Annotated in this window: 204 protein-coding genes, 13 pseudogenes, 1 riboswitch and 4 other annotated features (2 of these 222 running past the window's edge); of the genes and pseudogenes, 159 read left to right on the forward strand and 58 right to left on the reverse strand. The window is 38.6% G+C overall.

Annotated features, from left to right (window positions below):
* The 3 genes from AC1F25_RS00030 to AC1F25_RS00040 all read right to left on the reverse strand — a co-directional run.
* Positions 1 to 118 carry the 5' portion of an S-ribosylhomocysteine lyase gene (locus tag AC1F25_RS00030; protein WP_002289439.1) on the reverse strand. The gene continues 341 nt to the left of window position 1, outside the view, so only the first 118 of its 459 coding nucleotides appear in the window; its start codon is at positions 116 to 118; the stop codon falls past the left edge of the window.
* A gap of 171 nt (positions 119 to 289) precedes the next feature.
* A complete protein-coding gene (locus tag AC1F25_RS00035) occupies positions 290 to 1,435 on the reverse strand; it encodes a cystathionine gamma-synthase (protein ID WP_002312002.1) in 1,146 nt (381 codons plus the stop codon).
* Positions 1,436 to 1,447: 12 nt separating this feature from the next.
* Positions 1,448 to 2,365 carry a PLP-dependent cysteine synthase family protein gene (locus AC1F25_RS00040; protein ID WP_002313332.1) on the reverse strand — a complete coding sequence of 306 codons (918 nt, stop codon included), beginning with the start codon at positions 2,363 to 2,365 and terminating at the stop codon, positions 1,448 to 1,450.
* 426 nt (positions 2,366 to 2,791) lie between these two features.
* Between AC1F25_RS00040 and efp the strand changes: the two genes are divergently transcribed.
* From efp to AC1F25_RS00110, 14 genes are all read left to right on the forward strand, one after another.
* On the forward strand, positions 2,792 to 3,355 hold the full coding sequence (gene efp / locus AC1F25_RS00045; RefSeq protein WP_002289434.1) for an elongation factor P: 564 nt from the start codon (positions 2,792 to 2,794) through the stop codon (positions 3,353 to 3,355).
* Between the two features lie 197 nt (positions 3,356 to 3,552).
* Positions 3,553 to 4,320, forward strand: a complete 768-nt coding sequence (locus tag AC1F25_RS00050; protein ID WP_002344585.1) for a J domain-containing protein — start codon at positions 3,553 to 3,555, stop codon at positions 4,318 to 4,320.
* A 127-nt stretch (positions 4,321 to 4,447) separates the two neighbouring features.
* Complete coding sequence (locus AC1F25_RS00055; protein WP_325819883.1) at positions 4,448 to 6,343, forward strand: alkyl/aryl-sulfatase; 1,896 nt, start codon at positions 4,448 to 4,450, stop codon at positions 6,341 to 6,343.
* Positions 6,344 to 6,630: 287 nt separating this feature from the next.
* Positions 6,631 to 7,890, forward strand: a complete 1,260-nt coding sequence (gene lysA / locus AC1F25_RS00060; RefSeq protein WP_087063176.1) for a diaminopimelate decarboxylase — start codon at positions 6,631 to 6,633, stop codon at positions 7,888 to 7,890.
* Positions 7,877 to 8,677, forward strand: a complete 801-nt coding sequence (gene dapF / locus AC1F25_RS00065; RefSeq protein WP_002308107.1) for a diaminopimelate epimerase — start codon at positions 7,877 to 7,879, stop codon at positions 8,675 to 8,677. Before lysA ends, dapF begins: the two co-directional genes overlap by 14 nt.
* A 2-nt stretch (positions 8,678 to 8,679) precedes the next feature.
* A complete protein-coding gene (gene dapA / locus AC1F25_RS00070; protein WP_087063174.1) occupies positions 8,680 to 9,561 on the forward strand; it encodes a 4-hydroxy-tetrahydrodipicolinate synthase in 882 nt (293 codons plus the stop codon).
* Positions 9,558 to 10,274, forward strand: coding sequence for a 4-hydroxy-tetrahydrodipicolinate reductase (gene dapB / locus AC1F25_RS00075; RefSeq protein ID WP_087063172.1), 717 nt, complete (start codon positions 9,558 to 9,560; stop codon positions 10,272 to 10,274). The genes dapA and dapB overlap by 4 nt, the downstream gene beginning before the upstream one ends.
* Before the next feature lie 5 nt (positions 10,275 to 10,279).
* Entirely contained in the window at positions 10,280 to 10,975 is a 696-nt protein-coding gene (gene dapD / locus AC1F25_RS00080) for a 2,3,4,5-tetrahydropyridine-2,6-dicarboxylate N-acetyltransferase (RefSeq protein WP_002308112.1), read from the forward strand.
* A 15-nt stretch (positions 10,976 to 10,990) separates the two neighbouring features.
* Positions 10,991 to 11,992 carry an aspartate-semialdehyde dehydrogenase gene (locus AC1F25_RS00085; protein WP_002308113.1) on the forward strand — a complete coding sequence of 334 codons (1,002 nt, stop codon included), beginning with the start codon at positions 10,991 to 10,993 and terminating at the stop codon, positions 11,990 to 11,992.
* Positions 11,993 to 12,000: 8 nt separating this feature from the next.
* Positions 12,001 to 13,350 (forward strand): aspartate kinase, encoded by a 1,350-nt coding sequence (locus AC1F25_RS00090; RefSeq protein ID WP_050396362.1) that lies wholly within the window; start codon positions 12,001 to 12,003, stop codon positions 13,348 to 13,350.
* Entirely contained in the window at positions 13,310 to 14,461 is a 1,152-nt protein-coding gene (locus AC1F25_RS00095) for a M20 family metallopeptidase (protein WP_002308115.1), read from the forward strand. The genes AC1F25_RS00090 and AC1F25_RS00095 overlap by 41 nt, the downstream gene beginning before the upstream one ends.
* Positions 14,436 to 15,605 carry a pyridoxal phosphate-dependent aminotransferase gene (locus tag AC1F25_RS00100; RefSeq protein WP_002308116.1) on the forward strand — a complete coding sequence of 390 codons (1,170 nt, stop codon included), beginning with the start codon at positions 14,436 to 14,438 and terminating at the stop codon, positions 15,603 to 15,605. The genes AC1F25_RS00095 and AC1F25_RS00100 overlap by 26 nt, the downstream gene beginning before the upstream one ends.
* A gap of 173 nt (positions 15,606 to 15,778) precedes the next feature.
* Positions 15,779 to 17,158: an FAD-dependent oxidoreductase gene (locus AC1F25_RS00105; protein ID WP_002308118.1), complete on the forward strand. Its 1,380-nt coding sequence runs from the start codon at positions 15,779 to 15,781 to the stop codon at positions 17,156 to 17,158.
* 278 nt (positions 17,159 to 17,436) lie between these two features.
* Complete coding sequence (locus AC1F25_RS00110; RefSeq protein WP_479994152.1) at positions 17,437 to 18,105, forward strand: DUF421 domain-containing protein; 669 nt, start codon at positions 17,437 to 17,439, stop codon at positions 18,103 to 18,105.
* A gap of 121 nt (positions 18,106 to 18,226) precedes the next feature.
* Here AC1F25_RS00110 and AC1F25_RS00115 read toward each other — a convergent pair whose 3' ends face one another.
* The 5 genes from AC1F25_RS00115 to AC1F25_RS00135 form a co-directional block, all read right to left on the reverse strand.
* On the reverse strand, positions 18,227 to 18,613 hold the full coding sequence (locus AC1F25_RS00115) for a hypothetical protein (protein ID WP_002291408.1): 387 nt from the start codon (positions 18,611 to 18,613) through the stop codon (positions 18,227 to 18,229).
* Positions 18,585 to 19,967, reverse strand: a complete 1,383-nt coding sequence (locus AC1F25_RS00120) for a Y-family DNA polymerase (protein ID WP_002312015.1) — start codon at positions 19,965 to 19,967, stop codon at positions 18,585 to 18,587. The genes AC1F25_RS00115 and AC1F25_RS00120 overlap by 29 nt, the downstream gene beginning before the upstream one ends.
* 153 nt (positions 19,968 to 20,120) lie before the next feature.
* Positions 20,121 to 21,308 carry a galactokinase gene (locus AC1F25_RS00125; protein ID WP_002308124.1) on the reverse strand — a complete coding sequence of 396 codons (1,188 nt, stop codon included), beginning with the start codon at positions 21,306 to 21,308 and terminating at the stop codon, positions 20,121 to 20,123.
* A gap of 6 nt (positions 21,309 to 21,314) precedes the next feature.
* Positions 21,315 to 22,346, reverse strand: coding sequence for an aldose epimerase family protein (locus tag AC1F25_RS00130; RefSeq protein ID WP_002313341.1), 1,032 nt, complete (start codon positions 22,344 to 22,346; stop codon positions 21,315 to 21,317).
* Between the two features lie 15 nt (positions 22,347 to 22,361).
* A complete protein-coding gene (locus AC1F25_RS00135; RefSeq protein ID WP_002316516.1) occupies positions 22,362 to 23,816 on the reverse strand; it encodes a glycoside-pentoside-hexuronide (GPH):cation symporter in 1,455 nt (484 codons plus the stop codon).
* A 174-nt stretch (positions 23,817 to 23,990) separates the two neighbouring features.
* Here AC1F25_RS00135 and AC1F25_RS00140 point away from each other — a divergent pair, with 174 nt between their 5' ends.
* The 4 genes from AC1F25_RS00140 to AC1F25_RS00155 all read left to right on the forward strand — a co-directional run bounded on the left by AC1F25_RS00140 (position 23,991) and on the right by AC1F25_RS00155 (position 26,842).
* Complete coding sequence (locus AC1F25_RS00140) at positions 23,991 to 24,896, forward strand: AraC family transcriptional regulator (protein ID WP_002312019.1); 906 nt, start codon at positions 23,991 to 23,993, stop codon at positions 24,894 to 24,896.
* Positions 24,897 to 24,987: 91 nt separating this feature from the next.
* Positions 24,988 to 25,665 carry an NAD(P)H-dependent oxidoreductase gene (locus tag AC1F25_RS00145; protein WP_002308129.1) on the forward strand — a complete coding sequence of 226 codons (678 nt, stop codon included), beginning with the start codon at positions 24,988 to 24,990 and terminating at the stop codon, positions 25,663 to 25,665.
* Positions 25,662 to 25,832, forward strand: a complete 171-nt coding sequence (locus AC1F25_RS00150; RefSeq protein ID WP_002291423.1) for a hypothetical protein — start codon at positions 25,662 to 25,664, stop codon at positions 25,830 to 25,832. The genes AC1F25_RS00145 and AC1F25_RS00150 overlap by 4 nt, the downstream gene beginning before the upstream one ends.
* 113 nt (positions 25,833 to 25,945) lie before the next feature.
* Positions 25,946 to 26,842 (forward strand): LysM peptidoglycan-binding domain-containing protein, encoded by an 897-nt coding sequence (locus AC1F25_RS00155; RefSeq protein ID WP_002308132.1) that lies wholly within the window; start codon positions 25,946 to 25,948, stop codon positions 26,840 to 26,842.
* 50 nt (positions 26,843 to 26,892) lie between these two features.
* On the opposite strand, the gene AC1F25_RS00160 is transcribed toward AC1F25_RS00155, so the two are convergent.
* The gene (locus AC1F25_RS00160) at positions 26,893 to 28,263 is read right to left on the reverse strand and encodes an amino acid permease (protein ID WP_002308133.1); all 1,371 of its coding nucleotides are present in this window, start codon (positions 28,261 to 28,263) and stop codon (positions 26,893 to 26,895) included.
* Positions 28,264 to 28,501: 238 nt separating this feature from the next.
* Between AC1F25_RS00160 and AC1F25_RS00165 the strand changes: the two genes are divergently transcribed.
* The 7 genes from AC1F25_RS00165 to AC1F25_RS00195 all read left to right on the forward strand — a co-directional run bounded on the left by AC1F25_RS00165 (position 28,502) and on the right by AC1F25_RS00195 (position 35,894).
* Positions 28,502 to 29,248 carry a metal ABC transporter ATP-binding protein gene (locus AC1F25_RS00165; protein ID WP_002308135.1) on the forward strand — a complete coding sequence of 249 codons (747 nt, stop codon included), beginning with the start codon at positions 28,502 to 28,504 and terminating at the stop codon, positions 29,246 to 29,248.
* Positions 29,245 to 30,084 (forward strand): metal ABC transporter permease, encoded by an 840-nt coding sequence (locus tag AC1F25_RS00170; protein WP_002308137.1) that lies wholly within the window; start codon positions 29,245 to 29,247, stop codon positions 30,082 to 30,084. Before AC1F25_RS00165 ends, AC1F25_RS00170 begins: the two co-directional genes overlap by 4 nt.
* A complete protein-coding gene (gene efaA, locus AC1F25_RS00175; protein WP_025477071.1) occupies positions 30,085 to 31,035 on the forward strand; it encodes an Mn/Fe ABC transporter substrate-binding lipoprotein EfaA in 951 nt (316 codons plus the stop codon). It begins immediately after the preceding gene.
* 140 nt (positions 31,036 to 31,175) lie between these two features.
* Positions 31,176 to 31,928, forward strand: coding sequence for a hypothetical protein (locus AC1F25_RS00180; RefSeq protein WP_002308140.1), 753 nt, complete (start codon positions 31,176 to 31,178; stop codon positions 31,926 to 31,928).
* 18 nt (positions 31,929 to 31,946) lie between these two features.
* Positions 31,947 to 33,098 carry a tRNA epoxyqueuosine(34) reductase QueG gene (gene queG / locus AC1F25_RS00185; protein ID WP_479994153.1) on the forward strand — a complete coding sequence of 384 codons (1,152 nt, stop codon included), beginning with the start codon at positions 31,947 to 31,949 and terminating at the stop codon, positions 33,096 to 33,098.
* 383 nt (positions 33,099 to 33,481) lie between these two features.
* Complete coding sequence (apf, locus tag AC1F25_RS00190; RefSeq protein WP_002308148.1) at positions 33,482 to 34,090, forward strand: aggregation-promoting factor; 609 nt, start codon at positions 33,482 to 33,484, stop codon at positions 34,088 to 34,090.
* A gap of 166 nt (positions 34,091 to 34,256) precedes the next feature.
* Positions 34,257 to 35,894, forward strand: a complete 1,638-nt coding sequence (locus AC1F25_RS00195; RefSeq protein WP_002313344.1) for a phosphoenolpyruvate carboxykinase (ATP) — start codon at positions 34,257 to 34,259, stop codon at positions 35,892 to 35,894.
* Positions 35,895 to 35,965: 71 nt separating this feature from the next.
* Here the strand turns inward: AC1F25_RS00195 and AC1F25_RS00200 are convergent, their stop codons facing one another.
* Both AC1F25_RS00200 and AC1F25_RS00205 read right to left on the reverse strand, forming a co-directional pair.
* Positions 35,966 to 37,078 carry an NAD(P)/FAD-dependent oxidoreductase gene (locus AC1F25_RS00200; protein ID WP_002344577.1) on the reverse strand — a complete coding sequence of 371 codons (1,113 nt, stop codon included), beginning with the start codon at positions 37,076 to 37,078 and terminating at the stop codon, positions 35,966 to 35,968.
* Between the two features lie 74 nt (positions 37,079 to 37,152).
* Positions 37,153 to 38,526 (reverse strand): MFS transporter, encoded by a 1,374-nt coding sequence (locus AC1F25_RS00205; protein ID WP_002344576.1) that lies wholly within the window; start codon positions 38,524 to 38,526, stop codon positions 37,153 to 37,155.
* A 220-nt stretch (positions 38,527 to 38,746) separates the two neighbouring features.
* Here AC1F25_RS00205 and AC1F25_RS00210 point away from each other — a divergent pair, with 220 nt between their 5' ends.
* From AC1F25_RS00210 to AC1F25_RS00255, 10 genes are all read left to right on the forward strand, one after another.
* Positions 38,747 to 39,367: a GyrI-like domain-containing protein gene (locus AC1F25_RS00210; protein WP_002344575.1), complete on the forward strand. Its 621-nt coding sequence runs from the start codon at positions 38,747 to 38,749 to the stop codon at positions 39,365 to 39,367.
* 98 nt (positions 39,368 to 39,465) lie between these two features.
* Positions 39,466 to 39,921 carry an arginine repressor gene (locus AC1F25_RS00215; protein WP_002308154.1) on the forward strand — a complete coding sequence of 152 codons (456 nt, stop codon included), beginning with the start codon at positions 39,466 to 39,468 and terminating at the stop codon, positions 39,919 to 39,921.
* Between the two features lie 17 nt (positions 39,922 to 39,938).
* Positions 39,939 to 41,441 (forward strand): phosphohexomutase domain-containing protein, encoded by a 1,503-nt coding sequence (locus tag AC1F25_RS00220; RefSeq protein ID WP_002308155.1) that lies wholly within the window; start codon positions 39,939 to 39,941, stop codon positions 41,439 to 41,441.
* Positions 41,442 to 41,535: 94 nt separating this feature from the next.
* Positions 41,536 to 41,742: a hypothetical protein gene (locus AC1F25_RS00225; protein ID WP_002308156.1), complete on the forward strand. Its 207-nt coding sequence runs from the start codon at positions 41,536 to 41,538 to the stop codon at positions 41,740 to 41,742.
* A gap of 84 nt (positions 41,743 to 41,826) precedes the next feature.
* Positions 41,827 to 42,228 carry an organic hydroperoxide resistance protein gene (locus tag AC1F25_RS00230; RefSeq protein WP_002286825.1) on the forward strand — a complete coding sequence of 134 codons (402 nt, stop codon included), beginning with the start codon at positions 41,827 to 41,829 and terminating at the stop codon, positions 42,226 to 42,228.
* Between the two features lie 156 nt (positions 42,229 to 42,384).
* Positions 42,385 to 43,713 carry an FAD-containing oxidoreductase gene (locus AC1F25_RS00235; RefSeq protein ID WP_002308157.1) on the forward strand — a complete coding sequence of 443 codons (1,329 nt, stop codon included), beginning with the start codon at positions 42,385 to 42,387 and terminating at the stop codon, positions 43,711 to 43,713.
* 21 nt (positions 43,714 to 43,734) lie between these two features.
* Positions 43,735 to 44,361, forward strand: a complete 627-nt coding sequence (locus tag AC1F25_RS00240) for a cysteine hydrolase family protein (RefSeq protein WP_479994154.1) — start codon at positions 43,735 to 43,737, stop codon at positions 44,359 to 44,361.
* Positions 44,362 to 44,543: 182 nt separating this feature from the next.
* A complete protein-coding gene (locus AC1F25_RS00245; protein ID WP_002308158.1) occupies positions 44,544 to 45,125 on the forward strand; it encodes a TetR/AcrR family transcriptional regulator in 582 nt (193 codons plus the stop codon).
* A 602-nt stretch (positions 45,126 to 45,727) separates the two neighbouring features.
* A complete protein-coding gene (locus AC1F25_RS00250) occupies positions 45,728 to 46,303 on the forward strand; it encodes an SOS response-associated peptidase (protein ID WP_002345376.1) in 576 nt (191 codons plus the stop codon).
* A gap of 476 nt (positions 46,304 to 46,779) precedes the next feature.
* Entirely contained in the window at positions 46,780 to 47,193 is a 414-nt protein-coding gene (locus tag AC1F25_RS00255) for an ArsR/SmtB family transcription factor (protein WP_002334961.1), read from the forward strand.
* Positions 47,194 to 47,254: 61 nt separating this feature from the next.
* Here AC1F25_RS00255 and AC1F25_RS00260 read toward each other — a convergent pair whose 3' ends face one another.
* Both AC1F25_RS00260 and AC1F25_RS00265 read right to left on the reverse strand, forming a co-directional pair.
* Complete coding sequence (locus AC1F25_RS00260; RefSeq protein WP_002345374.1) at positions 47,255 to 47,899, reverse strand: HAD family hydrolase; 645 nt, start codon at positions 47,897 to 47,899, stop codon at positions 47,255 to 47,257.
* Positions 47,892 to 48,662, reverse strand: a complete 771-nt coding sequence (locus AC1F25_RS00265; protein WP_002308163.1) for a DeoR/GlpR family DNA-binding transcription regulator — start codon at positions 48,660 to 48,662, stop codon at positions 47,892 to 47,894. Before AC1F25_RS00265 ends, AC1F25_RS00260 begins: the two co-directional genes overlap by 8 nt.
* A gap of 271 nt (positions 48,663 to 48,933) precedes the next feature.
* On the opposite strand from AC1F25_RS00265, the gene AC1F25_RS00270 reads away from it, so the two are divergent.
* The 7 genes and pseudogenes from AC1F25_RS00270 to AC1F25_RS00300 all read left to right on the forward strand — a co-directional run bounded on the left by AC1F25_RS00270 (position 48,934) and on the right by AC1F25_RS00300 (position 53,657).
* Positions 48,934 to 49,578 carry a TetR/AcrR family transcriptional regulator gene (locus AC1F25_RS00270; RefSeq protein WP_002308166.1) on the forward strand — a complete coding sequence of 215 codons (645 nt, stop codon included), beginning with the start codon at positions 48,934 to 48,936 and terminating at the stop codon, positions 49,576 to 49,578.
* Between the two features lie 5 nt (positions 49,579 to 49,583).
* Positions 49,584 to 50,639: an ABC transporter permease gene (locus AC1F25_RS00275; RefSeq protein WP_002312036.1), complete on the forward strand. Its 1,056-nt coding sequence runs from the start codon at positions 49,584 to 49,586 to the stop codon at positions 50,637 to 50,639.
* A gap of 3 nt (positions 50,640 to 50,642) precedes the next feature.
* Positions 50,643 to 51,329 (forward strand): annotated as a pseudogene (locus tag AC1F25_RS00280) (ABC transporter ATP-binding protein).
* A 424-nt stretch (positions 51,330 to 51,753) separates the two neighbouring features.
* Positions 51,754 to 52,338 (forward strand): recombinase family protein, encoded by a 585-nt coding sequence (locus AC1F25_RS00285; RefSeq protein ID WP_479994155.1) that lies wholly within the window; start codon positions 51,754 to 51,756, stop codon positions 52,336 to 52,338.
* The gene (locus AC1F25_RS00290) at positions 52,316 to 52,702 is read left to right on the forward strand and encodes a helix-turn-helix domain containing protein (RefSeq protein WP_151668662.1); all 387 of its coding nucleotides are present in this window, start codon (positions 52,316 to 52,318) and stop codon (positions 52,700 to 52,702) included. The genes AC1F25_RS00285 and AC1F25_RS00290 overlap by 23 nt, the downstream gene beginning before the upstream one ends.
* A pseudogene (locus tag AC1F25_RS00295) lies at positions 52,642 to 53,289 on the forward strand (AAA family ATPase); the annotation flags it as partial. The gene AC1F25_RS00290 and the pseudogene AC1F25_RS00295, both read left to right, overlap by 61 nt.
* 92 nt (positions 53,290 to 53,381) lie before the next feature.
* Entirely contained in the window at positions 53,382 to 53,657 is a 276-nt protein-coding gene (locus tag AC1F25_RS00300; protein ID WP_002308178.1) for a hypothetical protein, read from the forward strand.
* A 60-nt stretch (positions 53,658 to 53,717) separates the two neighbouring features.
* Here the strand turns inward: AC1F25_RS00300 and AC1F25_RS00305 are convergent, their stop codons facing one another.
* Complete coding sequence (locus AC1F25_RS00305; protein WP_002286789.1) at positions 53,718 to 54,548, reverse strand: manganese catalase; 831 nt, start codon at positions 54,546 to 54,548, stop codon at positions 53,718 to 53,720.
* A 207-nt stretch (positions 54,549 to 54,755) separates the two neighbouring features.
* Here AC1F25_RS00305 and AC1F25_RS00310 point away from each other — a divergent pair, with 207 nt between their 5' ends.
* The 9 genes from AC1F25_RS00310 to AC1F25_RS00350 all read left to right on the forward strand — a co-directional run bounded on the left by AC1F25_RS00310 (position 54,756) and on the right by AC1F25_RS00350 (position 67,792).
* The gene (locus tag AC1F25_RS00310; protein ID WP_002345370.1) at positions 54,756 to 56,090 is read left to right on the forward strand and encodes an ABC transporter substrate-binding protein; all 1,335 of its coding nucleotides are present in this window, start codon (positions 54,756 to 54,758) and stop codon (positions 56,088 to 56,090) included.
* A gap of 40 nt (positions 56,091 to 56,130) precedes the next feature.
* The gene (locus AC1F25_RS00315) at positions 56,131 to 57,042 is read left to right on the forward strand and encodes a carbohydrate ABC transporter permease (protein WP_151668663.1); all 912 of its coding nucleotides are present in this window, start codon (positions 56,131 to 56,133) and stop codon (positions 57,040 to 57,042) included.
* Complete coding sequence (locus AC1F25_RS00320; protein WP_002308183.1) at positions 57,039 to 57,893, forward strand: carbohydrate ABC transporter permease; 855 nt, start codon at positions 57,039 to 57,041, stop codon at positions 57,891 to 57,893. The genes AC1F25_RS00315 and AC1F25_RS00320 overlap by 4 nt, the downstream gene beginning before the upstream one ends.
* Complete coding sequence (locus tag AC1F25_RS00325) at positions 57,890 to 58,510, forward strand: hypothetical protein (RefSeq protein ID WP_479994156.1); 621 nt, start codon at positions 57,890 to 57,892, stop codon at positions 58,508 to 58,510. The genes AC1F25_RS00320 and AC1F25_RS00325 overlap by 4 nt, the downstream gene beginning before the upstream one ends.
* A 1-nt stretch (position 58,511) precedes the next feature.
* The gene (locus AC1F25_RS00330; RefSeq protein WP_002312039.1) at positions 58,512 to 59,030 is read left to right on the forward strand and encodes a phosphatase PAP2 family protein; all 519 of its coding nucleotides are present in this window, start codon (positions 58,512 to 58,514) and stop codon (positions 59,028 to 59,030) included.
* A 300-nt stretch (positions 59,031 to 59,330) separates the two neighbouring features.
* Positions 59,331 to 63,827, forward strand: a complete 4,497-nt coding sequence (locus AC1F25_RS00335; RefSeq protein WP_479994157.1) for a SpaA isopeptide-forming pilin-related protein — start codon at positions 59,331 to 59,333, stop codon at positions 63,825 to 63,827.
* Positions 63,827 to 65,140 (forward strand): pilin N-terminal domain-containing protein, encoded by a 1,314-nt coding sequence (locus AC1F25_RS00340; RefSeq protein ID WP_151668666.1) that lies wholly within the window; start codon positions 63,827 to 63,829, stop codon positions 65,138 to 65,140. Before AC1F25_RS00335 ends, AC1F25_RS00340 begins: the two co-directional genes overlap by 1 nt.
* A complete protein-coding gene (locus AC1F25_RS00345) occupies positions 65,133 to 66,848 on the forward strand; it encodes a SpaH/EbpB family LPXTG-anchored major pilin (protein WP_172757286.1) in 1,716 nt (571 codons plus the stop codon). The genes AC1F25_RS00340 and AC1F25_RS00345 overlap by 8 nt, the downstream gene beginning before the upstream one ends.
* 74 nt (positions 66,849 to 66,922) lie before the next feature.
* Positions 66,923 to 67,792: a class C sortase gene (locus AC1F25_RS00350; RefSeq protein WP_479994158.1), complete on the forward strand. Its 870-nt coding sequence runs from the start codon at positions 66,923 to 66,925 to the stop codon at positions 67,790 to 67,792.
* Positions 67,793 to 67,795: 3 nt separating this feature from the next.
* On the opposite strand, the gene AC1F25_RS00355 is transcribed toward AC1F25_RS00350, so the two are convergent.
* Complete coding sequence (locus AC1F25_RS00355; protein ID WP_002336308.1) at positions 67,796 to 68,755, reverse strand: IS30 family transposase; 960 nt, start codon at positions 68,753 to 68,755, stop codon at positions 67,796 to 67,798.
* Between the two features lie 309 nt (positions 68,756 to 69,064).
* Between AC1F25_RS00355 and sapR the strand changes: the two genes are divergently transcribed.
* The 4 genes from sapR to AC1F25_RS00375 all read left to right on the forward strand — a co-directional run bounded on the left by sapR (position 69,065) and on the right by AC1F25_RS00375 (position 73,150).
* Positions 69,065 to 69,739, forward strand: a complete 675-nt coding sequence (sapR, locus tag AC1F25_RS00360; protein WP_002291233.1) for a two-component system response regulator SapR — start codon at positions 69,065 to 69,067, stop codon at positions 69,737 to 69,739.
* A 17-nt stretch (positions 69,740 to 69,756) separates the two neighbouring features.
* Positions 69,757 to 70,782 (forward strand): two-component system sensor histidine kinase SapS, encoded by a 1,026-nt coding sequence (gene sapS / locus AC1F25_RS00365; RefSeq protein ID WP_479994159.1) that lies wholly within the window; start codon positions 69,757 to 69,759, stop codon positions 70,780 to 70,782.
* Between the two features lie 88 nt (positions 70,783 to 70,870).
* Positions 70,871 to 71,737: a GRP family sugar transporter gene (locus tag AC1F25_RS00370; protein ID WP_002291228.1), complete on the forward strand. Its 867-nt coding sequence runs from the start codon at positions 70,871 to 70,873 to the stop codon at positions 71,735 to 71,737.
* A 36-nt stretch (positions 71,738 to 71,773) separates the two neighbouring features.
* Entirely contained in the window at positions 71,774 to 73,150 is a 1,377-nt protein-coding gene (locus AC1F25_RS00375) for an amino acid permease (protein WP_479994160.1), read from the forward strand.
* 99 nt (positions 73,151 to 73,249) lie between these two features.
* Here AC1F25_RS00375 and AC1F25_RS00380 read toward each other — a convergent pair whose 3' ends face one another.
* Positions 73,250 to 74,446 carry a toxic anion resistance protein gene (locus tag AC1F25_RS00380; RefSeq protein WP_002313359.1) on the reverse strand — a complete coding sequence of 399 codons (1,197 nt, stop codon included), beginning with the start codon at positions 74,444 to 74,446 and terminating at the stop codon, positions 73,250 to 73,252.
* 122 nt (positions 74,447 to 74,568) lie between these two features.
* Positions 74,569 to 75,231 (reverse strand): 5-bromo-4-chloroindolyl phosphate hydrolysis family protein, encoded by a 663-nt coding sequence (locus AC1F25_RS00385; protein WP_002308198.1) that lies wholly within the window; start codon positions 75,229 to 75,231, stop codon positions 74,569 to 74,571.
* A 227-nt stretch (positions 75,232 to 75,458) separates the two neighbouring features.
* Here AC1F25_RS00385 and AC1F25_RS00390 point away from each other — a divergent pair, with 227 nt between their 5' ends.
* The 5 genes from AC1F25_RS00390 to AC1F25_RS00410 all read left to right on the forward strand — a co-directional run bounded on the left by AC1F25_RS00390 (position 75,459) and on the right by AC1F25_RS00410 (position 81,121).
* On the forward strand, positions 75,459 to 76,022 hold the full coding sequence (locus AC1F25_RS00390; RefSeq protein ID WP_151668673.1) for an NUDIX hydrolase: 564 nt from the start codon (positions 75,459 to 75,461) through the stop codon (positions 76,020 to 76,022).
* Positions 76,023 to 76,034: 12 nt separating this feature from the next.
* Positions 76,035 to 76,319, forward strand: a complete 285-nt coding sequence (gene macP, locus AC1F25_RS00395) for a cell wall synthase accessory phosphoprotein MacP (protein ID WP_002286760.1) — start codon at positions 76,035 to 76,037, stop codon at positions 76,317 to 76,319.
* A gap of 18 nt (positions 76,320 to 76,337) precedes the next feature.
* On the forward strand, positions 76,338 to 77,030 hold the full coding sequence (locus tag AC1F25_RS00400; protein ID WP_002308200.1) for a 5'-methylthioadenosine/adenosylhomocysteine nucleosidase: 693 nt from the start codon (positions 76,338 to 76,340) through the stop codon (positions 77,028 to 77,030).
* A gap of 11 nt (positions 77,031 to 77,041) precedes the next feature.
* Entirely contained in the window at positions 77,042 to 77,587 is a 546-nt protein-coding gene (locus tag AC1F25_RS00405; protein WP_002308201.1) for a cysteine hydrolase family protein, read from the forward strand.
* A 270-nt stretch (positions 77,588 to 77,857) separates the two neighbouring features.
* Positions 77,858 to 81,121: a right-handed parallel beta-helix repeat-containing protein gene (locus AC1F25_RS00410; protein WP_413158921.1), complete on the forward strand. Its 3,264-nt coding sequence runs from the start codon at positions 77,858 to 77,860 to the stop codon at positions 81,119 to 81,121.
* 297 nt (positions 81,122 to 81,418) lie between these two features.
* On the opposite strand, the gene AC1F25_RS00415 is transcribed toward AC1F25_RS00410, so the two are convergent.
* Positions 81,419 to 83,326: a M13 family metallopeptidase gene (locus AC1F25_RS00415; protein ID WP_479994161.1), complete on the reverse strand. Its 1,908-nt coding sequence runs from the start codon at positions 83,324 to 83,326 to the stop codon at positions 81,419 to 81,421.
* A gap of 131 nt (positions 83,327 to 83,457) precedes the next feature.
* Here AC1F25_RS00415 and AC1F25_RS00420 point away from each other — a divergent pair, with 131 nt between their 5' ends.
* The 4 genes from AC1F25_RS00420 (at position 83,458) to AC1F25_RS00435 (ending at position 87,183) form a co-directional block, all read left to right on the forward strand.
* A complete protein-coding gene (locus tag AC1F25_RS00420; protein ID WP_002308207.1) occupies positions 83,458 to 84,333 on the forward strand; it encodes a hypothetical protein in 876 nt (291 codons plus the stop codon).
* Positions 84,334 to 84,412: 79 nt separating this feature from the next.
* Positions 84,413 to 85,387, forward strand: a complete 975-nt coding sequence (locus tag AC1F25_RS00425; RefSeq protein WP_002308208.1) for a ribose-phosphate diphosphokinase — start codon at positions 84,413 to 84,415, stop codon at positions 85,385 to 85,387.
* Between the two features lie 169 nt (positions 85,388 to 85,556).
* The gene (locus AC1F25_RS00430; protein WP_002308210.1) at positions 85,557 to 86,702 is read left to right on the forward strand and encodes a cysteine desulfurase family protein; all 1,146 of its coding nucleotides are present in this window, start codon (positions 85,557 to 85,559) and stop codon (positions 86,700 to 86,702) included.
* Positions 86,703 to 86,838: 136 nt separating this feature from the next.
* A complete protein-coding gene (locus AC1F25_RS00435) occupies positions 86,839 to 87,183 on the forward strand; it encodes a DUF1831 domain-containing protein (RefSeq protein WP_002286736.1) in 345 nt (114 codons plus the stop codon).
* A 108-nt stretch (positions 87,184 to 87,291) separates the two neighbouring features.
* Here AC1F25_RS00435 and AC1F25_RS00440 read toward each other — a convergent pair whose 3' ends face one another.
* Positions 87,292 to 88,074, reverse strand: coding sequence for a hypothetical protein (locus tag AC1F25_RS00440; RefSeq protein ID WP_479994162.1), 783 nt, complete (start codon positions 88,072 to 88,074; stop codon positions 87,292 to 87,294).
* A gap of 190 nt (positions 88,075 to 88,264) precedes the next feature.
* Here AC1F25_RS00440 and AC1F25_RS00445 point away from each other — a divergent pair, with 190 nt between their 5' ends.
* On the forward strand, positions 88,265 to 89,542 hold the full coding sequence (locus AC1F25_RS00445) for an MFS transporter (RefSeq protein WP_151668672.1): 1,278 nt from the start codon (positions 88,265 to 88,267) through the stop codon (positions 89,540 to 89,542).
* A 129-nt stretch (positions 89,543 to 89,671) separates the two neighbouring features.
* Entirely contained in the window at positions 89,672 to 90,259 is a 588-nt protein-coding gene (locus tag AC1F25_RS00450; protein ID WP_479994163.1) for a metallophosphatase, read from the forward strand.
* 269 nt (positions 90,260 to 90,528) lie between these two features.
* Here the strand turns inward: AC1F25_RS00450 and AC1F25_RS00455 are convergent, their stop codons facing one another.
* Positions 90,529 to 92,460: a YiiX/YebB-like N1pC/P60 family cysteine hydrolase gene (locus AC1F25_RS00455; RefSeq protein ID WP_087063608.1), complete on the reverse strand. Its 1,932-nt coding sequence runs from the start codon at positions 92,458 to 92,460 to the stop codon at positions 90,529 to 90,531.
* Between the two features lie 2,167 nt (positions 92,461 to 94,627).
* On the opposite strand from AC1F25_RS00455, the gene AC1F25_RS00460 reads away from it, so the two are divergent.
* The 4 genes from AC1F25_RS00460 to AC1F25_RS00475 all read left to right on the forward strand — a co-directional run bounded on the left by AC1F25_RS00460 (position 94,628) and on the right by AC1F25_RS00475 (position 99,358).
* Entirely contained in the window at positions 94,628 to 95,233 is a 606-nt protein-coding gene (locus tag AC1F25_RS00460) for a hypothetical protein (RefSeq protein ID WP_002308223.1), read from the forward strand.
* 206 nt (positions 95,234 to 95,439) lie between these two features.
* Positions 95,440 to 96,561 (forward strand): tRNA 2-thiouridine(34) synthase MnmA, encoded by a 1,122-nt coding sequence (gene mnmA, locus AC1F25_RS00465; protein WP_151669028.1) that lies wholly within the window; start codon positions 95,440 to 95,442, stop codon positions 96,559 to 96,561.
* A 243-nt stretch (positions 96,562 to 96,804) separates the two neighbouring features.
* Positions 96,805 to 98,226, forward strand: coding sequence for an arginine-ornithine antiporter (arcD, locus tag AC1F25_RS00470; RefSeq protein ID WP_479994164.1), 1,422 nt, complete (start codon positions 96,805 to 96,807; stop codon positions 98,224 to 98,226).
* Between the two features lie 13 nt (positions 98,227 to 98,239).
* Positions 98,240 to 99,358, forward strand: coding sequence for an aminotransferase (locus AC1F25_RS00475; RefSeq protein WP_002308226.1), 1,119 nt, complete (start codon positions 98,240 to 98,242; stop codon positions 99,356 to 99,358).
* Between the two features lie 59 nt (positions 99,359 to 99,417).
* Here the strand turns inward: AC1F25_RS00475 and AC1F25_RS00480 are convergent, their stop codons facing one another.
* Positions 99,418 to 100,710: a multidrug efflux MFS transporter gene (locus AC1F25_RS00480; protein ID WP_002308227.1), complete on the reverse strand. Its 1,293-nt coding sequence runs from the start codon at positions 100,708 to 100,710 to the stop codon at positions 99,418 to 99,420.
* Between the two features lie 149 nt (positions 100,711 to 100,859).
* On the opposite strand from AC1F25_RS00480, the gene AC1F25_RS00485 reads away from it, so the two are divergent.
* The 3 genes from AC1F25_RS00485 to AC1F25_RS00495 all read left to right on the forward strand — a co-directional run bounded on the left by AC1F25_RS00485 (position 100,860) and on the right by AC1F25_RS00495 (position 103,931).
* A complete protein-coding gene (locus AC1F25_RS00485) occupies positions 100,860 to 101,420 on the forward strand; it encodes a TetR/AcrR family transcriptional regulator (protein WP_002325115.1) in 561 nt (186 codons plus the stop codon).
* A 128-nt stretch (positions 101,421 to 101,548) separates the two neighbouring features.
* Complete coding sequence (locus tag AC1F25_RS00490) at positions 101,549 to 101,926, forward strand: DUF1033 family protein (RefSeq protein ID WP_002308231.1); 378 nt, start codon at positions 101,549 to 101,551, stop codon at positions 101,924 to 101,926.
* Complete coding sequence (locus AC1F25_RS00495; RefSeq protein ID WP_002308233.1) at positions 101,859 to 103,931, forward strand: DNA topoisomerase III; 2,073 nt, start codon at positions 101,859 to 101,861, stop codon at positions 103,929 to 103,931. The genes AC1F25_RS00490 and AC1F25_RS00495 overlap by 68 nt, the downstream gene beginning before the upstream one ends.
* Before the next feature lie 335 nt (positions 103,932 to 104,266).
* On the opposite strand, the gene AC1F25_RS00500 is transcribed toward AC1F25_RS00495, so the two are convergent.
* A complete protein-coding gene (locus tag AC1F25_RS00500; protein WP_002308234.1) occupies positions 104,267 to 105,214 on the reverse strand; it encodes a glycosyltransferase family 2 protein in 948 nt (315 codons plus the stop codon).
* 245 nt (positions 105,215 to 105,459) lie between these two features.
* On the opposite strand from AC1F25_RS00500, the gene AC1F25_RS00505 reads away from it, so the two are divergent.
* Positions 105,460 to 105,924, forward strand: coding sequence for a methylated-DNA--[protein]-cysteine S-methyltransferase (locus AC1F25_RS00505; RefSeq protein ID WP_002308236.1), 465 nt, complete (start codon positions 105,460 to 105,462; stop codon positions 105,922 to 105,924).
* A 62-nt stretch (positions 105,925 to 105,986) separates the two neighbouring features.
* Here AC1F25_RS00505 and AC1F25_RS00510 read toward each other — a convergent pair whose 3' ends face one another.
* Entirely contained in the window at positions 105,987 to 107,030 is a 1,044-nt protein-coding gene (locus AC1F25_RS00510; RefSeq protein WP_002316496.1) for a YeiH family protein, read from the reverse strand.
* A gap of 373 nt (positions 107,031 to 107,403) precedes the next feature.
* The gene (locus AC1F25_RS00515; RefSeq protein ID WP_002312068.1) at positions 107,404 to 108,372 is read right to left on the reverse strand and encodes a TDT family transporter; all 969 of its coding nucleotides are present in this window, start codon (positions 108,370 to 108,372) and stop codon (positions 107,404 to 107,406) included.
* A gap of 230 nt (positions 108,373 to 108,602) precedes the next feature.
* Between AC1F25_RS00515 and AC1F25_RS00520 the strand changes: the two genes are divergently transcribed.
* From AC1F25_RS00520 to sufB, 12 genes are all read left to right on the forward strand, one after another.
* Positions 108,603 to 109,445 carry a LysR family transcriptional regulator gene (locus AC1F25_RS00520; RefSeq protein WP_104760380.1) on the forward strand — a complete coding sequence of 281 codons (843 nt, stop codon included), beginning with the start codon at positions 108,603 to 108,605 and terminating at the stop codon, positions 109,443 to 109,445.
* 193 nt (positions 109,446 to 109,638) lie between these two features.
* On the forward strand, positions 109,639 to 110,826 hold the full coding sequence (locus AC1F25_RS00525; protein WP_002308242.1) for an FtsW/RodA/SpoVE family cell cycle protein: 1,188 nt from the start codon (positions 109,639 to 109,641) through the stop codon (positions 110,824 to 110,826).
* A 5-nt stretch (positions 110,827 to 110,831) separates the two neighbouring features.
* Positions 110,832 to 111,188 carry an arsenate reductase family protein gene (locus AC1F25_RS00530; RefSeq protein ID WP_002308244.1) on the forward strand — a complete coding sequence of 119 codons (357 nt, stop codon included), beginning with the start codon at positions 110,832 to 110,834 and terminating at the stop codon, positions 111,186 to 111,188.
* 1 nt (position 111,189) lies between these two features.
* Positions 111,190 to 111,528, forward strand: coding sequence for a glycine cleavage system H family protein (locus AC1F25_RS00535; protein WP_002291179.1), 339 nt, complete (start codon positions 111,190 to 111,192; stop codon positions 111,526 to 111,528).
* Positions 111,529 to 111,603: 75 nt separating this feature from the next.
* Positions 111,604 to 111,860: a binding site (T-box leader), on the forward strand.
* Between the two features lie 62 nt (positions 111,861 to 111,922).
* Positions 111,923 to 112,957, forward strand: coding sequence for a methionine ABC transporter ATP-binding protein (locus AC1F25_RS00540; protein WP_002304234.1), 1,035 nt, complete (start codon positions 111,923 to 111,925; stop codon positions 112,955 to 112,957).
* Positions 112,950 to 113,636, forward strand: coding sequence for a methionine ABC transporter permease (locus AC1F25_RS00545; RefSeq protein ID WP_002287674.1), 687 nt, complete (start codon positions 112,950 to 112,952; stop codon positions 113,634 to 113,636). Before AC1F25_RS00540 ends, AC1F25_RS00545 begins: the two co-directional genes overlap by 8 nt.
* Positions 113,637 to 113,659: 23 nt before the next feature.
* Positions 113,660 to 114,508: a MetQ/NlpA family ABC transporter substrate-binding protein gene (locus AC1F25_RS00550; protein ID WP_002345358.1), complete on the forward strand. Its 849-nt coding sequence runs from the start codon at positions 113,660 to 113,662 to the stop codon at positions 114,506 to 114,508.
* Between the two features lie 196 nt (positions 114,509 to 114,704).
* Positions 114,705 to 115,478: a Fe-S cluster assembly ATPase SufC gene (gene sufC, locus AC1F25_RS00555; protein ID WP_002287679.1), complete on the forward strand. Its 774-nt coding sequence runs from the start codon at positions 114,705 to 114,707 to the stop codon at positions 115,476 to 115,478.
* 12 nt (positions 115,479 to 115,490) lie between these two features.
* Entirely contained in the window at positions 115,491 to 116,777 is a 1,287-nt protein-coding gene (gene sufD, locus AC1F25_RS00560) for a Fe-S cluster assembly protein SufD (RefSeq protein ID WP_002312073.1), read from the forward strand.
* Entirely contained in the window at positions 116,774 to 118,009 is a 1,236-nt protein-coding gene (locus AC1F25_RS00565; RefSeq protein WP_002312075.1) for a cysteine desulfurase, read from the forward strand. Before sufD ends, AC1F25_RS00565 begins: the two co-directional genes overlap by 4 nt.
* Positions 117,996 to 118,466, forward strand: a complete 471-nt coding sequence (gene sufU / locus AC1F25_RS00570; protein WP_002308248.1) for a Fe-S cluster assembly sulfur transfer protein SufU — start codon at positions 117,996 to 117,998, stop codon at positions 118,464 to 118,466. The genes AC1F25_RS00565 and sufU overlap by 14 nt, the downstream gene beginning before the upstream one ends.
* Positions 118,467 to 118,470: 4 nt before the next feature.
* Entirely contained in the window at positions 118,471 to 119,862 is a 1,392-nt protein-coding gene (gene sufB, locus AC1F25_RS00575) for a Fe-S cluster assembly protein SufB (protein WP_002287686.1), read from the forward strand.
* A 97-nt stretch (positions 119,863 to 119,959) separates the two neighbouring features.
* On the opposite strand, the gene AC1F25_RS00580 is transcribed toward sufB, so the two are convergent.
* Both AC1F25_RS00580 and AC1F25_RS00585 read right to left on the reverse strand, forming a co-directional pair.
* Positions 119,960 to 121,102 carry a tyrosine-type recombinase/integrase gene (locus tag AC1F25_RS00580; protein WP_002295169.1) on the reverse strand — a complete coding sequence of 381 codons (1,143 nt, stop codon included), beginning with the start codon at positions 121,100 to 121,102 and terminating at the stop codon, positions 119,960 to 119,962.
* Between the two features lie 50 nt (positions 121,103 to 121,152).
* On the reverse strand, positions 121,153 to 121,950 hold the full coding sequence (locus AC1F25_RS00585) for a helix-turn-helix domain-containing protein (RefSeq protein ID WP_479994165.1): 798 nt from the start codon (positions 121,948 to 121,950) through the stop codon (positions 121,153 to 121,155).
* Between the two features lie 196 nt (positions 121,951 to 122,146).
* Here AC1F25_RS00585 and AC1F25_RS00590 point away from each other — a divergent pair, with 196 nt between their 5' ends.
* The 13 genes and pseudogenes from AC1F25_RS00590 (at position 122,147) to AC1F25_RS00650 (ending at position 134,000) form a co-directional block, all read left to right on the forward strand.
* Positions 122,147 to 122,449, forward strand: coding sequence for a helix-turn-helix domain-containing protein (locus AC1F25_RS00590; protein WP_002313373.1), 303 nt, complete (start codon positions 122,147 to 122,149; stop codon positions 122,447 to 122,449).
* 156 nt (positions 122,450 to 122,605) lie between these two features.
* Positions 122,606 to 123,079 (forward strand): annotated as a pseudogene (locus tag AC1F25_RS00595) (helix-turn-helix domain-containing protein); the annotation flags it as partial.
* 89 nt (positions 123,080 to 123,168) lie between these two features.
* Positions 123,169 to 123,504: pseudogene (locus AC1F25_RS00600) on the forward strand (transposase); the annotation flags it as partial.
* 73 nt (positions 123,505 to 123,577) lie between these two features.
* Positions 123,578 to 124,740, forward strand: a pseudogene (locus AC1F25_RS00605) (IS3 family transposase).
* A gap of 126 nt (positions 124,741 to 124,866) precedes the next feature.
* Positions 124,867 to 125,238: pseudogene (locus AC1F25_RS00610) on the forward strand (DUF1430 domain-containing protein); the annotation flags it as partial.
* 3 nt (positions 125,239 to 125,241) lie between these two features.
* Entirely contained in the window at positions 125,242 to 125,880 is a 639-nt protein-coding gene (locus tag AC1F25_RS00615; RefSeq protein ID WP_479994166.1) for an ABC transporter ATP-binding protein, read from the forward strand.
* A gap of 376 nt (positions 125,881 to 126,256) precedes the next feature.
* Positions 126,257 to 127,168: a peptidylprolyl isomerase gene (locus AC1F25_RS00620; protein ID WP_119364827.1), complete on the forward strand. Its 912-nt coding sequence runs from the start codon at positions 126,257 to 126,259 to the stop codon at positions 127,166 to 127,168.
* A gap of 220 nt (positions 127,169 to 127,388) precedes the next feature.
* Positions 127,389 to 127,826 (forward strand): hypothetical protein, encoded by a 438-nt coding sequence (locus AC1F25_RS00625; protein ID WP_086324516.1) that lies wholly within the window; start codon positions 127,389 to 127,391, stop codon positions 127,824 to 127,826.
* A gap of 94 nt (positions 127,827 to 127,920) precedes the next feature.
* Positions 127,921 to 128,805 carry a diacylglycerol/lipid kinase family protein gene (locus tag AC1F25_RS00630; RefSeq protein ID WP_119364828.1) on the forward strand — a complete coding sequence of 295 codons (885 nt, stop codon included), beginning with the start codon at positions 127,921 to 127,923 and terminating at the stop codon, positions 128,803 to 128,805.
* A 222-nt stretch (positions 128,806 to 129,027) separates the two neighbouring features.
* A pseudogene (locus AC1F25_RS00635) lies at positions 129,028 to 132,197 on the forward strand (Ig-like domain-containing protein).
* Between the two features lie 19 nt (positions 132,198 to 132,216).
* Positions 132,217 to 132,759 (forward strand): annotated as a pseudogene (locus tag AC1F25_RS00640) (DUF916 domain-containing protein); the annotation flags it as partial.
* Complete coding sequence (locus AC1F25_RS00645) at positions 132,742 to 133,245, forward strand: DUF3324 domain-containing protein (RefSeq protein WP_479994334.1); 504 nt, start codon at positions 132,742 to 132,744, stop codon at positions 133,243 to 133,245. The pseudogene AC1F25_RS00640 and the gene AC1F25_RS00645, both read left to right, overlap by 18 nt.
* The gene (locus AC1F25_RS00650; protein WP_002376226.1) at positions 133,242 to 134,000 is read left to right on the forward strand and encodes a WxL domain-containing protein; all 759 of its coding nucleotides are present in this window, start codon (positions 133,242 to 133,244) and stop codon (positions 133,998 to 134,000) included. Before AC1F25_RS00645 ends, AC1F25_RS00650 begins: the two co-directional genes overlap by 4 nt.
* Positions 134,001 to 134,085: 85 nt before the next feature.
* Here AC1F25_RS00650 and AC1F25_RS00655 read toward each other — a convergent pair whose 3' ends face one another.
* Positions 134,086 to 134,826, reverse strand: a complete 741-nt coding sequence (locus AC1F25_RS00655; RefSeq protein WP_119364830.1) for a LytR/AlgR family response regulator transcription factor — start codon at positions 134,824 to 134,826, stop codon at positions 134,086 to 134,088.
* A gap of 60 nt (positions 134,827 to 134,886) precedes the next feature.
* On the opposite strand from AC1F25_RS00655, the pseudogene AC1F25_RS00660 reads away from it, so the two are divergent.
* The 4 genes and pseudogenes from AC1F25_RS00660 to AC1F25_RS00675 all read left to right on the forward strand — a co-directional run bounded on the left by AC1F25_RS00660 (position 134,887) and on the right by AC1F25_RS00675 (position 137,917).
* Positions 134,887 to 136,079 (forward strand): annotated as a pseudogene (locus tag AC1F25_RS00660) (ATP-binding protein).
* A 354-nt stretch (positions 136,080 to 136,433) separates the two neighbouring features.
* Positions 136,434 to 136,688 (forward strand): annotated as a pseudogene (locus AC1F25_RS00665) (winged helix-turn-helix transcriptional regulator); the annotation flags it as partial.
* A 121-nt stretch (positions 136,689 to 136,809) separates the two neighbouring features.
* Complete coding sequence (locus AC1F25_RS00670; RefSeq protein ID WP_123830725.1) at positions 136,810 to 137,136, forward strand: nucleotide pyrophosphohydrolase; 327 nt, start codon at positions 136,810 to 136,812, stop codon at positions 137,134 to 137,136.
* A gap of 67 nt (positions 137,137 to 137,203) precedes the next feature.
* Positions 137,204 to 137,917 carry a class A sortase gene (locus AC1F25_RS00675; protein ID WP_002317959.1) on the forward strand — a complete coding sequence of 238 codons (714 nt, stop codon included), beginning with the start codon at positions 137,204 to 137,206 and terminating at the stop codon, positions 137,915 to 137,917.
* Between the two features lie 163 nt (positions 137,918 to 138,080).
* Here the strand turns inward: AC1F25_RS00675 and AC1F25_RS00680 are convergent, their stop codons facing one another.
* Both AC1F25_RS00680 and AC1F25_RS00685 read right to left on the reverse strand, forming a co-directional pair.
* Positions 138,081 to 139,040: an IS30-like element IS6770 family transposase gene (locus AC1F25_RS00680; protein WP_479994167.1), complete on the reverse strand. Its 960-nt coding sequence runs from the start codon at positions 139,038 to 139,040 to the stop codon at positions 138,081 to 138,083.
* A gap of 65 nt (positions 139,041 to 139,105) precedes the next feature.
* Positions 139,106 to 140,005 carry an IS30 family transposase gene (locus tag AC1F25_RS00685; RefSeq protein ID WP_479994168.1) on the reverse strand — a complete coding sequence of 300 codons (900 nt, stop codon included), beginning with the start codon at positions 140,003 to 140,005 and terminating at the stop codon, positions 139,106 to 139,108.
* A 126-nt stretch (positions 140,006 to 140,131) separates the two neighbouring features.
* Between AC1F25_RS00685 and AC1F25_RS00690 the strand changes: the two genes are divergently transcribed.
* The 4 genes and pseudogenes from AC1F25_RS00690 to AC1F25_RS00705 all read left to right on the forward strand — a co-directional run.
* Complete coding sequence (locus AC1F25_RS00690) at positions 140,132 to 141,997, forward strand: beta-glucoside-specific PTS transporter subunit IIABC (RefSeq protein ID WP_119364833.1); 1,866 nt, start codon at positions 140,132 to 140,134, stop codon at positions 141,995 to 141,997.
* A gap of 13 nt (positions 141,998 to 142,010) precedes the next feature.
* Positions 142,011 to 143,453 carry a glycoside hydrolase family 1 protein gene (locus AC1F25_RS00695; RefSeq protein WP_252707060.1) on the forward strand — a complete coding sequence of 481 codons (1,443 nt, stop codon included), beginning with the start codon at positions 142,011 to 142,013 and terminating at the stop codon, positions 143,451 to 143,453.
* Between the two features lie 107 nt (positions 143,454 to 143,560).
* A complete protein-coding gene (locus tag AC1F25_RS00700) occupies positions 143,561 to 144,262 on the forward strand; it encodes a GntR family transcriptional regulator (protein WP_002293839.1) in 702 nt (233 codons plus the stop codon).
* 161 nt (positions 144,263 to 144,423) lie between these two features.
* A pseudogene (locus AC1F25_RS00705) lies at positions 144,424 to 144,900 on the forward strand (PTS fructose transporter subunit IIC); the annotation flags it as partial.
* Between the two features lie 397 nt (positions 144,901 to 145,297).
* On the opposite strand, the gene AC1F25_RS00710 reads toward AC1F25_RS00705, so the two are convergent.
* Positions 145,298 to 145,507: a phenylalanyl-tRNA synthetase subunit beta gene (locus AC1F25_RS00710; protein ID WP_002296192.1), complete on the reverse strand. Its 210-nt coding sequence runs from the start codon at positions 145,505 to 145,507 to the stop codon at positions 145,298 to 145,300.
* Between the two features lie 240 nt (positions 145,508 to 145,747).
* Here AC1F25_RS00710 and AC1F25_RS00715 point away from each other — a divergent pair, with 240 nt between their 5' ends.
* Genes AC1F25_RS00715 through AC1F25_RS00725 form a run of 3 tightly spaced genes read left to right on the forward strand, consistent with a single transcriptional unit; the run spans position 145,748 to position 147,480 of the window.
* Positions 145,748 to 146,323, forward strand: coding sequence for an LOG family protein (locus AC1F25_RS00715; RefSeq protein ID WP_002293608.1), 576 nt, complete (start codon positions 145,748 to 145,750; stop codon positions 146,321 to 146,323).
* Positions 146,323 to 146,763, forward strand: a complete 441-nt coding sequence (locus AC1F25_RS00720) for a nucleoside 2-deoxyribosyltransferase (RefSeq protein WP_086306976.1) — start codon at positions 146,323 to 146,325, stop codon at positions 146,761 to 146,763. Before AC1F25_RS00715 ends, AC1F25_RS00720 begins: the two co-directional genes overlap by 1 nt.
* A gap of 15 nt (positions 146,764 to 146,778) precedes the next feature.
* Positions 146,779 to 147,480, forward strand: coding sequence for a deoxynucleoside kinase (locus AC1F25_RS00725; RefSeq protein ID WP_010724400.1), 702 nt, complete (start codon positions 146,779 to 146,781; stop codon positions 147,478 to 147,480).
* Positions 147,481 to 147,708: 228 nt separating this feature from the next.
* Here AC1F25_RS00725 and AC1F25_RS00730 read toward each other — a convergent pair whose 3' ends face one another.
* Both AC1F25_RS00730 and AC1F25_RS00735 read right to left on the reverse strand, forming a co-directional pair.
* Positions 147,709 to 147,882: a hypothetical protein gene (locus AC1F25_RS00730; RefSeq protein WP_002293603.1), complete on the reverse strand. Its 174-nt coding sequence runs from the start codon at positions 147,880 to 147,882 to the stop codon at positions 147,709 to 147,711.
* Positions 147,883 to 147,967: 85 nt separating this feature from the next.
* Positions 147,968 to 148,393, reverse strand: a complete 426-nt coding sequence (locus AC1F25_RS00735; protein WP_002299985.1) for a hypothetical protein — start codon at positions 148,391 to 148,393, stop codon at positions 147,968 to 147,970.
* Between the two features lie 373 nt (positions 148,394 to 148,766).
* Between AC1F25_RS00735 and AC1F25_RS00740 the strand changes: the two genes are divergently transcribed.
* From AC1F25_RS00740 to AC1F25_RS00760, 5 genes are all read left to right on the forward strand, one after another.
* On the forward strand, positions 148,767 to 149,738 hold the full coding sequence (locus AC1F25_RS00740) for a LacI family DNA-binding transcriptional regulator (protein ID WP_073490683.1): 972 nt from the start codon (positions 148,767 to 148,769) through the stop codon (positions 149,736 to 149,738).
* A gap of 18 nt (positions 149,739 to 149,756) precedes the next feature.
* A complete protein-coding gene (locus tag AC1F25_RS00745; protein WP_081186002.1) occupies positions 149,757 to 151,154 on the forward strand; it encodes a glycoside hydrolase family 1 protein in 1,398 nt (465 codons plus the stop codon).
* Between the two features lie 155 nt (positions 151,155 to 151,309).
* Positions 151,310 to 151,933, forward strand: a complete 624-nt coding sequence (locus AC1F25_RS00750; RefSeq protein WP_309416811.1) for a hypothetical protein — start codon at positions 151,310 to 151,312, stop codon at positions 151,931 to 151,933.
* 398 nt (positions 151,934 to 152,331) lie between these two features.
* On the forward strand, positions 152,332 to 154,425 hold the full coding sequence (locus AC1F25_RS00755) for an LTA synthase family protein (RefSeq protein WP_479994169.1): 2,094 nt from the start codon (positions 152,332 to 152,334) through the stop codon (positions 154,423 to 154,425).
* Positions 154,426 to 154,583: 158 nt separating this feature from the next.
* Entirely contained in the window at positions 154,584 to 155,450 is an 867-nt protein-coding gene (locus AC1F25_RS00760) for an Rgg/GadR/MutR family transcriptional regulator (protein ID WP_002293329.1), read from the forward strand.
* 21 nt (positions 155,451 to 155,471) lie between these two features.
* Here the strand turns inward: AC1F25_RS00760 and ndk are convergent, their stop codons facing one another.
* Positions 155,472 to 155,909 carry a nucleoside-diphosphate kinase gene (ndk, locus tag AC1F25_RS00765; RefSeq protein WP_002317955.1) on the reverse strand — a complete coding sequence of 146 codons (438 nt, stop codon included), beginning with the start codon at positions 155,907 to 155,909 and terminating at the stop codon, positions 155,472 to 155,474.
* Between the two features lie 171 nt (positions 155,910 to 156,080).
* Positions 156,081 to 156,255: riboswitch (M-box (ykoK) riboswitch) on the forward strand.
* A gap of 341 nt (positions 156,256 to 156,596) precedes the next feature.
* On the opposite strand from ndk, the gene mgtA reads away from it, so the two are divergent.
* The 7 genes from mgtA to nhaC all read left to right on the forward strand — a co-directional run bounded on the left by mgtA (position 156,597) and on the right by nhaC (position 166,340).
* Positions 156,597 to 159,245 (forward strand): magnesium-translocating P-type ATPase, encoded by a 2,649-nt coding sequence (gene mgtA, locus AC1F25_RS00770; protein ID WP_479994170.1) that lies wholly within the window; start codon positions 156,597 to 156,599, stop codon positions 159,243 to 159,245.
* Between the two features lie 86 nt (positions 159,246 to 159,331).
* Positions 159,332 to 160,003: an HAD family hydrolase gene (locus AC1F25_RS00775; protein ID WP_119364839.1), complete on the forward strand. Its 672-nt coding sequence runs from the start codon at positions 159,332 to 159,334 to the stop codon at positions 160,001 to 160,003.
* Between the two features lie 76 nt (positions 160,004 to 160,079).
* Positions 160,080 to 160,313 (forward strand) — a binding site (T-box leader).
* Positions 160,314 to 160,354: 41 nt separating this feature from the next.
* Positions 160,355 to 160,593 (forward strand) — a binding site (T-box leader).
* 58 nt (positions 160,594 to 160,651) lie between these two features.
* The gene (locus AC1F25_RS00780) at positions 160,652 to 161,725 is read left to right on the forward strand and encodes a methionine ABC transporter ATP-binding protein (RefSeq protein ID WP_479994171.1); all 1,074 of its coding nucleotides are present in this window, start codon (positions 160,652 to 160,654) and stop codon (positions 161,723 to 161,725) included.
* A gap of 1 nt (position 161,726) precedes the next feature.
* On the forward strand, positions 161,727 to 162,407 hold the full coding sequence (locus AC1F25_RS00785; RefSeq protein ID WP_002312131.1) for a methionine ABC transporter permease: 681 nt from the start codon (positions 161,727 to 161,729) through the stop codon (positions 162,405 to 162,407).
* Between the two features lie 16 nt (positions 162,408 to 162,423).
* Positions 162,424 to 163,263: a MetQ/NlpA family ABC transporter substrate-binding protein gene (locus tag AC1F25_RS00790; RefSeq protein ID WP_081186096.1), complete on the forward strand. Its 840-nt coding sequence runs from the start codon at positions 162,424 to 162,426 to the stop codon at positions 163,261 to 163,263.
* 31 nt (positions 163,264 to 163,294) lie between these two features.
* The gene (locus AC1F25_RS00795) at positions 163,295 to 164,518 is read left to right on the forward strand and encodes a M20 family metallopeptidase (protein ID WP_002320010.1); all 1,224 of its coding nucleotides are present in this window, start codon (positions 163,295 to 163,297) and stop codon (positions 164,516 to 164,518) included.
* Positions 164,519 to 164,921: 403 nt separating this feature from the next.
* Positions 164,922 to 166,340, forward strand: a complete 1,419-nt coding sequence (gene nhaC, locus AC1F25_RS00800; protein WP_002293789.1) for a Na+/H+ antiporter NhaC — start codon at positions 164,922 to 164,924, stop codon at positions 166,338 to 166,340.
* 194 nt (positions 166,341 to 166,534) lie between these two features.
* Here nhaC and AC1F25_RS00805 read toward each other — a convergent pair whose 3' ends face one another.
* Positions 166,535 to 166,978 carry a DUF305 domain-containing protein gene (locus AC1F25_RS00805; protein WP_024634958.1) on the reverse strand — a complete coding sequence of 148 codons (444 nt, stop codon included), beginning with the start codon at positions 166,976 to 166,978 and terminating at the stop codon, positions 166,535 to 166,537.
* Between the two features lie 315 nt (positions 166,979 to 167,293).
* Positions 167,294 to 168,634, reverse strand: coding sequence for an amino acid permease (locus AC1F25_RS00810; RefSeq protein ID WP_024636209.1), 1,341 nt, complete (start codon positions 168,632 to 168,634; stop codon positions 167,294 to 167,296).
* Positions 168,635 to 168,902: 268 nt separating this feature from the next.
* Between AC1F25_RS00810 and AC1F25_RS00815 the strand changes: the two genes are divergently transcribed.
* A complete protein-coding gene (locus AC1F25_RS00815; RefSeq protein ID WP_010732040.1) occupies positions 168,903 to 169,799 on the forward strand; it encodes a WaaS/CpsH family glycosyltransferase in 897 nt (298 codons plus the stop codon).
* A 142-nt stretch (positions 169,800 to 169,941) separates the two neighbouring features.
* Here AC1F25_RS00815 and AC1F25_RS00820 read toward each other — a convergent pair whose 3' ends face one another.
* Positions 169,942 to 170,883 carry a 2-dehydropantoate 2-reductase gene (locus AC1F25_RS00820; RefSeq protein WP_065763711.1) on the reverse strand — a complete coding sequence of 314 codons (942 nt, stop codon included), beginning with the start codon at positions 170,881 to 170,883 and terminating at the stop codon, positions 169,942 to 169,944.
* Positions 170,884 to 171,008: 125 nt separating this feature from the next.
* Here AC1F25_RS00820 and AC1F25_RS00825 point away from each other — a divergent pair, with 125 nt between their 5' ends.
* From AC1F25_RS00825 to AC1F25_RS00850, 6 genes are all read left to right on the forward strand, one after another.
* Complete coding sequence (locus AC1F25_RS00825) at positions 171,009 to 172,130, forward strand: glycerate kinase family protein (RefSeq protein ID WP_002308344.1); 1,122 nt, start codon at positions 171,009 to 171,011, stop codon at positions 172,128 to 172,130.
* A 257-nt stretch (positions 172,131 to 172,387) separates the two neighbouring features.
* Positions 172,388 to 173,890, forward strand: coding sequence for an ABC-F type ribosomal protection-like protein Eat(A) (eat(A), locus tag AC1F25_RS00830; RefSeq protein ID WP_479994172.1), 1,503 nt, complete (start codon positions 172,388 to 172,390; stop codon positions 173,888 to 173,890).
* A gap of 66 nt (positions 173,891 to 173,956) precedes the next feature.
* Complete coding sequence (locus AC1F25_RS00835; protein ID WP_002320007.1) at positions 173,957 to 174,484, forward strand: histidine phosphatase family protein; 528 nt, start codon at positions 173,957 to 173,959, stop codon at positions 174,482 to 174,484.
* A gap of 211 nt (positions 174,485 to 174,695) precedes the next feature.
* Positions 174,696 to 175,757 carry a DUF871 domain-containing protein gene (locus AC1F25_RS00840; RefSeq protein ID WP_123830719.1) on the forward strand — a complete coding sequence of 354 codons (1,062 nt, stop codon included), beginning with the start codon at positions 174,696 to 174,698 and terminating at the stop codon, positions 175,755 to 175,757.
* Positions 175,758 to 175,760: 3 nt separating this feature from the next.
* Positions 175,761 to 176,657 carry an N-acetylmuramic acid 6-phosphate etherase gene (gene murQ / locus AC1F25_RS00845; protein ID WP_479994173.1) on the forward strand — a complete coding sequence of 299 codons (897 nt, stop codon included), beginning with the start codon at positions 175,761 to 175,763 and terminating at the stop codon, positions 176,655 to 176,657.
* Positions 176,658 to 176,670: 13 nt separating this feature from the next.
* Positions 176,671 to 178,653, forward strand: a complete 1,983-nt coding sequence (locus AC1F25_RS00850; RefSeq protein ID WP_002308350.1) for a glucose PTS transporter subunit IIA — start codon at positions 176,671 to 176,673, stop codon at positions 178,651 to 178,653.
* A gap of 69 nt (positions 178,654 to 178,722) precedes the next feature.
* Here the strand turns inward: AC1F25_RS00850 and nrdI are convergent, their stop codons facing one another.
* Positions 178,723 to 179,169, reverse strand: coding sequence for a class Ib ribonucleoside-diphosphate reductase assembly flavoprotein NrdI (nrdI, locus tag AC1F25_RS00855; RefSeq protein WP_002308351.1), 447 nt, complete (start codon positions 179,167 to 179,169; stop codon positions 178,723 to 178,725).
* Between the two features lie 209 nt (positions 179,170 to 179,378).
* Between nrdI and AC1F25_RS00860 the strand changes: the two genes are divergently transcribed.
* On the forward strand, positions 179,379 to 180,803 hold the full coding sequence (locus AC1F25_RS00860) for a basic amino acid/polyamine antiporter (RefSeq protein WP_002306103.1): 1,425 nt from the start codon (positions 179,379 to 179,381) through the stop codon (positions 180,801 to 180,803).
* A gap of 176 nt (positions 180,804 to 180,979) precedes the next feature.
* Here AC1F25_RS00860 and AC1F25_RS00865 read toward each other — a convergent pair whose 3' ends face one another.
* From AC1F25_RS00865 to AC1F25_RS00875, 3 genes are all read right to left on the reverse strand, one after another.
* Positions 180,980 to 181,753: an ABC transporter permease gene (locus AC1F25_RS00865; protein WP_002312143.1), complete on the reverse strand. Its 774-nt coding sequence runs from the start codon at positions 181,751 to 181,753 to the stop codon at positions 180,980 to 180,982.
* A complete protein-coding gene (locus AC1F25_RS00870; RefSeq protein ID WP_002334911.1) occupies positions 181,750 to 182,655 on the reverse strand; it encodes an ABC transporter ATP-binding protein in 906 nt (301 codons plus the stop codon). The genes AC1F25_RS00865 and AC1F25_RS00870 overlap by 4 nt, the downstream gene beginning before the upstream one ends.
* A gap of 160 nt (positions 182,656 to 182,815) precedes the next feature.
* The gene (locus AC1F25_RS00875) at positions 182,816 to 183,136 is read right to left on the reverse strand and encodes a DMT family transporter (protein ID WP_002308356.1); all 321 of its coding nucleotides are present in this window, start codon (positions 183,134 to 183,136) and stop codon (positions 182,816 to 182,818) included.
* A gap of 472 nt (positions 183,137 to 183,608) precedes the next feature.
* Between AC1F25_RS00875 and AC1F25_RS00880 the strand changes: the two genes are divergently transcribed.
* Together AC1F25_RS00880 and AC1F25_RS00885 are read left to right on the forward strand one after the other, a co-directional pair.
* Positions 183,609 to 184,295 carry a DUF969 domain-containing protein gene (locus AC1F25_RS00880; RefSeq protein WP_002308360.1) on the forward strand — a complete coding sequence of 229 codons (687 nt, stop codon included), beginning with the start codon at positions 183,609 to 183,611 and terminating at the stop codon, positions 184,293 to 184,295.
* Position 184,296: 1 nt separating this feature from the next.
* Positions 184,297 to 185,241 (forward strand): DUF979 domain-containing protein, encoded by a 945-nt coding sequence (locus AC1F25_RS00885; RefSeq protein ID WP_002308361.1) that lies wholly within the window; start codon positions 184,297 to 184,299, stop codon positions 185,239 to 185,241.
* Between the two features lie 179 nt (positions 185,242 to 185,420).
* On the opposite strand, the gene AC1F25_RS00890 is transcribed toward AC1F25_RS00885, so the two are convergent.
* The 3 genes from AC1F25_RS00890 to AC1F25_RS00900 all read right to left on the reverse strand — a co-directional run bounded on the left by AC1F25_RS00890 (position 185,421) and on the right by AC1F25_RS00900 (position 188,647).
* A complete protein-coding gene (locus tag AC1F25_RS00890) occupies positions 185,421 to 186,107 on the reverse strand; it encodes an ATP-binding cassette domain-containing protein (protein ID WP_002312147.1) in 687 nt (228 codons plus the stop codon).
* Positions 186,108 to 186,114: 7 nt separating this feature from the next.
* Positions 186,115 to 188,160: a bacteriocin-associated protein gene (locus AC1F25_RS00895; RefSeq protein ID WP_479994174.1), complete on the reverse strand. Its 2,046-nt coding sequence runs from the start codon at positions 188,158 to 188,160 to the stop codon at positions 186,115 to 186,117.
* An 85-nt stretch (positions 188,161 to 188,245) separates the two neighbouring features.
* Positions 188,246 to 188,647, reverse strand: a complete 402-nt coding sequence (locus AC1F25_RS00900; protein ID WP_479994175.1) for a lactococcin 972 family bacteriocin — start codon at positions 188,645 to 188,647, stop codon at positions 188,246 to 188,248.
* A gap of 293 nt (positions 188,648 to 188,940) precedes the next feature.
* Here AC1F25_RS00900 and pcp point away from each other — a divergent pair, with 293 nt between their 5' ends.
* A complete protein-coding gene (gene pcp / locus AC1F25_RS00905; RefSeq protein WP_002287081.1) occupies positions 188,941 to 189,585 on the forward strand; it encodes a pyroglutamyl-peptidase I in 645 nt (214 codons plus the stop codon).
* 78 nt (positions 189,586 to 189,663) lie between these two features.
* Positions 189,664 to 190,941, forward strand: a complete 1,278-nt coding sequence (locus tag AC1F25_RS00910; protein WP_002313428.1) for a hypothetical protein — start codon at positions 189,664 to 189,666, stop codon at positions 190,939 to 190,941.
* 41 nt (positions 190,942 to 190,982) lie between these two features.
* Here AC1F25_RS00910 and pnuC read toward each other — a convergent pair whose 3' ends face one another.
* A complete protein-coding gene (gene pnuC, locus AC1F25_RS00915; RefSeq protein ID WP_002334906.1) occupies positions 190,983 to 191,732 on the reverse strand; it encodes a nicotinamide riboside transporter PnuC in 750 nt (249 codons plus the stop codon).
* Between the two features lie 331 nt (positions 191,733 to 192,063).
* Here pnuC and gloA2 point away from each other — a divergent pair, with 331 nt between their 5' ends.
* From gloA2 to AC1F25_RS00935, 4 genes are all read left to right on the forward strand, one after another.
* Complete coding sequence (gene gloA2 / locus AC1F25_RS00920) at positions 192,064 to 192,444, forward strand: SMU1112c/YaeR family gloxylase I-like metalloprotein (RefSeq protein WP_002308373.1); 381 nt, start codon at positions 192,064 to 192,066, stop codon at positions 192,442 to 192,444.
* Positions 192,445 to 192,539: 95 nt separating this feature from the next.
* Positions 192,540 to 193,049, forward strand: a complete 510-nt coding sequence (locus AC1F25_RS00925) for a hypothetical protein (protein WP_086306999.1) — start codon at positions 192,540 to 192,542, stop codon at positions 193,047 to 193,049.
* A 76-nt stretch (positions 193,050 to 193,125) separates the two neighbouring features.
* Entirely contained in the window at positions 193,126 to 193,305 is a 180-nt protein-coding gene (locus tag AC1F25_RS00930) for a hypothetical protein (protein WP_002308376.1), read from the forward strand.
* 54 nt (positions 193,306 to 193,359) lie between these two features.
* Positions 193,360 to 193,923 carry a GNAT family N-acetyltransferase gene (locus AC1F25_RS00935; protein WP_002320003.1) on the forward strand — a complete coding sequence of 188 codons (564 nt, stop codon included), beginning with the start codon at positions 193,360 to 193,362 and terminating at the stop codon, positions 193,921 to 193,923.
* A 46-nt stretch (positions 193,924 to 193,969) separates the two neighbouring features.
* Here the strand turns inward: AC1F25_RS00935 and AC1F25_RS00940 are convergent, their stop codons facing one another.
* Both AC1F25_RS00940 and AC1F25_RS00945 read right to left on the reverse strand, forming a co-directional pair.
* The gene (locus AC1F25_RS00940; RefSeq protein ID WP_002313432.1) at positions 193,970 to 194,485 is read right to left on the reverse strand and encodes an LURP-one-related/scramblase family protein; all 516 of its coding nucleotides are present in this window, start codon (positions 194,483 to 194,485) and stop codon (positions 193,970 to 193,972) included.
* A gap of 25 nt (positions 194,486 to 194,510) precedes the next feature.
* Positions 194,511 to 195,380 carry a Cof-type HAD-IIB family hydrolase gene (locus AC1F25_RS00945; RefSeq protein ID WP_002312156.1) on the reverse strand — a complete coding sequence of 290 codons (870 nt, stop codon included), beginning with the start codon at positions 195,378 to 195,380 and terminating at the stop codon, positions 194,511 to 194,513.
* A gap of 126 nt (positions 195,381 to 195,506) precedes the next feature.
* Between AC1F25_RS00945 and AC1F25_RS00950 the strand changes: the two genes are divergently transcribed.
* From AC1F25_RS00950 to AC1F25_RS00965, 4 genes are all read left to right on the forward strand, one after another.
* Positions 195,507 to 196,187, forward strand: a complete 681-nt coding sequence (locus tag AC1F25_RS00950; RefSeq protein ID WP_002308387.1) for a uracil-DNA glycosylase — start codon at positions 195,507 to 195,509, stop codon at positions 196,185 to 196,187.
* A 152-nt stretch (positions 196,188 to 196,339) separates the two neighbouring features.
* A complete protein-coding gene (pta, locus tag AC1F25_RS00955) occupies positions 196,340 to 197,320 on the forward strand; it encodes a phosphate acetyltransferase (protein ID WP_002312157.1) in 981 nt (326 codons plus the stop codon).
* 124 nt (positions 197,321 to 197,444) lie between these two features.
* The gene (tsaE, locus tag AC1F25_RS00960; RefSeq protein ID WP_002308391.1) at positions 197,445 to 197,918 is read left to right on the forward strand and encodes a tRNA (adenosine(37)-N6)-threonylcarbamoyltransferase complex ATPase subunit type 1 TsaE; all 474 of its coding nucleotides are present in this window, start codon (positions 197,445 to 197,447) and stop codon (positions 197,916 to 197,918) included.
* Positions 197,911 to 198,435, forward strand: a complete 525-nt coding sequence (locus tag AC1F25_RS00965) for a GNAT family N-acetyltransferase (RefSeq protein WP_123830715.1) — start codon at positions 197,911 to 197,913, stop codon at positions 198,433 to 198,435. The genes tsaE and AC1F25_RS00965 overlap by 8 nt, the downstream gene beginning before the upstream one ends.
* Before the next feature lie 248 nt (positions 198,436 to 198,683).
* On the opposite strand, the gene AC1F25_RS00970 is transcribed toward AC1F25_RS00965, so the two are convergent.
* Together AC1F25_RS00970 and AC1F25_RS00975 are read right to left on the reverse strand one after the other, a co-directional pair.
* Entirely contained in the window at positions 198,684 to 199,217 is a 534-nt protein-coding gene (locus AC1F25_RS00970) for a 3'-5' exonuclease (RefSeq protein WP_002313434.1), read from the reverse strand.
* A gap of 498 nt (positions 199,218 to 199,715) precedes the next feature.
* Entirely contained in the window at positions 199,716 to 200,468 is a 753-nt protein-coding gene (locus tag AC1F25_RS00975) for an exodeoxyribonuclease III (RefSeq protein ID WP_002308394.1), read from the reverse strand.
* 112 nt (positions 200,469 to 200,580) lie between these two features.
* Here AC1F25_RS00975 and AC1F25_RS00980 point away from each other — a divergent pair, with 112 nt between their 5' ends.
* The 6 genes and pseudogenes from AC1F25_RS00980 to AC1F25_RS01005 all read left to right on the forward strand — a co-directional run bounded on the left by AC1F25_RS00980 (position 200,581) and on the right by AC1F25_RS01005 (position 208,610).
* A complete protein-coding gene (locus AC1F25_RS00980; RefSeq protein ID WP_002313435.1) occupies positions 200,581 to 201,501 on the forward strand; it encodes a Gfo/Idh/MocA family protein in 921 nt (306 codons plus the stop codon).
* A gap of 72 nt (positions 201,502 to 201,573) precedes the next feature.
* A complete protein-coding gene (murB, locus tag AC1F25_RS00985) occupies positions 201,574 to 202,509 on the forward strand; it encodes a UDP-N-acetylmuramate dehydrogenase (RefSeq protein ID WP_002308397.1) in 936 nt (311 codons plus the stop codon).
* A 296-nt stretch (positions 202,510 to 202,805) separates the two neighbouring features.
* Positions 202,806 to 204,284 (forward strand): helix-turn-helix domain-containing protein, encoded by a 1,479-nt coding sequence (locus tag AC1F25_RS00990; RefSeq protein ID WP_065772901.1) that lies wholly within the window; start codon positions 202,806 to 202,808, stop codon positions 204,282 to 204,284.
* 119 nt (positions 204,285 to 204,403) lie between these two features.
* Positions 204,404 to 205,594, forward strand: a complete 1,191-nt coding sequence (locus AC1F25_RS00995) for an IS256 family transposase (protein ID WP_104841766.1) — start codon at positions 204,404 to 204,406, stop codon at positions 205,592 to 205,594.
* A gap of 298 nt (positions 205,595 to 205,892) precedes the next feature.
* Positions 205,893 to 207,958: pseudogene (locus AC1F25_RS01000) on the forward strand (bacterial Ig-like domain-containing protein).
* A gap of 82 nt (positions 207,959 to 208,040) precedes the next feature.
* On the forward strand, positions 208,041 to 208,610 hold the full coding sequence (locus AC1F25_RS01005) for a GNAT family N-acetyltransferase (RefSeq protein ID WP_142975965.1): 570 nt from the start codon (positions 208,041 to 208,043) through the stop codon (positions 208,608 to 208,610).
* Positions 208,611 to 208,784: 174 nt separating this feature from the next.
* Here the strand turns inward: AC1F25_RS01005 and AC1F25_RS01010 are convergent, their stop codons facing one another.
* Positions 208,785 to 209,591: a DUF2238 domain-containing protein gene (locus AC1F25_RS01010; protein ID WP_002340928.1), complete on the reverse strand. Its 807-nt coding sequence runs from the start codon at positions 209,589 to 209,591 to the stop codon at positions 208,785 to 208,787.
* A 138-nt stretch (positions 209,592 to 209,729) separates the two neighbouring features.
* Here AC1F25_RS01010 and AC1F25_RS01015 point away from each other — a divergent pair, with 138 nt between their 5' ends.
* A complete protein-coding gene (locus AC1F25_RS01015; protein WP_479994176.1) occupies positions 209,730 to 211,244 on the forward strand; it encodes a flavocytochrome c in 1,515 nt (504 codons plus the stop codon).
* Positions 211,245 to 211,772: 528 nt separating this feature from the next.
* Here the strand turns inward: AC1F25_RS01015 and AC1F25_RS01020 are convergent.
* The 6 genes from AC1F25_RS01020 to AC1F25_RS01045 all read right to left on the reverse strand — a co-directional run bounded on the left by AC1F25_RS01020 (position 211,773) and on the right by AC1F25_RS01045 (position 216,413).
* On the reverse strand, positions 211,773 to 212,756 hold the full coding sequence (locus AC1F25_RS01020; protein ID WP_070703589.1) for an NAD(P)H-quinone oxidoreductase: 984 nt from the start codon (positions 212,754 to 212,756) through the stop codon (positions 211,773 to 211,775).
* Between the two features lie 4 nt (positions 212,757 to 212,760).
* On the reverse strand, positions 212,761 to 213,408 hold the full coding sequence (locus tag AC1F25_RS01025; RefSeq protein ID WP_002334895.1) for an SDR family oxidoreductase: 648 nt from the start codon (positions 213,406 to 213,408) through the stop codon (positions 212,761 to 212,763).
* An 84-nt stretch (positions 213,409 to 213,492) separates the two neighbouring features.
* Positions 213,493 to 214,125 carry an ECF transporter S component gene (locus AC1F25_RS01030; RefSeq protein WP_081185985.1) on the reverse strand — a complete coding sequence of 211 codons (633 nt, stop codon included), beginning with the start codon at positions 214,123 to 214,125 and terminating at the stop codon, positions 213,493 to 213,495.
* A gap of 16 nt (positions 214,126 to 214,141) precedes the next feature.
* Positions 214,142 to 214,693, reverse strand: a complete 552-nt coding sequence (gene coaC, locus AC1F25_RS01035) for a phosphopantothenoylcysteine decarboxylase (protein WP_002334894.1) — start codon at positions 214,691 to 214,693, stop codon at positions 214,142 to 214,144.
* On the reverse strand, positions 214,690 to 215,427 hold the full coding sequence (locus AC1F25_RS01040; protein ID WP_002334893.1) for a phosphopantothenate--cysteine ligase: 738 nt from the start codon (positions 215,425 to 215,427) through the stop codon (positions 214,690 to 214,692). The genes coaC and AC1F25_RS01040 overlap by 4 nt, the downstream gene beginning before the upstream one ends.
* Complete coding sequence (locus AC1F25_RS01045) at positions 215,424 to 216,413, reverse strand: oxidoreductase (RefSeq protein WP_002334892.1); 990 nt, start codon at positions 216,411 to 216,413, stop codon at positions 215,424 to 215,426. The genes AC1F25_RS01040 and AC1F25_RS01045 overlap by 4 nt, the downstream gene beginning before the upstream one ends.
* 268 nt (positions 216,414 to 216,681) lie before the next feature.
* Here AC1F25_RS01045 and AC1F25_RS01050 point away from each other — a divergent pair, with 268 nt between their 5' ends.
* The 6 genes from AC1F25_RS01050 (at position 216,682) to AC1F25_RS01075 (ending at position 222,731) form a co-directional block, all read left to right on the forward strand.
* Positions 216,682 to 217,224 (forward strand): helix-turn-helix domain-containing protein, encoded by a 543-nt coding sequence (locus AC1F25_RS01050; protein ID WP_002287040.1) that lies wholly within the window; start codon positions 216,682 to 216,684, stop codon positions 217,222 to 217,224.
* Positions 217,225 to 217,240: 16 nt separating this feature from the next.
* Entirely contained in the window at positions 217,241 to 218,326 is a 1,086-nt protein-coding gene (locus AC1F25_RS01055) for an ABC transporter ATP-binding protein (RefSeq protein WP_002334891.1), read from the forward strand.
* A gap of 11 nt (positions 218,327 to 218,337) precedes the next feature.
* Positions 218,338 to 219,144 carry an ABC transporter permease gene (locus tag AC1F25_RS01060; protein ID WP_002287038.1) on the forward strand — a complete coding sequence of 269 codons (807 nt, stop codon included), beginning with the start codon at positions 218,338 to 218,340 and terminating at the stop codon, positions 219,142 to 219,144.
* Positions 219,145 to 219,972 carry an ABC transporter permease gene (locus tag AC1F25_RS01065; RefSeq protein ID WP_002287036.1) on the forward strand — a complete coding sequence of 276 codons (828 nt, stop codon included), beginning with the start codon at positions 219,145 to 219,147 and terminating at the stop codon, positions 219,970 to 219,972.
* Positions 219,969 to 221,042 carry an ABC transporter substrate-binding protein gene (locus AC1F25_RS01070; protein WP_002293464.1) on the forward strand — a complete coding sequence of 358 codons (1,074 nt, stop codon included), beginning with the start codon at positions 219,969 to 219,971 and terminating at the stop codon, positions 221,040 to 221,042. The genes AC1F25_RS01065 and AC1F25_RS01070 overlap by 4 nt, the downstream gene beginning before the upstream one ends.
* Before the next feature lie 271 nt (positions 221,043 to 221,313).
* Positions 221,314 to 221,541, forward strand: a binding site (T-box leader).
* A gap of 59 nt (positions 221,542 to 221,600) precedes the next feature.
* Entirely contained in the window at positions 221,601 to 222,731 is a 1,131-nt protein-coding gene (locus tag AC1F25_RS01075; protein ID WP_002293466.1) for a 5-methyltetrahydropteroyltriglutamate--homocysteine S-methyltransferase, read from the forward strand.
* A 650-nt stretch (positions 222,732 to 223,381) separates the two neighbouring features.
* On the opposite strand, the gene AC1F25_RS01080 is transcribed toward AC1F25_RS01075, so the two are convergent.
* Positions 223,382 to 224,995 (reverse strand): FAD-dependent oxidoreductase, encoded by a 1,614-nt coding sequence (locus AC1F25_RS01080; RefSeq protein WP_002290873.1) that lies wholly within the window; start codon positions 224,993 to 224,995, stop codon positions 223,382 to 223,384.
* 194 nt (positions 224,996 to 225,189) lie between these two features.
* Positions 225,190 to 227,124 (reverse strand): ABC-F family ATP-binding cassette domain-containing protein, encoded by a 1,935-nt coding sequence (locus AC1F25_RS01085; protein WP_119364859.1) that lies wholly within the window; start codon positions 227,122 to 227,124, stop codon positions 225,190 to 225,192.
* Positions 227,125 to 227,349: 225 nt separating this feature from the next.
* On the opposite strand from AC1F25_RS01085, the gene AC1F25_RS01090 reads away from it, so the two are divergent.
* The gene (locus AC1F25_RS01090; RefSeq protein WP_002290875.1) at positions 227,350 to 228,006 is read left to right on the forward strand and encodes a redox-sensing transcriptional repressor Rex; all 657 of its coding nucleotides are present in this window, start codon (positions 227,350 to 227,352) and stop codon (positions 228,004 to 228,006) included.
* Positions 228,007 to 228,079: 73 nt separating this feature from the next.
* Here AC1F25_RS01090 and AC1F25_RS01095 read toward each other — a convergent pair whose 3' ends face one another.
* The gene (locus tag AC1F25_RS01095) at positions 228,080 to 228,433 is read right to left on the reverse strand and encodes a thioredoxin family protein (protein WP_479994335.1); all 354 of its coding nucleotides are present in this window, start codon (positions 228,431 to 228,433) and stop codon (positions 228,080 to 228,082) included.
* A gap of 192 nt (positions 228,434 to 228,625) precedes the next feature.
* On the opposite strand from AC1F25_RS01095, the gene AC1F25_RS01100 reads away from it, so the two are divergent.
* The 3 genes and pseudogenes from AC1F25_RS01100 to AC1F25_RS01110 all read left to right on the forward strand — a co-directional run.
* The gene (locus AC1F25_RS01100) at positions 228,626 to 229,555 is read left to right on the forward strand and encodes a permease (RefSeq protein WP_479994177.1); all 930 of its coding nucleotides are present in this window, start codon (positions 228,626 to 228,628) and stop codon (positions 229,553 to 229,555) included.
* 10 nt (positions 229,556 to 229,565) lie between these two features.
* The gene (locus AC1F25_RS01105) at positions 229,566 to 230,408 is read left to right on the forward strand and encodes a TIGR03943 family putative permease subunit (protein WP_086307013.1); all 843 of its coding nucleotides are present in this window, start codon (positions 229,566 to 229,568) and stop codon (positions 230,406 to 230,408) included.
* Positions 230,409 to 230,672: 264 nt separating this feature from the next.
* Positions 230,673 to 230,686: pseudogene (locus tag AC1F25_RS01110) on the forward strand (LytR/AlgR family response regulator transcription factor); it runs 762 nt beyond the window's last position.

The following is a 230,686-nucleotide window of genomic DNA, read 5'->3' on the forward strand; positions in this document are numbered from 1 at the left end:
GGACGTCGTATTTAATGATGACATCGCCATGTGCACCTGTTTTTCGATCGGCTACACGTACATAAGGTGCTTTGACTTTTGTATGGTCAAGATTAAAACTTTCGACATTCATTCTCATTTGTAAGACTCCTATCTATTTGTTCATTTGTTTTGATGTTTTCCACTAAAGAATTATTTAGTGAAATTTACAAAAACGTCTTTCTACTTGATTCTAACACTTATCGTTTCCAAGGTGTAGCAATCTGAAATATTTTTTAGATTTTTCTGCTAAACCATTTATGTGGACTTTCTAGTTCTTGATTGTGTCAAATGCCTGAGCTAAATCGTTTATGAGATCCTGACCATACTCAATTCCTACAGAAAGACGAATTAATCCGTCCTTTATGCCAGCCTCTTCACGTTTTTCTTTTGGAATAGACGCATGAGTCATGACAGAGGGAACTTCTACTAAACTTTCTACGCCACCTAAACTTTCTGCTAGAGTAAATAGTTGGAGAGATTCAATAAAAGGAATAGCAGTTGCTTCATTTTTTAAAGTAAAAGAAACCATTCCGCTAAAGCCGCTCATTTGTTGCTTAGCAATTCCATAAAGTTCATGGTCGGGTAATCCTGGATAGTAGACCTTTTCTACTGCTGGATGAGAAAAGAGAAAATCAGCTACTGCAAAAGCATTTTTTTGATGTTCCTCCATACGAACACTTAGAGTCTTGATTCCACGCTGAAGTAACCAGCTATCTTGAGGACCAAGAACGGCACCGATAGCATTTTGATAAAATCCAATCTGCTCAGCCAGCTCTTTATGTCTAGTAGTCACTAAACCAGCTACTACATCGCTGTGTCCGCCTAGATATTTGGTGCCGCTGTGGACAACGATATCAGAACCAAGATCTAATGGTTTTTGAAAATAAGGAGTAGCAAATGTATTGTCAGCAATAACTATCAATCCATGTCGATGAGCCAGAGTGGCACTTTTTTCTAAATCAGTAATCTTTAGAAGCGGATTGCTAGGTGTTTCAAGATAAAGTGCTTTTGTATTGGGGTGGATGGATTGTTCTATTTTATCAAGATTGCTCGTATCTATGATCGTGTACTCGAGACCATTTTTAGTAAGAACCTTGTCAAATAGACGGAATGTTCCCCCATAGACATCATCTCCTAATAAGATATGATCGCCAGCTTCAAAAAGAGAAAAAACGGCATGAATCCCAGAAAGTCCAGAAGAAAAAGCGAATCCTCGAACACCCCCTTCCAAATCAGCAATCAGTTCTTCCAGTGCAAAACGAGTAGGATTACCAGATCTTGAATATTCATATTGCTTAGGATGTCCGACTCCATCTTGTCGATAAGTGGATGTTTGATAAATAGGTACACTGACAGCTCCTGTTGTGGGATCTTCACTGATGCCTCCGTGGATCAATTTTGTTTGAATATGCATGTTTCTTTCCTCCTATAAGTAAATGTTTTTTGATAAATAGCGGTCTGCTGCGTCTGGAAAAATCGTAACGACACGATGACCAGGTGGTAAACGACGAATTTCTCTTAATGCTGCTGCAAAAGCCGCACCACTCGAACTTCCAACTAATAGTCCTTGTTCTCGTGCTAATTGCCTAGTATAGTTAAACCCTTCTCCATCAGAGATTGTTTCGATCTGATTGATTGAAAGGGGAGAAAGAAACGGCGGAATGAATTCTACACCGATACCCTCAATTTCATGAGGGGCTGGATCTCCGCCATTTAACACAGAGCCCTCTGGTTCTACACCGATTATTCGAATATCGGGATATTTTTCTTTCAAAAAGGTAGAAGTTCCAGCAAAGGTTCCACCGCTACCGATCCCCGCCACAAAACTATGAATATCTTCTTTGATTTCATGAAAGATTTCCGGTCCTAACGTATAATAGTAAGCAGCGGGATTATCTTTATTTTCAAATTGAAGAGGCAGATAGCTATTCGATATCTCTTCTGCAAGTTTTTTACTTTTGCTGATGGCACCGACGATTCCTTTCTCACTAGGAGAATGGATGATCTTTGCTCCCAATGCTTTCATCAATTGTTGTTTTTCCAAGCTGAACTTCTCTGGAACAACAAAAATCGTTCTTAACTGATGCGTGAGTGCGGCCAGAGCAATCCCAATCCCTGTGTTTCCGGCAGTCGGTTCGATGATCGTCGTTTTTTCATTGATTTTTCCTTGGGCAAGTCCTTCTTTGATCAAATAACTACCCAATCGATCTTTGATACTTCCTCCTGGATTTAAATATTCCAGTTTTGCATAAATAGCAGAACCTTTAGGCATAGAATAGTGCTGATTGTCAAAGCGATAAAGCGGTGTGGAACCAATAGCTTCTGTAATTGTCGAGATAATCATATGGACCTCCTAAAAAAGATAATAAAAAAAGGAGCTGACTATTAAATCAGCTCCTTGAAAGACATAGAGAAAAATTGAGTAGACAAAAGGTAAATTACCTGGTACTCATTCTATGAAGGGCAATTAATAGACATGACAAATAGTATGCTGCTTTTACGCACCATACAACAGCAACGATTCAATTGTTTTTGGTTGCTGACTGTCATGTGTATCCCTCCAATTAAAATTTTTATTAACGATAGCATGAAAAAAAATAAAAGTCAAAGGCTTGAAAGAAAAAAATTTCGATAGTATCGTTTACCCGTGTTTATTTTTTTTTTGACAAATAGGCATGAAACCTTAAAAGATAGAGAATACTCTAGTTTTCTGTCCGGTTGTCTGATACAATAAAGTTGATTATGATAAAGAAAAGAAGGAGCAAAAATAATGATCTCAGCAAGTGATTTAAGAGCCGGTATGACGTTCGTTCAAGACGGTAAATTGATTAAAGTTCTGGATGCAAGCCACCATAAACCTGGTAAAGGAAATACAGTTATGCGTATGAAACTGAAAGATGTCCGTTCAGGCGCAACATACGACACAACTTTCAGACCAGAAGAAAAATTTGAAAAAGCACATATCGACACAAAACCTGTGCAATATTTGTACACGATGGACGATACAGCTTTCTTCATGGATTTGGAAACATATGAACAATATGAAATTCCTGTAGAAACAGTAGAAGAAGAAATGAAATATATCCTAGAAAACATGGAAGTAAAAATCCAATTCTTCGGTAGCGAAGTTATCGGTGTTCAATTACCGACAACTGTCGTGTTGCGTGTCGTGGAAACACAACCTTCAATCAAAGGTGCAACAGTTACTGGTTCAGGTAAACCAGCGACAATGGAAACTGGCTTAGTGGTCAATGTTCCTGACTTCATCGAAACAGATGAATTATTGGAAATCAATACAGCAGAAGGTTCTTATGTAAAACGTGCGTCAAAATAATAAGCTAACGAATTGATAAGAAGTTGAAAAACATAGTTTGACCTCTTGAAAAGTAGATCATCCGATCTGCCTTTCAAGAGGTTTTTTGTAGAATCAGCCGATTGAAAAATAAAAAAGTATTTGTTTTATTTACACTTTGAAATACAATTTAATTGAAAGACGTGATCTGTCGAATATTTTGAAAGAGAGGAATCTTTATGGGATTCATCCTATTACTGTTTTTTTATCTTTTGATTTTTTTGTTATGGGTAATAATTGTAACGCTTGCATTCCCAGAAGTAGCTTTGTACATAATTGTTGTTTTGTTTTCGATGTTCCTTCCGAATGAAATAGGTGGGCGATATATTGAATTATTAGAATTTTTTCAGCCTATCATCCATTATTTTCAACGATTTACAGAAGCGCATCTATCTGTAAAATTATTTATTCTTTTAAGCATTCCACTGAGTTACCTGCTGTTGTCTAGTCTATTACAATTTTATGGTATTTATCCATTGCAGATCATAGGATCATGTATGACGTTAGTTACTGTTTTTTATTTATTAAATGTTATTTTTCAATTAGCTTTGATTTGGAATATTTTGCTGACAGTTCCGATCTCTCTCGTAGCAATTGGTATCCGTTTAGTTGTTTATCATTCTTTGAATAAGTATTTTCGTAAGTGTACGTATTTATTCACTTTTTTACTCAAAGAAAAAAATGAAAAGAAAGATACTTCTGAGCATACGCAACAATCATCTAATCAAAATAAGAACAACAAAAAAACTTCTTTAGTAATCAACGAGCCTTTTGAACTGGAAGCTTATTTTAGGCTGATCTTAGGTGTAGATGAACAGGCAACAAAAGAAGAGATCAAACATGCCTATCGACAAAAAGTCATGAAGTATCATCCAGATAAATCCGTAGAAGAAAATGCGAAAGAAAAGTACGAAGAGATTATCGAAGCCTATAAATATTTGAAATAGTTTCAAATTGCCATGTTTCCTTTTATTTTCCTACTGCTTGTATAATCAAGATATCGTTTTCTTTCTCTTTATATTAAAATAATATTATAATTAAATTAGTTTAAAAAGAGAAAACGGAGGCTGAATAATGGAGAAGCATACGACGAAAGAGACACAGAAAGAAAATAACAACGTAAAAAAACAATTAAACTTTGCGGATAATCATGAATTTATGTTAGCTAGCCAGAATTGTGTTGCTCCCTTTAACCATTTAGAGATTATTGAAGAAGGAAAAGTTATATGGAGTCAGAAAGCTTATGCATTTTTAGAAGAGGAATGTCCAAACTGTGCGAATCCAAGTCTTTGGGAAAATGCGCGATGTAACCATCAAACGGGTCTCTTTCGTGTCACTGAGCAAATCTTTCAGTTACGGGGATTTGATATGGCCAACCTCACACTGGTTCTTACCCCAAACAATAAATGGATTGTCTTTGATACATTGATGAGTATCGAATGTTCAAGAGCAGCGATTGAGTTTGCGGATCGCTGGTTTAATGAAAACGGGTATCCAGAAGTGGAGGGGAATCTTGCAGGAATCATTATCAGTCATTCCCATGTCGATCATTTTGGTGGCATACGCGGTTTGTTTAAAGACTTCAAAGTAGATCCTTCTGTTCCGATTTATGTACCTGAAGGATTTACGGAAGCTGCTATTTCTGAGAACCTTATGGTAGGGAAGGCCATGGGAAGAAGAGCAGTCTTTCAATATGGCTCTTCCTTAGAAAAAAGTCCATTTGGTTCCTTATCTGTTGGAATTGGACAAGGACAATCTACAGGCACAATCAGTTTTGAGCTTCCTACTTGTGAGATCACTGAAAATAAAATAATCGCTATCGATGGATTAGATCTGGATTTCCAATTGACCCCTGGCACAGAAGCCCCTGCCGAAATGAATACGTATATTCCAGCATATCAAGCGCTTTGGATGGCAGAAAACTGCACTTGTACGATGCATAATCTTTATACTCTGCGAGGGGCACAGATACGAGATGGAAAAAGCTGGTCGAGATACCTTATCGAGGCACAACGGCGCTATGGACCAAAAGCAAAAGTATTGTTCCATGCGCATACTTGGCCGCGGTATGCCACTGAGGAGGAACCAGATGCTATTAACAGGTATTTACTAGACCAAGCACGGTTATATAAAGGAATTCATGATGAATCACTTAAAGCTGTCAATGCCGGGTATACCATAAACGAATTAGCAGAACAAGTCGCTTTGCCAGAAGAGCTGACAAACCAGTGGTATCTAAGACCATATTACGGAACGATTGCTCATAATAGCAAGGCGGTTTATCAAAAGTATATCGGTTGGTATGATTCAAATCCGGTGAATTTGAATCCGCTTCCTCCTGAACGGGAAGCGAAACAAACGGTAAAGTACATGGGTGGAGCAGAAGCTATCTTAGAAAAAGCGCATGAAGATTATGAAAAAGGAAATTATCAATGGGTGGCAAAAGTTACGAATTTGGTCATTTACGCAGATCCTGAAAATAAAGAAGCAAGAGCGCTTTGCCGGCGGTCGTTGACACAACTAGGGTATCAAACGGAATCTGGGGCTTGGCGAAATGAGTACTTGACTGGAGCACTGGAATTAAAGGAAGATGTGGACTTGTTTTCAATTGAATCGGCTGATTCGTCAGAGCTATCGGCACAGATGAATGGAGAAATGTTGCTGGATTATTTAAGCATCCATACTATTTCGACCAAAAAACAACAGACGGGCATGGTAAAGTTCACAGATGACTGGCAACTTTCAAATGGTCAAATCCATTCATTGCCAACGACTTATTTCATCGATTACTGGCAAGGAATTTTGACTTATTATCCTATTTCTTCAGACAAAGAGGAGGCCGCGCTTATTTATGAAGGAAAAAGAGTAGCATTCCTCCAGCAAATGCTTGATTCCTCAGGTGAACCAAGAAGCTGGTCCATGCTTTTTAAAGCAGATACAAACAACTATTTCAATATCATGGAACCGTGAAAATAGTTGAAATAACTCAAAAATTTAAGATGTCCGAACGATATGGAAGAAAGAAGGGTTTATCATCGCTAAACAGCGATAAACCTCTGCTTATATGCAGGAATATTCTTCTGATAGTTCGGATATTTTATTTTTTGTCCCCTTTTTTATTTTTGTTTTAAAAAAATGTTTCGAAATATACTAGACAATTCAGAAAATTTTGTATAATATTATTCCAATAAAATTCAAATCTTTATCAAATGAAATTCCAATAAAAACGGAAAAAATGTGAAAAGAGGAATAAAAAAATGACAGAATTGATAATTGGCGGAGTCACAGCAAGCACATTAGCAGAAAAGTATAAGACACCTCTGTATGTGTATGACGAAGAAAAGATGAGACAAACGATGCTGTCATTCAAGCGAGGCTTTGTATCGAAGCATTTTGATACAAAAGTTCTTTACGCCTCTAAAGCATTCCAAACGATTGAGATGCTACGTTTAGTCCATGAATATGGATTTGGGCTGGATGTTGTCAGCGGTGGGGAAATCTATACCGCTTTGCAAGCTGATTTTCCTAGAGATGCTATTTATTTCCATGGTAATAACAAGACCCCAGAAGAACTGAGCTATGCACTTGAAAATGAGTTGTTGCATGTTGTTGCCGATAACTTGATGGAAGTCGAGTTATTAGAAGAATTAAGCCAACGCTATTCTAAAAAAGTCGATGTCATGCTTCGGTTGAATGTCGGTGTAGAAGCCCATACTCATGAATATATAGTCACTGCACATATTGATTCAAAATTCGGCATGAGCTATGAAAGTAAAGAGTGTCAGCAAGCTCTCCAATTGATAAAAGAAAGCAGTTATCTAGAGTTAGAAGGTTTTCATGCCCATATTGGGTCACAAATTTTTGATGTTACTGCTTGGCTAGCTGAAATCGACAAATTGACGAGTTACTTAACCGATTTTGACCAACCACTTTCCTTGAATCTCGGGGGAGGATTCGGGATTCGTTATACACAAAATGATCAGCCAATCCCAATCGAAGAGGCACTAAAAAAGCTGATTGAATATACGGAAGAATCTTTGGACAAACGAAAACTGACGATTCGTCAACTACTGATCGAACCAGGAAGAAGTATTGTTGGGGAAGCTGGTACAACACTATACACGATTGGCTTCATCAAAAAGACACCACATAAAAAATATTACTTTGTAGATGGCGGGATGACAGATAATATCCGCCCAGCTCTGTATCAGGCAGCATACGATTGTGATTTAGCAGAAAAACTGTCGGAAGAAAAAACAGAAAAAGTGACGATTGCAGGGAAAATGTGTGAATCAGGTGATGTGGTAATCAAAGAAACTTATTTGCCGAAAGCAAAATCGGGTGATCTTTTAGCTGTTTATTCCACGGGGGCTTACGGATATTCGATGAGCAGCAACTACAACCGAGCGACACGACCAGCAGTTGTTTTTGTCAATAATGGTCAATCGAGACTGGTTGTTCGCAGACAAGTATTTTCTGATCTACTAAGGGGGGAAGTTTCTTATGATCCTTCATAAATATAATGGCTGTGGAAATGATTTTATCTTATTAGATTACACAGAGGATACGGATTATAGTCAATTAGCTGCTTCTTTATGTGCAAAAGAAAAATATGACACAGACGGATTGATCGCCGTAAAAACCGATCCGTTGGAAATGATCTATTACAACAAAGATGGTAGCCGTGCCCCTATGTGCGGAAATGGTATTCGCTGTTTTGCTCGATATGTGAATGATCAAAATAGGATGGATGAACAGGAATTCGACGTAGAGACGTTAGCAGGCACAAGAAAAATTACGGTGTTGGCTCCCTCACCTTTTTATTGCAGCGTAGATATGGGAGTGCCAGATGATTCTCCAGAAAAAATCAAAGCTGCGCAATCTTATCCAATAAAAAACCAGGAAATAGAGATTGGTGGCGAAAAAGTAACAATCACTAGTTTATTTTTAGGGACGATCCATACCGTTGTTTTTGTTGAAAATTCGCGTGAGGAAGTCTGGAAAAAAAGAGGCGAACTGATCTGTCATCATCCTTTGTTCAAAGAAAAAACCAATGTCAACTTTGTAGAAGTAGTCAATGAACAGGAATTGACCGTCCGTACCTATGAAAGAGGAGTAGGTTGGACACTTGCTTGCGGTACAGGTTGCTGTGCCTCTTATGCGGTTGCGAAGGAAACTGGGAAGATTTCAGCAGATCAGGTAGTCGTTCACTTGGAACAAGGAGACTTGATGATCTCTGGTGAGGATACGATACAAATGGCTGGTCCAGCAGTTCATGAATGGACAAGAATATTGGAGGAATGAAGATGATAAAAGGTTCAATCGTGGCGCTGATCACGCCGATGAATGAAGAGGGATCAGTAGATTACGCTGGTTTGGAAAAATTGATCCAATTCCATTTAGATGAACAAACAGACGGATTATTAGTTTTGGGTACAACAGGAGAATCTTCTACACTCACACAATCTGAGGAGGAGAAGATCCTTCAACTGACAGTAAAGAAAGTGGCTGGCCGTGTGCCGGTGATTGCAGGAGCTGGAACGAATAATACGAAAGAAACGATTGAAAAAGCGAAGCATTTTGCTTCTTTGGGCGCAGATGCACTTTTGGTCATCACTCCTTACTACAACAAAACAAGTGATGCAGGATTAGCTGCTCATTTTACAGCAATTGCAGAAGCTTCACCAATTCCGCTTATTTTATATAATGTCCCTTCTAGAACAGGCATGTCGATTCCAATCCATGTACTAGTAAATTTAGCAGAACATCCTAATATCATTGGTTTGAAAGAAGCCTCAGGAGATATGGCTTATGTGATGGAAGCCGCTCGATTGATTAGCGAAAAATTCAGCCTTTACAGCGGAAATGATGATTTGATCCTGCCAGTAATGAGTGTAGGAGGGAGCGGTGTAATCAGTGTATGGGCAAATATCCAGCCTAAAATAGTCCATGAGTTAGTAAAAGATACGATGGACGGAAGATGGCAGCAAGCAAAAGAAAAACAATTAAATGCACTTGAGCTGATCCATGCCTTGTTCAGTGAGACCAATCCTATTCCTGTCAAAGCAGCTATGTCATTATTAAATTTACCTTCAGGACCTCTACGCCTGCCTTTAGTGTCCCTTTCGGAAGAGAAAAAGAAACAATTAGCTCAGCTTTTGCTAAGGGAAAGGACGGTTGAAAAATGAAAATCGGACTGATCGGCAGTGGACAGATGGGGAATAGAGTCGAAGAAGTTGCACAAGAAAGAGGAGACACGGTCCTTCTTTTACGGACGGCATCTAAAGAAGCAACTACACTTGCTTTTACAGAACTGCCAGAACTGCTTATTGATTTTTCTCATCCAGATAATTTAGAAATGATCCTTTCGTATAGCTTGTCTTATCAACTTCCGTTAGTCATTGGCACGACAGGTTATACACAATCACAGTTCCAAGAAATGGAAGAACATGCCAAGCAGGTACCTGTGATGTATAGTGCTAATTTTTCGTTAGGCATCATGGTGATGAACCAACTGATCAAGCAAGCAGCTGCAATGTTGCAAGACTGGCAAATCGAACTGATTGAAAAACATCATAGTCGTAAAAAAGATGCACCATCTGGTACCGCGAATATGCTGCTTCAAACAATCCAAGAAGTACAAAAGCTTCAGCCTGTATATAACTGGCAAGGACAAAAAAGAGAAGAAAATCAAATTGGTGTACACAGTATTCGTGCAGGTTCTTTACCTGGTGAACATGAGGTAATGTTTGCAGCTCCCGATGAAGTATTTACGGTCAAACATGAATCTTTTTCTAATCGAATCTTTGCTGCAGGTGCAGTAGAAGCAGCGGACTGGTTGAAAAATCAGCCACCAGGTTATTACAAATTAGAAGATTTATTAATGGATAAAGGGGTGTAAGAAACGTGGAAGCTCAAGAAATCATCCGCTACATTCAAACGGCATCTAAAAAGACGCCTGTGAAAGTCTATCTGAATGTAACCGAGCCAATCAAATTTAAAGACAGCAAAGTTTTTGGTGAAGGAAACAGCTTCGTTGTTTTTGGTGACTACGAGTCGATTGCTCCGGTTTTAGAAGCTGAAGCGGAAAAAATCATTGAAATCGAAATCGAAACTGCTGCAAGATACAGTGCAGTTCCTTTGTTGGATATCAAAAAAATCAATGCCCGTATCGAACCAGGTGCTATTATCAGAGATCAAGTGTCCATCGGCAACAATGCCGTGATCATGATGGGAGCGATTATCAATATCGGTGCAGTAATCGGTGAAAACACGATGATTGATATGGGTGCTGTCTTAGGTGGACGAGCGACAGTGGGCAAAAACTGCCATATTGGTGCAGGAGCTGTCTTAGCGGGTGTAATCGAACCCGCATCGGCTAAACCGGTTATCGTAGAAGACGGCGTACTGATAGGTGCGAATGCAGTGATTGTTGAAGGTGTCCATATCGGAAAAGATGCAGTCGTGGCAGCAGGAGCAGTGGTTTTAGAAGATGTGTCAGCAGGTACTGTTGTCGGTGGGATACCTGCACGAGTCTTGAAAATAAGTGATGATCAGACAAAAGAAAATACAGCATTGATTGCTGCGTTACGCGAATTATAGAGGAGATGGAGAAAAATGCGCGAAATAGATACCTGTATTGTGGGGGCAACCGGATTAGTCGGACAAACGATGCTCAAAGTGTTAGAAGAATATGATTTTCCAGTAGGACGATTGAAATTATTAGCGTCAAAACGTTCAGCTGGCAAAGTTTGTGTATTCAAGGGGAAGAAACACACTGTACAGGAATTGACAGAAACTTCATTTGAAGGATATGATTTAGCGCTATTTTCTGCAGGTGCTTCTGTATCCAAAGAGTTTGCGCCAATCGCAAGAAGTCAAGGATTATTTGTTATAGATAATTCCTCGGCATGGCGAGAAGATTCGGATATTCCATTGATCGTTCCAGAGGTTAATCTGGAAGACTATACATTGAATCGGCTGATTGCGAATCCAAATTGTTCAACCATTCAAGCGGTACTACCGCTTAAAGCTTTACAAGAAGCTTTTGGAATCCAACGAGTCAATTATTCGACCTATCAAGCAGTTTCTGGTTCTGGACAGAAAGGTATCCAAGATCTTTATCGCACGCAAAATGACGAGGAACCAGCTTTGTATCCTTATAATATTAGTCAAACGGTGATTCCAGAAATCGATCAGCCTTTGGAAAATGGTTATACCAAAGAAGAACAGAAAATGATAAATGAGACCCGTAAGATTCTGCATCAGCCTGATTTGCCAGTATCAGCAACCTGTGTACGTGTGCCAATCGAGAATGGACACGGAGTCTCGGTGGCCGTTCAGTTGCAAAAAGAGTTTACGATTGAAGAAGTTAAAGAGTGTCTCAGTCAGTTTCCAGGGATCCAATTAGAAGATGATCTAGCAGCACATAAATATCCAACGAGCATTCTTGCTAAAGGAACAGATACGGTTTATGCGGGGAGGATCAGAAAAGACACCTCTTTAGAGAACGGACTGTTGTTCTATACAACTGCCGATAACATACGCAAAGGAGCCGCTGCAAATGCCGTACAGATTGCTGTAGCTTTAATGCAGAAAATAGCGGAGGTGGCAAGATGAGTAATACGCTGAAAATAGCAAAATTCGGCGGAACATCGATGTCTCATGAAGAACAATTCAAAAAAGTCCATACAATTGTTCTTTCAGATCCCAATCGTCAAGTGATCGTTGTTTCTGCTTTAGGCAAACGTACATCAGATGATGACAAAGTAACAGACTTACTTTATTTGATTTATGCCTACCTTCAGCATCATGTTGATTGGACACCTCTTTGGGAAAGGATCTGTGAACGTTTCGTTCAAGTAAGAGACCTTCTTGACCTGCAGTTACCTGTGGAAGAGGAACTGGCACGCATACAAAAACAACTGGAAGATGAAAAGATAACTGAAGATTATTTAGTAAGCAGAGGTGAATATCTGACTGCTCGACTGATGGCTGAGTATCTTGGTTACCAGTTCATTGATGCAAAGGACCTGCTGTTCTTTGACTATGATGGAAAAATAGATGAGGAAAAAACAGCACAGGAAATCACAAAAGCATTTAAAAGATATCCGAAAATGGTTGTTCCAGGATTTTACGGGGCAAACCCTGCAGGCAAAGAAAAATTATTGGGACGTGGGGGAAGCGACATTACTGGCGCGATACTGGCGAAGATGCTACAAGCGGCGAGTTATGAGAATTGGACAGATGTTTCAGGAATCATGATGGCTGATCCGCGAATCATCGATCATCCTAAAATCATCGAGGAAATCTCTTTTAGAGAACTGAGAGAGATGGCTTATATGGGGGCTAATGTTCTTCATGAAGCAGCTGTTTTCCCAGTTCAAGAGGCGGATATCCCCATCCAAATAAAAAATACCAATGATCCTTTCGCTCAAGGAACAAAAATATCGAATCACGAAGTGGAAAAGGAAAATGGACTGACAGGAATAGCTGGACGCAAGGATTTTCTTTCGATCACTTTATTCAAACGTCATATGTCTGATGAAATCGGGTTTATCTGGAAAGCAATGAGCATTTTTGCTAAACATGAGATATCAATCGAACATATTCCTTCAGGGATCGACAATATCGGAGTGATCGTTTCAGCAGAAGCGATTGCCGATAAATTATTTCTCATCACAAAAGAATTAAAAGAAACACTTGGCGTGGAAGAAATCGTCGTGATTGAAGACTTAGCTTTGATCTCTGTCGTTGGCGGACCGCATAAAGAATTGATCGGTTTATCTGGGAAAGTGTTATCGATATTGAACAAATTAGAAATTCGCACATCGATCTTATCACAAGGAGCACAGGAGTTGAATCTAATCATCGGTGTACCGAATGATCAGTATGAAACCGTAGTGAAGGGTATCTATGAAGGGATGGTGAATACGGATGCTGAAAGAATATCGAATGGCACTCCATCAAATTCCTGAAATCGGATTTCATGAATTTAAAACAAAAAAATATTTATATGAACAAGTAAAAAATAGTGGAGCCGTTATCCATGAAATCGGCGAAACAGGACTGCTTCTTTATTTTGATAATCAACAAGAAGAAACGATTGCTTTTCGAACAGATATCGATGCACTGCCAGTCAAAGAAGAAACAAATCTCTTTTTTGCTTCTAAGCATGAAGGGTATATGCATGCATGTGGTCATGACGGACATATGGCGATGCTTTTAGGGTTGACCGACTTTATAACTGAACACATCGAGGAGCTTATTTATAATGTAGTACTGATTTATCAGCCATCAGAAGAAATTTCCGGCGGCGCACAAAGTGTTATTCAGTCAGGATTATTAGATAAATATGAAGTACAAGCAATATTTGGCTTTCATCTATGGCCTGGACTAGCTAAAGGAGAAGTTTTTTCTCGACCAGGACCTTTGATGGCACAAAGCAGTGAAACAGACATTATCATCAAGGGCCAGTCCGCGCATATTGCTTCTAGTGAAAAAGGAATCGATAGTCTGGAGGCAGCTGTACGATTTTTGAAGAATGTTTATGATTTTGATCGGCAATTACCGGCAGAGTGGAATCATCTAATGAAATTTGGTCAAATCCAAGGTGGAACGATCCGGAATGTTTTAGCTGGAGAAGTTATTGTATCCGGAAGTATCCGTTCTTACAGTTCAGATATGCAAAATTATTTGAAGAGGGGATTAGCTCATTTAGCAGAACAGTTTCACTCTGCAGCAACTATTTCTTTCCGCTATAATGACGGCTATCCAGCTGTGATCAATCATGGAGGCTTATATGCAGCGTTGTCGGATTCAAACAAATTACATGAATTAGAGGATCCAGTTCTTCAAGCCGAAGATTTTGGCATATATACGCAACAATATCCTTGTGTATTTTTCTTTTTAGGTGTCGGTGATACCCCTGCTTTACATGATCCGACGTTCGATTTTGATATGGATGTTTTAGAAAATGGTGTAGAATGGTACAAAACGATTCTTTTTACAGAAAATCTTCTTGAAAAAATCGATAGCAGTTCAAAAGAGGAGCGAGTAAATAATGATGAATTTATCCAATCGATTTAATCCCAGACTTTCTAGAATAGAAGTATCTAAAATACGGCAATTCGATCAGCAAATATCGTCGATACCAGATGTGATCAAGCTCACCTTGGGAGAACCGGATTTTCCGACTCCCGAACATGTCAAACAAGCCGGAATAGCAGCGATTGAAGAAGACTTTTCTCACTATACCGGAATGAGAGGACTGGAGGAACTGCGGGAAGCTGCTTGTATGTTTCAGCAACAGCGTTATGGATTAACTTATGATCCGCAAACGGAAGTTTTGACGACGGTTGGTGCAACGGAAGCGATTGCCTCTGCATTGTTATCTGTTTTAGAAGAAGGAGACAAGGTTCTTATTCCAGCGCCTGCTTATTCAGGATATCAGCCATTAGTGGAACTAGCTGGTGCTGAATTGATTCCGATAAATACTTCTGACACAGGGTTTGTTTGTCAGCCGGAACAATTTGAACGAGCATTTGAACAATATGGATCAGCTATCAAAGCAGTCATTTTAAATTATCCTAACAATCCCACTGGAACGACATTGTCTGCAAGCCAGTTGGAAGCAATCGCTGAAGTTTTAAAAAAATATCCGGTATTTGTTATAAGTGATGAAGTATATGCTGAATTGACTTACACTGGAACGCATATATCCATAGCTTCTTATCTTCCGGAACAAACAATCGTGATAAGCGGGTTATCCAAGTCACATGCGATGACTGGTTGGCGAGTAGGCTTTATTTTTGCTCAAAAAGCCCTTATTGACGAACTAATTAAAGTCCATCAATATCTGGTGACTGCGGCTACAACGATGTCGCAAAAAGCTGCGACTGAAGCGCTAATAAATGGAGTAAAAGATAGCGAGAATATGAAAGAACAATATCAAACACGGAGAGACTATCTGGTCCAGCAATTGGCGCCTTTAGGATTTGAAGTGACTCAGCCAAATGGTGCATTTTACTTATTTTGCAAACTCCCAGCTGTCATTCAAACCGACTCTTGGCAGTTTTGTGTAGACTTAGCGGAACAGGCAAAAGTTGCGTGTATCCCTGGCATTGCATTTGGCCCAGAAGGAGAAGGCTATATACGGATTTCTTATGCTAGCAGTATGGAAAACTTACATGAAGCGTGCAAACGGATCAAAGACTTTTTAACAGAACAGTAATTCATGAATTTTCTCAAAAAACAATCGACATCTTTGCGGTATATTCTGCAAGCTGCCGATTGTTTTTTAAATTTGGTTCAAATGAGCGCGTTTCTTTTGATTCATAACTGATGTAATGTTAAGTTTAAATTGTTTAGAATGATTTTAAAAGAATATTCAAGGAGGTTTCATCAATGGAAAAAATCAAAGTTGTCATTGTAGGTGCATCTCATGGAGGGCATCAATCGATCTTGGAACTATTGACACGATACGGTGAAAATGTAGATATCACGCTATTTGAAGCAGGAGACTATGTTTCCTTCATGTCATGCGGTATGGAGCTGTATCTAGAAGACAAGGTAACAGATGTAAATGATGTACGTAATTTCAGACCAGAAAACTTTCCGCAATCCAATGTTCATATTTTAAATAATCACGAAGTAAAAACGATCAATGCAGATAAAAAAACAGTAACGGTTACTAGCACATCAGATAACGAAACAAAAGAATATCCTTATGATAAATTGATCTTGAGTTCTGGTGTCAAACCAAACAATTTGCCAGTACCAGGGGCAGATTTAGAAAATGTCTATTTGATGCGTGGATACAATTGGGCAACCAAAATCAAAGAAAAATTAAATGATCCTGCTATTAAAAAAATCGCTGTCGTAGGTGCTGGTTACATTGGGATCGAAGCAGCAGAAGCAAGCCGAAAAGCTGGAAAAGAAGTCGTCTTGCTTGATGTGATCGACAGACCCTTAGGCACATATTTAGATGCTGAGATGACAGACATTTTAGAACAACACCTAAATGAAAACGGTATTGAAGTTTTGACAAACGCCAAAATCGAAGCCTTTACCGGAAACGGAAAAGTGGAAGCGATCAAAACAAGTGAAAAAGAAATCCCAGCAGACCTAGTCATCCAAGCTGCTGGAGTGAAGGCAAATACTGAATGGTTAAAAGGGATCGTCGACTTAGATGAACGTGGCTGGATCCAAACGAATGAATACTTGCAAACAAATCTTCCAGATGTGTATGCAGTAGGAGATGCTACACTTGCTTATTCTATCCCAGCACGCAAAAAAATGCCGATCGCTTTAGCGACTGTTGCACGTAGAGAAGCACGTTATGTAGTAAAACATCTTTTTGAAGAAGTACCAAATAAACCGTTCGGCGGAGTCGTAGGTTCCTCCGCATTAAGTGTCTTCGACTACCATTTTGCAGCAAGTGGATTAAATAGCTTCACTGCAGCAAAAGCAGGAGTAGATGTACGAGTGTCTTATTATGAAGATACGTTACGACCAAAATATGTACCAGAAGAACAAGGAAATCCAAAAGTGTCCATCCAATTATTCTCAGATCCAATGACCCATCAATTGCTAGGAGGAGCAGTATTATCTACCTATGATGTTACAGGTCAAGGAAATGTGTTGGCACTAGCGATACAAAATAAACTGACTTTAGAAGAACTGGCAGAAGCCGACTTCTTCTTCCAACCAGGTTTTGACCGACAATGGAGCATGTTGAATCTAGCCGCTCAACAAGCACTAGGAGAAGAACCATTTGTAGAATAAGGAAACGAAATATTTGAAAAGAGGTTGTGACAGAAGTGGTCAGCTTCAAGAAATAAGAAGGAATTTACGGAAATTGTTTCTCAAATTTTTGTGAAATTTCGGCTTATTTTTCGAAGAAGCTACTTCTGGAACACCTTTTGTTCGGAATAAGGACTGTGACACGACTCGTGTCACAGTCCTTATTTTAGTGAAAGGATACATTTCTTCCTTGTATATTCCATGCGTGTTTGAGAGAAAGCATATATAATTTAATTAACAGATAGTTAGGGGGAGAAAGAATGGTTTTTTCAATCACAATGAAACTGGTATTCGGGTTGATCGGCTTGTTATTAGTGGTGCGTTTGCTTGGGAAGAAATCCATGTCGGAAATCACACCATTTGATTTAGTCTATACGCTTGTTTTAGGGGGGATCTTAGAAGAATCAACCTATGATGACAATGTCCATGTAGGCCATGTCCTATTTGCCATTGCGCTTTGGGCAGTAATGATTTATGGTATCGAACGTATCGTCCAAAAAAATGAAAAAGTCAATCGCTGGGTTAAAGGCGAGCCCTCTGTTTTAATCAAAGACGGCGTCATCAACATGACAGAGTTGGCAAATAACCATATCGAGATGGAGCAGTTGCGAGCAATCTTAAGACAGCAGGAATGCTTTTCTCTTGAAAATGCCAAACATGTTATCCTAGAGAATGCCGGTCAAATGAGTGTATTGAAAAAATCAGATGATGACAAAGCTTTGTCGATCCTGCTAGTGGACGAAGGACAAATCCAGCATAAAGTACTTCAATCCAATCAACTAGATGAATCGTGGCTTCTGGAGGATTTGAAGAAAGAAGGCTATGCAGACGTAAAACAGCTGATTTATGTCGAATGGTCAGAAGAAAAAGGGTTCTACGTACTAAACAAAGAAGACGTGATGCATGAATCTTACCGGATAGATGGATAGAGAGAGGTTGTGAAATCAGCTCTTTGACTTGATACTCAAAACTAAGCGACTTTTTCGCAACCTCCACTAAACGATGTTCAATCAGCTAATAATAAGATCAAAATGCTGATTGAACAGCCTCTCATGTCACAAACCATTTTTTTGTTTCTTTTAACTCAATATGCCGTACGTCTTCCCAAACTATCGGCTGATGGTCGATCATAAAATAATCTTCATAGGCTTCACCAATGAAATGACCTTCAACCTCATCTAAGAGTCTTCCAAATTCATCTGTTAAATTGAGCTGGATGATTACTGCTTTACGAGATAAAAAAGCTTCTGTCAGTATACTATCGATTTCTTGTAATGTCATTTGTTGTTTAGGGAGAGGTTGTTTGCGTGCTTCTTCTTCATTTTTTTTGATACCGTTGACTAGTTCTTCCATCGCAAAAGCGGTCCCCCATTTTAATCCAAATGGACGATCTCGATACTCGTTATAGTCAATGAATTTTTTTGCTGTCCGTCTCATCTTTTCCACCTTCTAATCCACTCATACCACCTGCATGCCCACCAACGAGAGAGCTACGTGCAATGGCGCGTCCTCCTTGCAAGAGACTATGCGCATGGATGATTGATTTAAAGCCGTATTTTTTTCTGATCGTATCGACTACAAAATCAACTTTTGCTTCATTTATCTGCTTTTCAGGATCTTCAAAAAGGTTAAGCTGTAAACCTGTCGCGTATACGAGGTTGGAACAGTTCACGCCTATACGTCGAATATCCTGACAGCGGTAATGCTGGTGGAAAATGGTCAATAAAGCATCTGCTAGATTTCTGCTAGCATTTGTCGCTTCGATTTTTGTTTGCTGGTGAAAACCGGTCTTACCATTTGGGTCAAGATAACCTAAGGAGTATCCTACCCATAAGCTGACTACTTGTGCTTTTGCTGCAGATCGTCTCAAGCGAGTGCCGACTTGATCGGCCATTTCTTTGATAACGATCTCGATTTCTTCTTGCCTCGTATAATCTCTATCTAGAATTTGACTATTTCCGATACTTCTTGATTTTGGTATATATTCTTGTCCTAAAAAACTTCGATCGATTCCCCAAGCATGGGCATAAAGCTGAGTACCGATGATCCCTAACGTGCTTTTCAAGTGATAATAATCCGCGTGAGCTAAATCATAAACCGAATGTATACCCATTTGTTTCAGTCGTTTTGCTGTTCGTTTGCCGATTCCCCAAAAGTCAGTGATATCTGAGATTGTCCATAACTTTTCTGGGACATCTTCATAACGCCATTCAGCAATCATTTGTTTTCCGTCTTTTGAGCCATTATCTAAGGCTAGTTTAGCAAGTAGTGGGTTATCGCCGATTCCTATAGTCGTGTAGATTCCGGTCTGTTCAAATACATCTTTATGGATCAGCTTAGCCATGTCGTACGCATTCGTTTTACCAAAGAGTGCCATGCTATTTGTTACATCAAGGAAGCTTTCATCAACGGAATAGACATGATGGTTCGCTTCATCTGCATATTTTTTATAGATAGTATTGATTTCTCTGTTTTTTTCCATATAATAAGCCATCCTTGGAGCAACAATATATAAATCACTTGGATAGGGAAAGGGTAAATCTCTGGCACGGCTGATATTGGTGATGCCGTATGCTTTTTTTGCTGCAGGACTGGAAGCCAAGATTAATCCGCTACCCCGTGTTTCTGTCGAATCAGACGGATAGGACATTACTACTAATTTAGTTGTAAGGGGATCAAGATCCTTTTCCACGCACTCTACGGAGGCGTAAAAAGATTTGCAGTCAATACATAAAATATCTCGTGAAGGTTCTTTTTCATAAACAAATACTGGATTTTGATTCGCCCACATAACAATCACCTCTTCTACACAATTAGAACACATGTTCCCTTTTTGTGTCAATAAAAAACAGCAATTTTCAAATGTGAGCCTTTTGCTCATGTTTGAAAATTGCTGAGAGGTTATTTGTATTTGTTTATTTAGCTGTGTTCATTGATTTTTCTATCAAACATGAACGGCTTCTGGATCAATCTTTGTTGTCCCATTTCCAATGTGTGCAACATAAAATTCTGGAGCATAGCCGACAACTTTCATATATTCATCATAGACATTGTTTTTGAAGGCAGGTATATTTTCTTCTTTGACAAGAGCAATCGCACAGCCACCAAATCCAGCTCCTGTCATTCGTGCACCTAGGACACCTTCTTGTTTTTGAGCAGCGTCCACTAGCGTATCTAACTCGATCCCAGTCACTTCATAATCATAGCGAAGAGAGTGGTGAGAATCATTTAGCAGTTGTCCAAATGCTTCCAAGTTTCCAGCTTCTAATTCAGCTTTTGCTTTCAAAGTACGTTGATTTTCAGAAACAGCATGACGAGCTCTGCGTGTCAATGTATCATCACCGATTTGGTCAATAGTTGATTCAAATTCTTCTTCATCTAAGTCTCCTAAAGAAGAGATAGGCAAAGTTTTTTGCAGACGTGCCAAGGCTTCTTCGCATTCGCTGCGGCGCTCATTGTATTTTGAATCTGCCAATTCCCGACGTTTATTCGTATTCATGATGACGATTGCATAACCATCTAGTTTCACTGGGACCATTTCATATTTCAGCGTATTTGTATCTAACAAAATCGCATGATCTAGCTCACCGAAGCCGATGGCAAACTGATCCATGATACCTGAATTGACACCGATGAATTCATTTTCTACTTTTTTACCCGTTTGAACTAGTTCCAAACGATCCGTTTTTAAATCAAATAGATCTTCTAATACAACACCTACCAATAATTCTAATGAAGCACTACTGGAAAGTCCTGCACCGTTAGGAATTGTTCCTTCCACCAACAACTCAAATCCATGATCAATTGGGTGTCCAGCTTCTTTTAATTTAAGGATCATTCCTTTTACGTAGTTTGCCCAATTTGCTTTTTTATCATATTCTAGCTCGTCTAAAGTAAAACTGATGACACCGATATCATCAAAGTTTGTGGAATAAACTAATATTTTATTATCGTCTCTAGGTGCGGCGACACCTTGTGTTCCATAAGTGATAGAAGCAGGGAAGACATGACCGCCATTGTAATCGGTGTGTTCACCAATCAAATTGATGCGACCTGGCGAGAAGTATTGTGTCGTTTTTTTAGGGCCGAATGTTTCGGCAAATTTTGTGTTTAAGCTTCTTTTGATTTCCATGATGAGTTATTCCTCTCTTGTTTTGATTTTGAATTCTGTCACTGTTTCAAATGCTGTTCCGGCTTTTAAATGAATCGAACCAAATGCTGAGAAACGCTCTGCCCCTGGAGCTGTTTGAGTCTCAAATGTGATGCCGCCGTGATGTGCCAGTTTTCGACCACGCATTTCTGGTGTTTCTGGACCGAAATTTGCAGTGAAAATAACCATACTAGAAGCATCTGTAGCGATATCTACTTGGATTTTTTTATCCGGACTAGTCAAGCGAGCAGCTTCTTTATCCAAGCCAGATTCTTTTAAGAAAAATGGATGATCGATTCCGTCAACGAGTTCTTTTTGATCCAAATCACTAGCAAAAACGGTCGCTAGTTTTTTAGGCGTTTGAAAATCGAAAGCATTCCCTGCAGTATTTTCTTTTACTCCTATAGGAATACTGTCTGCTCGTAAAGGAGCGTAAGCTTCACTATTGAGCCAAAGCTCATGTTGATCGATCGTTTGAGAAGCATCTCCCGTCAAGTTGAAGTAGACATGATTTGTCGGATTGAATAAAGTATCTTGATCACTGATGCCGCGAGTGGTCACTCGCCAGATATTATCTTGTGTCAAAGTATAACGGACTTCCACATCCAATGTACCTGGAAAACCATGTTCTCCGTCGGGACTTGTAGTAGTAAAAATGACAGCAGCTTCATTTTCGCCATTCAAAATGACATAAGACCATTTTTTTAATTCAAATCCAGGAGAACCACCATGCAGATTATGCCCAGTATTTGGATTTGTAGCTAATTGGTAAGTTTTTCCATTGAGAGAAAAGCGGCCATTTTCGATCCTCCCTGCGGTGCGACCGATAGACGCGCCGATATACGGGTCTTTTTCGATATATTCTTCAGCGGTGTCAAATCCCAAAACTAATTCTTGATCATTTGTTTTTAAACAAACGATCCTAGCACCTAAATCAGAGACAGAAAGTACTAGCTTGTTTTTATTCTCCAAGGTTATCAAATGATAACCTTGACCGAAATCTTTTTCTGTAATCTTCATTTTCAAGATCCTTTCTTAATGTGAAGGAACTACTGCATCGTGAAGTTCATCTTCCATTGTATCAGCTGGAGCCAATTTGTTTTCTAATTCCTCAACGATTTGTGCATGTTTTTTCTCTGTCAATGTAATCTTCCAAGCAAAAATAATAGCGGAGAAAATCATCAAAGCAGCAGGAGCATAGAATGCATAAGCTTTGAAAGTCGTTACGCCATGAGCAGTGATATCAGCAGCAGTAGCATTACCAGTCATCCCAGAAGCGATAGCGACAAAACCTACGATTCCGTTAGACAAAGCACCAGCGATTTTATCTAGTAAAGGACGAATAGAGAGAGTAACAGCTTCATTACGGATACCATTTTTCCATTGACCATATTCAACAGAGTCTGTGATTGTCATCAAAGCGGATAAGAAAATCAATTGTTGAGGGAAGTAGAACAATACTAACCCGATGATAACGATTGGCAAACTTGAACCTGCGATCGTAAAGAAAAAGTAGGAAGAAATCATCATTGCAATCCCGCCAAGGTAAACGTAGCGACGAGAGATGACACGTGTAAGCATTGGGAATAGTGGAACAGCTACTAAACCAAGTAAGGCAGCAACTAGACCAACGATCCAAAATTCAGTTGGTTGGCCAAGTACATATTTGAAGAAGTAGAACAATACAGCAGTCGTTGCTACATTAGCAATCGCATAAGCGATATAAGCAAGGGCAAGCCACATCAATTGATCATTTTGAGCAACTGCTTTGAACACATCTTTGATTCCGGCTTTTTCATTTTGTTGACGGATCGCAGTATCGACTTCTTTTGTTCCCAAGGCAGTGATAATTGCAGTACCGCCTGAAATAACAGCAGCAATCACACCGAACCAGAACCAACCTGAAGCGCCTTCAATATGTTTATGAGTAACAAGATAAGTAAAGAAAGTAACGATAGGGACAACGACTAGTGTAGTACCATTTGCACCTAGAGAAGAGCCGAAACGAGCAAACGTAGCAAATTTTTCACGTTCCTTTGTTTCCGTACTCAAAGCAGGAATCATTGACCAAAAAGCGATATCCTTGAATGAATAAAAACTATCCAGCAATATGAAAACGATTGCAAATAATATGATAAATAAAGTCGTATTATGAGTAGCTAAGCCAAAGAAATTGGTAAAGATTGCTACCAAGAGTACAGAACTAACAATACCACCGATAACTAACCATGGTTTGAATTTACCATATTTTGTACGGGTATTATCAATAACGCCACCAATCAAAGGATCAAAAATAATTTCAACTAAGCGGATACCTACAACTAAGCTTGTAACTGTAGCAATCATTTTTGCATTCGTTGCCTTATCTGTTCCTGCAAACATCTGGCTTGTCACGAATACCATAAAATAAGTGCTTAATGTAACATAGAATGTGTCGTGTCCAAAAGCGCCTAAAGCGTAGGACATACGTTGGATCATTTTGCTTTTCATAATCTGTATTCCTCTCCTGTTCAATATATAATACTAAGTAAACCGGTTACAACGAATAACAAAGATCTTTTAATGACTTAAACTTAACAAGAAATCGCTTCCTTTTTAATATATTTCTGTGACTTTTATTTAACTTTTTGTTGCATTATACTAAAGAAGTAAGGAGAGGGAGAAATGGAGCAATCGATTTTTTTAAAAAAGGAACATCAACAAGTAGAAAAAGAATTGTATTTTGATTTTTGCGGCTTCTCTAAAACGATGCCGTTTCATTCTTTTGGTCCTGCTATTCGCAATGATTACATCTTACACGTCGTGATGGAAGGCAAAGGATCTTATCATGTGAAAAATCAACAGTTTCAATTGAAAAAAGGAGATCTATTCTTGATTCGTCCAGGAGACTCGACATTTTACTTATCAGATGGAGAAGATCCATGGATGTATTGCTGGCTTTCTTTCGGTGGACATGCGGCAGAAGAAATCATCCGGCAGTCGCTTTTCAGAGAAGACCAGTACACGATGGTCTCTTCCGATATACAAAAATATATCGACATTATTTTAGAGTGTATGAAAGATACGGAAGAAACCTTGGAAAATGAATTACAGTTAACAGCACTAACCTACCGTTTTTTATCAGTCCTTTTAAAAGACGGCGGAAAGATCAGCGGTGGCGTACAAAAAGTTCATTCCTCCTTAGCTGTTGAGACAGTCAAATACATCGAGGCACATTATGCGGAAAATTTATCTGTTGAGGAAATCGCCCAGCATTTAGCTGTCAACCGGAGTCACTTGTCACGAGTATTCAAAAATCATATGGGTACCAGTATCAAGGAATATTTGATTGGGGTACGGATTAATCGAGGGGCGTTTCTTCTTTCCCTGACGGATGAATCCGTGGAAAGCATTGCCTACCAAGTAGGGTTCAATAGTCTAGTCGTATTTAGCCGGATGTTCAAAAAAAGTACCGGAGAAACGGCTACGAACTATCGTAAACGGATGAAAAACGAAAATTTCAAGAATATTGCTTTGGATACTTTGAAAAAACAGTTGGAAAAACAAACTGCAGTCTCTTGGACGACCTAATTTGCTTGGACAAAAGGACAAGCATCTGCGAAAGAAACTTGTGGTGGTTATGCTACACTGTAAAACGAAGACTAAAAAAGGAGGAGAAGGGATGCGTACACTTATCATTATCAGCCATCCAACGATGGAGGAATCTCTGAATCAGCAATTTTTCAAAGAAGCTTCTTCCGGTTTATCCGTTACTTGGCATCATTTAGAATCAAGTTATCCAGATGGAAAGATAGATGTAAAGGCTGAGTTACAGCTCCTGGCACAGCATGATCGAATCATTTTCCAGTTTCCGTTTTACTGGTATAGTTCCCCTGCTCATTTAAAAATTTGGCAAGATAATGTGTTGGAACAAGCAACACGTGTATTAGAAGGAAAAGAATTAGGGATCGTATTGACAACAGGTGTGGCGGAAAAGGAATATCAAGCTGGAGGGAAAGAAGAATATACGATCTCCGAATTTTTGAGACCATATCAGCGAATCGCAAACAAATTCCATATGACTTATCTTTCGCCATTCGTTTTAGCACAATTTATGTATTTATCCCAAGAAAAACGTTGGGAGAAGCTAATTGCTTATCAGCAGTATCTCTCATTGGAAGGGAAGCCATCGCTTACTCAACGGATTGACTGGTTTATTCAAAGAGTACAGGAAAATCAGAAAATGCAGGAAGAAGATTCGGAAAAACAAACATATATCATAGAAGCACTGACTGACGCAAAAGAGCAGATCGAAGACTTGAGCTTTACACTGCAAGAAATGAAAGGAACTTCATTATGACAAATGAATGGTTGATCCAACAATTAGATGAATTAAGTGAAAAATCAGAATATCAAGACCGTGCACTCTTATATGAGATAAAGAAACTGATGGCTGAGATAGATGAACGAACAACGCAGTTGCAAGGAGAAATCGACGGACGATCTTGGAATCATCTCAACTGGTGAAATTTTCTTATAAATAACAAGGATAAAAATGTGCACAATGACAATTATTTGCTACAATAAGAATATGAAGCGTTTGATAACGCTGTTATACATAAAAATTGGTGGTGAAAAAAATGTATGATGAAAATGAGTGGGGAGAAAACGTTCGGATGACCCGAAGAAGACAGCAAAAACAGGCAGCACGTAAGCGGATGATCATGATTGGGGCAGCAGTTGCCGTTTTTTTGATCATAGCAGGAGGAGTAGCAGGGCTGTATTTTCACGGGAAAAATTCGTCAGATGCAAAAAGCACGACCGTAACGGAAACAACGACAAAGAAAACAGATGCGAAACAAACAAGTGAGGCATCAACTGAAACAAAAGAAACACAAACTTCTGAAGAAAAAACAGCAGATGATTTGCCAGAGCAACTCCAAGCAATCGTCAATGATTATTCGAAAAAGATGGAAGAAAAGACACCTGTGTTGATTGAAGAATACCAAACAGAAATCCAAGGAAATCAAGAGGGCATAGCTGGTTTATCCGCAGTTGCTAACCAAAAAGCACGTGAGCTCCAAGCAATCTCCGATGAAGGAATCGGAAAATTACGTGCAGCGTATCAGTCAGCAGATAATAAAGACGGTGTAGCCTTAGATACCTTGATCAATCAGCTATCGGCTAACTATACGAATCATGTCGCTAAGATTTCCGACATATATTTGCAGACGAGCGCTTCTCTTCAAGCAGAGTCAACAAGCACACAAGAAACAGCATCTTCTGAGTCTGAGACGATAGAATCAACAGAATCTTCTGGAATGCAAGCTCGAACAACGCAAGACACAACAGAAAACACTGAAACGACTACTAGCAGTACGACGTCACAGGCTGCGACAACTGTTGTTTTAGAAGGAGAAGGTCCAAATCAAATAGCTGAGCGAACTGGCGTACCAGTAGAAACGATTTTGTCACTGAATGGGATGAGTATGGATGACTATTTCCTGACTCCCGGTGAGACACTAAAATTGAATTGATAAAAGCAATAAAAAGAACGAAGACTCCCTTGATGGAAGCTTCGTTCTTTTTATTTGGCGGTTCTTTTTTCGCGTATAAAGTAATGGATCGTCATGTAAAGCAAGAAAACGAGACCAATGATTAAAGAAATCCTTGTTTCAGGATTGATAAACATGAAAATCAACACGATAGCTAAAAAAGCAAGTGTCGCATAATTCGTGTAAGGAGACAGCGGCATTTTAAAAGGATGATCATGCATTTTATCTGCGTGAGTCTTTTTGAAGCGAATCTCACTAATCAAAATCACCACCCAAGGAACCATACCAGGTAAAATACTTGAGCTGTATACGAAAACAAAGATATTTTCGGACTGGTTGATGAACATTGGCAGAAGATAGTTTAAGATCAAACCAATCAAGATTCCGCCTGAGATGGCTACGACAGGGTAAAAAGGCGCACCATGACGAGATAATTTCAGAAACTTTTTAGACATCTTTCCATTTATCGCAAGTGTATAGACCATACGGCTTGCACTGAAAATGCCTGAATTGCAACCTGATAATGCCGCTGTAATCACGACAAAATTGATCAACCCTGCAGCAAATGTAATGCCGATTTTAGAAAAAGTTTGGACAAAAGGCGAGCCAATCTCACTCAATTGATTCCACGGATAAATACTCACGATGATAAAAATGGCACCAATATAAAAAATCAAGATTCGACCGATAGTGGATTGAACAGCTTCAATGATCGTCTTTTTAGGATTCTCTGCTTCGCCAGCAGTCATTCCGATCAGTTCGATCCCTTGATAGGAAGCAACGACGATCGATAATGCAAAGAAAAAGCCTTTGACACCGCCAGTGAAGAATCCACCGTTTTTCCAAAGATTTGAAATTCCTACCGCTTGGCCATGATTACCAAATCCAAATAAAATCACCCCAAGACCTGCAATGATCATCAAAATGATTGTTATGACTTTGATGATCGAAAACCAAAATTCTAATTCGCCAAACGCCTTGACAGAAATAAGATTTGCCAGCATAAGAAATAAGACGACAATGATGCCGGGAATAATTGCTGGCAGATTGGGCCACCAATAATTCATATAAGATCCTACAGCGATTACTTCACTTATCCCTACGACAATATATTGAAAAATATTACTCCAAGCGGTCAAGTAGCCAGCCACAGGATGGATGTACTCGCTCGCGTAATTTGCAAAAGAACCAGTCGAAGGATCGACGTAAAGCATTTCGCCTAAAGCACGCATAATCAAATACAAAAAGAATCCTGCAATCGCATAAGCTCCCATCACTGAGGGCCCTGTCCAGCGTATGGTTGAGGAGGCACCCATAAACAGACCGACACCGATCGTTCCACCAAGTGCGATCATTTGGATATGACGGGCACTAAGACTCCGAGTTAACTTTTCTTCTTCCATACAAAAACTCCTTTCGTTGTTGAGTCAACAGGAAAAATAATTAAACGTTTCAATAGATAGTTGTATTATTTTTAGGTTAGCCTTATTGAACTCTTGATGTGATTCTACAGAAAATTTTCATAAAATGCGAGGAAAATTCGAAAAAAACTTTTTCATCTTTCTACTTGTAAATGCTTTCCTTTTTAGTTAAACTATATTTAAATAAAAAGTTAGGGAAACCTAAAAAGGAGTGTAGGATTTGGAACGAACGGCCATTGAAATTCAAGACCTTTCAGCCGCTTATCAAGGGAAAACTGTTTTGAAAACCATCAATTTAACAATAAAGTCACAAAAAATCACTGGTATCATCGGACCAAATGGCGCAGGAAAATCAACATTCATGAAAGCATTGCTAGAGTTGATACCAGCTTCTACTGGTAAAGTCACTTTTTCAGGACAGCCAGTAAAATCAGTCCGTAAAAAGATAGCCTATGTGGAGCAGCGAAGCGAATTGGATCTTTCTTTTCCAATCGATGTGTTAGGCGTTGTACTTTTAGGGACGTATCCATCTTTACGAATCGGACAGCGGCCCGGGAAAAAAGAAAAAGAACGAGCAAGACAAGCATTAAAAAAAGTAGGGATGGAAGACTATGCCAAAAGACAGATCAGCGAACTATCGGGTGGTCAGCTTCAGAGAGTTTTTATTGCACGAGCTCTAGCTCAAGGCGCAGAGTGGATCTTTTTAGATGAACCATTCGTAGGAATCGATGCATTGAGTGAACGAAAAATCTTTGACATCTTGCAAGAGTTGAAGAATTCAGGAAAAACGATTCTGATCGTCCATCATGATCTTCATAAAGTAGAAGAATATTTCGATGAAGTTGTTCTTTTAAATAAACAGCTGATCGCTTCTGGTCCAGTACAAGAAGTCTTTACATCAAAGAATCTTCAACTGGCCTATGGTGAGATCATCGGACATTTAGTAAAAGGAGGAGAGAAAAAATGATCCAATCTTTTATTGATGGATTGATGAATTATCAATTTCTACAATATGCTTTGGTCACTTCTATGCTTGTAGGACTTGCTTCTGGAGTCATCGGTTCCTTTATTATTTTACGTGGGATGTCTTTGATGGGAGATGCTATCTCTCACGCAGTTCTTCCAGGTGTAGCCATTTCTTATATGTTTGGTTTTAGTTACATTTTTGGAGCCACTGCTTTTGGGATGTTGACAGCAGCGGTGATTGGTTTCGTGACACAGCGAAGCCGATTGAAAAATGATACAGCGATTGGGATTGTCTTTAGTTCGTTTTTTGCATTAGGGATCATCTTGATTTCATATGCTCAAAGTGCGACAGACCTGTATCATATTTTATTTGGGAATGTCTTAGCTGTTAGGGAGAGCGATCTGCTGCTGACAGCACTAGTCAGCGGAATCGTCTTGATATTTGTCTTTTTCTTTTATAAAGAATTGAAGATCACATCATTCGATCCAACAATGGCAAAAGCTTATGGGCTGAACACATCGCTGATCCATTATCTTTTGATGTTCTTTTTGACATTAGTGGCTGTAGTCAGTTTGCAGACGGTAGGAACGATCTTGGTGATTGCCATGTTGATCACACCAGCCGCCACGGCTTACTTGCTAACGAACCATTTACTGAAAATGATCATTACAGCTGCAGGAATCGGTATGTTCAGTGCCGTTGTCGGCGTATTTTTCAGTTATAGTTACAATTGGCCATCAGGAGCTACGATCGTGTTAGCATGTACCGCATTTTTTATCCTTGCTTTTTTATTTTCTCCAACAAAAGGAATTTTATTTCAGAAAGGAAGCAGATAGATGAAAACAAAGAAATCACTCTTTTTTATCCTGGCAATTAGTTTATTAGCATTAGTTGGCTGCGGAAAGCAAACTTCAAATCAAGCAGACGAAGTAAGTAAAGAAAAGCTGTCAGTCGTGGCAACCAATTCGATTTTGGCGGATATGGCAAAAGAGGTCGGAACAGATAAAATAGATATCCACAGTATCGTACCAGTCGGAACAGATCCGCATGAATATGAAGTACTACCAGAAGACATCAAAAAGGCAAGCGACGCAGATGTCATTTTGTACAACGGATTGAATCTTGAAACAGGTAACAGTTGGTTCGATAACTTGATGGAAACGGCTAAAAAAGAAGAAGGAAAAGATTATTTTGCAGTTAGCAAAAATGTAGAACCTCTTTATTTAACTAGCGGTGAAGAACATACAAAAGCGGATCCTCATGCTTGGCTAGACCTGTCTAACGGAATAAAATATGTGCAGGAAATCGCACGTATATTCTCTGAAAAAGATGCAGAAAATGCGACACATTATAAGCGAAATGCAGAAACATACGTGGAAAAACTAAAAGAATTAGATACACAAGCGAAGGAAAGTTTTGCTTCTATCGAAGAGAACAAAAAATTATTAGTAACAAGTGAAGGAGCATTCAAATATTTTTCAAGGGCTTATGATTTGCCAGCAGCATATATATGGGAAATCAATACAGAAAGCCAAGGCACGCCTGACCAAATGAAAGCAATTATTGATCAGGTAAGAGCAAAAGAAGTGCCAGTTTTATTCGTGGAAACTAGTGTAGATCCAAGAAGTATGGAACGAGTAGCAAAAGAAACGGGTTTGGAAATTTATGATAAATTGTTCACTGATTCTATAGCCAAAGAAGGGGAACAAGGAGATTCTTACTATCAGATGATGAAATGGAACATCGAAACAATCCATGAAGGTTTATCCCAAACAAAAGAGAGCTGAAAAACGCAAGGTCTGGCTTAAGGAGCGGACCTTGCGTTTTTTTTACAAGAAACCGGAAAAAATTATGATGTTTTTCGGCGTACAGATACCCTTTTTGAGAAAATTCCGTTATAGTTAGAGTAAGGAAGGAAGGTGTGGCTATGAATTTTACACGTAAAGATAAATATACGATTAAAGAAGAAGTATTTCGATTGATCAACCAGCAAGAAAATACTGACAAGGATCAAGACCTTCAATTTCTTGAAGCAGAATTAGCTAAATTATTCATAGCAAATCAAAACGAGACAACAGAACCAGATGAAGAGCTGTACATAGGCAAATGGTTGTTTGATGAATTTCAGCCTTTAGATGAAAATACCGGTATCGGTTATTTTGTGTTCCTTTCTCCAGTCGGCTTCACACCTGGCGTATTAGTTAAACAAAACGACGAAATCACCGTCAAAGCATGGCCTGCTTTGTTTTCAGTAATCAAAGCAGAAGGAGTGATCAAAAAGATCCAGTCGGCCTATTATAAAAGTCAATTTATTGCCAACAGCAAATTAATGAATATGTTTTATAACCGCCTAGTAGAAATTGCCAGACCCGGGAAGATCCCGCAAACATTCACGTATACGCAGCAAAAAAATCTCTATGAAGAAGTACTGTATTCCCGCGATCTGTCTGAGTTTTCACCATGGGAAGAGGTAAGACTCCATGAATTGTTAAGTACAAAACCAGTTTCTTTGAATTTTTTCAACGCATTGGATAACAAAAGAAAATTGATTTCGACAAATTATTGGGAAGTATTTGCTGCAAGAAAAAAATGGATGGAAGAAAAGAAGATTGCTGATCAGCAAATCCAGTTTGTCCAACTGAAAAAAGAAAAACTATATTATGGATTATACAGCCGTTAACAGCAAGCGAGGAAGACCATGACATTAAAAGAAGAAATTATACAAGAAAGCAAACGATTAGGAATTGACAAGATCGGGTTTACGACGGCGGAGCCTTTTGATTCATTAAAAGAGTCGTTGGAAGAGCAAAAAGCAGCCGGACATACTTCTGGTTTCGAACACCCAAATATCGATGAGCGACTTTACCCAGAAATGACATTTGATCAGCCAAAATCAATCATTTCCATTGCTCTTGCGTATCCTACTAGGATCCATGAAGAAGTACCTAGGGATGAAAAACGGGGGCAATTCGCTCGTGCCTCATGGGGGATCGACTATCATGATATACTGAGAGACCGATTGAATCGATTGATCGAATTCATCCAAACAAGAGCAGAAAAATGGCAAAAAGAAGAGGAATGGCGTCTAGCTCCGCAAGTAGACACTGGGGAACTGATCGATGTCGCTGTAGCACAGCGAGCTGGATTAGGATTTATCGGCCGAAACGGATTGCTGATCACCGAAGAGTTCGGTTCATTTGTCTATCTTGGTGAAATCGTCACTAATATCGTATTTGAGCCGGATAAACCAGGAGAGTTTGGTTGCGGTGACTGTATGCGCTGTGTGACTGCTTGTCCGACGAAAGCATTGCTTGGTGATGGCAGAATGAATGCACAGCGATGTTTATCTTATCAAACGCAGACAAAAGGGATGATGCCCGAAGAATATCGGAAAAAAATGCGAAATGTCATTTATGGATGCGATATCTGCCAGTTAGTCTGCCCTTACAATCAAGGAAAAGATTTTCATTTTCATGAAGAGATGGAACCAAAAATAGATGAAGTATATCCAAAATTAAAGCCGATGCTGTCGATGTCGAATAAAAATTTCAAGCAGCAATTTGGGCATTTAGCCGGTTCGTGGCGTGGAAAAAAACCTTTGCAGAGAAACGCATTGATTGCTTTAGCTAATCTAGGAGATCGAACGGCATTGCCTGAGATTTCAGAATGTTTAACGGATGTCCGCCCTGTCATCAGAGGAACAGCAGCTTGGGCTATTGGACGTCTCGGAACAAAAGAGCCAAAAAAATGGCTTGATGTATTAGATGAAACATTAGCTAAAGAATCGGAAGAAGTCGTCATAAATGAACTAGAACATGCACAAAAATTGTTGCGGAGAAAGTTAAAATAAAAAAATAGTAAGCATTATTCATTGTTTTTGTCCAGTAATTGTTGTAACAATTACTGGTTTTTTTGTATTTTTTACGTTTTTTTAATAGAATTTGATAAAAATCAAATATTTTTTTCCTTTTTTTTATAGATTATTGCAGTAAATATTACAGAAAACGTGTTTTTTATTCAAAAATAAAAAAACACAGAAAAACGATTACTTTGCTTATATAACAACGATCTGATGGTTTTACATCAAAAAAATTTTTGTTCAAATGTTACAAATATTAAATAATCCGTCATTTTGTCATTAAATGTCATGATTCTTTTACCTATGAAATATTTCTAAATGATAAAGTTAATAGCGTCGAAAGAATAAAAAACGGAGAAAAAAAGGAGTTTAATATGAATTCATTTAAGAAAATTGTTTTAGGTACAACTTTTGCTGCTGGTGCTACTGCAATGTTTGTAGGAACTACAAATGCTCACGCTGATGAAGTTTACACAGTAAAATCAGGTGATTCATTATCTAAGATTTCACAAAAATTTGCAGGAGACAACTCAATGATCGATGCAATTGCTGAAAAGAATTCAATTGCAGACATCAACCGCATTTATGTTGGTGAACAATTAACAATCCCAACTTCAAATGATTCTTCAGCAACAACAGAAAGCAACACAACAGAAAATACAGCATCTACAACTGAAACAGCAACGCAAGAACATACATACGTTGCACCTGTTGAAACAGTTGAAGTAGCTCCTGCTGCCCCAGCTGTTGCAACGGCGCCAACTTCAAGCTCTGCAAAAGAATGGATCGCACAAAAAGAATCAGGCGGTTCATACACAGCTACTAACGGACGTTACATCGGCCGTTACCAATTAGATGCTTCATACTTAAACGGCGACTATTCAGCTGCCAATCAAGAACGTGTAGCAGAACAATACGTAACATCTCGTTATGGTTCATGGGATGCTGCTAAAACATTCTGGTTAGCAAACGGTTGGTACTAAGCCGATAAAAGAAAAATGATGAAACCGAGAGTCTTGTTTATTCAAGTTCTCGGTTTTTTTTATGAAAAATAAATGATTTGTTTCCCTCTGCACAGCAGTACAAATAAAAACTCGGATAATGTATAATAAAGAAAACGCTTTTTTGTTTAGGGGATGAGGAGGAGCCATGAGTACAAAAGAGAGTCTCGAACTAGAGAAAATCACAAGTGAAAATCCACTGTTATCCAGTATTCGATCCATTGTTGAAACGGCATTCTACGGTAATAATGTGCAAAAAGTTTTTGACAGGGAAACAGCTTATCAACTAGCAAAAGGGAGTCCAGGAACGATCATCACAGATTTAACGGTCTCACATGCTGAAGAACTAGATTTACCAGCTGACGCTAGGACACTAGTATTCAATGATGGGAGTATTGTAGGAAGAACAGCAAGTGCTCGGCGTATCTTTGAGGACTTGGACAAGGAGCAAAGTAAATATGAGAAGATCTTGAGAGAAGCCGTGTATCAAAGTCGAAAGCGACAATTTTATCATACAAAAGTAATCGTTGGTCTATCTGAAGAATTTTCTGTACAAAGTCATTTGTTGATTCCAGAAGGATTTGAGAACAATCTGTATTCTTATATACTGAATTTTCAGCCAGCGAATGCGAAGATTTTGGCTACTTATCAAAAATCTGTGTCCTTTGACGAGGGAGATCTTTATATCTTTTGTGATCCCGAATGGACGCATGAAGCCTTTCCCAATGGACTCGTTTTATTTGATTCTCTCCATAATACAGCTGCTGTGCTAGGATTACGTTACTTTGGGGAATTAAAAAAAGCGACTTTGACGCTTGCTTGGGCATTGGGGAGTCGCAATGGTTTTATTGCCTGCCATGGCGGGATGAAACAATATACTAGTAATGATCAGACTTATACGATGGCTGTATTTGGGTTGTCCGGTTCTGGAAAATCAACGATCACCTTAGCACAACATTCGGAAGGGCACTCTGTTACGATCCTACATGACGATGCTTTTGTTATTTCTAGAAAAAATGGTTTTGCTACTGCCTTGGAACCTTCTTACTTTGATAAAACACAAGACTATCCGTCTGATGACCCGGCCATTTCTTTTTTCCTTACTTGTCAGAATGTGGGCGTGACATGTACAAGTAAAGGAGAAAAAGTTCTAGTGACAGGAGATATACGAAACGGAAATGGACGGACAGTCAAATCACGTTATGCGACACCAGACCGAGTCAATCATCTTAGCGAAAAGATCGATGCTGTTTTTTGGATCATGAAAGATGATTCACTTCCGCCAATTATCAAGATCAATGATCCGGTTTTAGCAGCGTCTTTTGGTGCAACATTAGCAACAAAACGATCAGATGCGGAAAATATCACTACAAAAAGACAGCTAGATGAGTTAGTCATTGAACCATTTGCTAATCCTTTCCGTGTCTATCCTCTTAGGGAAGACTATCAAGCTTTTCGAGAGTTGTTTTTGAAACAGCAAACAGCCTGCTATGTCTTGAATACTGGATACTTCGATGATAAAAAAATTAAACCTGAAACGACATTGTCAATCGTTGAAAGAATCGTGCAAGAAACGGCAGAATTCAAGTCGTTTGGTCCGTTTGAAGATATCCACTATTTACCTATACCAGATTTTCCTGTTTCTTTTGAGGATACATCCTATAAAAATCTGGTGAAACAACGACTTGATATTCGTTTACGATTCATTGAAGCTCAGATAGGAAAAAATCTCTTGCCAGATGAAGCAAAAGAAAGTTTGGAGAATTTGATTCAGAAATTGAACTAAAATAACAGCTTTTTCAAGAAGTAATCCATGCGCAATATCGCTCGGGATCCTTGCTTGAAAAAGCTGTTTTTCTATGATGGATTTTTCGTAATATAGGTGGAGATGTCCTTTTGATAATCTTCCGTAGGCCAATGACCAGTATTTAAGAAGTTGGCTAATAGATAGCCGATATAAGGACCTGTCGTCAAACCAGAAGAGCCTAGACCGCTAGCAGCCAGTAGACTTGGGTCATCTGGCAATACGCCGAAGAATGGGGAAAAATCTGACGTATAAGCACGGGTGCCTACACGGAACTCGTATGGCCAGTTTTTTATCTGATCTGAATCAGCCAAGAACTGTTCTGTACTCTTAGTCAATCCCTTATAAGCTTCGCTAGTAGGAGCCAAATCCCAGCCTTGATCGTTCTCATGGGTAGCACCTAAAAGGATCTTTCCGTCCATAAAAGGAATGAAATCAGCTTCTCCGTCAAGCATAGCAACAGGCCAGTCTTGACTCATCTTATAAGATGTCTGAAATGCTAAAAGCTGCCCTTTTTGCGGACGTATATCTGCAGAATAGCCTAAATTTTTTAATAGAGGCTTAAGTGCAGGACCAGGTGTCAAGATTACGCGGTCAGCTGTGTATTCTCCAAATGGTCCCTTGATGAGCCAAGAATCGTTCTTCTTATGCAAGGTGACTTTTGCCTGGATCTGCTCGATTTGTTTTTGTACTAAACGCTGACCAAGATGTTCTAAATATGCTTTTCCATCCAGACGACCGCCACCACTGATACGCAGTGAAACTGCTGGCTTCAATAACGGAAGAGCTTGGGATGTCTTTTCAGGTGAAAGCCATTCGATGTTTCCAATTTCTGGTGCTTCTTCTTTTCGTTTCTCCGCAAGAACAGCTAATTCAGCTAAATCTTTTTCAGGTCGAAGCAAAAGTGTCCCTGATTGTGCATAAATCGTTTGATCAAGTTGGAAATCTTTTATGAGTTTAGGGAAAAAAGCAGCGCCGTCTTTAGCTAGACGATACCATTGTTTGTTTCTGCGTTTTGACAACCAAGGGGAGATGATCCCAGCGCTTGCTTTCGTTGCCTGTCCTGTTCCTTCATCAAACAAAGCAACATCGAATGTTGATGTGTCCAAGTAATTGGCTAGGGTCATACCAATGATCCCGCCACCGATAATGGCAATTTTTTCCATAAAAAAGCCTCCTTTTACAAACAACCATTTTCACACAAAAAAACGGCAGATGCAACACCTGCCGTATATGGAAACTACGCTTTTTTAGCAAAAAACAGAGAATAGACGAATCGAGCAAAGCTGATAAGAAGCAACAGCAATAAGACGCCCAATGCCGCTTTTGATCCTAATGTAGTAGACACTTTGTAACTATGGGAAGTATGATGCTGAACATAATTGATAATAACCGCTACTAATGAAGTAGCCACAGCACCAGAAAACTGTTGCAAGGTATTGAACATTGCATTCCCGTCTCCTTGCAGTTCTTCATTCAGTGCATTCATTCCAGTCGTCATCATATTGCTGTAAGACAATCCTATACCGACCATATAAAAAACATGACAGGCAATCAATACACCCAATGAAGCGTGTCCGATAAGCAGGAATAATGCTAGCCAACCAATCAAAGAAAGGATCAGTCCAGCAAAAATTGGCTTCTTCGGACCATATTGATCCAGCATTTTACCAGAAAAAGGAGAAAGCAAAGCACCAACCGCTGCACCGGGAAGCATGGCTAATCCAGCGACAAAAGGACTGCTTCCTTGAACGATCTGAAGGAAATTCGGTAAGACAAAAGACACACCAAGTAATAAAAACTGATAAACCAAGAAACCAATCAAAAACAAACGGAATGTTTTATTTGAAAGAATGGACAGTCGGATCAGCGGATGTTCCACTTTTTTACTTCGATAGTAAAATAGGAACCAGCCAATCCCGCCGATGATCAAAGCAATCCAACTAGAAAGTGTTCCCAACGTACTCAAAAATGTCAGACTTCCACTAAACAAAAGAAAGATTCCTAAAACGCTCCACCAATCCAAATAACCATTTTTTTGTACTGCCATCTCGGGAATAGCAAACCAGCCGATAATCAAAGAAAGGATCAAAATGGGCACAAGAAACAGGAAAATATGATTCCATGTAAAATGGGAAGTCATAATGCCTCCGTAAGTGGGGCCAATCGCTGGAGCAATGGCCGTTGTCAAAGTACCGACACCCATCATCGCGCCTCGTCGATTGAGGGGGGCAAATGTCAAGATAATATGGAACATCAACGGAAGAGCGATACCTGTCGCTGCCCCTTGGAGCAATCGACCAAACAATAGGACCATGAAGGTAGGAGAGAAGAAGTCGATCATTATACCTGCCAAGAAAAGCAGATTTGAAGCTAAAAAGAGTTTTTTGAGACTAAAATTGCGATTCAAATAAGTAGATAGCGGAACAATGATCGAAATCATCAAAAGATAAATCGTTGTTACCCATTGGACTTGTGCGGTCGTTAAATCAAACTGTCTAATAAGAGTGGGGAAAGTTACATTCATGGCCGTCTCGATCAATACGCCCGCAAAAGACATCATCCCTGTTGCAATTACTGCAGGTACTAAAAGCAGCTGTTTTTGTTTCGTCATTTACATCACCTCTAAAAAATTTCGTAAAAAAAGAGAGTGATTTCTATTATAAAAATAGAAACCGCCTCTCTCTCGACACGCCGAAACGTGTTATCTGTACGATTTATTTACTTAACTTATTCTAGCACAAACTGAAAAATAGTGTCAACACGATTAGCCAAGTCACTCAAAAAGAGGTATGATAATAAATAACTAAATGGAATTTCTCGGAGGAAGAAAAATGGAAAAAATCGAATGGCGTAAAGACAAGAGCTATAGTATGAAAAAAAGCCCGCAAATACTAGAGGTTCCTAAAAAACCATTCTTTAGCATCAGAGGGTTCGGGGATCCGAATCAGGAAGACTTTAAACGAAGAGTAGCCTGTCTATATGCAGTCAGCTATGCAATACGCATGTCGCCTAAAAAAAATTGGCTGATTCCTGATTATCAGCTGTATACTGTCTATCCATTGGAAGGACAATGGGGACTGCAAGAAAAGTATTTGCATGAACCAGTGATGAAAAAAGAACATTTTTCTTATCAATTGATGATCCGACAGCCTGACTTTGTTACAGAAGCGATAGCACAAGAAGCCATTCAGCGTTCTCTGAGCAAACTTCCGGAAGACTTGAGAGAACAAGTAGCATTCGGAAAGATGGAAGAAGGTCTTTGTGCCCAAATCTTACACATCGGTTCCTATGATGAAGAACCAGAATCCTTTGAGAAATTAGAAGCATTCATTGCAGAAGAAGGCTATCAAAGAACTTCTAAAGAACATAAAGAAATCTATATCAGCGATCCACGAAAATCTGCACCTGAAAAAATGAAGACGATTTTGCGTGTCAAAATAGAAAAAGGATAGCAACCTGAATAAAACCGAAAAAATAAAAGTAAAAAATACCAAAATGAGAAGAAATATTACTTGTCTTTTGCTATAATCAATATTGAGAGGTGTCTAATATGAAAAAAAAACAGCGACAAGCATTGATCCGCCAAATGATTACAGAACAACCGATTGGGACACAGGAAGAGCTGCTTACACGGTTGCATGAAGCAGGTGCCGATGTGACTCAAGCTACGATTTCTCGAGACATCAGAGAAATGAAGTTAGTAAAAAGCCAAAATGAAAATAAAATAGTATGCTATACATTATTTAACCAACCATCTGTTTCTTTAAATGAAGAACGTTTGCGTACGGCAATTAGGCGTGAGGTTTTACGTATACAGTCTGTTCAATTCATGGTCATCGTATTGACTGAACGAAATGGCGCTGATGTGGTAACGAATTGGTTAGACGAAGTTGCTTATCCCGAAGTTGTTGGAACGATGGCAGGTGTAGATACATTCATTATTATTTGCCGCTCAGAAGAAGAAGCACAGCGGTTTGCGGAAAAATTAGAAAAAATGAGGGAATAAATGAGGAGGACTTTTATATGCAAGATATGAAAGCGCTACAAAACGGATCGGATATTCGAGGGATTGCATTACCAGTTGAAGGTCATGAAGTCAATTTGACGACAGACAGGGTAGAAAAGATCGGCTGGGGACTAGCAAACTGGCTAAAGAAAAAGAAGAAATCAACTAATCCGACTAAAAAATGGACGATTGGGATTGGTCATGACAGCAGGATCAGCGGACCAGCACTAAAAGAGGCGTTGATCCAAAGTCTGAAAGAACAAGGGATACATGTCATTGATTTCGAATTAGCTACTACGCCAGCTATGTTTATGTCCACTCAATTTGAACAATTCTCATGCGACGCTGCGGTCATGCTGACTGCTAGCCATCTTCCTTATTATTACAACGGAATAAAATTTTTTACCTCAGAAGGAGGAGCAGAAAAAGAAGATATTGCTTATATCCTGTCACAACAGCAAAAAATAAACAGTGAACAAGTAGGAAGTGTGGAAAAAGCAGACCTTTTGATACCTTATGCGCAAGATTTAGTCACAAAAATCAAAAAAGGGATGGGAACACAAGATGACAAACCACTAAAAGGTTGGAAAATCATCGTGGATGCTGGAAATGGTGCTGGAGGATTCTTTGCTGAAAAAGTATTGAATAGCTTAGGCGCTGATACAACAGGATCTCAATTTTTGGAACCAGATGGTCGATTTCCTAATCACATCCCCAACCCTGATAACAAAGAAGCGATGGAAAGTATCAAGCAGGCTGTTTTAGCAAATGAAGCAGATCTTGGGATCATTTTTGACACAGATGTGGATCGTTCAGCTGTGGTCAGTGCTTCTGGAACAGTCATCAATCGAAATAATTTGATCGCAGTATTAAGTACGATCGTATTAAAAGAGCATCCAGAAACAAGGATCGTAACGAATTCGCCTACTTCTTCTCATCTACAAAAATTCATTGAAGAAAAAGGAGGTACCCAAATTCGTTATATTTCCGGCTATCGAAATGTAATCAATAAAGCATTAGAACTTAATCGTCTTGGGAAAGATACACAGCTAGCCATCGAAACAAGCGGACACGCTGCATTCAAGGAAAATTATTTTCTGGATGATGGTGCATATGTCATCGCGAAGATCCTGATGCTTTTGCCAGAATTAAAAAGAAAAGGTATCACATTAGATGAACAAATCAAAGAGTTGAAACAGCCCGTAGAAGTACAAGAAATCCGACTAAAATTGTTCAGCGATGAACCACGCGAACAAGGAAACAAGATATTAGAAGAAATGAAGCGACTGCTGGAAGAAGAAAAAGGGATGAACTTCGACCCGGCAAATGAAGAAGGTATTCGGTATAATCTGCAAGAACCTTATGGAAGCGGTTGGTTTTTGATTCGTTTAAGCTTACATGAGCCGTTGTTAGTATTGCAGATAGAAAATGACGAAAGCGGAAAGAACCAGCTAGTGTTAGAAAAACTAGCAAACTTATTCGGACATTTTTCTGATCTTGGATCATTACCAGCAGAATAAACCAAACTTCTTGAAAGGTAGTTGCTTGGACAACAAAAAAAGTGGTAAGGTTAAACCGAGTGCTGGTAAGGTGGCCAGCAAAAGGAGGAAAAAAATGGTAACGAATATGGTTATTTTTTTAACAGTATTGGTCTATGGGGTCAACTTTCTGGTATATATGTATCTTAAAATCAATCATATAAAAGATTATTTAGAAAAGATTGCTATTTATTTTGGAACGAATATGACCCTGTTGTTCACGAGTGGCATCTTTTTGTTTTTTGGAAAAATAGTAGAAGACGGTATTCTGGTATTTGAATAAGCAGAATTTTTGTAGAAAGCGCCTTACTTGTCATACACTATAACTATAGCAAGTAGCAAATGGTCAATCGAAAGGAGCAGTACAATGAAAAAAGCATACGAAACAGCAATGATTAACCATGGCGGGCGCAATGGAGAAGTCGAGGCACCCAATGGCTCGATGCATATGAAAATCACTCCTCCGGGAATCCATGCAGAAGGAACAAATCCAGAACAATTATTTGCAGCAGGTTATGCTTCTTGTTTCAATGGGGCAGTACAACATATGATCAAAGAAGCAGGAATGACCGCAGAGTCCACAGTAAAAGCACGTGTCTCTCTTTATAATTTAGATGATGGCGGCTATCAGATCGGTGTAGTATTAGAAGTGCATATCGATGGCATCAGCGAAGAAGAAGCCCAAAAAATTGCAGAAGATGCGCATGAATTCTGCCCTTACTCCAAAGCAACTAGAGGAAATATCGATGTAGAAGTAACGATTGTTTAGAAGAATAAAGGAAATCGAACCAGACTAAAAACGTGAAAGGACCGCTTTTTGTCTGGTTTTTTTGACAAACAAAGCAGATGATTTGGAAAATAGACAATTATCGGTTATCATATTTTTGTACCAATCGGTAGGTAAAGAAGAAGCGATGGAAAAAGGATGGAAAAATATCAAAATATTGTGATCGGTTTTGGAAAAGGCGGTAAGACTTTAGCGAAGGCGTTAGCTTCAAAAGGCGAATCGGTTTTAGTTGTTGAAAAGTCAACACGTATGTATGGCGGAACATGTATCAACATCGGCTGTATTCCTTCTAAATCATTGATTTTCAATGGAGAAAGAGGAATCGATTTTACAGAGGCTGTTGCTCGGAAAGAAAAATTGACGGGCATGCTTCGTGCCAAAAATTATCATATGATTAGCGATGAGGCGACTGGGACAGTGATGGACGGCACAGCACGTTTTCTTTCTAACCATCAAATCGAAGTAACGAATAATGGTGAAAAAGTGATTGTTGAAGGCGAACGGATTTTCATCAATACTGGTTCTGAACCAATCATTTTACCAATCAAAGGATTGAATACAAGTCGCTACTTGATTGATTCTACGCAAGCAATGGATCAGGAACAATTACCGGAAAAATTAGTGATCATTGGAGCTGGATATATTGGTCTGGAATTTGCATCAATGTTCAATGAATACGGATCTAAAGTTGTCGTTCTTGATGCCCATCCTGAATTTCTTCCACGTGAAGATGAAGACATTGCACAAATGATTTTAGAAGATTTGACGAATGCAGGGATCGAGTTCCACTTAGGTGTGACTGTTGATGAAGTAGCAGACCAAGAATCAACAGCTGCCGTTACCTTTACAGAAGATGGTCAAAAAGTAACGATTGAAGCATCTAAAGTTTTAGCAGCAACTGGCCGAAAAGCTAATACAGCTTCTCTTGGATTAGAAAATACAGATGTTAAACTGACTGATCGCGGAGCAATCGCTGTAGATGAATACCTTCGTACAGATGCGGAAAACATTTGGGCGATTGGAGACGTCAAAGGCGGACTGCAGTTCACTTATATCTCTTTAGATGATTATCGAATTATCATGGATCAGTTGAAAGGCGAAAATACACGAACAACGAATAACCGGAAAGCTGTGCCTTACAGTGTATTTATCACTCCGACTTTATCTAATGTAGGATTAACAGAAAAACAAGCCAAAGCACAAGGCGTCAATTACAAATTATTCAAGTATATGACAAGCGGTGTTCCTAAAGCACAAGTATTAGAAGATCCTAAAGGGGTATTCAAAGTTTTAGTTGATCCTGAAACTGACTTGATTCTAGGCGCAAGTATCTATGCGGAAGATTCTCATGAAGTCATCAACTTGATTTCGCTAGCTATGAATGGAAAACTTCCTTATACGTTATTGAGAGATCAAATCTATTCTCATCCAACAATGAGTGAAGCTCTAAATGATGTATTAAAATAAATAACGAATGGAGAATTTAGCATGTTCAACAACAAAAATACAGCAGTAGTTCTAACTGACCCGCAAGTCGAGTTCTTGAAACCAGCAGGCGGTGGCTTTGGTTTGACAAAAGATATCTTAGAAAAATACAATACGATCGAAAATATGATCGAAATGGTGAAACAAGCAAAAGAAAAAGGATACAAACTCTTTATTTCTCCTCATTATTTTTATCCACATGACCATAAATGGCAATTTGGCGGTGCAGGAGAACATATGATGCTTGAGCAGCAGATGTTTGCTAGAAAAAGTCAATATGAACCAGTGGAAGAAGGTTCAGGAGCCGATTTTATCGAAGAATTGAAACCATATTTGGATGAAAATACGATCATCAGATCTCCTCATAAAATCTTTGGACCAGAAAGCAACGACTTAGCGCTTCAATTGAGAAAAAATGGAATCGACACAGTAATTCTCGGTGGAATGAACGGAAACTTGTGTAGTGATTCCCATATGCGTGAATTGGTAGAGAGTGGATTCAATGTTGTGGTAGCGACAGATGCAATTGGTGCTCCTGGCCAAGAAGCAATGGATGCAGCGTTGACCAACTTTGGTTTTATTGCAGATCAAGTGATGACAACAGAGGAAGTATTAGAGCAACTATCATAAGATAGGAACTGCTTTTGTCCTCGCAGTTCTTGAATCAATGAACATCTAGCTACAAGAGAACAGTTTTATAGTGAGGACTGTGTCAGATAATTTGGCATAGCCCTTTTTAAACGATTAGGAAGATAAAATGATGAATTTATTGTATAATATAGGACTATGAGAGATGAAAAAGGAGAATATCATTGAAAACAAAGGAAAAGATCTTGGAAGCGACCAAAGATCTTATTTATAAAAAAGGCTATCACGAAACGTCAATCCGGGATATTCTAGCAGCTTCTGATACGGGGAAAGGGCAATTTTATTATTACTTTTCTTCAAAAAAAGAAGTTTGTCTAGCGGTGATCCATGCGCATATGGACATGTGGCAGACAGAGTTGTTTGAAGACATCTTAAATGCTGGAAAACAGCCAGAAGAAGCACTAGAAGAAATGTTGGATTGGATTTTCGCTGATCATGAGGCACAAATCACTTATCATGGCTGTCCTGTGGGGAATTTGATTATTGAGTTGAGTACAGTGGATGAAGAATTCCGTCTATTGCTACTAGAATTAGTCAATCAATGGGTCAAGTATACGAAACAAAATATCTTGGCACTTTCTGAAGAAAAACTGTCCGATGCAGAGGCAGACCGTCAAGCCAAAGCGTTGATTGCTGAAATCCAGGGCAGTATCTTATTGTTGAAAGTCACACAAGATCTATCACTACTTAGACAGAATTTTCAATTGATCAAAGAAAGATTGTTAACTTCGCAAAAGGTTCTTTAATAATTAGAGGTTGTGACAGAAGTGGTCAGCTTCAAGAAATAAGAAGGAATTGACGAAAATTACTTCTCAAATTTTTGTGAAATTTCGGCTTATTTTTCGAAGAAGCTACTTCTGGAACACCGTGAATCAGAGGTTGCGAAAAAGCTGTCCTGCATCAAGTAATAAGAACAGCCAAACAAAAATAGCTTCTCATATTTTTCGTTTGGATGGGCTTATTACCGCAGATGCAAGCTTTTGAACACCGTTTAAGGAAGAGGTTGCGAAATCAGCGGTTTGACCTGAGTATTAGAGAAACAAATGGAAAAATAGTTCCTCATATTTTGCCATTTGTTGAGCTAATACCGAGGGTCAGCTGATTGAACACCGTTTACCCAGAGGTCGGGAACTTGCCGTTTCACTCTGAGTCACAAGGAGTAATTTCAAAAAACAGCTTCTCATATTTGATGGATATTGTGACTTGTGACCGAGGAGTTGGCAGGAGAAAAAAGTTTACTGGAGAGTTTGTCACAACTTTTTTAATTCTCCATTCATTGAAAACGTTTTGTTGGTGTGAACTTCTTGTTGCAGTGTATGATAGATAAAAAGATGGGGGAGGTATTAGGATGTGTGGTCGTTATTTTTTTAATCTAGAGTCGGAGCTCCTTCAGAATTATTATCGAGAAGCCCAGAAGAAACAACCGGAACAGGCAGCAGAATTAGCAGCTGGAGAAATTTTTCCGTCAAATCTTGTTGTGACATTAAGAAAAAAGGAAGAAAACAATCTCACTCCGGAAATCATGAAGTGGGGATTTACCGGATTTAAAAAAGGACAATTGATGATCAATGCCCGAGCAGAGACAATAGAAGAAAAAAAGACCTTTCATCAACCATTTTTGCAAAATCGTTGTGTTTTCCCAATGAGCGGCTTTTATGAGTGGAATGAAGAAAAAGACAAATTTATGTTTTCAAATAAGGAAAAAATAGTGTATATTGGCGGCTTTTATCGTAGCCATCACGATGAAAAAACAGCAGAATCGATCATAATGACTACTGAACCTAATCGCACAGTTGCACCAATCCATGACCGAATGCCGCTTGTCTTGAATGAAGAACAAATCGAACCTTGGGTAACAGATATTTCTTTTGCGCGAAAAATCATTACTCAGCAGATGCCTGAATTAGTAATGGAGAAGGTATAACAGAATCGATTTTTCAAAGAAAGAGCGGCAAAAAACAAAAAAGACTTCAGCACAGATCCCAAAAACAAAGAGAACAGAAGAAATGCTCATAAGCTGCATATACTGCATCTATAGAGTCACATTCGACCTTATAGCTTCTATTTGTTTTTTACTCGTGCTGTGAGTCTTTTTTTTGTTTATACCTAACGATGTTTATCATTACGACTCTTTGAATTCTTGGAATCTAAAATTCAAACTTAACGACTGGTTGGCAGTTGTATATTCCCTGAATTTATAGATAAGAGGTTGCCATTTATCCACATTGATATGAGTTGGATCATGTAAAATCCCTTCTTCTCATCCTTAGTCGTCATCAGCACGACGGGAAATCCGTAATAGAAACTTTTTTCCATTTTTTTAAACATAATCCTCACCTCTGAATATAGTATACTAAGCTTATTCCTCGATGCTCATCGATGTGTGAAAGGATAGAAAAAATGGCTGGATTTCCTGATCTTCAGCAAACGACTAAACTCTTAGCAGATCATTCGCGACTTGAGATCCTTACTTTATTGATGGATGGAAGGTTCCATACTGTACATGAACTAGCAAAGAAAGCAAAAATAAAAGATCACACGGCATCTTATCGTATAAAAAAACTTCATTCTCTTGATTGGGTGATGTCTTATAAACAGGGAGGAAATGTCTATTATCGATTATCATCTCTGGAAATCGCTGATTTGTTAGAAAATCTTATGGTAGTTAGTCCGGTTAAATCGATCAAATCATTTAATGAAAACAAAGAATATAGTGAATTAAAAGCAGGAAGATCTTGTTATCGGCATTTAGCCGGTGTGATAGGTGTAGTTTTTTTCAACTTTCTCCTTCACAACTGTCACTTTTCTTTTTAAATGGCAAAAATTTCAATCTTTAAATGGCGAAAAACAAAGAGCGTGAAACCCTATCCTTATCTCACGCTCTTTGCCTATTTTCTAACAAATCAAGTATTTCTTGAGGAGAATCAATAATTATATCTACACTTTGAAATGATTCAATGTTTTTAGCACCCCATTTAGCTAAACCAAAAGTGACTCCACAAGATTTCGCACTTTGCATGTCATATAATGAATCACCAATGTAAATCGTCTCTTCTTTTTTTATGCCCAATTCATCAATTGCCTTTTGTATGGGGTCCGGAAAAGGTTTATGCAACTTAGTATCTGAAGCTGTAATTTGTATATCAAAATACTGATTTAAATTAAATCGATCAAACTCATTTTTCATTTCTTCTTTTGTTTTAGATGTGACAAGTCCTAATTGAATCCCTTTTACATGCAATGTCTGTAATGTTTCTTCTATATGCGGAAAAACTTGAGCATTGTCTGCTAATAAAAGTACGTTTTCACCCCATTTTGATAAGAGAGTTTCCTCTTCTTCTTCAGTATTTACAAACTTTTTAATAGCTTCTCTTCCAGGAATACCTAAAATATAATGTAATTCTTTAATCGGGATTTCCTTCTCTAATTCTTCACGCAATGTTTTTTGCAGAGAATGTGTCATAACATATTCTGTATCAATAATCGTTCCATCAACATCAAATAATATCGTTTTAATCATAGCTATTCTCCTTTGTGTAGATGATTTTGCTCTTTCCTATTCTAACGGCTAATTCTTCAGGAATTTTTTTATCGGTTATCAAATAATCAATTTCTTCAAACGAGTAGACAAGGTAATTATGTGATAAATTGATTTTTGTATGATCACATAGTAATACGATTTTGTTACTTTTCTCTCTAACTACCTGTTTCATTGCGATGTCTTCTTCATGGGCATAATAGATTCCCTGATTATTTATACCCGCACAACTTAAGAAAGAAATATCAAACCGATACTTAGTTAATTCCCAGATTGGGTATCCACCAGTAACTGAACGGCTTTCTTTATTTAATGTTCCTCCAAGAATCGTAGTAGGGATTGAAGTGGTCTTTAAGAATTGATCGGCAATGTCAATCGAGTTTGTCACAGCCAAGTTTATGTTTCTATTCGCTAAATATTGAGGCAAAAGTGAGATTGTGGTCGACACATCTAAATATACGGTTTGCTTTTCAAGTAATAGTTTACTTGCTTCTTTAGCAATTTGCTTTTTCACTTGAAGTTCTTGATCTGTTCTTCCTAAATATCCATCTATTTTATTAAACGAATTTGCTAAACTGATACCTCCGTAAGTTCTAATCACAAGGTTGTTATCCGCTAGTTTTATTGTATCTCTTCTAGCCGTGTCTCTAGAAGCACCTGTAAGTTGCATAATGTCTTGTAAAGTCAATGATTTTTCTTTTTCCAGTCTTTCCATAATTATCATCAATCTTTTTTGTTGATTCACCTATTCAATCCCCTTCGTAAAAAACGAGTAATTTTAAGTATATAAACATAATAACTTAAAATTACTTAAATGTACACTAGTATATAGTGTAGAGAAAATCAGCTTTTTTTCATTAGAAATAAGTTCCTATTAAGTAACATATAGATTTAGGTATTTATCAGCATAAATTGCATTAGGCGTTTTTTTGACTAATTTACTTTTAGATAATATTATAATCCCACATCGTGACCGATCGGTCACGATGTGGGATATTATAGAAAGTAGGTATGAAATGTCAGAAACGATTATGACGAATTATGAACAGTGGCTAAATATGGCTGAAATGCCAGAGAATAAGCGAAAAATATTAGAAGCTACTATTAGACTTTATTCAAAACAAGGAATATCCAACACTTCAACCAGTCAAATCGCGAAAGAAGCCGGTTTTTCAAAAGCGCTAATTTTTAAGTTTTTTACAAATAAGCATGATTTAACGATGAATTTACTTACACCTATTTTAGATCATATATTACCTGCTTTTACTTCCGATTTTTTTGAAGATCTTGAAAAAAAAGCAGAAGTAAAAGAGATTATTCATTACATCGTTTTTAATCGTTATCAATTTCTAATGGAAAATAAAGAGATTGTCTTAATTTTCTTGTCCGAAATACTAATAAACGAAGAGTTACAACAAGATTTTTTCTCATATATTGATTCCAATAATAAGAATAATTGGACAAGAGAACATTCCCTTTTTTCGAAAATAGATGAAAAAATCACGTTAACGAGCTTGTTCTCAGCGATTGCCAGTCAGATTCTTATGTTGTTTGTTCAATGTCTGATTTTTAATAAAAAAATGACTGAACAGCAACAAAATCAACGTTTAGAAGAAATTGTAGACTTAATTTACAATGGAGTTAAAAATAGAAAGGAATAAAAATAATGTATCTTGCAATAAAAGAAATTTTACACAATAAACTTCGTTACAGCCTTGTCCTAGTTACAGTTTTCCTTATATCGTTTATGGTCTTCTTTATGACAAGCCTAGCAATTGGTTTAGTTCGAGATAACCGAACCGCAGCGGATAACTGGGATTCAACAGGAGTAGTACTCTCAAAATATGCAAATAAGAATCTAACAGCCTCCTTTATTACTGAAGATAACTATAAAGATAAGTTGTCAGATGACGCGGCCCCCCTAGGATATATGTTTGCTGTAACAAATCTAAAAAATGATGATACGACAGTGAATATCTCAATTTTTGCTCAAAATTGGAACAGTTTTATTGCCCCTAAACTTATTGAAGGTCATTATCCTGAAAGTAAGAATGAAGTTATCATTGATCAATCGATGGAAAATTATAATATTAAAATGGGCGATCAGATACAGTTAAATGGAAGTACTGACGAATATAAAGTCGTCGGTATAACGAATGACAGTAAATTTTTTACCGTGCCGGTCATTTATACTGATTTGTCTACCTACTGGAAGTTACAGCATACGGATAAAACAACCAAAACCATTTCAGCAATTGTTCTAAACAATGATGTTGATGTCTCTGGGGAGGGCTTAGTACAAGTAACTGAACAAGATATGATCAGTAATATTCCTGGCTACACACCGGAAGTAAATGTGTTTATGGGAATGATTATAGCTCTGGTAGTTATTACTTGTTTAGTAGTCGGTATTTTCATTTACATTATCATGATTCAAAAACTAGGGCTTTATGGCATTATGCGTGCACAAGGTATTCAATCCAAAACAATTATCTGGTCTCTATTTTGTCAAATATTCGTTTTATCAGGTATGGGTGTTTTAATGGCACTTATTGGCGTATGGGCAGTAAAATTTGTTTTACCGGCAACCCTTTTCTTTTACCCTAGCTGGCTAGCCTATTCACTTCTAGGTTTAGCAATCATTATAATGGCTCTTTTGGGAGGGCTAATCTCGTTGCCTAAGATTTTGAAAATTGATCCTATAGAAGCGATTGGAGAATAAACAATGAATTTAGTAGAAATGAAGAATGTCACCAAGACATATGGAAGTGGACATACATTAACACAAGCTCTATTCCCTACCAATTTTGAATTAAAGGAAGGAGAGTTTACTGCTATTGTTGGTCCTTCAGGATCAGGAAAAACAACTTTCTTGACGACACTAGGAAATTTGCAAACACCAACTAGTGGTCAAATAATTATAAAAAATAAAGAAACAACACAAATGACTGAAAAAGAAAAAACAACTTTGCGTTTTAAGGAATTTGGCTTTATCTTACAAGCATCAAATTTGATTCCATTTTTGAATGTTCAAGAATAGTTAGATTTAATAGATCGTTTAGACAAGCCAAATTCAAAAAAAATGAATCGTGAAGAACTATTAGATCTGCTGGATCTAAACAAGGTATTACGATCTTATCCGAAAGATTTATCCGGTGGAGAGCGACAAAGAGCAGCAATTGCTCGCGCATTATATAATAACCCAAGCATCATATTAGCTGATGAACCCACAGCTAGCCTTGATACAGAACGTGCGCATCAAGTTGTTGATCTACTTGCACGAATTGCTCACGAGTATAATCGAGGTGTGGTTATGATTACCCATGACATGCGTTTACTTGATAAAGTCGACCAAGTTTACACCATGCAAGATGGGAAACTGTCACGTGGAAATGCTTTACAATATAATTGATAATAACGTATGATATTCACATAAAAGTAAAATCCCCTCAATGATGCGTTGATAAGATATAAAACTCCCTAACTACTATATAGGGAGTTTTTATTTGTATATAAGTGCATCTTTTTGTCTTCAGGAAGAAAAAAAGTAATCCCAAAATTGTCGTAGGATTTCCTAGTAAAATAGCAGCAGTGAAGAATAAGTAAAACCTATCCTATATTTATTTGCTTTATATTCATTATTTTGTTTCTATACTGAATGAAGCTCATAAATAGAGTGAACAGAAAATCAGGCGTTTCTGAACAGTCTATTTTTTTATCTTATTTCTATAATTTTGATTCTATTATGTGTTCATAAACCCATATCAAAATCTATGTTCATTTATACCATCGGTATAAAGTTATGTTACAATAAAATTAATGAGGGAGTGATTTTTTTGAAAATAGGATACGCCCGGGTATCTACTGGTTTACAAAATTTGGATTTACAAGAAGACAGCCTAAATAAATTTGGTTGTGAAAAAATTTTTACCGATCATATGAGTGGGGCAAAAAGTAATCGACCAGGATTAGAAATGGCGATTGATTTTGTTCGCTCTGGCGATACACTTGTCGTTTGGCGATTGGATCGATTAGGACGGAATATGGAAGATTTGATTTCAATTGTCAATCGATTGAATGAACGCGGCGTAAGTTTTCGTAGTCTTCAGGAAAATATTACAATGGATAAATCTAGTTCGACTGGTCAGCTAATGTTTCATTTGTTTGCAGCATTCGCAGAATTTGAACGCAACCTGATTTTAGAAAGATCCGCAGCAGGACGAGCAGCAGCTCGAGCAAGAGGGCGATTTGGAGGACGTCCTGAAAAATTAAAAGCACAAGACTTAGAATTATTAAAGACTCTAGTTGATAGTGGAACACCTATTAAAACTATTGCCGAACGTTGGAATGTTTCTCGAACAACGATTTATCGTTATTTAGATAAAATGGAGGGAAAAGATGGAAAAACAAACGCTCACTAGTTTTTCAGAACAGCAAAGAATAGATGCGATGAAAAAATATAAAATTATTGAGCCTTATCTTAATAAACAAAAAACGATAAAAGAAATAGCTATTAAAAATAAAGTACCTACTCGTACACTCTATCGCTGGGTACAAAAATATGAACATGATGGTCTAGTTGGTTTAATTAGGAAGATACGAACTGATTTTGAGCAAATTAGGGTTTCAGAAGAAGTTAGACAAAAAATAGAAGAATTGGTATTGAGACACAAAAAAATAAGTACAAAGACATTATCTCGAAAAATTGTTTCCTATTGTAAAGAGAACAAATTGCCTATCATCGTGCTGATGATATTGGAAAAAATGCAACAGATGAAATATTAAGTGTAAATAAAGTTTTTTATACTGCACCAACTGAAAAGATGTCTCGTGTCAGTTCTGATATTAACACAATAACTAGTAGAATAGGTCTGACTAAAGCAATGCATATGGTACTAAAATACAATCAAGAAGATCCTTCTGTTCCTAAAACCTATGAAGCAATTGATTTAATTATTGTCGATGAAATTGATCGTTTAAAGCTTCAGCATTTAGAACAGCTAAGAGATATTTATGATAGAAATGATCTGGCAATGGTTCTTAACGGTATGCCTGGTATTGAAAAAAGGTTGTCTCGTTATCCGCAACTTTACTCTCGCATAGGATTTGCTCATGAATTTGATAACCTTAGTAAGGATGAAACACATCATATTTTGAAATACAAGTGGTCAGACTTAGGAATTGATATTAAGTTAGAAGATTTTTCTGATTATGAGGCTATCACAACTATCATTAAAATTACAAAAGGAAATTTTAGGCTTATTCATCGTTTATTTGCATAGATTGATCGTATTTTAAGAATCAATCAAATAGATAAGATTACTGTAGAAGTTGTCGAAGCAGCAAGAGATAGTTTAGTGATAGGTATATAAAAAGCTACCAAAAATTGGTAGCTTTTGTCATTTAATACTAAAAATTTTTGCCATTTAAATAGAAAAGTGACATTCACAACAACTATCTTGTGATGGAAAACCATCATGTGGAACTTACAGAAGAAGGCGTTTGTTATTTCAAAGACTTAGGAATAGATATTGACGCACTGAAAAAACAATCTGGAGCACTTGTGAAACCTTGCTTAGATTGGACAGAACGAACATTTCATTTAGGAGGAAATCTCGGGAACGCGTTTTTCCGATGGTGTAAAGAGAAAGAATATATCACATTGAATCCAGAAAACAGAGGTGTTCGCTTAACTGCTGAAGGAAATTTATTTTTCAAGAAATTTAAAGCGAGCCAATAGGAAAGTCGTTTCTAATACAATAAAAAGGTTGTGACAAAAATCTTGTCACAACCTTTTTTCTTATTTCTTGAATGGAGGTGTCCCATACATTTTTGGTGTTACTGGTTCTAATTTTGGTGCAGCGCCTTCGATCTTAGGTTCTTTCAACCATTGATATTCGCCTTCTCCGTCCAGTGCTTTGCCACTAGCCCAAGAACCTTCACTACTTTGGTCTCCCTCTGAGAAGTTATAGAAGTCATAAGCAATGTCTTTTCGTTCTTTGTCACGTGGGAAAGTACTTGGAACTAAGATCGAACCTTCTTTTTCTTCTAATTCTTTCACTGCACATTCCCATAGATTTTGATGATAACTATCTCTTGCAAGGAGAACAGACAGCATATCTTTTACGCCACGATCATCAATCATTTCGTAAATACGTGCTACTTGAAGTCTTCCTTGTGATTCGGCATTTAAATTAGCTCTAAAATCTGCTAACAAGTTGCCACTCGCAATGATATAGGCACCGCTCCATGGATTGCCCACGCTGTCAGCAGGACGAGGTCCTAAGCCAGCTACGATCGCGTGCTGTGGATTCATTCCAGAGATAATGGCACCAATTGTTGGATCTTTTTGCATTGCTGCTTCTTGATCTTCAACAGGCGCACCCTCTAATAAACGAGCAACCATTGTCGCCAACATTTCCACGTGGCCGATTTCTTCTGTTGCAATGTCCATCAGCATATCTTTATATTTTTCTTCTCCTCGGCAGCTCCAACCTTGGAACAGGTACTGCATAGCTACACTCATCTCGCCATATTGGCCGCCGATCAGCTCCTGCAGATATTTCGCGATTAATGGATTCGGACGATCTGGTTTTGCCTCAAACTGCAATTCTTTCTGGTGTCTAAACATCAAAATTCCTCCTAATCTTTTTTTAATACATTCTCATTCTGCTATGAAAAATTAAAAAATTCAAAGAAAACGCTCGCGAATTATATAAAGTGTTGGTATCATTAATAATTTTTCGATGATCATACCTTATAAATTGTTATTTTCAGAACAAAATGATATTGTTATATTAAAACCGATATCGGTTACATTAAAATTTGGAGGTAAAATATGAAAAAAATATTGTTTACAGGATTGTTGGCAAGTTCAGCATTGTTTTTATTAGGAGGATGCGGATCAAGTAATACAAGCGATGCCAGCTCAAGTGCAGCAAATTCTTCTGAAAAAACAAGTGATGGAAGAAAAAATATTGATTTCTGGTCCTTTTGGGGGTCGGGCGCACGAAAAGAAGCCATCGAAGAAATCATTGAGGATTTCAACCAATCACAAGACGAGATCCATGTAAATTATAAGTATCAGCCATGGGGGGATATTTGGACCAAATCTTTATCTGCAATAACGGCTGGAAATGCACCTGATGTTATTGTACAGGACATAAATTCCGTTGCGCAAAGAGCAGAAGCACAGCAAGCAACCAATCTCTCTGAGTATGTAGATAAAGACACTTCTAAGGATTTTTATCCGCAGCTTTGGGATACAGTAGAATATAAAGGTGATCCTTATGCCATCCCATTCAATACAGATACACAAGTCATTTTTTATAATAAAAAGTTATTTAAAGAAGCTGGAATCAGCGAACAAGATCTACCGACAACTTGGGATGAATTAGAAGAAACAGCACGTAAACTAGATAAAAAAGAAGGAAAAGAGTTTACGCGTATCGGTTTTTATCCATTATGGAATTTAGGCGCGGATGTATGGGCACTAAACGCAGACAACGGGACTAGTTGGTTTGATAAGGACGAAAAAGTCAAGATTGATACTAAAAACAAAGTGGAAGCCTTGGAATGGATTCAAGACTGGCAGGATTATTATGGAAAAAATACAATCAACAAATTAGAAGCAGAATTTGGTTCTGGTGTGTCTGATCCATTTATTTCTGGATTAGTAGCCATGCGCGCCCAAAACATCAATTATTACTCTAGCTTGATGGAAAACGCACCGGATGATTTTGATTTTGGCGTGATGCAGCTTCCAGAAAAAGAGGAAGGTTCAGGTCATTGGTCATGGGGTGGCGGATTCGTCTTGGAAGTACCATACGGAGCAAAAGATCCTGAAGCCTCTTATGAATTCATCAAATATCTTTCTTCTCCAGAAGTACAAGAAAAATTCGGCGAAAAAAGTTTTGACATCATGGCAAGCAAGACAGCCAACGAGAATTTAGTGAATAATGACAACCTAACGGACAAAGGGAAAATGATCTATCAAATGGCGGACGAAAACTTTAAAAATACGGTGATCACACCAGTTCCTTTAGATGCACCGGATTATACGACATTAGTGAATGAACAGATCGACCAGATTCTTTTAGGAACAAAATCAGCAAAAGAAGGATTGGCAGATGCACAAAAAGCAGTAGAGAACTTAGTCAAGCAAAATCAATAATCCGTTTTTGACTGTCTAGGTAAAGAGGAGGCAAGAAAATTTGAAGCGTTTATCTATCCGAAAGAAAAAAGAAGCAAGATGGGCCTATTTATTTATCTCGCCTTTTATTATCGGTTTTTTAATCTTTATGCTAGGGCCTATGCTTTTTTCAGTTATTGGTAGTTTCACCGATTATAATTTGACATCCAAGATGAATTTCATTGGTCTAGCAAATTTCAAAAGAATGTTCGTTCATGACGATTTATTTTGGAAATCGTTATACAACACCGTTTATTTCGTCATCTTCAATGTACCGCTGACGACGATTTTCAGTGTGTTTTTAGCCACAGTACTCAATCAAAAAATCAAAGGAATCAGTGTATTCCGTACAGTTTTCTATTTACCGGCAGTCTTATCAGGAGTAGCAGTCTACATCTTATGGATGCAGCTGCTTTCTCCATCTGCAGGATTGATCAACACATTTCTGGGCTGGTTCCACATCTCTGGACCAGCTTGGTTGTTTGATCCACAATGGACGAAACCAGCGTTGATTTTGATGAAAATATGGAGCTCTGGAGGAGCAATGCTACTTTACTTAGCTACATTACAAAATGTTCCTAGATCTTTATATGAATCAGCAGAAATCGATGGAGCAGGCGTTTGGGGAAAGTTCAAAAGTATTACTTTGCCATTAATCACTCCTATTATTTTTTACGATGTGATCACCTCTACGATCGGTTCTTTCCAAATTTTTCAAGAAGCTTATGTCATGACGAAAAATGGAACAGGTGGACCTGCAAATTCCTTGCTTTTTTATAATCTGCATATGTGGAACAAGGCGTTCGTCGCTTTTGATATGGGGTATGCGATGGCTATGTCGATGATCCTATTTCTGATCGTTTTGGTTCTGACTTTTGTCAATTTGAAGCTTGCACCTAAATGGGTCTATTATTCTGGAGGTGACGGCAAATGATGGATTATTTTAAAAAGACCAGTGTGAATCGGCAATCAAAAAAAATGCTAAGCTATGTGCTTATGACGGTAATAGGAATTATTTTGCTCATTCCATTGCTTTGGATGGTATTTACTTCATTGAAACCAATGGAAGAAATCGTTCGTTATCCTCCGACCTTTTTCCCAGAAAAAATCGTATGGGAAAACTATCTGGATACGATTGCCGCATTTCCTTTTTGGCGCTATGCAAGAAATACATTATTCATCACTGTGCTAGTAGTGATTGGTAATGTCCTTTCGAATTCTTTTATTGCTTATGGATTTGCGAAGCTTGATTTTCCTGGGAAAAAGCTGATGTTTGCTTTGGTTCTTTCTACGATGATGATCCCAGGGTTTGTAACGATGATTCCTCAATATGTATTATTCTCCAAGATCGGCTGGGTAGGTACTTATTTGCCCCTGATCGTTCCATCGTTCTTCGGCAATGCGTTCAATATATTTCTGATGCGTCAATTTTACTTATCGATCAATAATGAATTGATCGAAGCTGCTGAAATCGACGGAGCGAATCATTTGTATATTTGGAGTCATTTGATGCTTCCATTGACGAAACCTGCTTTGATCACGATTGCAATCAATTCCTTCAATGCGGCTTGGAATGATTTCTTAGGTCCTCTTTTATATATCCAAGATCAAGAAAAATACACGTTGCAGATTGGCTTGCAAGTTTTTCAGAACCAAGCGACGACACAATGGAATTATCTGATGGCAGGAGCAACACTTGTCTTGATCCCGACGATCTTGCTGTTCTTTTTTGCACAACGTTATTTCATTGAAGGAATGGATTTGACAGGAGGATCAAAAGGATGATGAATCGGTCGATTGGTAAAAGAGCCAATGATTATTTCTTAGAAATCATTGAATGGATACCACGTCTTATCCAGTTACAGCTACTGTGGTTCCTGTGCGTCTTGCCTGTTTTCACATTGGGATCTGCAAGTCGAACAGTTCTGTATATGATTTATTATTACAAAAAAAATAAAGAGAAAAAGCTCAGTTCATTATACTGGAAGAAGTTCCGTGAGAATATTTCTCTTTATGGAAAGCAAGATAGTTTAGCAAGTAGTTATTTTCTTCTTTTATTCATCGATTATCGGATTTTCCATTATTGGGGTGGGAGAATTGGCTATACATTGATGTATACTACGTTGTTTTTGCTTCTATTAAGTGCGGTTCTTTTTAGTTACAAAATCTTGCTTCAACTGGAAAATCAAAAAGAAGTCTCTTGGATTGCAGCATTTTTCTTGTTTTTTAATGATTTTAAAAGTGCACTTTTTTATTTAGCAGGCACGTCGATACTTCTGATTGTATTATGGTTTGCAGGACCAATCTACCTTGCTTTATTAGGTTTTAGCTTCTTGTTTTATTTTCAAGTCCTGCTTTTTATCCATCGTAAGCAAGAAAAGGGTCTTAAAAAGGAGGAATAACATGCTGCGTTTGATTGCTAAAATCGATGATCGTATTATCAATAAGTTCGCTAAGCAACGAGAAACGGACAATCGGAAAATCAATTTCTTGAAATTTATCAGTAATATCTCTAATGGCGGTTTTATTTGGCTGCTCCTTGCTACGGTTTTAGTTTTGGTACCTGATACAAGAGAATATGGTCTAGCTATTCTTATAGGCAGTCTAATCTATTTTTTTGTTGGTCTACTTCTCATTAAAAAAACGACAAGGCGGAAACGACCCTATGAAAAAAATCGTCGGCTTATCCTTTACACAAGTAAACCGAAGACTTCTTCTTTTCCTTCAGGGCATACGGCACTTGCTTTTTTATCTGTAGCAGCGTTGTTCGAGTTAAGTCGTATTGCAGGAATATTAGCTTTTCTATTTGCTTGTTTGATCGCTTATTCAAGAATTTTTTTACTTTTACATTATCCTACTGATGTTTTAGGAGGAGCTATTTTAGGAAGTGTTATCGGCATCTTGTGTGCTGCCGTTATCTGAATCAATTGTATGAATAAAGCATGAGTGCGTAAATACGCATTCGTGCTTTATTTTTTTGTTTTTCAGGGAAACAGTCGGGGATTATTTACCTGTCTTAATAACTTAAGTTCTATTAAATGAGAACGTTATAAAACTTTATAATCTAATTTTAATAATAAATGTTGTATAATTGGTGTTTTTTAACTAAAATGGATATTATTTGATTTAAAGTTAAAATTAAATTAGATTATAATTAGATAGACGTTGTTTTTGGTGTTTGTTGTGAAAGAAGACACATGTTTTAGAAAGGAGTATAAGAATGTGAAAGGGGTAAAATTGAAGCTTTTGCAGTTAGCAGCTGTCAGTCTGCTATTTGGACCGTATTTCCAGTCTGTCTATCATATGACAGCATTGGATGTAGCTGCTGAGTCAACAGAAGTGAAGGAGGATGAGGTATTTCTAGATGAGGATTATGCAAAAATCGAAGGGAGGTATATCGAAAAAGAAGAAACGTTTGAATGGCATCTGGCTTTTGAAAAGAAAGAGAGTGCGAACGAAGGTAGAATACGTTTAGCAATCGATACAGCTGCTGCCGGTATTGGTACCGTAAAAAACGTTCGGGGAACAGGTCTCTCCTCTTACGATGAAGATGGAGAAGACTTAAAAGTCGAGACAATCGATGGTCAAGAATGGTATGTCGGAAAATTTTATTCAAAAGAAGCTGAGACCGGCACATTGGTTTTTGAAACAGAAAAGATTCCAGATGTGAATGAAGGGGAACTACCTCTTCAAGTGGTGGTCGATGAAAGAATAGCTAATCAAGAATTACAAGAAAATGAAACAGATACAGAGGATTCCGCTGAAAATCAACGTAGCGAAGAAAATGAAACGGAAGAGCTGGACACACCAATCGTGCCCAGCGGTCAAACACTCCAACGCATTCAACGCCGGTTATTCAACGGTATTTTAGAACGTCTTGGACCAACAGCTACGCAAGATCCATATGAATATATCTATCCTAGCGGAATAGCTGAAAACGATCAGCACCGCTATCCACGATTTACAACGAATGACTATACAAAAGTATTAGGAAATTGGTCACAAAGCAATGAACGCTATCAGGGAGAAAAAGGCTCACCATATGATGGAGAGAACTTGATCGATGATAGTGATTACACAATCGGGGGAGCGAACTGGCGAAATTATGACTATGCGGCTGATAATGGATCAACTGCAGGTGAAGAAGATGTAAATGTTCCGGCTCAAACCGTTCAGCTTTGGGGAGATGAACGGAATTTTGAAAACAGTTACTTGGATTATAACGGAGCGTATATCAAAAAATGGGTAGAACCTGTTCTATCAAACAACCCAACATCTGATCTACATCCTGAAGATGCAACGACACTTTATAACGTTTATCTAGATGTGATCGGAAGTGAGAAACAAGAAATCAGCCCGATCGATATCGTTTTTGTTCTAGATAAATCAGCCAGTATGAATGAGGGGACACTAGAAGGCGGAGGCCAGAGTAAAAATGCGGCACTGATAGAAGCAGTAAATGAAATTAGTGAAAATCTGCTATCCGACCCAAATATGGATATTCGGATCGGTATGGTGAATTTTTATCATAATAGTACAGTCATCAATAACCAGGAACAAATCAGTTCGGACATCTTTCCGTTGACAAATGACATCAATCGTTTAACGGGAAGTGAGAATACAGCACTAAATCGTACACCCATCGGAGGAACGCCGCTTACACTAGGACTTAAAAATGGCTATGAAACATTGTACGCGGATAATGGCGGAGAAAATAGAAATCCCGAAAAGATCCTGATCGTCGTAGGAGACGGAACACCCACCTTCAGTTATGCTCCAATTGAAAGAAGTAACAGACCAGATTTTACCAACTGGGCAGTTATGAATAATATGATCGCTCGAGATACAGGCGATTTATTTAAAAACTTTGAAACATATTCTGGAAATACATCAGGGGCAGGTTTTAGTTATCCTGTTGTCTATCCTTCAGAATTTAATCGTCCAGAAGATACGTGGGATTATAATTATCGTTACGGAGAAGTAAAAGAAGGTGATGATAAAGCGTTTCACTGGGTTGGTACTGGTGCTGCTAGCAATGGTACTACAGGAGAACCGGATACCCAAGAAAAATCATCTGCCATCAATACTGTTGCATATCATCATTGGCTGAAAAACAAGTACCAAGAGAACCCACCAAGTATTTTCTCCATTGGGTTAGGCATTGACGGAAGTGTTGCCGGCAGACAGCGGCTCGATGCAATTGGACGAAATGTATTAAAAAACATTGCTGATTTAAACGATGATGGCACAACACCGCGTTATTACGATGCGAACAACAAGAATGACATCATTACAGCCTTGGAGGACATCTCCTCTACTTTCAAGAAAACGATCCAACAAGCCACACTTTATGATGAAACTGGATTTAATGTTTCACCGTTTGGAGCTGGCAGATCGGCGGATATTCAGTTTTACCATCTAGATCCAGGAGAAAATGGCATGAAGTACCAAGAACCAGAAATATGGGATGTCACACGTCATGGGCAAGCATCGCCAGAAGTAGTGGCGACACCGACAACGTATGTCGGACGAGAAAATCAAGCCTATAAATTTTCTCCGATTTCTTTAGGTGAAGGGGAAATGGTCAGGATCAAGTATCAAGTAAAACTGGATACAGGTGCACAAGACGGGAATTTCTATGCTGTAAATAATCAGGCATATATCCAAAATCTGGAAGATTATGATAACGATATCACATTTGGTCGAATGTATTTCCCAACGTCCTCTATTCGTTATGAACACAAAGACCGTAATTTGCAAGTTAGCAAAACAGGGCAAAATGGGGAACCTTTAGCAGGAGTCGAATTTGCTCTATATGATCAGGACCCGGATAGCGGGGATGTGGAACCGATTGAAACGAGAACAACTACCAACGATGGACTCGCAATCTTTGAAACGAAGATCCCTGTGCTGGGGGATGAAACAGGTGCTGTCAGTGATATTTTCTGGATCAGAGAGATCGCTGGACCGCCACGTTATCAGTTAGTGGATGAGACGTATCAATTCCAAATCAAAAAATATAGTTCCAGCGGAGATACAGCGCTTGGTCACTATGAGTTGGTAGCAGCAAATACTTCAGGAGTAAGAGTTGGTGGAGAAGAAGGTAGCGATCCTGATTCTTATTATGAAGGCGAATACCACAAACTTTCAATTGTTCAAAATGTCAATGAGGACGAAACGGATTATGAAGACTTGTATGTCAAACTGGAAATGCGGAATGAATTCAAGCCAGTCCACATGAACATCAATAAATTCATTGAAGGAAGCACTACGCCAATCAATGGGGCAGAGTTTGAACTTTATCAAACCGATGGAAGCGGACTTGAAATTGGAACGCCGGTAGCTAAAGGAATCTCTGGTGCAAATGAAGCAGACGAAGAGAAAGGAATGCTCACGTTCTATTCAGTAAATGAAAATGGAGAATATTTGCTCGTGGAGGGTGAGAAAGTCATTCATCCTATTGGAGAACCAGATTCATTTATTCATACGGACAGTGAAGAAAATGCCAACTATGCAGAATACAAAATCGTTGAAAGTCAAAGCCCAGAAGGTTTCAAAGAACCTAGCGAAAACGACACATGGATCTTGCGACTTTACGACAATGAAACAGGCATCATCCAGCTTAGACGAACAGGTGAAGCAAATTGGCAATATCTTACCCATTCAACAGACGAAGAGGGCCGATTATGGGTGGCATTCACTGCTTACAATACGTTTGATTACCGGGAGATCCGGGTTAGAAAATTAGATCATGAAGGTAATCCTTTAGATGGTGCAGGTTTTGACATTAGGAAAATAGGAGATTCTTCCTTCCCGCTGTATCGAGCATACACAGGCAACCCATTAGAACCAGAAGAAACGAAACGTTTGTCTGGAATCGGTTACTTCTATCCTTATACGATCGGTGTAGAGAAGTACGTCGATTTAGAATACAGTCAACCACTCCGTTTGTCTATCGGTGAATATGAAGTTTCGGAATCTGTTGTACCAAATGGGTATCAATTGTCTGATCAAGTATTCCAGTTTGCACTGAATGAAGAAGGGAAATTTGTCATTGGAGAGACAGTCATCGAAGACGAAACTGATCCGTTACCGGAGGGTTATGACATCATCGATGGTGTATTACAAGTAACCTTAGAAGATGAACTAGCACCAATCGATCTGGAACTTTTGAAAGTTGACAGTATGAGTAGTCGACGTCTTGAAGGCGCAGAATTTTCAATTGAGAAACAAAATAGTGCAGGAGACTATGAACTCATCGACGGAGGCTTGGCACCAGATCCAAACGATTCTTCCCTATTCAATGCTTTGGATTTGACGGAAGGATTCTATCGGATCAAGGAAGTGAAGTCGCCGGACGGCTACAGGAAACTTCCAGGCTACTTTATTTTAGAAATTAGTTATCGAGAAGAACCAGAAGTGGAAAATGATCGGGTCGTTCCAGGAAAAGAAGCCGGGACACTAAAAGTTGAGATTTCTTATTATCCAAACGAAGAAGCAGAGACTCCTGATCTGCAGCAAGAATTAGAGTATGAACTTTTGGATACGAACCGAATCAGGCTACAGCTTAGTGTCGGGAATGATCCTGAAAATCCATTGCCTGCTACAGGGGGATCTGGACGATTATTCTATATCCTGATTGCTGCATTCTTCGTGGCACTTGCCGGTGCAGCCTATGGTTTGTATGTCAGACAATCTAAAAAGGAGGGGGCAAGGTAATGAAAAAGCTGTTGTGTTTGATGCTTCAATTACTTGTTTTACTGCCATTTGTAGCAGTCCTTCTTCCTCAAACGATGTCGGCAGAAGAATTAGGGGAAGACGTTGTGGAATTCGTATTGCATAAACGGATGATTCGAGATATCGATTATACCGACCAATTTGAATTCCATGAAAATGACGGTCTGGCTATCTCTGAGGAAGCGGGAAAAACAGCAGATATCATTTCGCAGACAGTTCCGCTAAATGGAGCGACATTCGCCGTTTACGATATGACCGATTATTATCATGACAAAAAAGCTGCTGAGAACATGACCTCTAGAGAATTCGTCCAGCAAATCGCTGAAACGAGCAGAAACAATATCCGTCAGTTAATCACAGAAGAAAGACTTGCTCAGGTTGGGGAATCGGTAACGACTGGAAAAGATACGGTTGGTGGATTAGGAGATGGGATTGCACGCATCCAAGTACCTAAGAAAAACCAAGATCGAGATGCAGTTTATTTGATTTTTGAAGAATCAATTGATCCGGAAATCGGGTTGAATGTGGATATCGATCAAACAGCGATCCCGATTGCTGCTGTTTTGCCAATCTATCATCCAACAGAACCAACCGAGGAACTGCAAGAAATCCATATCTATCCTAAAAATGTCGGTTATTTAAGAGATCCATACTTTTTCAAGTATGGACGACAAAGAGGAACAACTGAAAAAGGACGCCCCTTAGAAGGTGCTGTTTTTGCTCTGTATCAGATAATAGAAGGCGAAAAATATTATTTAGACATGGCTCCTGCGAATGACTTGAAAAATCAATGGATCAAACCAGCAAACAACGATCCTTTGAATGATAAAAATATAAGCAAATTCATTTCAGATAAAGACGGTCTAGTCACGACAGGTCAACGATTCTTGCCCTCTGGTACCTATTATTTTGAGGAATTGAAAAGTGTAGAAGGGTACGAAATGGACGAAGCAAGTAAGCAAATCGAGGTCATTGTCCCTGAATCTTGGGTGGATGCAGAAGGACAGCCGCAATATGTAATGGTCAATGGGCAGAAGATGGCTGAATTGGAATCCGGAAAAGTTCCAGCCTCTGCCTATGAATCAGCAACACCACGCGTGTATAACGAGACCATAAAAGAAACAACGGACAAACCGAAAGAACCAAGTGGACCAAGCAATCCAAATCAACCTGTGAAAGGGTCCGTATTTCCACAAACCAATGAAGCAAGAACATTGATTTCTTTGTTAGGAATCCTTTTGTTGTTAGGTGCTGTTTTATTAATAAAAAAAGAACGGGGAGAAAAAAATGAATAAAAAAATGATGACCATGGGGATGAGTGCGCTGTTGCTCGCAGCTGTAGGTTTAGGAAGTTTTGGAAATGGAAAATTAGTTCACGCTGAAGAAGTCACGGAAAAACCAAGTGAAGTGACAATCACATTACACAAAAAAGCATTCACGACTGTGCCTGAAGAACGACCGAACAGCGGGTTGATATCAGATGATTTTGGCAATGAAAATCTTCCAGGCGTCGATTTTGAAATGTTTGATGTTACAGATGTCTATTATAATTTGCTGAAAGATGACCCTAGAACAACTGACATAGATGATGATGGGTTAGAACCTGCTGCTGCGATTGCTTTAATCCAATCAGATCACACAGCAGCATGGTTTGTATCTTATGGTATCGAAAGTATAGATAAGCAGACGACTGGCGAAAATGGTGAAGCTGTTTTTGAAAAGGTACAGGTAACTGAAACAACGGGAGAATTAAGAGATAAAGTCTATCTCTTCTTAGAAACATATTCACCAGCTCATATTTCAAGAATCGCGTCTCCAATGGTTGTCATGATGCCAGTTATGATGCCAGATATTATTGGCGGTGTATGGGATGGAACCTCTTGGAAAGATACGTACAACACCGATGTACACTTGTATCCTAAAAATGAAATCCAAGATTCTTCCAAAGAAATGAATGTAGATGAAGCGGACGTTAGAACAGTGACGATTCGCAATGAAAATGGTGAAGAAACGATCCGATATGTTGACTTGGAAAAAGGAAAAACAGTTTCTTATACAATAACTGCACCGATTCCTTACTTTATTGATGAAATCAATGAGGACAATAGAACAGTCATCACGCATTTCACGATCACAGATACGCCAACAGAAGGTTTGAGTTATTTTGATCAGGATATCCTTGTACAAGCAGGAGATACAACACTGATAAAAGATACTGATTATACAGTAACAAAAGCGGGTAACGGTTTTGTCGTGGAGATCATTCTTGAAACAGGAGGTATACCGAACAGAGCAACGCTTGAAAAATTAGGGAATCATCGCGGCGGGGAATTAACTGTTACCTATGACTTACAAGTCAATGCAGTCATCAATGCAGACGAATTCCATAACAATACAGCGTTGATCGAAATCGGTAGAGGTGACGAGTATGACTACAACGAACGTCGCGTACCATCAGAAGAAGTAACGACTGGCGGGAGAAGATTTGAAAAGTTTGATGCTTCAAGTAATGCTTTACTAGACGGTGCAAGATTTGAATTGTGGAACGAAGAGAAAACTGCTTATGCTGTTTTCTATAAAGATGGCGTACGATTACCTATTTATGAGTCAGGTGCTGATGCAGAAGAAATCACAATCGATTGGATAAGTGATAATAGTGTAGAGGCAACAGAATTTGTCTCAAATGACCAAGGATACTTCGAAGTTGTTGGATTAGATTACGGAACATATTTCATGAAAGAAACAGTAGCACCAGAAGGATATGTTTTACCAACAGGTGAAGCAGCTTTCACAGAGTTCAATGTAGAACTTGGTAGCTATGATGATGAACTTGTGATTGTGGGCTATGAGTATCCAGGAGCAGCACGCGTACCAAACGTAAGACAAGGATTTCTTCCTTCTACTGGAGGAAACGGGATCTTAGCATTCTTGCTGATCGGTCTAAGTTTGATGATTGGGGCCTACAGCTGGTACCGTAAATCTAAAATGAAGTCTGAAGTATAAGCAACAAAAATAAGCTGCAGCAATCGTTTTTTATAAAGGTTGCTGCGGTTTTTTTAAATAAGAAGGTGAAGAAAATGAAAAAGAAAACAGAGAAAAGACCTCAAACAAAAATCAGTATATTATTACAATTATTCATGGCAGTGATGTTTTTTACAGGAGCTGCAGTTTTTACATATCCATTTTTAGCTGATGCTCTCAGCAATTATTTGGACCAAAGAAGGATCGAGAATTATCAAAAACAGCTTGCACGAGAGAAAGAAGAAAAAAATGAGCAACGATTAGCGGTACAAGAAAAGAAAAATCAGGCGCTTGCTCGTACGGCAGCCATCCCAGGAATGGGTCAAGTCAAAGATCCTTTTGAACAAGCGGTTAGAGATGTCCGAAATCCAGGAAAAGAATACTACGAACAACATATGATCGGAGCAATCTATATTCCGAAAATCAATGTTAGCTTGCCTTTATTCGATGAAACAAATGATCTTTTATTAGATAGAGGAGCGACAGTTCTACAAGGTACCTCTTTTCCAATTGGAGGAGAAAGTACACATTCCGTCATTACCGCCCATAGCGGTGTTGCTGAGAAAAAATTGTTTACAGATCTTGAAAAAATGGAGAAAAATGACCGTTTCTATCTTGAAGTATATGGTCGTATGCTCGCTTATGAAGTCGTTGAGAAAATCGTTGTCCTTCCAACAAAAACAGATACATTAGCAATCAGAGAAAAACAGGATCTGGTCACACTTATTACTTGCACACCTTATACTGTGAACACCCACAGGTTACTGGTGACAGGAAAGCGAGTCCCTTTTACAGAAGAAGCCTCTTCGAAGATGGAAAAGACAAAAAGATACCATCTTTATCGATTACTTGCGCTCTTACTAGGGGTATTGTTAATACTAACTCTTTTCGGTTATTGGGGTTATCGAAAATTTAAAAGATCTTAATTGTCAAATTAAGTTAGACAGATCATCAATACTTACGTAACTCAAAAATACTTCCAAAGGTGTTCGATAATCCAGTGATTTTCTAGGAATATTATTTCGTTTAGATGCGACAGATTGAATAAAAAATTCATCTACTGAATTGAAATCCATAGATTTCAATAAACCATCTCTACGTAACAATCCGTTAGAATTCTCGTTTAGGCCTCTTTGAGACGGCGTTCCTGGATCAGCGAAATAAATGGCAATATCATTGACATTACTGATCTGTTTCCAATTTGAAAATTCCTTTCCACAATCAAAAGTGATGGATTTGAATAGGTTTTTCGGTACAGATTCAAACCATTGATTTAATTTTTTTTCAATATCAATCGCTTGTCTACCACACGGTTTCAATGTGATGATAACTTTTGATAATCGTTCAACTAAGGTAATTACAGCACTTTTATGTTTCAGACCTACGATAGTGTCACCTTCAAGGTGACCAAACTCATTTGAGAATTGGCTATAATCCTTTTCACGTTCATGAATAGAGCGGCGGAAAGTTTGTTTTCCACGTCTTTCTTGATGTCCATTCGGTTTACGCTTGCCTTTCATCGGTAAGTCAGAAGAATCAAATAGCCCCTTTTTGAACATACGATAAATGGTACGAGCAGAACAACTAATAGGAAACGCTGCACGACCAACAATCACATCGGGTGTCCATCCTTGAACAACCTTTCTTTGAATATATTCTGATTGTTCCTCGGGTAAAACAAGCGGACGTCTACCACAGTTTGATTTGTTTTTCTTATACTGTTGATAATATTCTAAGGCTGATTTTCCTTGCTTGAAGAACAGATATACTTTATGGATCGTTTGTCTTGAACGATTCAAGCAATGGGCAGTTTTAGCAACAGATTGATTAATTTTGAAATAAGACTCTATTATTACAAGTTCATCCGTTGTAAGATGGGTATAGGTCATTTGTACTCACTCCTTATAATTCTTTGGTCGGAACTATTTTGAGTGTAGCACAAATGACTTTTTTAGTTGTCTAGCTTAATTTTACAATCGGCGAGACAAAAACAACCAAAGAAAAATAACAGATGATAGACCAATTATTAAGAATAACATAATAAATTTCAGCTGCTTGGAAGAGACAAAAGCGATTAAATCGCCTATTTTCAGTTTTTTTTAACGTTTTCTAAAATGACATTTTACAGGTAAGCCAACTTGTTTCACAAAGGCTTCTTTGATATTGTAGAAGCAAGAAGAAAGATGGAGGGATTTTTTATGGCAAAAATCATGGTAGTCGAGGATGAAGAAATCATTCGACAATTGATTATGGAAGAACTTGAGAAATGGCAATTCGAAACCTTTGGAACGACCGACTTCAACCAAGTATTTTCAGACTTTGAAAGAGAAGAACCACAGCTTGTATTGCTAGACATCAATCTTCCTGTTTTGGATGGGTATTATTGGTGTCAAAAAATACGTGAAGTATCGAAAGTACCGATCATTTTTATCTCCAGCAGGAATACGAATATGGACATGATCATGGCCATGAACATGGGAGCAGATGATTTTGTGACAAAGCCTTTCCAAATCGATGTACTGATTGCCAAAATCAATGCGTTGCTTCGCCGTTCTTATAATTACACAGAATTATCCAGTGAAATGATGAGCCATAATGGTATTACGTTGAATGTCGACAACGGAAGTATGGAGATCAATGGAGAGATCATTGATTTGAGCAAAAATGAATACCGCCTGCTATTTATTTTGATGAAACACAACGGAAAGATCTTAAGCCGTGAAAAATTGCTGCGAGCACTTTGGGATGACGAGCGGTTTGTAGATGACAATACATTGACAGTGAACATCAATCGGTTACGCCGAAAAATCGAACAGGCAGGTATCCAAGGCTATATCGAAACAAAAGTAGGACAGGGATATATCGTTCCCTGAAAGGATGATCGGTTAAGATGAATTTCTTTAAATATTTGAAAGATCAGTGGACATTAATCTTGGGATGGCTGTTTTTTATTGCCTTAACGATCTTTGTGATGTGGCTAGCCCCAAATATCAAAGTGGATTTGAGCACGATTGCTTATTTAGCTTTGATTGAGGGCGTCTTTCTGATTTTTTATCTGCTAGGTGGCTACTTGAGCAAAAGAAGATGGTGGGGGAAGTTAGCTGACATACAAAAAACATCTCCTTTGCAAAATTATTTGAGTGGCGGGCGGACAGAAGAAGAAAAACTGGTGGAAGAATATATCAATCAGCTGATTCGCGAACATCAAGAAGTGATGCAATCAGCAATCAGCAATCAACAAGACCAAAAAGATTATATTGACTCATGGGTCCATGAGATCAAAGTACCACTTTCCGCTTCCAAGTTACTGGTTCGTTCGATCGAGTTCGATATTGACGATCAAAAGTATACCTTACTCGAAAATGAATTATCAAAAATCGACGAATACGTAGAGCAAGTCTTGTATTATGCAAGACTCGACAGTTTCTCGCGGGACTATCTCATCCAAGAGTATGGATTGAAAGGAATCATCCAGCCTGTGATACGCAGTCAGGCCAATTATTTTATCCAAAAAAATCTTCGCTACGAAATCATTGGTGAGGATCATACTGTTTTGACTGATGCTAAATGGGTCGCTTTTATCTTCAACCAACTGCTTAGCAATGCCATCAAATATACGCCGGATCACGGAAATATCATGGTGAGAATAAAAAAGGAAGCGCAAGGAGTCAGTCTTTCTGTTAAAGATTCAGGAATCGGTATCCCGGAGGAAGATTTGAAACGAATCTTTGATAAGGGATTTACTGGAAGAAATGGACGACTTAGTAAAACGCATTCAACAGGATTAGGCCTGTATTTGGCAAAAAATCTGGCAGAAAAATTAGGTATCCAATTGACGGCTGAATCAACTGAAGGAAAAGGGACGACAATGACTTTATTTTTCCCAATCTTAAATTTTTATAATGAAAAACGTTAGAAAATCGTTAGAAACGAAAAAAAACGCTTGTGTTGTTAACGTTTTCGCTGATAAGTTTCTTATCATGTGAAATAAAAGGAGATTGGTTATGGAAATTTTAATAGCATTAGTCCCTATGTTGGCATGGGGTAGTATTGGTTTAGTAAGTGGTAAAATTGGTGGCGATGCCAATCAACAAACACTAGGAATGACGATTGGTGCATTTCTGTTTTCTTTAGTTGTCTTTTTCGTTGTTAGTCCTGTAATCACCCCTTGGATTTTCTTGATCGGATTTTTATCTGGCTTAGCTTGGAGTGTTGGACAAAATGGACAATTCCATGGAATGAAGTACATGGGTGTTTCTGTAGGGTTACCATTGTCTACTGGTTTTCAATTAATTTTGAATACGATTGCGGGAGCCGTTTTCTTCCAAGAATGGACACAAACGAAAGATTATGTATACGGTATTATTGCTTTAGCTCTTCTTGTAAGCGGTGCGTATTTGACGGCACGACAAGATGACGAAGGAAAAATAGATACAGATAATAAAATGCTTGATTTTGGTAAGGGCTTTAGAGCATTGATCTTCTCTACGATTGGTTATGGCGTATATACGATCATTGTCAACTGGGCGAATTTGGATGCGATGTCAATTATCTTACCTCAAAGTATCGGAATGATCTTAGGCGCAAGCTTCTTTGCCTTCCGTAAAGTTAAAGTAGATCAATTTGTATGGAAAAACATGATCTGTGGATTATTATGGGGCTTAGGTAATATCTGTATGCTTCTTACAGTCAAATCCCTTGGTTTAGCTGTTGGATTCTCACTTTCACAAATGGGGATCATTATTTCTACTTTAGGTGGGATTTTCATCCTTGGCGAAAGAAAAACGAAAAAAGAGCTCATTTATGTTATTGTTGGTTGCCTTTTAGTCATTTTAGGTGGTATCCTTTTAGGGTACATGAAAACAGTTTAATCACTGTTTTCCAACCTAAAATGGGGAGGAACTTCAATGGATTTGTTTCGTAAGAAAGAGATCAATCTCAATCATACGAGTGAGATGAAAAAAGAACTAAAAACGTCTGATTTGATCATGCTTGGAATTGGCGCGATCATCGGTACGGGAATATTTGTGGTGACAGGGGTTGCGGCCAATCAAAATGCTGGTCCAGCACTGTCACTTTCATTTGTCTTAGCTGCAATCGTTGTCATTTTGTCTGGACTGAGTTTCGCAGAGTTTGCTTCGCGAGTGCCAGTGATCGGTGGGCCATATGTCTATCTGTATGTTGTCTTTGGTGAATTTGCTGCCTGGTTGACAGGGTGGTTGTTGATCGGGGAATTTTTGCTAGCAGTTTCCTCTGTGGCTTCCGGCTGGTCTGGCTATATGCAAGGTTTCTTGAAAAGCTTAGGGGCCGAACTTCCACAAGCATTAACTGGCGGGTACAATCCGGAAAATGGTACATACATTGACTTGATTGCGGTGCTCGTAGTGATATTCGTCACTTACATCGTGTCGCTTGAAGCCAAGAAAGCATTACGTTTGAATAATGTCATGGTATATGTCAAATTTGGTATCATCGCGATGTTTATCATTGTAGGGATATTTTTCGTTAAGCCTGATAATTGGCAGCCATTCATGCCTTTTGGTTTTTCCGGTGTGCTAGATGGTGCAGCTCTTGTTTTTTTTGCTTTCTTGGGATTTGATGCTGTTGCAATGGCAGCTGAGGAAGTCAAAAATCCACAAAAAGACGTACCAAGAGGGATTATTGGTTCGATACTGATCGCTACGGTCCTTTACATTATCGTGACGCTGATTTTGACAGGAATCGTTCCTTATACTGAACTAGGCGTTAATGATCCAGTGGCCTTTGCCATGAGGTATGTAGGACATGGGACAGTTGGCGCAGTGATCGCTGTAGGGGCAATCTTGACGTTGCTGACGGTGACGATCTCGATGATGTATTCACTCGCTCGTTTGTTGTTTGCTGTCAGCAAGGATGGTTTGCTGCCTAAATTTATGACAGAAATCGATCAAAAGCATCGTACACCGAAAAAAGCGACTTATGCCGCTGGTGTGGCAGCCATATTCTTTGCCGGATTTTTCCCATTGAATGTATTAGCGGAACTAACGAATATCATGGCGCTTGCCTATTTGATGCTAGTTAGTCTAGGCTTACTGAAGTTAAGAAAAATGTTTGGCAAACCAAAAGCAGGAGAATTCAAAGTGCCATTCGTTCCTATCTTGCCAATCGTCTCGATCTTGACTTGTATCGTCTTGATGCTTCGTCTGCAAACGGTGACTTGGATCGTGTTCGGTATCGTAATGGTTATTGGACTGATCATTTATTTTGGCTATGGCTATGGACACAGCAAGATGAACGAGAAATAGACTCCAATGGAGAAGTTAGAAGAAAGATAAGAAAAACGCCCACCAACAGTGTAATAAACTGTTGATGGGCGTTTGTTTTAGTAACGAACGAAAAATGGTCTATTGGGTTAAATCCAAAAGTTTTTGTTTCAGATCTTCTTCCATGTGTCCAAGTTCTACTTCTGCATGACGACGTTTTTCTTTTCCTTCTTTTTGGATACGCAAAGTTTCTTGGATCGTTTCGATCAAATCGTTTTGTGTAGTTTGCAGGGTCTCAATATCCACGATTCCGCGTTCGTTTTCTTTCGCTGTTTCGATGGCTGAGATTTTCAGCATCTCTGAATTTTTCTTCAATAAGTCGTTTGTTGTTTCAGAGACTTGGCGTTGAGCGGTCACTGCATCTTTTTGACGAAGCAAAGTCAATGCGATCACGACTTGGTTTTTCCACAGCGGAATGGCTGTAGCGATAGATGCTTGGATCTTTTCAGCTAAGGCTTGATTCGTGTTTTGAATCAAGCGGATTTGTGGGGCTTGCTGAATCGTGATCTGTCTAGCTAGGCGAAGGTCATGTGTACGTTTATCCAGACGATCTAGGAATTGTGTATAATCGTTGGCAATCTGGACATCCATCTGGTCACCAGTTTCTTCTGCTTTTTTCATTGCTTCTGGAATGATCGTTGATTGAAGTTCTTCCATTTTCAATTCTCCAGCAGCAATATAAATATTCAATGCATCAAAGTAGTCTTTGTTTTTTTGGTAAAGCTGTTCTAACATCAGATTATCTTTTAATAGTCCGTCTTTTTCTTTATCTAATTTCACTGAGATCTTGTCGATTTGTGCACCAATTTTTTGATATTTTGCTGTCACTTCATAAATCGATTGTTTGACCTTACCGAAGACACGTTGGAAGATATTTCCTTCTCCGGCACGCAGTTCGTCAGGGTTGGCTTCTTGGAGACGGTACATTAGTTCAGTCAACGAATCTCCGACTGGGCCAATATCTTGAGCTTGTACGTGATTCAACATTGATTGTGAGAACTCACTTAATTTCGCTTGAGCAGCTGAGCCATAGCTGGTGACAGACTGTGCATCATTGGCATCGATTTTTGCTGCCAGCTGTTTTGCTTGTTCTTGACGTTCCGCCGGTAGTTTGTCAATTAAGCGAGCAGCTGTCTGCTGCTCTTGGAGCTGATCAATCTCCGCTTGTTGTGAAGTGGTCAGCGTATCTGTTGGGGTTGAAAACGGGTTGTTCAATAAGTCTTCAAGTGTATCGTTAACTGGTGTGACATCTTTTGTTTCAGTCGGTTTATGATCCATAAAAAATTCCTCCTTGTCGAATCTGTTCTCGATTCTTACATGAATATCTCTACTTTAGAAAAAGTACTCGAAACAACCAGACATCATCTGAATGTTCCGAGTCTTTTTTATGAACAAAAGAGTTACTCTTTTTGTTCTGGTTCATGTTTATTATCACGCTTTAAGCTTTGTTTCGCAACAGATATCTCTACGTCGATGTCGTCTAGGTCATCAGCGACGAATTTTTGATAATCTTGTGCGATCAAAGCTGACAGCTGGTCGATGATCTGCGCGCTTTCTTCTAGCTTTTCATAGGTCTGTTTGTTTTTGATCTCATGGTCATTGATCTCATTATACTTATTTGTCAAATCAACTAGATTCGGCAGATGCGTATAAAGAAACTGACTTGCTTCATGCAGTCGGTTTGGTTCTTTCACCAATTCTTTGAATAAAGCTTTTGCTGCTTTGACTGGGTCATGGCGGAGATCGATTGCTTTAAGTTTGGCTGTCTGCTGCATATTCATTTGCAATTGATTGATCTCATTTTTTGTTTGATTCATTGTTTGTCGAAAAAATGAGATTTCATTCGCTGTCATACCGTTTTTTTCATAGTGAGTTTCAAGTTCGTCAGTCAGTGCAGGAATTTCTTCTTGTTTTCCCTTTTTCCTGCGCGAACCGAAGAGCCCCCACAAAACTAAAACTACGCCTATCAATAATAGTCCTAGAACAAAAGAAAAACCATTGTTTCGGACAAAGAGAAACAGCAAGACCAGTGCTAGAAGCCACGGCCAATTTCGTTTTATCATAATAAGCCCTCCAAGTCATTTATCATTGAGTATTGAATTCTTTCCGTTATTCGATTACATTCTTATTTTAGCATACTGACTACTAGAAAGAGTATCGGACTAAAGAAGGATTTTCTATATTTAGAGAAAATCTAAGGTTTATCTATGGTAAACTAATAGGGAGTTTTCGAGAAAAATTGAAAAATGAAAAAAAAGCAGTTATGATTACAAAGAAAGCAGGAGAAGATATGCTGAACAATGAGCAATTTGAAGAAAAAACAATCAGTCGCAAAGAAATCTATAGCGGGAAAATTATCTATGTTGCTGTAGATGAAGTTCGTTTACCAGACGGAGGAACTTCGAAGAGGGAACTGGTATTTCATCCTGGCGGTGTTGGGATCATTGCTTTTGATGAACATGACCGCCTGCTCCTTGTCAAACAGTTTCGAAAGCCTTTAGAAAAAGTGATCTTGGAGATCCCAGCTGGAAAAATCGATCCAGGAGAAGGAAAAAATCCTGAAATGACTGCAGCCAGAGAATTAGAAGAAGAAACCGGCTATCGTGCGAAGTCGCTGAGCCATCTTATTTCGATGTATCTTTCACCAGGTTTTGCAAATGAAGTCCTTCATATTTATCATGCACAAGGAGTAGAGAAGGTCGAGAATCCTTTAGCTCAAGATGAAGACGAAGTACTGGAGCTGTATCATCTAACTCTTGAAGAGGCACAACAAGCGATGAAAGATCAGTTGATTTGTGATGCAAAGACGATTTATGCGATTCAATACTGGGAATTATTGACCAAAGGAAAGTAGAGGGATCGGCTTATGGCCAAAGGACCGCTTATTACGCGAAGCGAACTTCGCAAGCGACAACAAGCACAAGCAAGCGAGTCATTAAAAAAACAGCGAAAAGCAGAAACAGCTTATCAGCAAGAAGAAAAAAAGATTGCCAGCTTTTATCGTAAAGAAAGCAAAAAGAATAAACCAATCACGAAAACAAGGATCAGTGAACGAGAAAAGACGACCAAATGGAACTCTTTTTTGATGAAATCTCTTATTATTGTTATCCTAATGTTATGTGTGGTTTTTTTAGCAATCGCATTTATATAGAAAGAAGGAATTAAAAAGATGAAAATCGGTATTATCGGCGCAATGGAAGAAGAAGTAAAAATTTTGAGAGAGAACCTAAGCGAACCATTATCATGGGAACGCGCAGGCGCTTTATTTATTTCAGGTTCATTAGGTAACCACGAAGTGATCGTCGTACGTTCCGGTATAGGAAAAGTCTTAGCATCTATTACCACAAGTCTGTTGATCCAACAATACGGCGTGAACATGGTGATCAATACAGGTTCAGCTGGCGGGATCGGTGAAGGTTTACAAGTAGGCGACATTGTTATATCAGACAAAGTAGCTTACTTTGATGCAGATGCAACAGGATTTGGCTACAAACCAGGTCAATTACCAGGAATGCCTCTATATTATGAAGCAAGCACATATTTGCGCAGTGAAATGGCTAAAGCAGCAAAAGCAACGGATTTGAATGCAAAAGAAGGATTGATCGTTACAGGCGATACATTTGTCGACTCTCCAGATAAAATCAAAGAAATCTTAACGAATTTCCCTGAAGCTTTAGCTTGTGAAATGGAAGGAGCCGCTGTTGGACAGACGGCCCGTCAGTTCAATATCCCATTTTTGATCGTACGTGCAATGAGTGACACAGCAGATCACTCGGCGACACAAAGCTTTGACGAATTTATCGAAGACGCAGGCAAGCGATCAGCAGAAATGGTGATCGAATTTGTCAAACATCTCGTATAAGGAGGACTAAGATGAACGCATTGATTTCGATTGACTATACCTATGATTTTGTTGCAGAGGATGGAAAGCTGACGACTGGTGCAGCAGGTCAAGCAATTGAAAAAAAGCTGACTGCCCACACAAAAAAGTTTATGGAGCAAAAGGATTTTGTCATTTTTGCCATTGATGCACATGATCCAAAAGATTCTTTCCATCCAGAGAACCGCTTATTTCCTCCGCATAATGTGATAGGAACGAGTGGACGGGAATTGTACGGCTCTTTAAAAAATTTGTACCAAGAGCATGAGCAGCAGGAAAATGTTTATTGGATAGACAAACGGCATTATTCCGCTTTTAGTGGAACAGATCTAGACATTCGTTTGCGAGAACGTCAGATCACAGATGTTTATTTGTCCGGCGTGTGTACAGATATTTGTGTGTTGCATACAGCAGTTGATGCGTATAATCTAGGATACAAACTCCATATTTTCAAAGATGCCGTGGCAAGTTTTGATCCTGTCGGACACGAATGGGCATTGAGACATTTTGAATCCGCGTTAGGTGCAGAGATTCTATAAAAAACAAAACTTTTTTTAAAATAAAAATCAAAAAATAATAAAAGAAGAGCGTAAAACGAATTACATTGTTTTGCGCTCTTCTTTTATTTGTTATTTTTTATCAAAAATATAATTTCAACTATAATAAATCCCTTTATTATTAACAACTAAAGTTATATTTTTCTTTTTATAAAATATCACTTATTATAATTTTGTTTTTTATTGACAGCAAAAATAAATTAGGTAATACTTTAGGTAAACGCTTTCTAACTTGTTTCAGGAGGGATGGACTTGATAAAAAAACGAATAAAATACAGTGCACTAATGATGAATATCCTCATGCTTAGTACCTCGATTTTGACTTCTGTCGTTGAAGTTGCTGCTAACGAACAGACTGTGAACGAACAAAATGCACACGTGAACAGCAAAGAAACGTCAATATTGGAGGAAGAATCAACGGCTAGTGAAGAGAAGGATGTGGAAGAAGGAAATGATCCTATGATAAAAGAATCAGAAAATGAAAAGGAAGAAAAGCAATCTGATGAAGTTCCTGAAGAGTGGAAAGGGGTAGTTTTCGGAGAAAGCACAAGTGCCAGTAGATATGCGATTGAACCATTAGAAGACGGCGTGCGGCTTTCTTCCACGAATAACGGTGGGAAATTCCAGTCAAGCGGATCAGATGGAATGACCTATTATTATCAAGCCATTCCGAAAGATACCAATTTTAGGATACGGGCGACGATTGAAATAGAATCTTGGACCTATACGAATGCTCAAGAAGGATTTGCTTTGATGGTGAGAGACACAGTGCCAAAAGATCATTTGTTTGGGCAAGCATTTTATTCGAATTCATTTGCTATACTGGGCAGTCGGATCGAATATGTCTGGGACTCGGATAGACAAGAAGTGGTCAACACGAACGGCAGTAAATATACGATGCGACTTGGATTGGGGACACGGGCAATCACAGGGATATCATCTGAAGATCCTCAAGCCGCACCTGCTCCTGGGAGTGTCTCAGTGGAAACAACGCCTTTAGAGACTTCAGCAGGGCTCTTAGAAAAAGAAGCAGGTTCTTATAATATATTCGGAAACGGTCATGGGAATCTGTTTCCGGCTACGGATTCGATTACTAAACTAGATGTAGAGATGAAAAAAACGAACACTGGTTTAGAGGCATATTATTACGATCCTGAAACAGGGGAAGAACTAGCTTCTAACATCATGTATGACTGGGAAAAGCTATATGCTTCCGATGAATCGGTTATCTATGCAGGATTTGCTGCAGCAAGGAATATGACGATCAAGGTAGAAGGAATCGAAGTGGCTTACTCAGATCCTGCGACAGATCCTCCTGGACAAGAAAGGCCCACTCGCTTGATTGATCCGATTTACACTGTGACCTCTAGTAATCATTCAGGAAACCAAGACCATACTATGTCCTTTAGAGCAAATGCTGACGGATTATTAACAATCAAAAATCAAGCAACAGGAGAGGTACTTGAGAACGCGAAAGACTTGGCAATCACTGCAAATCGGGAATTTGATTATCAGACAAAACTGATGGAAGGAACGAACGAATTTACTTTCAGTTTTACGCCAGATAAAAACTATCCGCCAGAAGAATACGTAGAGATGGCTAGTTATGAAACAAAGGAGATCCTGCATACAGTTGACTACCATAAACCTAAATACTCGACAGTTTATGTAACACCGGAAGGGTCAGATACAGGAAGCGGAAGCAGACAAAATCCGTTATCTCTGACGCAAGCATTGAGATACGCATATGCTGGGCAGACAATCGTCCTGGCTCCTGGAACTTATTCCTTTGAAAGAGGATTAACGATTCCAAAAGGAGTTAACGGGACTAGAGAAAACCCGATTCAATTGATTGCAGAGAAAAATCAAGAAAACAAGCGACCTGTACTTGATTTTAAAGGAACTGGAAATGGGATGACACTGTTTAGTCACTACTGGGTTTTACGTGGGTTTGACGTTACAAATAGTGCTGCTATGCAAAAAGGATTGCAGATTTCTGGAAACCATAATTTGATTGAAGAGATCCATGCTTATCGGAATGGAAATACAGGAATCCAAATCAGTGGTAGCTCAAATGATCCTTTCGAAGCATGGCCAGCGCATAACTTAGTCAAGAACTGTACATCTTTTGAAAATGCTGACCCGGGATTTGAAGATGCCGATGGATTTGCGGCCAAACTGACAACAGGAGAAGGGAATGTATTTGACGGTTGTATCGCTTATCATAATGCAGATGATGGTTGGGATCTTTTTGCTAAAAATGAAACAGGTTCGATCGGGAAAGTAGTCATCAAAAACTCAGTTGCTTATCGAAACGGTTGGGTACCGGGAGTTGAAGGAGAAGGGAACGGCAATGGATTCAAAATGGGTGGTTCCTCTTTATCGGGCCCTCATGAATTGATCAATAGTTTGTCTTTCGAAAATCTTGCGAAAGGAATCGATTCCAATAGTGGAACAGATATTATCGTCAATAGTAGTACAAGCTTCAACAATGGTTCCTATAATGTGGCTCTTTATACCTCTTCGGCAGGAAACACAGACTTCCATGCTTCTGGTATCTTATCTTTCCGAACAGAAAATCTTGAGATGAGAGAGCAGATCCGCCCATTGAATCAAAACGAAGATCAAATCTATCACTCGTTGAACTACTATTGGAATGAACGAGAGAAACAATCAGAAAATACTCTTGGACATACCGTATCAAAAGATTGGATCGAATCTCTAAATACACATTCGCAAGAAGGACAGCAGCCTGTTACGCGCTATGCGAATGGAAGCATCCATGTCCATGGATTGATGCAAATCAAACCGGAGAATCGTCAAACAGAAAAGGGAAGAGTAGATGGTCTTCCACTATCTGTAGGTGCTACTTTTGACGGAGAAACCTCACCGTCTTCGGAGTATCCAGAATATGCAATCGTACAAGAACCAAATCAGACAAAACCAAACGAACAAAATAATCCAATCATTATCCAAGAGGCAAATGGTGTGACGGAGAATGCAGAAGGAAATATCATCGAACTGAAGCCTTTTACAGTATCTGTGTCAACATTCACACCAAATCAAGGAACACCTGTCTTTGAAGATATGCGTTATTTCCCAGAAAAGATCCAAATCGTTGAAACACAGTCAAGTGCTCAATTTTCTAATCATACCGCTATTTTTTCAGCACCCTCAAAAGGAGAATATACGCTAGAAGTCACTTATCGTTCGGAAATATTTGATGGTGAAAAATGGGTTGCTCGTACAGAACCTGTTACCCAGCAAAAAGCGATCACAGTGCGAGAAGCTGTCAGTGTGCCACCAGGAACTGATGAACCAGAAGGGGAAAATCCAGGGAATGGATCGCCAAATGAAAAACCTTCTGATCCAGATGGGGCAGCAAAAGAAAGGGAAAAAGATGGCGCTCAAGGACTTCCACAAACGGGAGAGTCTAATAGCCCGTTGTTAGCAGTAGCTGGAGGAATTTTGTTAATCGGTGTAGCTGCTTATGTCATGAAACAGCGAAAAAAATAAACGCACTGTATCCTTTTGATAAGGTAGAACAATTAGTTGAGGAAAGTAAAAAAAGAAGGAAGTGAGACGTCCATTCGTTCCACTTCCTTCTATCATTTTTATAGATGAGATCCCACTTGCTGTGTTTGTTTGGCTGTTCTTATTACTTGATGCAGGACAGCTTTTTCGCAACCTCTGATATACGGTGTTCAAAAGCTTGCATCTGCGGTAATAAGCCCAACCAAACGAAAAATAGGAGGAGCTATTTTTGTTTGGCTGTTCTTATTACTTGATGCAGGACAGCTTTTTCACAACCTCTTACCAGATTCGCACTCTTTTTTCTGGCGCTAGATACATAGCATCTTGTTCCGTGACACCAAATGTTTCATAGAATTCGTCAAGGTTTTTGGGTTGCACATTTGCTCGGAGTTTAGCAGGGGCATGAACATCGATTTGCAGTAAAAGTTGTTGGTATTCTTTTTTTGCTTTTGTACGCCAAATCGTTGCCCAATTGACAAAGAATTCTTCGATAGAAAGATCTGATTCTGTTTTTGCTGCTTCCAATGCACAGCTTAGACCGCCTGCATCCGCAATGTTTTCTGAAACGGTTAATTTTCCGTTTACTTTTCCGTCAGCAAAAGGCAGGCCATCGAATTCTTCGATCATTGCTTGTGCTTTGTTTTGGAATTGTGCAAGATCTTCTTCTGTCCACCAATTGTTCAAGTTGCCATATTCATCAAACAAAGCGCCGTTGTTATCAAATGCATGGGAAATCTCATGAGCGATAACAGCTCCGATTCCCCCGTAATTAGCAGAGATTGATTGTTCTAGACTGTAAAATGGCGCTTGAAGGATGGCTGCCGGAAAAACGATCACATTCCGGAATGGATGGTAATAAGCATTGACTGTATCAGCGCTCATTTCCCATTCTGAACGATCCACTGGTTTATTCCATTTGCTGAAACGATCTTTCAATGTGAGTTTGCTGAAAGCAAGGGTGTTTGAAAGCAAAGTACCACCTTGATCTGCAGGCACTGTTTTGAATTGGTCGAATAGTGCTGGGATCTTATCGGGGTAACCGACTTGGATACCTAAGTTATTTAATTTTATGACGGCTTTTTCTTTTGTTGCATCCCCAAGCCAGTCATTTTCTTCTAGCCGTTTTTTATAAACGGCAATCATTTTTTTCACCATTTGCTCTACATCTTTTTTAGCAGCTTCGCCGAAATATTTTTTCCCGTAGTAATCACCAACGACTTGATCAAATTGACCAGAAGCAAGGTAATAAGCTGCTTTTTTCTGAGGCATTGCTTCGTCTGTTCCAGACAATACGCGAGAATAGATTCCGCTGACTTGGCGGAATTTTTCTGATAGATACCCACTAAGAGAACGTACTGTTTTAATGATCATCCAGCTTTTGAATAAGGGAAAATGAGCTTCTGTCAGGATGTCATTCAAATGATCAAAGTACACTGGATCAGTGACAATCACTTTATCTGGGGTTGTCCCAATCAAACTAGTGACAAGTTTTTTCAAGTCAAGTTTATCTGTGTATTGAATAAATGTGTCAAAAGATTGCGGATTATACATTTTGCTGTAATCTGCGTTTTCTTCTGCACTTTTTACATGAGGAGCAATCAATTTATCAAATTGCACTGCTTGTTCTGTGATTGCTTCTGCCTGACTTTTTTCTTTGCCAGCAAGCTCCAATAATTGAACTGCCATATCAAAGAAAACGCCCATTAGTTGTGCACCGTTAGGATGTTCTGGTGCATAATACGTCTTATCTGGAAGAAATAAAGAAGGCGGATAAGCAAAGAAGGCATTCGTCTGTGCATTCTTCATATCAGCATCTACATCTAGATTAAATGGCAATGGTAGTGTATCCAACAACCATTCCGGGAATTGCTCATTCAATTCGTCGAAAGACTGCAATGATTCAACTTTCTCGATTACAGGCTGAAGTGGTTGAGCATGCAACTCATTTCTTCGGTCATAATCGTTTGCCAATTGATAATAAGCAAGGAAATGTTTCATTTTTTCTGAAGATACTTTTTCTGGATGGGCAAGCAGATCGTCTGTTTCTCCCATCAAAAGTTGGTCGATTCCGTCAACTAAGTCTTGGAAACCGCCTGTAGCTGGTTTATCTGCAGGGATTTTTGCTGTTTTTTGCCATTCTTCATTGACTGCTTCATAGAAATCTTGTTTCAATCGTTCTTTGTTCATTCATCGATCGCTCCTTTTTTGTTTCGTGTGCCCATTATCTTACAAAATGAAGGAATTAACAAATAGAACATAAAAAAATTTGAAAATTCGGACAATCAAACTGATTTGTTTTTTTCAATCGTTCACTTATAATGAAAAAAAGGAGGCGATCCCAACTGAAACAAGTAGTGGATAAACCTTTCTATTTTAAAATAGATAAAAAAATCAAAAAATTAGCCAGCACCCAGCAACTACAGTCAAAAAAAAGCGAACGGCTTTTTTTAGCACTGATTTTTGAAGATCAAAGTTATGTGATCATCGATCAATCAGGACATCCGACAGAATATTCTCCAGCAGAATATACCTATCAAGAGGGCATTTCTCGTAGCCAATGGAGACTGCTCAATGAAGCACCAATCGAGTTCTCTCAATGGATCAACGGAAAAGAAGAGGTGCCTGTTTTGATCGAAGAAAAAAGGTCAGGAAAAGAACTCGTAAATTGTTGGGTGGGATTGCCAGAAGAACGTTTTTTAAGATATAAGAAATGGGCTACTCCTTCAGGTTATCTTTGCGGGACTTATGCGGCGGCGGTTTTACTTGCCTACTATCAAGACTATCGTAAAGAGTGGATGCTTCCCCTAGAGATCCGCAAGAAAAACACGTCTAACTCGATGGCATTGACAAAGGCGTTGCGTAGCCAAATCCAACCACTAGGCCTTCCTACGATCCCTTTTCAAGTCAGTACAGGGATTTCTAGTTTTTTAAAGAAGAATGGCAATCACGAGCGTGCACGAGCAACTCTTCTAGGTTCATGGCAGCGAGCCACAAAACGTATACGTGAAGGCAAGCCTGTGATGATTGGAATCCTGAAAGTACTTGGTAGTACTTACGGCAATCATTGGGTGACGGCGTATGCTTATTTTGAAACTGAAACAGGGGAACGTTATTACAAAGTACACGACAATTGGGGGGACTACCATAAAGTTATTCCTGCCAGTTGGAGTAACGGAACAGTTTCACTTCCTTAAGAATTTGCTGAAATTAACAGAAAATCTTGGGAAAATATGTTAAACTATCGAAGAATAGAGAAGTTTTGGGGAGGACTACATGAGTAATAAGTATCAGGATGACACGTTGAAGATTTTTAGTTTGAATGGGAATCGTCCATTAGCTGAAAAAATCGCGAAAGTGTTTGGAACAGAATTAGGTAAAAGCGTCGTGAAGCAATTTAGTGATGGGGAGATTTCCATCAATATTGAAGAAAGTATCCGTGGGGATCACGTGTACATCGTTCAATCAACGAATGCACCTGTCAATGACTATTACATGGAACTGCTGATTATGATTGATGCAATGAAGCGAGCAAGTGCGAAAACGATCAATGTCGTATTGCCTTACTATGGGTATGCTAGACAAGACCGCACGGCGAAACCTCATGAACCGATCACTGCGAAATTGATTGCTAACTTGATCGAAGAAGCAGGGGCAACTCGAGTACTGACTTTAGATCTGCACACGGTTCAAGTACAAGGATTCTTTGATATTCCTGTAGATAATTTATTTACGATGCCATTGTTTGCTCATTATTACCGTCAATTAGGTCTGATGGGAGATGACATCGTAGTTGTGTCGCCAAAAAACAGCGGCGTTCAGCGTGCACGTAGTCTTTCAGAATATTTGAACAGTACATTAGCCATCGTAGACCATGCAGATGATGCTTCAACGGAGGGTGGTTATGTGATTGGTGATGTTCAAGGAAAGACATGTATCATGGTAGATGATATCTTGAACACCGGAGCAACGCTTGCACGAGCAGCAAATGTGTTAAAAGAAAACGGCGCAAAAGAAGTATATGCCTGTGCGTCACATGGATTATTGTCCGATCATGCGAAAAGCATTTTAGACAATGCACCAATCAAAGATATTTGTATCACTGATTCTGTTTTCACAGAAGAAAATCGTCATCCAGAAAACTTAACGATCGTGACATGTTCAGAATTAATGGGTGAAGCGGTCAAACGCATCCATGAAAATACACCGATGAGTCCGTTATTCCGTCTGGAAGAAAAAGAATTCGAATAAGAAAAAAGACAAAAAACGAGAAGATTAATTAGCAACGAGAAGAAAGACTGCACCTTATTTTGGGCAGTCTTTTTTTCGCTACACTAAGTGCCTTCTAGGTAAAAGTAATCTCTTCTTTGGTATATTCGCTGTTTTATGCTAGAATGTGCCTAGCGATAATTTGGAAGGGATGAATGAAGTGAAAACTATTTATTTGGATCATGCGGCAACTACCCCCATGCATCCGCAAGTAATTGAAGCGATGACGGCGATCATGCAAGAAACGTTTGGTAATCCTTCAAGCATACATGGGTTTGGCCGCCACGCGCATGAAAAAATGGAAACAGCAAGACAAATCATTGCAGATAGTCTGCAAGCAAAACCTCATGAGATCATCTTTAATAGTGGGGGAACAGAAGGGGATAATACAGCTATCTTAGAAACAGCGTTCTCGCGTCAAAAAGAAGGCAGACATCTAATCACTACAGCTATCGAACATCCTGCTGTTCTTAATACCATGAAATATTTAGAAACAAAGGGGTTTGACGTTACATATCTGCCTGTAGATGAAAAAGGAAATCTGTCGATCGAAGAGATCAAAAAAGCGTTGCGAGAAGATACGATCTTGGTCTCTGTGATGTACGGGAACAATGAAATCGGAAATTTGATGCCAATCAAAGAAATCGGTGAACTTTTAGCGGATCATCCAGCTTATTTCCATACAGATGCGGTACAAGCTTATGGAAACCAAACGATCCATCCAGAAGAATTAGGGATCGATTTATTAAGTATCTCTGCTCATAAAATCAATGGACCAAAAGGCGTCGGTTTCTTATATAAACGAGACGGAGTAAATATCCCTGCCTTGCTTTTAGGTGGCGAGCAGGAAGAAAAGCGGCGTGCAGGTACAGAAAACTTAGCAGGAATCTGGGGAATGGCAAAAGCAGTTGAACTGCTATCACCTGAAGAACGTGAAGCACGTAACAACAAATATCAAGGATTCCAACAATTGATTCTTGATACATTAGAAGCAAACGAAATCCCTTATCAAGTAAATGGTGATTTAACGAATAAACTCCCTCATGTGTTGAATCTTCGCTTGATTGGCGAAGCAAATGATTTGCTACTGATGAAGCTTGATCTGAACGGAATCGCTATTTCTACTGGTTCGGCTTGTACAGCAGGGAACATCGAACCTTCTCACGTATTAGAAGCGATGTATGGAGAAGATACGCCGATACTAAAAGAATCCATTCGTATCAGCTTTGGATTAGATAATACTGAAGAAGACATCCATTATTTCCTTGATCAATTAGTTCGTGCTGTCAAAAAATAACTAATAAAGTCATTCTGATGTGGACGGATGTCTGAGAGAACGCCTTCATTTTTTAGGGAACTTAACTGAAAAACCTAGTAAAAATCAGGATAAACTTTTATAATAAAGAGAAACTAATTTTATCGAGGTGAAAATCATGGCATTTGAAACAACAGCAACTGTACTTGGCGCACCAATCAGCTATCGTTTGCATCCTGATGCAAAAAGATATACATTGCGCGATAATGGGTTTACAGAAACAAACGGAGGCAATTATCAATTGATCCGACCATTAGATGCAACGCCGCAAAGCAAAGAAGGCTTCAAACTGAAAATCACTGTATCAAAAGATATCCAAACATTGAAAATGTCGATCACTACAGCAAACGGACTGAAAGCAGTCAATATTTTCAAAGATCCAAAACAGAAAATGAGTCAAGATAAATTCTATTTTTTGATGGATGGGATGATCAGTCGAGGGTTATTCGAAAAAGTCGAATAACCTGTGGATATAAAAAGACAACTAGTTTTGAAACGGCCTAATCGTTAGATCTCTAACTTTGAAAGGACGACACAAAATAGTTGTCTTTTTTATTTTTTCTGCTGTAAATCAGACTCTCGTCCACTCATCAATGGATTTTCCATGTTTATCCACTATTTCCAACCAACTATTTGTTCCGGCAAAGTACAACAGCAAGCTTGCCTCATTCACACTTTTTACGATGATATCTTCGATCGTGGTTGTGCCTGAAATCTTGTCTTTATAATCATCTCGTAGCTTTTGCCCATATTTTGCAGCATAACCTAATGAGCCGTCTTTATTTAAAGGAGGATCTTTGACGAGCGTCGCGCCTGCTTTGATCAGCAATTCATTTCGTTTGATCCAGTAAAGCGTTGCTTGACTTCCCCTGAAATCGACGGTAAAAGGAATCTCACTGACTTCTTTTGACCAGCGATGACGAGCTTTTGCTGGTTTTTTCTTCGTATCTTCAGCGGCAGATGGCACGGAAGAATCGATTGGATAACCAAATGTACTTAGTATAGCAGCAATCTTCTCTTGGTGTTCTGCCATTTTCTTTCTAGCCGTTTCAGGAATCGAAGGGAACGATTCTTTGGCTATTGTAAGACCAGCTTTTTCTGCTTGTTCAGTTAGCATGTAGATCATATAATCGGCTTCTATATCCCAAGGAAGCTGGATCATGATGACGGTATCGATTGTTTCTGGTTGGACTGTTTTCCCAATTGCTGTACACACCTTTTGATGATAAAAGAGATAAAAAGCATTTTCTGGAAGCTTAGGTAGTTTGTGGCTGATCCAGATCGTACCTTGTGTCTGTTCAAGTACGATTTTGATTTCTTCAGGGGTAAGAGTGGTCTGAAAGTTGATTTTCATGACTGATGCTCTCCTAGTTTTTTCTTAGTTTAGCATGATTGCTGATTTTTTTCTGCTAATTTTACTTTTTTACCAAAACTGAAAATATATAACGATGGTATTTGAACAAACAGCTAGGTTTCAAGGAAATAATCAAGTATAATTCTAGCTACGTAAGGACGATAAGTCTTAGAAGAAGTGGGGGAAGGATATGGGAGAAGAAAAGGAGCCGGTTTTACATTGGCGTAAAAATATCAACTTGTTTTTGACAGGTCAGTTTTTATCTGGAATCACGAGTATGATCGTGCAATATGCAATCATTTGGTATCTGACGAAAGAAACAGGTTCAGCAACAATCTTGAGCTTTGCTACGTTATTAGGTATGATCCCAATGGTTTTGCTGAGTCCGTTTGCTGGTCCGTTGGTGGATCGTTGGGACAAAAAGCGATTGTTGATTTTGACAGATATCATTGTCGCGTTGTTTGCAATGGTCTTGGTAGTAGTCGGTACGATTTCTGACACATTTCCGTTGTGGCTAGTGTTTGTATCGTTGTTCATTCGTGCAATTGCTCAAACTTTCCAGATGCCGACGATCCAATCGATCCTTCCTACGATGGTCCCAGAAGAAGAGCTGACACGTATCAATGGACAGCTAGGCATGGTCCAGTCAGCGAATTTTATCATTGCGCCTGCAATAGGTGCATTTTTATTTACAGTGATACCTATCAATTGGCTGATTTTGCTTGATGTGCTAGGCGCGGTATTTGGTGTGGGATTACTTGTTTTTGTGACGATCCCTAAGGTTATTTCGCAAGGAGAAACCATTCATTTGTTGACAGATACAAAATTTGGTATGAAAAAATTGTACGAGAATAAAGGTCTTTGGCATATCATGCTCAACGGTGCTGTGTTCACGTTATTGTTTATGCCAGCTGCCAGTCTGTATCCGTTGATGACGATGGGCTATTTTGGTCAAAATGTAGGACAGGCGGGTCTTGTCGAAGTAGTCTATTCAGTAGGAATGCTTGCAGGTGGAGCGGTGATTGGCTTTTTTGGAAAATGGAAAGACCGGATGAAGCCGATTTTCATGGCTTATGTAGTCGTAGGTACCACGATTGGGGCTAGTGGATTGTTGCCGGGGACAACACAGGGATTCTTTTATTTTCTTTTACTGAATGCCGGGGCAGGTTTTGCCACACCTTATTTCAATACCTTACTGATGGCGATCATCCAACAGAGTTATGAACCGAACGTTTTAGGACGAGTCTTAGGTGTATTCAACTCATTAATGACTTTGCCAGGGCCGATTGGCTTAATATTTGCCGGCCCCTTGACAGATAAGATTGGTGTTGAAAAGATGTTTCTGATTGCGGGAATTGGTACGCTTTTATGTGGAATCGTTTTATTTTTGACACCCGTTGCTCGAAATTATGATAAAGAATTACAGAAAAAACTGGTGAAAGAACACCGTGAACAAGAAAACGAATAGAAAAGGAGCGGTGATAAAAATTTTCTTCCTACTTGAAATCAAGTGGTTTTTTCACAGCTTTTTTAGATGTTATGAGTTGCTCCGATCAGCAATTTTGTTTACTCTAAGGAAAAGGGAGGCAGGAGAAACATGAATTATTTTACGAGTGATATGCACTTTTTTCATGAGCGTTTACTAGGAGAAAATGACTTTGCTCCGCGACTCTTTGCAAATGTAGATGAGATGAACCAACAGTTGGTCACCAGCTGGAATGCAGTAGTAAAAGAAACGGATCACGTCTATCATCTAGGTGATCTTGCCATGCATCCGCAGTATGAAAAAGCAAATGCAGACATCTTAGAATTAGTCAGTCAACTGCAAGGAACGATCCACTTGATCAAAGGGAATCATGACAGTCGTGCGTTCTTCCGTTATTTAGAAAAAAACGATCCTGGACTTTCTGATGGCAGTCCCAAATTTTATTTTTATGACGTAGGTGCTATCGTGAAGTTCGATCATCAGCAATATTACTTGACGCATTATCCAATGTTACTCGGACCTAACGACACCATTCGAAACCTTCACGGGCATATCCATCATTATAGTGTACCCATTGAAAATGTCGTCAATGTAGGCGTAGACGCACCAGAAAGAGACCTTCTAAAAGAAAAACTGCCATTCGGTACGCCGTTATCCGAAAAGCAAATCAAAGAAATATATGAAGCAAAGAGGTCGTGAAAAAGCTGCCCTGCATCAAGTGATAAGAACAGGCAATCAAAAACAGCTTCTCGTGTTTTTGATTGGGTAGGACTTGTCCCCACAAATACAAGCTTTTGAGCCTGCTGCCCAATTCTGTGCCATAAGGATCAAAATAGAAAAACAGTTCGCTGCATGTTATAAAAGAATTGAAGTACCTGATTTTCAAAAATAGGATAAAAAGTCGTCCCTTTTTGGCGCGGCTTTTTATCCTATTTTTTAGTAATACAGTCATATGTTGTAAGGAGGAACTACAAAATACAGTACACGAATTTCCCTTGATCATTAACTGCTTTTCTGACCGTGGCAGTACCATCATTCAATTTCCTAACATCATTATCTATATTAGTGGAATAGACGATCAGGGTGTTTTCTTTTGTGTATCGGTTTAGCCAGTCAATCGCATAATCCACTGACTGATTCACGCCGATATGATAGAAATAATTCCCATAAATCGCTTTTGCTTCGTCCGTCATCGTGAAATCATGATTGAAGCCATAACCATTCCTGACAGAAGCAGCAGTTGTGAATGAACCATGGATCCTTAGATAAGAGGCGTGGCGATAGGTACCATTCTCTAATTTTATCAACGCATGATAATTATTGTAAAAATAATACCAGCTTGGTGTAGCTCGATTATAAGAAACATCTGCATTGAAAGGATTCGGTCGCGTCATTTCATATTTGTCATAGATACTGAGGTTCTCTGTATAGTCAAATCTTTGCTGAGTGAAGGCAGGCGGTGTATGGACGACTTGGTTGATCTGATAAGGATTGACTGGATGTTTTTTCTTCGTGATTTTTGTAAAAGAAGGATTATATCTTAAGTGATTGTTGTCAGTAGAGATATTGTTAGAATAAACGATCTCCAACGAACATTGGGTATAGGTATTGATCCAGTTCATCACATAGTTCGGAACATCATGATCTTCGATCGTCTCTGGAATAAGCGGGATATTCCTGTCAGAAAATTTGGCTCTTGCTTCGTCTGTTAAAAGAAAACGGGTGAACATATCGAATTCTACGACGATCGTTCCAGAATGATTACGCCCGAAAGTAAGACGTGTACTTGCATAAGGTCTCCCGTTATTTTTGTCCGTGGCGATGAAATAATAATCATTCCTTAAGGTGTATGAGTTGGAACCGCGGCTAAAAATGAAATCTTCGCCATCTATAGGAGTGCCGGCGTTCGACCATCGTATGTTTTCTGCGTAATCTTTATAATTTACGAAAAAAGGATTGATTTTTTCGACTTTATCGGATTTTTTTATATCATTTGGAGTTACACCCATTCCGTTAATAAAATCTGTTCTTTCTAAATCAATACCTTGGAAACTAGGATCATTTTCATTAGTTAGCTCATCGATTCTACCATCAGGTGTTGCGTTCATATATGCAGCCCAGATAAGGGAAGAGCAATACCAGTCATTTCTAGTGGATGAGCGATCCCGTCCCATTATATCTCCCCATACACTATACTGTTTACCTAATTGTCCACGCATAAATGAGATGGCTGCATTTCTTTGTGCTGTTGTCCCTGCTGGAACTCTTAAAATAGTTGAATCAGTATAATCGAATCGTTCATCATCCAAGACACCGTAAACAACGCCTCCAGCTTTTGTTTCAAGTATAGGACTATAATCAGTTGCTTCGATAGTTCGGATATATGTGAAGGTCTCTGGTTTTCCATTGATGCTATGTGTCTCTTCATAAATGCCTTCTACGATCATCACATGATGAAGAAATACTGGAGTGATTCCAGCCCTTTTCCGTTCGAAAATGATATCTCCTGGTTGAACGATATTCATCAGATCATATTTATGATAAGTCGGTACTTTTTCAAAAGTGATATTCTCCAAAGCATTTCCGATATTAAATGACCAAAGAGGCGGGTCTTTGGATAATTGTTCGGCTTCTTTACGAATATAGTGCTCATTGACGGTGTTTAGGTAGTCACGCAATTGGTCTTCTTCGGAAATCGCGGAATTGAATGGTTGATTGTAATAATTCGAAGTGAATTCTTCAAATGTCTGATCGAAGGAAGCGTATTCATTTTTGAATTCTTCATAATACTCCTCCAATATCTGCTGGGTATCTGTATCAGCATGTACAGTCGTGATTGGGATGGCAAATGCGACGGCGAGTAAACAGGTAGTCAGAAACAATTTAATTTTTGATTTCAATGTAATCCCTCTTGTTTTATGCTAGAATAATAACATATGAATAAGTATGATGATAGCTTGAAAATAAAATGTATAAGTTATTTAATCTAGGCGTATATTGCACATAACACCAAAGAGTAAAATCAGCTATATCGATGATTGAGAACTGTTATCTTTAATGAAATAATTAGCATTTAACTTAAGTTTTACGAATAAAATCAAAGACGTTATATTTTATTTGGGGTTAGATAGTCTACAGAAGATACAATTTCTTGGTAGGGATGAGTATTGAACAGACGTGTTGATTTGTATATCTGTTTGTTTTGTTTCGTTATTATATTTTTTATTTGTTTATTTTTAAATAACAAATTTCTAGATTTTTTGTTTAGAGTTTTTTTGAAGATAGACAAGTATCAATCAATTAGAAAGGAGATGTGTGGATGTTACCACTAAAAAGTAAGACGTGTACGATCATTTCAATAATTTTGCTAGTGCTTTGCATCATCATGACTAGTTTTTATCCTTCGACAAAATATGGAAACTATACAATTCTTGTATCAATAATGTTTTGTAATTGGTTATTTGGTGGGATAAGCCTTGTTTTTTCGTCAAAAATCAATTCTAAGTGCTTAAAAGCATGTGTCATTTTATTAAATTTGATATGTATTTTTGGTTGGATCATTTTTGATTGATGAAAAACGACAGAACCTTTCTGTTGTGAGGAAAAGATGTTTAAAATCACGAGAAGAGAAGAAAATAAAGTTAAATAGAATCGGTTTGTATATAGCTATATTTTTGTCACTTAGTTGTTTCATTGGTATCTATTCTTACTATATAAATAGTCTCTAAAATAGAGTTTTAATGTGAGATATTAAGTCTTTATTCTTTGAGCAAAATAAATCTTGTATAAGCAATTTGATAAAAAACGACATGTATGAATACTTTGATGAAAAGGAGATGTGTGGATGTTACCACTAAAAAGTAAGACGTGTACGATCATTTCAATAAGCTTGTTGTCAATTTGTTTCATTTCAGCTAGTTTTTATTTTCATCCTTCTATAGAAAATAATCTTCAGTTTTTAGTGTCCATAATATTTTGTTGTTGGAGCACTGGTGGTTTGAGTTTGGTTTTTTCGACAAAAATCAATTCTAAAAGGTTAAAAATGCTAGTTATCCTACTTGATTTGATTGGTATTTATAGTTGGGTGATTTATGCTATGTAAATTGTTCTGTTTTAGTTTGTTGTTTCAATAAAAAACGAAAATGAGGGGAAATAAATGAAATTAGATGTCAATTTGATCGGTTTATGTGTATCTATGTTACTGTCTGGCTGGTGTCTCGGGATAGCTCATTTCTATTACGGAAATAGCCCTCAAGGAGTATATATGTTACTTATGATGATTTTTCCAGGATTAACAGGACTATATTTTTCTACAAAAGTCAAGTCTGTAAGAATGAGATGGTTCCTGATAATACTAAATTATCTAATAGCTACCCATCTTACTATGATGCAATTTTATGGTCATTTATTAAGATAGCCATGTATCAATCGGAAAGGAGATTTGTGAATGTTACCATTAAAAAGTAAGACGTGTACAATCATTTCAATAAGTCTGCTAGTGCTTTGTATAGCTTTGACTATTTTTTTCCCTTCAATAAATTATAACGACGATGGGACTCGTATACGAATAATGTTTTGTATTTGGTTATTTGGTGGGTTAAGCCTGGTTTTTTCAACAAAAATCAATTCTAAATGTTTAAAAGCGATTGTTATAGTATCGAATTTGATATGTATCTTTAACTGGATCATTTTTGGTTGGTAAAAAATGGCGGAACGTTTCTGTTGTAAGAAAAAGAGGATTAAAAACAAAAGGAGAAAAAATGAAACTAACTATCAATTTGGTCGGGTTATGTATATCTATGTTACTGTCTGGCGGGTGTCTAGGGGTGGCTCATTTCTATTATGGAAATAGTCTTCAAAGTGCAGCTTTAATGATTTTCATATCCTTCCCCGGCTTAGCAGGTCTTTATTTTTCGACAAAGATCAAATCTGCGAAGGTAAGATGGATGTTGTTAGTTATCAATTATCTATTTGCTACATATTTTAATGTTTTCCAATTTCTATTTATTTTGTTTCAAACTTTTTGAAGTCAGCAACGAAGCAAACAATTAAAAAGGAGCGAGTTGAATGTTATCAATAGAAAGTAAGAAAAGTAAGAGGGTATCGGTGGTTCTGTTAGTCTTCTGTATGATTTTGCTCAGCAGTCATTTGTATATTCGTCATGAAGTGATAGGGTTTCTGATCATTCAGTATTCATGTTGGATTTTAAGTGGTATCAGTCTAGCTTTTACAAGAAGAATGGATTCCATAAAAGTAAAATGGCTAGTGATTGCTCTTCATTTTCTTTTGATTTGCGGATTAGGGCTGTTTTACATCATTGGGTGGTTAAGTTTATCTAGGTTGGATTTGTTGCTAGGATGTGTGTTGTATATTGGTTTAGTAGAAATATTAGAATATAAACAGAAAGAAAAAGCATTTTTTTTGTTCGGTCTAGGTCTACCGATGTTGATATCGATCAGTTTACTTATTTGGATCCATTATCTATTGGCTTTCTATTTAAATACCGACAGGATGTGGGCAATCATCGCTTTGTTGCTTTTCATAATGATTTCCGGCTTGATGGGTCTCTATTTCTCTACAAAACTTGAGGATAATCGAATAAAGTGGCTACTTTTAGGAATGAATTATCTATTTGCTACTTATTACAATGTTGTTCTTTTGTTTTTCTTATGAATCGAAACTGCCGTTCCTCTTTTGATCATGAGAATCACTGGAGTATGAAGATAGCGCTGTTTTTTCCCTATGATAGGTTATGTATTCGAACGCTGATAATTAAGGGATGAAATTTTCAGAAATATGACGTATAATGTAAAATACTGAAAAGTTGCGACCTTCAACTCGTAGATGTTTCAGAATCTAATTGAAATGATGGTGATATCATGACAGACAACAGCCAAACACGCGTTGTCGTAGGGATGAGCGGCGGTGTCGACTCATCTGTAACAGCACTTTTATTAAAGGAACAAGGATACGACGTGATCGGGATCTTCATGAAAAATTGGGATGATACGGACGAAAACGGCGTATGTACGGCCACGGAAGATTATAAGGATGTAGCGAAAGTAGCTGCTCAAATCGGGATTCCTTATTATTCTGTGAATTTCGAAAAAGAATATTGGGACCGTGTATTTGAATATTTCCTAGCCGAATACCGCGCAGGACGTACACCTAACCCAGACGTGATGTGTAACAAAGAAATCAAATTCAAAGCATTCTTGGACTATGCAATGGATCTTGGTGCTGATTATGTAGCTACTGGACATTATGCGCAAGTCACTCGCGATGAAAACGGTGTGGTCCATATGCTTCGCGGAGTAGACAACAATAAAGATCAAACTTACTTCCTTAGTCAATTATCACAAGAACAGCTTTCAAAAACGATGTTCCCTCTAGGCGGTATGGAAAAATCAGAAGTGCGGGCAATTGCTGAACGCGCAGGCCTTGCGACTGCTAAGAAAAAAGATTCAACAGGAATCTGCTTTATTGGTGAAAAGAACTTCAAACAATTTTTGAGCAACTATCTACCAGCGAAAAAAGGCAGTATGGTCACTCTTGACGGTGAAGTCAAAGGGCAACATGCTGGTTTGATGTACTATACGATCGGTCAACGTCAAGGCCTAGGAATCGGTGGCGGAGGAGATTCGCAAGAACCTTGGTTTGTCGTAGGGAAAGATTTAGCGACGAACACATTATACGTGGGTCAAGGGTTCCACCATCCTGCACTGTACGCCACAAGCTTGGATGCAAGTGAAATCCACTTTACGACGAATGAACCAATGCCAAAAGAATTCAAGTGCACAGCGAAATTCCGTTACCGTCAACAAGATGTTCCTGTGACAGTTCGCTTATTGGATGATAACCGTGCAGAAGTCGTATTCGACGAACCTGTACGTGCCATCACTCCTGGACAAGCAGTTGTATTTTATGACGGAATGGAATGTCTAGGTGGCGGTTTGATCGACCACGCATACCAAGAAACAAAAGTTTTACAATACGTTTAAGCGATATGAAATGAATCAAAACAGCTATGGCTAACAAAAGAAACACCTTTTCTTTTGGACAGCATAGCTGTTTTTTTGCAATAAAATTAATTTTTATTCATTTTACGCTTGTAATTTTAGTGGAAACAGTCCATAATATCCAATAATATGAATAAAGTTGCTTTTGGTAAGCAAGAGCAGATGCAAAATAAAGGAAATATTTTGCAGGTGGTTTGTTCAATTTTATAAGTGAAGGTGATGGAAATGGAAAAGAAATCGACAGGTATTAGTAAGTGGGGTCTGGTTGCTCTCGTTGTCAGTTCGTCAATCGGAAGCGGTGTGTTTGGAATCACGAGTGATCTGGCTAGTTCTGCCGCCCCTGGACCAGCAATCCTTTCATGGATAATCGTCGGGATTGGTATTTTAGCTTTGGTATTATCGCTGAACTATTTAGGAGAAAAACGTCCAGATCTGGATGGCGGGATTTTTGGGTATGCAGAAGCTTCATTTGGTAAGTTAGGTGGCTTCATTAGTGGCTGGGGCTATTGGTTGTCTGCGTGGCTAGGAAATGTTGCTTTTGCGACGATGCTAATGAGTGCCATGGGAGAATTTTTTCCGATATTCAAAGGGGGACAAAATGTTCCTTCTATTTTATTCGCAAGTCTTTTTATTTGGGGTCTGACTTTATTAGTAAACAATGGGATCGAAGGAGCGAGCGTAATCAATACGATCGTGACGATTTGTAAATTAGTGCCATTATTCCTATTTTTAATATTTGTATTTATCGCATTTAAAGTGAATATATTCACTACTAATTTTTGGGGCAACGTATCTGATAATCTAGTGAACGGATCAGGACAGCAAGGAACGATCTGGTTGCAGATCAAAGGTTGTTTGATGGTCATGATGTGGGTCTTTGTAGGGATCGAAGGTGCAAGTGTTTTAGCTAACCGCGCGAAGAAACGTTCAGAAGCCCAGCAAGCATCCATCATGGGGCTGCTTTGTTTATTATTTATCTATATCCTTGCTTCGATCTTGCCATACGGTGTCTTATCTCAAGAAGAGTTAGCAACTATTTCACAACCTGCTATGGCAAATATTTTAAAAGGAATCGTGGGAAATTGGGGAGCGGCACTGATCAATATCGGCTTGATCATTTCGATCATCGGTTCTTGGTTGTCTTGGACGATGCTCCCAGCAGAAACAACGATGTTGATGGCTCGAGACGGTCTGTTGCCGAAAGCTTGGGGAAAAACGAATAAAAAAAATGCCCCAACTTATTCGTTAGTTGTTACTGCCATCTTGACTAATCTATTCTTATTGACTTTCTTAGTTACTGATTATGCCTATCAATTTGCCTATTCTTTATGTACAGCGGCAATCTTGATTTGTTATCTGCTTGTCGGAATCTATCAAGTCCAGTTTTCTTTAAAAGAAGGAATCAAAAAACAAGTAGTGATCGGTGGGATTGCTGTAGTTTTTGAATTGATGGGAATCACTTTAGCAGGATTTTCTTATGTCCTTTTATGTAGTATTGCCTATCTTCCTGGTTTTTGCTTCTACTGGATCGCTTGTCGGGAAACCAACCATCAAATCACGGGAAAAGAAAAAGTAATGATTGGGCTGATTTGTGTGGCCGCACTGCTTTCAATCGGGTTGCTTACTGTAGGCTGGATCAAGATATAAGGGGGAAAGAAACATGGAAATCGCAAATTTCGGTGTGGAAGAATGGCTAAATAAATGGGAGAAGAAAGCGGTATATGATATTGCACAAAGTTCGATCGAAGCATTGACATTAGACGAACTCGTTGGCTTAGACGGGACCAACGTAAGTGAATTTTTCGAAAAACGCAAAAATGAACCATTGGACTATGGCTGGATCGAAGGATCAGATGCGTTCAAACAAGAAGTCGCTTCGCTTTATCAAACCGTCGATCCAGAAAACATCTTACAAACGAACGGAGCGACTGGTGCTAATCTTTTAGCTCTATACGCGTTAGTGGAAGCAGGAGACCATGTTGTTTCGATGCTTCCCACTTATCAGCAACTATATGACATCCCTAAATCTTTAGGTGCCACTGTTGACTTTGTTCATTTGAAGGAAGAAGAAGATTGGCAGTTTGATTTAGAACAGCTAGAAGCCTTAGTCAAACCTGAAACAAAAATCATCTGTTTGAATAGTGCAAACAATCCTACAGGCACATTGCTAGATCGGAAAACTTTAGAAAAAATCGCAGAAATTGCTCGTACAGTAGATGCATATGTATTGATAGATGAAGTATATGCGCCTTTAACGGATAAAGGTGAATTCTTGTCGATCGTAGATGTCTATGAGAAAGGTATAGCAACCAATTCCCTATCCAAAACCTACTCCATTCCAGGTATCCGTATTGGCTGGACAGCTACTGGACCTGAGTTGGCAGAGGTTTTTCGAAAATATCGAGACTACACGATGATTTGCGGCGGAGTCCTGTCAGATGATCTTGCTGTACATGCATTGAAGAACAAAGAAAAAATCTTGGAGCGAAACCAAAAGATCATTACTGAGAACCTTGCGATTTTAAAACAGTGGGTAGCAAATGAACCGAAAGTTGAACTCGTCGCTCCCAATTACGTCTCTACTTCTTTCATCAAATTAACCATCGAAGAAGATGATCAGACATTTTGTATCAATTTATTAGAAGAAACAGGAGTACTATTAGTACCAGGAAGTGCCTTTGATTTACCGAAGCATGCCCGACTAGGTTACTGTTGTAAAAAAGAAACCTTGGAAAAGGGATTATCCCTTTTATCTGAATTCTTGAAAAAACAGGCCTAAACAAAAACACTGCAAGGACAGTCTGTGACAACTGTTCAAGCAGTGTTTTTCATTTACGCTTATTGTCTATGAGAAGGAGAGTGCCCTGAAGATATGGAGACTCCTGAAGCTTTTTCTTCTGCAGTTTCTTGCTGATGGATCTCTTGTGTATTGTGTCGTACAAGCAAGAAGTTGACTAAAACAAGAAGAGAAGTCGAAAGAAAGACGCCACGATAACCAAATGCACTGGAAACACTGGAGCCAATCATAGGTCCTACTACGTTACCAGTTGCTTGGAAAGATTGGTTATAACTGAAGATCCGTCCAGCAGCTTGATGAGGCGAATATTTTGTGATCAATGCTTGGACAGCAGGGAGCAGACAAGCATCAGAGATACCAATCAAAAAACGTAAGGCAGCTAATTGCCAAACATTCGTGACGAATGCCATTGGGATATAAACCAAAATCGCAAAACCCAAACCAATCGCAAGTATTCTTTCACTCCCAATTTTGTCACCTAAGCGACCAAATCTTGGAGCGGCTATCAAAGTAGCAATTCCAGGTATCGAAGCGATGATTCCGCTGATCAATGTAACATTCCCATGTCCATGCAGCAATTGACGAATGTACAGACTGATGATTGGACTGATGGAATTGTTGGATGCTTGGATGATCATCGTTGTGACGAACATACCGATGACGACGTGTGGATATTTCAAGTCTTTGAAAATCTGTTTGGCAGAAACCATGTTTTCTTTTTTCACTGGGACAAATTTTTCATGGACGAAAAACAGACTCAACAAGAAGACGAAAAATAAGATGATCCCTGTAATGAAAAAGGTAGGGCGATAGCCAAACGCTGAAGCAGAGATCCCGCCAAGAAGCGGTCCAAGTAATGTTCCTGTAACAGAACCAGTTGCTAAGGTCCCAAGAACTTGACCACTTTTTTCTTTTGGCGTCCCAGTTGCGACAAGGGCAGTGGCATTACTGATATAACCAGAAAAAATCCCTTGAAGCAGACGCAATGCGACTAATTGATACACACTAGTCACGCAGCCCATCAAAGAAATGACGATTGCCATTCCTAATGAAGCACGCAACAGCATCAATTTTCTTCCTTTTTGGTCGGCTAATTTCCCCCACCAAGGAGAGATCAGCGTAGTCACTAAGAAAGTAGATGAAAAAGTCAATCCGCTCCAAAAGTTCAATTGTGCCGTACTATAATTACCTAACGTATCTATGTAAAGTGACATAAAAGGCATGACTAAACTAAATCCGATACCAGCCATAAATGTTCCAAACCATAAGACAAACAAGTTCTGTTCCCAAGTTTCTCTTTTCCTAAATAATTTTTCCTTTATTCTTGCAGCCAATTAGACTCCTTCTTTCTGAAAATTTTCATCTACAACTCTTTATTATAAACTACATTATGTAGTTTATCAATGAAAGTCTCTTTTTTCTCGTTCTTTTTCGTGGTAAACTGAAAGAGTGAAGGATTTATTTTATGAGAGGAAACATGGAAATGAAAAAAAGAAATCTGTCTCAAGAGAAAATCATCGACTGCTTTCGAGAACTAGCAGAAGAGATGGATGTTCAGCAAATAACCTTTCAGCATTTAGCAAAACGCTTGGATATCAAGGCTCCCTCGCTGTATAACCATTTCAAAAATATTCGTGATGTCAAAACAGCGTTAACAGCAAAACTTCTGCAGGAACTTAATGACCAGCTGCGTCGGGCTCTTGTGGGGAAAAGTGGTCAGGAAGCACTGCAGATCTATGCAGAAACTTATCGATCCTTTGCTTTTTCGAATCAAGCAGTGTATGAGTTGCTGATCAGTGTGCCCCACACCAATGAAGCAGTTTTATTAGAGGGAATCCATGAAACGAACCAGATCATTTTGCAGATCTTTGAGGCTTTTCAATTAACGAAAGAAGAAAAAGTCCACCGAAGCAGAGAATTACGTAGTATGATCCACGGCTATCTTTCCTTGCGTTTTTTAGGATACTTTACAAAAGAACCGACAATCGATCCAGAGGACAGCTATTTTTGGATGATCAATGACTTTATCGCTACTTTGCCTTAAACAATCAGATTCATTGGTATCATTTTCAAGATGTTCATTAAATGATCCTTTTATAAGAGAAAATTCTTGCAACTTTCTTGAAAAGTGACTAAGATGAGTCTAGAAAAGCTGAAAGAAGGAGCACGAGTATGTATCAAGTAATTACCATGTTCGGGGACAATGAGCCTTGGTGGTTTTTTGAAGACTGGGAAGAAGATATTGAAGCAGAAGAAACATTCGAGTCTTTTGAAGAAGCACGACAAGCGTACGAAAAACAATGGATCGCGATCCATCAAAATTATGAATATATCAATGCGAAAAGAAACTTTCTCAGCGCCTTTTGGAATGACGGAGATGAGCGCTGGTGTGAAGAGTGTGACGATGATTTACAGCAATACAAGGGACTTGCGTTGTTGAAAAATCATCAGCCCATCACAGTAGAAAGCAGAAAGGAATTTTATGAAACAACTAATTCTAGCGGAAAAACCAAGCGTTGCGAAAGACCTAAGCAAGGTGCTTGGTGCTAATCAAAAGCACAAAAATTATTACGAAGGACCCAAGGTGATCGTTACTTGGGCCCTTGGTCATTTATTAGGATTGAAAATGCCGGAAGATCTGAATAAGGAATGGCAGAGCTGGCAAATGGACACGTTGCCGATGATCCCTAAAAAACTAGGAATCAAACCACTTCCTAAAACAGGATATCAATTAAAAGCAATCAAGCAGCTGGCTCAACGAAAAGATGTCTCAGAAGCAGTCATTGCGACAGATGCCGGAAGGGAAGGGGAACTTGTTGCTCGCTGGATCTTAGAGTATGTGCATTTCAATAAACCAGTGAAGCGGTTATGGATCTCTTCTCAAACAGATAAAGCAATCAAAACAGGATTCAAGCAACTAAGACCTGCAAAAGAATATGATGCATTGTATGAATCTGCTCTTGCCCGGGCAAAAGCGGACTGGTTGGTAGGATTGAATGTGACCAGAGCCTTAACTGTGAAGTACGCGGATAATTTATCAGCGGGCCGTGTGCAGACCCCGACACTAGCATTAGTGAGAGACCAAGAAAAGAAAATCGAACAGTTCCGTCCACAAACGTATTTCACGATCACGTTGCACGCTGGAAAAGAACAAGCCAAAATGGTTCAAAAAAATCAATTTGCTTTAAAAACACAAGAAGAAGCACAAAAACTTGTTCAATTGATCAGTACAAGCAAAGGAACTGTCACAGAAGTCCAAGAAAAATTAAAAACGGAATCTGCGCCGCTACCTTATGATTTAACAGAGATCCAAAGAGAAGCCAATCAACGCTATGGCTATTCTGCAAAGAAAACATTAAGTCTTGTACAAAGTTTATATGAGACCCATAAAATCGTTACTTATCCGCGTACAGACAGCAAATACCTGACAAACGACATGAAAAGTACGATGAACGAACGACTGCAAGCAGTCAGCGATTTTGCTCCTGAGGTCAAGCAGTATTTGAAAAACGGAGCCATCGTCCAACAGACAAAAGTATTCCAAGACAATAAAGTGACCGATCACCATGCGCTTTTGCCAACTGAAAACCGAGCACGTTATGAAAAACTAAGTAATGAAGAGCAAAAAATCTATCAAATGATCGTCTCTCGTTTCTTAGGCTTGTTTGCTCAACCACACAAAGTCAGTCAGACAAAAGTCACGGTTGAATTTGATAAAGAACAATTCATTTTCCGACAAAATCGTGTCATCCAAGCAGGGTGGAAAGGCGAAACTGAATCTGAAACGGAAACAGTCAAATGGGAAAAAGGAATGCGGATCAATCCTGATTTCACCATCAAAAAAGAATTATCTGCACCGCCTAAACCATTGACAGAAGCAAGCTTGCTTGGACAAATGGAAAAATACAGTCTGGGAACCCCGGCTACTCGTGCAGAGATCATTGAAAAATTGATCAAATCAGAGTTGATGGAACGTACCCCTCAAGGACTGCAAGTATCCCCTAAAGGTAAACAATTATTAGTATTAGTCAACCCATCTTTAGTGACACCGGATCTGACAGAAAGCTGGGAAAAAGACCTTGAAGCTATTGCTGCAGGAAAGAAACAAGCAGGAACCTTCTTGAATGGAATCGAAAAAGAAACAAAACGCTTGGTGAATGAAATCAAATCAAGCAAACAAGAATATCAAGATTTCTCGATTACCCAAAAGAAATGTCCAGAATGTGGGGCCAATCTGCGTGAGAAAAACACGCGAGACGGCAAAATTTATGTCTGCACCAATTCAGATTGCAACTACCGCAGAAGAAAAGATCCAAAAGTCTCCAACCATCGCTGCCCACAATGCCACCGGAAAATGGAAATCATCGAAGGCAAAAATGGTGCTTATTTCCGTTGTAAATACGACGGAACGACAGAAAAAATGCTTGATAAAAAAGAGCAGAAGAAGAAAATGACCAAACATGAAGAACGTCGTTTGCTGAAAAAATATGCACAGGCAGAAGAACCAGAAGAAAGCCCATTAGCAGCAGCACTAAAAGCGGCAATGAAGAAGTAAGAAGATGGAGGTTGTGACAGAAGTGGTCAGCTTCAAGAAATAAGAAGGAATTTACGAAAATTGCTTCTCAAATTTTTGTAACATTTCGGCTTATTTTTCGAAGAAGCTACTTCTGGAACACCATATATCAGAGGTTGTGAAAAAGCTGTTCTGCATCATCCTGCATCAAGTAATAAGAACAGCAAACAAAAATAGCTCCTCATATTTTGTCGTTTGTTGAGCTAATACCGAAGGTTAGTTGATTGAAAACCGTTTGTTCGGAAAAAGGGACTGCGACAAGATTTTTGTCACAGTCCCTCTTCATTTAAAAAAATGTTTACTTCATTTGACGTATATTATTGGTGAGGCTTCAATTCATTTGGCTTCACTTTTTCTGTTTCTCTAATAATATAAACAGGACGTTGCTTCGTTTCTAAGAAGATTTTTCCGATATATTTCCCGATGATTCCAAGACATAACAGTTGGATTCCGCCGATGAATAGGAAGATCGAGACCATGGAAGGCCATCCTGATGTAGGATCACCAAACAGCAATGCCCGCAAAATAATGAACAAGATCGCAATACCAGAACCGACACAAGACAAAGCGCCGATAAATGAAGCAATTGTCAATGGCGCATCGGAGAAGTTCACGATACCATCAATCGAGTAGTTGAACAATTTCCAGAAGGACCAAGATGTTTCACCAGCTACACGTTCGCGGTTTTCATAAGAAATATATTCTGTTTTGAATCCGACCCAACTGAATAAACCTTTTGAAAATCGGTTGTATTCTGTTAGTTCTAGGACAGCATCCACCATTTGTCGGGTCATCAAACGGAAATCACGAGCGCCATCGACCATTTCTGTATCGCTGATTTTATTAATCAACTGGTAGAATTTTTTCGCGAAGAAGCTGCGGATTGCAGGCTCACCTTCACGAGTCGAACGCCGGGTGCCGACACAATCGATATCAGAAGTAGTGATTCGTTCAATCATCTCAGGAAGCAGTTCAGGTGGATCTTGTAAGTCAACATCCATAACAGTCACTAAATCTCCTGTAGAAGCTTGTAATCCAGCGTATAGAGCCGCTTCTTTCCCGAAATTTCTGGAAAATGAGACAAAGCGGACATAAGGATAAGCTGCAGCTAGCTTCTTGATTGCTGCTAATGTACCGTCTTTTGATCCATCGTCAATAAATAAATATTCGAACTCATGGGGACCTTTGAATTTTTCAACCTCATCAAAAAAAAGAGGAACCGTTTTTTCTTCATTGAAACATGGGACAACAATTGATACTTTCATCGTTTCTTTCCTTTCAATCGTATGTTTATATATGGTTTACATTCAAAATTTAATAAACCTTAAATAACACCTTTTAAATTTGATTTTACGTAAAAGAACAGGTATTCTTTTGGTAAACTACCGTATTTAGTTTACCATGTTTCCTCGGTTTATCAAATTTTTAAGAACAATTTTTAGTAGTTGGCAAGTAGTTTCGGACAGAGAAAAAGGAGGAAGTTCCAGTCTGTTGACCAGGAGCAAACAAAATGAAAATACACACACCTATCGGCTTTTTATGGTTAGATGCAGATGAATCCGGGTTGACTGCTGTATCTTTTCAGCCAATTTCGGAAAGCAAATCAGCGAATCAGCAAATTTTAACGCGCACACAAGAACAGTTTGAAGAATATTTTACGGGAAAAAGAAAAGAATTTGAAATTCCTTTATCTATAAAGAGAGGTACGCCTTTTCAGCAAAATGTCTGGAAAGCTTTGTCGACCATTCCTTATGGAGAAATCCGAACATATAAAGAAGTAGCCGTTGCTGTCGCTAGTCCGAAAGCTGTGCGAGCGATTGGACAGGCAAATCGAACCAATCCATTACCAATCGTTATTCCTTGTCATCGAGTGATCGGGCAAAATGGAAAACTGACAGGATATATGGGAAACGCAACAGATGGAGTCGAAATCAAACGCCAATTGTTGCTATTAGAAGGGTATCTGCAAAATTAAAAAACAGTTGTGATTCGAACATTGTTCCATGCGAGAATCACAACTGTTTTTTCGTGTTTGTTCTAAAGTTTGATCAGCCAAATAAATAGTAAAGCCATTACTGTTTGGAGAAGCCCGACAGCCAATCCGTAAGATAAGAAACGTGTACCTTCTTTCATGAATTTTGCAAAGTCTAAACGCAGCCCAATTGCCGCTAAAGCAGTGATCTCAAACCAGCTACTGATAAAATGTGCCGATTGGTCAATAACTACAGGTAAAGAAAACAAGCTGTTGACCAAACAAAAGATCACAAACCCTAATACATACCAAGGAAGCGGTAATTTTCGTTTTTTCTGCGTATCAGTCGGTGTTTCAAACAGAGCTGGTTGTTTCTTGTGCATGAATTTTTCAAACAAATAGACAACAACAACAAGCATCATGATACGTAGAATCTTAAACAACATGGCAAATTCGACAACAGAACTGTCAAGCAAACTTGCACCAGCGACTACTTGACCCACAGATTGGAGTGTGCCACCTAAAAGTGCGCTTTTTTCAATGAGATTTCCTCCGAATAGCTGTAATCCAAGAAAAGGGAGGGTCAACATCATCATAGTACCTAGTAGATTGACCAGTGTGATGATCTGTCCTTTTTCTTCCTCTTTTGCATGGATGGAAGGGGCGATCGAAGCAATAGCAGAAGAACCACAAACAGCGTTTCCTCCAGCCATCATCAAAGAAGAAGTATCGCTGAATTGCAGTTTCTTACCAATCAAGTAAGCACCGATGATAGTGACTGACATCTGTAGTAACACAAAAACAATTCCTTTTACACCAATTTGAGCAATCGTTTGAGCGGTGACAGTTGCACCTAGTAAAAAAACAGAGAATTCCAATAGTTTGCTTTCAGCGAATTTTGTGCCGATTGCTAGAACAGGCTGTTTAAAAAAAGTATTTCCTAATAAAATACCCAATAAAATAGCAATAGTCGCTCCACCTAACTGTGGCAGATAAATAGCAAGAAGCCGGCTGACGGCAGCGATGGCAAAAGAAAGCAGTAATCCGGGCAAAATCTCGCGGACCGCTGAATCCTTTACAGATTTTATTGGATGTGACAATGATTTCATTTGATTGGTTCCTTTCGTCAATAAATACTAAAAGCATACTCGAACATAGTAGCACTAAACCAGTATTTTGACAAAAGAATAAGAGGTCGTGACAAAAGTCTTGTCACAACCTCTTGTTTCGAATAAACGGTGTTCCAAAGCCAGTTTCTCGGTATTAAGCCAAATTTATGCAAAAATGTGGAAAGCCATTTTCACAAAATTTTTCTTACTACTCGAAACTAGGCGGCTTTTTCACGACCTCTTGGTAAACGGTGTTCCAGAAGTAGCTTCTTCGGAAATAAGCCGAAATGTTACAAAAATTTGAGAAGCAATTTTCGTATATTCCTTCTTATTTCTAGAAGCTGACCACTTCTTTCACAACCAATCGAATCAATTATGAAGCGATTTTTTTAGAAACAAATTTTCCATGTTTGCTATGTTCTTTAGTTAAGAAACGTACGTAATGAGCAAGCACGTAGAAGACAACTACACTTGCAAACAGACATTCCGCAATTTTTAAGAAATCTAATACGCTACTATAAATACCTAAACTGTTGAAGTAATGAACAGTAGTAAATAGAGCTGTTGCAGAGATAACAAGTGGGAATGTAAAGGCTGCGTAGCTTGGATAAAAACGAAGCTTGAACAAGCGTGGCAGTATAGACAGCACGACGAAATACAATACTTGAGATAAAACGAACAACGCTACGACAAGATAAAAGTTAGGTTCTGCAAAGTTTTTCAGGTAACCTGTCAGGCAAAGAGAACCAGGTGCTGCAACGATCGTAATCAGCGGACGTGTTGGATGAGCCATATTTCTTACGAAAAAGACACGTTTGATGATGATTGGTAATAAGAACGCATAGCAGACCAATGAAATCCAAAAGAAGATTTTTCCAATAAGTGGGAAGAAGTTCCCAGCAGTTACAGTGATGACCCCAAACCCAACATAAATGATAAACCAGCTTGGATAAATTGCTTCAATAGAAAGATCAGCTTTGATGACATGGTGATAATTGAAATAAAAGACAAGTATCACTTGGAAAATAACTGCACACAACCAAATGAATTTGACAATCGGTGCAATACTTTCATATGAAACAAAATAAGTACAAATAACCATGAGTGACATCGTAAAAGTTGGTGAAACGGAGGCGATGATCGGATCATGCAACGTTTGTTTCGTATGCTCAAATAAGATAAACAATTTAACAAAAATGAATATCATAAGAATCATTGAGATACCGCCAGTTAGATTGCCTAAAGCAACATGGTGATAGTCTTTAAACAGATTTCCAAGGGAAGCTAACCCAAGAATCAACCCGCAGATCGGGATCGGAATAATTTTCAAAAAGTTCTTCATATATATTCTCCTTTTTATTTAATAGATTTTAGTACCAAGATGAACGAATACATTGTAAAATGAATAGGTCTGTATGATTACGAGCAAAGCAGACAGCTGATTATCTTGTCTGAGTTACTAGTTGGATCAGCAACTGTTTTGTTGTACATTTCTATTATAGATGGTTTTTTGTATATTTAAATCAAATAGTTTTTATAGTAATTATCATAAAAAGTTATGGAAGTGGTACCATGTTTAAGTTATTAACGACTTTTCGAGCAGTATATGAAACAAGAAATTTTTCTAGAGCAGCAGAAGTACTGTTTTTATCTCAGCCAGCCGTCTCGAATCAAATCAAACAATTAGAGCGGGAGTTGAATATTGATCTTTTTCAGCGTAATGGCAGAAAAGAGATGCTTCCAACTAAGCAAGCCGATTTATTATACGAGCGGACGCTGGTTTTATTAGAAGAATGGGAAGAGACCCAGCAAAAATTGCTCAATGAACAAAATGAAGAAGAAGTATGTCGGATCGTTGCTTCCCACACATTTGCTGTTTATCTTTTGCCTCAGTTGATGAAACATCTGATCAAAAGGTTTCCTAAAGTGCATTTTGAGATCGAGATCGCGAATTCACATGAATCATTAGGACAAGTAGCGAAACATGAATCCGATTTTGGTTTTATCGAAAAGCCATTAGAGACTTCCGGCGTACAAAGGTACTCCTTGATGGAAGACCAGCTAGTCATTGCTGGGGACCCAAAAAGTAAATTGTGGCTTGTAAGAGAAGCAAATTCTGGCGTTTTTCATTACACACAACGTTATTTTGAAGAAATGAACATCCAAGATAAGAAAATGATCGTGAAAAGCAATGATGTGATCGTTGCGTTGCTGAAGGAAGGAATCGGACGCTCGATTTTATCTGAGCGCTCTGTGCCAAAAGACGTACCAATGATTCCGTTGAATTTCCATCGGTATTTTTATTTCATTCAACGAACCAATCTGGTTTCTGATCAGCTGTTAGAGATTGCTGAAGAGATCCTTCGATACAATGAAAGCACAGAAACTTCTCACAGCGAGGAGAATCTCAGCTGATAGATAATTGCATGTATCAAAAAAAGTTCTGTGATACACTAAAGATAAGCAGTAGGCTTTTGCCTTCCGTTTGCTCAAGCAGCTGCACAAACGGAAAGTTAATTTTTCCCAAATGTCTGTGGAAAGACTTTCCATTATCTAACTGGACCGCTATAATAATCAGCAGTATGGTTTTTAAGAAAAGGGATGAAACATGGAAAAAAAATTAAAAGCTTCGAACGATAATCGTATTGATTATGGCGTGATTTTACCAGTCTTTCTGTTATGTTTGATTGGTCTGCTCTCATTATATGTAGCACTTAGCCATGATCCGAACAATCCAGCAGTCTTGAAAGGCGTAGGGATGCAAGTTGTCTGGTATTTAGTTGGGGCGGCAGCAATCGTTGTCATCATGCATTTGAATTCCAAATGGATCTGGAAACTGACTCCTTACCTTTATGGCTTGGGGTTAGTAGTAATGGGACTCTTACTGGAATTCTATGACAAGAATTTAGCCGATTCTACAGGTTCTAAAAACTGGTTCCGATTCGGTGCGTTCACCTTCCAGCCAGCAGAGCTAATGAAGATCGCGTACATCTTGATGATGGCGCTGATCGTGACCAAACATAATACGCAAGTAAAAGAACGGACGATGAAATCGGACTTTTGGCTGATTGGGAAGCTCTTGATCGTGACGATACCGGTATTAGCATTGATCATGGCTCAAGATGACTTTGGAACGATGCTCGTCTTCCTTGCGATCTTCGGCGGGATATTCTTGATGTCTGGAATCTCTTGGCGCATCATCGCCCCTGTAGTGATCTTAGCAGTAGTCGTTGGTGCAGGAACGATTTTCTTAGTGACGACTGAAGGCGGAAGAGACTTGCTTTATAAAGTGGGCTTCAAATCTTATCAATTTGCACGTATTGATTCATGGCTGGATCCTTTCCATGATACGTCTGGGATGAGTTACCAGCCGGCACAAGGACTTTTGGCAATCGGCACCGGTGGCTTGTTTGGTAAAGGATTCAATGTAAGCAATATTTATGTGCCTGTTCGTGAGTCCGATATGATTTTTACCGTTATCGGTGAAAACTTCGGCTTTATCGGTGGTGCATTCGTCATTTTCTTGTATTTTATTTTGATTTATCGTATGATTCGGGTGTGTTTCGATACGAACAATGAATTTTACGCCTATATCGCAAGCGGTTTGATCATGATGCTGCTGTTCCATGTCTTTGAGAACATTGGAGCAAATATCGGATTACTTCCTTTAACAGGGATCCCATTGCCTTTCATTAGCCAAGGAGGATCTTCGATTTTAGGGAACATGATCGGTGTCGGATTGATATTATCGATGAGATACCAAAATGAAGCACCTGCAAGATCTTCAAGGAGGTAAGAAAATTGTACACCTTTTACTGGTACCCGAAATGTTCAACATGCAAAAAAGCCAAAGCGTGGTTAGACCAGCATGGCGTTAGTTATCAAACTGTTGATATGATCAAAGAAGTACCGAAGGCCTCAACGATTGAGACTTGGCTAGAAACGAGTCAAGTACCGATCCGTCGCCTGTTCAACACAAGCGGGATGAAATATCGAGAACTTGGACTGAAAGATCAAGTAGGCGAGTTTACGGCTTCAAAAGCAAGCCAAGTCTTATCGACAGATGGCATGCTGATCAAGCGGCCGCTGATCGTGCAAGAGGACCAGCTTGTTGCAATTGGATTCAATGAAAAAATTTATGAAGGAGAACTGATATAAAATGGCAGGCAAACATTTGAAGAAAAAGGACAACCTTTGGATCTTATTTAATGGAAAAGAATACTGTGTTGGTTTGACAAATGAAGCGCAAGAAGAACTCGGAGACATCACGTTTGCCAATTTGCCAAAAGCAGGACAATCGCTAAAAAAAGATGAACCTCTGATCGAAGTCGAAGCGGAAAAAGCGGTCAATGAATTTGCTAGCCCGCTAACGGGTACAGTTTCTTCTGTGAATGATAAAATCGGTGAAGATATCAATATCTTGAATGATTCAGATGAAATGAATGCGTGGATCTTAAGTTTCAAAGATGTTGATCCAAAAGAATTTGACGAATTATAAAATCAGAAAATCACTTGAAAAAAGTTGACACTGATTCTTCCAGTTGCTATAATCATAAGCAATCCTATATGAAACGAGAAAGCTTTGAAAAGAAGAGTACATGTCACGGACGTTTGAAGAGAGCCCTGTTTGCTGAAAATGGGTAACGAAAATGAGATGGAAGATGGTCTTAGAGCAGAGTAAGCGAGCGTAAGCAAACTTACTACGGGAGTGCCCGTTACAGCGCGACAGTATACGGAAAGAAGCTAAGTCCAAGTACTGGAAGAGGCTGTTATTGCGAAGTAACGGTAAATCAAGGTGGTAACACGGAAGTTCAAGCTTTCGTCCTTTTGCTTAAGGCAAGAGGGCGAAGGCTTTTTTGTTTGAAAAATCATAAGAGAAAGATGTGAATGGCATGTCATTAATCCAACTAACGAATGTCAAAAAGACATTCAATGGGAAAAACGGAAACATCCAAGCCGTCAATGACGTTTCACTAAACGTTGAAAAAGGGGATATTTATGGAATCGTCGGCTATTCTGGGGCAGGAAAAAGTACATTAGTCCGTCTCCTGAATGGACTTGAGCTTCCCACGAGCGGCGAAGTGATCGTAAACGATCAAGATATCACAAAATTAAAAAACAAAGAATTACGTACATTCCGAAAGAAAATCGGTATGATCTTCCAGCATTTCAACCTGTTATGGTCAAGAACTGTACTTGAAAATATCCAGCTGCCGTTGGAATTAGCTGGTGTACCAAAGAGCAAACGCAAAGAACGAGCAGAAGAATTGTTGCGTTTAGTCGGGTTAGAAGGACGCGGACAAGCGTATCCTTCACAACTTTCCGGCGGACAGAAACAACGTGTCGGTATCGCACGAGCATTGGCAAATGATCCTGAGATCCTGCTTTGTGATGAGGCTACGAGTGCATTGGACCCGCAAACAACAGAAGAAGTATTAGACTTATTGTTAGCAATCAATAAGAAATTGAATTTGACCATCGTCTTGATCACACATGAAATGAATGTGATCCGCAAAATCTGCAACAAAGTCGCTGTGATGGAGTTGGGGAAAGTCGTAGAAGAAGGAGACGTGTTGACTGTCTTCAGACAACCGAAAAAAGAAGTAACCAAACGTTTTGTACAACAAGACATCGAACCAGAAGCTGATTCGACAGAACTATTAGCTGAACTCATCAAAGAAAATCCAAGCGGCCGTTTGGCAACTTTGACCTTTAGCGAAAGAAATGCCAACGAACCAGTTATTTCCCAAGCGATTCGACGCTATAACATTGATGTCAACGTCGTATACGGGAAAATCAAACAAGTAAAAGAAGGTTCCTTTGGTTCATTGACTGTCTTGATGACAGGTGAAACCAAAGAATTAGATCAAGCAGAAGTGTTCATTAAAGAACAAGGAGTAGGAATTGAGGTGATCCATCGTGGATAAAAGCTTTTCAGAAACATATCTAGATTTTAAACAAATCAATCCGGAAACGATGAATCAGGCTATCCTTGATACACTATATATGACATTGATCTCAATGGTCTTAGTGACGATCATCGGATTAGTCTTGGGATTGATCCTTTACTCTATTGGGCGCAAAAACAAACCGTATGCTCGAATCATTTACGGGATCGTATCGATCATCAGTAATATTTTCCGATCAACACCATTTATGATCCTGATGGTTTTGATCATTCCATTTACTAAAGCAATCGTAGGCACTATGCTAGGTGCGCAAGCAGCCATTCCAGCTCTTGTTTTATCCGCGGCACCATTTTATGCCCGTCTAGTAGAGATTGCTTTTCGTGAAGTCAGCCCTGGCGTACTGGAAGCAGCAGATGCAATGGGGGCAAGTTACTGGGAAATCATCTGGAAGGTCTTGATACCTGAAAGTATTCCCGCGTTGATTTCTGGATTAACAGTTACAACGATCTCGATGATCGGATTTACTGCAATGGCCGGCGCGATCGGCGCAGGTGGACTTGGTGGTCTTGCTTGGCAGGAAGGCTACCAACGTGGTAATCTGACAGTGACATTCGTTGCGACTTTAATTATTTTATTAATCGTATTTATCGTTCAAGGAATCGGTGATTTCTTAACTAAGAAAACAGACAAAAGATAATAGGATATAGGGGGATATAGGATATGAAAAAGAAGATTTTTGGATTAGCAGCAGCGCTTTTGCTGACTGTAGGATTAACAGCATGCGGTAACAACAGCGACAGCAAAGATTCAGCAAATAAAGCAGACGACACGACATTGAAAGTCGGCGCTTCACCGACACCGCACGCAGAGATTTTGGAACATGTGAAACCATTATTGAAAGATGAAGGAATCGATCTTGAAATCGTCAAATTCGATGACTATGTATTACCGAACCAATCTTTGGAAGAAGGCGATATCGATGCCAATTACTTCCAACATATTCCTTATTTGAACAAAGAAATCAAAGAAAAAGGGTATGACTTTGTCAATGCCGGTGCTGTCCACATCGAACCAATGGGCTTGTACTCTAAAAAAATCAAAGATGTTTCTGAACTAAAAGATGGTGCAACGATCATCACTTCGAATTCTGAATCAGACTGGGGACGCATCATCACGATTTTACAAGATGCTGGGCTAGTCAAAGTCAAAGATGGAGTAGATCTGGAAACAGCCACATTCGATGATATTGCAGAAAACCCTAAGAATTTGAAGTTCAACCATACGATCGACCCATCACTTTTAGCTTCTACGTACCAAAATGATGAAGGTGACCTAGTCGCAATCAATGCAAACTTCGCTTATGGCGCAGGATTGAATCCATTAGAAGATGCCGTATTACTTGAAAAAGACAACTCTCCTTACGTGAATATCATTGCGACTCGCAAAGGTGATGAAGACAGTGACAAAATCAAAAAACTGATTGAAGTGCTTCACCGTAAAGAAGTCCAAGAATGGATCACAGACAAATGGGGCGGCTCTGTTAAACCAGTAAAGGCTGATGCAAAATAAGGAATGAAACAAAAAAGATGAGAAATAAGTCTGTAACGGCTTATTCCTCATCTTTTTTATACCTATTCTAATTTAGAAATCAAAATTGTTTAATAATCAATAAAAGATATTTGATTTTAGTAAGGAAGATCATTGCGCTTCATTCTCAATTAGTCTAAAATGAGTGAGAACGAAAGAGAATTTGGGGGTATAATGCATGTCTGTCTTAGAAATAAAAAATCTACATGTGTCGATCGAGGAAAAAGAAATCCTTAAAGGCGTAAACCTAACAATGAAAACCGGAGAAATTCACGCCATCATGGGACCTAACGGCACAGGAAAATCAACCTTATCTGCCGCTATCATGGGCAATCCAAACTATGAAGTAACAGAAGGCGAAATCTTGTTTGACGGAAAAAATGTTTTAGACTTGGAAGTAGACGAACGTGCACGACTTGGTTTGTTTTTAGCTATGCAATATCCAAGTGAGATACCAGGTATCACGAATGCGGAATTCATGCGTGCAGCAATCAATGCGAAACGTGATGAAAACGACAAGATCTCTGTTATGGCATTTTTGAAAAAGTTAGATGAAAAAATGGCTTTACTGAATATGCCAGAAGAAATGGCTGAACGTTATCTGAACGAAGGTTTTTCTGGCGGGGAAAAGAAACGGAATGAGATCCTACAATTGTTGATGTTAGAACCAACATTTGCGATTTTAGACGAAATCGACTCGGGTTTGGATATCGATGCTTTGAAAGTCGTTGCTAAAGGAGTAAATGAAATGCGTGGAGACAATTTCGGTGCATTGATCATCACCCACTATCAACGATTATTGAACTATATCACACCTGATGTCGTTCACATCATGATGGAAGGTCGAGTAGTCATGACAGGAAATGCTGACTTAGCTAAACGCCTAGAAGCAGAAGGTTACGCTGGAATCAGTAAAGAATTAGGAATCGACTATAAAGAAGAAGAAGCGTAAGGGGGAGCAAGAATGAAAGAAAAAAACTGGCTCGATTATCTTGACGCGGTAAATGATTTTTCTTTAAGTAAAGGCGAACCTGATTGGATGAGAACCTTCCGTCAAGACGCACTAACAAAAGCAGATGAACTGCCATTGCCGCATATCGATCGGGTGAAATTCCATCGTTGGTCGTTATTCGATGTGAAAGAAACACAAACTATCAGTGAAACAGGCACGATTCCAGCATTTGATGCAATGAAAGACAATCCTGTGCTTGTCCAACAAGGTTCATGGACGATTTTTGAACAACTACCTGTGGAATTAGCAGAAAAAGGAGTCATTTTTACCGACTTGTCTACTGCAATGATCGAATACCCAGAACTAGTCCAAGAATATTATATGAAAAAAGCAGTAAACATGGACGAAGACCAATTGACTGCACTCCATGTAGCTTTTATGAACAGCGGTATTTTCCTGTATGTGCCTAAAAATGTCGTGATCGATGAACCACTCGAGTCCTTATTCATTCAAGATGGCGCATCCGATGAGCACTTCTTCAAGCATGTGTTGATCGTGGCAGATGAACATAGTGAATTTTCTTATCTGGAACGTTTCCAGACAACCAAAGAACAAGTAGCAAAATCATCAGGTAATATCATCGTGGAAGTCATCGCTAAAGCTGGTTCAAAAATCAAATATTCAGCTGTAGATCAATTAGGAGAGAATATTACTTCTTATATGAATCGCCGTGGGCACATTTTACGAGACGCTTCTGTCGACTGGGCAATTGGTGTCATGAATGACGGTCATGTGATCGCTGACTTTGATTCAGATTTAGCAGGAGAAGGTGCACACGCAGAAGTCAAAATCGTGGCGATCAGCTCGGGCAGACAAATCCAAGGAATCGATACACGAGTAACCAATAAAGCACCTCATACGATCGGGCATATTTTGCAACACGGAGTGATCCGAGAAAAAGGAACATTGACCTTTAACGGTATCGGCCACATCTTGAAAGGAGCAAAAGGTGCAGATGCTCAACAAGAAAGCCGTGTCTTGATGCTTTCTGACAAAGCACGCGGTGACGCGAATCCTATTCTTTTGATCGATGAAAACGAAGTAACTGCTGGACATGCTGCCAGTGTAGGACGAGTTGATCCAGAAGAAATGTACTATCTGATGAGTCGAGGATTGCATAAAGAAGAAGCAGAGCGCTTAGTGATTCGAGGATTCCTCGGTTCTGTCTTAACAGCAATCCCTGTAGAACAAGTTCGGAAAGAATTAGTCGAAGTAATCGAAGGGAAGTTGAATGGATGATCGATGCTAAAAAGCTACGCAATGATTTTCCTATTTTATTTCAAGACGTCAATGATGAACCTTTCGTTTATCTGGATAATGCAGCGACGACCCAAAAGCCAAAACAAGTACTCCAGGCATTAGCGCACTATTACGAACACGATAACGCCAATGTTCATCGCGGTGTCCATACGTTAGCAGAACGCGCGACCCATGAGTATGAACAAGCAAGAGAAAAAGTACGAGCGTTCATCCATGCAAAAGAAACAGCAGAAGTGCTGTTTACTCGTGGTACGACGACAAGTTTGAATTGGGTAGCCAGAAGCTTCGGCGACCGCTATATCAAAGCAGGAGACGAGATAGTGATCTCTTACATGGAACATCATTCTAATGTTATCCCATGGCAGCAGTTGGCAAAACGAACAGGTGCCGTCCTGAAATATATCGAACTAACAGAAGAAGGCTTCCTGGATATGGAGGATGCAGCGAAAAAGATTACGGACAAAACCAAAATCGTCTCCATTGCTCATGTATCCAATGTTTTAGGTGTCATCAATCCTGTTCAAGAATTAGCTGAACTTGTCCATGAAAACGGTGGGGTCATCGTAGTAGATGGTGCACAATCTGCCCCGCACATGGCCATTGATGTCCAAGCACTAGACTGTGATTTCTTTGCTTTCAGCGGACACAAAATGTGCGGACCAACAGGTATTGGTGTTTTATATGGTAAACGAAAATGGTTAGAAGAAATGGAACCCGTTGAATTTGGTGGCGAAATGATTGATTTTGTCGAATTATACGACAGTACATGGAAAGAACTACCTTGGAAATTCGAAGCAGGGACACCAAATATCGCTGGCGCTATCGCATTAGGCCATGCAATCGATTATTTGCAAGAACTCGGCATGGACAATATCCATCGATATGAAGAAGAACTAGCCGCTTATGTGTTGCCAAAATTACAAGCAATCGATGGATTGACTGTTTATGGTCCGCAAGACCCGAAATTTCGGACAGGAGTTGTTGCGTTCAATTTGGATGGGTTACATCCCCATGATGTCGCGACAGCTTTAGACATGGAAGGGGTAGCCGTTAGAGCAGGTCATCATTGTGCGCAACCGCTATTGAAGTACCTTGAAGTATCAGCGACTGCTCGCGCCAGCTTTTATTTCTACAACACGACGCACGACGCCGACCGTTTAGTTGAAGCAATCATGGCAACAAAGGAGTTTTTCCAACATGGGACTATCTAAATTAGACAATTTATACCGTCAAGTGATCTTGGATCATTCTTCCCATCCGCATCATCGTGGAAGCTTGACCGACTCGACAAGCAAGATTGAATTGAACAACCCCACATGTGGAGATGTGATCGAATTGCAAGTCGATGTAAAAGACGGAATCATCAAAAATATCGCCTTTGACGGCAGCGGCTGCTCCATCAGTACGGCAAGTGCCTCGATGATGACAGACGCCGTCATTGGAAAATCAATAGAAGAAGCAGAACATTTAACTGTAGACTTTCTACAGCTTGTCCAAGGAAAAGAAGTCCAAGATCCCGACCAATTAGGCGATGCTGCTATGCTTGGTGGTGTAGCTAAATTTCCCGCTCGGATCAAATGTGCGACACTTGCCTGGAAAGCACTAGGAAAAGCAATGGAAAACGATGGTACCGCAGCTTTCCATCATTACCACAAGGAAGAGGAGTGAGAACATGGGCGTACCAGAATTAGAAGAATATAAATTCGGGTTTCACGATGATGTCGAACCGGTTTTCAGTACAGGAGAAGGCTTGACAGAAGAAGTGATCCGTGAGATGTCAAGAATCAAAGGCGAACCAGAATGGATGCTTGAATTCCGTCTGAAATCTCTAGAAACATTCAATAAAATGCCAATGCAAACATGGGGGCCCGACCTTTCAGACATCGATTTCGATGCCATCAAATATTACCAAAAACCAAGTGACAAACCCGCTCGTGACTGGGAAGACGTACCAGAAAAAATCAAAGATACATTTGAAAAGATTGGTATCCCAGAAGCTGAACGAGCTTATCTAGCCGGTGCTTCCGCACAATATGAATCAGAAGTCGTGTACCATAATATGAAAGATGAATTCGAAAAATTAGGAATCGTCTTTACTGACACTGACTCTGCTTTGAAAGAATACCCTGAATTATTCAAAGAGTACTTTTCAAAACTTGTACCGCCAACCGACAACAAATTAGCAGCGCTGAATTCAGCCGTATGGTCAGGTGGAACCTTTATTTACGTGCCAAAAGGCGTCAAAGTCGATGTTCCATTACAAACGTACTTCCGGATCAATGCGGAAAACACGGGGCAATTCGAACGTACGCTGATCATCGTTGACGAAGGAGCAAGCATCCACTATGTCGAAGGCTGTACGGCACCTACTTATTCAAGTAATAGTCTGCATGCCGCCATCGTAGAAATCTTTACAAGAAAAGATGCGTATTGCCGTTACACCACGATCCAAAACTGGTCAGACAATGTGTACAACTTAGTAACCAAACGAGCAAAAGCATACGAAGGCGCAACCGTTGAATGGATCGACGGAAACCTAGGTGCAAAAACAACGATGAAATACCCAAGTGTTTACTTAGATGGAAAAGGCGCACGAGGCACCATGCTCTCCATCGCCTTTGCAGGAGCAAACCAAATCCAAGATACAGGTGCAAAAATGATCCACAACGCACCAAACACTTCTAGTTCCATCGTCTCTAAATCAATCTCAAAAGACGGCGGTGAAGTAAACTATCGAGGACAAGTAACCTTTGCCAAAAACAGTGCGGGTTCGATCTCTCATATCGAATGTGACACGATCATCATGGACGAATGGTCGAAATCCGATACGATCCCATTCAATGAGATCCACAACAGCCAAGTCTCTTTAGAACACGAAGCCAAAGTCTCAAAAATCTCAGAAGAACAACTCTACTATCTGATGAGCCGAGGCCTGACAGAATCTGAAGCAACTGAAATGATCGTCATGGGCTTTGTTGAACCATTCACCAAAGAACTTCCAATGGAATATGCAGTCGAACTCAACCGATTGATCAGTTATGAGATGGAAGGGTCTGTTGGATAATAACTATTTCATTGCTCGAAACGTTGATATTAAAGCGTTTCGAGCATTTTTTTATTTGCATTTTAATAGTTGGCTACGTTTTTGGCTACGTTTGGAATTATTCGCCCATAAATTTTGCAAATCGGTCACCTGTTTTCTTAATAGATTGTGGTGTGACATGAGCATAGATATTCATGGTAGTTTTAATATCTTTGTGACCTAATCGTTCTTGTACTTCTTTTATTGACGCACCACTTTCAAACAATAAGCTACAGTGGGTATGCCTAAATCCATGTGGAGTAATTTGAGGCTCCATCGGTGTCTTTTTGTAAATCCAGTCTAACCAATCGTTTACTACTTGGGGGTAGTACAGCTTGTTTGTGTTTGTAGTGAAAAGAAACTGCTTTGGTGAATTCGTGTTATAGCCATATAAGATCATTATTTTCATTTGTTCTTGTTGCCAAATACGCAGTTGTTTAAGTGTAAAATCATCAAGCTGAATCGTTCTTGATGAATTTTTAGTTTTAGGTACTTGTAGAACTACTTGATTAAACTCGTCTTGAGCGATAGTTTTACCAATTGTTATTGTTTTATTGAAATAGTCTATATCTTCCCATTGAAGCGCCAATGCCTCGCTTTTACGCATTCCTGTATAAGCTAATAAACGGAAAAAAGTGTACAGTTTAACTGAATTATTTTCTTTAGTATTCTTTAAAAATAGTTGTAATTGATCTTTCGTATAAAACTTCAAGGGTTGTTCTTCTTCAATTTTTCTTGGAAGCAATGTTTTAGACATAGGATTATCTTTACAGACTTCCATTGCTACTCCAAATTTAAATATTTGAGCAGTTGTTTTTCTCAAGAAACCATATTGTTTTAATGTTTTGTGCCATTCATTAACCTGTTTTTGACAATAACTAACACTTATTTTATCCAATCGTAATTCCCCAAAAGCAGGTAATATATGGTTCTTGCAAAAACGTTGAGCAACGGCAACGGAAGATGGTTTTACTCTCGTTCTGTAGTTATCAATCCATAATTCATATAACTCTTGAAAAGTTGTAACATTGATTTTAAACTCTTGTTTTTCTTTAAAGTCTACAAGTAGTCTATTAAGTGCTATTTGTGCCTCAGCTTTTGATTTGAATCTTCTACGCTTTGTACGTATATCTTTTCCAGTCTTGGGATCTTTTCCTAAATAAGTTTCAAATCCCCAATATTTTTCGCCATTTTGTAATTTATAACTAAAAAATGTGGCCATTTGATTCTCTCCTTACTTCATGATTGCAGGTAGAGAAGTTATTTGAAGAATCAATTGCTTTTAAATTTATCGTGATTATTAGTTAGAAATTTTGCGACTATACTATTTTTCTCATATGGGAAATTGTATTTTTTGCTAAGATCAGAAATAAATTTTTCTGTTTCAAATTGGTTTTTAGTAATTTTATAAAAGAAATCCTCGACAGATGAATACTGTGAAATATCTTGATAGGCTAAGTCCATTTCGTTTAATAGCTGTTTTGAAGAATCAATCAGTATTTCTTTTTCACCGTATTTGAAATCCCCATTTCTTATCTTATCTTGAAGTCTACTGTTGGCTCTTTTGAAAAATAGCTCTTTAGAGATAGAGTGTTTTTGACTAGCATACTCTTCGATAAGAGGATTGATATCATTAGCAAGTATCTCATTTAGATAAATTTCAAAATCTTTTGAGTAATATTTTGAAAATATATTTTTTATTATAGGATTCAATAACTCATAGTCTTTATCTAGCGAAAACGTATCACTATATCTTTCTTGAATATCATTAAAGACTTTGTGAGGTATCTCTGGGAAGTCCTTAATATATAGCTCATATCCTGAATCTATAAGGTATGAAGCTATGTATTCTTCCAAAGTTCCCCATTTAATCCAGTCTGCACTAGTGTTTCCAATATTTGCAATTGTTAAAAGCCTATTTTTATTGGGTAAAGACACACCTCTAAGCCAATTATTAACGGAACTTATTGGTGTGTCTCCAATTAAATCACCGAATCGTTCTAATGTCAGACCTTTGGATTTGATAATTTTTCTAATACGTTCACTAGTTAACGATAGATTAGGTTTCATAACTAAGCCTCCTTTTTCTGATTTATTGTAACATATATTGCTATCATTTACTAAAATTTATTAAAAATGTTGACAATGGAATTTCTATAAGATATTATAAAATAGTAATTTTTAGTAATTATTTTTTTGTTGCTCATTACTAAAAATTACTATTTAGGTAGAGAAGTTATAGAACAATCAAAAAGGAGAGGTTTTTGTGGAAGCAATAAAATTAATGATCTCAGAAGAGCAGGAGGAAATGTTTCTGAAGCAGTTTTATCAAATTGCTACAAAAGCTATTGAAAAGGCTCAAGAAAATGCTGGTATGACAAGGGAATATCTCAATCAAAAAGAAATGGCAGAATACTTAAATGTGAGCGAAAACTTTTTAAAAAATGCTGTAAGAAATGAGGGATTACCTGTGGTTGAATTGGGGGCAAGAAAATTTTATTCGAAAAAGGCAGTTAATGAGTTTATGTTTGCTCGAATGAAGAGAGGTGAAAGTTTTGAGAGAAGATGAAATAACAAATTTAGTATTGAAAAGAATTGAAAAATATATAAAAAAGAGTGCTCCCGATAGTTTGCAGACGAAGGGGAACACTCGATAATGAATAAAGTTCTAAGAAAACTTTATTTGACTACATTTTAACATACTTTAAAGATAGGGAGAAAGTATATGAGTGATGAACAAAAGATTCAAAGAAATTACTATGCTATCATCCCCGCTAATGTTAGATATGACCGAGACTTAATTCCAAGTTCAAAGCTTTTGTATGGTGAAATCACTGCTTTATGCAATGAAAAAGGATTTTGCTGGGCGAAAACACAGTATTTTCAAGATTTATACGGCGTTAGTAGGGTATCTATTCAAAAATGGCTTAAATCTTTAGAAGCAAATGGCTACATTTCGAGAGAAGTTATATATAAAGAAAATTCGAAGGAGGTAGATAAAAGAGTTATAAGAATTGTTAACACCCCTGACAAAGAAAAGTTAGCTACCCCGCTAACAAAAGTTAACACCCCTAGCAAAGAAAAGTTAACAGAGAATAATACATCTAATAATACAATTAATGAAGAAGAGGATATTAATATAAAAGAAATTTACACTAAGGTTAGTGTTCTTTATGAAGAAAATAATGACGATGGGAGAGTATAAAATATTTTGTGTAAATAGAAAAAAGGAAGTCCCTTCTGTAGAATAAAGTTACCACACCCATTCACAGAAAAGAGGACTTCCCTATGAACGATTTTACTACAGAACTCCTGCAGACTCTAGCCACCAAAGGTGATTTGAACGAGTTATTCCGCTCCCATCTGGAGCTGGCCGTAAACACGCTACTGCGGACGGAGCTGACGGCCTTCCTGGATTACGAGAAGTACGACCGGATTGGGTTCCACTCCGGCAATTCCCGTAATGGCACCTATGACCGGACGGTCAAGACCGAGTACGGGGAGCTCCACCTCGAAATCCCGCGCGACCGCAACGGCGAGTTCAAGCAACAGACCGTTCCCGCCTACAAGCGCACGAACGATACGCTGGAGGAGACCATCATCCACCTCTTCCGGAAGGGCGTGGATAGGCTACAATTAACTAGACAGAAAAATTAAGGTGTGTAGACTAGAAGAAAACATACCAGGAGGAATTTTTATGTCTAAGAGAACACGAAGAACTTTTTCACAAGAATTCAAGCAACAAATCGTCAATCTTTACTTAGCTGGAAAGCCACGTGTAGAAATCATTCGAGAATATGAACTAACGGCTTCAGCATTTGACAAATGGGTAAAGCAATCTAAAACGAGTGGTTCATTCAAAGAAAAAGATAATCTTACGCCTGAACAAAAAGAATTGTTAGAACTACGTAAAAGAAACCAGCAATTAGAAATGGAAAATGATATTTTAAAGCAAGCAGCGCTGATATTCGGACGAAGAGACAAGTAATCGATGCGAATAAGCATCTTTACCCTATATCAGCGATGTGCAGAATATTAGGTCTATCACGTCAGTCCTATTATTATCAATCAAAACCAAAGAAAGACGAATCAGAACTTGAAGAAGTAGTAGCTGAAGAATTTATCCGCAGCCGAAAGGCCTATGGCTCAAGAAAAATAAAAAAAGCCTTATCAAAACGAGGCATTCAGATCAGCCGACGAAAAATTAGTAGAATCATGAAAAATAGAGGATTAAAATCGAGCTATACTGTTGCTTATTTTAAAGTACATCATTCTACTTGCAATGAAGCCAAAACGACAAACGTATTGAATCGTAAATTCTTAAGAGACAACCCATTAGAAGCGATCGTAACAGACTTGACTTATGTACGAGTCGGGAAAAAATAGAATTATGTCTGTTTCATTTTGGATCTGTTCAATCGAGAAATTCTCGGCTATTCTTGTGGAGAACATAAAGATGCCGTTCTAGTAAAAAAAGCATTTAGCCGTATCAAACAACCTCTGACAGAGGTTGAGATTTTTCATACTGATCGTGGAAAAGAGTTTGATAACCAAGCTATTGATGAATTATTAACAACTTTTGACATCAATCGATCATTAAGTCATAAAGGCTGTCCTTTTGATAATGCCGTAGCTGAATCAACTTATAAGTCGTTGAAAGTAGAATTTGTCTATCAATACACATTTGAAACCTTACAACAATTGGATTTGGAGTTATTTGACTATGTCAATTGGTGGAACCACCTTCGGTTGCACGGTACACTTGGCTACGAGACACCGGTTGGTTACCGTAACCAGAGATTGGCGCAGCGAATCCTTGATAATGAGCTCGGATGTGCTAACGCTAGCGAGGCAGTCTAACTTTAATTGTTAGCTCCTGCCGAAGATCGTCACATCCGAGGAGACTCATTGTCAAGGACAATCGGAATAGCATACGGAAAGAAGTTCTGCACCTTATAAAATTTGTCAAAAAAACTGTTGCCATTCCAAACAGAAGAGGCAGCTGTCAAGGTATTAAGCAGGTCATTTCATTATTTGATACAGGTATGTTTCCTCACTTTCTTTTCTTTTTTCTTATTGAGCTACGTCATGTTACGCATATATTTTGTCTACAATTGCCGGAAAATCTCTATCTTTCGTTTAAGTGGTTATTCGCTCTTCGAAACATATAAAGATTTCTTCATAATGAACCTCATCAAATGGGGAATGACAAGTGTAATCTTCCTTTTCCTTATAGAAAGAGAGCCTGAGTATCTTTTTAATATTTTTTTCTTTAGTTTCATTGATTTTATTCTTTCAGTTATTTTTATTTTGTCTACAGAAAAGAAAAGTCAGTTATTGTTGATGAATGGAGGTTAACAGTTGGAACCGTTGATAGCGATAAAAAGTGCAAAAAAAATCATTCGAAACAAAACCATTCTTCATTTGGACCATTTTACTGCGGATGCTGGGGATTTTGTGACTGTAGTTGGAGAGAGCGGAGCAGGGAAAAGTACTTTATTGAATATATTAGGATTGAATGATCAATTCAGTTCAGGGCAATTTTATTTATTTAATCAAGAAACAAAACATTTAACTGGAAGAGAGAAGCGCTTGATAAAAAGAAATGCCCTCTCTTTTCTTTTTCAAGACTTCGGATTGATTGAATATGAAACGATCAATTTTAATTTAGACATTGGCTTGAAGTTTTCGAATTTAAATGCTTCGGATAAACGAATAGTAAAGTATGAAGCATTGAAAAAAGTAAATATAGACAAGAAGCTAAGTACGCCTGTTTATACATTATCTGGTGGTGCGAAGCAAAGAATCGCCTGTGCGAGAGTCTTATTGAAGAATAGCAAAATCATTTTAGCCGATGAACCGACTGGGTCATTGGATAAAAGAAATAAGGATAAAGTAGTTGAAATTTTATCGCAACAGGCTTCTCAAGGTACGTTAGTTATCGTGGTCACGCATGATCCATATCTGACCAAAATAGGAAACAAGAAGATCATGCTTTAGAAAACAAATGAAAAATCAAATTTTTTTCAATAAAAACAACAAAAAAATGTCTGGAAAATCGAACATAAAAGTGTCTGATTTGAATATCCCAACAGCGGAAGAAGAAAAACAAAATCGATAACATTTGTTCTAAGAATTAGTTACGTTAAATACGGAACGCAAGATAGACTTGAAAAACGGTAACAAAAGAAGTAGTATATTAAGGTGTGATGTGCTACTTGACATTTATTCTGCTGAGCGAACTTTCTGGATTGTGTAGCCTTATATCTATTCAGGACGTATCGAGCAGATTAGTAAAGGTGTTCTTGATGATTTTCATCTTGAACACCTTTGTTTTTAGCAATTCGCAAAAAACGAAAAGTAGGAGAAATGATAAATGAAAAAAAGATTTTTAGCACTTGCCATCGTACTAGGCGCTGGCTTATTGTCAGGCTGTACGAATGCCGGTGAAAAAACAGCCGTTAGTTATAAAGGCGGTACAATCAGCGAACAAGAAGTAATGGATAGCTTGAAAAAAATGCAAGGAGCAGATTCCGCTGTGCAACAGTTGATCGTTTATCAAGTATTTGAAGATAAATATGGAGATGACGTATCAACCAAAGAAATCCATTCCCAATATGATCAAACAAAGAAACAATTGGGTGATTCATTTGATTCACAATTGAAATCTGCAGGTTACACAGAACAAACATTCAAAGACAGTATCAAACAAAGCTTAGCCTTCCAAGAAGGTCTAAAGAAACATATCAAATTGACCGATGAAGATTTAAAAACGGCTTGGGAATCTTTCCATCCAGAAGTGGAAGCTCAAATTATCCAAGTAGCAAGTGAAGATGATGCAAAAGATGTGAAGAAAGCTGCTGATAAGGGAGACGATTTCTCTAAATTAGCCAAAGACAAGTCAACTGATACTACGACAAAAGAAGATGGCGGAAAAGTGAAGTTTGATTCAACTACTGCAACGATTCCGGCAGAAGTCAAAGAAGCAGCCTTTAAGTTGAAAGATGGTCAAGTTTCTGATGTGATCACTTCTACCAATGCTTCAACTTATACTACGGAATATTATGTGGTTAAAATGGTGAAAAACCAAAACAAAGGCAACGACATGGATAAATACAAAAAAGAATTGAAAGAAATTGCAACAGACACAAAATTAAGTGATAGTAATTTCCAAAATAAAGTGATTGGTGAAGTATTGAAAGACGCTAATGTAAAAATCAAAGACAAAGACTTTGAAAATGTTTTGAGTACATTCACTTCAGATTCCAGTACAGCAAGTAGTAAATAAGCGGAATAAATAAAAAATATGAACTATTTAAATCAATAAAACTGTTCATCTAAATCTTTTTATTAGAACTAAATCAACAGTAGTTTCATTACTACTTGATTTAGTTCTTTTTATTTTTAAAATTTTTTTACTTAGAATCCAAGATAGCCACCCTAGATATTTTTCTGTATAATCTTAAATAAAGAAAACGATATTAAAAAATGCACGTAGAAGTAGATAAATGGAGTGGTTTTGCAAATTTCTTTTATTTCTAGAAGTTATTCACGTATACGGATTTGTTTTTCTCACAAATAAAAAGGCAGGAAGTACAATGGATCATTTGTATATAAAATATATTCATCGATTTTCCGTTTTGGTGTTAGGCACACTAATTATAGCGGGGATTGTCGCATTTATTATTCAAGGTCGTGAAATATTAACAGTACATCAAGAGTTTTTCAGTTATGCATTTGGTATTCCTCTGATCGCTATAAGGTCTGATAACAAAAAGTGGAAGAAACGCTATTATATTCTCTTGCTATTTTTGTGTTTTTATCTGCCACCTAAAATTTTTACTTTATTAGGTGTGCAACGCCTATCATTTTCTTTTATTTCCTATATCATTGTTTTAATTTTCTTCAGTTTCATAGTATGGCTGTTTTATTTTGTCAAAAAATAAATGAATGTTTCATGAACAGTACTTCATCACAGCCTAATTTTTTTCTTTATGCTATCGTTATATTAAAGAAATCAATGAGAAGGGAAAGAAAGTGATGAAAAAAGTTTTATTAGTGGTAAACCCCAGTTCAGGCGGTGAACAAGCAAAGGAATTTGAGCAATTAGCGATAGCAAAATTGGAATCGGTGTTTGATGAAGTGGTCGTCTTGCATACAAAAAAAGCAGGGGATGCAAAAAACTTTACTCGCGAAGCTGCTACGGAAGGGTATCATAGTGTGTTTGTCATGGGCGGAGATGGAACAGTCAACGAAGGAATCAGTGGAATCGCTGAACAAGAACATCGGCCAAATTTCGGATTTTTCCCATTGGGTACGGTGAATGACTTGGCTCGAGCATTAGGGATACCGCTAGAACCTGAGGAAGCGATCAATCATTTTTCGATTGAATCAGTCAAGCCATTGGATATTGGAAAAATAAATGACGACTATTTTATGAATGTCGTCGCAATTGGCTCTATCCCTGAAGCAATCAATGATGTAGATGCGGAGAAGAAGACGAAATTTGGAAAACTAGCTTATTTCATGTCAGGAATCAAACAGTTAGCTTCTACACAATCCTACTCGTTTCACGTAGAAATTGATGGAAAGAAGGAAGAAATTGAGAGCAGTACCTTGCTGATAGGACTAACTAACTCAGTCGGCGGTTTTGAAACATTACTTCCAAATGCAAAAGTGGATGATGGTAAGCTCCATATGGTTTATTTAAAAGATTCTTCTTTGATCGATACGCTTAAAACATTGCCAGACCTATTAAAAGGAGTAGATGAATCTACGAAAAATCTAGCCTATCTTACTTGTGAGCAATTAGTTGTGTCATTAGCTGATGAGGAAGAATTGACGACGAATGCTGATGGGGATGAAGGGGATAAATTACCTGTGACAATCAAAGTGTTACCCTCACATTTACAGGTTTATTGTTAAAATGGAGGTTGTGACCGAGGAGTTGTCAGGAGAACACCGCTTGTTTGGAATAAGGGACTGTGACAAGACTTTTGTCACAGCCTTTTTTTTGTACAAAAAAGAAATTTTCACCTAACAGAAAAATTTGCCATAAAAATACATATTTTAAATATGAAAGTACAATTACAAATAAATTGAAACGTTAAAATAAAATTGTCAAAACGTCAGAGAGGATGGTGGAGAATGAATCAATATGTAAAAAAGCTGATTGCGTCGATTTTGTTTGTTTTCCCTCTCTTGATGGTGACATCCGTTTTTGCCGATGTAGAGAAAACAAGCGAATCAACGCAATCAGAGAATCAAAGTTTTGACAAGACTACTTTTTCAGAAGAATCAATTACTTCTGAAACTACAGAATCCCAAAGTGAGGCGCCTACTTCTAATACAAGGCAAGAAGAAAATAAGACAAGTGAGACCTCAGAAGTAGCTGAACAAACGTCTGATAGCAGTGAAGAGGTACAGGTTAGAGTTGTTTCAGCGGATGGGTACAGCGAAGCTGCCACAACAGAAGAACTGACGCAGCTTCTCGCAGACGAATCAGTAGCTAAGATTCGTTTAACTCAGCCTTTGACTTTAGACAGGGAATTGGAGATCAAGCGAGATATCGTTATCGATTTTGGCGGACTTGCTCATAATTTCGGCACACATCACATCTATATCAATGAGACACCTCAGTCGATCGAGTTTCAGAATTTTAAAGGAACGGCAGCTCATCCAGGTGGGTTGATACCAAATATCGATGGAAATGCCATTATCATTGCTTATATGTCCGATTTTTGGGGAAACAGATATCATTTTACGGGAGAAATAAAATTTACCGGGAAACTTGACTTATATGATGGTTCTAAATTAGGCCTGATTTACGCCCCTCGTGCAACTGTCACATTAGATGGTGTTTCCGGTGTATTGGATGTCCAACCAGTGAAAGAAGGGATGAATGCCGCTCCGGGTAAAGCTTATTTTTGTAGAAGCTATCAGCTAAATGTAATCAATGGTAGTCAGCTTTATGGACCATATCTAGGAAAATTCTATGGTTTTCTAGATTCAGGTGATGAGACGATCAGTGGAAAAACAGCACCAGGACTCCATATCTTGAGTGGTTCAAAGGTCTCTCTTGACTATGATCGGGCAGATGGCGTCAGCGATGAAGGAGAGGCTGTCGATACGCTACCCGGGAATGTCACATTTGAAGTCAGTGGCTCAGGAAGTGAATTTTCGGTAAATACAAAGATCAATATTACCAACGACAACAATCGCGGAATTATCCAAATGAGAGGCTCAGGATCAAGAGTCGCTGTGTCGAATGATGGGAAAATCACAATCAATACAGCGACTACTGGCGGATTTCGCCTGCAAGGAGATTCTAGTCAAATCCATGTATCAAGTGGTGGACAAATCTCGGTCAAAATGGCTGGAGATGGCGACCAACCTGGAAACAATGGGATGCGTTTTGTAGGGAAAGGACTTTCTTTGATCGTAGAAGGAGCCGGATCAGTCATCGATATTGATAAGCAAAGTGGTCGTTCTAGCGCAGTTCGTTTTGAGAACGGTACGCAAAAACTAACAGTAACTAATGGAGGCTCATTGACGGTAAGAAATGCAGGGGATGGCAAATCTTATGTGAACAGACTCAATCAAGGAAACCAAGCGATCCAATTTTATGACGCTTCTGGTTTTCTAGAAAGTCCAGGGTCAGCTGATTTTACGGTTACTGGAGAAAAATCAAATATCGATATACGCGCAGATTCCGGAGCTACCGTAGATACAACTGGAGATATTGATTTGAACTTTATGGCTGGCGAAAAAACTTATTTAGTCATGGTCGGGAAAACTGGGGAAGATAAGACTGGCATCATCAGTGGGGATGTGTTGAATGTAGACTTAGAATCTCCTACCTATTTCGATTTCCAAAACAAACGGATCGGAAGCGAGACTAATGGCATAGGTGGCTGGGTATTTCAAGGAAATGGCGATTCTTCTTTGAAGATCGCTCATTCAGAAATTGCTTTATGGCGAAAGGCAGGAGCAACGTTCGATAACTTTGAAAAAGATCCGGATTATTTTTCTGATATGACAGACTTATCGATCAATGGAACCGACTTAGGTAATTTTGTATCAAGCCCTAGTGCAGGTTTAACAAATGAATTTGCTCAGACAGGTGCCGGAATGAAAAATTATAATCGAATCAGTGCCAATAACGAGCTTCCGATGATTGAATCCTTAAGAGTACCAACGAATGCAGATAAAAAAATCTATGGGCATGTCGTTGTTCCCGAAGGTGTCGAGGCAAAGCCAAGAGATGCTTGGACAGGCGAAGTAGAAGTGACTTTACGTATTATTTATGCAGATACGACGAAATCACCTGTAGAAATTACTGCTCTCACACAAGGACAAACAGATGAAAATGAAGGGGCAGGATATAATCCGTGGGGAGAAGGCGAACAAGGCGGTTTGTTTGAAGTTCAAGTACCCAACGAAGAAAGACTAACAACGGGGGATCAAGTGCAAGTAGTTGCTGCTAAAAAAGTAAGAGGCGGCCAAGAAGTGACAGAACTGGACTCTGCCAAAACGACAGTCGATGTGATTCCTCCTGAACCTGCTAATTTAAGTACCACATTGATCAATGCAGCTTCTCGCTCAATCACAGGTACAGGCGAAGCAGGAGCTTTGGTTTCATTGAAAAAAATCAAGCTGTTTTGTCAGAAACCACTATTGATGATACAGGGAAATTTGTTCTTTCTATCCCAGAAAATCAGCTTTTTGCAGGAGATGTATTAGAAATTGTATTAAACGACCAAGCAGGAGAAGCTGCTGCTAAGGGTGTGCAGAACAAGCCAAGTACCAACGATGAAATTGGGAATCACAATCCAAGTGATACGCCAGTTGTTTATCATGATGCCCCGCCTTTTGCACCTGCTACGAAGATTGTAGTAGAAGGTGGTCTCTCATTTCTTGCCCCTTCCAAACTCGATTTTGGACAGATCAAAGCAACTGGTTTGACGCAAGAAGCATTTGGCCAAATGGATGGGCAGGAAAAATTATGGATTTATGACCAGCGAGAAACAAAAAGTCCATGGATCTTAACAATAAAACTATCTCAGCCTTTTACAAACGATTCAGGATTTTCTATGCAGGATGTCCTTTATTTCAAGAAAGCTGAGGAGTATCAATTAGTGAATGAAGAAGAACTGGAAATTGTCAGAGGACAAAATTCAACGAATGTGCAAGCATATTATTCAGAATATTTAAATAACGGTCGGGCGTTTAAACTTGTCTTAACCAAAGAAAATCAGATAGCTGGTAACTACTCAGCAGAGATGACATGGACATTAGCAGATGCGCCGACAGAATAAAGATCAAGGAGGATGATTGATGAATCGAATATGGAATAAAAGTCATCGAAACAACTGCTCTTTACTTCTGATCCTTCTCCTTGGATTCATCCTTTGGCAGATACCTGTCCATGCCTCCGAATTCAATTTTGCGGTAGATTTTGAATTACCGGCTAATCAGATTGATAAGAACAAAACATATATAAATGTAAGGATGGAGCCTGGGAAAACACAGGAAATCCCCTACACGGTCTTTAACCGAACAGATAAATCAGTAATAGTTGAGACATTGATCCACTCCGCTACGACGAATTCAAACGGTGTGATCGAATATGGATAATCAAAAAGTAAATTAGATGAAACATTAAGTTATGATATGAAAAACTTAGCAAAAACAGTGGGAGAAATAACTGTTCCTCCTCAAAGTGCGGTCACTGAGACACTTTCACTGAAAGCGCCAGAAAAAGAGCTGGCTGGTGTGGTCGCAGGAGGGATCACGTTTCAAGAAAAAAAAGAGAACGTTTCTAACAAAAGCACAGTTAGTGTCGTCAATCAGTTTTCTCAAGTGAAAGCAATCTTGATTCGAAATAGCGAAAAAGAGTCTTCCCCAGATTTGAAATTAAAAAAAGCTTATGCGGATCAAAGCGATGGAAGAAATGTGATTAAGGTGAATTTTCAAAATCCAAATGCTTCTTATATGTTCGGCTTGACTACATCGGTTGAAATCTACAAAAAAGAATCAAAAGAACCTTACCTTTCAATAAAAAAAGAAAAAATAAATGTAGCACCCAATACAAATTTTGATTTACTTGTCCCATTAGAAGGAAAAAAATTAGCTCCGGGACATTATCAAGCGGTTGTGAAGGGTGCTTGGAAAGAAAAACGCTGGAATCTCTATACCGATTTTGAAACAACTGATGATGCAGCGGACCAATTGAATGAAAAGGATATTGATTTAAAAAATCAGCCAGAAACATTTGACTGGCGATGGCTGATATTTGTTGGAGTCATTCTTATTGGCTTATTTGCTGGATTATTTATTTTAAAAGAAAGAAGGAAAAAGAAATGAAAAAAACAATTGCATTAAGTACCGTTCTAGCTGGAAGTTTATTATTATGTACACAAAGTGTTTTTGCTGAGAATAAGTGCTCAGCCACTACAGAAGGAACGATTTCTGTAACAAAACCAGATGCCGCAAATCCTGAAGACGTTGTTCCAGTTCCTCCTGTTGATCCAAATGATCCCGATACGCCGTTTACACCTGACGAACCAAATCAGGGAACATCCGGATTACTGACGATTGACCAAGCTCCAGATCTTGATTTTGGAACAATCAAGTTAGGTACAGCAAAAACAGTATATGCTGCATTACAAAACGGAACGGACAGTACAGGGACAGCAACACAAGTACAGAATTTCGTACAAGTAACGGATAAAAGCGGAAATTATGCCGGTTGGAAACTATCAGTCAAACGAACAGAATTTATTGGTACAACATCTGATACGAATAAACTAACTGGTTCAAAGGTGAAATTCAAAAACGCCGTGATTCGAAATAGCGCAACTAATAGCAGTGGAACGCCATCTACTATTTCTGGTACTGGCGCTGAAGGAATTGAGATCCCAGCAGATCAGGCAGTAGATCTAGTAACTGCAGGAGCAAATGAAGGGATTGGCACATGGATTTATTCATTAGGAGAGAATGTGGAACAAGGGAGACAATCAGTGGAATTATTTGTTCCTGTATCCAATTATGCCGTAGACAACTACGTTTCAACATTCACATGGTCGTTAACAGATGCTCCTACAGAAGGGAAAGCGTAAAATCAAATCAATGACTTCAGGGAGTGGAGCCGATTCAAGGCCTACTCCCTGAAATCTGCTATGCTTACGTCTCAGCTCTTATTCATCAACTCGAAGCAGTTTTTTGGAAGTCATTGAAACGTTCCTTTGTCTTTTCAAAGATCTTTCGACCAACGAGTAAGGAGTCACCATTGAAAAATTCTAACACATAATGAGCAGAATCAATTTTCTGCAATTGCGATAAGTTGATACAGTAAGATTTTAATAGTAAAAAGTAAGCATACTTTTCCAACTCTGTCTTCAATTGTTTTAAAGAAGTATTCACTAATTTATCTTCTGTAGTTGTTTTGACCATAACTTGGTTTTTCAAACCTTTGATACTTTCAATATATAAAATTTCCCGAGGATACAGGACGAGACTTCCACCTTTTTGATCAATAAAGATTTTATCGACATTTACGATCTGCTGTTCTTTCCAATTGATCTGTTCTAGCACTTGACGAATTTGTTCAGATAAATTCCTGTCTTTTCTGATATATCCAATCGGAAGGATTTTCCGATTGATGATCTCTACTGCAAAATTCGTATAAGCGGTGAAAAAAACAATATTACTATGTGCATTTTTTTTACGTATTTGTTCGGCGACATCAATACCTGTGAGTGATTGCTTCAAGTCGATATCGATAAAGAAAACATCGTGATTATCAATAGTGCCCAACTGGATCAACTGATTGATTTGAGAGACAGAAGTGAGCTGCACGATATTCTCGATATGATGATTGACCAATTCTTTGATGATCCATTCGCTGTGAAACTGGTTATCTTCTATGATAAAATACTTTTTCATATGCAGGCTCCTATTAAAAAAATATGTGTACATTTTGAAACAAAACAATGGAGGAATAAGATGGTCGCAACAGTGACACTTTATTTGACCTTTACTTTGATTTTAGATTTAGGTATCTATTTATTCTTTTCGAAACAACTGCTAGTAAAAAACAGCTTTGGTTGTATAGCTTTGATGGTGGTGACACTTTTACTTCCTATCCCTAAAGTGAGCTTTCCTTACCTAGTTGGCTTATTATTGATGTTTCTTTTTTATTTTACTACGAAAAACCTGTTTATCAGCTGTTTGATCAGTAATCTTTTTTTTGCTATCACTGGACTCAGCTTTTTTCTGGTTTTTGATCTGATGGATTATTTAGGAAAGAGACATCTTGGAACAGCAAGTTTTTTTGCACTACTTATCGCATTTATTTTCTATCTATTAGTAAAAAGTATAGACAAACAGACGAGATTTCTCAACTTGCTTTTTACTTATCCAACTGAACACTATTTTGGAGGTATTTGTATTTTATTAAGCTGGGGCGTGATTTACTTGGTATTGGGAAGTGTTCACTTCCGCTCATCTAATTATCTGCTTCTATCTCTTTTGTCGATAGTCATCAGTTTTTTTCTTTGTTTTTTTCCATTATGTTGATCAGTTTCCAAGTAAAAGAAAGACAACATCAGGAATCGCTTCAACTGTATCAAATAAATGAAGAATATTACCATCATCTAGAGGAATTCAAACATGATTATAAAAGTCTACTGTTTTCATTAAAAATTACTCTTCAGGAAAATAAAAAAGAAACGTTGGAATTTTTAGAAATATTAGAAGATCATTCTGCAGCTATTTTTGAAAAACCGCAAATACAACAGCTAACAAATATTGTATCCCCAGCTGTCAGGGGTGTCTTTTTAAAATTTCTAGAAAAAGCAGAATCGGAGAAAATCCCGATCCAAGTAGTTATTCCTGTCGAAGTGAAAACAATCCCGATTGATCTGGTTGTTTTTATTCGCTGTTTATCTATTTTTATTTCTAACGCATTCGATCATCGTGTAGCCGATCAGAGTCCGATTACGATCAATCTGCTGGAAGAAAATGAGGGATCACGTTTTAGTATAGCGAACAAGGCAAATCCAACGAATTTGACGCTATCGGAGATGGTCAAAAGAGGAAAAACCTCTAAAAAAAATGGCAGGTTAGGTCTATACAGTGCGAAAAAAATGCTGGATGTTTACGAAAATGCAGAACTAAAAATCGATTTTTCAAAGTAGAATCACTGTTTCTTTGTAGAAATGTATCTGGCATCTAGAAAGAGCAAATCAGCCTACTGAATTACTGTCAAAGGATAAGCTTGAGGAAAGTCTACACGGAGATAGAGACAACAACACAGCATATTCAAAAGAAACAGAAGCGTGATGACCGTTGTCACCCTTCTGTTTCTTTTGCTATGTAGTTAAATAAAGTAGTTGACACTTCCGCTACTTAGTATTAGTACGAAAGTATACTTCGTGATACTAAGTAGATAAGAAGTGAAAAGCGGAACCCACGATCGTCAAAATGCTAACTGCTTTGCTTACACCAGATAAAGGGAAGAGCAATATCGCTTATTTTAGGCGTGGAGAAGCAAGAAAATCCCTACGATCACACAAAAAATGCTGACCCAGCAGTTAAGAGAGTTAGAACAAGATGGCATTGTCCATCGAAAAGTCTATAACCAAGTCCCGCCTAAAGTAGAGTACTCGCTCACCGAAGAAGGAAAATCATTAAGAGAGATTCTAGTAGCGATGTCTGTTTGGGGAGAAGAACGTATCGAAAAACAAAAAGCCTCAGGGGAAGAAGTCACATTACTGCATACACATGGTGGCTACCTAAATTACTGATTTCTATGACATTTATTTTAAATAAAAGAAAACATGAGTTTTTTTAAAAGCATCATCTATTTTTTATGTAAAAAAATGGTATGATAAATCAAGTAAGAAATGATTGGAAGAAGGCAAGCAAATGAATAGCATGGAAAAAGTCAACCAGTTTAGAGATGAACGTAATTGGCGACAATTTCATAACGAAAAAGATTTGGCTATTTCTATTTCTTTGGAAGCATCTGAATTGTTAGAACTTTTTCAATGGAAAACGCCGGAAGAAGTAAAAGAAACACAATTAGGACGAATCAAAGAAGAACTGGCGGATGTATTGATCTATTCATACATGATGGCAGACAACCTTCAGCTGGATCTAGATGAGATCATTGAAGAAAAATTGATCAAAAATAATTTGAAATATCCTGTAGAAAAAAGCGCAGGTGTACGAAAAAAATACACAGAGTTGTAGAAATGTGTCATTCGGCTGTTGGAAAGAGCAAAAGAAAAACAGTAAAATGAGTCTGGAGGGAGAGAAAATGAAAAAAAAAGGAAAAGCAAAAAGATGGCTAGTCAATATCCTCTTGTTCCTCTTGTTATTAGTAGGACTAGCTTTGATTTTCAATGAACAGATCAAGGATTATCTTGTCAGAGAGACAGGAGATAAATATGCTATAGCGAATGTAACAAAAGAAGATCTGAAAAAGAATAACGATAAAGATGTCAGTTTTGACTTTGATGCGGTAGAACCAATGACGACAGAAGGGGTCATGAGGTCGCAGATGAGAGGAACAGATCTACCAGTGATTGCTAGTATCGCAGTCCCTTCAGTTTCAATCAATTTACCGATTTTCAAAGGCTTGGATAATACGTCACTACTTTACGGAGCAGGAACATTATCTCCAGATCAAGAAATGGGAAAAGGAAATTATGCCTTAGCAAGCCATCGTGCAACGAACCCTGAATTGTTGTTTACACCGCTGGAAAATTTAGAGATGGGTGCCAAGATCTATTTGACAGATTTAGAAAATGTGTATACATACAAAACATTTTTTAAAGAAAAAGTTGCTCCTACAGATACCCAATTACTGAATGAAGTCGAGGGAAAAGAAATCGTCACACTAATTACTTGTGGCGACATGGATGCAGTCACGCGACTAGTTGTACAAGGCGAACTGGAAAGTGTTACACCGATAAAAGATGCGACAGATGATATGAGAACTGCTTTCAATCTAGAGACAAAAACATTTTAGGATACTGGGACATAAGTCGTTACAGATCAAAAACAGCCAAAGGATATGAATCGATAAGGAAAAACCAATTTGCTGAAAAAAAGAGGAACGCAAAAAGGTGCATCTCTGATTTGGTTGTTTTCTAGATAGACTTGTGTTCCAGTTTTTTTATTTTTATGATTTGTCAAATTAAGCTAGAATAAAATGCTTCTTGTACATAGCTCAAAAATATTTCGATTGGTGTTCTGTAATTCAATGATTTTCTTGGAATATGATTACGTTGATTGCTGACACTGGAAATAAATGTCTGATTCACTTCTCTAAAATCCATTGATTTCGGCAGTCCATTACGACGCAGAATCCCGTTAGAATTTTCGTTTAATGGGCGTTGAGAAGGTGTTCCAGGGTCCGCAAAATATATATCAATATCATGTTGGTTACTAATGGCTTTCCAGTTAGAAAATTCTTTTCCACAGTCAAACGTAATAGATTTAAAGAAGTTTTTAGGGAAGCGAGAAAACCATTGATTAAGGGCAGTTTCAATATCTAATGCCTTACGGCCGTTGGGTTTAATCGTGATAATGACTTTAGATAATCTTTCAACTAAAGTAATGACGGCACTTTTATGATGAATGCCAACGATCGCATCACCTTCAAGGTGACCAAACTCAGAATTGAAATCAGGATAATTATCAGGTCGATCATGGATTGAGCGCTGATACTGTTGTTTTCCCCGTTTTTCCTGATGGCCATTGGGTTTTCTTTTACCTTTCATCGGTAGTGTGTCAATATCAAATATTCCTTTAGAAAATAAACGATAAAGTGTTCTCATACCGCATGAAACAGGCCTTTCTTTTCGCCCGATAATGACGTCAGGCGTCCAACCAAGAGTGACTTTCTCTTTAATGTAATCTACTTCATGAGCAGGTAATTGAATGACTTTTCTACCACATTTTTTCTTATTTTCTTTATACTGGTGCCAATAATCAAGAGCAGTCTTACCTTGCTTGAACTTATTGACTACATTATAAATAGTTTGTATAGCACGTCCCATTCGGTTAGCGATTTCAACCGGCCTATTATGTTGAAGATAATATGATTCTATCATTGTCAGTTCGTCTATGGTAAGATGTTTGTAGGTCATTTATGGTTACACTCCTTTGTTTTCTTTCGTCGGAAATACAATTTGAGTGTACCATAAATGCCTTTTTATTTTTCTAACTTAATTTTACAATTCGCGTTTCGTTTAGATGCGACAGATTGAATAAAAAATTCATCTACTGAATTGAAATCCATAGATTTCAATAAACCATCTCTACGTAACAATCCGTTAGAATTCTCGTTTAGGCCTCTTTGAGACGGCGTTCCTGGATCAGCGAAATAAATGGCAATATCATTGACATTACTGATCTGTTTCCAATTTGAAAATTCCTTTCCACAATCAAAAGTGATGGATTTGAATAGGTTTTTCGGTACAGATTCAAACCATTGATTTAATTTTTTTTCAATATCAATCGCTTGTCTACCACACGGTTTCAATGTGATGATAACTTTTGATAATCGTTCAACTAAGGTAATTACAGCACTTTTATGTTTCAGACCTACGATAGTGTCACCTTCAAGGTGACCAAACTCATTTGAGAATTGGCTATAATCCTTTTCACGTTCATGAATAGAGCGGCGGAAAGTTTGTTTTCCACGTCTTTCTTGATGTCCATTCGGTTTACGCTTGCCTTTCATCGGTAAGTCAGAAGAATCAAATAGCCCCTTTTTGAACATACGATAAATGGTACGAGCAGAACAACTAATAGGAAACGCTGCACGACCAACAATCACATCGGGTGTCCATCCTTGAACAACCTTTCTTTGAATATATTCTGATTGTTCCTCGGGTAAAACAAGCGGACGTCTACCACAGTTTGATTTGTTTTTCTTATACTGTTGATAATATTCTAAGGCTGATTTTCCTTGCTTGAAGAACAGATATACTTTATGGATCGTTTGTCTTGAACGATTCAAGCAATGGGCAGTTTTAGCAACAGATTGATTAATTTTGAAATAAGACTCTATTATTACAAGTTCATCCGTTGTAAGATGGGTATAGGTCATTTGTACTCACTCCTTATAATTCTTTGGTCGGAACTATTTTGAGTGTAGCACAAATGACTTTTTTAGTTGTCTAGCTTAATTTTACAATCGGCGTTTTTTAAATAAAAAAGAAAGAAGGAAAAAACAATGGATAATCAAGCAGTTGGTCGTCGTGTATGGGAAGCGGTAGGAGGACAAAAGAATGTCAAAAGTTTAGTACATTGTGCTACGCGGTTGCGATTCAGATTAAAAGATGAATCTTTAGCAGATACGCAAAAGTTAAAAGAAGACCCGGACGTGATCCAAGTCGTACAAAGTGGCGGTCAGTATCAAGTAGTGATTGGCAGTAATGTAGCAGATGTTTATCAATCGATCGTGGATGAGGAAGGTCTTGCAGTTTCGGAGGATGGAAAAGAAGAGTCCAAAAATATTTTGAATCGTCTAATTGATATCATTTCTAGTATATTTACACCTTTTCTAGGGGCGATGGCAGCCGCCGGGGTATTGAAAGGATTCTTGTCATTGGCAACGGTGATGGGCTGGCTGACAGCTGATAGCGGTACTTATCAAATATTGTTTGCTGCAGCAGATGGTGTCTTTACCTTCTTACCTGTCATGCTTGCTTTTACAGCAGCTAAAAAGTTCAAAGCCAACCAGTTTTTAGCAGTAGCAATTGCTATGGCACTTGTGTATCCAGCTATCACAGCAGTTGCTGGTGCGGGAGAAGCTATCAGTTTCTTTGGGATCCCAGTGATTCTTTCACCATCTGGTTATACTTCTTCTGTCATACCAATCATTCTAGCCGTATGGGTTCAAAGTAAATTAGAGCCATTCGTAAAAAAAGTGATTCCGCAATTTCTGCAAATGATTTTAGTTCCGCTTGTCGTTTTAATAGTGATGGTTCCATTAACATTTCTTGCTTTAGGACCAATCGGGACGGTTGCCGGTAATGTTTTAGGCGGTCTCTTCAACTCGATTTATGGATTTAGTCCAATCGTAGCAGGTCTAATCATGGGAAGTTTATGGCAAGTATTCGTGATGTTCGGCATGCATTGGGGATTCGTACCGATCATGTTTTTGAATATCGAACAATATGGGTTTGATGTATTGATGCCAATGCTTCTTCCAGCCATCTTGGCACAAGGTGGGGCTGCTTTAGCTGTAGCATTGCGAACAAAAGATACGAAACTTCGAGCATTAGGGATTTCTTCTACAGTGACTTCGTTATTTGGAATCACTGAACCAACTGTGTATGGTGTGACATTACCTTTGAAGAAACCATTCATTGCCGCTTGTATTTCTGGAGGTATTGGTGGAGCTATTATCGGATTTTCCGGAGTAAAAGCTTTCTCCAGCAGTTTGGTCAGCTTATTGACGATTCCGACTTTCATTAGTACGGTGGATGGTGTAGAGTCAAATGTGACAGTAGCAGTAATAGCTACAGGAATTGCTTTTGTTCTTGCATTCGTAGGTACATTGATTTTAGGATTTGACGAACAAACACAAGACAATCAATTAGAAAACAAACATGCGAATGCAGGAGAACCGATTACTTCAGCACGGCATACCTTAAAAAGTCCTTTAACGGGTAAAGTACTGCCATTGAGTGAAGTACCAGACCAAGTTTTTTCTTCTGGCGTGATGGGAAAAGGTATCGCTATTGATCCAGAAGTAGGAGAACTAGTTGCCCCGGCAGACGGAGAGATCACGACTATTTTTCCAACTGGACATGCTGTAGGGATCACAACGACTGACGGAGCGGAGATTTTGATTCATATCGGGATGGATACAGTAGAATTAAATGGGAATGGCTTTGAGATCTTAGTCAAACAAGGGGATCTCGTCAAAGCAGGAGATTTATTGATTCGTTTTGACATCGAAGCAATTAGAGCAGCTGGCTATAGCGTAATCACTCCAGTTGTCATTACGAATACTGATGCATTTGCCGATATACTTGAATTAGACCAAAAAGAGATTATTGCAAACGAAGATGTTCTGGCAATTGTAAAATAAGGAGGAAATCAGGATGCAATCACGTTTTTCAGAAAAATTTTTATGGGGTGGAGCAACTGCTGCCAATCAATTAGAAGGGGCTTATGATCGAGACGGAAAAGGGCTATCCGTTGCAGATGCTATGCCTGGAGGTAAGCAGCGCTTTGCGATTATCGGCAGTGAAGAATTTGACTGGACGATTGATCAAGAAAAATATATTTACCCGAATCATCGAGGAATCGATCATTACGATCGTTTCAAAGAAGATCTTGCCTTGTTTGCGGAAATGGGATTCAAATGTTATCGTTTTTCGATTGCCTGGACACGAATTTTTCCAAATGGAGACGAAGGTACTCCTAACGAAGCGGGACTAGAATTTTATGATCAGCTGATTGATAAGTGCTTAAAATATGATATTGAACCTGTGATCACGATTTCTCATTACGAAATGCCTCTTCATTTGGCAAAAGAATACGGTGGCTGGAAAAATCGAAAACTGATCGACTTCTATGAACGATTTGCTCAGACAGTATTAGAGAGATACAGCAGTAAAGTCAAATATTGGATGACTTTCAATGAAATCAATTCGGCCTTTCACTTTCCAGCTTTAAGTCAAGGATTAGTAAAAAGCAATGGAGCAGGAGAGTACCAAAATATTTTCCAAGCATGGCATAATCAATTCGTTGCAAGTAGCAAAGCCGTAAAAATCGGCCACGAATTGCGTTCGGATATCCAAATCGGCTGCATGATTATCTATGCAACAACTTACAGCATCGATGCCAATCCAGTCAATCAGGCAGCAACAATGATCCAAAACCAAGAATTCAATTTTTTCTGCACGGATGTCCAAGTACGTGGAGAATACCCTGCATACACAGCGCGTACCCATAAAAAATATGGAGTCGATCCGGAAAAATTAGAGCAAACGGAAAAAGACTTCCAGTTGCTAAAAGAATATCCAGTGGACTACATCGGATTTAGTTATTATATGTCTACGGCAATCAATGAGACTGATCCACAAGCAGCAACTTCAGAAGGGAACTTGCTGGGAGGAGTAAAAAATCCGTTTCTTGAGGCAAGTGAATGGGGCTGGCAGATCGATCCAGAAAGGCTGAGAATCGCATTGAATGAATTATACAATCGTTACCAGAAACCATTATTTATTGTTGAAAACGGTCTTGGAGCCATTGATCATATGGAAGAGGATGGCACGATTATTGATGATTATCGGATCGATTATTTACGTCGTCATATCGAAGCGATGGCTAATGCAGTAGCAGACGGTGTAGATTTGATGGGCTATACGCCTTGGGGATGTATCGATCTTGTCAGTGCATCAACAGGAGAAATGAGTAAACGTTACGGCTTTATCTATGTGGATCTAGACGATGAAGGAAATGGGACACTGAATCGATCAAAGAAAAAATCTTTTGATTGGTATAAAGAAGTAATTGCCTCAAATGGCGTAAACTTGTAATTAAAGCAGCTGAATGAAAAAGAACACACTTCTCACATGTGATTTGTGTTCTTTTTTTATTTTTTATGTGCTATTCTTTTAGTAATAGTAAAGCAAAGGGTGACGTTATGAAAAGGACACGTGTACTATACTTGGAAGTCGCAGATAAAATTAAAGAAGATATTTTCTCAGGAAAATATCCAGTCGGTTCGATGTTGCCGACAGAAAGTGAATTAGAAGAACTGTTTCAAGTCAGCAAAATCACTGTCCGAAAGGCAATCGAACTGCTGGCATCAGATGAATATGTCGCAAAGAAAAGTGGTCGTGGGACGACGGTTCTAAGCAATCGTCCTTACAATCGATTATCCAAAGCGGCAAGCTTTACGCAAATCTTGGAGAACTCCCGATATGAAGTCCGGAAAGAAACGCTGGATTTGCAATTGGTCCATATAAAGAAGGAAGATCCTTTGTTTTCCTTTTTCGGTGAGCAAGCTGTTTGTTTTAAGCGCTTATATTATTTGAACAATCAGCCTTATATTTATTTTGTTCATTATCTTCCACAAGAAATGATGCAATTCAGCAGAGAAGAATTTGGCAAAGAATCTTTGTATCGTTTGCTGACGAAAAAAGGATATACTATTGACTCATTTTCTGATGATTTCTCGGCAGTATTTTTAACAGAAGAAGAACAAGGAATTCTGAAAACAGACGCACAGATCGGCATCAAACGGATACGGAAATCGTCTACGCAAATTGGGGAAATGATTGAATATTCGGAGGCGGTCTACCATACGGAGCTGCATCCTTACCATATTGATTATGAAACATAAATAAAAAAAGAGGTTGTGAAAAAGCTGCCCTGCATCAAGTAATAAGAACAGCCAAACAAAAATAGCTTCTCATATTTTTCGTTTGGTTAGGCTTATTACCGCAGATACACGGCTGTTTCTGGATTACCATTTATTCTGGATAAGGGGGTGTGGTACGATTTTCAGAAGGAATCTATGAACCAATCACTGTATTGATTTTAGCTTCGATGGTAACCCCATTCGGCTTGACGATCGCTTATTTCTTAGGGAAAATCATTCGTAAAAATATATTCAATCGTCAAGAAATCGATACATTGAAGACTGCTTTTCCTATGGGGATCTGTCAGATCACAGAGGGATGTTTCCCTATCGTATTGAACGACTTGGCACGCAATGTCATAGCAACGGGAGTCGGTGGGGCAGTAGGTGGCGGATTAAGCATGTTTTGGGGCGCAGATAGCCGTATTCCGGCATCGGGAATGTTTGCAGTCGCTACGATGACCAGACCATGGGCATTCATTGGTGCATTGTTAGCTGGTTCTTTTGTCACAGGAATAACCATTTTATTATTGAAAAAACCAGTAGATCCGAATGCAGAAATCATCCAAGAAGAAAAAGAGGAAGAAGACATACCTTGGGATGATTTGACAATTAGTTAGGAGAGGCAGAATGGATTACAAGAAAAAAGTACAATAGATGTACCTTGAGGCAGGAATGGTATGAAAGAATCAGAGTTAGAAAGAATCGAATATACAGATTTTGGTTTAGGAGCGATCGAAACTGTCCAGAGCATCGGCACCCTCCTTGAAATGACGATGAAGGAAAAATGAGAACCTTTCGTTGTCGAAAAGGTCTGGTATACCTTATGTCGAAGGAAAGGAAACAAAAAAACTTTCCTGTACTATTCCAAAAAGGAAAGAAAGTTATTATACAGTAAAAAAAGAAATTATTCTTAATGCTAGAGATCAGTACACGTTCGAGCCCAATATCAAACACTAGTTCCAGGCAGGCGCAACAGGTGCGGTTATCACTGAATTTTCTTCCAGCAGTGACGATTCAAGTGATATTTTTACAAATCCAGCTATTTATCGTTAACAAAAAGATTTTTAGGAGAAGCTGATGAACAAAAATGATCAAATTTTGATCGTTTAGTTCGTCGGCTTTTTTATTTAGAGAAACATCATTTATCAGTGAAACATAACACGAAAACAAAATGATTTTTTCGTTAATAAAAGAAACAAGTATTTGTTGTTTAAAATAATACACGTTATTGGCATATAGGACGAAATCCCAGTATCTTCTATAAGTAAGTCATTTCATATCGATGAAAACACGTTATTTATTTTTGTTTTATCTATAAAATAGCTGAAAAATGATTTTTTTCTAAATACTATATATAGTGGTGTCTATCCTATATACCACTAAAAAACTACAAAATCTAGTCTTTTATTTTAAAAAAACACGTGTAGAATGAAGATAGACTTTTGAGTTAGGGAGTGTTTTTTTATGAAACTTACTGTTTTTTGCGGTTCCCGTTTTGGTAATAAAGAAAGTTACAAATTTATTGCGCAAACGTTAGGAAAATACATGGCACAAGAAGAAATCGAACTGGTTTACGGTGGTTCATACTCCGGGATTATGGGAGTGATTAGTAAAACAGTACTGGAAAATAACGGAAAAGTCACAGGTATCTATCCAAATGGGCTTTTTGAAACTGAATTGCCTGGAAAAGATGTTACTACATTTATTCCTACAGAAACGATCGATGAAAGAAAGGTATTATTATTTGAAAAGGGAGATGCTGTCCTCGTTTTCCCTGGAGGTCTAGGTACATTGGAGGAATTCTCACAACTTCTTTCTTGGATAGCAATCGGTCTGACGCCTGACAAGCCAATCGGAATATTGAATATTGGCGGTTATTACAGCGGCTTGCAACAATTATTAGAAACTTTTGCAAAAGAGGATTTTATGGATAAAAAATGGTTGGATCAAGTAATCTTTTCCAACAATCCATTGGAACTGGTCAATGAATTACGAGCAGTATCTATTAAAAATCAGTTATTATTGAAGGAGGCAAAATAATGAGTCAAATATATTTAGCAGGACCATTTTTTTCAGAGGAGCAAATCGATCGAGTAAGTCGTATCGAAAAAGCGTTGGAGGAAAACAAAACAGTCACAAGTTTCTACTCTCCACGTCATCACCAAGAAAGCAATTATGAACTATTCAGCGCTGGATGGGCGCAGGAAGTATACGAAAAAGATATGGAAGAACTGACAAATGCAGAATTTGTTGTTGCTATCCTTGACTTTGAGTATCAAACAATCGATCCAGGAACGGCTTACGAATTAGGTGTGGCAACTATGTTGAAAAAACCGATGATCATTGTACAAGAAGAGACGGTACCTACGAACTTGATGATTACACAAAGTCTCCATACGTATTTAAAATCAGACCAAGCTGTACGTGAATATGATTTTGAAACATTGCCTGTTGAAACTTACGTAGGCGAGTACTTATAGAAGAGGAAGGGTTGTATGTCAGTGATCTTGATTTCAGGAACGATTGGTGCAGGTAAGAGCAGTTTGACGAATATGCTTGCAAAAGAGATTGATTCTAAACCATTTTATGAAAATGTCGAAGATAACGAAGTATTGCCGCTCTTTTATTCAAATCCTGAGCAGTACGCTTTTTTATTGCAAATCTTCTTTTTGAACAAGCGATTTTTAGCAATGAAAAATGCTTTAGTGAACGATGACAATGTGCTAGACCGATCCATCTATGAAGATAGCCTGTTGTTCCATCTAAACGCTGATTTAGGTCGGGTAACGGATATCGAAGTACAGCAGTACGATAGCTTATTAGATACGATGCTAAACGAGTTAGATGATGTTGCTCCAAAAAAACGGCCTGATTTGATGGTCCATATCAAAGTTTCTTTGGACACGATGCTAGAACGTATCAAAAAACGTGGGCGTGACTATGAACAGCTAGAAAGCGATGAGACGTTATATACCTATTATGAAACGTTGAACACCCGCTATAATCAATGGTATGAAGATTTTGATGTATGTCCTAAAATACAAGTGGATGGGGATAAATTCGATTTTGTAGAAAATCCAGAAGATGCAAAAAAGGTGATCCGTCAGATCCAAGAAAAATTAGCTGAATTGGAAGGAAAGCCTGCTGGAAAATATTTTACGGATAACCAGCATGCAAAAGGTCAAGAATTAGGCTAAAAATAAAAAACCAAACGACGGGAAAGAAAAATTACTACGTGATGTAGAATAAGCCTTTCTATCGTTTGGTTATTTTATATTCAAATATTTGAAATAAATAAATCTTTACTCTTTGATTTGTAAACTGAAATGATCCACTGTTTGTTTTACTGATGAAGCTTGATCAAAGGAAGAAGCTGAGTTTGAAGTTCATAAAAATCAGCCATAGTGAGTTTTGCTTGGATTTGTTTATCTTCTTCTACTTTTTACATAATTTTGAACAGGATAAGATTCAAATGTTTTAAATGAATCTTTGACTAGTTTGTGACAGTTGTCGCATATGCTCAAGCTTCCTTGGTCATTAAATTCTGTATGGATATTTTTGTTGTTATTACATGTACAATAATCAGGACTATCGATCATCCATTTCGTCTCCTTTACAATCATTTTGCTTCTTTACTATAGCAGAAAAGAAGGGGAGAAACAAAAGAAGATCCAACAGACGGCACTATAGACTGTAGATGTTGCCATCCTCATCCTTCAAACGGTAATTACCGATTTTGGTAAATGTGATGGTTGCTTCTTTTTTATTTTCTTTTCCTGAAATAATATATTCGTCATCTTTGGTAGTAATCTTGATGTCTGTCAGCACTGTTTTTTCTTCAGATGATTCAGAAGAATCAGTTTCTTGTGTCTGATACGTGCGTGTCCATTCCATTTTTTTATCTGTAAATGTCAACTGTCCCGCGGATAAATCCATATCTTTACGTACTTTTAGCGTATATACACTGTTAGTGATATCTGCTTTTTCCGCTTTTAAGACAGAAGAATCGGTTGTTTCATCCGAGGATTGGTCAGAGCCGCCAAACAAATTACAGCCAGTCAATGTCAAAAGTCCCGCAGACAAAATAAATAGTACGATTAATTTCTTCAAAATACTTCCCCCATTTGATAGGATAAAGAAATTATACCATTGGAAAGTAAAACTTCAAACGGATGGAAGAGAAAAACGCACAAAACACCCACAAATAGAGTAAATTTTAGAATAAAATTTTAAAAAGGCAAAAAATTCGCCATTTTCGGAAAGCGTTTTAGAAAAGTGTTGCAATCTTTTAAAAAAATGCTATATTAAAAATGAACCGGTTCAAATACTTGTTTAAGTATAATTAATAGTGAGAGGAAGTTGCTCTACTGAAGACTTTAGTTATATGGATATTAATGACAAGCGGCATTATGCAAAGAAAGCGGTCATCATGGTCGAACAACAAGAAAAAGAAATCAAATGTAACTGGCAGGAGTGAAAATGTATGGCATCGATCCGTGACGTGGCTAAGATGGCTGGTGTTTCAGTGGGAACAGTTTCCCGCTATTTAAACGGTCAGCAGCTGAAGAAAAAAAATATGGAAAAAATAGCAGAAGCGATTTCAGCGTTGGACTATAAAGAAAACATCATTGCTAAAGGGCTGAAGAATAATCGAAGTTTCTCTATTGGACTTTTGATAAACGGGATATCTAGCCGTTTTGGTTCGGAGGTTGTTTCAGGGATCGAAAGAGTAGCTGAAGAAAATGGGTATAGCTTATTATTAAGCGGGTTTGCCGATCAGCCAGAAAAAATCGATCAAAAAATCGAATACCTGATGAAGCATGCAATCGATGGGTTGATCGTCTTCTTATCAGAAGAAGAGTGGTCTGGATTTGAAATGCTGACAAAAATGAGTATCCCAGTTGTCGCACTGAATTGTCCGGATGCGCCAGCAGGTATTGATACAATAGTAGTGAATGATCGAGAAAGTGTAGCAAAAGTGATTGCTCATCATGGCAGACAAGGACATAAAACAATAGGATTTATTGCTGCCGCTCAAACAGATTACGTAGCAAGAGAACGTTTAGTTGGAGCCAAAGAAGCGGTACAAAAGGATCCGTCTATCCATTTAGAGATCTTTACAGGAGACTATTCTAGAAAAAGCGGCTATTACGGGGCAAAAGCATTATTAGAAAAAGGGGCAACTGCTATTTTTGTCAGCAATTACAATATGTCGATTGGTGCCATCGAATGTTTCAATCAAGAAGGTGTCAGAATCGGGAAGGATATTGCGTTCAGTCACTATGATTATTTAGATAAAAACGATCTGAGTATCCTTCCGAAAATCACGATCACGCCACCAACAGATAAAATCGGGGAACGAGCAGCAGAGCAGCTGTTGAAACGAATCAAAAAAGAAGAGGAAGAAAATGAAAAAGTGATTGTGATGGAAAATATCATACATGGAATCAACTAAAAAAAAAGAGGTGCTTTGATGAAAAGATATCAATTTCCAGAAAATTTTTGGTGGGGCTCTGCAGCAAGTGGTCCACAAACAGAAGGAAGAATTTCAGGCGATGGAAAAGGAGAGAACATTTTTGATTATTGGTACAAAAACGAACCGCAAAAGTTCTTTGACCAAGTAGGACCTGAAAAAACCTCGCAAGTTTATACGAAGTATCAAGAGGATGTACAGTTGATGAAACAGACTGGGCATAATTCATTTCGAACCTCTATCCAATGGAGCCGTTTGATACCTGATGAATCTGGAACAATCAACGAAGAAGCCGCTCGTTTCTATCATCGCTATTTTGATGAGTTGATTGAAAACGGTATCGAACCCTTTGTTAATCTGTATCATTTCGATATGCCGATGTATCTGCAAGAAAAAGGCGGATGGTTGAACCGAGAAACGGTTGAAGCCTATGAAAAATACGCAAAAAGTTGTTTTCAGTTGTTTGGCTCGAAAGTAAAAAAATGGTTTACCCATAATGAACCAATCGTTCCAGTCGAGGCAGGCTATTTGTATCGATGGCATTATCCGGAAGAATCAGATATGAAAAAAGCAATCCAAGTTGGTTATCATGAAGCGTTGGCTTCAGCATTAGCCATCAAAGCTTACCATGAAATGGACCAAAGCGGTGTCATCGGAATCATCTTGAATTTGACACCGAGTTATCCAAGAGACGAATCAAATCCCGAAGATGTTAAAGCAGCACGAATAGCAGATGCGTTCTTCAATCGTTCATTCCTTGATCCAGCTGTAAAAGGCGAGTTTCCAAGTGAATTGATCGAGAGAATAAAAGAACTCGATCTAATGCCGGAGATCCATCCAGATGATTTGGCGATCATTAAAGAAAACACAGTAGATCTTTTGGGAATTAATTATTACCAGCCACGCCGAATAAAAGCAAAAGAAACACCAATCGATACTAAAAACGGTCCTATGCCTGAGGATTACTTCGACAATTATGAAATGCCTGGTCGTAAAATGAATCCTTATCGCGGATGGGAGATCTATGAAAAAGGAATCTATGATATTTTGATCAATGTACGAGATCATTATGGGAATATCGACTGTTTTATTTCTGAAAACGGCATGGGTGTAGAAAATGAAGCACGATTTATCAAGGAAGATGGTATGATCCACGATGATTATCGGATCGAATTTGTTCAATCTCATCTGAAATATGTCCATCAAGCCATTCAAGAAGGTGCCAATTGTTTAGGTTATCATATGTGGACATGCATGGATAACTGGTCGTGGACCAATGCCTATAAGAATCGTTACGGTTTTATTTCAGTAGATTTAGCACAAGATGGAAAAAGAACGATTAAGAAATCGGGTCATTGGTTCAAAGATGTATCAGACAGAAATGGATTTGAAGCTTAAAGAATAGCCAAGAGAGAATGTATGAAAATTCCCGTTCTTACCGCTTCAGGAAAAAGAAGTTCAATTATTTACGATCTTTTTCAACTTTTTTGTCTTTCTATTTCATTTTTTGTATATAATAGAATAGTCAAAATTAAATAGGAGTGGAGGAAGGCATGAGGAAAAAAAGACCGTTTCTTCTCTTTTGGTTATTCGGTTTTTTCTTACTGCTTATTTTATCCGCAGCATTTTCAGGAAAAATGACAGCAGATCTTGCTCAGAAAGAAACAGAAAAAATCGTAGCAAGCAAAGAATCAGTAGATAATTTCAAAAAAGAATTCTCAACTTATTGGTGGAAGGAATATAAATTAACTGCCAATTACGAAAAAGGTGAATTGGACATCTATTTGCCAAAAGGAAAAGAAGAAAATCAATTTATCAATATCGATGACGTACTTAGTGCGATTTCTCTCAGACAATATCAATTCAAAGACAAACATTTGGCCGTTTTGCTTTTGACTCATGATGGCGACAAGGTAGCTCGTTTGAAAAATGGAAAAGTGGTCACAGCTTATTCTGAAAAAGTGGACAAAAAAGTGGTGGCCGATCGACTAGCGGAATGGAAAAAAACCAATGAACAAGTCAAGAAAACAACTGCTTCTTCTCAAAAAAACGAGTCGACAGAACCAAGCCCTTCAGATTCTGGCAGTGGACAAACGATAACGGGAAATGAAGAAAATCAAGCCTCAATCATTACGAATGAGTCATCAGAAGGACAATATCAAACCTATGGACAATGAAAAACAGAGGTTGTGACAGAAGTGGTCAGCTTCAAGAAATAAGAAGAAATTTACGAAAAGTGCTTCTCAAGTTTTTGAACACCGTTTAGTGGAGAGGTTGTGAAAAAGCTGTCCTGCATCAAGAAATAAGGAGCTGCGACAAGAATTTTGTCTCAGCCTCTTTTTTTGTACGAATACCGAGAAACTACTTTTGAATACCGCAGAGTGAAGCGGTCACCACAAGACTTTTATCTCTTCATTCGTTTAATCGCTTACATCACAGCGGTTTTATGCTGTGAAAAATGGACGGAATAATCTTTAGAAAGAATAAAAAAATCTTAAGATAACAATTTTTTTAGGAAATTTTCATTTTTCAGGAGCAAAATAAGAAAAAATGTGAATAGAGAGAAGTGATATACGTGACACAACTTAAAAAATTGTGCCAAAATCGTTTAGCAATCGTTTTGACAGCTGTTTTCTTTTTTTGGCTGAAGACGATCACTGCTTACTATGCAGATTTTTCATTAGGTGTGGAAGGTACGATCCAGTACTTTATCTTGTGGATCAACCCGATTGCAACAACCTTATTGTTTTTTGGCCTTTCTTTGTATATTAAAAAGCCAAAGCCAGCGTTAGCCATTCTTTTGATCATTGATATTTTAAATACGCTTTTGTTGTACTTGAATATTATTTTTTATCGAGAATTCACAGATTTCATTACAGTCAAATCTGTATTAGGCTTTTCGAAAGTGTCGCAAGGGTTGTCAGGAAGCTCCTTTTCTTTGATGAAACCCCATGATGTCATCTACTGGTTGGATATCGCTGTGTTCATTGGGCTACTGGTTTGGTTGAAGGTCAAGAAAATACCTATCAAAAGCAACCCTGTCAGCAAACCGATGGCTATCGCGGTTACCTGTCTTTCAGGATTGATTTTTTCAGGAAATCTAGCGTTGAGCGAAGCCAACCGTCCACAATTACTGCAGCGGACATTTGACCGTTCCTATATTGTCAAATATCTAGGAATCGATGCGTACACTATTTATGACGGGATCAAAACAGGAATGACTAGCAGTGTTCGCGCGCATGCAAGCAGTAATGGAATTGATGAAGTTTTAGACTATACAAAGAAACATTATGCAGAGCCAAATCCTGAAACATTTGGGCTCGCTAAAGGAAAAAATGTGATTGTCCTTCATTTAGAAAGTTTTCAACAGTTTTTGATCAATATGAAGGTAGACGGACAAGAAGTCACGCCGTTTTTAAATAGTATTTTCCAGAATCAAGCAACGATTAGCTTTGACAATTTCTTTCATGAAGTAGGACAGGGAAAGACAAGTGATGCTGAAAACATGTTGGAAACTGGCACATTTGGTTTACCTCAAGGCTCATTATTCACAGAACTTGGGTCAGATAATGTCTTTCAAGCAGCACCAGCGATCCTTGGACAAACAGAAGGCTATACAAGTGCTGTTTTCCATGGGAATGTAGCTAGTTTCTGGAATAGAGATCATGTATATAAAAATTTAGGGTATGACAATTTCTTTGATCGATCTTATTTTGATGAATCCGACGAAACGTTAGGTTATGGGATATTAGATAAAGATTTATTCAGAGAATCTGCCCAATATCTTGAACATCTACAACAGCCGTTTTACACGAAATTTCTTTCCGTAACCAACCACACGCCTTATTATACGGATGACAAGAATTTCGACTTTCCATCTTTGAATACTGGCAATAGCACAGTAGATAATTATGTTCGAACGACCCATTATCTGGATCAATCATTGGAACAATTTTTTACGTATTTGAAAAAATCTGGTATTTACCAAAATTCAATCTTTGTGATTTACGGAGATCATTTTGGGATCTCGAATACAGATAATAAAGATTTAGCAAGTGCTCTTGGTAAAGATCCAGATACATGGGATGAATTTGACAACGCACAGATGCAACGAGTGCCATTGATGATCCATTTGCCTGGTTACACTAAAGGGACAGTCAATCATGAATACGGTGGAGAAATCGATGTTTTGCCGACATTACTACATCTATTGGGAATCGATGATAAAGATTATCTTCATTTTGGTACAGACTTATTATCTTCTCAGCACGATCAAGTAGTTGCTTTTCGAAATGGGAACTTCGTGACACCCAAATATACCGTCTTAGGAGGAAGAGCTTACAATAATCAGACAGGAGAAATCATCGATACGAAAGCAGCAGGAATCGACGAGGAAATTTCCAAAGATCAGGAAAAAGTCAAGTCTGCTTTAAGTCTTTCAGATAAGCTGAATCAAGAAAATCTCTTGCGTTTTTATGTGCCAAACGGATTTGAAACGATCGATCCGAAAAAATATGACTATAAAAATGAAGCAGAACGTAACATAGCCATCGAAAAGCAAAAAGGAGAACATTCGACAAGTGTCTTTTCAAAAAATGGCAATAAAACAACAACCAACTTATATCCAGTAACAAGAACAGACGTTGAACAGCAAAAAAATAATCAATAAACAATCAAACCAACCTTCAGTAGTTAGACAACATTCTAATGCTTGAAGGTTGGTATTTTTATGAAAAAAACATTTTTTTGTTTTTTTCGTGTATTTTTCCTTTTTAACGTATCTATTTATTGAATGCGGAAAAATTTAAATTAAAAAGGAGAACTATTATGTATGATGGTGAATTGATTAAGAAACTTCGAGTCAACAAGAAGTTGACACAGTCCCAATTAGCGGAAGGAATCTGTTCTAAGACTTCTCTAGTCGGGATTGAGACAAATTCAGTGAAAAAAATGTCATTTGTAACATTGAGATCATTTTTAGAGCGAATGAACATGACACTTGCAGAATATGAATGGATGCGAAACCAGCTGGATGAACCAATAAAGTTAAAGAAAAAAAGACGAATGCTAGATCGGGTACAAGAAGACAGCTTTGATCCTTATAAAGAGATCAGCAATAACCGTAGGCATTTTAAGAAAACAGAAGATCTGTATTATTTGGTTTTGAATCTTCACATGGTCGAAAAAACAGAAGTATCTGAGACAGAATTTGAATTTTTACGTTATGAATGCCGAATCATTGAAGAATACTTGATGCAGATACCAGACTATGGTCAATTTGAACTATCTATTCTAGCTGATTTTCCTTGGATATTCAGTGATCGGTTTATTGAGAACAATTATTTGAAAATCAAAAAAAGAATGCGACGATTAGCACAGTTGAACAATCATGAGCAGTATCTCTTTACTTTTTTAATGAACCTGACTTCGTTTTATATAGAAAATGGTCGGTTGAAAAAGGCACGTAGTGTGAATGAAGATATGAAACGGAGTTTAGCACATAAAGAAAGAAGTACAGTGATCTATGAAACATTGATGGCAGATTATTATCAAAGATTGATTTCTGCTGCTTTAGGGGAAGAAAAGACGAAAGACTACCAAGAATTCTTCACAGTGCTCGAATATATGTTAGGAAAGAATCAACGGAGGTCCTTAGAGAAAAAACTACTGGCCATTGCTGAACCCAGCAACTAGACCAGCAGTTTAGAATTTGTATCACTTCGCCGCTTTTTCAGACGGTTTGTTTGTATCGAATGGCGGGAAAAAGCGGGCGATCTCTTTTACCGCAGCATCACGGGAATCAGAAGCGTGAATGATGTTTTCAGTCCCCGGCAGCGCGTAGTCTCCTCGGATCGTACCTGGAACAGCATCGGCAGCTTTTGTTGCTCCAACCATCTTACGGACGATATCGATCACTTCCTCGCCGACCAGCACAAGATAAACAACAGGACCGGAAGTCATGTAATCGATCAGTTCATCAAAAAAACTGCGCTCAGTCAAGTGCTGATAATGTTCTTTTGCTAATTCAGGAGTCATAGTTTCAAATTTCATTTCAGCAATGGCCAGTCCCTTTGCTTCAAAACGTTGGATGATGCTTCCGACTAAATGGCGTCTCACGCCGTCTGGCTTGATAATAACAAGTGTTCTTTCCATAACAGCACCTCGTTTCCTACTATATTTCTATTATAGCGGGAGGTGGAAAATGAGACAAATAAAACCGCGTGAGACAGGAATATAACGTGTGTATTTTAAAAAAGTATGAAAAACATGGAAAATTGATTTGACATCCTCTTTTTTAGTTGTTATATTAACGAAGGAAAACCGAATAAGATTTGTTAGGTGAGGCTCCTATACAAACATAGGCTACTGCCCAAAAACGTCGAGAGACGCCAATGGGTAGAACAGGAATTGTCGAGATAAGGCTTTTCATAAGGTAGCTAAAAGCAGGTATCTGCTTTTTACGTTGTACAGTGTCAAAACTCAACGATGAGATCTGAGAAGCTTTTTTTAATATGCTTTTTCAAACCTTTCGCTGAGTATTTGGCGAGAGGTTTTTTTGTTGCCGCAAATCCCCATCGGTGAAAAATAAAAAGGAGGTGGTCTAATTGGGAAAATAACTATTCGAAAAATGATTGGAAGTCATGAATTAAAATTACTTAGTAAAGGAGATGAGAACAAATGGATGACAGTCATTCGAAAAACAAAGATCTAGAGGAAAGGCCAGGGCTATTATCTATCTGTTCTCAGCCCCTTTCAGTTTTTTCTCTATCGATCCGATGAATAGCTAAAGACCAAAAGCAGCGAGAACAGCTGTCTTTTGGACACAAAGGAGAGATTGAGATGGAAAAAAAGAAAGATACACAAAAAATCTATGCAGCTTTTGCTGGAAAAACGAAACAAGAATTATTTGAACTATTCCATGCATCAGCAAATGGATTGACAGAAGAACAAATCGAACGTTCAAGAGAAAATTACGGTGAAAATGCGATTTCATATGGCAAAAAAACACCATTCATCGTAGAAATATTGAAAGCATACATCACACCATTTACATTAGTGTTGATCGCATTAGGAATTATTTCATTCATCACGGAATATGTATTAGCAGCTCCTGGAGATAAAGATCTTTTCGGTGTAGCCATTATCTTCACTATGGTTATCGTCAGCGGGACAATGACGTTGATCCAGTCCGTACGTTCCAATCAAGCGGCTGAAAAACTGAAATCATTTGTGAAAGTAACGGCAGCTGTAAAACGTAATGGAAAGTACACAGAGATTCCTATGGAAGAAATCGTCTGTGGAGATCTTGTTCGGCTTTCAGCAGGGGATATGATACCAGCGGATATGCGTTTATTGTCCGCAAAGGATTTATTCATTTCCCAAGCAGCATTGACAGGGGAAAGCTATCCAGTAGAAAAGCATGCGAAAGTATGTGAAGACGATCAGCAAAGCGAAACAAGTTACGAAAATCTTGTCTTTATGGGAAGTAATGTCATCAGTGGAAGTGCGGAAGGAATCATTGTTTCTGTTGGAAATGACACACTATTTGGGCATGTAGCAGAAACGCTATCTGAAAAACCAATTCAATCAAGCTTTGAATTAGGCATCCATAAAACATCCATGCTACTGATCAAATTTATGTCATTGATGGCTCCAGCAGTTATCGTCATCAATGGGCTTACAAAAGGGGATTGGCTAGAAGCTTTTCTTTTTGGACTATCTGTAGCAGTTGGTCTAACACCTGAAATGCTTCCAATGATCGTTACGACGAATTTGGTCAAAGGAGCAAGTGTGATGGCCAAAAAAGGAACAGTGATCAAAAATTTGAATGCCATCCAAAACTTTGGTGCAATCGATGTGTTATGTACGGATAAAACGGGGACATTGACACAAGATAAAATCATTCTTGAATATCATATGGATTGTGAAGGAAATGAAGATGATCGTGTTTTGCGCCATGCGTATCTAAATAGCTACTATCAAACAGGGCTGAAAAATTTGTTAGATGTGGCTATCATTGATGAAGCAACAGAAACTTTAGATACAGATAAGATCAATTATCAAAAAGTGGATGAAATTCCTTTTGATTTTGAACGTCGCCGTATGAGTGTTGTGGTTGCTGATCCAGCTGGTAAAACACAAATGATCACAAAAGGCGCGATTGAAGAAATGCTGAACATTTCTAAATTTATTGATCTTGGCGGTACTGTTACACCATTAACAAAAGAACGAAAAGAAGCCGTACTTGCAAAAGTACAGTCACTTAATGAAGATGGCTTACGAGTGATTGGTGTCGCACAAAAGACCAATCCAAGCGTCGTTGGAGAATTTTCAGTCAAAGATGAGTCAGACATGGTTCTGATTGGTTATCTTGCTTTCCTTGATCCACCAAAAGAAACAACGAAACAAGCGTTGAAAGCTCTGAAAGAACATGGTGTAGCTGTAAAAGTTCTGACTGGGGACAACGAATTAGTTACACGTTCAGTGTGCCGTCAAGTAGGTCTAGAGATCAATGAATTGGTTACCGGTGAGAAAATCTCGGAAATGAGTGATCATGAATTAGCACAAGTAGCTGAAGACCATGAAGTATTCGTAAAATTGAATCCTCAGCAAAAAGCACGTTTGACGACAGCTTTACGTAAAAATGGTCATACTGTCGGATTTTTAGGAGATGGTATCAATGACGCTCCTGCAATGAAAGTGGCTGATATCGGTATTTCTGTAGATACAGCTGTGGATATTGCGAAAGAATCTGCAGACGTGATCCTTTTAGAAAAAGATTTGACGATTTTGGAAAGAGGCCTTCTTTCTGGACGAGAAACTTTTGGAAATATCATGAAATATATCAAGGCTACAGCAAGTTCTAATTTTGGCAATATGTTTTCCGTGCTGATTGCAAGTACGTTCCTGCCATTTTTACCAATGCTGCCTTTACAACTTCTGTTTTTGAATCTGATCTATGATGTTTCCTGCATTTCCTTGCCATGGGATCGGATGGATAAAGAATATTTGGACGAGCCAAAAAAATGGAATGCATCTAGTATTGGGGAATTCATGGTTTACTTTGGTCCAACAAGTTCGATATTTGATATTACTACTTACTTGTTGATGTATTTTGTTATTTGTCCTGCTGTAGTGGGCGGAAGTTTCCATACATTGGATAGTTCACAGCGAGTGATTTTCATCGCATTATTCCATGCAGGATGGTTTGTCGAATCACTATGGACACAAACCTTAGTGCTCCATGCACTGCGTACACCGAAAGTACCATTTATCCAAAGCAACGCAACATTTGCCATGTTTGTTATCACTACATTAGGAATTATTGTCGGTTCTGTCCTTCCTTTTACAAGTTTTGGTGCTGAATTAGGCTTGATGCCACTTCCTGGCAATTACTGGTTATGGTTATTTGCTACAGTCATCGCTTATCTGGCGCTTGTGACAGCTGTGAAGAAAATCTATATCCGTCAATTCCAAGAACTCTTATAAACGAGAAGGCTGGTTCTTTGCTTCTGTTCTTTTTGGACCAGTCGTGCTAAACTATGTGTATTGTTTTGGAAAGGATTAATGTATAGATGAAAGGTGCAATATTTGATTTAGATGGTTTGTTAGTTGACACAGAAAAAACGTATCGTGATGGCTGGCTTTGGGGATTTCAGCAATTTGATATCCATATCCCAAAAGAAATCGTTGACGCTTGGGGCGGAAAAAACTGGAAACAAAGTTTTGATATTTTAGTGAAAGCAGCAGGTAGCCCTGAAAAAGTACAGGAAGTCCGAGCGAAGCGTGAAGAATATTTTTATCAACAGCTGACAAGCGGAGCCATCCACTTAAAACCATATGCAAAAGAAATATTGGCAGACTTAAAAGAACGTCATATGAAACTAGGCATTGCTACGACCACTGTTACGAAAAGAGCAACAGATATCTTGGATCACTTTAAATTAGCTGATTACTTTGACACGTTTACATTCGGAGACGAAGTGTCGGAGAACAAGCCTTCACCGATTCCTTATCTGACAGCTTTGGAACGAACAGGATTAGAAGCTCCTTCAGCTTTTGCAGTGGAAGATTCTTTAGTAGGAGCAACAGCTGCTTCACGAGCAGGATTAGGCGTTGTTTTGATACCTGATTCCAGTTTTGTCCGAAATTATACCGTCGAAGAAAAGGAAAAATTGAAACTTCTTGCTGAAGGAAAAGATCTTCGAACTGTTATTGAAATGTTAGATAAAAAAACAGAAAAATAAATATAGAAAAAATAATTTGAATTTCGTGCTTGACTTTTTAGTTTTCCTCCTGTAGATTAATCCCAACAACAAAATATCGATTTCGTTGAAAAGGAAAGTAAGTTTGGAAACTTTGCAGAGAGGCTCTGGCTGGTGTGAAGAGTCAAGTAAGAAAAGCTGAAAATGGCCTTGGAGAATAATTTGTCGATAAGTAGGCAAATTCGGAAATGTTCGACCGTTAAAACGAACGCCAATCTCTCTTTTTGAGATGTTGGGCTTGAGGGAAGAAAACTTCCGAAAAAAGGTGGTACCACGATACGTCGTCCTTTTACTGACATAGTTTATGTTAGTAAAAGGATTTTTTTTTGAATATTATTTGCATTGAAATGGTAAGTACGATAGAAGAACCTTTGACAGAGAGCTTCGGTAGCTGAGAAGAAGCAAGGAACGACTATTGGAAAATGGCCATCGAGCAATTCATCCCGAGCATAGATGTAAGGCGGTGACGGCTGCGACCGATATCTTGCTAGAGTATGATGGTACTTGAAGAGGAGTTGTGTGTGAACACAGCTTGAACATGAGGTGGTAACACGCAAAAAGGCGTCCTCAAGAAAATGACTATTTTCATTTTCTTGAGGATGCTTTTTTTATAGACAAGGAGGAATGTTAATGATTGAATTGCGAGATGTTTCTGTATGTTTCAAACAAAAAGAAAAAGAGATACAGGCAGTAGATTCTGTAGATTTAACGATTGAAAAAGGGGATGTTTATGGGATCGTCGGTTACTCAGGTGCAGGAAAGAGTACGTTAGTCCGCGTGATGAATTTGTTGCAGAAACCAACAGCAGGAGAAGTCATCGTCAACCAGACGAATTTAAGCCAGCTCTCTCCAAAAGAATTGCGAAAAGAAAGAAAGGCCATCGGTATGATCTTTCAGCATTTCAATCTAATGGAAAGTCGAACGATTTTTGACAACGTAGATTTTTCTCTAAAGTATTCTGGAAAATCAAAACAGGAACGTCGTCAAAAAGTGAATGAACTACTGGAACTTGTCGGTCTGGAAGAAAAAGCATCTGCGTATCCTAAACAACTGTCGGGGGAACAAAAACAACGAGTGGCAATCGCACGAGCTCTGGCAAATGAACCTAAAGTGTTGTTATGCGATGAAGCAACTAGTGCACTTGATCCGAAAACGACCCTTCAGATCCTTGCGCTGTTAAAAAAACTAAATCGTCAACTAGGTCTAACGATCGTCCTGATTACTCACGAGATGCAAGTTGTCAAAGAAATCTGCAACAAGGTGGCGGTTATGGAAGCTGGGAAAATCATTGAAAAAGGCAGCAGCATCCAGATTTTCAGTCATCCTGAAGAAGAATTGACTAAAGATTTTATTCGGACAGCGACACACCTTGACCAAGCATTGGAAACAATCAGTGCCCATGCTGCTTTTGCCGATCAGATTGCAAATAAATGGTTGGTGGAATTAAGTTATATCGGCAACCAGACGAACGAACCTCTAATCGCTCATCTTTACAGCAAGTACCAAGTAACAGCGAATATCTTATACGGTAATGTAGAGCTATTACAAGAAACACCCTTAGGAAGTTTGATCGTTACTTTAGCTGGAGAAACCAAACAGCGGCAAAAAGCATTGGATTATTTGATCAAATCTGGTGTAAAAGTAACTATTTTACAAAAAAACGAATTAGATAACCGTATCAAAGTCATCGAAGGAGGAAGCTAAAATGACTGAATTTTTTAAAACATATTTGCCGAATGTCTATTTGATTCCGGATGAATTCATCGAAGCGACAAAGCAAACACTATATATGTCTTTTTGGACGGCATTCATTGGTGGGATTATCGGAATCATCCTAGGTGTGACGTTAGTAGTGACGCGTCCAAATGGATTACTAGCTAACAGGCTGCTGTTCGAAATACTTGATAAGTTGATCAATATCATTCGTTCCATCCCTTTTATTATCTTGCTTTCCCTTTTAGCTTTGACTACTCGTTTCTTAGTTGGAACGACGATCGGTGCCAAAGCAGCTTTAGTCCCTTTGATTTTTGGTGTTGTCCCGTTTTTTGCCCGTCAAATCGAGAATGCACTGCTAGAAGTTGATCCTGGGGTGATCGAAGCAGCAGAAGCGATGGGCACGAGCCCAATCGGCATCATTTTACGTGTTTATTTGTTAGAAGGGTTACCCGGTATCATTCGGGTCTCAGCGTTGACGATTATCAATGTGATCGGACTGACTACCATGGCCGGAGCAGTAGGTGCCGGCGGATTAGGGAATCTTGCTATATCGAGAGGATATAATCGATTCCAAACAGATGTAACGATTGTCGCTACATTATTGATTCTGGTCTTAGTTTTTTTGAGTCAATTTATCAGTAATCAACTGATTAAAAAAATCACACATTGAAAGTGGAGGAGAAAAAATGAAAAAAATTATTCGTTTTGCAGTCATTACATTTGTAGCAATTATTTGGTTGGCAGGGTGCAGCCAAGGAAAAGCAGCTACAACTGACAAAAAAGAAACGACCGTAAAACTAGGGATCATTGGGGAAGATACAGATGTATGGGACGATGTGAAAGAGCGTTTGAAAAAGGAAAACATCCATTTGGAATATGTGAAATTTACAGATTACAATCAGCCAAATGCGGCTTTAGCAGATGGATCGATCGATTTGAACTCCTTCCAACATCAATTCTTTTTAGACAATTACAATGAAGAACACGGAACTGATTTAGTATCGATTGGGAATACGGTTAATGCACCGTTGGGAATTTATTCCAATACGTTAAAAGATGTGGCTGATATCAAAGATGGAGCGAAAGTTGCCATCCCTAATGATGTCACGAATGGCGGCAGAGCTCTTCTGTTATTGCAAACTGCTGGATTGATCAAAGTGGACAAGGCAAAAGGCCAAGCGCCTACCGTTTCTGATATTACCGAGAATAAAAAAAATCTAGACATTTCTGAGTTAGATGCTTCCCAAACAGCACGTGCTTTGTCGGATGTAGACATTTCAGTCATCAATAGCGGTGTAGCTGTAGATGCTGGATTTAATCCCGCTTCTGATGCAATCTTCTTAGAACCAGTCGATGACCATGCACGTCCTTATGTCAATATCATCGTTGCAAGAAAAGAAGATGAAGACAATAAAACGTATCAAAAAATAGTAGATGCCTATCAAACAGAAGAAACAGCCAAAGTAATCGAAAAAACATCAAAAGGTTCAAGCGTACCTGCGTGGGAAACATTCGGGAGAAAATAAGAAAAAACGACTAGCATAGGAGGAAATTTTTATGACAACCACACTCTCAACAAATCAATTGAAAGATCTGATCCAATACCGTTTACCAGAATATCAAGCACTTGCACTAGCTATTCACGACCATCCTGAAGTAAGTAATTATGAATTTTATTCCTCAGCAGCTTTAATCAAACAATTGGAAAAAGAAGGGTTCTGGGTAGAAAAAGAAGTAGCTGGGCACCGAACAGGCTTTGATGCACGTTATATTTCCAATAAACCAGGTCCGACAATTGCCTTTTTGGCAGAATTTGATGCTTTACCAGGTATTGGTCATGCATGCGGACATAATTTATTTGGTACTTACTCCGTATTAGCAGCCAGCATAGTGAAACAATTCATTGATGAGATTGGCGGAGAAATCCGTGTGTATGGTACTCCAGGGGAAGAAGGAGGCGAAAATGGATCAGCTAAGGGCAGCTTCGTTCGGGAAGGTTTTTTTGAGGATGTCGATGCAGCATTATGTGTCCATCCAGCTTTTCGTTATGGGAAAACGACAGAATCTTTAGCAAATGATCCAGTTGATATCAAATTTTACGGTGTCGCTTCTCATGCAGCAGCAGCACCTGAAAAAGGAGTAAATGCTTTGGAAGCCTTGATCCAAGTGTTTAACGGAATCAACGCTCTACGCTTGCAATTGCCAAAAGATGTCAATATCCATGGAATCATTACAGATGGAGGCGTGGCGGCCAATGTCATACCAGACTACGCTGCTGGACGTTTCTATTTACGTGCAGGAAATCGACAAACATTAGACAAAGTATATGAAAAAGTGGAAAATATCGTACGAGGCGCTGCATTAAGCACGGGTACGACTTTTGAGTTTGGATTGTTCCAAAATGCAGTCGATGATGTCATCGTCACGCCTTCTTTTGATGACTTATTCTTCCAACATGCAAAAGAAGCAGGTGTTCCTGATGAAGAAATAGAAACGGAACAAAGAACAAGTCTAGGTTCTTCTGATGTAGGAAATGTCAGCCAAGTCATTCCAACGATACAGCCTACTGTAGCAATCTCTGAGACATACATTGCCGGACATACAGAAGAATTCAAAGCTGCTGCTAAAAGTGAAAAAGGACTTGCTTCTATTGCGATTGCAGCGGAATTACTTGCCAATACAGCTCTAGATTTATTGAGAGAACCCAAGCTATTAGAAAAAATCAAACAAGAACATCAAGAAATAGTAGCAAGAAAAAAACAAGAGGGCGCTACTTTCTAGTAAAAAGATAAAGTTGTGCGTGAAAGTGATAAAAATAATTTTCAGAAAAATGAAAAAATATTTTCTTTTTCATTGACAAATGATCTTATGGAAGGTAAACTTCATACAAGTCAACTTTTCACGCAGTAGCGGTTAGGTGTTTTGTTCAGAAAGTCGGTGGTCGCTGTGAACCGATCAAGCCTAATTGACGAATTACATGGAAAGTCCATACATTTGAATAATCGTTTGAAAGTGAAAAACAGATCTGTTTTTAATTAAGGTGGTACCGCGGAGTCATTCGTCCTTAGTTGAAAGCAGGTCTTTTTATTTTTATAAAGGAGGAATCGCGGATGAATTGTGGCGGAGTAATCCGATATCTTAACTTTTTTAGAACATAAGAACAACTAAAAAAGGAGAGATTATCATGGAAAAAAAAGGAACACCAAGTTTTTTAGAAGCAACACTTGTATTAATGGTCATTGTTTTAGGCATTGCGATTGGCGTTGTCGGATTAAAGGTTTCACCTAATATCACGATTTTGGCAGCTATCGGAATGGTCATGCTGTACGCAGTGATAAAAAAATACCCGACAGATTGGCTGCACGAAGGAATCATCAATGGCATCAAACCGGGGATCATTCCAATCTTTATTTTTATTTTAGTCGGTTCATTGATTGCTGTATGGATACAAGCAGGAATCATTCCAACCCTCATGGTCATTGGATTTAAATTGATCAGTGTCCAGTGGTTCGTCCCTTCTGTATTTGTTGTTTGTGCAATCGTAGGTAGCGCTGTAGGGAGTGCCTTTACGGTTATGTCAACGATTGGGATTGCATTTTTCGGTATTGGGACAACACTAGGACTAAATCCAGCCCTTGTAGTTGGAGCCATTGTTTCAGGTGCCGTTTTTGGAGACAAGATGTCTCCATTATCCGAATCAACAAATTTAGCAGCAGCTATTGTTGATGCCGATTTGTTCAAACACATCAAGCATATGATGTGGTCGACTGTTCCGGCATTTGTTGTTTCTTTCTTTTTATTCATGATTTTAGGACACACAAGTAAAGCCGCAAGTCTTTCATCTATTCGTGAAGTGACCGATATTCTAGAAGCAAACTTTACTATTTCGATCTGGTCACTGATTCCTCTATTTTTAATGCTCTTGTGTGCATGGAAAAAGGTGCCGGCAATTTTGACGATTTTGTTGAATATCGCTGTAGCAGTAGGAATGATCTTTATTCAAAACCCACAAACTTCCTTAACGAAGTTGGCAGGGGTCATCGAATCGGGATTTGTTTCAAATACTGGAAACCAACAAATCGATTCACTGCTTAGCCGTGGAGGGATCGAAAGCATGATGCCAACTGTGTCATTGATTATTCTAACATTGTCATTAGGTGGTTTGTTGATCGAATTTGGGTTGATCTCAACCGTTATGGAACGAGTATCAAGAAAGATGACGAACACCCCAAAATTGATTTTTACAACATTGATGACAAGCATCGGAGTAAATATCTTTATTGGAGAACAATTTCTATCTGTTATCCTGCCTGGTAATGCATTTAAAGAAACTTACGAAAAAGCAGGCTTTGATCCAACTGTATTAGGTAGAACACTAGAAGATGGTGGAACAGTGATCAATTACTTAGTGCCTTGGGGGATCGCCGGAAGTTTCGTAGCAAGTACATTTGGCATTCCTACACTCACTTACTTGCCATTCGTGTTTTTCAGTTTGCTTTCACCTGTGTTTTCGATGGTCAGTGCCTTTACAGGTTGGGGGATCTCAAAGAAATTTGTGAAACCGCAAGAAGCAGTAAGCAAGACAGCGCAATTGGAACAATAAAAACGGAAAAAGGGAGTGTGACAAAAGTCTTGTCACACTCCCTTTTACGAATAAACGGTGTTCAAAAGCTTGCATCTGCGGTAATAAGCCTAACCAAACGAAAAATATGAGAAGCTATTTTTGTTTGGCTGTTCTTATTACTTGATGCAGGGCAGCTTTTTCACAACCTCTTTTTCTGTTTGGATAGATAATGGTCATTCCATTTCTTTGATCATTTTTTTCATTTTATCGATCTCTTCTTCTTGTGCCTGAATGATTTCTTCCGCTAATTTTTTTACTTCAGGATCTTTTAAATCAGCTCGTTTACTTGTCAAGATAGCAATAGAGTGATGAGGGATCATTGCCTTCATCCACGCCGTATCGTTGACAGTTGTTTGGCTTCTTACCATAAATAAGGAACCAGCAAAAACAAGAAGACTTGCCACTAAAATCATAGCATTTATCTTTTTGTTTTCATACATTTTCCACATGAACAACAACATAATGACTGCCATGACTGCACCCATCATCAGCGCCATGAATACACGTGTGCGACTGAAGAAGATATGGTCGAGCGCATAAACATTCAAATACATCATACCAAACATGACTACCGTCGAAACACCAATCATCAACAAAAACTTCCAATACTTTTTCATTTAAAACAAACTCCTTTTTCTTCATTCCTTTCTTCTATCATGTCATGAGCGTGGAGAACAATCAATTAATCTGCACAGATGGTTTTTGGATACCGTTTATCAAGAGGTCGTGAAAAAGCTGTTCTGCATCAAGTAATAAGAACAGCCAAGTAAAAACAGTTTCTTATGTTTTTAACTTGGCTGGACTTATTACCGCAGATGTAAGTTTTTGAACACCGTTTATTCGGAAAAAGGAACTGCAACAATTTTTGTCGCAGCTCCTTTTTCAATAGCTCCAGCTATTCAATATAAATAGAATAAAATTCTCTATTGGTTTCATTCATTCGTCAAGACGAAAGCATCATTCTTTTTTTGATAACTGAAATAAATGAACAGGTAAAGCAAACCGGTCAATACAGTCACCCCAATGGAGTTCGTGAATAGGATACCAAGGAAAATCAACCCTAAGACTGCTAATGCAAAAAAGCTGATTCCTTTGTCCCATAACGTTCCTTTCCTTAGTGCCAGTACAAAGGACGCAGCACTGATAATGATCCAGATCAATAATACTGTATAGGAAAGAGAACCTGCCAGATAGCCAAATAATTTGTCACCGACAAAATAAGAAAGAGCCACACCTAGATAAAGAACACTGGTACAAAACAGCACAGCACGTTGCGGTACTTGATGCTTGTTTAAAACAGCTAGTTTTCTAGAGGAACCTTTTCGATCTTTCAAGCGGAAGAACAAAATCCTCGAAGAAGCATACACACCTGAATTGATAGACGAGAACAGAGCAAGAACAATCACGAAATTGACGATATCTGCTGCAAATGGAATATTCATTTTTTCAAATACCATCACAAAAGGACTAACGTTCGTACCTGCTAATGTATTCCAAGGAAAAATAATCAAAAGCAAAAATAAAGGAATAATGTAAAAGGAAATGATTCTTCCCATAACGCCTTTGATTGCTTTAGGAATCGCACGTTTAGGATCATCTGCTTCGCTTACTGTGATAGCAATCAGCTCAGAACCGCCGTAAGAATAGATAACTACAAGCAAAGAACTGATGATTCCCTTCATACCATGGGGAGTAAAACCACCATGATCAGTCAATTGTTGAAGGGTAGGGAAAACACCAGAACCCAACATTTGCTGACCAACAAGATAAGCAGCAAAAATGATCAATAGGATAATGACACTGATTTTAGCAAAGGCCAGCCAATATTCTGTCTCTGCGAATAATCGTACCGAATAAAGATTGATGATAGTAGTTAAAACAGCCAACATAAAAACAAATACCCAAGCTGGGATGTGGGGGAACCACAACTGTAAAAAGGAAGCAGCTGCAACAGCTTCAGCAATGATATTGATAATCCACATGGACCAGTAGACCCAATCGGTAAAATCGGCAGAATGAGCACCTAGATATGGACGAATCAATCCAGATAATCCGTGGTGCGTATCGCCACCACTTAAAACGATTTTTCCCAGACCTTTCATCACGATATATAAAATTATGCCGCCAATCAAAAAAGCGATCAATACAGAAGGGCCGGCGATTCCAATCGCTTCGCCACTTCCTTTAAATAGACCTGCACCAATCGCTCCACCCAAAGCTAGCATGGTGATATGTCGGGAGCTAAGTTGTTTTTTCAATTTTTTATCTTCCATAAATGACCTCTTTCTTTTAAATTCACAATCAAAATGTATAGTAAGAATAAATAGCAATAATAACAATGACTAATGATAACAAATTTTCAGACAATTACAACTATTCAGAAAACTTTTAGGCATATTTTAATGGAAGAATGATTTATTTCATCGTATTTTCATAGAAATATTAAATTTTTATAAAAATAATAGGAAGCGTTTTACTGGCTTTTTACTATTTAAACAGGCTATCATAGGAAAAAGTGACAGAGAAAGTGAGGCGGAACAGATGAACAAAAACGACGTATTGCTAGTTGCGAAAAATAAATCACTTTATTTTTTTCCTTCCATCCGCTCTTTAGATGTTTGGTCCGGAAAAGATTTACTACAGTCGGAATTCATTAAATCGGCTCGACAACAGTTGGCAAATTATCAGCTGATCGTTTTTTTAGATTATGGATTTGATATGGAGATGGCTCGACGCGTGCGTCCATTTACCAATGCAAAAATCGTGTTATTTTTTTGGAACCACTTCAAAGCAGAACACGAGGCGATGCTGAAACAGGCACAAGATGAACCGGCAATCGATGAGATTTATCATTTTGATTTTTTGGAAGCAAAAGAACTTGGACTAAAACATAATAGTTCCTTTTATTCGAAACATATGGATTTTTCTTCTAGCGAACCAAAGACGGATCTTTTTTTTGGTGCAACAAATAACGGAAGAAAAGAACGGGCAGAAAAATATAAGCAGGAATTTACAAAAAGAGGTGTTACGACCAATTACTTTATTCTTCCGCTTCGAGGAAATGAACAACCTGGATACCTTACTTATGAAGAGTATCTGAAAAAAACTGGGGAATCGAGCGGGATTCTAGAACTGTTGCGGGAAGGGCAGCAAGGAGTGACTTTGCGAACGTTTGAATCTATGTATTTTCAAAAGAAGCTAGTGACAGATAATCAAGCCATAGCTCATTATCAGTTTTATCATCCTGAAAATATTTTTTTGCTTCAAGAACGTGATTTAGATGAATTACCGGAATTTCTGCATACGCCATTTCAGCCAATCCCATCAGAACTGTTGGAATTTTTTGATGCAGAAAATTGGGCAAAACGTTTTTTCACTACTGACTCCGCTATTTATGAACAATATGAATACGATCTTTCCTCTGTTAAAAATAAATAAAAGTGCCAACCAATCATAGATGAAAATAAACAAGCGCAATTCTTATGGCAACATGAGAATTGTGTTTTTCTTTTTGATCTTTCGTGGGGGATAAAAAATGAGAACCAGCTGCTGATCCAGCTGATTCTCATCAGAGAGCCTTTTATTCTGCGCCAAGGATTCCTTCTTTTGCATGGACTAATTGGGTCAAAAAGGCACAATAGGGTGTAGCAATATCATATTTTTGTCCTTTTCGCCAAACGGCACCATTGATGTAGTCGATTTCAGTCAAACGATGGTTTTTGATCAGGTCTTGGTACATAGATGGGTAATGCAACCCGATGTTGTCAGGATCATAAGTAGAAGCAATATGTTGGTACACTTCTTCTTGATCTAATGTGATTCCTTCTATTGCTGCGATAGAAGCAAACTCAGATACGATCGTTCGAACCATGCCCTCTGCCGCTTTTTGCGCACCTAGTTCAGCAATATTACAATCCAATATCGTGCATAATCCATTTAATGTTCCGTTTACACAAGCTTTTCGCCAAATGGAATAACGAACATTATGACTATAGATTGGATTCAATCTTGCTTCTTGAAAGACTTCTACAACTTTTTTTGTAAATGCTTCGCCTTCTGGTTCCAAGTTCTCTAGTTCGATTTCTCCATCACCTAATAATGTGACTTTTCCGGGACCAGCTAGACCAGCTGTCCACATCGTGATCCCAAATAAGATATTTTTCTTTGGTACATATTTTTCCAGTACATCTTCATGACCTAATCCATTCAGTAAACACAAAACATAAGTATTCTCAGTAATAATGGATTGGATCGAACGAAACATATCATCTAATTGATTCGCTTTTGTCAAGGCTACGATCAAATCCACGTGTTCGTTGCTTTCGATGATTTCTTCTGGTGAATAGATTGGCAGTTTTGCAACTACTTCTTTGCCATTAAAGTCAGCAATCAATCCATTTGTACGAATGGCTTCAATGTGAGCAGGCCAGCGATCGATCAAGACGACCTCATTTCCGCTTTGATGCAACATCAATCCGATTCGGCTGCCCATTGCTCCGGCTCCAGCTATTGCGATTTTCATGTTTTTTCTCTCCTTTATTCAATGAGTTCCCTTTTAGTATATAGAAAAACAGAAGAAAATAGCATTGTTTTGTTTGAAAAAAGTGAAAAAAAGTGTCTTACTTAAGAAGAAAGTGAGGGATATAGATGGATATTTTAGCGGCAATCGATTCATTTAAAGGAAGTGCTTCTTCATTTGAATTAAATCAGGCAGTTCTAAATGGCTGGGAAGACCGTAAAGGAAGAAAAATCAATGTGCCGATTGCAGATGGCGGAGAAAATACTGCAGAAGCAATCTATTACGCGCTCGGGGGAACCTGGCGTACGATTGATGGGATGGATCTCTTATTTCGTCAGCGAAAAATCAGTTATTTATTGACGAACTGGCAAGGAAAAAATACTGCAGTCATTGAATCTGCACAAGTATTAGGATTAGATTTACTTGATAAACCAACGGATCAAACCATCCGACTTGCTTCTAGTTATGCCTTGGGAGAGCTTATCAAAGATACACTGCTTCAAGAAGTGGAACAAATCATTGTCACTTTAGGAGGAAGCGGATGTAGCGATGGTGGTCTAGGATTACTCCAATCCTTGGGTGCTTCTTTAGAAGGGTACACAGAAGGAAATCCTTTGTTATCTACTAGAAAACTTCATTTGGATCGAAGGAACGTTCTTGTTTCTAAAGTAAAAGTGATCATCGCTGCAGACGTGACCAACCCATATACAGGTCAACAAGGAGCTGCTTGGCAATTTGGAAGACAAAAAGGAGGAACGGATACGACGTTAGCTTTCTTGGATAAACAAGCTGAAAAGATTGCTCAGCAGATAAAAGATGTTTGGGAGGTGGATTTAGATGACATCCCAGGAAGCGGAGCAGCAGGCGGTATTGGCGGAGCCCTTTTTTTGTTAGGAGCGAAGATGGTCTCTGGTTTTGAGTTGGTCAGCCAAATCACTGGATTAGAAAAACAGATCGAACAAGCGGATGTCATCATTACAGGAGAAGGGCGGATTGATCAGCAAACAATCCACGGAAAAGTTCCATATGGCGTAGCAGTGCTTGCAAAAAAATATCGAAAACCAATAATCGCTATTTGCGGAAGTAGAGACCAAGAGCTGGAAGGACTCTCTGATTTTCTCCCCATTGTCTTAAGCATTCAATTAGGACCAATCGATTTAGAGGAAGCAATGGAACACAGGCAAACATTAGAAAAAACAGAAATCTTAGGACAGACACTCAGCAGATTTTTCAACATTCTCCCGAAGTAGTTGACAAAAACAATTTCTTTATGCTATCGTAATTTCAAATATAGGACAAAGTGAGGGATCCGTGCATTGAAAAATTAAGTCGATTGATGAAAGCTGCATTCAGACTGTACCTTGTGGAGACAAGGGAGCAGTGTGCAGATTTTCGGGATTGGCTTGGTTCTTTCGATGTATGGGTCTTTTTGTGTGCCCCAACCCTTGCATCCTCTTTAGCCAGTTCTGAAAATAGGACTGGTCTTTTTTTACGAGGTGATGGAATAATGTCTAAAATCGAAATAAAAAATCTGACATTCGGCTATGACAGCCAAGGCACATTATTATTTGAACAAGCCAATCTAAACTTTGACACACAATGGAAACTAGGACTTATCGGACGAAACGGTCGAGGAAAGACAACTTTACTGAATATCCTGCAAAACAAACTCCCTTATCAAGGGCAAGTGATCCATCAGCAAGCGTTTGTCTATTTCCCGCAGCAAACAAAAGATAAAGAGCGTTTGACCTATTATGTGTTAAATGAGATTACGGATTTTGAGATATGGGAAATTGAAAGAGAGCTCCAACTGATGCAAACAGATCCTGAAATCTTATGGAGAGAATTCAGCACACTATCAGGAGGAGAGAAGACAAAAGTCCTACTGGCACTCTTATTTGTGGATGACACTCATTTCCCGTTAATCGATGAACCAACGAATCATTTGGATATCTCTGGCAGAAAACAAGTAGCGGCTTACTTGAAAAAGAAAAAACAAGGATTCATCGTGGTGAGTCATGATCGGGGATTTATCGATGAAGTAGTGGACCATGTTTTAGCAATCGAAAAGAGCCAACTGGAACTTTATCAAGGGAATTTCTCTATCTATGAAGAACAGAAAAAACTTCGTGATGAATTTGAAATAGCTAAAAATGAAAAATTGAAAAAAGAAGTCAGCAGGCTAAAGAAAACAGCAGCTGAAAAAGCAGAATGGTCTCGTTCCCGAGAAGGAGACAAAACAAAGAAAAAAGTCGGATTCATCGATACGGAATCTAGGCGAGTGAATAAAGGAGCAGTAGGCGCTGATGCTGCACGGACGATGAAACGATCTAAAGCAATCGTGAATCGGATGGAAACCCAGATCAGTGAGAAAGAAAAATTATTAAAAGATATCGAGTATATCGATGCTTTGACGATGAATAGCCAAGTGTCTCATCATAAACGGCTGTTAAGCGTAGAAAATCTTCAATTAGGGTATGAAAATCTGTTATTCGAGCCAGTTCATTTTACGATCGAACCTCATCAGCGGGCGGCAATTTCAGGTCCTAACGGCGCGGGAAAGTCATCCATTATCCATTATCTTCTGGGGACATTCAACGGCAAGGTTGTAGGAGAAAAATCCCAGCCCAAACATTTGACCATTAGTTACGTACGCCAAAATTATGAAGACAATCGAGGGACATTGGCGGAATTCGCGAAGAAAAACCGAGTAGACTATCAAGCATTTTTGAATAATCTCCGAAAGCTTGGGATGGAAAGAGATGTTTTTCATAATAAAATCGAACAGATGAGTATGGGACAACGGAAAAAAGTGGAATTGGCTAAATCTTTATCCCAACCAGCTGAGCTCTATATATGGGATGAACCATTGAATTATTTGGATGTCTTCAATCAAGAACAATTAGAACAACTGATTTTGAACGTGAAACCTGCTATGTTACTAGTGGAACATGATCAAACCTTTCTAGATAAAGTATCTACTGAGATTATTTCTCTTGAGAAAATCTAAACCTTGTAATCTCAAAGACAACAAGGTATGGTTAAGGAGAACTTTGTCAACGAAGGAGAGAATCACATGCTTTATGTAACGAGACACGGAGAAACAACTTGGAACGCACAAGGATTAGTTTGCGGGCGAGCAGATGTGCCGCTGACTGAAAAGGGACAGATGCAGGCACAGGCACTAGCAGAAAAGGTAGTAGATTTGCCTGTTCCAATCACGAAAATCATCCATTCCCCTCTTCAACGAGCAAGAGATACAGCACAAGCAGTAGCTGATCGTCTCAATTTGCCGATGACCGCTGATGAGCGATTGGTAGAAATGGATTTTGGGGATTATGACGGACTGCCAAGCAAAGATGAAAACTTTCAAAAAGCGCGTTTAGCGTTTGCTGTACGTTTCCCAAATGGAGAGTCGGTCTTAGATGTGTACGCACGGATCGTTCCTTTATTGAAAGAATGCATGGAAGACGAAGAAAATGTCTACTTGTTAGTCTGTCATAATGCCTTGATAAGAGTGATCAATGCTTATTTTCATCCAATGCCTAATGAAGGGTTCTTTACATTCATGGTAGACAATACAGAATTAATTTCTTATGAGTAATTAGACTTTTGTGTTATTTAAATAAAATGTTTCAAGGCACTGCATTTGTTTAGCAGTGCCTTTTTTGTGGCTGTGTCAATTCTTTTGGCATTATAAATCCAACTTTTAGAAATAAAATTTAATTATTTTAACAAAAGTATTGAAATTTTGTTTCTTTAGATATATACTCTAGTCATAGAAATGAAGACGGATACAGAAAAAGAGGGATAATATGTTTGGCTTTTCAATATTTATGAATGATTCTTTGTCAGAAGAGAAGAAACAGTATATCCGCCAAATGGCATCCAATGGCTTTGTCGGTATTTTCACTTCCATGCATATACCGGAAGATGATGTTTCGGCTTATCAAAATCGATTGATCGAACTAGGAAGCGAAGCGAAAAAGAATAAACTAGAGTTGATGGTCGATATTTCAGGAGAGGCATTGAAACGAGCTGGCTTTTCATTAAAAGATCTAACACCCTTGAAAGCAATTGGTGTAACAGGGTTAAGAATGGATTATCATATTTCTAATCAGCAGATCGCCGACTGGTCACATCAATTGAAAATCAGTTTGAATGCCAGCACGATCACGCCTAAAGATATCGATGAGTTGAAAGAAGCAGCGGCTGATTTCTCACAGATTGAAGCTTGGCATAATTATTATCCACGTCCTGAAACAGGGCTGGACAAAGAATGGTATCAGGAAAAAAATCAATGGCTCAAAACTCAAGGATTCCTTGTACAAGGCTTTGTACCAGGAGATACAGAGTTGAGAGGTCCGCTGTATCAAGGATTACCAACTTTGGAAGAACATCGAGGGATCCATCCTCTGGCAGGTGCTCTTGATCTATTAGCAAGTAACACGGATATTGTTTATATCGGAGATGCAGGTCTGTCAGAACACGTTCAGGAGCAATTTGCTTCTTTCCAAAAAGAACAGACAGTCTTGCTCCATACGGAACCTGTAGATGAAGTTTTTTACGAATATATATTAGGAAAACATACGAATCGGCAAGATGATGCAAGAGATGTCATACGAAGCGCAGATGCGCGTTTTCGAGAGATTCCGCCAATCCCAGTAAGAAATACAGCTAAGCGTATGAAAGGATCTATTACTTTAGATAACGAAAAGTATTTGCGCTATATGGGTGAGATCCAATTAACTAAATATGATTTGCCAGCGGATGAAAAAGTGAATGTAGTAGCCAAAGTCATCAAAGAAGAACTACCGCTGATCAACCAAATCAAAGCTGGTATGAACTATCAATTTATAAGAAAAGAAGGAAGATAAAAAATGAGCAAAATCAATTTAGAGAACCTAACAACGGAACGCAGAAACCAAGAAACTTTTGGATTAGATGAAATGAGTATTTCTCAAGCAGTCCGACTCATGAACAAAGAAGATCAGAAAGTGGCCGCTGCTGTTGAAAAAGAACTGACAAGTATCGAGCCAGTGATCGCCAACACGATTGAATCCTTTAAAAAAGGTGGTCGCTTGATTTATATGGGAGCTGGAACGAGTGGTAGACTTGGTGTATTAGATGCTGCTGAATGTGTACCGACATTCGGTGTAGAACCGGAAATGGTCATAGGCCTAATTGCTGGTGGAGAAGAAGCAATGACTGTAGCCGTCGAAGGAGCCGAAGATTCTTATGAATTAGGGCAAGAAGATCTAATCAAGCTGAATTTAACAAAAAATGATATAGTTATTGGTATCGCAGCTAGCGGTCGTACACCATATGTGATTGGTGGATTAGATTACGCAAAATCGATTGGTGCTGTTACAGGAACGATTTCTTGCAATAAACAAGCAGAAATCAGCAAGCATGCGGATTTCCCAATTGAAGTCGATGCAGGACCAGAATTTTTGACAGGCTCTACTCGATTGAAGTCAGGAACAGCACAAAAACTGATTTTGAATATGATTTCTACTATCAGTATGATCGGTATCGGTAAAGTATTCAATAACTTGATGGTCGACGTCAAACCAACAAATGAAAAACTAATCGAACGCTCAAAACGAATCATCATGCAAGCGACAGAAGCTGACTACGAAACAGCTGAAAAGTACTTTGAGGAAGCAGATCAAAATGTCAAACTGGCTATCGTCATGATTTTGACAAATAGTGATAAAGAGGCAGCTCAAGCAAAATTAGCTGAAGCAAACGGTTTTGTAAAAGGAACCTTATGAGGGGGAAAAGACCATGGCAAAAAACGAATTGACTTTGGAAGAACTGGCAAAACAAATTTATCAAGGAGCAGGCGGTATGGGCAATGTTGAAAGCATTGTCCACTGCATGACTCGTGTACGTATGAAGGTCATCAATGATGATCTTGTAAATGTCTCGGAATTAAAAGCGATTCCAGGAGTACTTGGCGTAGTAGAGGATGAACAGCTCCAAGTCATCATCGGACCTGGGAAAGTGAACAAAGTAGCGCAGGAAATGGTTGACTTAGCAGGCGTGAAATTAGGAGAAAAACTTCCTTCTGCTAGTGCAACTACAGCAAGTTCTTCTGCATCTGGAAAAGACCGTGTAAACGAACGGGCACAAGAAATGAAAGCGGCACAAAAATCGAAACAAAAACCCTCTAAAATCAAATCGGTATTAAAAGACATCTCTAATATCTTTGTACCAATGATCCCTGCATTTGTCGGCACTGGGATCGTGGCAGGGATTGCCGCAGTTTTAGCAAACTTAGTCACAGCTGGAACACTAGACGCAGGAACATGGCAACAATATATCGATGTGATGAACATCTTGAAAAACGGGATGTTTAGCTATCTAGTTATCTATACAGGTATCAATGCTGCACAAGTTTTTGGTGCAACGCCAACGCTTGGTGGAGTTATCGGGGCTGTTGTGATGCTGACAGGGATGAATCCAGAAGCACCACTGAAAAACTTGTTTACCGGTGAAGCTCTTGCAGCTGGACAAGGCGGGATCTTAGGTGTTATCTTCGCAGTTTGGTTATTGTCAATCGTTGAGAAAAAACTGCATAAAGTAGTACCTGATGCGGTAGATATCATCGTTACGCCAACTCTTTCCCTGATTGCCATCGGTCTGATCGAAATTTTCTTCATCATGCCTTTAGCAGGGTTCATTTCTGACGGCATGGTCGGTGGGATCAACTGGGTACTTGGTGTTGGAGGAGCATTTGCCGGCTTCGTTCTAGGTACATTATTCTTGCCAATGGTCATGTTCGGACTACATCAGATCTTGACGCCAATCCATGTACAAATGATTGATGAAACTGGTCGTACCTTATTGCTTCCAATCCTTGCGATGGCCGGAGCAGGACAAGTGGGCGCAGCATTGGCATTATGGATCCGCTGCAAAAAAGACAAAGAATTAACAGAAATGATCAAAGGGGCTTTACCAGTCGGAATCTTAGGAATCGGCGAACCATTGATTTACGGAGTAACATTACCTCTAGGACGTCCATTTATTACTGCTTGTATCGGTGGAGGTATCGGTGGGGCAGTGATCGGAATGATCGGAAATGTCGGAGCAATCGCTATTGGACCTTCAGGAGCCGCTTTGATTCCATTGATCTCTGATGGTAAATGGTTAGGCTATATCCTTGGTTTATTGGCTGCTTACGCTGGTGGCTTCGTTGCTACATTCTTCTTCGGTATTCCTAAAGACCGTTTAGAAAAAGAAGAACTAGCGACCGAAACAGCCACAGTAAATGAAGTACCTGAAAAAGCAGTACCTCAAGCTTCAGCTGAAAGTGTGACTATCTTATCATCAGTTGCTGACGGAACAGTTGTTTCTTTAGATAAAGCAAGTGACCCAGTTTTTGCACAAAAAATGATGGGTGAAGGTTACTTTGTAGAACCAGAAAACGGACATATCTATTCCCCGGTTACTGGAGTAATAAGTTCTGTTTTCCCAACAAAACATGCTATCGGCATTACGACACCAAATGGCTTAGAAATCTTGCTTCACATGGGCATCAACACAGTTGACTTAGGCGGTACGCCATTCGATGTGAAAGTAACAGAAGGACAGCAAGTGACACCTGATACGCTTGTAGCAGAAGCTGACTTAGAAGCAATCAAAGCAGCAGACAAAGAAACCTCCATGATCGTCTTGGTAACCAATATGGATCGTGTAAAAAACTTTGTCTTGGAAAAAACAGGTAAAGCGAAAGCAAAAGCACCTGTGATGGATGTCAAAGCTTAATAAGAATAGAAACAATAGAGAACATAAAAAGAAGAAGCCGAAATTTATTTTTCAGCTTCTTCTTTTGTGTTATTTATTTTTTTCTGCCAAAATTTGATAAACGCGTGTCACATCAGATGGTGTTCCCCGTAATTCATAATCTGCCAAGAAAGGAAAGCCGAATCTTTGTGCGTATTGTTTGGCTGTCAGACAATATTGATTGTTGAAGTTTTTATTACCGCTACCGACTACACCAAGGCAAAGTTTATGATTGTCTTCGTATTCCAGATATTCGCGCATCGTTTCGGTCAAGATTTCTGTGTCACCGTTGTCTAACCCATTCCCGCCGTCTAAATAAGTAGGAACGAAAGTAAAAAATGGTTCTGTTTCTTTCGTAAAATCACTATTTTCATGGATTTCTTTTAAAGTAACTTCAGGATTGACAGGATCTTCTGCATGCATTTTTTCAGCATATTCTGCTAGATGTTTGGCAAAAGCACGCGTATTTCCTGAAATCGATATATATAAAATGTTCATGGATCATCCCCCAATTCTTTCCCTTTAGTATAGCATCTTTTTAAGTTTTTTGGTGGTGTAATTTGGAAAGGGACTAGGCGCTTTGCTTGTATAATGAGAAAAAAGTCGGTAGAATTATATTTCTATTAAAGTTTTTATTAATTAAGTAAAAATAAAAAAGGTTTGTTATACTTTTTGATAAAAGCGGTTTTACTTTGGAGGATGCTTACATGGATACAGAGCAACAGAAAAAAGGAATTGGTTTGATTCCACTTGCTGCCTTAGTGATTGGTTCAGCGATTGGAGGTGGCGTATTTGGTATTATGACGGACATCTCCGGATCGGCTGGTGGCCCAGCTATCTTCAGCTGGGTACTCGTAGGAACAGCAATGTTGATGCTCTCCTTATCGATCAATAATATCAATAAAAAACGTCCAGATTTAAAAGGCGGGATCTTTAGTTACGCAGAAGAAGGTTTTGGCCGTTTCGCTGGTTTTATCAGCGGTTGGGGTTACTGGCTCACATGCTGGTTAGGAAACGTGGCGTTCGCAACATTGTTGATGAGTGCATTAGGTTATTTCTTCCCCGTATTCGAAGGTGGTCAAAATGTGGCATCGATCGTGATGAGTACGATCTTCTTATGGGGATATGCATGGCTAGTGAATCGTGGAGTTGAAAATGCTAGCTTTGTCAATGCTATCGTCACATTTTGTAAATTAGTGCCATTATTTTTATTTATTGTAGTAGCTATCAGCACCTTTTCGATCCAACAATTCATTAATAACTTTTCTAGCGATATCATATTGAATGCGAATGGGCAGCCGATCCCGTTTTCTAGTCAAGTATTGAGTTGCATCATGGTGATGCTCTGGGTATTCGTTGGTATTGAAGGAGCTTCTGTCGTAGGTTCACGAGCAAAAAAACAATCGGATGTTGGGAAAGCAACGATTCTAGGAATATTCGGTTTGATCATTATTTACGTCTTGGTTTCCATGCTTCCATATGGCACAATGACGATGAATCAGCTGCAAACGATCAAAGCGCAACCTGCTATGGGATATGTATTTGAAATGATGGTTGGTAAATGGGGGGCGGTCGTGATCAACGGCGGTTTGATCATTTCTTTAGTTGGGGTTTGGCTCTCATGGACAATCTTGCCGATTGAAACAATGGGGAATATGGCTGAGGACGGACTTTTGCCTAAAGCATGGGGAAAACTCAACAAAAATGGGGCACCAACTTATGCTATCGTATTGACGACGTTATGTACGAATGTCTTTTTACTTTCATTATTATTCACTGACAGTGCATATAACTTTGCTTATACACTTGGTACAGCAGCGATTTTCTTCACGTGGCTTTTCTTAGGGCTGTACCAAATGAAGCTTTCTTATCAGCGGAAAGAGTGGGTCCAATTTTTAGTAGGGTTTTTAGCAAGTGCTTTTCAAGTATGGGCCATGCTAGTTGTAGCCTTTAATGAAGTGATGCTTGTTCTTGTTCTTTTCTTACCAGGTATTTATTTTTACCTCAAAGCACGTAAAGAACAAAACGAACCTGTACAACATATCCACTTAGATAAGATTTTACTTATCGGTGTGACGATGGTCGGAGTAATCGCAATGGTTTTATTTGCCACTGGGATGCTTCACGTATAGAAGTATAAAGAGAGGCTGTGAAGCCTGTGGTTTATTCAAAAAAGAAGCGGTGACAACATTCGTGTCATCGCTTCTTTTTTTGAATAAATGGTGTTCAAGAAGTAGCTTCTTCTAAAAATAAGCCGAAATTTCTTGAAACTGGCCACTTCTGTCACAACTTCTTTGTTAATGAACCATCATACATTTTTTCGCTTGAATACGAGGTATCCCAATGCTAAGAACAAAGCAATGTAAGCTAAATTGCCAAACAGCATTTGATTAGTAGAAAGATGAGTCAATTGCTTCATAATCTCTTCGTTGCCAATTTGGTTTTGCAGATTCAGCATACTGATTGGATTCCATTTGATCCACTCCCATTTTTGAATGAGTGCGATGAGGATACCAGATATGATTGATGAAGCAAAATAAAAGACGATCCCTGCTGAGATGGAGGCACCGGAACTATTGATAAAACAAGCAATCATCAACACTAAACTTAAAATTAGCCATAAACCGATATAACTACCCAAAGTATAAGTGAATAAGCTTTGGATCAGTGTCTGACCAGTAGAAATCTTCTCCGTAAAGGAAATCGAAGGGAAAAGGATCAGTTTCATCAACACGGTGACAATAATAGCTAAAAGGTATAAATAAATAGAATAAATAACTAATGTGATCCATTTACTTACTAATATTTCTCCTCGAGAATACTTTCGATAAAGGAGATTTTTCAATGTACCATATTGTGATTCCATTGAAATGATCGTACTTGCAGCAGCAATCATGATAAAGACAATCCAAGATGTGGCACTGAAAAGCTGAGCAGTCATTTCAACTGGATCAATGATCGTCGTGTATTTTTTGGCTAGAAGTGCTGTTCCTATGAGCAAAGCAACTAATAGAACAGATAAAACAGCAGTTGACTTTTTCTTGATCAATTTAAATAATTCTTGTTTTATAAGCAATGTCATTTTTCTTCTTCCCCCTTTACTGAATCCAGAATTTCCAATAGGGAAGATTCCAAATCATTCGTCAGATGCTGGACATCTGTCACATGGACATTTTCTGCAGACAATAACTGGATAACAGTTCCTAATAACTCTTCGTTTTCTTTTAGAAGCTTGATTTTATCAGGATCTTCCAAGGGATATCCAGCGTCTGTCAAGATCGTTCGAGCAGCTTGATCATTTGTCGTAGAGATAACGATGAAATCTTGCGCTGTTTGGTTCAATTCAGCCATTGTACATTGTTTGATGATTTTTCCTTGATTGATCAGGATCAGCTCATCGACCATTTTTTCAAGCTCGCTGAGTAAGTGACTGGAGATCAAGAAAGAGGTGCCCTGAGTAGCCAAGTCGGTAATGATTTTTCGCACATCTCTTGTTGCTTGTGGATCCAAACCGTTCATCGGCTCATCTAAAATAACGATAGACGGATGGTTCAGTAAGGCAAGAGCAATTCCCAATTTTTGTTTCATTCCCAGCGAGTAGGATTTCGCTTTTTTGTGAATGTATTTTTCCATCTTGAGCTGTTTCACGATAGTGTCGATAGCAGATACATCGTTTGTTTCAGAGAATAACTTCAGATGATCATAACCTGTTAAGAATGGATAGATACCCGGATATTCGATCAATGCTCCTACTTGTTCTAATCCTTTATGACTAGAGGGAGAAATCTCATTTTCACCAATACGGATCGTTCCTTCTGAGTAATGGATCAGTCCTAAAATAGCTTTCATGATCGTTGTTTTTCCAGCGCCATTAGGACCTACTAATCCAACGATTTTGCCAGGAGATAAGCTAAAACTGACATCGCTGAGGGCTTGTTTGTGACCAAAGTTCTTGGATAATTCTTGGACCGAAAGACTTTTCAAAAATATTCACTCCTTTTCTATAGATAGTACAAGCATACACCTGATGAGTAGAGAAGTCGCTAGGTCATTAGTCTTATTTTCTTGTTTTTTCATAGAAAGAGGAATATCAAATAAAAAGCCCCGCTTTTTCTGATCAGTCCTTGTCTGCTTGTCTAAGTATCTAGTGACCGCTAGTGATTTTGATGCCAATGATGCTGATGAGCAGCAACCCGACAAAGAACCAAGTGGAAAGATTCAGCTTATCATGAAACAAGACCACACCAATAATGACCGAACCAACCGCGCCAATCCCTGTCCAAATAGGATAAGAGAGACTCATAGGCAAACTTTTGATTGCCTTTGACAAAAAGTAAAAACTAGCAATCATTCCAATCACTGTGTAGAAAGAATAATTGACTTTGGAAAAACCATCACTCCATTTCATCATCGTTGACCAGAATACTTCCAAAATCCCTGCTATGATTAATTCCATCCATGCCATACTTACATTCCTCCTTAACTATAAAAAAATACACAAAAAGAGGAAAATCATCCCTTCAAAGACCTAATGGAATGATCATCCTCTTTATCCTACCCGGTGGCAGATCGTATATCTTTTTCTGTAGTATAGCACACCTACCAAGTTATCGGCAATCTGATTCTTCTTAGTAAGGTGCATCAAGCATCGATGGATACATCATTAGCGGAAAAGAAAATAAATGCTTTTCAACAGCATAGAACTAATCTGTTATTTATAAATCATTTAAAAAAACGGTAACTGTTCCTTATTTTTATTTATTATCAAGCATTAGATTGAAAAAAGCTTTATCTTACAATAAGTAAGGTGAATTATATAATAAAAAAATAACGAAAAATATTTAAAAATAGTGTCTATTTCGTAAGAAAACAGCTATATTTTTTATGTGTTTTGCATTATAATTAAAAAAATATTGTCATTTTATGGAGGAAAATACATGGAAAATTATCTTAGCCTTTTAGGCGTCTTGATCGTTATTCTCGGGTTCGCATTTAAATTAGACTCGATATTGATCGTAATGGTTGCTTTAGTTGTGACAGCTTTGACTGGCGGTCTTGGCATTCAAGGAATGTTAGAACTTTTAGGCACAAGTTTTGTGAACAATCGTGGGATGGCGATTTTCATCATCATTATGTTGGCGACAGGAACACTTGAAAGAAATGGTCTGAAAGAATCAGCGGCTTCCTTGATCAAGCGATTCAAAAAAGTATCTGCTGGCATGATCGTAGATATTTATGGGATCTTTCGAATGATCTTTGCAGCTTTTAACGTGAGTTTTGGTGGAGTTGCTGGATTTGTTCGTCCGATCATTCTACCTATGGCATTGGGGACCATCGAATCAAAAGGGTTAGAAGTCCATCCGAAGCATGAAGAAGAACTAAAAGGGATGGCTTCGGCTATGGAAAATGTCTGCTGGTTCTTTGGACAAGTACTGTTCATCGGAGGAGCAGGGGCATTGCTAGTCCAATCCACATTGAAAGATCTAGGATATGACGTAACATTGGGACAGCTTGCTTTAGTGGAAGTTCCAGTGGCCATTACAGCTTTAGTCGTGGCAAGTGTCTACTTCTATCTTAAAGAAAAGAAGCTAGCGAAGAAATATTATTCAGGAAAGGGGCAATAAGATGGACTTTTTTACAAATCCTGATATTTTGTTAGGCGATAAATTATTGGAGATCCTTTATATCGTGATGGGACTTGTGTTGATTTACACTGGAGTAAGAAACTTAACAGATCAAACCAATCCTCATCGTTACGGCTCAGCCTTTTTCTGGACGGTTTTAGGGGTAGTTATTGCAGGAGGAAGATGGCTTCCGGCAATCGTGAACGGCGGCTTGATCTTTGCGATGACCATACCCGCGATTGCTAAGAGAGTCAGCAAAGGAGAAAGTCGGCTTCCATCAAAAGCATATATGGAAAAAATGTCAGACAAACTAGGAATGAAAATATTTATTCCAGCTTTGAGTATCGGTGTCTTTGCGATTTTGTTTGCTTTATTCACCAATTTAGGTGCTTTAGTCGGTGTGGGTGTCGGTGTTTTTGCGGCTATGCTGATCTTGATGTTCTTTTCTCGAGATAATCGCCCAAGCACATTTTTAGATGACGCAGCAGATATGCTGGGTACAGTAGGGCCGTTAAGTATGTTGCCCATGCTTTTAGCTTCTCTTGGTGCGGTATTTACAAGTGCCGGAGTTGGAACAGTGATTTCCAATGCCGTAGGTACGATCGTTCCAGAAGGAAATGTGAACATCGGTATCATCATTTACGCTCTTGGCATGGTGATATTTACGGTAATCATGGGGAATGCATTTGCGGCTATCACCGTGATGACGGTTGGTATCGGTGCACCATTCGTATTTAGCCATGGAGCGAATCCAGCGTTAATAGGAATGGTCGCGTTGACTTGCGGTTTTTGTGGAACCTTGCTGACACCAATGGCTGCTAACTTCAATATCGTGCCAGTGGCGATGTTGGAAATGAAAGATAAATACGGTGTGATCAAAAATCAACTTTTCATTGCTTTGTTCATGCTTGTTTTCCAAATTGCTTACATGATTTTATTTAAATAAAAAAAGAGGTTGGGACAGAAGTGGTCAGCTTCAAGAAATAAGAAGGAATTGACGAAAATGGCTTCTCAAATTTTTGTGGAATTTCGGCTTATTTTTCGAAGAAGCTACTTCTGGAACACCATTTATTCGGAAAAAGGAGGTGTGACACTAGTCACACCCCCTTTTTGTTTTTCTAATACTCAGGTCAGAGCGCTGATTTCACAACCTCTTTTTTTAGTTTCCTGCCACGAATCTATCGAAAAAGAGCGTGGACTTTTTTCGATGATATAAGGATCATGGGTCACAACGATAACTGTTTTCCCCGCGCGATGCTGTTGGAATAGCAGATCCAAGATATGGTTACGGTTCTCGTTATCTAAAGAGCCAGTGGGTTCATCTGCTAGGATCAGTTCTTTGTCTTCTAGTAGGAGTTTGGCAAAAGCTAGGCGTTGCTTTTCTCCGCCAGAAAGACGATAAACTTTTGTTTTCAATGGATAGTCTAAGGAAACCTTGGCAAGAGCTTCTTGCTGCAGCTTGATTTTTTCTCTTCGTCTGGTCTTTCGATAGATGAAGGGGATGTTCAAATTGTCCATGATCGTTTCATCTTCGATCAATCCATGATTTTGGAAAAGATAGGAGATTTTATTTCTCCGTAGTAAAAGAGCTGCTTTGCTGTTGATTTTCGGCGCACTTTTTCCAAAGAGCGAGACCGTTCCTTCATCGAATGAATCAATGAGTCCCAAAAGATTCAATAGGGTGGATTTTCCTGCACCGCTTTTTCCGTGGATCGTCCAAAATTCTCCTTGATCGATCGACAAAGAGACAGCATCCAGGACAAGTTTTTGTTTGTAGGTTTTCGTTACATAATCTAATTGGATGAGAGGCATCAGACTATCATTCTCCTTTTAATATAGTTGCTTTTTCTTTTCTTTCCAAACGGTGCAAGGTGAAGAAAATCATTCCTATCTCTAAGATAGAAAAAAGAATCAGACTCTGGATCCAAGCAAAAGGCGCATCCATGAAAGTCGTATATAAAACCAATGCACCATATTGTATGAAAAACGGCAAGAAAATCATACGATAAGTTTTGATCATGGAAATACCATTCAATCGCCAAATCGTATATTTCTGCTTTTTGATCTTCAAAGAAATCAGCACGAGATAAGCAATCATCGTGATCAAAAGATAAAGAGCGAAGAGAATTTCCAGACTATGTCGTTTGATTTCACCAATTTGTCTTTGTAAATCTACTTTTTTGATTTTTGAAAGCGGGGTGAGCGCTGGATAGTTGTCCAATAAATAATTTTCTTCCAGTACTTTTTTGATGGGTTCGAATGTTTTCTCGACCGATTGAGTGATAGGAACTTTGACTGGGTCGAAATATCCACCACCAGTAATGATTTGTCGGAGGTTTCCCGCACTGTTGTTTCTTGTTTGGACTTCGATGACATTCGGATAGTGAATGATTTCTTCATCTGGGTGAAATGTATGGATCTCTTGTTTGGACCGGGTGAGATAAAAATCAGCTTGTGATTCATCCAGAAAGTAGCCATGCAAATAATGTTCTTTGATTTCTTGGAACTGATTCTCCAATCTTTCCGGTACTAAAAAGACACGTTGGGTTTCCTCGGGAGAGATCGTTATTTTTTGTCCAGTTACGCTGATGATCGGGTATTTTTGCAAATAATTGACATTTACACAAATTTTGCGGTTGATTTCTTTTTCTTCCATAAAGTAACTGACTGTACCAATCAGCAGCATCCCGTTTTCTTCTAGATGTTGATACAAGCGGTCTTGTTGGATACTTAATACATTGTTTTCGATACTGATGACTTCATGGTTGTTTTTTCCTGAATAGGTATTATAAAATACTGCATACTCAGAAAATTCATCCGGATAGGTAGAAGGACTAAGTGATAGATTGACCAGTTCGACAACAGTAAGGACGCTGGCTAAGCACCAGACAAATGCGATTGTCTTAAAGAGATAAAGTGAAAAAATAAAGGTTCTGGCATATGATCTCCTATTGAGTTTTTCAGCAAAAGAAGTGGAACATAAGAAATAAACGACACACAGCGAGCTAACGACAGATACGGCAAAAAAAGCCGCTTGGTAGCCCATGTTCGAAAGAAAGATCGATGGATCGAAGATTAATTGAGCAAAACAACACGATGCGAATAGGAAGAGCAGTTGTTTTAGCAGTACTTTATACAAGATCGTCGCACAAGAAAGTCCGTTCAATCGTAGGATCGATAACTTTCTTGCATTGTCGAATAGCCATAGAGCGGTAAATAACAGGAAGAAGACTAGACTGATACTAATCAAATTCCTCACAGGACGAAAATCAAGCAACATGATGGTTTCTGAATAATCTGTATATTGAAAATCCTGCACCGTGAATGAAGGTTGATAGAGTTCATTATACTTAGTCGTCAAGCTTTTGATGAACGCGGATACCTGCTCTGTATTTTGGCTTTCTACAAATTTCGTTGCTTCTTTAAAGGAAGGCAGCTCTATCAATGGATGATTGTTGAACGAAGCATAATTGATCGTATAGTGTTGAGTTAAGAGGTGCTTTGCTGAAGGTTGATTCAGCAGCGTTCTCAAATCAGGCTCATTGGAAAAATAGTCGATCACGACTAAATCAACACTTGGGTCAGGCTTTCCGTTCGTGATTTTGGGTGTGAAATTTGTTTCACGAAAAAGTACGTTCAACTGTTCTTCTTCTGCCGTTTCGAGCAAAATGGACAGGTTTCTCGAAAAATTTTGTCGATCGTCTTGGATCGTTCGAGGTAGATCGAACGATCGGTATTGTTCAGGAAGCGAATAGCTGTCGGCGATGATTCTTTCTTGTGCCACCTCTTGGACATAAAAGAAAATCATAAATGAAAGGATAGAAAAAAGGACGAATAAATTCAACCGAATAAGTTTATTGTTCATGAAATGTGATCCTTTACTGTTAAAATAAGTAGCAATTTTTTAATGATGTCTGATGAAAACATCAGTGTAGTTACTTAAAGATGGATTACCACCAGCCGTAATACGCTAAGCCTGTGTGTTTGCTATCACCTACTACAGTGGCATAGACATACATGTTACGGTCAGCATAAGCAGTATATCTTCTACCTCCAACCACTGCTGTTGCATAGTGGAATTTATCATAATGATTGAAATTTGACCAAGCGCGTTTTTGTCCTATTGGCATAACAGGCCAACTATGTGTCCCGTATGTCCAATGTCCGCGGTGGATATGGACAGATCCTCTACTTTCTAAAGGGGCATCCGTTATGAGAGAGGGATCTGTCGTGCCAATCACTTTCCCGCTATCATCCAAAATGACCCCGCCTGATCGAGGCATTTGCTCGGTTATCCGTATTTCGTTTTTTGAGTCTGTGACTGTGTCAGCATGTGCTTCTGCTTGCACCATGCTAATGACGGTACTTCCTAAAAGAAGACCTATTTTGCAAAATAATGTTATTTTTTCATTTTTTACTTCCTTTCTTCGATAAATGGTATAGGTGATATTTTCCTCAGATTATCTTTATTTTATAGTAAAATAATCCGCTTTCAAAGTAGTGGAACACTATTTTTTTATAAGAATATATTAAGTTTGCTATGTTATGTTATTTAAACTCTTCTTTCCTTTATTTACGCTGTTCAAAGAAAATGGTAAGATAAAAGATAACCATATGTTAAATCAATTGGACGGAGGAACAACAGATGAAAGTACTAGTAACAGGTTTTGATCCATTTGGTGGGGATAAAGTGAATCCAGCCTATGAAGCAGTAAAGAAAATGCCAGATGAAATCAGCGGTGCTGAAATCATCAAAGTGGAAGTACCGACCGTATTCGAAAAAAGCAGTCAAGTAGTCAAAGAAGCCATCCAACAGCACCAACCAGATGTCGTGATCTGTGTCGGACAAGCAGGCGGACGGTCAGCAGTCTCGTTCGAACGTGTCGCAATCAATCTAGCAGAAGCAAGAATTCCTGATAATGAAGGAAATCAGCCATTTGATACGGCTTTAGAAGAAAACGGTCCAGCCGCTTACTTTACTTCATTGCCAATCAAAGCAATGACAAAAAATGTACAAGATCATGGTCTACCAGCGTACATCTCTTATACAGCAGGAACATTTGTCTGCAACGATATCATGTATCGTTTGCTTCATTTGATCGAAACGCAATTCCCTGCAATTCGCGGTGGGTTCATCCACGTACCATTCTCACCAGATCAAGTGATCGATCGTCCAGTGGGAACACCTTCTATGTCTCTGGAAGACATTGCTTCTTCTTTGACTTATGCAGTTGAAGCAGCAGTAGAAAATAAAGAAGATATTTCCGGGAATGCCGGAACAACTCACTAATTTAGCAAGAAACACTGGCTGGTTGCTAACGTTATGTTAGTAGCCAGCTTTTTGTAATTAGAAAGGAAAGAAATAGCCGTGGAAGAATGGCAATCCGTCTTTGAAGAATGGTTTCCAAAAGAAATCAACAAAAGCTATCCTATTAAGATCTCTAAACAATACACAAGCAGTCAACGTTGGGAGATCTATGCAAAATTAACAAAAAAACAGCGGGAACTAGTCGATAAGCACCGCCGATATCTAATCAGCTCTCGTTTTATGGAAGAACATTATTTGGCCGCAACAGATTGGGTGTTTTCTGACTTCAAGATCAATCCGTTTTTTCGAACAAAACGAAGCCAGCAAAAATTGTATTGCGAATGTGGGAGAGAATTAAAAGTGCAATATATCGTCAAATCGCCAAAAACCGGAAAGACCCTAAAGCTAGGTATCAACCACTTTGCCGATCACCTGCATGTTTCTCCGACAGTAGCAGCTTCGATCCATCAGGGAATGACAAAAGTCGATCTGGCCTTAGATGAATTATTATGGCTTAAGCAAAAGAATATCGATTTTCCTGAAGAACTATGGCAAAAATACTGTTTTGTCCTGTACCAAAATCGACGGATGAAACAGCCGTATTTACCGGATATAAAATTAGCACAGCGTCTCGCAGAATTTCGCCAAGCAGAAATGCCGATTTACATAGCGGATTATCAAGCATTGGAAAATGAAATCAAGAAAATCAGTGAACACATCAATGGGCAGCCAAAAAAGCGACAGATAAAGAAAGAACTGTTTGACGACTTTGCAGAAGAATTAGTAAAGGATGTAGAAGAATTCTTGAACAACTATCGCACATTTTTACGTAAAGATTGGCAATCCATCGTTTATGAAGAAGTGCCAGCACATCCTAATGCTTATTTTGAAACGTTTATTTCCGCATTGAGAAAGACAAAACGTCAGCGAACACCAGAAGTCATTGCTCAGATAGAATATTTTGCGAAAAAACAACGGTTCATCCAACCAAAAATCTATCTATTTATTTGGAAGCAATATTGTCGCTATGGTTTTACGGAAGGATTCTTCGACAGCATTCCTCGGATAGTCAGAAATGGTTTTTTAAAAGTATTGCGTAAAGAACGAGAAGCCGTACAATCTGCTGATAAGAAAGAGCGCGCAGTCTCAAAAGAAAAATGGCAGCTAGTAGTGAAGGATATCCAATCTGGGAATGTACAAGAGACGATCGACAAATGGAAAGGGAAACATTATCGTTTTACTGAAGCGCAAAAACAAGCCTTAGAATATTATCAGAAGTTAGAAGAATCACTGCGTTTCAATGATGAGGCAAGAAAGTATCTGAAGGAATTACTATAAAAAATAGGCTTTCTCTCTATTTTTAGAGAGAAAGCCTATTTTTATGCGTGTTGTTGTGCGTTGTAGTATTCTTCTTCCATTTTTTGCATACGTTCACGTTCTTTTTGGTTATACCAAGGAGAAACGGTAAATGCAAGGACATCATTCAGCAAGTAAACAGAGCTGTTCACGAACATCGCCAAACTTGCAGATCCATGCGTAAATGAAATATACCAAAGGACCATTTGTGCAAGCCCTGAAGCTAACCACCAGTAATATTGGTTATTGTAACGCAAGAAACTGATGATACCAGCAGTCAAGCTAATGGAAAAAGCAATGGCATCTATCCATGGGCGAGGATCATCTGTATAACGACCAATCAGGAATCCTGAAACAAGATAGACAAGGAAAGTACTGACGATTGCGATAAACCAGCTTTTTCCAGTGAATTTTCGGATTTTTGAAGCCATATTATGATTCCATTCTTTACTTAACAATACGGGGATATCCAATGTGATCATATAAGCAATCTGTTCACCGATACTTAAATAGTTCTTTGCTGAAAATCCAACGATAATAAAACAAATCGCAGACAAAATACCTAAAATACCGTTGACTGATTTTGCCGCATTGATGGATAAAATACACAATACACCAAGCGTGGTACCGATAAATGTGATAACGGACAGCCAAGTGATGGGACTATTGACAAGAGTCATGACCTGACAGCCAAGACTGAAAAAGAAAAGATAATAATTTTGTTGCGGCCAGCCTTTTAGCTGATGAGCTAAAAACTGAAAATATGACTTCATGTATGAGGACTCCTTAAGACACTAAATGTAGTGTGTTCTGTATTTACTAACACAATCTATTGTATGCTTTTCTTGAAAAAAAACTAGTCTTTCAATTATAAATAATTTGTGTTATGATAATTTTCTGTTTGTTTTCTTGAAAATATAATTTCTTACTTTCATTTATTATATTGGGAACAGGAAGAGTGTCTTGGAGGACCTACTTTCTGTTTTTTTTTTGCCTTTTTTCTTATAAAAAGAAAAAACAGCTATTTTTTTCAAGCTGACACATTTACAATAGAGCTGGAGAAAAAGGTAGATACGAATTTAAACGAAGAATAGGAGTGCTTATATGAACCTTACAACGATCCATCATGTAGCCATCATTGTTTCAGATTATCAGAAATCACGTGATTTTTATGTTAATAAATTAGGATTTGAAGTAATCAGAGAAAACTACCGCAAAGAACGAGATGACTATAAATTAGATCTGAAACTAGGAAGTGCCGAATTGGAGATTTTTGGAATTGCCAATGCACCACAACGACCAAACTATCCAGAAGCTTGTGGCTTGCGTCATCTTGCTTTCAAAGTAGACGATATCGAAGAAACAATTGCAGAATTGTATTCCCTAGGGATCGAATCTGAACCGGTAAGAGAAGATACGTTTACAGGTAAAAAAATGACGTTTTTCTTTGATCCAGACGGGTTGCCGTTAGAACTACACGAATAAAGATAACAAAATTGTCACTTTTTTTTCGTTTCATTCGATTTTTCGTTCGTTCATTTCTTGATATTCTTTTAAAAAAAGAAACAGGAGAATGAAGAATGAAAAAAATGATGTTTGGTGCTGCTGCCCTCATCGTAATATTGATTACCGGTATGACAGGATTGCTCAGCGCCGCTTTTCACTTGGATGATATTAGTGATCAAGAATATCGGATCTCATTGAACGAAGCAGCAGCAATCGCTAAAAAAGAAACAAAAAAACATAATATATCTTCTATCCATTTTGCAGTGGAAAAAGAATTGGATAATCCTACGAATGCAACATATGAATACCAGTTTTTTTGTGAAGGACAAGTCATAGCAGTCAACCCGTCCACTGGGAAAGCAACTGTAAGGAATCATACAGAAAAAACAGCAGAACCTCTATTTGACATAGAAAAAACGGAAGAGTTCAAGCAACCGCAAGCAGCGATGAAGGAAGCAGTCAGCTACTACGGGAAAAAAGCAAAAGTGAAAGAGTGGGCGATTGTAGTTAAAGATGAACGACCGTATTATCAAGTCCAATTAATTGATGGAAAACAGACTCAACAGGTATGGATATCTGCATAGAAAAAGGCTATCGCTTCTCTTTTTTTCAATATAAGAGTAAGCTAAGAGGGTAAAGATGAAAGGAAGTTGAGATAACATGGAAAAAATGAAGTGCCCTAATTGCGGAAAAAAATTTGCATACGAAGAAGTCAATAATGTAGTCGAACATAATGATAAAGAAATGCCAATCGTCTGCCCTTATTGCCGAACTGAAGCGGCAAGAATCGTTACTCATGGTTATTTCATTACTGAAAAGATAGAAGATTTTTTAAAATAACGATTTTGCGATTTCTTTTTCTGCATGTTAGAATGGAGAAAAGGAGAGGAAACTATGATTCGTTTTGCGAGAAAAGAAGATGCTCCAGAAATCGCTCCATTGATCTTAGTAATTCTAAAAGACATGGAATTGCCATTTTTGAAGCAGACAGGGGAACAAAAGACTTTAGAGATTCTAGAAGAAGCCATCACTGATCCAAATTATCGCTACAGTTATTCACGAGGTATCGTAGAAGAAATAGACGGTAAAGTTGCAGGAGTTGCTTACGGTTATACAGATGAAGAAGAAGCCATCATCGATCAGCCGCTGGTACCTATCTTAGAAAAATATCAGTTAGATGCGTCTACACGTTTGTTCATTGATAAAGAAACGTTTCCCAATGAATGGTATTTGGATTCTATCAGTGTATCAGAAGATTTTAGAGGGCAAGGCATCGGTTCACGATTATTAGAAGCATTACCTAAATTGGCGAAGAAAGCGAATCGCTCCGTCATCGGACTAAGTGTGGATGAAAAAAATCCAAAGGCTAAAAAATTATACGAACGCCATGGCTTCAAAGTGGTCGGTCAGCGGATGATCAGTGGTCATCTTTATGATCATATGCAAAAGAATATCTAAAAAGATGTACCTGAAATGCGGAAATACGCATTTCAGGTACATCTTTTTAACTTAAGTCAAGCCGATAAGAAACAGGCTTATCGCGACTTTTGTCTTTACGGTAAAGCCAGTAATCTAAAACCGCAGCAATACAAATACAAATAGGAGCATCTTCATCATTTGAGATATCCAGTACATAGTAATCTCCTGAAAAAAGCGTAGCTTTATCCATCTTCATGATTTGTTGATTGAAATGGTGGATTTGATATTGATGATTATAGATATCACCTTGGACTGTCCAGTGAAGCCTACGAATATAATAAAAATCACCGGGCCAATTGAATATTTTCTGCATGGTTCCCACTTTTTCGAACTCCTTATACAGCTCAAAACGCGTACCGAATGTCAGGCTTATTTGCTTGATGTGGGCAACAAGATCGCCATTCATGGCATAAAGAGACAACGCATCGCCCTTTGTTCCCCAACGACCAACCATCAAAAACAGGGAATGCCCTTTTTCGTTTTTGACGATTGTCCGAGTCGCACGTCCAAGCTGTTTTTCCTGAATGAAAAATTCTGACATCTATATCCCTCTTTTCTAGATAAAACTATAAGTCTTCTGCAATCGCGCGCAATATGGCTTTTCCTACGCCAGATTCAAGGTTCGTGTCCGTTGTATATTTGGCATAATCTTTTACTTCGATTTCTGCATTTCCCATTGCAAAACTGACTCCAGCCACTTGCAGCATACTGACATCATTGAAATTATCACCAATCGTCATGACTTCTTCTAAAGAAATGCCACGCTCATGCGCGACGTGGGCAACGGCAATCCCTTTTTGAGCGTTTTTATGGTTCACTTCAATATTGTTTTGACCAGAAGAAGTGACAGCTAAATCACCTAAAAGAGAAATCTGCTTACCAACTGGTCCTAACACAGCAGGTCCTTCTGTATGAAAACAGATGATTTTCAAGACTTCCAGATTCTTTTCTTCCAAAATGGTACGAATACTGTCTACATATGTGATGTGCAACAACTCCAGCTTAGCTGAGGCCATGGCAATCGCCATTTTATACGTAAGGTGAGGTAAATGGGTAGCGACCATGGAAGCAAAGCTTTCGATCCGCTTCGCTTGATTTTCAGAATAAAGACCATCGTTGGTTGCTACTTCATAGTAAATACCGTTAGCGTCTAAAATATCCAAAACAGAGGTTGCTTGATTATTTGGGATGGATACGGTAAACAAGGAATTTCCTTCTTTATCAAATACCTGTGCCCCGTTCAAAGTGATCATCGCACAATCGATTCCTACTTCATCCAAAGCGGCGCGAGCTTCTTGGTAGTTTCGTCCAGTAGCGACCATGAACTCAACGCCGGCATCGTTTGCAAAACGTATCGCTTCGGCATTTTCAGGAGAAACACTCATATGGGCATCTAATAATGTGCCATCCATATCTGATGCAATTAATTTGATCATAATGATTATCGTTCCTTTCTGCTTCTTGTTCCTAGTTTACCATATTAATCAAGTGCTGAGGGGGGAAGATTGTCCCTTGTGATTGAAGAAAATGTGAGTTATTCTTTTTATTAGGAGGTGGAGGTTTTGAAAGAAATCATTCATAACAGTTGGCAAGAAGTTTTGTCCTCAGAATTTTCAAAAGATTATTATCTGCATCTAAGAGAATTTTTAAAGAAAGAATATGCGACCCAAAAGATCCATCCAGATATGTATCATATCTATGAAGCGTTGGAATTGACTCCTTATGAAGAAGTCAAAGTAGTGATTTTAGGACAAGATCCTTATCATGGAGAAAACCAAGCTCATGGATTATCTTTTTCTGTGCAGCCCGGCGTGAAGATCCCGCCATCTTTAAGAAATATCTACAAAGAGCTTCATGATGATCTTGGTATCGTACCTGTTCAACATGGAAACCTAGTGTCATGGGCTAAACAGGGAGTCCTCTTACTCAACACTGTTCTTACTGTTCGGGAAGGGCAAGCTTATTCACATCGCGGGAAAGGTTGGGAAAGATTAACAGACACGATCATTGAAAAATTAAATGAACGAGAAAAACCAATCGTGTTTATCTTGTGGGGAAAACCGGCGCAAGAAAAAATCAAAATGATCGATAAGAGCCGTCATATCATCATTACATCTCCACATCCGAGTCCGCTATCCGCAAGTCGTGGCTTTTTTGGTTCCAAACCCTTCTCGAAAACGAATGATGCACTCCTTGCGTTAGGAGAAGAACCGATTGATTGGCAACTGCCTGAAACAGTGTAATAAAACAGCGCTTTCCTGTTATAGCGCAGTTTGCCATATATGTGAAAAACTTCATTTTTCCGGCATTTTTGACTGATACAGATAAAATAAACTGTTCTTTTTTTATGGAATAGTGTATGATAATACATATAAAAACGTCTGGAGGTCATCTTGTGGAATTGTTTGATAGTTTAAGATTTAAGATTGTTCGCCGTGGGATCAAAATCGTTTTCCCGGAAGCTACTGATGCTCGAATTTTAGGTGCAGCTGCCCGGTTGAAAGCAGAAGAACTGGTGGAACCCATTTTAGTAGGAAACGAAGAAGAAATAAGAAATGCAGCACATGCCAGAGGAATCAAAACATCTAGCTTTACGATCATTAGTCCTGATACTTATGATAAGTGGGATGAAATGGTAGATGCATTTGTCGAACGTAGAAATGGAAAGGCATCCAAAGAACAAGCAGAAAAGATTTTAAAAGATGTGAATTACTTTGGTACGATGCTTACGTATATGGGTGTTGCAGACGGCATGGTCTCTGGAGCAATCCATTCGACGGGCGACACTGTTCGTCCAGCACTCCAAATCATCAAAACAAAACCTGGTGTCAGTCGGACAAGTGGTGCGATGATCATGGTACGTGGAAGAGACCAAGAAAAATACGTCTTTTCTGATTGTGCAATCAATGTGAATCCAACTGCACAAGAATTGGCAGAAATCGCTGTAGATTCTGCAAAAACAGCTGAACTGTTCGATATCGAACCAAAAGTGGCGATGATGAGCTTCTCGACAAAAGGTTCAGCGAAATCGCCAGAAGTAGACAAAGTAGTTGAAGCCACTAAAATCGCTAAAAAACTAGCACCACAATATTTGATCGACGGCGAATTGCAATTTGATGCTTCTTATGTTCCTTCAGTTGCACAACTGAAAGCGCCAGATTCAGAAGTAGCTGGTCAAGCAACAGTCTTTGTATTTCCAGAATTGCAATCAGGAAATATTGGCTATAAAATTGCTCAACGTTTTGGTAACTTTGAAGCAATCGGACCAATCTTGCAAGGTTTGAACAAACCGGTTTCTGATTTGTCTCGTGGGGCAAATGAAGAAGACGTATATAAATTATCGATTATCACAGCAGCACAAACATTGATTGATTAACAAATACACATGGACTAGTCCAAAAACGGCAGCTGCTGTTCTTGGCTAGTTCGTTTTTTTCTTTAAAAAAACTTCATTACGCGATATACTGGCAAAAAGAAAGAAGAGCGGGAGAAGATGAAAAATGATCGAACTATCAGGATTAACAATGACAGAACAATTTGCAGAGGCAATTGGTCATTCCGCCATGCCAGGTGATAATCTGATATTGACTGGTGATCTAGGTGCGGGTAAAACAACATTGACGAAAGGTATCGCCCAAGGACTGGGAATAACGCAAATGATCAAAAGTCCGACATACACGATTATTAGAGAATATAATCAAGGCAGGATTCCGTTGTATCACATGGATATTTATCGGGTAGCAGCTAGCGGAGCTGACTTAGGGTTAGATGAATATTTTGAAGGAGATGGGCTTTCCGTTGTCGAATGGGGAAACCTATTAGAAGAAGCACTGCCAGAAGATTATTTGGAACTGATTTTAGAAAAAAGTGATACAGATTTAGAAAAGCGTTATGTGAAATTAATCTCATATGGTGAACAAAGTGAAACATTCAAACAGCGAATCCTAGAAAAATGGGTTGAAAACCATGAGTGAAGAAATTGGAATCATCTTGCGGGAAGCAGTGCCAGATGATGCAAAAGATATTCTTTCGATGATGGAACAAGTCAATAGCGAGACAGAATTTTTAGCTTTAGATGAAGCTGAACTTCTTTTACCCCCAGAAACTTTATCAGAAGAGTTGAGTTATATGTACGAAAGCAACAATAATTTATTGCTGCTTGCTATCAATGAGGGGACGATTGTTGGAACAGCATCAGTCAAAGCAGACAGTCAATTTCGTTTATCTCATGTGGGAGAAGTCGGTATCAGTATCCTGCAGGAATATTGGGGAATGGGACTAGGTACTCTTATGCTAGAAGAAATCATCAATTGGGCGAAGGAAATGGGTGTACTTTTTCGATTGGAGCTGGATGTTCAAGTTCGTAATGAAAGAGCCGTACACCTTTACCAGAAAATGGGTTTCCAAATCGAAGCGGTCATTCCTAGAGGGGCAAGAACAGATTTAGGTGAATTTTTAGATGTATATAAAATGAGTTATTTGATTGAATAGAAAAAATAAGAAAAGAGTTAAGAAACTGTCATCCTTTTGGGAAGGCAGAAAAACGTATGAATGGACTGTGACAAAAGTCGTGACGCAGTCCATTTTTTTGAATAAACGGTGTTCAATCAGCTGACCTTCGATATTCGCTCAAAAAACGGCAAAATATGAGGAACTATTTTGCCGTTTGTTTCTCTAATAATCAGGTCAAAACGCTGATTTCACAACCTCTTTGTGCGTTTCATAAGTAAATGATTGCTTTACTTTATAGTCACGAGTTTTTTCAATGGATCTGTCCCGAATTTTTTTTCTTGATAAAGCAGGATTTCCGCACACGCACGACTATCTTCCAATGCATCATGATGATGATCTAATTGGATGTTCAAATTTTCGCACACAGTGTTCAATCGATGATTTGGAAATTCAGGGAACAAGCGACGACTGCTTTTCACTGTACATAAAGAAAGATAATTAGGCTGTTCGAGGTGGTAATAATCTAAACAACCTGCTAAGACCTTTGTATCAAAAGCAGCATTATGTGCAACGACTAAAAGATTTTTTTGAAAATATGGTTGGATAGTTTGCCAGACTTCTGGAAATTTCGGCGCATTGCGTACGTCTTCTTGATGGATTCCGTGAATTTGGACGTTTCGCCAGAAAAAAGGAGTTTCAGGCTGTATCAATGTATAGAATTCATCGACGATTTGGCTGTTTTTTACCATGACTAACGCAAGAGAACAAGCGCTATAAGGCTGATGATTGGCAGTTTCAAAATCCATGGCAACAAAATTCATTTCTGTAAAACCTCCTTGGAAAATTACTGTAACATACTTTTGAAAAAAACAAATAGTTTTAACAAAAAACATAGGATTTTTTATGTAGTTTTTGTAGAGAAAAGCTATTTTTTGAACTCATTCCTTGCGACTCGGAGTTAGACGAGAGGATCATGACTTCTCGGTATCAGCTCACAAAACGGCAAAATATGAGGAACTATTTTGCCGTTTGTTTCTCTAATACACAGATCAGGACGCCGATTTCGCAACCTCTTGATAAACGGTGTTCTCCTGCCAACTCCTCAGTCACAAGTCACAATATCCAACAAACATGAGAAGCTGTTTTTTGAAATTGCTCCTTGTGCCTCAGAGTTAAACGGCAGGCTCACAACCTCTCAATAAATGGTGTTCAAAAGCTTGCATCTGCGGTAATAAGCCCAACCAAAAGAAAAATAGGAGGAGCTATTTTTGTTTGGCTGTTCTTATTACTTGATGCAGGACAGCTTTTTCACAACCTCTTTATTTCAAATCTAATTCTACTGGACAATGGTCACTGCCCATAATGTCCGTATGGATCTTTGCATCAGCCAGTCTTGGCGCTAAATCTTTGCTCGTCAAAAAGTAATCGATCCGCCAACCAGCATTGTTTTTTCTTGAATTGAATCGGTAATTCCACCAAGAGTAAACACCTTCTTGGGTTGGATAAAAATAACGAAATGTATCGATAAACCCGTTATCCAACAGTCGAGAAAGAGCCGCTCTTTCTTCTGGAGTGAATCCAGCATTTTTTTGATTTGTTTTCCAGTTTTTCAAATCGATCGTTTGATGCGCGACGTTTAGATCCCCGCAAACGATGACTGGTTTTTGTTTCTTTAAATTTTCTAGATAATTATAAAAGGCTTCTTCCCATTCTAATCGGTAATCTAAACGTTTCAATTCACTTTGAGAATTTGGCGTATAACAAGTTACAAGAAAGAAATCGGAATATTCCAAAGTGATCAGACGGCCTTCTGTGTCGTGGATATCGATACCCATTCCGTAAGTGGCATTCAATGCAGGTTCTTTAGCAAAAATGGCTGTACCAGAATAGCCTTTTCGTTCTGCATAATTCCAATATTGATAATAACCAGGAAGATCTAAATCGATCTGTCCTGCTTGGAGCTTTGTTTCCTGCAAACAGAAAAAATCGGCGTCTAACTCATGAAAAACTTCTAAAAAATTTTTATTTACGATGGCACGAAGCCCGTTCACGTTCCAAGAGATAAATTTCAATAAAAACACACTCCTTCGAATTAAATTCCTTACCTTTGCGATACTATTGTACCTCATTTTAGTAAAAAATGGTGTAAGATGAAAGTAACTAAATGATCCAGGAGGAAAGTCGATGAAGATTGGTGTAATCGGTGTAGGGAATATTGCAGAAAAAGCATATTTACCAACCTATGCGAAAAAACAAGGAACAGTTGATTTTTATTTTGCAACACGAAATAAAGAAACAAAAGAAAGAATCCAAAAAGAATATGGGTTCCAACATCTATATGAAACGATCGATGAGCTTTTAGAAGAAAAAATCGAGGCATGCATGATTCACGCAGCAACAAAAGTACATTATGAGCTAGCAAAAAGATGTCTAGAAAATGGTATCCATGTTTATATTGACAAACCGTTGAGTGTCCATCTAAACGAAGTGCGTGAATTGCAAGAATTGGCTGATAAGAACCAAGTGATCTTGATGGTCGGTTTTAACCGACGCTTTGCTCCTATGGTAGAAGAATTGAAACGTATCCCAGAGAAGCGGCTGATCCAACTGCAAAAAAATCGAATAGCGGCAAAAGAGACGACAGAATTCGTCCTTTATGATTTATTTTTACATCTCATTGATACAGCGGTGTATTTATTGGATGAACCCATTTTGAGAACAAAATATCAGATAAGAGAAACAAAGGAATATTTGGAATATGCCATTTTACAATTAGAAACACAAAATCAAACGGCTCTATTAACGATGGATCTAGCAAGTGGTGCTAATACAGAAAAATATCAAGTAACAAGTAAGAATGGTACTTATGAAGTAAGCGACCTGACCCAGCTTGTCATTCAAGATGCTGATGGAAAAAAGGTGAAAGAATTTGGCGACTGGACGAACACGCTAGTCAAACGCGGGTTTGAGCCAATGGTAGAGGCCTTCTTATCTCAGATACGTTCAGGTAAACCGGAAGCAGAACTGCTTAAGCAGCAAGAAGTTGTAAGAAGTCATGAATTATGCGAGGAAGTGCTTAAAGAGCACTACCGTCATCAACTTTGAACAAGACTGGCAAGATTGTATTAAGCGTGATAGAATAATGGGGACGTTTGAGAAAAGAAAGGAAAATCCTCAGTGAATAAAGAAGAAATAGTTGAAAGCTTAGCCACGATCACTTTATTGTTTGATGAACCATTGATGAACTATACGTTTACGAAAACAGGCGGACCAGCTGATGTCCTTGCATTCCCGAAAAAGCAAGAAGAAGTAAAGCAAATCATCGATTATTGCCGAATCCATGATATACCTTGGATGGTACTAGGAAACGCAAGCAATCTGATCGTTCAAGATGGTGGGATCCGTGGTGTAGTCATCATGCTGACTGAAATGAAACAGATTCATGTCAAAGGAACGATGGTCATTGCGGAAGCAGGTGCCTCACTGATTGATACGACTTATGCAGCTTTGGCCGAATCATTGACTGGATTTGAATTTGCTTGCGGCATCCCGGGAAGTGTCGGTGGAGCGGTTTATATGAATGCAGGTGCGTATGGCGGAGAGATCAAAGATGTTTTTGCTGAAGTGGATCTTTTGCTTGAAGATGGAACATTGAAAACTTTGACAAAAGAAGAAATGGTATTTTCTTATCGTCACAGTAAAATCCAAGAGCTACGTGCTATCGTATTGGAAGCTAGATTCAGTTTGCAAACAGGGGATTATGAAGCAATCAAAGCACGAATGGATGAGTTGACAGAATTGCGTCAATCCAAACAGCCATTAGAATACCCTTCATGCGGCAGTGTCTTTAAGCGCCCAGTAGGACATTATACGGGTCAGCTAATCCAGCAAGCAGGATTGCAAGGTCTGAAATGGGGCGGTGCACAAATCTCTGAAAAACATGCAGGATTCATCGTCAATATCGATCATGCGACAGCGACAGATTATATTGAATTGATTGCGCACATCCAAGAAGTGATCAAAGAAAAATTTGATGTGTCTTTAGAAACAGAAGTGCGGATCATTGGAGAGAAACAAGCACTATCAGAAACAAGCAGAAGTTTAGCGAATTAATAAGTAATTGCACTTAAAATAAGTAAAAGAGCAGGACGGAGGACGCCCTGCTCTTTTTGTGGTTGTTTACGCAAATGGTGCAAATCTTGTACATTTTAACACAATAAAACAAAAAATATAGAATATTTTCCCGTAAATTTTTCCATTTTTTGTAATATTCTCAAAAAAAGATAAAAAATGTGAATAACTGATGAAAAAACAGGTGTAATCCATCATAAAATCAGTATAGGTGAAAAGATGAACTTTCATCTGCATATCAAGTGATTGGTATGAGGCATTTTTTTGAGGTGTAGGATATGAAGTTGGATTACCTTATCGAAGAGGAAGATAGAGAAAAACTGCTGTTAGCCAGATATTTAGAATTTGAGAAAAAGAATTACGTCGTGTTGTCTAAGTTATATGAAACATTAGGTTTATCTAAATTTAAAACAAGAAATTATATCATAGAATTAAATAAAGAATTTTCTGAATTCAAATCAAAGCCAGAGATCCAAATCTCAGAAGAAGGAGAGATTCATGTTGAACGGCTAAATTTGACGGATATCAAAAATTTAAGAAGAATCTACTTTCAACGATCAAAAATTGCTCGACTGTTAACGGAGATCGTGGATTCAAAAGTAACAATTGAAAAATTTGCAGAGAACCATTTTTTAAGCATATCAAGAGCTTATGTAAAAAGAAGAGAATTAGTCTCTTTTCTTGAACAGCATCAAATAAAGTTAAAGAAAAACATATTAGTTGGGGAAGAAATAAACATACGGAACGTATTATTTGGGGTATATTTTGGGGTCTTTAATGGTTTTTCTATGCCATTTAGAGAAAGCGTCATGAATGAAGCAAAAAGTATCGTGCAATATTTTGAATATCTGTTCAATTTAAAGTTGTCTGCCACAAAGCGAATCAAATTCAATTTGCTAACTACTGTTAGTTTGTTGAGGATTTATGGAAATCAACCAATAGGAAAACGTTTCTTTTCAGATGAATACTTTAAGAGCTCAGAAGGAATGAAGATTATTAAGGATTTATCGCATATTTCTTTTCTACATATCCCTAAAGAGCAGATTATTGATGAGATTTCTTATATCATGTTATTTTTGATTACGGAAGAAGAATTTGAATTAGATGGTGCGTTTGGACTTGCAGAAGCTCATTTCCATGATATCCATATGATTAGTCAAAAAATGTCAGTGGAATTGATTGATCAATTACCATTTTCAACTGAAGTTTCTGAAGAAGAAAGACTCCATATACGAAAAGAACTTCGTATGGGGATGATGCATGTCAATCGGAAAAATTGGATATTCGACTTTGAGATGACTAGTTTTACGTCTAAAAAGCAGTTGCAGTTTTTCTTCGAAACGTATCCAATATTCAGTACAGCGATCCAAAATGTCATACAAGATAATAAACACTATTTCTTGGAAAAAGATGAACGTTTCATGATTCGCTTATTTTATGATTATCTTTTTTTATTGGTCGGTATTTGTCCAGTCTCTTATTTTGAATCACCAATCCATGTCTGTATTGATTTTTCTCAAGGATCTGCCTATACCGCTTATATTATTTCTCAAGTGAAGGGATTTAAAAATTACAATATTGTGATTGAAAGTCGAATCACTTCCCGTACGGATATTTATTTATCTGATTGTTTGCTTGAAAAATTCAACAAAGAGCAGATAATATGGAAAAATCCGCCGACACCAGATGACTGGGAATATTTTGGGAATATCATTATCAGAGAAAAAAATAGACATTTAACTGAAAAAATCAGCTAATATTTATGGATGACAACTTTGTCTTAGAGAGTATAAAATATTTTGTGTAAATAGAAAAAAGGAAGTCCCTTCTGTAGAATAAAGTTACCACACCCATTCACAGAAAAGAGGACTTCCCTATGAACGATTTTACTACAGAACTCCTGCAGACTCTAGCCACCAAAGGTGATTTGAACGAGTTATTCCGCTCCCATCTGGAGCTGGCCGTAAACACGCTACTGCGGACGGAGCTGACGGCCTTCCTGGATTACGAGAAGTACGACCGGATTGGGTTCCACTCCGGCAATTCCCGTAATGGCACCTATGACCGGACGGTCAAGACCGAGTACGGGGAGCTCCACCTCGAAATCCCGCGCGACCGCAACGGCGAGTTCAAGCAACAGACCGTTCCCGCCTACAAGCGCACGAACGATACGCTGGAGGAGACCATCATCCACCTCTTCCGGAAGGGCGTGACCATGTCGGAGATTGCGGACCTGATCGAGAAGATGTATGGGCACCACTACACGCCCCAGACCTTGTCCAACATGACGAAAATCTTCTCCGAGGAGGTGGCCGCCTTCAAGGAACGCGCCCTCCATGACCGCTATGTCGCCATCTACCTGGACGCCACCTACATCCCGCTGAAGCGGAAAACCGTCGCCAAGGAGGCGATTCACATCGCGGTCGGCATCCGCCCGGATGGCGCAAAGGAGGTCTTGGCGTATGCCATCGCCCCCAACGAGTCCACGGTCATCTGGAATGAGATTCTGGAGGACCTCGTGGCCCGCGGCGTGAAGGATGTCCTCCTGTTCGTGACCGATGGCCTGAAGGGGATGGCGGACACGATCCATCAGGTTTTCCCGAAGGCTGCCTACCAGCACTGCTGCGTGCACGTCTCCCGGAACATCGCCAGTAAGGTGCGTGTGTCCGACCGGAAGGAAATCTGTGACGACTTCAAGGCGCTCTACCAAGCCGATTCGAAGGAAGCAGCCCTGGAAGCACGTGATGCGTTCGCAGCGAAGTGGCGGGCCAGCTACCCGAAGGTAGCCCAGTCCATCCTGGAGAATGACCACCTGCTCACCTTCTACGACTTCCCGGCCGCAATCCGGCGGAGCCTCTACTCCACCAACCTGATTGAGTCCTTCAATAAGCAGGTCAAGAAGTACAGCCGGCGCAAGGAACAGTTCCAGAACGAGGAGTCCATGGACCGCTTCCTGGTCTCCCTCTTCGAAAACTACAACCAGAAGTTCCTGGATCGCAGCCATCGCGGGTTCCAGCAGGCGGAAGGAGAACTGCTCGGGCTGTTCGAGAAACTGGCGAATAATTAGAAAAATTTCTGCAGCAGGGAATTTCATTTACACAAAATTATTGACGCTCCCTTGTCTTACCTATTTATTAGCTGATTTATGTTTTTTTTCAAAGAAAAGATGACTAGATATCGAGAGATATTGCTTGACAAAATTAAAAAGTACATAAGTTATTATTACGATTTTCTTTAAATAATAAAAAATCAAGAAAAATACTGTCCCAATTGACCATCTTTTTTTGATTTTATCTATATAATAAAATCATCTTATGAAAATTACTACTTCATGCTGAGGCAAGAGTAGGGAGGACTAAGAATAAATGTGTTCAAAAAGACAACCTAAAAAACTAAATAAACACGCTTGCCGTTTAGACAAAGAACGATCGTGTTCTGAAAACCGCTATGTCAAATTTGTGATGCGTACGATGTTGATCAGCTTATCTGTAGGTGTCTATATGAATGTACCCGTTCAGGCAACGGCACAAACCATCAAAATCGTACGTACATCTGTCTCTGAGACGACTGATTCCCCTATTACTATTACCCATACTTTCACTGATGTAAGTGGAACACAGCTGCTTCCTTCTTTGAATTCCTATAATAAAGTCAGTTATCCTCCAACGATAAACCACTATTGGTTAATTCCTAACAAAACATTATGGACATCAGAAACTGGAAGCAGCGTGCCGCTTTCTGTCTTTTCCGGTATGACTGATCCAACAAAAGGTGATCAGCTAAAACAGATCATTGATAGTTTAAATCATGCTTTGACAGGTGTGAAGGACGGTGGAAGTGCACAAGTCTCTTATGTATATAGAAAAGATTATTCACAGTTCAAAGGCAAGGAAATCAACGTTCTGGCAGGGACAAAAATTTCGATATCGGATCTGGTAGAAAGCTTGAGGAATGCAGATGGAACACAAGGAGATATGTCCAAAGTAATTTCAAACAATGGGAATATCATAGACACGACAAATACAGGAGTATCTACTATTGACTTGTCTTATTTTGATCCAATTGCTTTAAAAACAATGACTGCATCTGCTGTGATTCATGTTCATGTTGATCAAACAGCTATCAAAGGAAAAGATCTTCATCTAATAACAGGAGAGAATTACGACCCTAAATCTCTTATCGAATATGTAACAAAAAGCGATGGAACTTCAGGGAATAAAGAAGAAATCAAAATGAGCGGGACAGTAGATTCTACCACACCGGGAGAATATCCCGTCGTATTAACTTATGCAGACCCTCTTACATCAAAAATGGTGGAAACAACAGCTGTCGTTTATGTAGAAGCACCTGCTGTTTCATCGACTGTCATCACTCATTTTATTGATCGTCAAACGAATAAAGAACTGCAAGCAGAAACACGCATAAGTAGTGTAGAACTTATTCCAGATTTACAACTCCCTGCTGAATTTTCTGATCGAGTGCCGAATGTAGATTTGTCGACTTATGAACAAGACGGAAAAGTCACTTCTATTTCTGACTGGATGCAAACAAACGGATTAGACAGAAACAGTAACTGGTCGGTGATTCTTGAAGCTATTCACTCAAAACTGATGAATAATAGGAAGCAATCAGGAGAGGAAATTACCTTCACTTATGTTTATGTACCGGATAATAGTTCATTAGAAGGTCATGTTGTTATTGCTCAGCCAAATGAAAAAATAAGTAAAGAAGAGTTGATCAAATCCGCAACAAACTCCTTAGGTAAACCCGTACCGTCAAAGGATGTAGAGGTCACAATCAACGGAGAACCATTGGAGGATGGTTATTTGACCAAACAAACAGGCGATTTTACGATTATGTATAGTTATCATGACCCGTATTCACTCCAAGAACTCCGTGCTCAGTCGCTATTACATGTTTTACCATTAAATAAACAGATAAACCAAAAAGAACAAAAAAGACAAGAAGAAAGCTTGCCAGAAAAAAAACAACAAATGGCTCATGCAGTTTCTCCAACAGGGAAAGTAAAACAAATAAGAAGCCTAGAACCAGTAAGAATATCTATAAAAAGCTCAGAATCTAACAAAACGATAGGGCAAGAAGATCCTTTGGTCCCACAAGTTTCTGAATCGGAAAATGAAATGTTAGAGTCTAAAATAGAACAACAACAATCAGAAAAAGAAATTGTTACTAAACAGTCGGAAGATCAAAATGAATCAGATGACCACAAGGAAACGAAGAAAAAACGCTTGTCAACTATTGATTCCACCAATGAGCATCTGCAGCCGCAAGTACCGCTTCCTAGTCCGGGAACACCCGCACTGGTGGAGACGTCCCTTCTTCTTCCGTTTTAGGGGATGTCATGCGAGGTATGGCAGGAACATGGGTATACGCTAATCGAAATGAATTTGACGCAGATGACTGGTTCTGATTCATCCCCCTATCTGCTATAGTCAAATAAGTAGCTGAGTTATCTGTTATTTGGCATAATGGATACGAGGAGGGATAGAAAAATGTTAGATAAAACGTTGCCTTACGCAGAAATCTGGATGACAAGACCACTTCAACTGCCTGTGCCAATGACGCCTTTAGCGGAAGGCTTTAAATTTCGAACCTATCAAAAAGGGGACGAATCTGCTTGGTCAGAGATTGAAACTTCCGTTGGGGAATTTCAAACGACAGGTGAAGCACTTGAGTATTTTCAAAAAAACTTTGCTCCTTATCCTGAAGAACTTGAAAGAAGGATGTTTTTTGTAGAGACAAAAAATGGAGAAAAAGTAGCAACCTGTACCGCTTGGCGAAAGAAATCAAGAGAGGGAGTGTATCCGGTTTTTCATTGGTTGGCAGTTAAACCAGTTTACCAAGGAAAAGGGCTCGCAAAAGCATTGACTGCTAAAGTCTTACAAGAATTTCCTACTCTCCATACGGATGGACCAATCTATCTTCACACCCAGACATGGAGCCATCAGGCGATTGCTCTTTATAAAAAAATGGGTTTTTCTTTTATTGCTGAAAATCTAGATGGCACACCTAATCCAGACTATGAAAAAGTTATGCAGGTTTTAAGTAAATTAGATAAATAAAAAAATGGTGAAATCAGCTCACAATATTAGAAGAAAAACGGAAAAGTAGTTCTTTCTATCTTACTGTTTTTGAATTCATCCTGTTGGCTAGCTGATGATACGCTATTTATTCGAAAAAGAAGAGGTCGTGACAAAAGTCTTGTCACTGCCTCTTCTCTTATTTCTTTAGTATGTTTATCGTTTGATTTTCTTGGGAATAAAATTCTTGATGAAAGTAAATTTTTGGTAATCATTTCGACTATAAAGGTAACCAAATATACTGAAAACGACTGCTCCAATAAAATTAACAAATAAATCCTTCATAGTATCCATGATTCCCACATCTAAATAACCATTTTGGATGATTATTTTATCTGTTTTACCGTCTGCATTCTGACTTTCAATGATTGTCCGAGTGATATCAGGAACATGATAGACAGTGTTTCCGTCTTTGCTTAACTCCACACTATTGATTTGCTGGACGATCGTATCTTTTTGCATATCGAATTGTAGCAATTTATCTGCTGAAAATTCAACAAACTCCCACATAACACCGACTGTCATCGAAAAACAAAAGGAAACGACTGCTAATAACAAAGGAGTCAAGTTCATCGTTTTTGTATTTTTATTGAGCAAATAAACAAGTGAAAAACCGACACCCCCAGCTAAAAATCCGCTGAATGCATGTAGAAAAGTATCCCACATTGAAAAATAGCCATAAAAATCGCTTAATTCTCCTAAAACCGTTGAACTGAAAATAAAAGATAACAATATGATTTCTAACATATTTGGAATCTGTATCTTTAATATCTTTTCCAGGAAATAAGGAATTTCAAATAAAATCAGTGTCAATAATAAAAGCATCGTATTTCCCCAATGTTGGTTCCAAATCTGATCAGCCAACATAATAACAACGATGATACGTAATAAAATATAGATTCCATTTGTGATTCTGCCAGCAGTTTTTGTACTGTTCGTAAAAAAGGTTTTCAAATGATTCATAAAATAACTCCTTCATGTATATCCTTAATTATACTAAGAAGCGTGCGATTACCAAAACTATATGTCTTAAATAAAAACAGAGTTGATATTGTGAAAAAAAACACTTAATATAAGCATAAGGAGAAAAGGGGGATAAATATGACAAAATTAGTTGTTGGTTTATTAACGGCGGTTTCGCTTCTTGCCATGAGTGCATGTGGCGCAGATCAGAAAAATACAGCACAGACAAGTTCTAGTACGAAGGAATCTGCCGAAGTGTCATCAGGTGCTTCTGAACAAGCATATACTGATCCAAAAGAAATGAAAGAATCTTATGATATCGTAATCGTGGGAGCTGGCGGTGCAGGGATGGCAGCCGCTATTGAAGCAAAAGATGCTGGCTTGAACCCAGTGATTTTCGAAAAGATGCCTGTTGCCGGAGGAAATACGTCTAAATCATCAAGCGGAATGAACGCTTCTGAAACCAAATTCCAAAAAGAAGAGGGAATCGAAGACTCAAATGAGGCATTCTATGAAGAAACGCTAAAAGGTGGCGGAGGAACAAATGATAAAGAAATGCTTCGTTACTTTGTCGATCACTCTGCTGATGCAATCGATTGGTTGGATCAAAATGGAATCAAACTAGATAATTTAACGATCACTGGAGGGATGAGTGAGAAGAGGACGCATCGTCCATCTGATGGCTCGGCTATCGGTGGATATTTAGTGGATGGATTATTGAACAGCGTCCATGAGCGAAAAATACCGATTTTTGTCAACACAGATGTGACAGACATTAAGAAAAATGGCGAAACAGTCAATGAAGTGACTGTACATGTCCAAGGAGAAGAACCAAAAGAGATCACCGGTAAAGCAATCGTCGTCACTACAGGCGGTTTTGGTGCGAGCAAAGAATTTATTGAAAGATATCGTCCCGATTTAGCTGATTATATTACGACAAATCAAGAAGGATCAACTGGAGATGGTATTACCATGATCGAAAAGTTAGGCGGACAAACCGTTGACATGGATAAAATACAAATTCATCCAACCGTGCAACAGGATGAGGGAATCTTGATCGGTGAAGTGGTTCGCGGAGAAGGAGCAATCTTGGTGAATCAAGAAGGCAAAAGATTTGTGAATGAAATGGATACAAGGGATAAAGTATCTGCAGCCATCACAGCGTTGCCTGAAAAATCAGCGTATTTGATTTTTGATCAAGGCGTGCGTGATCGTGCCACTGCTATTGAATTTTATGACCAAAAAGGATATGTCACAACTGGAAAAACAATGGAAGAATTAGCAGAAAAAATTGATTTGCCAAAAGAAACATTAGCAAAAACAATTGATGGATGGAATGCGGATGTTGCGGAGAAAAAAGATGCTCAATTCAATCGTGCCACAGCCATGGAACATGATCTATCGTCTCCAAATTATTATGCAATCAAAATCGCGCCAGGGATCCATTATACGATGGGTGGTGTGAAAATCAATACGAATACCGAAGTATTGGATAAAGAAAATCAGCCAATCAGCGGGTTGTATGCTGCCGGAGAAGTCACAGGTGGCTTACATGGAGACAATCGAATCGGTGGAAACTCAGTTGCAGAAATCATTATTTTTGGGCGACAAGCGGGCATACAAGCAGCTCGGTTTGCTTCTGAAAATGAATGAAATAGAACGTAAATAAAAAGAGGTTGTGAAATCAGCGTTTTGACCTGAGTATTAGAGAAACAAACGAAAAAATAGTTCCACATATTTTGCCGTTTGTTGAGCGAATACCGAGGGTCAGCTGATTGAACACCGTTTAAGAAAGAGGTCGTGAGCCTGCCGTTCAGCTCCGAGTCACAAGGAACAATTTCAAAAAACAGCTCCTCATGTTTATTGAATATTGTGACTTGTGACCGAGGAGTTGGCAGTAGAACACCGTTTAGTGAAGAGGTTGTGAAAAAGCTGCACTGCATCAAGTAATAAGAACAGCCAAGTAAAAACAGCTTCTTATGTTTTTAACTTGGTTGGACTTATTACCGCAGATGCAAGCTTTTGAACACCGTTTGTTCGGAAAAAGAGCGTGGGACAAAAGTAAAGAACACTTTTGTCCCACGCTCTAAACACGTATAAACGGCGGAAGCAGAAGCAACTCCTTCTTATTTCTTGGAGTTAAACGCTTCTGTCCCAGTCTCTTTTTTGATCAGCATGGTTTTATTCAGCTATCTTCAAAATGATTTTTCCGATGTTTTTGTTTGCTTCCATATATTCATGCGCTTGTTTGACTTCGCTGAATTGGAATGTACGGTCAATGATTGGCCGAATCTTGCCATTTTCTAGAAAAGGTCCCGCTTTTTCCATAAAAGTTTGTGCGAGCTCTGCTTTATACTGATCACTTCTAGGTGTCAATAATGTACCAAGAAGTTGGACGCGTTTCCCAATCAATACACCAAGGTCTATCTCAGACACAATGGTTCCGCCAAGCATACCAATCAAGACCCAGCGGCCATCAACGGCTATAGAAGCTAAGTTCTTTTCCCAGTAAGAAGCGCCGATGAAATCCAAGATAACATCGACTCCTCGACCATCAGTGATCTTTCTTACCTCTTCTTGAAAATCTTGTTTTTTATAGTTGATCAATTCATCTGCACCAAGTTCTTTACAAAAGGCGAGCTTTTCTTCTGATCCTGCAGTAACGATGATTTTCGCGTGAGAAAGTTGTCTAGCTAATTGGATCGCTGCTGTTCCAACACCACTTGCTCCTGCGTGGATCAAAACAGTTTCGCCTTCTTGTAATTTTCCAAGCCAATAAAGTGTTTGATAAGCAGTCAGAAAAACTTCTGAGATTCCAGCAGCAGAAACATAATCTAACGTATCAGGGAGAAGGATTGCTCGATCGGCAGGCATCACAGCATATTCAGCATAACCACCTAGATTGACTAATCCGTACACTTTTGTCCCAGGAGTAAAAGTGGAGATATCACTTTTATTCTCAACTACCTCTCCAGCTACTTCGACACCCAAAATAGGGTAGGGAGGTTTTAAAGAGACTGATTCTCTTTTCATGATATCTGTTCGATTGACCGCTGCTGTATGGACTTTGATCAATAATTCGCCTTGTTTTGGTTCAGGAACAGGCACTTCTATTTGTTCTAATACATCTACAGAACCAGGATGCTTGATTGAAATGGCACGCATGGATCTATTCCTCCTTTGCCCATTCTTGGAATGCTGTATTCAACTCTTTGCTACCTTCAGAAAGTACTAGAGTCGTACGGGAAATATCCGTTTCTTCCACAAGAGCGGCAAGTACAGCAGCAACTGTAGAACGAGAAATCGTTTTGGCTGCTTTTTCATTAGGCTTAGTCAATTGAATGGAGGTGACTTCTTCATCGTTCGTCAATGTGACTGGTTGAAGAATGACAAAATCTAAGTTAGTTCGTTTCAGCCATTCATCTGCATAATGTTTAGTAATATAATAATCTGTCATGGACTCAGGCCATTTTGCTGGTTCATCTGCATAAACAGCACTGACCATCAGATAACGAGAGACATGCGCATTTTCAGCTGCGATAACTGTTTTGATTGCACCATCCAAGTCTACTTGCAGAAGATTCTTTCCTTGAGAACCGGCAGCAAAAATCAATACATCGATACCTTTGAATGCTTCAGCCATTTTTTCCACGGACCAAGTCAAATCAAAAGAGACATACGAAACATTCTCTTTTTTCACTAATGTCTGGGAAGCGACATCTCTTACCCCAGCAAAAATTTCGTGGGGACTTGAAGCTAGATCTTTTATCAGGTGTCGGCCAATCTGTCCGTTTGCACCTACAACAAAAATTTTCATTTGGATCATCCTTTCGACGTCAAATCTTACTATTTAATAGTAACACCAAAAGAGAAAAAAATCAGACATCGGCTACGATGACTATCAGTGATGAAGAGAAGGGCGCTTGAAGTATCTTAACAAGACATTGCATACTGCTGCAGTCGCAAGACCAGCGACGATTCCTTCAGGTACGCCACTTGTAAAAATAACTGCAAGAATAGCTGAATAAACAGCATTTAAATTTGTCCCGATGACTTTGGCGTAATCTTGCTGGAATAAAAAGTAGATCATATTCATCACTAAAATCGTATTGGTCAATGAGCCGGCAAGTCCTGCTAAGAATAAAGAGACGGTATCTGCTTTTTGTTTCATCAGTTTGCGCAGACCATTATAAACGAAATAAGGAACAACACCAATCAAGATCCGAGGGATAAACGCGATCAACAAGGCTTTCCAGCTTCCATGTTCAGTTCCGATGACTGGGATGAACGGAGAAAAGACAAAAGACAAAGGTGTTTGGATAACCGTACTTCGAATCATACTGATCAGTCCAAATGTACCGCCAAGTAAAGCACCTAGTCTTGGTCCTAAAACGATCGAAGCAATGATTACAGGTATATGCATGGTTGTTGCATTTATTGGGCCAATAGGAATAAACCCTAGAGGCGTAACAGCTAATAAAATCAAAATAGCTAAAAACATCGCAGTCAAAGTAAAATTTTTTGTATTTTTCATAAGTACTCCTTTTTCACTAAGCATTTCTTTCGTTAAGAGTCAGCATGACCTGTTCGATGATCGTCTGAATATCAGCTAAAGCACCTTTTCCAAAATCTCCGCAAGCTAAAAGAGATTCTTTTGGTTCGATTTCCTGATAGCCGACAGATCTCAATGTTTCCAGATTACGCTGAGTGATCGGGTTTTGATACATATTCGTGTTCATGGCAGGGGCAATCAGTTTTGGTGTTCCCTCCGGAAGCGCCATTGCGACTGTTGAAAGGAGATCGTCTGCAATGCCGTTTGCTAGCTTGCCGATAATGTTTGCTGTAGCAGGTGCGATGAGAAACAAGTCAGCTTGTTTGGCTAGTTCGATATGATTGATCACCTGTGGATTTGATTCTTGCATGACATCTGTATGGACTGCTCGCTTCGACAGAGATTGCAAGGTTAATGGCGTGATAAAATGTGTGCTGCTTTGAGACATAATCACATCTACTTGGACACCTGATTTGACAAATTGACATGTAAGATCGGCGCTTTTGTAAGCAGAAATACTTCCGGTAACGCCTAATAAGATCTTTTTCATTTTGATTCCTCCAATCTAATTTTATCAGTAATCAATGCAGCAATCTCAGATTTGCTTTGTGCTTCTTCCACTGTCCCATCTTTAGATAAGAGATAGCCGTGGTGTGTCTCGCCATGGATTTCTGTCAAATCATTTGCGAAAATAAAATCAGTTTTGTTATTTATCAGACTGTTTTTGGCGACTGTAAGAAGTGATTCCTTTGGTACATCTACTAATAGTTTGAAACCAATGATTTTCGCTTTCGGCTGCCATTCACGCAGATAAGAAATGATTTTTGGCGTTTTCTTCAAAACGAGCACAAGATGCTCAGTGTCAGAAGAGATTTTTGAAGCAGAGTTCTTTGTTTGTTCATTTTCTGCAAACCAATTGGCCAGTTCTTCTTGCGTTGAAGAAGCGGGTAGTTTTTTTGCCAACTGTTCTTCTGAAAAACTAAAAGCAGGAGTAAAATCACTGACTGCCATACTGTGGATAATTGCATCATAGTGTTCTTTTTTTGAGAGTGCTTCTAATTGCAAAAACAAGTCTTGGGCAGACTCAATCGTATAGATCGTTATATTGGAACGTCTTTCCGGTTTCAGTGCTTGTCTCGTAGTCACGTAATCGACTGTGGTATCTGGGTTGGCAGCTAAGTGATCAGCTAAAGCTTGTCCTAATCGTCCTGTCGAATGATTCGTAATAGCACGTACCTGATCGATTTTTTCAGTTGTCCCTCCAGCTGTGATCAGAACCTTCATTTTTGGTCACCTACATTTACCAGTGTTCTTCCTTGATGCGTCCCAGCAAGTAGTTTAGTTGCTGTTTCAGGCAACTGCTCCAGAGTAACTTCTTGGGCAACTAAGTCATCTGCTATCTGCAAATCTGCCATCTGTTGCCATAAAGAAGGACGTTGTTCAATAGGTACATTGACAGAATCGATGCCAATCAATTGGATGTTTCGCAGAATAAAAGGCAAAACGGTCGTGTTTAGTTTGATTCCCCCTGCATTGCCGCATAAAGCTGCTACACCGTTATAAGAGATCAATGGAAGAAGACTACTTAGTTGCTCACCACCTACTGTGTCGATGACAGCATCGATTTGCTGTTTTCCTAAAGCTTTTGTTGTTTCTGGCAGAAATTCATCAGGACGTACGACTTGAGAAGCACCTAAACTTTTTAGCCATGTGACAGACTCTTCTTTTCTGGAAAAAGCAATGATTGACTGGAATCCGTGTTTATGTAACAGGGCGACAGCTACACTGCCTACACCGCCAGAAGCACCAGTAACGACAATTTTTTTATTGGAGGTTATGCCTTGACGGATTAAAGCGTTCACACACAACATAGCAGTAAACCCTGCTGTACCAAAAATCATCGCTTGACGCAGTGTCATATTTTTCGGTAGAGGGACTAACCAGTCTCCTGGTACTTTTTGGTATTGGCTGTAACCGCCTGGATAGGTGACACCAAGCCCAAAACCAGTAGCAAGTACAAGATCTCCTTCTGAAAAACTTGAATCTTTACTTTGGACGACAGTTCCGGATAAATCAATCCCTGGAGTCATCGGATAGGTTCGTATCACCTGACCAGACTCGCTCATTGCCAATGCATCTTTATAATTGACATCAGAATAGGCAATTTTTACCAAGACTTCATTTTCAGCCAATTCAGTAAATGGCAGATCACTGATTGCTGTATGGAAAACAGGTTCATTTATTACCTGAAAAGATCGAAAAGCGTTCATTCGTGAGACACTCCTTTTAAAAATTTTCTTTTATCATACCACAAAGCCTACTTTTTTATTCTGGTTCTTCCTTAAATTTAGACAAAAATTAGGTGAAAGAGGCAGAAAAAAGAAAGAATCGAATAAGTAGAAATGATTCGAAAAGATAAAGAAATATTCAGCAAAAAAAATGTTAAAAAGGGTTGCCTTTTGCAATAAAATTCGTATACTAATACGAGTGGTAGTAAACCAGAAGTTTACTATTAGAAAACTTCATACGGAGGAAATTATGGAAATTGGTGAGAAGTTAAGAAATTTGCGCATCCAAAAGAATTTGACACAAGAAGAACTAGGCGAACGCACAGATTTGTCAAAAGGGTATATTTCCCAGTTGGAACGAGATTTAAGTTCACCATCAATGGAAACATTCTTTTCTATTCTTGAAGTCTTAGGTGTCACTCCAGAAGAATTTTTTCATCAAGAAGCAGCGAATCTGCAAGTGGTTTATTCAAAAGAAGATCATACGGTTTATTTCGATGAAGAAAACGGGTATGAATTGGAATGGCTGGTGGCTGATTCGAATGAAAAAGAAATGGAGCCTGTTTTACTAACTTTTGAAGGTGCAGGAGAATATAAGACGTTTGAACCTTCATTATCTGAAACGTTTATTTTTGTATTAGAAGGGGAATTAGAGTTAAGCTTAGGAGAGACGGTCTATGTGGCAAAAGCAGGACAGTCGATCTATTATCAAGCGACAAAACAACATCAATTAAGGAATCATCTCAAAAAACGAACAAAAGTATTGATTGTCGCGACACAATCATATTTGTAATATAGGGGGTAAAAACGTGGGGAAACCAATCATTTCATTTGATCAAGTAGTGAAAAGCTATGATGATGAAACAGTATTAAAAAAAGTAAGTTTTGAGATCGAACAAGGAAAATTTTATACACTGCTTGGTCCTTCCGGCTGTGGTAAAACAACGATCCTACGTATTATAGCTGGATTCACTGAAGCTACAGAAGGGGACATCTATTTTGAAGGGAAACGGTTGAATGATTTGCCAGCTAATAAGCGACAAGTAAACACCGTCTTCCAAGATTATGCACTTTTTCCTCATATGAATGTTTTTGATAACGTTGCTTTTGGATTGAAGATCAAAAAAAGGTCCAAATCTGATATCGAAAAGAAGGTAAAAGATGCATTGCGTATGGTCCAGCTTCCTGGATATGAGAAACGGGAGATCAGTGAAATGTCTGGTGGTCAAAGACAGCGTGTAGCGATTGCACGAGCAATCGTGAACGAACCTAAAGTATTGTTACTAGATGAACCGTTATCGGCGCTTGATTTGAAACTACGTACAGATATGCAGTATGAACTGCGGGATCTGCAACAACGATTAGGGATCACGTTTATTTTTGTGACTCATGATCAAGAAGAAGCGTTGGCGATGAGTGATGAGATTTTTGTCATGAATAAAGGGAAAATCGTCCAAAGTGGTACGCCTGTAGATATTTATGATGAGCCAATCAATCATTTCGTTGCTGATTTTGTTGGGGAAAGCAATATCGTGGACGGTGTGATGATCGAAGATAATCTAGTTGAGTTTGTTGGTAAGCAATTTGAATGTGTCGATGGCGGGATGCGCCCGAATGAGCCAGTTGAAGTTGTTTTACGCCCAGAGGATTTGACGATCACGACACCAGATAAAGGAAAGCTAGTCGTAACGGTCGATACTCAGCTGTTTCGTGGTGTCCATTATGAAATCATCTGTTATGATGAACAGCAAAATGAATGGATGGTCCATTCGACGAAAAAAGCTAAAGAAGGAAGCAAAGTAGGATTGGCCTTTGAGCCAGAAGATATCCATGTCATGCGTTTCAACGAGTCTGAAGAAGAATTCGATGCACGTCTTGACAGTTACGAAGAATAGGGGGAACAAGAATGAAAACAATGCGCAGGATCTATTCCGTCCCTTATATTTTGTGGCTCGGTTTATTCGTGATCGCGCCTGTATTAATGATCATTTATCAATCTTTTTTTGATATGAATGGGCAATTCACGCTGAATAACTATCTATCTTATTTTACGTCGGGGACATCGCTTTCTATGACGATCAATTCTGTATGGTATGCATTTTTGATCACGTTTTTTACACTGATCATTAGTTACCCGACTGCTTATTTTTTAACAAAACTGAAGCACAAGCAATTATGGCTGATGCTGATTATTTTGCCTACATGGGTGAATCTGCTGCTTAAAGCTTACGCATTTATTGGGATTTTCAGTGTGCACGGCAGCGTGAATCATTTCTTTGATTTTATCGGGATCGGGCCGAAACAGATATTATTCACAGACTTCAGTTTTCTGTTCGTGGCAACGTATATCGAGATTCCATTCATGATTATGCCAATTTTCAATGCATTGGAAGAGATGAATCCTTCTTTGATCAGTGCTAGCAGAGATTTAGGCGCGAATAGCTTTGAGACCTTCCGACGAGTGATTTTTCCGTTATCATTAAATGGTGTGAAAAGTGGTGTTCAAGCAGTATTTATTCCTTCTCTTTCTTTATTCATGCTGACTCGTCTGATTGGCGGAAATCGGGTGATCACTTTAGGAACGGCTATCGAACAGCATTTCTTGGTTACACAAAACTGGGGGATGGGTTCTACAATCGGTGTGATTTTAATCATTGCTATGTTTATCGTGATGCTCCTGACAGGCGAGAAGAAAAAAGGAGGTCGCTCATAAATGAAAAAATTTAAATGGTCGTATCTTTATTTAGGGATCGTTTTTTTATTCTTATATGCACCGATCTTCTATCTGATTTTTTATTCCTTCAATGAAGGAGGAACGATGAACAGCTTTACAGGATTTACTTGGGAAAATTATGAAGCTGTTTTTGAAGATACACGTTTGATCATTATCGTATTGAATACGTTCATGCTGGCTTTCTTATCTGCATTGATCGCCACGATCATCGGGACATTTGGGGCTATGGGGATCTATTATACGAAAAAACGACGTGCACGGACAGCGTTGTTGAGCATGAATAACATCTTATTAGTCTCTCCTGATGTTATTATCGGTGCTAGTTTCTTGATTTTCTTTACACTACTAGGATTCGGATTAGGTTTTCAGAGTGTATTGCTTTCCCATATTGCTTTCAGCATTCCAATCGTCGTCTTGATGGTCTTGCCAAAATTGCAGGAAATGAACGATTCAATGGTCGATGCGGCTAGAGACCTTGGTGCTAATAATTTCCAAGTAGTCAAAAATATCATTTTGCCTTATCTTTCTCCAGGAATCATAGCTGGATATTTTATGGCATTTACCTATTCTCTTGATGATTTTGCGGTTACGTTTTTCGTCACAGGAAATGGCTTTACGACGCTCTCAGTAGAGATTTATTCTCGTGCAAGACAAGGAATCAGTTTAGAAATCAATGCGCTAAGTGCGTTAGTTTTCTTGTTCTCCATGATATTGGTCATTGGATACTACTTCATTAGTAAAGAAAACCGTCCAAAACGGCTGAAGAAAAACAGAAGAGTACGCGAGGGGGTGGCACGGCTGCGATGAAAAAATTACAATCTCTGTTTTTAGGTATTCTCATCATTATTGCGGTGCTGCTGCTTGGTGTTCGTCAACTTGAAAAAACAAGTGGCATGAGTGGAGCAAAGGTACTTACCATATATAACTGGGGAGATTATATCGATCCTAGTTTGATCACGAAATTTGAAAAAGAATATGGATACAAAGTGAATTATGAAACATTTGATTCTAATGAAGCGATGTTCACAAAAATCCAGCAAGGTGGGACAAACTACGACATCGCTATACCAAGTGAATATATGATCCAAAAAATGATCAAAGAAAAACTAGTACTTCCATTAGATCATTCGAAGATCAAAGGATTAAATAATATTGATCCACGATTTTTAGACTTGGATTTTGATCCAGATAATCAGTATTCGATTCCATATTTTTGGGGAACTTTAGGGATCGTATATAACGATAAATTCTTTGATGCAGATCAAATTAAGCATTGGGATGATTTGTGGAAGCCGGAATTAAAAGACAGTTTGATGCTGATTGACGGTGCACGAGAAGTTATGGGGCTTTCTTTGAATAGTTTAGGCTATTCTTTGAATAGTAAGAATATGGCACAGCTGACAGAAGCAGCAAATAAATTGAATCATTTAACGCCAAATGTCAAAGCAATCGTGGCAGATGAGATCAAAATGTATATGATCAATGAAGAAGCCTCCGTGGCAGTGACATTTTCTGGCGAAGCTGCCGATATGATGTGGGAAAATGAACATTTACATTATGTGATCCCACCAGAAGGTTCCAATCTTTGGTTTGATAATATCGTTATGCCAAAAACCGTGAAAAATAAAGAAGGTGCCTATGATTTCATCAACTTTATGCTAGAACCGGAAAATGCGGCACAAAATGCAGAGTATATTGGTTATTCTACACCAAATGAAAAAGCAAAAGCGTTATTGCCAAAAGACATTTCGTCGGACGAACAATTCTATCCATCTGATGACACGATCTCCCATCTTGAAGTCTACGAAGATCTAGGATCGAAATACCTAGGCATCTATAATGACCTATTCTTAGAATTCAAGATGTATCGGAAATAGCGAGAAAATAAGCAAATTTGCATAACTATAATAAAAAGGACTTAGTTTTGATGGGAAATTTTTCAAAATTAAGTCCTTTTTTATGTGGTTGAAACGGGTATGATCATTTTAAGGAAGTGATCTAAGATGAAAGGACGACTGAACAATTATCATATTAGAAAAGCTTTATTGTATTCCACAAACCAATTACTAAGAATAACAAATTAGTTTTTGTTTGTTCTTATTCCCTATTGACTTTTCTTTCAAACATGCTATTCTAATTTTATTCTAATAGTATCCGATGAGAAGGAAAGTAGACAGAAAATGGTTCAAGAGAGGCTTTGGTTGGTGTAAAAAGCTAGAAGTTGACTGTCGAAAATGGCCTTAGAGGATTTTTTGTCGAAAGGTAGGCAAAAACGAACAGTCTTTCGTTACCAAGACCACTGATTTTATTGTCAGGCTGAGAGAAAGAATGTTTTTTCTGAAAAAAGGTGGTACCACGAGTATAATCGTCCTTTTACTAGTATTTGCTAGTAAAAGGATTTTTTTTTACAAAAAACAAAGAAAAGAGTGAGTGAAATGAGCAAAAATAGACCATTTACAGTAGATCATGTCGGAAGTTTCTTACGCCCGCAATCGATCAAAGAAGCAAGAAAAAAAGTTCAAGAAGGCTTACTTTCAAAAGAAGAACTTCGTGCAATCGAAGACCAGGAAATAAAAAAATTAGTGGAAGACCAAAAAGCAGTCGGCATCAAAGGAATTACAGATGGTGAATTTCGGCGTGGATTTTGGCATCTTGATTTTTTAGAAGAACTAAATGGTATCGAAGGCTATGTTCCAGAAACTGGATATAATCAAACATTCCACGGAAAAGCAGCACCAGCTTATAATATTCGGGTAGTAGATAAATTATCTTTCAATCCAAATCACCCATTTTTAAAAGATTTTGCTTTTCTGAAAGAAGTAGTGGAAACAGATGATACTTTTGTTGCAAAAGCAACGATCCCTAGTCCCACGATGATTTTACGACAAGAGATCCTATCTAATGATGGTTCTTCAAAAATCAAGGAGATTTATCCTGATCTATCTGATTTTTATGAGGACTTGTCCTCTACTTACAAAGCAGCGATTCATGCTTTTTATGAAAAAGGTTGCCGTTACCTGCAATTCGATGATACAAATTGGGCGTTTCTAGCTGATCAAACTAAAAGAGAAGCACTTCTTCAAAAAGGAATTGATCCGAAAGAAATGGCCCATATTTGTAGAGAGATTATCAATAACGCACTGGAAGACAAACCAGAAGATTTGACGATCACAACACATATCTGCCGCGGGAATCACGCTTCTTCTTGGCTGTTTTCCGGTGGATATGAACCCATTGCAGAAGAGTTGTTTTCAACAAATTATGATGGTTTCTTTTTGGAATACGATTCTGACCGAGCAGGAGATTTTACTCCTTTAAGACATTGGAGTAACAAAGAAAGTAAAGTTGTTTTAGGATTAGTTACTTCTAAGTTTCCAGATTTGGAAGATACGGAGAAAATAAAAGAACGAATAAAAGAAGTACAACAATTTGTACCATTGGAAAATCTAAGTATCAGTCCTCAATGTGGGTTTGCTTCAACAGAAGAAGGAAACCATTTAACAGAAGAAGAACAATGGAAGAAAATCCAATTATTGCAGCAAGTCGCAAAAGAAGTTTGGCTATAAAAATGTGAGGCTTGGCAAAAAAAAGCGTCCCAAAAAGTCGGCTTTTCATGGAGTGGAGAAATCCACTCTTTTTTATTTACCTTTTATATTATTTATTTGTTAAATAAATAGGAACAAAAAAATTAAATTACTTAATACACACATTAGGGATCATTCATTGAAGGATCAGAAGACAACGAGGATGGCGAAAAATATGATTACAATAGAAAAGTCGTTCTAAACAAATCAGTTCCTAGTATCACACAACGCAAGCCAGTCGATTTGGTGAGATTAGAGGAGTGAAAGCAAACTTTATTATATAAGAAAAAATATTCGAAAGGGATGCTAGTTTAGGTACTAGTGCTGATGAATTAATATGATGCCTCGTAATATTAGGCGTAGTTACTCTAGAGACATCACTATGGACTATGATTTGTCTCAGAGTCACAACATGTTTTTTTATGAAAAGAAACAGCTAAAATAATTAAATTGCGCAATGTTTAAACTTTCTTAAACTATAACCTAATAAATGTGAAGAAATAATGCACAATTTCTTCACATTTATCTTCTATTCTATGTACATACCAACCAACAAACTTATATACTTTTTCATTTTTACTCCTCAAGTAAAAATAACTCCTAGACCGCGGCTACCCACCGCGGTCGTTTTTTTATTCTTCAATCAAAATCGCTTTGATACCCAAACCTGCCAAGATTCGGGCAGAAGTATAAGTATTCAATCCTCTTCTGAAAGTAATGTAAACTTTTTTATCTTTTGGGATTTCATTGATTCGATCTCGTAACTCATTCATTGGAATATTTTTTGTTGCCGAGATACTGCCAGAAGGTGCTTTATTAGGTTCACGTATATCTAAAAAGAACGCTTCTTTCAAATCGTTTTCGGGTATATCACTTGCTTTGATCGTTTCTACGATATTCGTCATTTGATTGATTGCGACATAACCAGCTATATTCAACGGGTCACGGGTAGTAGAATACGGTGGAGAGTAAGGCAACTCCAAATCAGGCAAATCAAAGACTGTTAAGTTTCCGGTGATCGCTATAGAAAGTTCTCCCATCCGTTTATCGACACCTTTTTCTCCAAATGCTTGTCCACCTAAAATACGACCGCTATCTGCATCAAAAATCAGCTTTAGATTTAATCTTGTAGCTTCTGGATAGAAATAGGCATGGTCAAAAGGAGTGATAAAAACAGTTTTATAATTTGTTATGCCTGATGCTTTTAATGCATGTTCTGTCATTCCCGTATAACTTGCTGTATGATCAAAGATTTTTGCGACACCTGCACCAATATATCCGCGATAGCGCATAGGCGTACCATTTAAAATATCTGCCAACATATGTCCTTGACGATTGGCCGCACTGGAAAGCATACTTTGGATCGGCTGACCAGTCACTACACTAGTCGTTTCGATAATATCGCCAATCGCATAGATGTCCGGCAGATTAGTTTGTAACTGGTCATCAACAATGATCTGGCCTGTATCTGATAATTGTATGCCGGCTGCTTTCACCACTTCATTATTCGGAGAAACACCAACAGCAAAGATTAACATATCAGCAGAAAGGACGGAGCCATCTGATAATACTATTTCTCGACCTTTATCACGGATCTCAGTAACTCTTGTTTCTAAATGAACGGCTAATCCTTCTTTCAGCAATTTGTCATAAACTAAATCAGCAATTTCTGGATCATAAGGGAAAGCGACTTGTGGCAATTGATCGATTAAAGTCACGTCTAAGCCGCGATGCTTGAAATTCTCAGCTAATTCCAGACCCATAACACCTGCACCAAGAATGACGACATGTTGTGGATTTTTTTCTTCAAGGAACGATTTGATTCGATCCGCATCCGTCACACTACGGAGGACAAAGCCGTTTTCTGCTTCAAAAACTCCGGGAATATCCGGATAATCTGGTCTAGCACCAGAAGAGATGATCAACTTATCGTAATCTGTTTTTGTTTCTTCATTTGTGGATAGGTCTTTAACTGTTAATTGCTTAGTAGAAGGATCGATTGCTGTTACTTCGTGTTTAGTAAAGACGTCGATGTTGTTTTTTGTTTTCAATATTTCTGGTGTACGTTCGATCAGCGAGTCACGGTCCGTGATCACACCACCTAAATAATAAGGCAAAGCACAACTTGCGTAAGAAATATTCTCTCCGCGTTCATAGATAATGATTTCATGTGCTTCATTCAATCGACGGAAACGAGTGGCAAATGAAGGACCGCCAGCTACACCGCCAATGACAACAACTTTCATAAAAACATCTCCTTTTCTATGTTGATCGTACTATGTTATGGCAAAAAACAGCAAATAATCGTGCCGGAAAATTATTGTTTATTTTGTCAGTAGAGAAAAATAGTAAGAAAAAAGAGAACGGTTTCGCTATGTTTCTGCATAAAAAAGAAAGAGGCTATGACAACAGGGCTGTCACAACCTCTTTCCATTGGCTTTTAATTCTCGTATTCTTCTAATTCCAAGCTTAGTTCTTCCCATTCCGACAATTTTGTTTCTTGATCTTGTCTAGCTGATTCTAAAGCTTGGTTCAGCTCATTGAGTTTTACGTGATCTTCCAGATTTTCTGGTGCGACCATTTCTTGTTCCAACCGATCGATCCATTCATCGATCCGCGTCATTTCTTCTTCAACCTGAGTGATTTTTCGTTGAAGGCTACGGATAAGCTTTTGCTGTTCTTTGCTCTGGTAATAATCGGATTTATTCGTAGGAGCAGGAGCGGATTCTGGCTCATCTTGTGCCAATAATTCGGCGATTTCTTCTTCTTCTTGTTTTTTCTCTAAATAATAATCATAGTCTCCAAGATAGACTTTACTGCCATTTTCAGAGAGTTCGACGACTTTTGTCGCGATCCGATTGATGAAATATCGGTCATGGGAAACAAAAAGCAGTGTGCCATCGTAATCGATCAATGCATTTTCTAATACTTCTTTGTTGTCAATATCTAAATGGTTTGTTGGTTCGTCCAAGATCAAAAAATTTTCTTTGTTCATCGCTAGCTTGGCTAAAGCAACCCGTGCTTTTTCACCGCCGCTTAACAGAGGGATTGGTTTTTCTACATCTTCGCCAGAAAATAAGAAAGCACCTAAAGCACTTCGAATGTCTTTTTCAGGAGTGGTAGGATGCTCATCCCACAATTCTGCTAGAATCGTCTTGTTTGTATGCAGATCAGCTTGCCCTTGATCATAATAGCCGATGGTGACATTTGTCCCTAGCGTTTCTTTGCCACGGATAAAAGGGATCTGGTGGATGATCGATTTCAGCAACGTCGATTTTCCGATACCATTCGGACCTACTAGAGCAATCGCTTCTTGTCGGCGGATATCCAAATTGATTGGTTCAGATAAGGTGACATCATCATATCCGATAGCGGCATCTTCGATTTGCAAGACAACATTTCCAGAAGGTTTTTCTATACTGAAAAGAAAGTTTGCTTGTTTCTCATCCCCTTGAGGACGATCCAGACGTTCCATTTTTTCTAATGTCTTTCTGCGACTTTGCGCCCGTTTAGTGGTAGAGGCACGAACAAGATTCCGAGCAACGAAGTCTTCTAATTTGTGGATCTCTGTCTGCTGCTTTTCATAAGCCTTCCATTCACTTGTCAGCTGTTCTGCTTTCAAGTCTAGATACTTCGAGTAGTTGCCTTTGTAATGGCGCATTTTTCTTCTGCTTAGTTCATAAACTTCATTGACTACTTTGTCTAAGAAATAACGGTCATGTGAAACAATCAGTAATGCACCGGTATAGCTTTGCAGATAATTTTCAAGCCAGGAAAGCGTCTCGATATCTAAATGGTTCGTGGGTTCGTCTAGAATCAAAATGTCAGGGTGTTGCAAAAGCATGCGAGCTAAAGCTAAACGTGTACGCTGTCCACCTGATAAAGTATCGATTTTCTGGTCATAAAAGGAAGAATCGAATTTAAAACCATGCAATACGGAACGAATTTCATTTTCATAACCATAGCCGTTTCGATCCGAAAAATCGTGTTGCAGCCGATCATATTCTTTTAAATAAGAAGTATAAGCGGGTGTATCTGGCGTACCTTCGCTAATGAAAATCTCTAGTTCACGCATCCGCTGTTCCATTTGTCTAACTTGTTCAAAAGCTTTCAGCATCTCGTTCCACACTGTTTCATTGGAATCAAGTCCTGTGTCCTGAGCGAGGTATCCGAGAGTCGCTGTTTTATTTTTAGCAATCTTTCCATCATCTGGTGCTTCAATTCCAGCAATGATCTTCAATAAAGTCGATTTTCCAGCGCCATTTCTGCCAACTAAAGCGACACGAGCGCCTGTACTGATTTCTAAATGTATGTTTTCAAATAAGACTTTTGCACCAAAATGGCGAGCAATCTGATTGGCTTGTAATAATATCATGGAATCCTCTTTTCTACTTTGTGAATTCTCCTCAAATAAAAAACTATTTTTCAATTAGTAGTCTACCATAAATTCTATCATACTGCGAGATTTGCAGAAATGATAAATAAATGAATAAAGAATAAAATTTCACAATATCTGAGCAATGGAATTGATTTTTTCCTATAAATACTGCTATGATGGAGAAATCAAAGATGTAATTAGACAATACGTGGAGGTCATTTCGTGAAAGATCATATTATTCCAAAGGCGACAGCTAAAAGACTGCCTTTGTATTATCGTTATTTAAGGATTTTAAATAATGCTGGAAAGAAAAAAGTGTCTTCAACTGAATTAAGTGAAGCCGTTCAAGTAGATAGTGCAACGATCCGTCGAGATTTTTCTTATTTTGGCGAATTAGGAAAACGTGGGTATGGGTATGATGTAGAAGATCTTATGCACTTTTTTGCGAAGACATTAAATGAAGATCAATTGACAAATGTTGCGCTGATTGGTGTAGGGAACTTGGGAAGTGCTTTACTAAAATATAAATTCCATCAAAGTAATAGCATACGTATCAGTTGTGCTTTTGATGTGAATGAAGAAATCGTTGGACGCATCGTAGACGGTATCCCCGTTTATCCAATGGAAGATATGTCGGAACAAATCAAGATCCAGCAAATCGAAGTAGCGATTTTAACGATTCCCGCTGAAAGAGCACAAGAAGTAGTCAATCAGTTAACGGAAGCAGGAATCAAAGGAATCTTGAACTTTACCGCTGCTCGATTGAATGCTCCGTCAGATGTATTGATCCAAAATGTTGATTTGACGAATGAATTGCAAACCTTGATCTATTTCTTGCATTCTGACGCAAATGCGCATTCCGAAAATACAGCAGAATAAAAATAAAAAGCGATTGAACAAATGAAGGCAAAACTTTCACTTGTTCAATCGCTTTTTTCTGTTTGGATAATGTTTATTCTGTTCGAAAGAGTTCTTCATAAGAAAGAGAATCATCTTCTGCTATCAGTTCATCTAGTAAATGCCGGATTTTTTTAAAGTCGATGAACCGCGCTTGCCGAGAGATCTCTTTTCCATGATGAAAAACCAGAACAACTGGCGCAGTCAATACTTCAAATCTGCTAGCTACTTCTGGCGTTTCGAATGCATCCAAATGAAGTGCCGGAATATCATAATGGGTGAGCAGCTCCTCCAATCGTGGACGAACAGCGTGACAAACACTGCAATTAGGCATCGAAAGATAAACGATGGCAACGGATGATTGTTGCAGTATGTCTTGAACTTCAGACAAATTAGTGGTTTGTTTCATTTTCATTCTCCCTTTTGTGATAGAAGTGATATGTACGAGACCTTAATTTAATGGGAATAATAGAAAAAGTCAATTGAAGTGCTTCGATAAAAAATAAGAGTTGTGTAAAAATTGACAGAGCAACTTGTTTTTTTTTGAATAAAAGCGTATATTTGCAAAGCGAATGAACTAGAAATGAAAAGGAGGAAACTCATGTTTTCTTTTATTCCCAATTCGGTTTTGCAGATGAGTACGATTTTCTTATCGATCGTTATCGAAGCATTGCCCTTTGTACTATTAGGTTGTCTTATCTCAGGCGCCTTACAAGTATTTTTGACCCCAGAACGTGTGAAGCGATGGCTTCCTGAAAATCGTATATTCTCTATTTTTACTGGTTCGATCTTAGGATTTTTCTTTCCTTCATGTGAATGCGGCATCGTACCTATCGTTCATCAGTTTGTAAAAAAAGGCGTGCCGGTTCACACAGCATTTGCTTTTATGCTGACAGCGCCAATCATTAATCCCATCGTGATTTTTTCCACGTTTATCGCATTTGGCAATTCTTGGCAGATGGCAAGCTGGCGAGTAATAGGCAGCTTTTTTGTTGCACTTGTGATTGGTGTCTGGCTTGCCTATTTTCAAAAAGACGCTGTATTGAAAGAAAAAATCTCCTCTAAAGTAGCCGAAGATCACCATCATCATGCCCATGAAGAAGAACACAGTGATAAGAATGAGCCAAAAAATCGGCTGTTCCATCAAACGGGGCATGTGTTGACACATTCAATCGATGAATTTTTTGATACAGGTCGTTATTTGATTATTGGTGGGTTAATCGCAGCTGCGATGCAGACTTATTTACCAACTAGAATGATGCTAACGCTCGGCTCAACAAAGATTTTAGCCATCATTATCATGCTGTTATTAGCTTTTATGATGTCTCTTTGTTCAGAAGCAGATGCGTTTATCGGGTCTTCATTGTTAAGTCTGTTCGGCACAGCACCTGTAGCTACCTTTTTGGTCTTTGGTCCAATGGTCGATATCAAAAATCTATTGATGATGAAACGATATTTTACAGGACGTTTTATTCTATCGCTGATCGGACTGATTGCCCTTAGCGTTGTTGGATTCACATTATTTATTTAGGAGGAAAAATATGCTGCGGTTTTTGATTTTATCTGGCTATTTCGAATTGATGATGTATTTGCAAGTCTCTGGCAAACTTGATCAATATATCAATGTCCACTATCGTTATTTAGCTATTCTTTCGATGATTTTATCCGCTCTTTTGGCTTTAGTTCAGCTGTATTTGTGGGTCAAAAACGGAAAAGCAGAGGAAGAGACGCACAAGCATGATCATGATCACGACCATGGGTTATCGAAACCTTATCAACGTGGGATCGCTTATGTACTGCTAGCTTTGCCAGTGATCGTTGGTACATTGTTTCCAACAGTTAGTCTGGATACTACGATCGTAGAAGCTAAAGGATTTAATTTTCCGGTAAGCAAAGAATCAGTAGGGGACCCGGAGATGCAGACGCAATACCTAAAGCCAGATACAAGTATTTATTTCAACAAATCAGACTACTTAGACCAAATGAATGAACTGAAAGAGAAGTATGGGGATAAGCAGACTATCGAGATCACAGATGAAAATTATTTAGAAGTCATGGAGCTGATCTATAATTACCCTAGCGAATTCATTGGCAAAAAAATCAGCTATGAAGGATTTGTTTACCAAACACCGAACGATAGCAATGCAGATGTCTTCTTGTTCCGCTTCGGTATTATCCATTGTGTGGCAGATTCAGGAGTCTTTGGCTTGTTAACACATATGCCTGAAGGAGTAACGGTTAAAAATGATGAGTGGTATAAAATAGAAGGAACCATCCAATCGGACTATTATCAACCATTCAAGCGTGAAATTCCATCTGTAGTTGTGACAAACGCAGAGAAAGTCGCTGCTCCGAAAAATCAGTATGTGTATCGTTCTTTTTAAAAGAAAAAAATAAATGAACATAGCTCAGACAGTTGACGTGTAAGTACGTCGGTTGTCTGGCTTTTTTTGTATGAGATATTTGGCTATTTGATATGTTTTGTAAAATGATATTTATTTTAGAAGTTGCATGCTGAATGTAGTTAATAGCGGTTTCAAAGGTGTTGGAAAAGATTGTGAAGAGAATTACAATTTATTCTTAACATGTATGTTGAAAAGTTGTATGAAATGATTTTGATAGTAAAATATCGAGTGGAGGTAATTTGTATGATAACACGTAT

This window comes from Enterococcus sp. M-BR2 (assembly GCF_056612775.1).

Excerpts from the sequence above, each read along its gene's own strand:
- AC1F25_RS00035 (WP_002312002.1), bottom strand. The coding sequence starts at position 1,435 with ATGCATATTCAAACAAAATTGATCCACGGAGGCATCAGTGAAGATCCC.
- AC1F25_RS00040 (WP_002313332.1), bottom strand. The coding sequence starts at position 2,365 with ATGATTATCTCGACAATTACAGAAGCTATTGGTTCCACACCGCTTTAT.
- efp (WP_002289434.1), top strand. The coding sequence starts at position 2,792 with ATGATCTCAGCAAGTGATTTAAGAGCCGGTATGACGTTCGTTCAAGAC.
- AC1F25_RS00050 (WP_002344585.1), top strand. The coding sequence starts at position 3,553 with ATGGGATTCATCCTATTACTGTTTTTTTATCTTTTGATTTTTTTGTTA.
- AC1F25_RS00055 (WP_325819883.1), top strand. The coding sequence starts at position 4,448 with ATGGAGAAGCATACGACGAAAGAGACACAGAAAGAAAATAACAACGTA.
- lysA (WP_087063176.1), top strand. The coding sequence starts at position 6,631 with ATGACAGAATTGATAATTGGCGGAGTCACAGCAAGCACATTAGCAGAA.
- dapF (WP_002308107.1), top strand. The coding sequence starts at position 7,877 with ATGATCCTTCATAAATATAATGGCTGTGGAAATGATTTTATCTTATTA.
- dapA (WP_087063174.1), top strand. The coding sequence starts at position 8,680 with ATGATAAAAGGTTCAATCGTGGCGCTGATCACGCCGATGAATGAAGAG.
- dapB (WP_087063172.1), top strand. The coding sequence starts at position 9,558 with ATGAAAATCGGACTGATCGGCAGTGGACAGATGGGGAATAGAGTCGAA.
- AC1F25_RS00085 (WP_002308113.1), top strand. The coding sequence starts at position 10,991 with ATGCGCGAAATAGATACCTGTATTGTGGGGGCAACCGGATTAGTCGGA.
- AC1F25_RS00095 (WP_002308115.1), top strand. The coding sequence starts at position 13,310 with ATGCTGAAAGAATATCGAATGGCACTCCATCAAATTCCTGAAATCGGA.
- AC1F25_RS00100 (WP_002308116.1), top strand. The coding sequence starts at position 14,436 with ATGATGAATTTATCCAATCGATTTAATCCCAGACTTTCTAGAATAGAA.
- AC1F25_RS00105 (WP_002308118.1), top strand. The coding sequence starts at position 15,779 with ATGGAAAAAATCAAAGTTGTCATTGTAGGTGCATCTCATGGAGGGCAT.
- AC1F25_RS00110 (WP_479994152.1), top strand. The coding sequence starts at position 17,437 with ATGGTTTTTTCAATCACAATGAAACTGGTATTCGGGTTGATCGGCTTG.
- AC1F25_RS00115 (WP_002291408.1), bottom strand. The coding sequence starts at position 18,613 with ATGAGACGGACAGCAAAAAAATTCATTGACTATAACGAGTATCGAGAT.
- AC1F25_RS00120 (WP_002312015.1), bottom strand. The coding sequence starts at position 19,967 with ATGTGGGCGAATCAAAATCCAGTATTTGTTTATGAAAAAGAACCTTCA.
- AC1F25_RS00125 (WP_002308124.1), bottom strand. The coding sequence starts at position 21,308 with ATGGAAATCAAAAGAAGCTTAAACACAAAATTTGCCGAAACATTCGGC.
- AC1F25_RS00130 (WP_002313341.1), bottom strand. The coding sequence starts at position 22,346 with ATGAAGATTACAGAAAAAGATTTCGGTCAAGGTTATCATTTGATAACC.
- AC1F25_RS00135 (WP_002316516.1), bottom strand. The coding sequence starts at position 23,816 with ATGAAAAGCAAAATGATCCAACGTATGTCCTACGCTTTAGGCGCTTTT.
- AC1F25_RS00140 (WP_002312019.1), top strand. The coding sequence starts at position 23,991 with ATGGAGCAATCGATTTTTTTAAAAAAGGAACATCAACAAGTAGAAAAA.
- AC1F25_RS00145 (WP_002308129.1), top strand. The coding sequence starts at position 24,988 with ATGCGTACACTTATCATTATCAGCCATCCAACGATGGAGGAATCTCTG.
- AC1F25_RS00150 (WP_002291423.1), top strand. The coding sequence starts at position 25,662 with ATGACAAATGAATGGTTGATCCAACAATTAGATGAATTAAGTGAAAAA.
- AC1F25_RS00155 (WP_002308132.1), top strand. The coding sequence starts at position 25,946 with ATGTATGATGAAAATGAGTGGGGAGAAAACGTTCGGATGACCCGAAGA.
- AC1F25_RS00160 (WP_002308133.1), bottom strand. The coding sequence starts at position 28,263 with ATGGAAGAAGAAAAGTTAACTCGGAGTCTTAGTGCCCGTCATATCCAA.
- AC1F25_RS00170 (WP_002308137.1), top strand. The coding sequence starts at position 29,245 with ATGATCCAATCTTTTATTGATGGATTGATGAATTATCAATTTCTACAA.
- efaA (WP_025477071.1), top strand. The coding sequence starts at position 30,085 with ATGAAAACAAAGAAATCACTCTTTTTTATCCTGGCAATTAGTTTATTA.
- AC1F25_RS00180 (WP_002308140.1), top strand. The coding sequence starts at position 31,176 with ATGAATTTTACACGTAAAGATAAATATACGATTAAAGAAGAAGTATTT.
- queG (WP_479994153.1), top strand. The coding sequence starts at position 31,947 with ATGACATTAAAAGAAGAAATTATACAAGAAAGCAAACGATTAGGAATT.
- apf (WP_002308148.1), top strand. The coding sequence starts at position 33,482 with ATGAATTCATTTAAGAAAATTGTTTTAGGTACAACTTTTGCTGCTGGT.
- AC1F25_RS00195 (WP_002313344.1), top strand. The coding sequence starts at position 34,257 with ATGAGTACAAAAGAGAGTCTCGAACTAGAGAAAATCACAAGTGAAAAT.
- AC1F25_RS00200 (WP_002344577.1), bottom strand. The coding sequence starts at position 37,078 with ATGGAAAAAATTGCCATTATCGGTGGCGGGATCATTGGTATGACCCTA.
- AC1F25_RS00205 (WP_002344576.1), bottom strand. The coding sequence starts at position 38,526 with ATGACGAAACAAAAACAGCTGCTTTTAGTACCTGCAGTAATTGCAACA.
- AC1F25_RS00210 (WP_002344575.1), top strand. The coding sequence starts at position 38,747 with ATGGAAAAAATCGAATGGCGTAAAGACAAGAGCTATAGTATGAAAAAA.
- AC1F25_RS00215 (WP_002308154.1), top strand. The coding sequence starts at position 39,466 with ATGAAAAAAAAACAGCGACAAGCATTGATCCGCCAAATGATTACAGAA.
- AC1F25_RS00220 (WP_002308155.1), top strand. The coding sequence starts at position 39,939 with ATGCAAGATATGAAAGCGCTACAAAACGGATCGGATATTCGAGGGATT.
- AC1F25_RS00225 (WP_002308156.1), top strand. The coding sequence starts at position 41,536 with ATGGTAACGAATATGGTTATTTTTTTAACAGTATTGGTCTATGGGGTC.
- AC1F25_RS00230 (WP_002286825.1), top strand. The coding sequence starts at position 41,827 with ATGAAAAAAGCATACGAAACAGCAATGATTAACCATGGCGGGCGCAAT.
- AC1F25_RS00235 (WP_002308157.1), top strand. The coding sequence starts at position 42,385 with ATGGAAAAATATCAAAATATTGTGATCGGTTTTGGAAAAGGCGGTAAG.
- AC1F25_RS00240 (WP_479994154.1), top strand. The coding sequence starts at position 43,735 with ATGTTCAACAACAAAAATACAGCAGTAGTTCTAACTGACCCGCAAGTC.
- AC1F25_RS00250 (WP_002345376.1), top strand. The coding sequence starts at position 45,728 with ATGTGTGGTCGTTATTTTTTTAATCTAGAGTCGGAGCTCCTTCAGAAT.
- AC1F25_RS00255 (WP_002334961.1), top strand. The coding sequence starts at position 46,780 with ATGGCTGGATTTCCTGATCTTCAGCAAACGACTAAACTCTTAGCAGAT.
- AC1F25_RS00260 (WP_002345374.1), bottom strand. The coding sequence starts at position 47,899 with ATGATTAAAACGATATTATTTGATGTTGATGGAACGATTATTGATACA.
- AC1F25_RS00270 (WP_002308166.1), top strand. The coding sequence starts at position 48,934 with ATGTCAGAAACGATTATGACGAATTATGAACAGTGGCTAAATATGGCT.
- AC1F25_RS00275 (WP_002312036.1), top strand. The coding sequence starts at position 49,584 with ATGTATCTTGCAATAAAAGAAATTTTACACAATAAACTTCGTTACAGC.
- AC1F25_RS00290 (WP_151668662.1), top strand. The coding sequence starts at position 52,316 with ATGGAAAAACAAACGCTCACTAGTTTTTCAGAACAGCAAAGAATAGAT.
- AC1F25_RS00300 (WP_002308178.1), top strand. The coding sequence starts at position 53,382 with ATGGAAAACCATCATGTGGAACTTACAGAAGAAGGCGTTTGTTATTTC.
- AC1F25_RS00305 (WP_002286789.1), bottom strand. The coding sequence starts at position 54,548 with ATGTTTAGACACCAGAAAGAATTGCAGTTTGAGGCAAAACCAGATCGT.
- AC1F25_RS00310 (WP_002345370.1), top strand. The coding sequence starts at position 54,756 with ATGAAAAAAATATTGTTTACAGGATTGTTGGCAAGTTCAGCATTGTTT.
- AC1F25_RS00320 (WP_002308183.1), top strand. The coding sequence starts at position 57,039 with ATGATGGATTATTTTAAAAAGACCAGTGTGAATCGGCAATCAAAAAAA.
- AC1F25_RS00325 (WP_479994156.1), top strand. The coding sequence starts at position 57,890 with ATGATGAATCGGTCGATTGGTAAAAGAGCCAATGATTATTTCTTAGAA.
- AC1F25_RS00330 (WP_002312039.1), top strand. The coding sequence starts at position 58,512 with ATGCTGCGTTTGATTGCTAAAATCGATGATCGTATTATCAATAAGTTC.
- AC1F25_RS00340 (WP_151668666.1), top strand. The coding sequence starts at position 63,827 with ATGAAAAAGCTGTTGTGTTTGATGCTTCAATTACTTGTTTTACTGCCA.
- AC1F25_RS00345 (WP_172757286.1), top strand. The coding sequence starts at position 65,133 with ATGAATAAAAAAATGATGACCATGGGGATGAGTGCGCTGTTGCTCGCA.
- AC1F25_RS00350 (WP_479994158.1), top strand. The coding sequence starts at position 66,923 with ATGAAAAAGAAAACAGAGAAAAGACCTCAAACAAAAATCAGTATATTA.
- AC1F25_RS00355 (WP_002336308.1), bottom strand. The coding sequence starts at position 68,755 with ATGACCTATACCCATCTTACAACGGATGAACTTGTAATAATAGAGTCT.
- sapR (WP_002291233.1), top strand. The coding sequence starts at position 69,065 with ATGGCAAAAATCATGGTAGTCGAGGATGAAGAAATCATTCGACAATTG.
- sapS (WP_479994159.1), top strand. The coding sequence starts at position 69,757 with ATGAATTTCTTTAAATATTTGAAAGATCAGTGGACATTAATCTTGGGA.
- AC1F25_RS00370 (WP_002291228.1), top strand. The coding sequence starts at position 70,871 with ATGGAAATTTTAATAGCATTAGTCCCTATGTTGGCATGGGGTAGTATT.
- AC1F25_RS00375 (WP_479994160.1), top strand. The coding sequence starts at position 71,774 with ATGGATTTGTTTCGTAAGAAAGAGATCAATCTCAATCATACGAGTGAG.
- AC1F25_RS00380 (WP_002313359.1), bottom strand. The coding sequence starts at position 74,446 with ATGGATCATAAACCGACTGAAACAAAAGATGTCACACCAGTTAACGAT.
- AC1F25_RS00385 (WP_002308198.1), bottom strand. The coding sequence starts at position 75,231 with ATGATAAAACGAAATTGGCCGTGGCTTCTAGCACTGGTCTTGCTGTTT.
- AC1F25_RS00390 (WP_151668673.1), top strand. The coding sequence starts at position 75,459 with ATGCTGAACAATGAGCAATTTGAAGAAAAAACAATCAGTCGCAAAGAA.
- macP (WP_002286760.1), top strand. The coding sequence starts at position 76,035 with ATGGCCAAAGGACCGCTTATTACGCGAAGCGAACTTCGCAAGCGACAA.
- AC1F25_RS00400 (WP_002308200.1), top strand. The coding sequence starts at position 76,338 with ATGAAAATCGGTATTATCGGCGCAATGGAAGAAGAAGTAAAAATTTTG.
- AC1F25_RS00405 (WP_002308201.1), top strand. The coding sequence starts at position 77,042 with ATGAACGCATTGATTTCGATTGACTATACCTATGATTTTGTTGCAGAG.
- AC1F25_RS00415 (WP_479994161.1), bottom strand. The coding sequence starts at position 83,326 with ATGAACAAAGAACGATTGAAACAAGATTTCTATGAAGCAGTCAATGAA.
- AC1F25_RS00420 (WP_002308207.1), top strand. The coding sequence starts at position 83,458 with ATGAAAAAAAGGAGGCGATCCCAACTGAAACAAGTAGTGGATAAACCT.
- AC1F25_RS00425 (WP_002308208.1), top strand. The coding sequence starts at position 84,413 with ATGAGTAATAAGTATCAGGATGACACGTTGAAGATTTTTAGTTTGAAT.
- AC1F25_RS00430 (WP_002308210.1), top strand. The coding sequence starts at position 85,557 with ATGAATGAAGTGAAAACTATTTATTTGGATCATGCGGCAACTACCCCC.
- AC1F25_RS00435 (WP_002286736.1), top strand. The coding sequence starts at position 86,839 with ATGGCATTTGAAACAACAGCAACTGTACTTGGCGCACCAATCAGCTAT.
- AC1F25_RS00440 (WP_479994162.1), bottom strand. The coding sequence starts at position 88,074 with ATGAAAATCAACTTTCAGACCACTCTTACCCCTGAAGAAATCAAAATC.
- AC1F25_RS00445 (WP_151668672.1), top strand. The coding sequence starts at position 88,265 with ATGGGAGAAGAAAAGGAGCCGGTTTTACATTGGCGTAAAAATATCAAC.
- AC1F25_RS00450 (WP_479994163.1), top strand. The coding sequence starts at position 89,672 with ATGAATTATTTTACGAGTGATATGCACTTTTTTCATGAGCGTTTACTA.
- AC1F25_RS00460 (WP_002308223.1), top strand. The coding sequence starts at position 94,628 with ATGTTATCAATAGAAAGTAAGAAAAGTAAGAGGGTATCGGTGGTTCTG.
- mnmA (WP_151669028.1), top strand. The coding sequence starts at position 95,440 with ATGACAGACAACAGCCAAACACGCGTTGTCGTAGGGATGAGCGGCGGT.
- arcD (WP_479994164.1), top strand. The coding sequence starts at position 96,805 with ATGGAAAAGAAATCGACAGGTATTAGTAAGTGGGGTCTGGTTGCTCTC.
- AC1F25_RS00475 (WP_002308226.1), top strand. The coding sequence starts at position 98,240 with ATGGAAATCGCAAATTTCGGTGTGGAAGAATGGCTAAATAAATGGGAG.
- AC1F25_RS00485 (WP_002325115.1), top strand. The coding sequence starts at position 100,860 with ATGAAAAAAAGAAATCTGTCTCAAGAGAAAATCATCGACTGCTTTCGA.
- AC1F25_RS00490 (WP_002308231.1), top strand. The coding sequence starts at position 101,549 with ATGTATCAAGTAATTACCATGTTCGGGGACAATGAGCCTTGGTGGTTT.
- AC1F25_RS00495 (WP_002308233.1), top strand. The coding sequence starts at position 101,859 with ATGAAACAACTAATTCTAGCGGAAAAACCAAGCGTTGCGAAAGACCTA.
- AC1F25_RS00500 (WP_002308234.1), bottom strand. The coding sequence starts at position 105,214 with ATGAAAGTATCAATTGTTGTCCCATGTTTCAATGAAGAAAAAACGGTT.
- AC1F25_RS00505 (WP_002308236.1), top strand. The coding sequence starts at position 105,460 with ATGAAAATACACACACCTATCGGCTTTTTATGGTTAGATGCAGATGAA.
- AC1F25_RS00510 (WP_002316496.1), bottom strand. The coding sequence starts at position 107,030 with ATGAAATCATTGTCACATCCAATAAAATCTGTAAAGGATTCAGCGGTC.
- AC1F25_RS00515 (WP_002312068.1), bottom strand. The coding sequence starts at position 108,372 with ATGAAGAACTTTTTGAAAATTATTCCGATCCCGATCTGCGGGTTGATT.
- AC1F25_RS00520 (WP_104760380.1), top strand. The coding sequence starts at position 108,603 with ATGTTTAAGTTATTAACGACTTTTCGAGCAGTATATGAAACAAGAAAT.
- AC1F25_RS00525 (WP_002308242.1), top strand. The coding sequence starts at position 109,639 with ATGGAAAAAAAATTAAAAGCTTCGAACGATAATCGTATTGATTATGGC.
- AC1F25_RS00535 (WP_002291179.1), top strand. The coding sequence starts at position 111,190 with ATGGCAGGCAAACATTTGAAGAAAAAGGACAACCTTTGGATCTTATTT.
- AC1F25_RS00540 (WP_002304234.1), top strand. The coding sequence starts at position 111,923 with ATGTCATTAATCCAACTAACGAATGTCAAAAAGACATTCAATGGGAAA.
- AC1F25_RS00550 (WP_002345358.1), top strand. The coding sequence starts at position 113,660 with ATGAAAAAGAAGATTTTTGGATTAGCAGCAGCGCTTTTGCTGACTGTA.
- sufC (WP_002287679.1), top strand. The coding sequence starts at position 114,705 with ATGTCTGTCTTAGAAATAAAAAATCTACATGTGTCGATCGAGGAAAAA.
- sufD (WP_002312073.1), top strand. The coding sequence starts at position 115,491 with ATGAAAGAAAAAAACTGGCTCGATTATCTTGACGCGGTAAATGATTTT.
- AC1F25_RS00565 (WP_002312075.1), top strand. The coding sequence starts at position 116,774 with ATGATCGATGCTAAAAAGCTACGCAATGATTTTCCTATTTTATTTCAA.
- sufU (WP_002308248.1), top strand. The coding sequence starts at position 117,996 with ATGGGACTATCTAAATTAGACAATTTATACCGTCAAGTGATCTTGGAT.
- sufB (WP_002287686.1), top strand. The coding sequence starts at position 118,471 with ATGGGCGTACCAGAATTAGAAGAATATAAATTCGGGTTTCACGATGAT.
- AC1F25_RS00580 (WP_002295169.1), bottom strand. The coding sequence starts at position 121,102 with ATGGCCACATTTTTTAGTTATAAATTACAAAATGGCGAAAAATATTGG.
- AC1F25_RS00585 (WP_479994165.1), bottom strand. The coding sequence starts at position 121,950 with ATGAAACCTAATCTATCGTTAACTAGTGAACGTATTAGAAAAATTATC.
- AC1F25_RS00620 (WP_119364827.1), top strand. The coding sequence starts at position 126,257 with ATGAAAAAAAGATTTTTAGCACTTGCCATCGTACTAGGCGCTGGCTTA.
- AC1F25_RS00625 (WP_086324516.1), top strand. The coding sequence starts at position 127,389 with ATGGAGTGGTTTTGCAAATTTCTTTTATTTCTAGAAGTTATTCACGTA.
- AC1F25_RS00630 (WP_119364828.1), top strand. The coding sequence starts at position 127,921 with ATGAAAAAAGTTTTATTAGTGGTAAACCCCAGTTCAGGCGGTGAACAA.
- AC1F25_RS00650 (WP_002376226.1), top strand. The coding sequence starts at position 133,242 with ATGAAAAAAACAATTGCATTAAGTACCGTTCTAGCTGGAAGTTTATTA.
- AC1F25_RS00655 (WP_119364830.1), bottom strand. The coding sequence starts at position 134,826 with ATGAAAAAGTATTTTATCATAGAAGATAACCAGTTTCACAGCGAATGG.
- AC1F25_RS00670 (WP_123830725.1), top strand. The coding sequence starts at position 136,810 with ATGAATAGCATGGAAAAAGTCAACCAGTTTAGAGATGAACGTAATTGG.
- AC1F25_RS00675 (WP_002317959.1), top strand. The coding sequence starts at position 137,204 with ATGAAAAAAAAAGGAAAAGCAAAAAGATGGCTAGTCAATATCCTCTTG.
- AC1F25_RS00680 (WP_479994167.1), bottom strand. The coding sequence starts at position 139,040 with ATGACCTACAAACATCTTACCATAGACGAACTGACAATGATAGAATCA.
- AC1F25_RS00685 (WP_479994168.1), bottom strand. The coding sequence starts at position 140,005 with ATGACCTATACCCATCTTACAACGGATGAACTTGTAATAATAGAGTCT.
- AC1F25_RS00690 (WP_119364833.1), top strand. The coding sequence starts at position 140,132 with ATGGATAATCAAGCAGTTGGTCGTCGTGTATGGGAAGCGGTAGGAGGA.
- AC1F25_RS00695 (WP_252707060.1), top strand. The coding sequence starts at position 142,011 with ATGCAATCACGTTTTTCAGAAAAATTTTTATGGGGTGGAGCAACTGCT.
- AC1F25_RS00700 (WP_002293839.1), top strand. The coding sequence starts at position 143,561 with ATGAAAAGGACACGTGTACTATACTTGGAAGTCGCAGATAAAATTAAA.
- AC1F25_RS00715 (WP_002293608.1), top strand. The coding sequence starts at position 145,748 with ATGAAACTTACTGTTTTTTGCGGTTCCCGTTTTGGTAATAAAGAAAGT.
- AC1F25_RS00720 (WP_086306976.1), top strand. The coding sequence starts at position 146,323 with ATGAGTCAAATATATTTAGCAGGACCATTTTTTTCAGAGGAGCAAATC.
- AC1F25_RS00725 (WP_010724400.1), top strand. The coding sequence starts at position 146,779 with ATGTCAGTGATCTTGATTTCAGGAACGATTGGTGCAGGTAAGAGCAGT.
- AC1F25_RS00730 (WP_002293603.1), bottom strand. The coding sequence starts at position 147,882 with ATGATCGATAGTCCTGATTATTGTACATGTAATAACAACAAAAATATC.
- AC1F25_RS00740 (WP_073490683.1), top strand. The coding sequence starts at position 148,767 with ATGGCATCGATCCGTGACGTGGCTAAGATGGCTGGTGTTTCAGTGGGA.
- AC1F25_RS00745 (WP_081186002.1), top strand. The coding sequence starts at position 149,757 with ATGAAAAGATATCAATTTCCAGAAAATTTTTGGTGGGGCTCTGCAGCA.
- AC1F25_RS00750 (WP_309416811.1), top strand. The coding sequence starts at position 151,310 with ATGAGGAAAAAAAGACCGTTTCTTCTCTTTTGGTTATTCGGTTTTTTC.
- AC1F25_RS00760 (WP_002293329.1), top strand. The coding sequence starts at position 154,584 with ATGTATGATGGTGAATTGATTAAGAAACTTCGAGTCAACAAGAAGTTG.
- ndk (WP_002317955.1), bottom strand. The coding sequence starts at position 155,909 with ATGGAAAGAACACTTGTTATTATCAAGCCAGACGGCGTGAGACGCCAT.
- mgtA (WP_479994170.1), top strand. The coding sequence starts at position 156,597 with ATGGAAAAAAAGAAAGATACACAAAAAATCTATGCAGCTTTTGCTGGA.
- AC1F25_RS00775 (WP_119364839.1), top strand. The coding sequence starts at position 159,332 with ATGAAAGGTGCAATATTTGATTTAGATGGTTTGTTAGTTGACACAGAA.
- AC1F25_RS00780 (WP_479994171.1), top strand. The coding sequence starts at position 160,652 with ATGATTGAATTGCGAGATGTTTCTGTATGTTTCAAACAAAAAGAAAAA.
- AC1F25_RS00785 (WP_002312131.1), top strand. The coding sequence starts at position 161,727 with ATGACTGAATTTTTTAAAACATATTTGCCGAATGTCTATTTGATTCCG.
- AC1F25_RS00790 (WP_081186096.1), top strand. The coding sequence starts at position 162,424 with ATGAAAAAAATTATTCGTTTTGCAGTCATTACATTTGTAGCAATTATT.
- AC1F25_RS00795 (WP_002320010.1), top strand. The coding sequence starts at position 163,295 with ATGACAACCACACTCTCAACAAATCAATTGAAAGATCTGATCCAATAC.
- nhaC (WP_002293789.1), top strand. The coding sequence starts at position 164,922 with ATGGAAAAAAAAGGAACACCAAGTTTTTTAGAAGCAACACTTGTATTA.
- AC1F25_RS00805 (WP_024634958.1), bottom strand. The coding sequence starts at position 166,978 with ATGAAAAAGTATTGGAAGTTTTTGTTGATGATTGGTGTTTCGACGGTA.
- AC1F25_RS00810 (WP_024636209.1), bottom strand. The coding sequence starts at position 168,634 with ATGGAAGATAAAAAATTGAAAAAACAACTTAGCTCCCGACATATCACC.
- AC1F25_RS00815 (WP_010732040.1), top strand. The coding sequence starts at position 168,903 with ATGAACAAAAACGACGTATTGCTAGTTGCGAAAAATAAATCACTTTAT.
- AC1F25_RS00820 (WP_065763711.1), bottom strand. The coding sequence starts at position 170,883 with ATGAAAATCGCAATAGCTGGAGCCGGAGCAATGGGCAGCCGAATCGGA.
- AC1F25_RS00825 (WP_002308344.1), top strand. The coding sequence starts at position 171,009 with ATGGATATTTTAGCGGCAATCGATTCATTTAAAGGAAGTGCTTCTTCA.
- AC1F25_RS00835 (WP_002320007.1), top strand. The coding sequence starts at position 173,957 with ATGCTTTATGTAACGAGACACGGAGAAACAACTTGGAACGCACAAGGA.
- AC1F25_RS00840 (WP_123830719.1), top strand. The coding sequence starts at position 174,696 with ATGTTTGGCTTTTCAATATTTATGAATGATTCTTTGTCAGAAGAGAAG.
- murQ (WP_479994173.1), top strand. The coding sequence starts at position 175,761 with ATGAGCAAAATCAATTTAGAGAACCTAACAACGGAACGCAGAAACCAA.
- AC1F25_RS00850 (WP_002308350.1), top strand. The coding sequence starts at position 176,671 with ATGGCAAAAAACGAATTGACTTTGGAAGAACTGGCAAAACAAATTTAT.
- nrdI (WP_002308351.1), bottom strand. The coding sequence starts at position 179,169 with ATGAACATTTTATATATATCGATTTCAGGAAATACGCGTGCTTTTGCC.
- AC1F25_RS00860 (WP_002306103.1), top strand. The coding sequence starts at position 179,379 with ATGGATACAGAGCAACAGAAAAAAGGAATTGGTTTGATTCCACTTGCT.
- AC1F25_RS00865 (WP_002312143.1), bottom strand. The coding sequence starts at position 181,753 with ATGACATTGCTTATAAAACAAGAATTATTTAAATTGATCAAGAAAAAG.
- AC1F25_RS00875 (WP_002308356.1), bottom strand. The coding sequence starts at position 183,136 with ATGGCATGGATGGAATTAATCATAGCAGGGATTTTGGAAGTATTCTGG.
- AC1F25_RS00880 (WP_002308360.1), top strand. The coding sequence starts at position 183,609 with ATGGAAAATTATCTTAGCCTTTTAGGCGTCTTGATCGTTATTCTCGGG.
- AC1F25_RS00885 (WP_002308361.1), top strand. The coding sequence starts at position 184,297 with ATGGACTTTTTTACAAATCCTGATATTTTGTTAGGCGATAAATTATTG.
- AC1F25_RS00890 (WP_002312147.1), bottom strand. The coding sequence starts at position 186,107 with ATGCCTCTCATCCAATTAGATTATGTAACGAAAACCTACAAACAAAAA.
- AC1F25_RS00895 (WP_479994174.1), bottom strand. The coding sequence starts at position 188,160 with ATGAACAATAAACTTATTCGGTTGAATTTATTCGTCCTTTTTTCTATC.
- AC1F25_RS00900 (WP_479994175.1), bottom strand. The coding sequence starts at position 188,647 with ATGGTGCAAGCAGAAGCACATGCTGACACAGTCACAGACTCAAAAAAC.
- pcp (WP_002287081.1), top strand. The coding sequence starts at position 188,941 with ATGAAAGTACTAGTAACAGGTTTTGATCCATTTGGTGGGGATAAAGTG.
- pnuC (WP_002334906.1), bottom strand. The coding sequence starts at position 191,732 with ATGAAGTCATATTTTCAGTTTTTAGCTCATCAGCTAAAAGGCTGGCCG.
- gloA2 (WP_002308373.1), top strand. The coding sequence starts at position 192,064 with ATGAACCTTACAACGATCCATCATGTAGCCATCATTGTTTCAGATTAT.
- AC1F25_RS00925 (WP_086306999.1), top strand. The coding sequence starts at position 192,540 with ATGAAAAAAATGATGTTTGGTGCTGCTGCCCTCATCGTAATATTGATT.
- AC1F25_RS00930 (WP_002308376.1), top strand. The coding sequence starts at position 193,126 with ATGGAAAAAATGAAGTGCCCTAATTGCGGAAAAAAATTTGCATACGAA.
- AC1F25_RS00935 (WP_002320003.1), top strand. The coding sequence starts at position 193,360 with ATGATTCGTTTTGCGAGAAAAGAAGATGCTCCAGAAATCGCTCCATTG.
- AC1F25_RS00940 (WP_002313432.1), bottom strand. The coding sequence starts at position 194,485 with ATGTCAGAATTTTTCATTCAGGAAAAACAGCTTGGACGTGCGACTCGG.
- AC1F25_RS00945 (WP_002312156.1), bottom strand. The coding sequence starts at position 195,380 with ATGATCAAATTAATTGCATCAGATATGGATGGCACATTATTAGATGCC.
- tsaE (WP_002308391.1), top strand. The coding sequence starts at position 197,445 with ATGATCGAACTATCAGGATTAACAATGACAGAACAATTTGCAGAGGCA.
- AC1F25_RS00965 (WP_123830715.1), top strand. The coding sequence starts at position 197,911 with ATGAGTGAAGAAATTGGAATCATCTTGCGGGAAGCAGTGCCAGATGAT.
- AC1F25_RS00970 (WP_002313434.1), bottom strand. The coding sequence starts at position 199,217 with ATGAATTTTGTTGCCATGGATTTTGAAACTGCCAATCATCAGCCTTAT.
- AC1F25_RS00980 (WP_002313435.1), top strand. The coding sequence starts at position 200,581 with ATGAAGATTGGTGTAATCGGTGTAGGGAATATTGCAGAAAAAGCATAT.
- AC1F25_RS00990 (WP_065772901.1), top strand. The coding sequence starts at position 202,806 with ATGAAGTTGGATTACCTTATCGAAGAGGAAGATAGAGAAAAACTGCTG.
- AC1F25_RS00995 (WP_104841766.1), top strand. The coding sequence starts at position 204,404 with ATGAACGATTTTACTACAGAACTCCTGCAGACTCTAGCCACCAAAGGT.
- AC1F25_RS01005 (WP_142975965.1), top strand. The coding sequence starts at position 208,041 with ATGTTAGATAAAACGTTGCCTTACGCAGAAATCTGGATGACAAGACCA.
- AC1F25_RS01010 (WP_002340928.1), bottom strand. The coding sequence starts at position 209,591 with ATGAATCATTTGAAAACCTTTTTTACGAACAGTACAAAAACTGCTGGC.
- AC1F25_RS01015 (WP_479994176.1), top strand. The coding sequence starts at position 209,730 with ATGACAAAATTAGTTGTTGGTTTATTAACGGCGGTTTCGCTTCTTGCC.
- AC1F25_RS01020 (WP_070703589.1), bottom strand. The coding sequence starts at position 212,756 with ATGCGTGCCATTTCAATCAAGCATCCTGGTTCTGTAGATGTATTAGAA.
- AC1F25_RS01025 (WP_002334895.1), bottom strand. The coding sequence starts at position 213,408 with ATGAAAATTTTTGTTGTAGGTGCAAACGGACAGATTGGCCGACACCTG.
- AC1F25_RS01030 (WP_081185985.1), bottom strand. The coding sequence starts at position 214,125 with ATGAAAAATACAAAAAATTTTACTTTGACTGCGATGTTTTTAGCTATT.
- coaC (WP_002334894.1), bottom strand. The coding sequence starts at position 214,693 with ATGAAAAAGATCTTATTAGGCGTTACCGGAAGTATTTCTGCTTACAAA.
- AC1F25_RS01040 (WP_002334893.1), bottom strand. The coding sequence starts at position 215,427 with ATGAAGGTTCTGATCACAGCTGGAGGGACAACTGAAAAAATCGATCAG.
- AC1F25_RS01045 (WP_002334892.1), bottom strand. The coding sequence starts at position 216,413 with ATGAACGCTTTTCGATCTTTTCAGGTAATAAATGAACCTGTTTTCCAT.
- AC1F25_RS01050 (WP_002287040.1), top strand. The coding sequence starts at position 216,682 with ATGGAAATTGGTGAGAAGTTAAGAAATTTGCGCATCCAAAAGAATTTG.
- AC1F25_RS01060 (WP_002287038.1), top strand. The coding sequence starts at position 218,338 with ATGAAAACAATGCGCAGGATCTATTCCGTCCCTTATATTTTGTGGCTC.
- AC1F25_RS01065 (WP_002287036.1), top strand. The coding sequence starts at position 219,145 with ATGAAAAAATTTAAATGGTCGTATCTTTATTTAGGGATCGTTTTTTTA.
- AC1F25_RS01070 (WP_002293464.1), top strand. The coding sequence starts at position 219,969 with ATGAAAAAATTACAATCTCTGTTTTTAGGTATTCTCATCATTATTGCG.
- AC1F25_RS01075 (WP_002293466.1), top strand. The coding sequence starts at position 221,601 with ATGAGCAAAAATAGACCATTTACAGTAGATCATGTCGGAAGTTTCTTA.
- AC1F25_RS01080 (WP_002290873.1), bottom strand. The coding sequence starts at position 224,995 with ATGAAAGTTGTTGTCATTGGCGGTGTAGCTGGCGGTCCTTCATTTGCC.
- AC1F25_RS01085 (WP_119364859.1), bottom strand. The coding sequence starts at position 227,124 with ATGATATTATTACAAGCCAATCAGATTGCTCGCCATTTTGGTGCAAAA.
- AC1F25_RS01095 (WP_479994335.1), bottom strand. The coding sequence starts at position 228,433 with ATGAAACAAACCACTAATTTGTCTGAAGTTCAAGACATACTGCAACAA.
- AC1F25_RS01100 (WP_479994177.1), top strand. The coding sequence starts at position 228,626 with ATGTTTTCTTTTATTCCCAATTCGGTTTTGCAGATGAGTACGATTTTC.
- AC1F25_RS01105 (WP_086307013.1), top strand. The coding sequence starts at position 229,566 with ATGCTGCGGTTTTTGATTTTATCTGGCTATTTCGAATTGATGATGTAT.